General features: G+C 31.7%; 170 protein-coding genes and 4 pseudogenes (1 of these 174 only partly in view). 88 read left to right on the top strand and 86 right to left on the bottom strand.

Annotated features, from left to right (window positions below):
• The 4 genes from lpxA to VP395_RS10205 all read right to left on the bottom strand — a co-directional run.
• Window positions 1-23, bottom strand: the 5' end (the start) of a protein-coding gene (gene lpxA, locus VP395_RS10190) for an acyl-ACP--UDP-N-acetylglucosamine O-acyltransferase (RefSeq protein WP_346241904.1). It extends 763 nt beyond the left edge of the window; the window shows 23 of its 786 coding nt (coding positions 1-23); it begins with the start codon at window positions 21-23; its stop codon lies beyond the left edge, outside the window.
• A gap of 44 nt (window positions 24-67) precedes the next feature.
• A complete protein-coding gene (locus VP395_RS10195) occupies window positions 68-1,474 on the bottom strand; it encodes a bifunctional UDP-3-O-[3-hydroxymyristoyl] N-acetylglucosamine deacetylase/3-hydroxyacyl-ACP dehydratase (RefSeq protein WP_346241905.1) in 1,407 nt (468 codons plus the stop codon).
• Window positions 1,465-2,487, bottom strand: coding sequence for a UDP-3-O-(3-hydroxymyristoyl)glucosamine N-acyltransferase (gene lpxD / locus VP395_RS10200; RefSeq protein ID WP_346241906.1), 1,023 nt, complete (start codon window positions 2,485-2,487; stop codon window positions 1,465-1,467). The genes VP395_RS10195 and lpxD overlap by 10 nt, the downstream gene beginning before the upstream one ends.
• 136 nt (window positions 2,488-2,623) lie before the next feature.
• Window positions 2,624-3,850: an HD domain-containing protein gene (locus VP395_RS10205; protein ID WP_346241907.1), complete on the bottom strand. Its 1,227-nt coding sequence runs from the start codon at window positions 3,848-3,850 to the stop codon at window positions 2,624-2,626.
• 105 nt (window positions 3,851-3,955) lie between these two features.
• Between VP395_RS10205 and porX the strand changes: the two genes are divergently transcribed.
• The 3 genes from porX (at window position 3,956) to VP395_RS10220 (ending at window position 6,830) form a co-directional block, all read left to right on the top strand.
• Complete coding sequence (gene porX, locus VP395_RS10210) at window positions 3,956-5,509, top strand: T9SS response regulator signal transducer PorX (protein ID WP_346241908.1); 1,554 nt, start codon at window positions 3,956-3,958, stop codon at window positions 5,507-5,509.
• 84 nt (window positions 5,510-5,593) lie between these two features.
• Window positions 5,594-6,007: a tRNA (adenosine(37)-N6)-threonylcarbamoyltransferase complex ATPase subunit type 1 TsaE gene (gene tsaE, locus VP395_RS10215; RefSeq protein ID WP_346241909.1), complete on the top strand. Its 414-nt coding sequence runs from the start codon at window positions 5,594-5,596 to the stop codon at window positions 6,005-6,007.
• 280 nt (window positions 6,008-6,287) lie between these two features.
• Window positions 6,288-6,830 (top strand): hypothetical protein, encoded by a 543-nt coding sequence (locus VP395_RS10220; RefSeq protein ID WP_346241910.1) that lies wholly within the window; start codon window positions 6,288-6,290, stop codon window positions 6,828-6,830.
• Here VP395_RS10220 and VP395_RS10225 read toward each other — a convergent pair.
• The gene (locus VP395_RS10225) at window positions 6,827-9,259 is read right to left on the bottom strand and encodes an outer membrane beta-barrel protein (RefSeq protein ID WP_346241911.1); all 2,433 of its coding nucleotides are present in this window, start codon (window positions 9,257-9,259) and stop codon (window positions 6,827-6,829) included. The two genes, VP395_RS10220 and VP395_RS10225, sit on opposite strands and share 4 nt — an antisense overlap.
• Window positions 9,260-9,462: 203 nt before the next feature.
• Here VP395_RS10225 and VP395_RS10230 point away from each other — a divergent pair, with 203 nt between their 5' ends.
• The 4 genes from VP395_RS10230 (at window position 9,463) to VP395_RS10245 (ending at window position 12,920) form a co-directional block, all read left to right on the top strand.
• Entirely contained in the window at window positions 9,463-10,662 is a 1,200-nt protein-coding gene (locus tag VP395_RS10230) for an alanine dehydrogenase (RefSeq protein ID WP_346241912.1), read from the top strand.
• 125 nt (window positions 10,663-10,787) lie between these two features.
• A complete protein-coding gene (locus VP395_RS10235) occupies window positions 10,788-11,162 on the top strand; it encodes a hypothetical protein (protein ID WP_346241913.1) in 375 nt (124 codons plus the stop codon).
• The gene (locus tag VP395_RS10240) at window positions 11,162-11,758 is read left to right on the top strand and encodes a sugar transferase (protein ID WP_346241914.1); all 597 of its coding nucleotides are present in this window, start codon (window positions 11,162-11,164) and stop codon (window positions 11,756-11,758) included. The genes VP395_RS10235 and VP395_RS10240 overlap by 1 nt, the downstream gene beginning before the upstream one ends.
• A 94-nt stretch (window positions 11,759-11,852) precedes the next feature.
• Window positions 11,853-12,920 (top strand): SDR family NAD(P)-dependent oxidoreductase, encoded by a 1,068-nt coding sequence (locus VP395_RS10245; RefSeq protein WP_346241915.1) that lies wholly within the window; start codon window positions 11,853-11,855, stop codon window positions 12,918-12,920.
• A 171-nt stretch (window positions 12,921-13,091) separates the two neighbouring features.
• Here the strand turns inward: VP395_RS10245 and VP395_RS10250 are convergent, their stop codons facing one another.
• Window positions 13,092-14,270, bottom strand: coding sequence for a proline dehydrogenase family protein (locus VP395_RS10250; protein WP_346241916.1), 1,179 nt, complete (start codon window positions 14,268-14,270; stop codon window positions 13,092-13,094).
• A gap of 95 nt (window positions 14,271-14,365) precedes the next feature.
• Here VP395_RS10250 and aroB point away from each other — a divergent pair, with 95 nt between their 5' ends.
• Together aroB and VP395_RS10260 are read left to right on the top strand one after the other, a co-directional pair.
• Window positions 14,366-15,433 (top strand): 3-dehydroquinate synthase, encoded by a 1,068-nt coding sequence (gene aroB, locus VP395_RS10255; RefSeq protein ID WP_346241917.1) that lies wholly within the window; start codon window positions 14,366-14,368, stop codon window positions 15,431-15,433.
• Window positions 15,434-15,481: 48 nt separating this feature from the next.
• Window positions 15,482-16,228: a tyrosine-protein phosphatase gene (locus VP395_RS10260; RefSeq protein ID WP_346241918.1), complete on the top strand. Its 747-nt coding sequence runs from the start codon at window positions 15,482-15,484 to the stop codon at window positions 16,226-16,228.
• Here VP395_RS10260 and VP395_RS10265 read toward each other — a convergent pair.
• Genes VP395_RS10265 through VP395_RS10280 form a run of 4 tightly spaced genes read right to left on the bottom strand, consistent with a single transcriptional unit; the run spans window position 16,221 to window position 22,502 of the window.
• Complete coding sequence (locus VP395_RS10265; RefSeq protein ID WP_346241919.1) at window positions 16,221-18,614, bottom strand: GumC family protein; 2,394 nt, start codon at window positions 18,612-18,614, stop codon at window positions 16,221-16,223. The genes VP395_RS10260 and VP395_RS10265 overlap by 8 nt on opposite strands.
• Window positions 18,615-18,620: 6 nt before the next feature.
• On the bottom strand, window positions 18,621-19,394 hold the full coding sequence (locus VP395_RS10270) for a polysaccharide biosynthesis/export family protein (RefSeq protein WP_346241920.1): 774 nt from the start codon (window positions 19,392-19,394) through the stop codon (window positions 18,621-18,623).
• Window positions 19,395-19,434: 40 nt separating this feature from the next.
• Window positions 19,435-21,375, bottom strand: coding sequence for a polysaccharide biosynthesis protein (locus VP395_RS10275; protein ID WP_379884333.1), 1,941 nt, complete (start codon window positions 21,373-21,375; stop codon window positions 19,435-19,437).
• On the bottom strand, window positions 21,372-22,502 hold the full coding sequence (locus VP395_RS10280) for an aminotransferase class I/II-fold pyridoxal phosphate-dependent enzyme (RefSeq protein WP_346241922.1): 1,131 nt from the start codon (window positions 22,500-22,502) through the stop codon (window positions 21,372-21,374). The genes VP395_RS10275 and VP395_RS10280 overlap by 4 nt, the downstream gene beginning before the upstream one ends.
• 632 nt (window positions 22,503-23,134) lie before the next feature.
• Between VP395_RS10280 and VP395_RS10285 the strand changes: the two genes are divergently transcribed.
• From VP395_RS10285 to VP395_RS10355, 15 genes are read left to right on the top strand one after another with little or no spacing between them, the layout of a single operon-like run.
• Window positions 23,135-24,136 (top strand): SDR family oxidoreductase, encoded by a 1,002-nt coding sequence (locus tag VP395_RS10285; RefSeq protein WP_346241923.1) that lies wholly within the window; start codon window positions 23,135-23,137, stop codon window positions 24,134-24,136.
• Between the two features lie 7 nt (window positions 24,137-24,143).
• Window positions 24,144-25,424, top strand: coding sequence for a nucleotide sugar dehydrogenase (locus VP395_RS10290; protein WP_346241924.1), 1,281 nt, complete (start codon window positions 24,144-24,146; stop codon window positions 25,422-25,424).
• A 17-nt stretch (window positions 25,425-25,441) separates the two neighbouring features.
• Window positions 25,442-26,956, top strand: coding sequence for a lipopolysaccharide biosynthesis protein (locus tag VP395_RS10295; RefSeq protein WP_346241925.1), 1,515 nt, complete (start codon window positions 25,442-25,444; stop codon window positions 26,954-26,956).
• A 7-nt stretch (window positions 26,957-26,963) separates the two neighbouring features.
• Window positions 26,964-28,238 (top strand): hypothetical protein, encoded by a 1,275-nt coding sequence (locus tag VP395_RS10300; RefSeq protein ID WP_346241926.1) that lies wholly within the window; start codon window positions 26,964-26,966, stop codon window positions 28,236-28,238.
• 15 nt (window positions 28,239-28,253) lie between these two features.
• Window positions 28,254-29,216, top strand: coding sequence for a polysaccharide pyruvyl transferase family protein (locus VP395_RS10305; RefSeq protein ID WP_346241927.1), 963 nt, complete (start codon window positions 28,254-28,256; stop codon window positions 29,214-29,216).
• 8 nt (window positions 29,217-29,224) lie between these two features.
• A complete protein-coding gene (locus VP395_RS10310) occupies window positions 29,225-30,325 on the top strand; it encodes a glycosyltransferase family 4 protein (RefSeq protein WP_346241928.1) in 1,101 nt (366 codons plus the stop codon).
• Window positions 30,325-31,449 (top strand): glycosyltransferase family 4 protein, encoded by a 1,125-nt coding sequence (locus tag VP395_RS10315; RefSeq protein WP_346241929.1) that lies wholly within the window; start codon window positions 30,325-30,327, stop codon window positions 31,447-31,449. Before VP395_RS10310 ends, VP395_RS10315 begins: the two co-directional genes overlap by 1 nt.
• Entirely contained in the window at window positions 31,446-33,059 is a 1,614-nt protein-coding gene (locus VP395_RS10320) for a glucosamine inositolphosphorylceramide transferase family protein (RefSeq protein WP_346241930.1), read from the top strand. The genes VP395_RS10315 and VP395_RS10320 overlap by 4 nt, the downstream gene beginning before the upstream one ends.
• A 14-nt stretch (window positions 33,060-33,073) precedes the next feature.
• Entirely contained in the window at window positions 33,074-34,171 is a 1,098-nt protein-coding gene (locus VP395_RS10325; RefSeq protein ID WP_346241931.1) for an EpsG family protein, read from the top strand.
• Window positions 34,171-35,160 (top strand): glycosyltransferase family 2 protein, encoded by a 990-nt coding sequence (locus VP395_RS10330; protein ID WP_346241932.1) that lies wholly within the window; start codon window positions 34,171-34,173, stop codon window positions 35,158-35,160. Before VP395_RS10325 ends, VP395_RS10330 begins: the two co-directional genes overlap by 1 nt.
• A gap of 18 nt (window positions 35,161-35,178) precedes the next feature.
• Window positions 35,179-36,315 (top strand): glycosyltransferase family 4 protein, encoded by a 1,137-nt coding sequence (locus tag VP395_RS10335; RefSeq protein ID WP_346241933.1) that lies wholly within the window; start codon window positions 35,179-35,181, stop codon window positions 36,313-36,315.
• A complete protein-coding gene (locus VP395_RS10340; protein ID WP_346242070.1) occupies window positions 36,315-36,926 on the top strand; it encodes a sugar transferase in 612 nt (203 codons plus the stop codon). The genes VP395_RS10335 and VP395_RS10340 overlap by 1 nt, the downstream gene beginning before the upstream one ends.
• 5 nt (window positions 36,927-36,931) lie before the next feature.
• Window positions 36,932-37,987 carry a hypothetical protein gene (locus VP395_RS10345; protein WP_346241934.1) on the top strand — a complete coding sequence of 352 codons (1,056 nt, stop codon included), beginning with the start codon at window positions 36,932-36,934 and terminating at the stop codon, window positions 37,985-37,987.
• Window positions 37,988-38,021: 34 nt separating this feature from the next.
• Entirely contained in the window at window positions 38,022-39,272 is a 1,251-nt protein-coding gene (locus VP395_RS10350; protein WP_346241935.1) for a GNAT family N-acetyltransferase, read from the top strand.
• Window positions 39,273-39,310: 38 nt separating this feature from the next.
• Window positions 39,311-40,585 (top strand): GNAT family N-acetyltransferase, encoded by a 1,275-nt coding sequence (locus VP395_RS10355; RefSeq protein ID WP_346241936.1) that lies wholly within the window; start codon window positions 39,311-39,313, stop codon window positions 40,583-40,585.
• Window positions 40,586-40,679: 94 nt separating this feature from the next.
• Here VP395_RS10355 and VP395_RS10360 read toward each other — a convergent pair whose 3' ends face one another.
• Window positions 40,680-42,452, bottom strand: a complete 1,773-nt coding sequence (locus tag VP395_RS10360) for a right-handed parallel beta-helix repeat-containing protein (protein ID WP_346241937.1) — start codon at window positions 42,450-42,452, stop codon at window positions 40,680-40,682.
• Window positions 42,453-42,972: 520 nt separating this feature from the next.
• On the opposite strand from VP395_RS10360, the gene VP395_RS10365 reads away from it, so the two are divergent.
• Window positions 42,973-43,989, top strand: a complete 1,017-nt coding sequence (locus VP395_RS10365) for a glycosyltransferase (protein WP_346241938.1) — start codon at window positions 42,973-42,975, stop codon at window positions 43,987-43,989.
• Window positions 43,990-44,127: 138 nt separating this feature from the next.
• Complete coding sequence (locus tag VP395_RS10370) at window positions 44,128-46,209, top strand: HAD-IA family hydrolase (RefSeq protein WP_346241939.1); 2,082 nt, start codon at window positions 44,128-44,130, stop codon at window positions 46,207-46,209.
• A gap of 162 nt (window positions 46,210-46,371) precedes the next feature.
• On the opposite strand, the gene VP395_RS10375 is transcribed toward VP395_RS10370, so the two are convergent.
• The 7 genes from VP395_RS10375 to VP395_RS10405 all read right to left on the bottom strand — a co-directional run bounded on the left by VP395_RS10375 (window position 46,372) and on the right by VP395_RS10405 (window position 53,502).
• Window positions 46,372-47,472, bottom strand: a complete 1,101-nt coding sequence (locus VP395_RS10375; protein ID WP_346241940.1) for a GNAT family N-acetyltransferase — start codon at window positions 47,470-47,472, stop codon at window positions 46,372-46,374.
• 14 nt (window positions 47,473-47,486) lie between these two features.
• Window positions 47,487-48,164 carry an HAD family hydrolase gene (locus VP395_RS10380; RefSeq protein WP_346241941.1) on the bottom strand — a complete coding sequence of 226 codons (678 nt, stop codon included), beginning with the start codon at window positions 48,162-48,164 and terminating at the stop codon, window positions 47,487-47,489.
• The gene (locus VP395_RS10385; RefSeq protein WP_346241942.1) at window positions 48,148-49,113 is read right to left on the bottom strand and encodes an ATP-grasp domain-containing protein; all 966 of its coding nucleotides are present in this window, start codon (window positions 49,111-49,113) and stop codon (window positions 48,148-48,150) included. The genes VP395_RS10380 and VP395_RS10385 overlap by 17 nt, the downstream gene beginning before the upstream one ends.
• A gap of 72 nt (window positions 49,114-49,185) precedes the next feature.
• Window positions 49,186-50,160, bottom strand: a complete 975-nt coding sequence (locus VP395_RS10390) for a hypothetical protein (RefSeq protein WP_346241943.1) — start codon at window positions 50,158-50,160, stop codon at window positions 49,186-49,188.
• 5 nt (window positions 50,161-50,165) lie between these two features.
• Entirely contained in the window at window positions 50,166-51,617 is a 1,452-nt protein-coding gene (locus VP395_RS10395) for an MBOAT family O-acyltransferase (protein ID WP_346241944.1), read from the bottom strand.
• Between the two features lie 177 nt (window positions 51,618-51,794).
• Window positions 51,795-52,274: an Lrp/AsnC family transcriptional regulator gene (locus tag VP395_RS10400; protein ID WP_346241945.1), complete on the bottom strand. Its 480-nt coding sequence runs from the start codon at window positions 52,272-52,274 to the stop codon at window positions 51,795-51,797.
• 70 nt (window positions 52,275-52,344) lie between these two features.
• Window positions 52,345-53,502, bottom strand: a complete 1,158-nt coding sequence (locus VP395_RS10405) for a M14 family zinc carboxypeptidase (protein ID WP_346241946.1) — start codon at window positions 53,500-53,502, stop codon at window positions 52,345-52,347.
• Window positions 53,503-53,793: 291 nt separating this feature from the next.
• Here VP395_RS10405 and VP395_RS10410 point away from each other — a divergent pair, with 291 nt between their 5' ends.
• Both VP395_RS10410 and VP395_RS10415 read left to right on the top strand, forming a co-directional pair.
• A complete protein-coding gene (locus VP395_RS10410; RefSeq protein ID WP_346241947.1) occupies window positions 53,794-54,189 on the top strand; it encodes a helix-turn-helix domain-containing protein in 396 nt (131 codons plus the stop codon).
• Between the two features lie 39 nt (window positions 54,190-54,228).
• Window positions 54,229-54,600 (top strand): DNA topoisomerase IV, encoded by a 372-nt coding sequence (locus tag VP395_RS10415; RefSeq protein WP_346241948.1) that lies wholly within the window; start codon window positions 54,229-54,231, stop codon window positions 54,598-54,600.
• Here the strand turns inward: VP395_RS10415 and VP395_RS10420 are convergent.
• Together VP395_RS10420 and VP395_RS10425 are read right to left on the bottom strand one after the other, a co-directional pair.
• Complete coding sequence (locus VP395_RS10420) at window positions 54,597-55,097, bottom strand: hydrolase (protein WP_346241949.1); 501 nt, start codon at window positions 55,095-55,097, stop codon at window positions 54,597-54,599. The two genes, VP395_RS10415 and VP395_RS10420, sit on opposite strands and share 4 nt — an antisense overlap.
• An 11-nt stretch (window positions 55,098-55,108) precedes the next feature.
• Entirely contained in the window at window positions 55,109-55,870 is a 762-nt protein-coding gene (locus tag VP395_RS10425; protein WP_346241950.1) for an MBL fold metallo-hydrolase, read from the bottom strand.
• A gap of 244 nt (window positions 55,871-56,114) precedes the next feature.
• On the opposite strand from VP395_RS10425, the gene VP395_RS10430 reads away from it, so the two are divergent.
• Window positions 56,115-57,587: a TonB-dependent receptor gene (locus VP395_RS10430; RefSeq protein ID WP_346241951.1), complete on the top strand. Its 1,473-nt coding sequence runs from the start codon at window positions 56,115-56,117 to the stop codon at window positions 57,585-57,587.
• Window positions 57,588-57,617: 30 nt separating this feature from the next.
• Here the strand turns inward: VP395_RS10430 and bcp are convergent, their stop codons facing one another.
• Window positions 57,618-58,085 carry a thioredoxin-dependent thiol peroxidase gene (gene bcp / locus VP395_RS10435; RefSeq protein ID WP_346241952.1) on the bottom strand — a complete coding sequence of 156 codons (468 nt, stop codon included), beginning with the start codon at window positions 58,083-58,085 and terminating at the stop codon, window positions 57,618-57,620.
• 32 nt (window positions 58,086-58,117) lie between these two features.
• Here bcp and VP395_RS10440 point away from each other — a divergent pair, with 32 nt between their 5' ends.
• Window positions 58,118-58,783 carry an endonuclease III domain-containing protein gene (locus VP395_RS10440; protein WP_346241953.1) on the top strand — a complete coding sequence of 222 codons (666 nt, stop codon included), beginning with the start codon at window positions 58,118-58,120 and terminating at the stop codon, window positions 58,781-58,783.
• Window positions 58,784-58,807: 24 nt separating this feature from the next.
• On the opposite strand, the gene VP395_RS10445 is transcribed toward VP395_RS10440, so the two are convergent.
• A complete protein-coding gene (locus tag VP395_RS10445; protein WP_346241954.1) occupies window positions 58,808-58,954 on the bottom strand; it encodes a hypothetical protein in 147 nt (48 codons plus the stop codon).
• A 57-nt stretch (window positions 58,955-59,011) separates the two neighbouring features.
• Window positions 59,012-59,596: an RNA polymerase sigma factor gene (locus VP395_RS10450; protein ID WP_346241955.1), complete on the bottom strand. Its 585-nt coding sequence runs from the start codon at window positions 59,594-59,596 to the stop codon at window positions 59,012-59,014.
• A gap of 234 nt (window positions 59,597-59,830) precedes the next feature.
• Between VP395_RS10450 and uvrA the strand changes: the two genes are divergently transcribed.
• From uvrA to VP395_RS10475, 5 genes are all read left to right on the top strand, one after another.
• Window positions 59,831-62,617, top strand: a complete 2,787-nt coding sequence (gene uvrA, locus VP395_RS10455) for an excinuclease ABC subunit UvrA (RefSeq protein ID WP_346241956.1) — start codon at window positions 59,831-59,833, stop codon at window positions 62,615-62,617.
• A 223-nt stretch (window positions 62,618-62,840) separates the two neighbouring features.
• Window positions 62,841-65,300, top strand: a complete 2,460-nt coding sequence (locus VP395_RS10460) for a hypothetical protein (RefSeq protein ID WP_346241957.1) — start codon at window positions 62,841-62,843, stop codon at window positions 65,298-65,300.
• A 271-nt stretch (window positions 65,301-65,571) separates the two neighbouring features.
• Entirely contained in the window at window positions 65,572-68,211 is a 2,640-nt protein-coding gene (locus VP395_RS10465) for a hypothetical protein (protein WP_346241958.1), read from the top strand.
• 226 nt (window positions 68,212-68,437) lie between these two features.
• Entirely contained in the window at window positions 68,438-69,115 is a 678-nt protein-coding gene (locus VP395_RS10470; RefSeq protein ID WP_346241959.1) for a hypothetical protein, read from the top strand.
• 280 nt (window positions 69,116-69,395) lie between these two features.
• Window positions 69,396-70,547 carry a hypothetical protein gene (locus VP395_RS10475; RefSeq protein WP_346241960.1) on the top strand — a complete coding sequence of 384 codons (1,152 nt, stop codon included), beginning with the start codon at window positions 69,396-69,398 and terminating at the stop codon, window positions 70,545-70,547.
• 84 nt (window positions 70,548-70,631) lie between these two features.
• Here VP395_RS10475 and VP395_RS10480 read toward each other — a convergent pair whose 3' ends face one another.
• The 4 genes from VP395_RS10480 to VP395_RS10495 are packed head-to-tail and all read right to left on the bottom strand — an operon-like array spanning window position 70,632 to window position 76,123.
• A complete protein-coding gene (locus VP395_RS10480) occupies window positions 70,632-72,089 on the bottom strand; it encodes an oligosaccharide flippase family protein (protein ID WP_346241961.1) in 1,458 nt (485 codons plus the stop codon).
• Window positions 72,090-73,367 (bottom strand): glycosyltransferase family 4 protein, encoded by a 1,278-nt coding sequence (locus tag VP395_RS10485; RefSeq protein ID WP_346241962.1) that lies wholly within the window; start codon window positions 73,365-73,367, stop codon window positions 72,090-72,092.
• The gene (locus tag VP395_RS10490) at window positions 73,360-75,807 is read right to left on the bottom strand and encodes a YfhO family protein (RefSeq protein ID WP_346241963.1); all 2,448 of its coding nucleotides are present in this window, start codon (window positions 75,805-75,807) and stop codon (window positions 73,360-73,362) included. Before VP395_RS10490 ends, VP395_RS10485 begins: the two co-directional genes overlap by 8 nt.
• Window positions 75,808-75,838: 31 nt before the next feature.
• Window positions 75,839-76,123, bottom strand: a complete 285-nt coding sequence (locus tag VP395_RS10495; RefSeq protein ID WP_346241964.1) for a DUF4834 family protein — start codon at window positions 76,121-76,123, stop codon at window positions 75,839-75,841.
• Between the two features lie 155 nt (window positions 76,124-76,278).
• On the opposite strand from VP395_RS10495, the gene VP395_RS10500 reads away from it, so the two are divergent.
• Both VP395_RS10500 and VP395_RS10505 read left to right on the top strand, forming a co-directional pair.
• Window positions 76,279-77,277 (top strand): transporter, encoded by a 999-nt coding sequence (locus VP395_RS10500; RefSeq protein ID WP_346241965.1) that lies wholly within the window; start codon window positions 76,279-76,281, stop codon window positions 77,275-77,277.
• Between the two features lie 20 nt (window positions 77,278-77,297).
• On the top strand, window positions 77,298-78,416 hold the full coding sequence (locus VP395_RS10505; RefSeq protein WP_346241966.1) for a GTP cyclohydrolase: 1,119 nt from the start codon (window positions 77,298-77,300) through the stop codon (window positions 78,414-78,416).
• A 56-nt stretch (window positions 78,417-78,472) separates the two neighbouring features.
• Here the strand turns inward: VP395_RS10505 and capB are convergent, their stop codons facing one another.
• The 3 genes from capB to VP395_RS10520 form a co-directional block, all read right to left on the bottom strand.
• Window positions 78,473-79,732 carry a cysteate-C-fatty acyltransferase gene (gene capB, locus VP395_RS10510; protein WP_346241967.1) on the bottom strand — a complete coding sequence of 420 codons (1,260 nt, stop codon included), beginning with the start codon at window positions 79,730-79,732 and terminating at the stop codon, window positions 78,473-78,475.
• Window positions 79,733-79,987: 255 nt separating this feature from the next.
• On the bottom strand, window positions 79,988-81,028 hold the full coding sequence (capA, locus tag VP395_RS10515; protein ID WP_346241968.1) for a cysteate synthase: 1,041 nt from the start codon (window positions 81,026-81,028) through the stop codon (window positions 79,988-79,990).
• A gap of 81 nt (window positions 81,029-81,109) precedes the next feature.
• On the bottom strand, window positions 81,110-83,173 hold the full coding sequence (locus VP395_RS10520; RefSeq protein WP_346241969.1) for a S9 family peptidase: 2,064 nt from the start codon (window positions 83,171-83,173) through the stop codon (window positions 81,110-81,112).
• Between the two features lie 75 nt (window positions 83,174-83,248).
• On the opposite strand from VP395_RS10520, the gene VP395_RS10525 reads away from it, so the two are divergent.
• Window positions 83,249-83,572: a YbaB/EbfC family nucleoid-associated protein gene (locus VP395_RS10525; RefSeq protein WP_346241970.1), complete on the top strand. Its 324-nt coding sequence runs from the start codon at window positions 83,249-83,251 to the stop codon at window positions 83,570-83,572.
• A 22-nt stretch (window positions 83,573-83,594) separates the two neighbouring features.
• On the opposite strand, the gene VP395_RS10530 is transcribed toward VP395_RS10525, so the two are convergent.
• Complete coding sequence (locus VP395_RS10530; protein WP_346241971.1) at window positions 83,595-84,617, bottom strand: threonine aldolase family protein; 1,023 nt, start codon at window positions 84,615-84,617, stop codon at window positions 83,595-83,597.
• A gap of 76 nt (window positions 84,618-84,693) precedes the next feature.
• Between VP395_RS10530 and VP395_RS10535 the strand changes: the two genes are divergently transcribed.
• Window positions 84,694-85,344, top strand: coding sequence for a hypothetical protein (locus tag VP395_RS10535; protein ID WP_346241972.1), 651 nt, complete (start codon window positions 84,694-84,696; stop codon window positions 85,342-85,344).
• On the opposite strand, the gene VP395_RS10540 is transcribed toward VP395_RS10535, so the two are convergent.
• Entirely contained in the window at window positions 85,315-86,445 is a 1,131-nt protein-coding gene (locus VP395_RS10540) for an ATP-grasp domain-containing protein (RefSeq protein WP_346241973.1), read from the bottom strand. The two genes, VP395_RS10535 and VP395_RS10540, sit on opposite strands and share 30 nt — an antisense overlap.
• 176 nt (window positions 86,446-86,621) lie before the next feature.
• Here VP395_RS10540 and prfB point away from each other — a divergent pair.
• The 4 genes from prfB (at window position 86,622) to VP395_RS10560 (ending at window position 91,241) form a co-directional block, all read left to right on the top strand.
• A protein-coding gene (gene prfB / locus VP395_RS10545; RefSeq protein WP_346242071.1) for a peptide chain release factor 2 occupies window positions 86,622-87,732 on the top strand; the annotation gives its coding sequence in 2 pieces (ribosomal slippage) (window positions 86,622-86,684 and window positions 86,686-87,732; 1,110 coding nt in all).
• A complete protein-coding gene (locus VP395_RS10550; RefSeq protein ID WP_346241974.1) occupies window positions 87,729-88,346 on the top strand; it encodes an HAD family hydrolase in 618 nt (205 codons plus the stop codon). Before prfB ends, VP395_RS10550 begins: the two co-directional genes overlap by 4 nt.
• Window positions 88,346-88,687, top strand: a complete 342-nt coding sequence (gene arsC, locus VP395_RS10555) for an arsenate reductase (glutaredoxin) (protein ID WP_346241975.1) — start codon at window positions 88,346-88,348, stop codon at window positions 88,685-88,687. Before VP395_RS10550 ends, arsC begins: the two co-directional genes overlap by 1 nt.
• A 97-nt stretch (window positions 88,688-88,784) precedes the next feature.
• Window positions 88,785-91,241: a TonB-dependent receptor gene (locus tag VP395_RS10560; RefSeq protein ID WP_346241976.1), complete on the top strand. Its 2,457-nt coding sequence runs from the start codon at window positions 88,785-88,787 to the stop codon at window positions 91,239-91,241.
• Window positions 91,242-91,325: 84 nt separating this feature from the next.
• On the opposite strand, the gene VP395_RS10565 is transcribed toward VP395_RS10560, so the two are convergent.
• The 5 genes from VP395_RS10565 to VP395_RS10585 form a co-directional block, all read right to left on the bottom strand.
• Window positions 91,326-92,048 carry a pirin family protein gene (locus tag VP395_RS10565; protein ID WP_346241977.1) on the bottom strand — a complete coding sequence of 241 codons (723 nt, stop codon included), beginning with the start codon at window positions 92,046-92,048 and terminating at the stop codon, window positions 91,326-91,328.
• Between the two features lie 120 nt (window positions 92,049-92,168).
• Entirely contained in the window at window positions 92,169-92,606 is a 438-nt protein-coding gene (locus VP395_RS10570) for a MarR family winged helix-turn-helix transcriptional regulator (protein ID WP_346241978.1), read from the bottom strand.
• 11 nt (window positions 92,607-92,617) lie between these two features.
• On the bottom strand, window positions 92,618-92,902 hold the full coding sequence (locus VP395_RS10575) for a GNAT family N-acetyltransferase (protein WP_346241979.1): 285 nt from the start codon (window positions 92,900-92,902) through the stop codon (window positions 92,618-92,620).
• 1 nt (window position 92,903) lies between these two features.
• A complete protein-coding gene (locus VP395_RS10580) occupies window positions 92,904-93,434 on the bottom strand; it encodes an NADPH-dependent FMN reductase (protein WP_346241980.1) in 531 nt (176 codons plus the stop codon).
• Window positions 93,435-93,448: 14 nt separating this feature from the next.
• A complete protein-coding gene (locus VP395_RS10585; RefSeq protein WP_346241981.1) occupies window positions 93,449-94,039 on the bottom strand; it encodes an FMN-dependent NADH-azoreductase in 591 nt (196 codons plus the stop codon).
• A 148-nt stretch (window positions 94,040-94,187) separates the two neighbouring features.
• On the opposite strand from VP395_RS10585, the gene VP395_RS10590 reads away from it, so the two are divergent.
• Complete coding sequence (locus VP395_RS10590; RefSeq protein WP_346241982.1) at window positions 94,188-95,816, top strand: acyl-CoA carboxylase subunit beta; 1,629 nt, start codon at window positions 94,188-94,190, stop codon at window positions 95,814-95,816.
• A 57-nt stretch (window positions 95,817-95,873) separates the two neighbouring features.
• Entirely contained in the window at window positions 95,874-96,296 is a 423-nt protein-coding gene (locus VP395_RS10595; RefSeq protein WP_346241983.1) for a DoxX family protein, read from the top strand.
• A gap of 34 nt (window positions 96,297-96,330) precedes the next feature.
• Here the strand turns inward: VP395_RS10595 and VP395_RS10600 are convergent, their stop codons facing one another.
• From VP395_RS10600 to VP395_RS10635, 9 genes are all read right to left on the bottom strand, one after another.
• A complete protein-coding gene (locus VP395_RS10600; protein WP_346241984.1) occupies window positions 96,331-98,646 on the bottom strand; it encodes a YfbK domain-containing protein in 2,316 nt (771 codons plus the stop codon).
• 87 nt (window positions 98,647-98,733) lie between these two features.
• A complete protein-coding gene (locus VP395_RS10605) occupies window positions 98,734-99,813 on the bottom strand; it encodes an AMP-binding protein (protein ID WP_346241985.1) in 1,080 nt (359 codons plus the stop codon).
• On the bottom strand, window positions 99,797-100,771 hold the full coding sequence (locus VP395_RS10610; RefSeq protein ID WP_346241986.1) for a CPBP family intramembrane glutamic endopeptidase: 975 nt from the start codon (window positions 100,769-100,771) through the stop codon (window positions 99,797-99,799). Before VP395_RS10610 ends, VP395_RS10605 begins: the two co-directional genes overlap by 17 nt.
• 2 nt (window positions 100,772-100,773) lie before the next feature.
• On the bottom strand, window positions 100,774-101,808 hold the full coding sequence (locus VP395_RS10615) for an o-succinylbenzoate synthase (RefSeq protein ID WP_346241987.1): 1,035 nt from the start codon (window positions 101,806-101,808) through the stop codon (window positions 100,774-100,776).
• A 122-nt stretch (window positions 101,809-101,930) separates the two neighbouring features.
• Window positions 101,931-102,017 carry a four helix bundle protein gene (locus tag VP395_RS15830; protein ID WP_379884339.1) on the bottom strand — a complete coding sequence of 29 codons (87 nt, stop codon included), beginning with the start codon at window positions 102,015-102,017 and terminating at the stop codon, window positions 101,931-101,933.
• A gap of 231 nt (window positions 102,018-102,248) precedes the next feature.
• Window positions 102,249-102,926, bottom strand: a complete 678-nt coding sequence (locus VP395_RS10620) for a metal-dependent hydrolase (protein WP_346241988.1) — start codon at window positions 102,924-102,926, stop codon at window positions 102,249-102,251.
• A 43-nt stretch (window positions 102,927-102,969) separates the two neighbouring features.
• Window positions 102,970-103,872 (bottom strand): 1,4-dihydroxy-2-naphthoate octaprenyltransferase, encoded by a 903-nt coding sequence (menA, locus tag VP395_RS10625; protein WP_346241989.1) that lies wholly within the window; start codon window positions 103,870-103,872, stop codon window positions 102,970-102,972.
• 1 nt (window position 103,873) lies between these two features.
• Window positions 103,874-104,713, bottom strand: a complete 840-nt coding sequence (locus tag VP395_RS10630; protein ID WP_346241990.1) for a 1,4-dihydroxy-2-naphthoyl-CoA synthase — start codon at window positions 104,711-104,713, stop codon at window positions 103,874-103,876.
• Between the two features lie 426 nt (window positions 104,714-105,139).
• Window positions 105,140-105,805 carry a uracil-DNA glycosylase gene (locus VP395_RS10635; RefSeq protein WP_346241991.1) on the bottom strand — a complete coding sequence of 222 codons (666 nt, stop codon included), beginning with the start codon at window positions 105,803-105,805 and terminating at the stop codon, window positions 105,140-105,142.
• A 63-nt stretch (window positions 105,806-105,868) separates the two neighbouring features.
• On the opposite strand from VP395_RS10635, the gene VP395_RS10640 reads away from it, so the two are divergent.
• Window positions 105,869-107,362 carry a YfcC family protein gene (locus tag VP395_RS10640; RefSeq protein ID WP_346241992.1) on the top strand — a complete coding sequence of 498 codons (1,494 nt, stop codon included), beginning with the start codon at window positions 105,869-105,871 and terminating at the stop codon, window positions 107,360-107,362.
• Here VP395_RS10640 and VP395_RS10645 read toward each other — a convergent pair.
• Window positions 107,353-108,243, bottom strand: a complete 891-nt coding sequence (locus VP395_RS10645) for an SMP-30/gluconolactonase/LRE family protein (RefSeq protein ID WP_346241993.1) — start codon at window positions 108,241-108,243, stop codon at window positions 107,353-107,355. The genes VP395_RS10640 and VP395_RS10645 overlap by 10 nt on opposite strands.
• Window positions 108,244-108,279: 36 nt before the next feature.
• A complete protein-coding gene (holA, locus tag VP395_RS10650) occupies window positions 108,280-109,284 on the bottom strand; it encodes a DNA polymerase III subunit delta (RefSeq protein ID WP_346241994.1) in 1,005 nt (334 codons plus the stop codon).
• A 104-nt stretch (window positions 109,285-109,388) separates the two neighbouring features.
• Between holA and VP395_RS10655 the strand changes: the two genes are divergently transcribed.
• From VP395_RS10655 to VP395_RS10665, 3 genes are all read left to right on the top strand, one after another.
• Window positions 109,389-109,832, top strand: a complete 444-nt coding sequence (locus tag VP395_RS10655) for a type I restriction enzyme HsdR N-terminal domain-containing protein (protein ID WP_346242072.1) — start codon at window positions 109,389-109,391, stop codon at window positions 109,830-109,832.
• A gap of 23 nt (window positions 109,833-109,855) precedes the next feature.
• The gene (locus tag VP395_RS10660; RefSeq protein WP_346241995.1) at window positions 109,856-110,869 is read left to right on the top strand and encodes a glycosyltransferase family 2 protein; all 1,014 of its coding nucleotides are present in this window, start codon (window positions 109,856-109,858) and stop codon (window positions 110,867-110,869) included.
• 92 nt (window positions 110,870-110,961) lie between these two features.
• Window positions 110,962-111,798, top strand: coding sequence for an OmpA/MotB family protein (locus VP395_RS10665; protein ID WP_346241996.1), 837 nt, complete (start codon window positions 110,962-110,964; stop codon window positions 111,796-111,798).
• Between the two features lie 506 nt (window positions 111,799-112,304).
• On the opposite strand, the gene VP395_RS10670 is transcribed toward VP395_RS10665, so the two are convergent.
• On the bottom strand, window positions 112,305-112,925 hold the full coding sequence (locus tag VP395_RS10670) for an L-threonylcarbamoyladenylate synthase (protein ID WP_346241997.1): 621 nt from the start codon (window positions 112,923-112,925) through the stop codon (window positions 112,305-112,307).
• 173 nt (window positions 112,926-113,098) lie between these two features.
• On the opposite strand from VP395_RS10670, the gene VP395_RS10675 reads away from it, so the two are divergent.
• Together VP395_RS10675 and VP395_RS10680 are read left to right on the top strand one after the other, a co-directional pair.
• Window positions 113,099-114,064, top strand: a complete 966-nt coding sequence (locus tag VP395_RS10675) for an aspartyl protease family protein (RefSeq protein ID WP_346241998.1) — start codon at window positions 113,099-113,101, stop codon at window positions 114,062-114,064.
• Entirely contained in the window at window positions 114,061-115,026 is a 966-nt protein-coding gene (locus VP395_RS10680) for a glycogen-binding domain-containing protein (protein WP_346241999.1), read from the top strand. Before VP395_RS10675 ends, VP395_RS10680 begins: the two co-directional genes overlap by 4 nt.
• Before the next feature lie 5 nt (window positions 115,027-115,031).
• Here the strand turns inward: VP395_RS10680 and VP395_RS10685 are convergent, their stop codons facing one another.
• Window positions 115,032-117,365 carry an ATP-dependent helicase gene (locus VP395_RS10685; RefSeq protein ID WP_346242000.1) on the bottom strand — a complete coding sequence of 778 codons (2,334 nt, stop codon included), beginning with the start codon at window positions 117,363-117,365 and terminating at the stop codon, window positions 115,032-115,034.
• Window positions 117,366-117,513: 148 nt separating this feature from the next.
• Here VP395_RS10685 and VP395_RS10690 point away from each other — a divergent pair, with 148 nt between their 5' ends.
• Together VP395_RS10690 and VP395_RS10695 are read left to right on the top strand one after the other, a co-directional pair.
• Window positions 117,514-119,064: an FMN-binding glutamate synthase family protein gene (locus tag VP395_RS10690; protein ID WP_346242001.1), complete on the top strand. Its 1,551-nt coding sequence runs from the start codon at window positions 117,514-117,516 to the stop codon at window positions 119,062-119,064.
• Window positions 119,065-119,134: 70 nt separating this feature from the next.
• A complete protein-coding gene (locus VP395_RS10695) occupies window positions 119,135-119,656 on the top strand; it encodes a DUF7935 family protein (RefSeq protein ID WP_346242073.1) in 522 nt (173 codons plus the stop codon).
• A 1-nt stretch (window position 119,657) separates the two neighbouring features.
• Here VP395_RS10695 and VP395_RS10700 read toward each other — a convergent pair whose 3' ends face one another.
• From VP395_RS10700 to VP395_RS10710, 3 genes are read right to left on the bottom strand one after another with little or no spacing between them, the layout of a single operon-like run.
• Entirely contained in the window at window positions 119,658-120,569 is a 912-nt protein-coding gene (locus VP395_RS10700) for a patatin-like phospholipase family protein (RefSeq protein ID WP_346242002.1), read from the bottom strand.
• A 2-nt stretch (window positions 120,570-120,571) separates the two neighbouring features.
• The gene (locus tag VP395_RS10705; protein WP_346242003.1) at window positions 120,572-121,474 is read right to left on the bottom strand and encodes a patatin-like phospholipase family protein; all 903 of its coding nucleotides are present in this window, start codon (window positions 121,472-121,474) and stop codon (window positions 120,572-120,574) included.
• Window positions 121,475-123,520 (bottom strand): M1 family metallopeptidase, encoded by a 2,046-nt coding sequence (locus VP395_RS10710; protein WP_346242004.1) that lies wholly within the window; start codon window positions 123,518-123,520, stop codon window positions 121,475-121,477. It lies immediately after the preceding gene.
• Between the two features lie 83 nt (window positions 123,521-123,603).
• Here VP395_RS10710 and recG point away from each other — a divergent pair, with 83 nt between their 5' ends.
• On the top strand, window positions 123,604-125,706 hold the full coding sequence (gene recG, locus VP395_RS10715; protein ID WP_346242005.1) for an ATP-dependent DNA helicase RecG: 2,103 nt from the start codon (window positions 123,604-123,606) through the stop codon (window positions 125,704-125,706).
• Window positions 125,707-125,782: 76 nt separating this feature from the next.
• Window positions 125,783-126,363: pseudogene (locus VP395_RS10720) on the top strand (MiaE family protein).
• A 49-nt stretch (window positions 126,364-126,412) separates the two neighbouring features.
• Here the strand turns inward: VP395_RS10720 and VP395_RS10725 are convergent.
• Complete coding sequence (locus tag VP395_RS10725; RefSeq protein ID WP_346242006.1) at window positions 126,413-126,760, bottom strand: hypothetical protein; 348 nt, start codon at window positions 126,758-126,760, stop codon at window positions 126,413-126,415.
• 310 nt (window positions 126,761-127,070) lie between these two features.
• Between VP395_RS10725 and VP395_RS10730 the strand changes: the two genes are divergently transcribed.
• A complete protein-coding gene (locus VP395_RS10730) occupies window positions 127,071-129,236 on the top strand; it encodes an endonuclease MutS2 (protein ID WP_346242007.1) in 2,166 nt (721 codons plus the stop codon).
• Window positions 129,233-129,649, top strand: a complete 417-nt coding sequence (locus VP395_RS10735; protein WP_346242008.1) for a thiol-disulfide oxidoreductase DCC family protein — start codon at window positions 129,233-129,235, stop codon at window positions 129,647-129,649. The genes VP395_RS10730 and VP395_RS10735 overlap by 4 nt, the downstream gene beginning before the upstream one ends.
• A 118-nt stretch (window positions 129,650-129,767) precedes the next feature.
• On the opposite strand, the gene VP395_RS10740 is transcribed toward VP395_RS10735, so the two are convergent.
• The 3 genes from VP395_RS10740 to aroC form a co-directional block, all read right to left on the bottom strand.
• On the bottom strand, window positions 129,768-130,586 hold the full coding sequence (locus VP395_RS10740) for a sulfurtransferase (RefSeq protein WP_346242009.1): 819 nt from the start codon (window positions 130,584-130,586) through the stop codon (window positions 129,768-129,770).
• A 19-nt stretch (window positions 130,587-130,605) separates the two neighbouring features.
• Window positions 130,606-132,051 (bottom strand): dicarboxylate/amino acid:cation symporter, encoded by a 1,446-nt coding sequence (locus VP395_RS10745; RefSeq protein ID WP_346242010.1) that lies wholly within the window; start codon window positions 132,049-132,051, stop codon window positions 130,606-130,608.
• A 270-nt stretch (window positions 132,052-132,321) separates the two neighbouring features.
• Window positions 132,322-133,383 (bottom strand): chorismate synthase, encoded by a 1,062-nt coding sequence (aroC, locus tag VP395_RS10750; RefSeq protein ID WP_346242011.1) that lies wholly within the window; start codon window positions 133,381-133,383, stop codon window positions 132,322-132,324.
• Window positions 133,384-133,554: 171 nt separating this feature from the next.
• Here aroC and VP395_RS10755 point away from each other — a divergent pair, with 171 nt between their 5' ends.
• Entirely contained in the window at window positions 133,555-134,403 is an 849-nt protein-coding gene (locus VP395_RS10755) for a UDP-2,3-diacylglucosamine diphosphatase (RefSeq protein ID WP_346242012.1), read from the top strand.
• A 51-nt stretch (window positions 134,404-134,454) separates the two neighbouring features.
• Here VP395_RS10755 and VP395_RS10760 read toward each other — a convergent pair whose 3' ends face one another.
• Window positions 134,455-137,376 (bottom strand): FAD-binding and (Fe-S)-binding domain-containing protein, encoded by a 2,922-nt coding sequence (locus VP395_RS10760; protein WP_346242013.1) that lies wholly within the window; start codon window positions 137,374-137,376, stop codon window positions 134,455-134,457.
• Between the two features lie 149 nt (window positions 137,377-137,525).
• On the opposite strand from VP395_RS10760, the gene VP395_RS10765 reads away from it, so the two are divergent.
• Together VP395_RS10765 and VP395_RS10770 are read left to right on the top strand one after the other, a co-directional pair.
• On the top strand, window positions 137,526-138,017 hold the full coding sequence (locus tag VP395_RS10765) for a hypothetical protein (RefSeq protein ID WP_346242014.1): 492 nt from the start codon (window positions 137,526-137,528) through the stop codon (window positions 138,015-138,017).
• Window positions 138,018-138,150: 133 nt separating this feature from the next.
• A complete protein-coding gene (locus VP395_RS10770; protein ID WP_346242015.1) occupies window positions 138,151-140,046 on the top strand; it encodes a cytochrome-c peroxidase in 1,896 nt (631 codons plus the stop codon).
• 5 nt (window positions 140,047-140,051) lie between these two features.
• Here the strand turns inward: VP395_RS10770 and bshA are convergent, their stop codons facing one another.
• The 9 genes from bshA to VP395_RS10815 form a co-directional block, all read right to left on the bottom strand.
• The gene (gene bshA, locus VP395_RS10775) at window positions 140,052-141,188 is read right to left on the bottom strand and encodes an N-acetyl-alpha-D-glucosaminyl L-malate synthase BshA (RefSeq protein ID WP_346242016.1); all 1,137 of its coding nucleotides are present in this window, start codon (window positions 141,186-141,188) and stop codon (window positions 140,052-140,054) included.
• Window positions 141,189-141,267: 79 nt separating this feature from the next.
• On the bottom strand, window positions 141,268-144,186 hold the full coding sequence (locus VP395_RS10780; protein ID WP_346242017.1) for a serine hydrolase domain-containing protein: 2,919 nt from the start codon (window positions 144,184-144,186) through the stop codon (window positions 141,268-141,270).
• 149 nt (window positions 144,187-144,335) lie between these two features.
• Window positions 144,336-145,559, bottom strand: a complete 1,224-nt coding sequence (gene serB, locus VP395_RS10785) for a phosphoserine phosphatase SerB (protein ID WP_346242018.1) — start codon at window positions 145,557-145,559, stop codon at window positions 144,336-144,338.
• A gap of 83 nt (window positions 145,560-145,642) precedes the next feature.
• A complete protein-coding gene (locus VP395_RS10790; protein ID WP_346242019.1) occupies window positions 145,643-146,128 on the bottom strand; it encodes an ABC transporter ATPase in 486 nt (161 codons plus the stop codon).
• A gap of 55 nt (window positions 146,129-146,183) precedes the next feature.
• Complete coding sequence (locus tag VP395_RS10795; protein ID WP_346242020.1) at window positions 146,184-146,975, bottom strand: (Fe-S)-binding protein; 792 nt, start codon at window positions 146,973-146,975, stop codon at window positions 146,184-146,186.
• Window positions 146,976-146,982: 7 nt separating this feature from the next.
• A complete protein-coding gene (locus tag VP395_RS10800) occupies window positions 146,983-147,639 on the bottom strand; it encodes a hypothetical protein (protein ID WP_346242021.1) in 657 nt (218 codons plus the stop codon).
• A 10-nt stretch (window positions 147,640-147,649) separates the two neighbouring features.
• Entirely contained in the window at window positions 147,650-148,963 is a 1,314-nt protein-coding gene (locus VP395_RS10805; RefSeq protein WP_346242022.1) for a 4Fe-4S dicluster domain-containing protein, read from the bottom strand.
• A gap of 6 nt (window positions 148,964-148,969) precedes the next feature.
• Window positions 148,970-149,902, bottom strand: coding sequence for an MlaD family protein (locus VP395_RS10810; RefSeq protein WP_346242023.1), 933 nt, complete (start codon window positions 149,900-149,902; stop codon window positions 148,970-148,972).
• A 57-nt stretch (window positions 149,903-149,959) separates the two neighbouring features.
• Entirely contained in the window at window positions 149,960-151,159 is a 1,200-nt protein-coding gene (locus tag VP395_RS10815; protein WP_346242024.1) for an N-acetylmuramoyl-L-alanine amidase family protein, read from the bottom strand.
• Window positions 151,160-151,296: 137 nt separating this feature from the next.
• Here VP395_RS10815 and VP395_RS10820 point away from each other — a divergent pair, with 137 nt between their 5' ends.
• The gene (locus tag VP395_RS10820) at window positions 151,297-154,083 is read left to right on the top strand and encodes a putative LPS assembly protein LptD (protein WP_346242025.1); all 2,787 of its coding nucleotides are present in this window, start codon (window positions 151,297-151,299) and stop codon (window positions 154,081-154,083) included.
• A 35-nt stretch (window positions 154,084-154,118) separates the two neighbouring features.
• Window positions 154,119-154,499, top strand: a complete 381-nt coding sequence (locus VP395_RS10825; protein ID WP_346242026.1) for a RidA family protein — start codon at window positions 154,119-154,121, stop codon at window positions 154,497-154,499.
• 9 nt (window positions 154,500-154,508) lie between these two features.
• Here VP395_RS10825 and VP395_RS10830 read toward each other — a convergent pair whose 3' ends face one another.
• Window positions 154,509-155,924 (bottom strand): ATP-binding protein, encoded by a 1,416-nt coding sequence (locus VP395_RS10830; RefSeq protein ID WP_346242027.1) that lies wholly within the window; start codon window positions 155,922-155,924, stop codon window positions 154,509-154,511.
• Between the two features lie 152 nt (window positions 155,925-156,076).
• Between VP395_RS10830 and VP395_RS10835 the strand changes: the two genes are divergently transcribed.
• The 5 genes from VP395_RS10835 to VP395_RS10855 all read left to right on the top strand — a co-directional run bounded on the left by VP395_RS10835 (window position 156,077) and on the right by VP395_RS10855 (window position 165,261).
• Window positions 156,077-157,117 carry a GMP reductase gene (locus VP395_RS10835; RefSeq protein WP_346242028.1) on the top strand — a complete coding sequence of 347 codons (1,041 nt, stop codon included), beginning with the start codon at window positions 156,077-156,079 and terminating at the stop codon, window positions 157,115-157,117.
• Between the two features lie 102 nt (window positions 157,118-157,219).
• Window positions 157,220-158,224, top strand: a complete 1,005-nt coding sequence (locus VP395_RS10840) for a sugar kinase (protein ID WP_346242029.1) — start codon at window positions 157,220-157,222, stop codon at window positions 158,222-158,224.
• Between the two features lie 239 nt (window positions 158,225-158,463).
• Window positions 158,464-161,802 carry a transglutaminase family protein gene (locus tag VP395_RS10845; protein WP_346242030.1) on the top strand — a complete coding sequence of 1,113 codons (3,339 nt, stop codon included), beginning with the start codon at window positions 158,464-158,466 and terminating at the stop codon, window positions 161,800-161,802.
• 7 nt (window positions 161,803-161,809) lie between these two features.
• Window positions 161,810-164,368, top strand: a complete 2,559-nt coding sequence (locus tag VP395_RS10850) for a circularly permuted type 2 ATP-grasp protein (protein WP_346242031.1) — start codon at window positions 161,810-161,812, stop codon at window positions 164,366-164,368.
• A 2-nt stretch (window positions 164,369-164,370) separates the two neighbouring features.
• On the top strand, window positions 164,371-165,261 hold the full coding sequence (locus VP395_RS10855) for a transglutaminase family protein (protein ID WP_346242032.1): 891 nt from the start codon (window positions 164,371-164,373) through the stop codon (window positions 165,259-165,261).
• A 57-nt stretch (window positions 165,262-165,318) separates the two neighbouring features.
• On the opposite strand, the gene VP395_RS10860 is transcribed toward VP395_RS10855, so the two are convergent.
• The 5 genes and pseudogenes from VP395_RS10860 to VP395_RS10880 form a co-directional block, all read right to left on the bottom strand.
• Entirely contained in the window at window positions 165,319-165,705 is a 387-nt protein-coding gene (locus VP395_RS10860) for a biotin/lipoyl-containing protein (protein WP_346242033.1), read from the bottom strand.
• A gap of 58 nt (window positions 165,706-165,763) precedes the next feature.
• Window positions 165,764-166,279, bottom strand: a complete 516-nt coding sequence (locus VP395_RS10865) for a hypothetical protein (RefSeq protein WP_346242034.1) — start codon at window positions 166,277-166,279, stop codon at window positions 165,764-165,766.
• 148 nt (window positions 166,280-166,427) lie between these two features.
• Window positions 166,428-166,544 (bottom strand): annotated as a pseudogene (locus tag VP395_RS10870) (magnesium chelatase subunit ChlI family protein); the annotation flags it as partial.
• 75 nt (window positions 166,545-166,619) lie between these two features.
• A complete protein-coding gene (locus VP395_RS10875; RefSeq protein ID WP_346242035.1) occupies window positions 166,620-167,324 on the bottom strand; it encodes a hypothetical protein in 705 nt (234 codons plus the stop codon).
• Window positions 167,325-167,359: 35 nt separating this feature from the next.
• A pseudogene (locus VP395_RS10880) lies at window positions 167,360-168,316 on the bottom strand (YifB family Mg chelatase-like AAA ATPase); the annotation flags it as partial.
• Window positions 168,317-168,445: 129 nt separating this feature from the next.
• Between VP395_RS10880 and VP395_RS10885 the strand changes: the two are divergent.
• Entirely contained in the window at window positions 168,446-169,966 is a 1,521-nt protein-coding gene (locus tag VP395_RS10885) for a tyrosine-type recombinase/integrase (protein WP_346242036.1), read from the top strand.
• Here VP395_RS10885 and VP395_RS10890 read toward each other — a convergent pair.
• Window positions 169,963-170,109: a hypothetical protein gene (locus tag VP395_RS10890; RefSeq protein ID WP_346242037.1), complete on the bottom strand. Its 147-nt coding sequence runs from the start codon at window positions 170,107-170,109 to the stop codon at window positions 169,963-169,965. The two genes, VP395_RS10885 and VP395_RS10890, sit on opposite strands and share 4 nt — an antisense overlap.
• A gap of 511 nt (window positions 170,110-170,620) precedes the next feature.
• On the opposite strand from VP395_RS10890, the gene VP395_RS10895 reads away from it, so the two are divergent.
• Together VP395_RS10895 and VP395_RS10900 are read left to right on the top strand one after the other, a co-directional pair.
• Window positions 170,621-170,905 (top strand): hypothetical protein, encoded by a 285-nt coding sequence (locus VP395_RS10895; protein ID WP_346242038.1) that lies wholly within the window; start codon window positions 170,621-170,623, stop codon window positions 170,903-170,905.
• Window positions 170,906-171,127: 222 nt separating this feature from the next.
• On the top strand, window positions 171,128-173,782 hold the full coding sequence (locus VP395_RS10900) for a hypothetical protein (protein WP_346242039.1): 2,655 nt from the start codon (window positions 171,128-171,130) through the stop codon (window positions 173,780-173,782).
• Between the two features lie 161 nt (window positions 173,783-173,943).
• On the opposite strand, the gene VP395_RS10905 is transcribed toward VP395_RS10900, so the two are convergent.
• Window positions 173,944-174,099 (bottom strand): hypothetical protein, encoded by a 156-nt coding sequence (locus tag VP395_RS10905; protein ID WP_346242040.1) that lies wholly within the window; start codon window positions 174,097-174,099, stop codon window positions 173,944-173,946.
• Between the two features lie 321 nt (window positions 174,100-174,420).
• Between VP395_RS10905 and VP395_RS10910 the strand changes: the two genes are divergently transcribed.
• The 5 genes from VP395_RS10910 to VP395_RS10930 all read left to right on the top strand — a co-directional run bounded on the left by VP395_RS10910 (window position 174,421) and on the right by VP395_RS10930 (window position 177,807).
• Window positions 174,421-175,062, top strand: coding sequence for a recombinase family protein (locus tag VP395_RS10910; RefSeq protein WP_346242041.1), 642 nt, complete (start codon window positions 174,421-174,423; stop codon window positions 175,060-175,062).
• Window positions 175,063-175,359: 297 nt separating this feature from the next.
• Window positions 175,360-176,052: a hypothetical protein gene (locus VP395_RS10915; protein WP_346242042.1), complete on the top strand. Its 693-nt coding sequence runs from the start codon at window positions 175,360-175,362 to the stop codon at window positions 176,050-176,052.
• A gap of 44 nt (window positions 176,053-176,096) precedes the next feature.
• Window positions 176,097-176,708 carry a hypothetical protein gene (locus VP395_RS10920; RefSeq protein WP_346242043.1) on the top strand — a complete coding sequence of 204 codons (612 nt, stop codon included), beginning with the start codon at window positions 176,097-176,099 and terminating at the stop codon, window positions 176,706-176,708.
• Between the two features lie 150 nt (window positions 176,709-176,858).
• Window positions 176,859-177,263: a hypothetical protein gene (locus tag VP395_RS10925; protein WP_346242044.1), complete on the top strand. Its 405-nt coding sequence runs from the start codon at window positions 176,859-176,861 to the stop codon at window positions 177,261-177,263.
• A 43-nt stretch (window positions 177,264-177,306) separates the two neighbouring features.
• Window positions 177,307-177,807 (top strand): HNH endonuclease, encoded by a 501-nt coding sequence (locus tag VP395_RS10930; protein WP_346242045.1) that lies wholly within the window; start codon window positions 177,307-177,309, stop codon window positions 177,805-177,807.
• Between the two features lie 115 nt (window positions 177,808-177,922).
• On the opposite strand, the pseudogene VP395_RS10935 reads toward VP395_RS10930, so the two are convergent.
• From VP395_RS10935 to VP395_RS10980, 10 genes and pseudogenes are all read right to left on the bottom strand, one after another.
• Window positions 177,923-178,531: pseudogene (locus VP395_RS10935) on the bottom strand (magnesium chelatase domain-containing protein); the annotation flags it as partial.
• A gap of 122 nt (window positions 178,532-178,653) precedes the next feature.
• On the bottom strand, window positions 178,654-179,661 hold the full coding sequence (moaA, locus tag VP395_RS10940; RefSeq protein WP_346242046.1) for a GTP 3',8-cyclase MoaA: 1,008 nt from the start codon (window positions 179,659-179,661) through the stop codon (window positions 178,654-178,656).
• Between the two features lie 27 nt (window positions 179,662-179,688).
• Window positions 179,689-180,600 (bottom strand): bifunctional molybdenum cofactor biosynthesis protein MoaC/MoaB, encoded by a 912-nt coding sequence (gene moaCB, locus VP395_RS10945; protein WP_346242047.1) that lies wholly within the window; start codon window positions 180,598-180,600, stop codon window positions 179,689-179,691.
• Between the two features lie 3 nt (window positions 180,601-180,603).
• A complete protein-coding gene (locus VP395_RS10950; protein ID WP_346242048.1) occupies window positions 180,604-181,047 on the bottom strand; it encodes a molybdenum cofactor biosynthesis protein MoaE in 444 nt (147 codons plus the stop codon).
• Complete coding sequence (gene moeB, locus VP395_RS10955; protein ID WP_346242049.1) at window positions 181,037-182,152, bottom strand: molybdopterin-synthase adenylyltransferase MoeB; 1,116 nt, start codon at window positions 182,150-182,152, stop codon at window positions 181,037-181,039. The genes VP395_RS10950 and moeB overlap by 11 nt, the downstream gene beginning before the upstream one ends.
• A 96-nt stretch (window positions 182,153-182,248) precedes the next feature.
• Window positions 182,249-182,482: a MoaD/ThiS family protein gene (locus VP395_RS10960; protein WP_346242050.1), complete on the bottom strand. Its 234-nt coding sequence runs from the start codon at window positions 182,480-182,482 to the stop codon at window positions 182,249-182,251.
• Window positions 182,479-183,048, bottom strand: coding sequence for a molybdenum cofactor guanylyltransferase (mobA, locus tag VP395_RS10965; RefSeq protein WP_346242051.1), 570 nt, complete (start codon window positions 183,046-183,048; stop codon window positions 182,479-182,481). The genes VP395_RS10960 and mobA overlap by 4 nt, the downstream gene beginning before the upstream one ends.
• 4 nt (window positions 183,049-183,052) lie before the next feature.
• Window positions 183,053-183,760 (bottom strand): sulfite exporter TauE/SafE family protein, encoded by a 708-nt coding sequence (locus tag VP395_RS10970; RefSeq protein ID WP_346242052.1) that lies wholly within the window; start codon window positions 183,758-183,760, stop codon window positions 183,053-183,055.
• Between the two features lie 32 nt (window positions 183,761-183,792).
• Entirely contained in the window at window positions 183,793-184,131 is a 339-nt protein-coding gene (locus VP395_RS10975; protein WP_346242053.1) for a winged helix-turn-helix domain-containing protein, read from the bottom strand.
• A 10-nt stretch (window positions 184,132-184,141) separates the two neighbouring features.
• Window positions 184,142-185,320: a molybdopterin molybdotransferase MoeA gene (locus VP395_RS10980; protein WP_346242054.1), complete on the bottom strand. Its 1,179-nt coding sequence runs from the start codon at window positions 185,318-185,320 to the stop codon at window positions 184,142-184,144.
• A 238-nt stretch (window positions 185,321-185,558) separates the two neighbouring features.
• Between VP395_RS10980 and VP395_RS10985 the strand changes: the two genes are divergently transcribed.
• The 13 genes from VP395_RS10985 (at window position 185,559) to VP395_RS11045 (ending at window position 198,559) form a co-directional block, all read left to right on the top strand.
• Window positions 185,559-186,317, top strand: a complete 759-nt coding sequence (locus VP395_RS10985) for a Crp/Fnr family transcriptional regulator (protein ID WP_346242055.1) — start codon at window positions 185,559-185,561, stop codon at window positions 186,315-186,317.
• Between the two features lie 244 nt (window positions 186,318-186,561).
• Window positions 186,562-186,975 carry a globin family protein gene (locus VP395_RS10990; RefSeq protein WP_346242056.1) on the top strand — a complete coding sequence of 138 codons (414 nt, stop codon included), beginning with the start codon at window positions 186,562-186,564 and terminating at the stop codon, window positions 186,973-186,975.
• A 25-nt stretch (window positions 186,976-187,000) separates the two neighbouring features.
• The gene (locus VP395_RS10995) at window positions 187,001-187,828 is read left to right on the top strand and encodes a c-type heme family protein (RefSeq protein WP_346242057.1); all 828 of its coding nucleotides are present in this window, start codon (window positions 187,001-187,003) and stop codon (window positions 187,826-187,828) included.
• A 58-nt stretch (window positions 187,829-187,886) separates the two neighbouring features.
• On the top strand, window positions 187,887-188,363 hold the full coding sequence (locus VP395_RS11000) for a hypothetical protein (protein WP_346242058.1): 477 nt from the start codon (window positions 187,887-187,889) through the stop codon (window positions 188,361-188,363).
• 21 nt (window positions 188,364-188,384) lie between these two features.
• Complete coding sequence (locus VP395_RS11005; RefSeq protein ID WP_346242059.1) at window positions 188,385-189,413, top strand: 2Fe-2S iron-sulfur cluster-binding protein; 1,029 nt, start codon at window positions 188,385-188,387, stop codon at window positions 189,411-189,413.
• Window positions 189,414-189,424: 11 nt separating this feature from the next.
• A complete protein-coding gene (locus VP395_RS11010) occupies window positions 189,425-190,141 on the top strand; it encodes a cytochrome c3 family protein (protein ID WP_346242060.1) in 717 nt (238 codons plus the stop codon).
• A gap of 349 nt (window positions 190,142-190,490) precedes the next feature.
• The gene (locus VP395_RS11015; protein WP_346242061.1) at window positions 190,491-191,876 is read left to right on the top strand and encodes a CmpA/NrtA family ABC transporter substrate-binding protein; all 1,386 of its coding nucleotides are present in this window, start codon (window positions 190,491-190,493) and stop codon (window positions 191,874-191,876) included.
• Between the two features lie 22 nt (window positions 191,877-191,898).
• Window positions 191,899-193,005, top strand: a complete 1,107-nt coding sequence (locus VP395_RS11020) for an ABC transporter permease (protein ID WP_346242062.1) — start codon at window positions 191,899-191,901, stop codon at window positions 193,003-193,005.
• A 95-nt stretch (window positions 193,006-193,100) separates the two neighbouring features.
• Complete coding sequence (locus tag VP395_RS11025) at window positions 193,101-193,946, top strand: ABC transporter ATP-binding protein (protein ID WP_346242063.1); 846 nt, start codon at window positions 193,101-193,103, stop codon at window positions 193,944-193,946.
• Between the two features lie 12 nt (window positions 193,947-193,958).
• The gene (locus VP395_RS11030) at window positions 193,959-194,786 is read left to right on the top strand and encodes an ABC transporter ATP-binding protein (protein WP_346242064.1); all 828 of its coding nucleotides are present in this window, start codon (window positions 193,959-193,961) and stop codon (window positions 194,784-194,786) included.
• Window positions 194,787-194,830: 44 nt separating this feature from the next.
• Window positions 194,831-196,069: an alginate export family protein gene (locus tag VP395_RS11035; RefSeq protein ID WP_346242065.1), complete on the top strand. Its 1,239-nt coding sequence runs from the start codon at window positions 194,831-194,833 to the stop codon at window positions 196,067-196,069.
• 213 nt (window positions 196,070-196,282) lie between these two features.
• On the top strand, window positions 196,283-197,371 hold the full coding sequence (locus tag VP395_RS11040; RefSeq protein ID WP_346242066.1) for an AI-2E family transporter: 1,089 nt from the start codon (window positions 196,283-196,285) through the stop codon (window positions 197,369-197,371).
• A 6-nt stretch (window positions 197,372-197,377) separates the two neighbouring features.
• A complete protein-coding gene (locus tag VP395_RS11045) occupies window positions 197,378-198,559 on the top strand; it encodes a THUMP-like domain-containing protein (protein WP_346242067.1) in 1,182 nt (393 codons plus the stop codon).
• Window positions 198,560-198,566: 7 nt separating this feature from the next.
• Here VP395_RS11045 and VP395_RS11050 read toward each other — a convergent pair.
• Window positions 198,567-199,228: hypothetical protein (locus tag VP395_RS11050; RefSeq protein ID WP_346242068.1), on the bottom strand; the 662-nt coding region annotated here is incomplete at its 5' end.

Genomic DNA, 199,228 nt, shown 5'->3' on the forward strand with positions numbered 1-199,228 from the left:
ACGTAAGCTAGTGGTTGATTCATTTATTCGTTGTTATTGTTTTTTTAATAAACCGGTTAGATTTAAATTATTTAACTTTAGATATTTGAGCCATAAGTTCTGCTTCAGCACAAAGTTTTCCGTTAGCATACGCATACCCTTGCATATGGCAAATACCACGACGTATTGGAGTTATTAACGAGCATTTAAAAATTAAAGTATCGCCAGGTACCACTTTTTGCTTGAACTTAACATTATCCATTTTCATGAAAAATGTTAGATAATTTTCTGGATCTGGAACGGTATTTAAAACTAAAATACCACCGGTTTGTGCCATCGCTTCAACTATTAAAACTCCAGGCATTACAGGAGCTCCAGGAAAGTGGCCCGCAAAAAACGATTCGTTCATGGTTACGTTTTTCTGAGCTATTACGTGACTATCCGAAAGTTCAAATACTTTATCTATTAATAAAAACGGTTGCCTATGTGGTAACATGGCCATAATTTGAGTCACATCCATTAATGGTGTTTGGTTCAAATCTACATTTGGCACATTATTTCTGCGGTCGTTTTTTATAAGTTTGGATAGTTTTTTAGCAAATTGTGTGTTTACAAAATGTCCAGGTTTGTTAGCTATTACTTTGCCTCGTATTCTAGTCCCAACAAGCGCTAAATCCCCTAAAACATCTAAAAGCTTATGTCTTGCCGCTTCATTTGGATGGTGTAGGGTTAAATTGTCTAGTATTCCATTTGGTTTAACAGCAATTGAGTCTTTTTTAAATGCCACTTTTAGTTTTTCCATGGTTTCTGCAGACAATGGTTTATCTACATAAACAATAGCGTTATTTAAATCGCCCCCTTTAATTAACCCATTTTTAAGAAGCATTTCAATTTCATGCAAAAAACTAAAGGTACGTGCGTTAGAAATTTCATCCTTAAATTCTGAAATTTGATTTAGGGTTGCATTTTGAGTGCCTAAAACTTTGGTGCCAAAATCTACCATAGTTGTGATTTGGTATTCTTTTGATGGCATTACTAAAATTTCACTTCCAGATTCTTCATCCGTATAAGAAACTATATCTGTTATTACATATTCTTCTCTAAATGCATCTACTTCAACAACACCTGCGTTCTCAATCGCTTCAACAAAAAACTTAGACGATCCATCCATGATTGGTGGTTCGGATGCATTAAGTTCAACTATAACATTATCAACATCTAAACCTACTAAAGCTGCCAAAACATGTTCTGAAGTTTGTATGGTTACACCATTTTTCTCTAAGCAAGTACCACGCTGTGTATTTGTTACATAATTGGCATCTGCTTCAATAACAGGTAAGCCTTCTAAATCTACACGCTTAAAAACCAATCCTGTATTGGCCTCTGCAGGCTTGAAAGTTAATGTCACATTTTTCCCTGTGTGTAAACCAACACCTGTTAAAGAAACTTCTTTCTTTATGGTTTTTTGTTTGATTTCAGTGTTTACTATTCCCATTTATTTTTCTCTAAATCATTAATATTTCTAACAATCTTAGGTAAGTTCTTAAAATGAACATACGATTTATTATAGTCGGTTAAACTAAGTGCCGGCGAACCTTGAAGCACTTCATTATCTCTTACATTTCTAGCAATACCAGATTGCGCCTGAATTTTTACATTATTGCCGATAACAATATGTCCTGCAATACCTACTTGCCCACCAATTTGACAATTGCTACCAATTTTAGTAGAGCCAGCAACTCCTGATTGTGCTGCAATAACGGTGTTTTTACCAATTTCTACACCATGAGCAATTTGTATGTGGTTGTCTAATTTTGCACCTTCACGTATAATTGTAGAGCCAATGGTAGCTCTATCTATAGTAGTGGCGGCGCCAATATCTACATAATCTTCAATAATAACATTTCCAGTTTGAGGAATTTTATTGTAACCTCCCTTTTCATTTGGGGCAAAACCAAAACCATCGGCACCAATAATAACGCCCGAGTTTATAACACAGGCATTGCCTATAATGGTATCTGAATAAATTTTTGCTCCAGAAAAAATAATGGTATTATCTCCAATTACTACATTTTCTCCAATATAGGTATTTGGAAAAATTTTAACGTTACTTCCAATCTTTGCTTGGTCACTTATGTATGAAAATGCCCCAATATAAACATGGTCACCATAAGTGGCAGATTCTGAAATAAAAGAAGGTTGTTCAATGCCAACCTTGTATAGTTTTATAGAATTGTAATATTCAAGAATTTTAGAAAACGCCAAATAAGCATCATCAACTTTAATTAGAGTTGTTTTAACGTTGTTTTCTGGTACAAAAGTTTTATTTACAATGGTAATAGAAGCCTTTGTGCTGTATATATACGGTGTGTATTTCGGGTTTGCTAAAAACGTTAAAGAGCCTTCAAAACCTTCTTCAATTTTAGAAAGTTTCGACACTTCAGCATTTGGATTTCCAACCACATCACCTTCTAGAATCCCTGCTATTTGTTGAGCTGTAAATTTCACACTCTAAAATTTATTGTTTTTGTGTTATGTTTGGCAAAAATAGGAAAAATGTCCTAAAGTTTTTCAATTGAACTTCCTTATTGTTATATTATGATTCACAGCAATTTAAAGTTCCATTTAAATAATTGTTAATAAATTAATTGGCAATAGACTCTTTTGGGTAACATATATAGTACTTGGTAACTGGTTTTGATAATGCTTTTAAGTTAAGCTGGTCGGAAGCTTTCACTATATCTTCAACTTTGCCCGATTTGTGCAATATATTTATGCCTTTATGATTGTTTTGATATGCCTGATTTGAAATACTGCCCGTAAAAACAAAGTATTTAGCTTCGGCTTCTGCAATATTATATTTTGTAATTAGCTTGTCAATATGTTTTTTTAAATCTGCTTCTTTTACAGGTTTGTTTTTCAGCTTAATAGTCAACAAGTTTCTATTAATTATCATTTCACATAAATTACTCAATACAAAGTCTGCATTGAATTGCCAATGTTTCATTGCCGAAATAATATCAAAATCATCTAATTGAGAAAAAATATCAAGTGCGTTTTTATTAAAATCATCCATAGAAATTTTATTTTCTAAAAAATACAATAACGGCTTACTCGCTTCCAAGTTATGGTGATTATTATATAATTCTTTGGCACGTTGCAACACTCTAATTAATAATTGTTCGGCAGCCAACCCTGTTTTATGCAAATACACTTGCCAATACATAAAGCGTCTTGCTATAAGAAATTTTTCTACACTATATATACCTTTTTCTTCTACCACCAATGCATCGTTCACTACATTAAGCATGGTTATTAAGCGTTCGCTGTTTACATTACCTTCTGCAACCCCGGTGTAAAAACTATCGCGTTTTAAATAATCGGCTCTATCCATGTCGAACTGCCCCGAAATAAGTTGGCACATAAACTTTCTGGGGTATTCTCCCTTAAATATTTTAATTGCTAACGTTAAACTTCCGTTAAATTCTTCATTTAAACGCTCCATAAAAAGCAGGGAAATTTGCTCATGGCACACGGTTTCCACTATACTATGCTCCATAGCATGAGAGAATGGCCCATGACCAATATCGTGCAATAAAATGGCGGCATACAACCCAGTTTCTTCTTCATTAGAAATTGTAACCCCTTTAAAACGAAGTACGTTAACGGTTTTTTGCATTAAGTACACACAGCCAATGGCATGATGAAACCTGGTATGATGTGCTCCCGGATATACTAAATAAGACATGCCCATTTGTGTAATCCGTCTTAGGCGCTGAAAATACTTATGCTGTATTAAATCGAAAATAAGCGAATTTGGAATCGTAATAAATCCGTAAATTGGGTCGTTTAATATTTTAAGTTTGTTCAAGCTTTAAAAGTTAGGGTTTAATAGACACAAATATAATTATATACCTTGTATATAAAAGACTAAGCTAAGAACAAATTGATTTTAACACTTATTAAAAACATATAAATGAATACTATAAAAATACTTTGGGTAGATGATGAAATCGATTTATTAAAACCACACATATTATTCTTACAGCAACGTAACTATACTGTAACTACATGCAAAAGTGGAACTGAAGCTATAGAAACTCTTGAAAGTGAAAATTTCGACATTGTTTTTTTAGATGAAAATATGCCAGGACTTACCGGTCTTGAAACATTAAATGAAATAAAAGAAAAACAAGATAGTTTGCCTGTTGTAATGATTACAAAAAGTGAGGAAGAATATATTATGGAAGAAGCTATAGGAAATAAAATAGCCGATTACCTAATAAAACCTGTAAACCCAAACCAAATTCTTTTAAGTTTAAAGAAGAACTTAGACCATTCCCGATTGGTTTCAGAAAAAACGACTTCAAATTATCAGCAAGAATTTAGAAAAATAGCTATGGATTTAGCCATGGTTAATTCTTTCGAAGAATGGGTAAGCTTATATCAAAAATTAATTTATTGGGAAATTAATCTTGAGAATATTGAAGATGCAGGTATGTTTGAAATTCTGGAGTCTCAAAAAACAGAAGCTAATACACAGTTTGGAAAGTTTATTGAAAAAAACTACGCTAAATGGTTTCAGCCAAATACCGATGCCCCTATCATGTCGCACACGCTTTTTAAAGAAAAAGTGGTGCCCGAATTAAGCAAAGACCAACCCATCCTATTGGTTGTGGTTGATAATTTGCGTTATGATCAATGGAAAGTTTTCGAACCCATCATCAATAACCATTATAAAAAAGACAAAGAAGAAGCCTTTTTTAGCATTTTGCCCACTGCAACACAATACGCAAGAAATGCTATTTTTTCAGGTTTAATGCCTAGTGACATGGAAAAACTTTTTCCTCAATTTTGGAAAAATGATACCGATGAAGGCGGTAAGAATTTACATGAAGAAGATTTTTTAAAAACCCAAATGAAACGATTGGGTTTAAATCAATATACCAGCGAGTTTCATAAAATAACCAATTTAAAAGCAGGAAAAAAATTAGTTGAGAATTTCAAGACACTAAAAAACAATGATTTAACAGTTATTGTCTATAATTTTGTGGATATGCTTTCGCATTCAAAAACCGAAATGGAAGTTGTTAAAGAATTAGCGTCTAATGATAAAGCGTACCGCTCATTAACTCTAAGTTGGTTTAAAAACTCTCCACTTTTAGAAATGATACAAATGGCACAGCAGTTAGGTTTTAAGCTTATTTTAACTACCGATCATGGTACCATAAACGTAAAAAACCCTTCAAAAGTTATAGGAGATAGAGATACCAGTTTAAACTTGCGTTACAAAACCGGTAGAAGTTTAACCTATGAAGGCAAAGAAGTTTTAGTTTTTAAAGACCCGAAAGAAGTTCACTTACCTTCCATAAACATGAGCAGTTCTTATATTTTTGCCAAAAACGATTTGTTCTTTGCTTACCCTAATAACTATAATCACTATGTAAGCTATTTTAGGAATACCTATCAACATGGTGGTGTTTCATTAGAAGAAATGATTATTCCTTTTGTAGTGTTCAATCCTAAATAATCCATGTAATACCAAAAACACCGATAAAGTACACTTTTTATTAGTTTTTTTTAGTTTTAATTTGTAATATTGCTAACAAAATAGGTGAAGTTGGAAATAAATTATCAACTAATTGATTTAGAATCTGTTGCGAAACAGGTGTTAAAAAATTTAAAAACAAAAACCATATTGTTATATGGCAATATGGGTGTTGGTAAAACAACTTTAATTAAAACTCTAGTTCAGGAATTAGGCAGTCATGATGAAGTTAGCAGTCCAACCTTTTCTATTGTAAATGAATATGAATTAAAAAATGATAAAATATTTCATTTTGATTTGTACAGAATTAAAAATTTAGAAGAAGCATATAATTTTGGCATTGAAGATTATTTAGATTCTAATCATTGGGTTTTAATAGAATGGCCTGAGACAATAGAATCTATTTTAACCGCTAATTTTGATACAATAAGTTTAGAGTTAAAATCTGAAAATACCAGAAAGTTAACCATAAAAAATTAACCAAAATAACCAAGCAAAAAGCTATAAACAATGTAGTAAACAAATAAGAAATGTATTGAATTTTAAACTATTACGGGAAACCCACAGCAGTAAATTCAAAAAATCATGTTTTTAACATAATTTTAACATTTCGACACAACCTTCAAAATAGTCTTTAGTTAAATTTGGGTATTAATTAATTAAATCCCTTATAAAATGAAAACTAAAAAGTATTTAATCGCAATCGCGATATTCGGAGGAATGTTGTTTACAGCTTACGCAGCTAACGCATATAACGTAGATGGACAACAAACAGCAAAAGTTGACAGAAGTAAAATCAAAGTTCCATCAGAAGGATAATAAGAGCTTAATTGTTGGTAGCATAATTGCTACCATAATAGCAATTACACCTTATTTATTTTATCTTTATGAAAGTGTTCCAGATGTTAAAGTCTGGAACACTTTTTTATTTACTTATAATAGTGGATATTTTGAAAGTGCGAATGTAGCTATGTGGATTTTAACAAGCAAACTAATCCCACTGCTATTATTATTTATTTGGTTTTTTACTTGCCGCCATTGGTGGTATCATGTTCTTCTTGTACCTATTTCAATGTATTCTTACCAGATTTTCATCACTTTAAATGATGATTTAAAATATGTTGATTCAAATCAATTGATATATTTAATTCCAATAATGGCAATAATTATACCTTCAATTTACTTGATTAGAGCCCAAATTTTTAATAAAATTAATGAAGCGTCTAAATCCATGGAAGAATTAGAAGAAGAATTTAAAATATCTCCTAAAAATTATTGGCAAAAAATAAAACAATATTTTTAATTGTTTTTGGAATTTAACCTGTTGCGTTCTTCTAAATCAATTTGTTTTTGATTGTTTTTAAGACTGGAATTTCCAAATTTATAATTAAACCCTAATGTAAATAGTCTATTTTCCATTCTTGATTTTAAGAATAAATCTTGATTTAAATATTTTGTTGATGTATTAAAATTTTGATTGTTAAAAATATCGGTATAACCAATGCTTATAGAGGCTTTATCTTTCAGTAAAGTTTTTTTAAAATTTAAGTCAAGACCATGCCTACTACTAATATTTCTAGGGCCTTCTATTAAAGGTGATATAAATAAATATGCTACATCTAAGCTTAAGCTTTTGTCTTTCAAAAAAGCAAAATAATTAATCACATTGCCATATAAAGACCATTTTTGGGTTTGGGTAAGTTGATTATTGCTCTCAAGTGCAAATAAATGATTTTCATAATAAAAAACAGAAGTAAACGCATACACATTCCAACCATTAGCAAGTTTAGCATAAGTAGTAAAATCGATTCCGTATGAAATACTTTTATCAATATTGGTGTTAATGTGTTTTATGATATTCTCGTCATTATCTTGAAATGTTATTTGTAACGTTGGATCGTTTTCATAACGATAATATAATTCAAATGTAAAAGCTTTATTAAAGGTATAACCTAAAGTGAAAATGTCATCAATTTGCGGCTTCAAATTAGGGTCTCCAGTTATGTAGGTATTATCATTTAAATAGTACTTAAAAGGGTTTAATTCACTATATCTAGGGCGGTAAATGCGTTTGTTGTAATTAAAATAAATGTCGTTATTCTCATTTATTTTATTTAAAATATAGAATGAAGGAAAGAGTTTTACGTAATCTGTATTATTAATAGTGCTGGTAGACAATGAATTACCTGTAATATCTGTAAATTCATTTCTTAAACCTAGTTTTAAACTCCAAGCATCCCAATCTTTAGAATAACTTGCATACACAGCATAATTAAGTTCATCATAAATAAAAGTATCCGAATTTTGTATGTCATCTATTTTAATATTATTTTCAATAGTATATTGTTTTAGTTTACTATCCGAATTTATTTTAGAAACCTTGACGCCAGCTTCAAATTGTGACGCGTTTTTAATAGGTAATTCATAGTCTATCTGTCCTGTATATAATTGAATTATTTGATTTGAAAAGGTTTGAAAGTTATTGTTCCTAAAGGAGACACTTTCATTTGGTAAAAAATAGCCCGTTTTCACGTCCTGAAAACTCGAAAAATCAAAACTGGTATGATGTGCGCTAATGGATAGTTTTTCTCCTTCTTTCTTGAATTTATGAAGATAATCTAGCGTAAAAGCCAAATTAAAAGTTTCGTCTACTAATCTGTTTTTTGTATTAAAAGTGGAGTCTAAAACATGGTTTGAGTTATAAACTTCTGTTAAAGAATTAACAAATGTCTTCGTATTTTCTCTAGGAGACACCAATATGCTTGTTGAAAACCCTAAACTGTTGCTATCATTCAATTCATAATCAATATTGGTATTTATAGTATGATTAGAAGTCTCCCGAGTTCTTTTAAAATCGGTTTCCCAACTGGATGTATTTTGGTTGTTTTCAATAAAGTTAATAAACTCTGTATTATGTCTGTAATCTTTTCGTGGACTATTACTGTAATTTATATAAGTATTTAATTTTTCTGTTTTAAAAAAATGACTGGTACCAAAAGAATACTTAGGGTATTCACTGCCCCGTTTAAAATTACCAAAAACACTTCCATTATATCCAGACACAATATTTTTTATGGTAATGATATTAAGTACCGCACCGCCCTCAGCTTCATACCTTGCTGGAGGATTTGTAATAACTTCAATAGATTTTATATTACTTGCAGACGTACCTTCTAAAAGTTGTTGAATCTCGCTAGATGCTAAATGCACCTTCCTTTCATTTATATAAACAGTAGGGACAGATTGCTTTACGGTTATTTCACCATCATGCACCAAAACACCTGGTGTATGCTTTAAAACATCCAACACATTGTTATTGGATAGTGTTGAGTTTTCAACATTAAAAACCAAGCGATCTACCATACGCTTAACGGTTGGTCGTTTTACAACAACAGTAACACCATCTAAATTTTGGATTTTTTCTTTAAGAATAATAACTCCTAAATTCTTAGTTTCATCAAGATTAACAGTGCTTTTACCTTCTTCAAAACCCAAATAACTTATTATTATAGTGTAGTTATCTGGCTTTAAATTTTTAAACTGAAAAACACCTTCTTCATTGGTTGTTGTACCATCAATAAAAGTGAAATTATCTGTACTATACAAAACAACATTTGAAAACGCAATAGGAACATTGCTCTCATCTACAGCACTACCTGTTAAAACATAATCTTGTGCAAAACTTAATAAAGATGATAAGTATATGAAACAGGCTAATAATCTTTTAAACATAAATTTGTATCTGTTTACAAAAATATAAATTTATACTAATTTGTAATAAACCGCGTTAGTTTTTAAGCTTTTTCGTTCAAATTTAATAATTAAGATTAAATACTATAAATAATCATCTTATAAAGTCTAAAATAGTTATTTTTGAAATGTGTCGATACAATAAAAATTTTATTTGTAATTTGACTTTTGTAAACTAAATAACCATGTCTAAACAATTGTCTCCATTTACTAAACAACAACTCTTACCACAAGAAGAAACCCTTGAAATATTTAAACGCAAGGGAGAGTTATTTATTGGAATTCCAAAAGAAACGGCATTTCAAGAAAAACGTGTTTGTTTAACACCAGATGCTGTTTTTGCTATTGTTAGTAATGGGCATAGGGTATTATTGGAATCTGGTGCTGGTAATGGTGCTAATTTTAGTGATAAAGATTATAGTGAAGCTGGTGCTGAAATAACGAATGATACTTCTAAGGTTTTTTCTTGTCCTATGATTCTTAAAGTAGAACCACCAAGTTTAGAACAAATAAAACTTATTAATCCGCAAACCATTTTAATTTCTGCACTTCAGATTAAAACCCAATCGAAAAAATATTTTGAAGCCCTTGCTTCTAAGCGTATTACCGCTTTAGCGTTTGAGTTTATTAGAGATTCTGATGGTACCTATCCCGCTGTGAAATCGTTGAGTGAAATTGCAGGAACGGCTTCGGTACTTATTGCTGCCGAATTATTATCGGACACCAAAGGTGGCAATGGTTTAATGTTTGGAAACATTAGTGGTGTACCGCCATTAGAAGTTGTTATTTTAGGTGCAGGAACTGTGGGCGAATTTGCAGCAAGAAGTTCTCTTGGCTTGGGAGCTAACGTTAAAATATTTGATAATTCCATTACCAAATTAAGACTTATCCAAACCCATCTAGGAAGGCCTCTTTTCACTTCTACCATACAACCAAAAAACTTAAATAAGGCTTTAAAACGATGCGATGTGGTTATAGGGGCAGTAAGAGGTAATAATAGGTCTCCTATTGTTGTATCTGAAACTATGGTACAATCTATGAAAAAAGGTGCCATCATCATCGATGTTAGTATTGACATGGGCGGCTGTTTTGAAACTAGTGAAGTAACAACACACAAACAACCAACCTTTATTAAACATAATGTTGTTCATTATTGTGTACCTAACATTCCAGCTAGATATTCGCGTACTGCCTCAGTATCAATCAGTAATATTTTCACACCTTACTTATTGAAAATTGCTGAAGATGGCGGTTTAGAAAATTCACTTCGATTCGATAGAGGATTAAAAAATGGGTTGTATTTTTACCACGGAATTTTAACTAGTAAATCTGTTGGCGAATGGTTCGATTTAAATTATAGCGATATCAATTTAATTATTTTTTAAACAGCCTACCTCAATAAAACTTCTATTAAATTAAATGAAACATCCATGCTAAAAATCCTTTTAACACACAGGGTCATTACTATGAATGTAACATCTAACCAATAAAAAACAAGTAACATAAATAGATGAAATTAATTCAACGTATTGGTTATTATCTTGGAGGATTTTCTCTTGGACTAGTCATTTTAGCTTTCTTTTTAAACGGAAAAAAAACGTCGTGCAGTTATGGTCCCGATGCACGTGTATTAAAAAATATTCGATTAAAAAAAATTGAATATTCAAATGGTATTCAATCAAAATTACATGATAACAATTTAGATTCTGTAGCTGTAAATTATGTGCTTAAAAAGGGCAATATAAACTTTTCTGAAAGTAATGCGAGAGAGAAGCCTTGCGGTATGTATATGGTTGAAGGCGATTATAATGAAAAGGATATTATATTGACTATTCAAAACTGCGATAGCATTGCTACCATAACCAATTTTAGAATAGCCAATTAATGATTGCCAAACGTTGTTTCGATATTAGCTTTTCAATTATTGGTTTAATTCTACTTGCTCCTTTATTAATACTTATATCCATACTTATAAAAATAGATTCTAAAGGGCCTATTTTATTTATACAGGGTCGTGTTGGAAAAAACAATAAAGACTTCAATATTTATAAGTTTAGAACCATGCAAATCCAATCTGAAACCAAAGGATTGCTTACTTTAGGAAATAACGATTCTAGAATTACAAAAATAGGCTACTTTTTACGACGCTACAAAATTGATGAATTTCCGCAACTGCTAAACATTTTAAAAGGCGATATGAGTTTTGTTGGCCCTAGACCAGAACTTCGCTATTATGTAAATTTTTATAGTGAAGACGATATGAAAATTTTTGTGGTGCGTCCTGGTATTACTGGGCTTGCTTCGTTAAAATACAGAAACGAAGTAGAACTTTTAAAAGCTGCCGAAAACCCTGAAGAGTTCTTTATAAAAACCATTATTCCAGATAAATTAAAATACAATAAAGAATATATAAAAAGAAGAAGTTTCTTCTTCGATTTAAAACTCATCTTCATTACCATTGCCAAAGTTGTAGCAAAATAAGGCCACTCTACATTCTGTTTGGATTACTACTGTATTATTCCTACTTTAGAAGTGTTTTAACCCTTTTAATAACACTGAAACGAATTTGAAATAAATGACCCAAACAACCTACAACCACATAAAACAGTTAATCGAAGATTCTGGTGTCATTCATTTAAACGGAAGTCCTAAAAAAACATTTCAAAATTTTGATTTTTCAGAAGAAACTATCCTAATTACAGGAGCAGCTGGATCTATTGGTAGCGAACTTGCAAAGCATATTTTGGCTTGCGATTATAAGAAAATGATTCTTATTGATATGGCCGAATCACCACTTTATAATTTAATTAAGGAGTTTGAAAATGAAAATATAAACAAAATAGAATGCTTGCTTTTAAATATTAATGAGACTAATTCAATTGAATATCTTTTCAAAACCTATAAACCAACCCTGATTTTTCATGCAGCAGCTTATAAACATGTGCCCTTAATGGAAGCACATCCGTACGAAGCTGTTAAAACTAATATTTTGGCCACTAAATTATTGGCAGATTTAGCTATAAAACATAATGTTAAAAAGTTCATATTTATATCGACCGATAAAGCAGTAAACCCAATAAGCGTTATGGGTATTACTAAATTAATAGCTGAAAATTATATCATTCAACAAACTCAAAAAAGTACTGTACAATTTAAAATAACGCGTTTTGGAAATATTATAGGTTCTAACGGTTCAGTGCTTCCTCTTTTTAAAAACCAAATAGATTCTGGTTTGCCTTTAACAATAACCAGTAAAACCATAGCACGCTATTTTATTGATAAGCACAAAGCTTGCAATTTAATTTTAAAAATTGCAAGCTTTAATAAACCAGAAGGCCATGTGTTTACCTTTGATATGGGAATTCCAATCAGATTGATTGATTTAGCACATTGTTTTATAGATAATTATGCGAAAAATGATAAAGTAGAAATTAAAATCACGGAGTTGCGCCCCGGAGAAAAGCATGATGAAGATATTATTTCGAAAGGTGAAGTATTAGCAACAACTGCACATAAAGATATTTTATTGGTAAAACGGATGGGTGAAAAAGCACAAAAAAGCATAGACTTAACCAATCTGGAAAATATTACCCCTTATCAATCGCCCAAGGAAATAAAAAATATTCTTTTAAGCTATATTTAACCCATTAAGAATAATTAATCAAAAACCCATTGAAATTTATAATTTAATCCAAATTCAATTATAACCACAAATGTCAGTCTGAACTTGTCTAAGGCCGTATACATGTATTTCGACAAGCTTAATGTAACAATTAAGTACCAAATATTTTCAATCAAATGGTTTTATTAATATTTATAGTGTTTTACGCCTGTTTTTCTCTTTGGTTAAAAGGGCTAATTCCCTACCGGTCTGTCCAGCCACCGATGTGTTTTCTTCAGCACGGCGTATTAAATAGGGCATCACATCTTTAACAGGTCCAAACGGCACATACTTAGCCACATTATACCCTTTGCTTGCTAAATTAAAACTTATATGGTCGCTCATACCATATAATTGCCCAAACCAAACCCTAGAATCATTGTTTTTTAAACCTTTTTCCATCATTAAATCCATAAGTAAATACGAACTGGTTTCATTATGTGTTCCAGCAAAAACCGACATGCCCTCTAAATGATCTAATATATAGTTCAGCCCAGTATTAAAGTTTTCATCTGTAGCTGCTTTACTTTTGCAAATTGGAGACTCATACCCCATTTCTTCAGCTCTATCATTTTCTTTTTCCATATAGGCACCACGTACTAATTTATAACCCAAAAAGTAGCCACCTTCCTTTGCTTTTTTATGTTCATTTTTTAAAAAAGCAAGTCTATCATGTCTGTACATTTGCAGCGTATTAAAAACAATAGGTTTTTCGGTATTGTACTTTTTCATCATTTGGGTTATTAATGCATCGGCCGCATCTTGAATCCAACTCTCTTCAGCATCAATTAAAACGGCAATATTATTTTCTTTGGCTTTTTTACAAACCACATGAAATCGTTCAACAACTTTTTCCCATTCTATCTGTTCCTTCTCAGATAGAGTTTCACCTTTGCTTACTTTTTCATATAATTTAAAACGGCCAAAACCCGATGGTTTAAAAACGGCTATAGGAATGGCTTTTATTTCTTTACAGAATTCAATAATTTTAAGGGTAACATCTCGGGCATAATCAAACTCTTTTTCACTTTCTTTAGCTTCAACCGAAAAGTCCAATACAGAACTCACTCCTTTTTCATACATTTTATTAATAACTGGCAAACAATCTTCTTCATTAACACCTCCACAAAAATGGTCAAACACCGTAGAACGAATCAATCCCTCAATGGGTAAATGTGCTTTTAAAGCAAAATTTGTAGCGGCTGTACCTATTTTAACTAAAGGCTCAATTGAAATCATTTTGAATAAAAAATAAGCGCGTTCTAGCTCTGAATCACTTTTTAAAGCAAAAGCAATTTCGGTATTGTCAAAAATAGGAGTGTTTTTTTGCATTATATTCAATATTTCACACAAATATAATTAACCACAAGTTACCATTTTATATAAAATCTCCTTAATTTCGTGTTTTAAAAAAAATTAACTATTTCATGGATTCTATTACAACAAAAAATTGTACTATTCATTTTAATAACATTTGTTATTCATCTTTAAACGAACACATTAAGAAAAAAAATTTTTCTAAAATATTCATTTTAGTAGATGAAAACACACATCAATATTGTTTGCCATATTTTTTAGAAAAATTGGAAACTACTATTGCTATCGAAATTATTGAAATAGAATCTGGCGAAATAAACAAAACCATTGATACTTGCGTTGGTGTTTGGAACACACTTTCTGAATTGAATGCTGATAGAAAAAGCTTGCTTATAAATATTGGTGGTGGTGTTATTACCGATTTAGGGGGGTTTGTTGCTTGCACTTTTAAGCGTGGCATTGCATATGTTAATGTACCTACTACCCTATTGTCTATGGTTGATGCTTCGGTTGGAGGCAAAACAGGAGTTGATTTAGGGCATTTAAAAAATCAAATTGGAGTTATAAGCAACCCCGATTTAGTGCTTATAGATACCCGTTTTTTAAGCACCTTGCCTCAAAACCAAATGCGTTCTGGCTTAGCAGAAATGTTGAAGCACGGATTAATTAGTGATGAAAACTATTGGAATAAATTTCAAGATTTATCGAAGCTTTCTTTAGATGATTTGGATGAATTGATTTATGAATCTGTGATAATTAAAAAGAACGTTGTTGAAGAAGACCCTTTTGAAAACGGGTTGCGTAAAACTTTAAATTATGGTCACACACTGGGTCATGCCATAGAGTCGTATTTTTTGAGCAATCCCAACAAAACAACGTTGCTGCATGGTGAGGCTATTATTGTGGGCATGATTTTGGCTTCATATATTTCTACTGAGTTAGTAGGGTTTCCTAAGCAAATTGCACATCATATTAAAACGCTTTTTGTTGATTATTATGGTAAAGTAACCATTAATAAATCAGAATACGCACCCATTATTGAATTGCTTAAATACGACAAAAAGAACAACCACGGTAATATTAATTTTGTTTTGTTAGAGAACATTGGAAAACCCAGAATAGATTGTTTGGTTGATGATAATGTTATTATTGATGCCTTTGAATTTTATGCTTCATAAGCAAAAATTAAGTTGTATTAAATTTTTAATTAGTCCCTAATTTTTACAATGCTACAAATATTTTCTAAGAAACAATTTTTAAAAGACTTAATGGAAGATTTTGTAGACATACATAATCACATACTTCCTGGTATAGATGATGGTGCTAAAAATGTTAAGGAATCAATTGATTTAATTAACAAACTTAAAGACTTAGGTGTAAAGCAATTTATTACCACACCGCATATTATGCAGGATTTTTATCCTAATACAGATGAAACTATTGGAAACGCTTATGAATTATTGTTGGAAAACTTACCAAAAAAATTACAAAGCGGCATTACCCTAAACCCTGCGGCCGAATACATGTTGGATAGTAATTTTGAAAAATTATTGAATGAAGGAGATCTTTTTACTTTAAAAGGTAATTATGTACTTGTTGAAATGTCCTATTTTCAGCCCCCAATAAACTTAGAACTTCTTATTTTCAAAATAAAAACAAAAGGTTTCAAACCCGTTTTGGCACACCCAGAACGGTATTCATTTTATCACCAAAATCTTGATTACTACGATAAACTAAAACAATTAGGATGCTTTTTTCAACTTAATTTATTATCCCTAAGCGATCATTATGGCAAAAGTGTCGAAAAAACGGCAAATTACTTAATTGAAAAAGAGTTGATCGATTTTGTTGGAACAGATGCTCATAATACAACCCACATAGAAAAACTATCAAACTTAGTTTTCGATAAAAAAACTTCTGAAAAAATATCGTATTTGATTGAAAATACAAATACGATATTTTCAGTTATTTAAAAATTTTATTTAAAAAGCTTTTCTTTTCTGGGGTACCATAATAACCGTATTTGGCACCATAACCAAAATTTGCTTGACTAACATCATTAACAACCAACATCATGCCATTTAGTTTTTTACTTGCATACAATTCTTTTGCAAAGTTTAAAATTTGCTTCTCGGTATACCCTGCTCTTGTTAAATAAATGGTATGTCCGGCATATTCACTAATTAATAATGTATCAGTAACTAACATAGCAGGTGCCGTATCAACAATGACCATATCGTATTGGCTAGATGCATAATCAAATAACTCTTTTACCCTTCCCATCATTAATAGTTCTGCTGGGTTAGGTGGCACTTTTCCAGAAAGCAAAATATCTATTTTTATTTCATTAATAGAATAAGTATTGATAGTTTCTCCTGCTAAAATAGATTTATCAACTAAATACTCTGTTAATCCTATATCAGCAGTAGCATTAGACTTTATTTGATTCTTTAATATTGAATATATTTGTGGATTTCTAATATCTGCACCAATTAACAATATGCGTTTACCTGTATTAGCCATAGTTAATGCTGTATTTACACTGAAAAAAGATTTTCCTTCTCCATTAATGGTTGATGTAACAAACACAACATTATCATAGTTTTCTACATTTCTACCCCGTCTAACATAATCAAAATTTGTTCTTATAATTCTAAATGATTCAGATAAAATAGATCTATCATTCTTTTCTACTAATAGAATTCCATCTTTCAAAGAGTTCTTAACCTTTGGAACTTCTCCTAAAATAGTTATGCTTCTAATTTCCTTTTCTAAATCTTCTTTATTATGAATTTTAGTATCTAATAAATCAGTTACATAAATTACTAAAAAAGGAATTAAAAGCCCTAAAAACAAAGCTGCAATAAATGCTGTTTTTCTATTTGGTGATATAGGACTTCCAGAACTATATGCTTCGTCTATAACTTTAGCATTTGGAGAAGTAGCAGTTAGTGATATGGCAGCTTCTTCTCGTTTTTGCAATAAATAAAGATATAATGATTCTTTAATTCCTTGTTTACGCTCTATAGACCTTAGCTTACTTTCTTGTGCTGGTACTGAAAATATTTTTGAATTAAGTTTACTTGATTGATTTTCTAATCCACTTATTTGTATGTTTAACGATTTTTTTGAGTTCTGGATACTACTATTAAGATCATTTTTAATGTTTTTTAAAGTTTGGTCTAATGCTAAAACTATAGAGTTTTTCTCTCCTGCGCTTTTTAACAAACGTTCACGTTCAAATATCAACTCATTATACTTGGAGGAAAGTGCGCTAATTGATGGATCGCCTAAGCCTAAATTAGAAGGAATTGGACTAAAAGAGTCACTATCAACTAATGAAGAGCCCATATAGTTAAGCTGTCGCAAGTGCATTTTAGATTGCTCTAATTGCTGTTCATTTAACATGCTTGAAGATAAAAATTGGCCTGCTTCTGATGTAACGTCGGTAACTTTATTTCCTGTTTTAAAACGAACAATACTATCGTCTACATTAACTAAATCCGATGCAATTAATTCTACACGCTCATTTATAAAACTAGCAGTATTTATAGAGTTTGTGTTTTTTAACTCTTTTGCAGATTCATTATATTCTTTTATTAACTCATTTATAATGTCTTTTGCCTTTTCAACTATAGGGTCTTGTAGAGAAATATTTAAAACCTTAGAAGATTTTCCATCTTGAAAAACAAAAATTCTGTTTTTTAAATACTGTGTTACGTTACTTATTGGATTAATTACAATATAAATACTAGACCCTACAGATTTGTCAATATTTAAAGTGTTTGGTGTTATTATTAGCCCTCCAAAGTAAGTTGGTATTTTTTCTCCAAAGGATATTTTCTTAGGCTCATCATCTTCATTTACACGATATTCAAATTCTTTTTTTGAAATAATATCAATATAAAAATTAAATCTTGTTTGATTTATAATTGAATCTGTAGCAATAAAATTTATAGCTATTGGTGTGTTTTTATAAATTTCAGAATCATAAACTCTACCTTTAGCAAAAAATTGCAAGTTCAGATTTAGTTTTTTTACTATTTTTTTTAATATAGATCTTGATGTTAAAACTTGTATTTCATCATCAACTTTGGCATCTTCTTTTTCTGCAAATAAAGGCAAATCGTTAAAAGCCGATCCAGCTCCGGAAGCGTCTTTTTCATCTAAAATCATAATTTTAGCTGTGGCCAAATATTCAGGTGTTGTATAACGTAATTTAAAATATGCTATTCCTAAACAAATTATACAACTTAGAACAAACCAAAACCATTTCTTTAGGTATATCGAAATAGCCTTTTTTAAATTAAATGGACTTGAGATATTATCTGTAGGGGAAATATTATTAAGTTTTGACATAATAAACTAATTTCTGGTAACAAATATTAGAGCCGTTGTTAAAATAAAAGATGTTATACTAATAATGGTACCTATTCTAGAATCTCCAGAAGCATTACTTATTGCTGAATTATTAGGTTCAACATAAACATAATCATTTTGAGTTAAATAATAAACAGGAGAGTTAAAAACTTCTTTGTTTGTTAAATCAATACGTGTATATGTTTTTGTTCCATTAAAATCTCTGATAACTAATATATTATCTCTTCTACCTTTAATTGTTAAATCTCCAGCAATCCCTAAAGCTTCAAGTATTGAAACGCGCTCTCCTGAAACAGGAAAAACCCCGGGATTTCTAACTTCTCCAGCTACAGTAACTCTAAAGTTTTGAACTCTAATAATAATAACAGGATCTTTGAGTAATTGACCTTCATAGAATTTCTTTTTAAAAAGTTCTTTAGCTTCTTCAACCGTTAAACCAACTAACTTAACTTTTCCTAAAACAGGGTAGTCTATGTTTCCTTCTACGTCTATTAAATAATCAATCAATTGGGCACTGCTCCCTGCTTCTATCATTAAATTGTAGGGCTTGGTTACTTCTAGATCTAAGGTTGACACATAAATACTTACAATATCTCCTACTTTTAATTTTGCTTTGAAGGTGTCTGTGTCTACTATGGTTTCAAAATTCTTTGCATTTTGAAAATAAACAATATCATGTTTAGTTGTACATGATATAAAAACTAAACTAACAAAAAACAAGAAAAGAAATAGTTTTTTTCTTAAAACGAATATTATCATTTGTAAAATTATTTGGGGAAAATAGTAAAAAAGTTCTAACTTATATGTTACTTAGAGATTTATCCGTTTTATCATGCAAAATCTCTTTTACCTTTTTGTAAATCTGAACCTTTTTATCAAAGCGTTCGTAATCGGAATTATTGGATTTGTATTCAGGTATTAATCGTTTCATTTTCATAACAATATTATTGTTTTGGAAACGATTTGTCATGCATAATTCCTCAATATCAGATTTAACAGATGAATAATCAAGTTCTCTTGTTTTGCTTATCATTATTTTCTTATGGTAAGTGGATAAGGTGTTTTCTCCATTTGCTAATAATTCTTCATAAAGTTTTTCGCCTGGACGTAAACCAGTAATTTTAATATCAATATCTTCAGGGAAACGAAGACCGGAAAGTTTAATCATGTTTTTGGCTAAATCATATATTTTCACTGATTCACCCATATCAAAAATAAATATTTCACCTCCTCTCCCCATGGTACCTGCTTCCAAAACTAACTGTGCAGCTTCTGGAATGGTCATGAAAAATCTTGTAATGTCTTTATGTGTTAAAGTTAAAGGACCTCCATCCTCAATTTGCTTTTTGAATAAAGGAATTACAGAGCCATTAGAACCTAATACATTCCCAAAACGGGTTGTTATAAATTTAGTCTTGCTTTCTTTTTGTAAGCAGCTAATATACATTTCTGCCATACGCTTAGTGGCACCCATAACACTAGTTGGATTTACAGCTTTATCTGTAGATATAAAAACAAATTTTTTGACATTATATCGTGATGAAGTGTCTGCTAAAAGTTTTGTGCCACTAACATTAATTTTTATCGCTTCATACGGTGATTTCTCCATTAAAGGAACATGCTTGTATGCAGCGGCATGAAAAACCATAGTAGGTTTGTACTCTTGAAAAATACTATCAATTCTTAAACCATCTCTTATATCAGCTACTATAGCCGTAAAATTATGCTTTTCATCTCGTATTAAATCTTGTTGCACATCATAAAGACCAGACTCCGCTTGATCAACTAATATTAATTTTTTAATATCAAAATTAGATAATTGCTTAACCAATTCACTACCTATAGAACCAGCTGCACCTGTAACTAATACGGTTTCATCTTTAAATTCATTTGTAAGGTTTGGATTATCTATTTGTATAGGTGCACGACCTAAAAGATCCTCTATTTGCACCTGTTTGATTTGACGAATATTCAGTTCACCATTAATCCAATCTTCAATAGGTGGTATTTTTGTGATTTTAACATTCAAGCTAACTAGATCTATTAAGCTCTCTTTATTAATATTTTCTGAGGTTATAATAATTTCGTTAACTCTATTTACTGCAATATAATCTTGATTTATTATGGTTTTATTCAGAATAGAAATACCATTAATTGATTTTCCGTTTTTACTAGAATTATCATCAATAAACCCTACAACATCAAACTTTTCTCTAACGTTACTTATTAAGGCATTGTAAGTAACAATACCAGAATCTCCAGCACCATAAATAAGAACACGTTTAGATGCTACATACTTGCATTTTAAATAATTATATCCCATTTTAAAAACTAACCTGCTTGAACTTAATAATACAAAACTTAGCAACGCATGCATTATTAATATTGATAGTGGTATTGTAAAATCTTTAATTAAACCAACCTCTCTATTTATTAGTATAAACAAAACAGTTAGCATGGTCGTAAAAGATACTGTTTTAAATAAGTTAACCACATCGGTAAACCCAGTATGTCTTATAACACTTTTAAAAGATCTAAATACTAAAAAACTCATAGAAGCAACAATTAGTATAAAAGGCAATTGAAATAAAAATTGTTCTAAATCAAAATTTAAAGTAAAATTAAATCTTATAAAATAGGATAAGCAAAAAGTAGCCAAAACAATTATTAAATCAATACAAAAAACTAACCATTTCGAAGCGTATTTTTGTGAAAAATATGTGAAGTAATTGTTTATCATAAGTTTGGGGTTTTTGAAATTATATTAAGAATCCTATCTAAATCTTCTTGATTTAAATTAGATCCACTTGGTAATGAAAGTCCTCTCTCAAAAAGTTCTTCTGATGTACCATCCGCAAAGTGCAAACAATCTTTAAAAACAGGTTGCATATGCATTGGTTTCCATAAAGGTCTTGATTCAATATCTTCTTCTAAAAGAGCAAGTCTTAATTGTTCTCTTAATTCAAACGAACTTGTCTTAATACATGTAAGCCATCTATTAGAAAAGAAGCCATCTGGTTCTTCTAAAAAAGAAATAGATTTGTATTTTGATAAATTCTTCTTGTAAAAATTAAAGTTGTTTCTTCTTGCAGCCACACGTTCATCAAGAACCTCCATTTGTCCTCTACCTATACCAGCCAATACATTACTCATCCTGTAGTTAAAACCAATTGAAGAATGTTCGTAATGAGGTTTGTTATCTCTAGCTTGAGTAGACAAAAAGACTGCTTTGGTTTTTAAATCTAAATTACTTGTAATGAGAGCACCTCCACCTGAAGTAGTGATTATTTTATTTCCGTTAAATGATAATACACCAATATCAGAAAGTGTTCCGCAAGCAGTATTGTAATAATTACTACCAAAAGCTTCAGCACTATCTTCTATTACCGGAATCTCATATTTTCTTGATATAGCATTTATTTCATTAGCTTTATAGGGCATTCCATATAAATGAACCGCTATAATAGCTTTTGGTTTTTTATATTTTTCAATACGGTCTTTAATAGCTATTTCAAGCAATTCTGGAGAGATATTCCATGTATCAGATTCACTATCAATAAAAACAGGAGCTGCGCCTTGGTAAATAATAGGATTTGCTGAAGCTGAAAAAGTAAAACTTTGGCACAATACTTCGTCTCCTTTTGAAACACCTAATAACTGAAGTGCTATATGTATTGCAGCTGTTCCTGAACTAAGTACAGCAACTTGAGAATTGTTTCCTAAATAATGTTGTATTTCCTTTTCAAAACCATCTACATTAGGTCCTAATGGAGCAACCCAATTAGTATCAAATGCTTCTTTAACAAATTTTTGTTCCGAACCGCCCATATGAGGTGATGATAAGTATATTTTAGTTTTGGTCAACATTTTAATTTAATTCTGTTGAATATTAAAGTCTAATTAAATAATTTATAAAAAGGCCAAAAATTAGTGCATTAATTTCTACCCCAGTTCAAACTATGGTAGTTATAAATCTATCGTGTCTTTTTTGATTACTCCCCTTTTGTACATAAAACAAAATTTTTTAAATTATTAGCTTAATTATAACTGATACTAAATGTTTTTAATACTCTATATAATAAATAGATTAAAAATGAGAGTCAAATAAATATATTATTAACATTTATACAATTAAATCAATGATGCTATTAATCAATTCAATTTTGTATTTAATGATGTAAATTTAGTGATTGTTTTTAATCAAAAAACCAAGAATTAAGTTAATTCGCCAAAACAGTAATTAAAATCGGTTAACTACATTTTAATGTTTAGTTCATAGCAAAACTTTGTACATTATCGATTTACATATCTTTTATATATGAAAAATTACATTTTCACACTAAATTTATTTACGGTTTAAATCTATTATACTTAGTTCATCGGATAATTTAACACAAACTTGTTTTACATCGGAAAAAACAAAACCTTAATATATTTAGTTACCCTTTTACATTTATTTTTATAATATTTGCTTACAGTTAATAGAACTCAGAATTTAAATGACCTATCAGCAATTAAATTTATTAAAAAACAAACAAATCCTTGTGACCGGAGGTGCTGGTTTTATTGGTTCTAATTTATGTGAAATACTATTGGATAACAATATAAATATAGTTTGTTTAGATAATTTTTCTACTGGAAAAATGGAAAACATCAAACCTTTTCTTAACAAAAGTCATTTCAAATTAATTGAAGGAGACATTAGAAATCTTGATGACTGCAAACTAGCATGTAACAATATAGACTATGTTTTACATCAGGCAGCATTAGGTTCGGTACCTCGTTCAATTAAAGACCCCATCACAACAAACGATGTAAATGTTTCTGGGTTCTTAAATATGTTAGTTGCTGCTAGAGATGCTAATATTAAACGCTTCATATATGCTGCAAGTTCATCTACGTATGGAAATCATGAAGCTTTACCGAAAATTGAGGATACTATAGGTAAACCATTATCGCCATACGCTATAACAAAATATGTTAATGAATTATATGCCGATATTTTTAATAGTACCTATAATTTAGATACTATTGGTTTAAGATACTTTAATGTTTTTGGAAAACGCCAAGATCCAAATGGTGCTTACGCAGCAGTAATTCCAAAATTCATTCAGCAATTTATAAATCATGAGCCTCCTATTATTAATGGGAACGGAAGCTATTCAAGAGACTTTACGTACATTGATAATGTAGTGCAAATGAATATTAATGCATTAACTACTACAAATAAAAACGCTTTGAATACTGTTTATAATGTAGCATATGGAGAAGAAACCACACTTTTAGAATTAGCAACTTTACTAAAAACATATTTGTCCGAATTTGATGATAGCATAAATAATATTGAAATAAAACATACAAATAACAGAGCTGGAGACATCCCCCACTCTTTAGCCTCAATAACTAAAGCAAAAGAATTATTAAATTACCATCCAAAGTTTGACATTAAAAGTGGCTTAAAAATAGCCATAAGCTGGTATTGGGAAAGTTTAAAAAAATAACCAAATAATGAAAAGTATTAAAATTGCAGTAATAGGTCTTGGTTACGTAGGTTTACCCTTAGCAAGACTTTTCGCTTCAAAATATAGTGTAGTGGGCTTTGACATTAATCAAAAACGAATTAGTGAATTACAGCATGGAAGAGATACAACTTTTGAGGTTGAAGAAACGCTTCTTTTATCAGTTTTAAAAAGAAATTTAAATGATGAAAATGGCTTATATTGCTCTTCAATTATAAACGACATTAAAAAATGTAATCATTATATTGTCACTGTCCCTACCCCAATTGATAAAAATAACAGACCCAATTTAATACCATTGTATAGTTCGAGTGAAACTGTTGGAAAAGTTTTAATGAAAGGTGACATTGTAATATATGAATCAACAGTATACCCGGGTGTTACTGAAGATGAATGCGTACCTATTTTAGAAAATATAAGTGGTTTAAAATATAATCAGGATTTCTTCGTTGGCTATTCTCCAGAACGTATTAACCCTGGTGACAAATTATATACTATCGATAAAATATTGAAAGTAACCTCAGGTTCTACTCCTAAAATTGCAAAAAAAATTGACAACCTATACAGAAGCGTAATTAGTGCGGGGACTTACCTCGCTCCTAGTATTAAAGTAGCTGAAGCTGCTAAAGCGATTGAAAATACCCAACGTGATATAAATATAGCATTTGTAAATGAATTGGCGAAAATTTTCAATTTGATTAATATTGACACCTATGCTGTACTAGAAGCTGCGGCCACCAAATGGAATTTTATACCATTCAAACCAGGCCTAGTTGGAGGGCATTGTATTGGGGTTGACCCCTATTATTTAGCTCAAAAAGCTCAAGAAGTAGGTTATCATCCTGAAATTATTTTGGCAGGTCGGCGTGTGAATGATAGCATGGGAAAATATATAACTTCTGAAGTTATAAAACTAATGCTTCTAAAAGACATAAAAATTAAAGAATCTAAAATATTAATACTTGGTATAACATTTAAAGAAAACTGTCCAGATGTTCGTAATACGAAAGTTGTGGATGTGATTAATGAATTTAAAAGCTACGGCACACAAATAACTATTTATGACCCTTGGGCTAATCCTCAGGATGTTAAGCATGAATACAATTTAATTACCTCAAAAGTATTCCCGAAAGATGTTTTTGATGCTATAGTATTGGCTGTAGCACATAAAGAATTTTTAAACAAAAAATTAAGTACCTTATTAAAACCAAATAGTGTTTTATATGACGTAAAAGGGGTTTTAAAAGAAAATGTTGATGGAAGATTATAACAATAAAAACATGAATTTTGAGTCAGCTTAAAAAAGGAGCCATATTAAATTATATTACCATTTTAATAACTAATGTTGTTGGTCTTTTGCTAACACCGTTTATAATAAGACATTTGGGAGAATCGGAATTTGGGCTTTATACTCTTATTGGAGCTTTTGTAGGTTATATTTCAGTGCTTGATTTTGGACTAACAAATACCATTGTTCGATTTGTAGCAAAATATAGAGCTGAAAAAAACAGAGTTGGTGAAGAAAATTTTTTAGCAACCACAATGCTTATCTACTTTGTAATTTCTGTTTTAGTTATCATTATTGGTGCAATATGTTACTTTAATTTAGAAAATATTTTCAATAGATCCTTAACTTTAGAGGAGCTAAGAAAAGCTAAAATAATGTTCATAATAGCAATTTTTAATTTAGCTATTCAACTTCCAGGTGGTGTTTTTATGGGAATATGTTCTGGATATGAACAATTTGTGTTTCCTAAATCTGTAAATATTGTAAGATATGTAATGAGATCTTTTACGGTTGTAGCAGTTTTACTTTTAGGAGGTAAAGCAATCTCTATCGTTATTTTAGACACGGTAATGAATATTTTAGTTATTACTGCAAATGCATATTTTTCATTTAAAAATTTAAAAGTCAAATTTAAATTACACAAATTCAAAAAAGGATTAGTTACGGAAATATTCTCTTACTCAATATGGATTTTTGTATTTGTACTTGTTGGACAATTTCAGTGGCAAGCAGGACAAATGGTATTAGGAATTGTTACAAATACGACAGTTGTGGCAATATTTGGAGTAGGGATTATGCTTGGAACTTATTATGGTGCATTTTCAACTGCAATTTCTAGTGTTTTTTTACCTAAAGCCACCCAAATGGCTGTTGGAAATGCAAGTGGCGAAGAGCTTACTAATATGATGATAAAAATTGGAAGGTTATCACTTATAGTATTATTATATATATTAATTGCTTTTGCTTTATATGGTAAACAATTTGTGTTTTTATGGGTAGGAGAATCTTTCTATGAATCATGGATTATTGCACTTATAATAATGGTGGCATACACCCTTCCTTTAGTTCAAGGTTTTGGTAATTCAATTTTAGAAGCAAAAAGTAAATTATCATTTAAAGCTATTATATATTTGGTATTTATGATAATCGGAACATTTATAGGCGCTACATATGCAAATAAATATGGGGCTATTGGAATGATATCAGGATCTGTTTTGGGCTGGTTAATTGTTCAAAACATAATGAATATTTACTACCACAAAGTTATAAAAATAAATATCCCTCGTTTTTTTAAAGAACTACTCAATAAAACTTTTTTTACTGTAATTATAATATTTATTTTGGGATATTTAGTTAATTATATTCCGGGATATGGATGGATTAATTTTATAGTTAAAGCAATCATATACAGTACTGTTTATGCTATATTAATGTATTTGTTTGGTATTTTAGATTATGAAAAGGATCTATTCAAAAACACCACTCTATCGCTATTAAATAAAATAAAAAAATAATGTGTTTATGTTTAAGTTAGATACAATTATATTTGAAGATGAAGGTCATAAAATTGCATACAATTATACCGTAAATCAATCTATCAAAAAATATTTTAATATTAATAATAAGTTATATGTTATTTACGACAAAGATGTAAGCAATATTCCTATGAGTATTACTGTAATACCATTATTAGCTAATATTATGCCTATTTCTTGGTTTGCAGGTTTTGATGTTTTTGTTGAAGAAATTGATGAAACCTTTTACAATTCTTTAAAAGAATTAAAAATTCAATTTGAAAAGCACCATCCAAAAATTAAAAGCAAAGGAAAATTAAGGTTTAAAAAATTAGTTAATAACACATTTGGATCTAATAATTCTATGCTACTATTCAGTGGTGGATTAGACTCATTTGAATCTTTAACCAGAAATTACGACAAGCACCCTTACCTTGTATCAATTCATGGAGCAGATGTCAAAATAAATGATAACACCAGATGGAATCAATTCAAAAAATTTAATGAGGTCGAAAATATTATTGATAACAAAAAACTTAAATACTTAGAATCAAATCTAAGAGACTTCTACACATATAAAGTAGATTTGCTAATTAATAGTTTAGGTTGGTGGGGAGAAATACAACATGGCATGGCACTTTTAGGAGTCCTTGCTCCCTTAACAAATGTATTGGGTGTAAAACAGGTTTTTATAGCTTCTTCTAACACTAAAGAAGTCGATTTTAGTTGGGGTTCTAGACCCGAAATAGATGAGAACATGAAATGGGCAAATGTAAAGATAATTCATGATGGTTATCACTTACGTAGACCTGAAAAAATAGTTAATGTAGTAGGTTTTGTTAAAAAACATAATGAAAAAATAAATCTAAGAGTATGCTATTCAGATTTGAGAAATGGCGCAAACTGTAACATTTGCCCAAAATGCCAACGCACCATGCTTGGGCTTATTTTAGCAAATGAAAATCCCGCTAATTACGGGCTTCAAATTCCAGATAATTTTTATCAACTATTATTATCCAATTTTGAAAACAATACCGTTATGAGCAAAGGTTTAGAGTATGAATGGTGGTGTTTACAAGAAAAAGTGAAAGAAAATAAACCATTTTTTGTAATTAATAATGAAGAACAAGAAACTTTTTATTTAAAGGAATTTAAAGAATTAAATTTAAAAGAAATAATAAACAAAAATTCAGATAAAATTTCAAATACCGATCGAATTAAATTTGTTTTAAGAAATAAATTTTCAAAATTATACAATAGTTATTTAAAAACAAGATATTAATTAAATATAAATAGAATGAAATACGGAGTATTAACTTATCCTGGGTTTAAAACAAATTTTGTTGGAGACTATGTACAAAGTTTAGCTGCTAGACAATATTTGCCTAGTGCAGATGTTTTGATAGATAGAGAACAACTTGAAAGTTATCAAGGAGACGAAATTAAGCTAATTATGAATGGTTGGTTTACCCACAACTATCATCATTGGGTGCCAAGTGATAAAATTACACCATTTTATGTAGCTTTTCATATGAATTCATCGGCTGCTCCATACATGTTTACTGAAAAAGGAATAGCTCACCTTAAAAAGCATGAGCCAATTGGATGTAGAGATAAATACACCGTTCAAATCTTGAAAAAGAAGGGTATTGATGCTTATTTTACTGGATGTTTAACTCTAACACTAGATAATTATAAAGTTGATGATACTGAAAGAGGTGATGATATCTATATTGTAGATCCTTTTTTCAATTACCCTACCCTAGCAAAAGCCCGTACTTTAAGAAGTTTTGTAAAGGCTATTTTAACTGGTGAAATTTTTAAACTTGGAAAAGTAAAAAAACAATTAGAAAAAATTGTAGATGAAGATGTATTAAAAACTGCTAAATATATAAGTCAAGTACCTAGAGAAATAGGATTGTCGGAGCAAGAAAAGTTAGATTATGCTGAAAATTGTTTAAAAAAATATGCAAAAGCTAAATTAGTTATTACCTCTCGCATTCATTGTGCATTACCTTGTTTGGCTATGGGAACTCCTGTTATTTTTCTTAATTCATTTAATGATTTTGTAGACACATGTCGATTTGATGGAATATTAGAACTTTTTAACAGAATTGATGTAGCAGATGATGGTAGTTTCAAAGCAAATTTTAATCTCTCTGGAAAAATCAACAAAAACACTATGGTTACCAATTTAGGATTACATCATAAATTAGCTGAACCATTAAAAGTAAAGGTTAAAAACTTTATAAAAAACTAAAATCTATCATGAAGTTATTGTACATAACCAATCAGGTATGTGGATCTGCTGGTTTAGAACGTGTATTGTCTATAAAAGCAAGCTATCTTACAGACAAATTGGGTTATGAAGTACATATTCTTACCTTGAACCAAGGTAGTTCACCGTTATTCTATAGCTATAGTAGTAATATAAAATTTCATGATATTTCATTACACGGCAATGTCTTTAAATATCCATATCTATATTCTAATGGTATAATTAAAAAAATAAAACTGATTAAACCAGATATAATATCAGTTTGCGATGATGGTCTCAAAGCTTTCTTCTTGCCCTTTATTTTAGGCAAACCTTGCCCTATGATATACGAAAGGCATGTTTCAAAAAATGTTGAACTGAAAACAGATAATGTTAATTTTTTCAATAAAATCATTACTAAAATTAAATTTTCATTGATGCATTTGGGGGCTAAAAAGTATGATAAATTTATTGTCCTTACTAATGACAATTTAAAGGAATGGAAATTAGATAACCTTGAAGTTATTTCAAATCCTCTTTCGTTCAACCCTACAAATCTATCAAATCTTGAGAATAAAAAAGTATTGGTAGTTGGCAGGCATTCCTTTCAAAAAGGATATGATAGACTACTTCAAATCTGGAAAAATGTTTCTGAAAAACATCCTAATTGGCAATTAGATATCTACGGGAAATTTGATGAAAATGAGACTTTTTTAAAGCTTTCTGAAAAATTAGATTTAAGCAAAACCATCAATTTTTTTCCACCTGTTAAAAATATAGAAGCTAAATACAAAGAAGCTTCAATATACTTAATGACATCCCGATTTGAAGGTTTTGGCATGGTACTTATAGAAGCCATGGCATTTGGAGTACCTTGCATTTCTTTTGATTGTCCTTGTGGACCGAATGATATAATTTCTAATGGTGAAAATGGCTTTTTAATAGAAAACGATAATCTAGAAAGTTTTTCAAATCATTTAGAGCTTTTAATAAAAGATAGTGACCTTCGAAAAAAAATGGGAAGTAAAGCCAAATTGAAAACTGAAAAATATTTGCCTGAAACTATTGTTAACCAATGGGATTCTCTATTTAATACGCTTAAAAATCCGTGATGAAAATTGTTTACTATACAGATCAATTATATTTACATGGAGGAATTGAAAGGGTTTTAGCCAATAAAGTAAATTATTGGGTAAATGAAAAAAAAATTGAAACTCATATAATTACCTCAGAGCAAAAAGGAAACCCTCCGTGCTATAATATTGATGATAAAGTTATTTTTCATGACTTAGGTATAAACTATAATAGAAAATTAAGTTATTATCACCCGCAAAATTTTATTAAAGTGCCTAAACACTTTTTTACACTTAAAAAAAAGATAAAAGAAATAAACCCTGATATAATTGTGATATGTAATTTTGCTTTCGATTTTTATTTTATTCCATACATATTGCCTAGAATAACTAAAATTAAAGAGTTTCATTCTTCAAGGTATTTCGAAAATATTTCCAGAAATAACTGCAAATCACTTTTAAAGAAGCTTAATTTTAGATTAAACGATTACATAGAGTCCAAATATCACTATTTAGCGTTACTTACCGAAGATGAGAAACCATATTATTATTCAAATAATACTGTTGTAATTCCTAATCCGTTATCAACCTATCCAGAAAAAACAACAGAGTTAAACGCTCAAAAAGTAATTAGTGCAGGAAGAATTGCTCCCGTAAAAGGGTTTGAAAATCTTATCCTAGCTTGGGAAATTGTTGCTGAAAAATTCCCCGATTGGACATTAGAAATATATGGGAATGGAGAAAAAGAATATATAAATGAACTGCAAAACCAAATAAACTATAAACAATTACAAAACCAAATTATTTTATGTGGTTCAACAAATAATATTGAAGAGAAAATGATGAATGCTTCAATATATGCCATGTCTTCGCATACAGAGTGTTTCCCAATGGTTTTGTTAGAATCCTTAGCATGTGGTCTACCCGCTGTTTCTTTCGATTGTCCCAATGGACCAAGAAATATTATTACCGATAATATAGATGGTTTATTAGTGGAAAGAGGAAATATTAAAAAATTTGCTGAAGCTTTAATTAAATTGATTGAAGATGAAACGTTAAGAAAAAAAATGAGTAAAAAAGGTAGGGAAAATATTAAAAGATTAATGCCTGATAATGTTATGAATATTTGGCTTAACTTATTTAAATCTAATCTTTCTTCATGACAAAAAACAAAAAACTTAAAGTTGGAATATTAATAGATCAGAAAGAAATTTTCAACTGGCAACTATATACCATAGAGTACCTTAAAAAACAAAATTTTGTAGATATAAATTTAATCTATATACCTATTGAACATAACCAAGAAAAGAGAAAAGCTACTGTTTTATATAAATTAATATCGGCTTTGTATAAAACAATACAGGGTTTTGAAAGTAATCTGTTTTCTGAGATTGGTCCCAATGCATTTACAAAAAAAACAATTAATTTAGACTGTGATATTGCATTAGCGAACTCTAATGAGTTATTAGAATATTTAAACAACACTGAACATGATGTTTTATTAAACTTTAGTGATATTAGTTTCCCAGAAAAACTCTTAAATTGTACTAAATTTGGAATTTGGCAAATATTTTCAGGAAGCACCTTTTTTTGTAACGAGTTTATTGGATTAATAGAGGTTTTTAATAAAGAAAAAACGCATTCAATTTTTCTGGAAAAATTAGAAAGTGGTTCAAATGCAATATTATATAAATCCACTTCACAAGTAAATAAAATTAATTTACTTAGAAACAATAATCAAGCCTTTTGGAAAGCACCACATATAATAAGTCGAAAATTAAACCAAGTTCACTTAAATAACTTCTTAAGAACTGAAAAAAAAAATATTGCTAAAAATCATTCCACCAGCATCTGTAGTTCAATTTTAATAAAATACATATGTCTATTTCCAATAAGGTATATACAATGGCTATTCACAGAACTTAAAGCTAAGCTCTTCTTTAACCAGTGGATTATAATGTATCAGTTTAATGATAGTTCTAATTTAAAATTTTCATTTAAAGATTTCAAAAAAATAATACCACCAAAAGACAGAATATGGGCAGATCCATTTGTTTTTAAAAAAAATAATGAATTTTATATTTTTGTAGAAGAACTATTATTTAGTGAGAATAAAGGATTTATTTCATATTTTAAGATTGATAAGAATGGAAATTATACACAGCCAAAAAAAATTATTGAAAATGATTTTCATATGTCTTATCCTTTTTTAATAGAAGATAATGATGATTTATACATGATTCCTGAAACAAGTGAAAATAAGAGTATCATGCTCTATAAATGTATTGAATTTCCTAATAAATGGGAGTTTGTTCATAATTTAATAGAAAATATCGAAGCTGTAGACACAACTATCCTCTATAGTAATAATAAATACTGGATGTTCACAAACATTAGGGAAAATAAAGGAATTTGCTTTGAAGATGAGTTGTTCGTTTTTTATTCAGATAGTTTATTAAGTAAAAAATGGACTTTACATCCAAAAAGCCCTGTTTTATCTGATGTAACACTATCAAGGGCAGCAGGAAACTTGTTTGTTTACAATAATCAAATTATACGTCCTTCTCAAAATAGTTCAAACCATTATGGATATGGTTTGAATATGTCAAAAATTTCTAAACTTTCTTTATATGATTATGATGAAGAATTAGTTGAAAAATTCACTCCAAATTGGGATAGAAATATTGTATCTATTCATACTTTTAACAAAATTAATAATTTTGTTGTAATTGACGCCGAAATTAACAGAATGAAACCAATAAAACTTAAATAAAACAGCACAGTTTTATGATTGAATTTATTCCTTTAGAAAATTACTATATAGTATTCTTATACAGTGCTTTTGCTATAGCATTATTTACATTATTACATGCTTTTCTATTGGATATCAATGAAAAAAAAAACATTAGCTATATAAATTTTACAGGGTATTTAATTCTATTTTTCCTTACTATATATATGGGTTTACGGCCAATTAGCGAAAAGTATTTCGTAGACATGAAAACGTATTCGGAAATTTATAACCATTACGCACTTGGAGGTGAAATTACAATTAAAGCCGATATTTATTTTCATTTATTTATGAAAATATGCTCTTCATTTCTTTCTGTTCACGGTTTCTTTTTAATGTGTGAAATCATATATATAGTACCGTTGTATTTTGTATCCAAAAAATACTTTTCAAAATACTGGTTTTATGCCTTTTTTATGTTTATAGTATCATTTTCTTTTTGGACTTATGGTGTTAATGGAATAAGAAACGGAATGGCCACTTCCCTTGTATTATTGGCAATATCGCTAAAGGATAAAAAAGCACTTATGATTTTATTCTTTGTGCTATCATGTTTGTTTCATCAAACCATGCTTTTGCCAATTGGAGCCTTCGTATTAACACTTTTTGTTAATAATTCTAAGTGGTATATAAGAGGTTGGTTATTGGCCATTCCTTTATCAATAGCTTTAGGTAGCTTTTGGGAAAATCTATTTGCAAGTTTAGGTTTTGCGGATGATAGACTAAGTGGTTACTTAACAGGTGAAAAAGATGAAGCGTTTGCCAATGCTGGCTTTAGGTATGATTTTTTATTTTATAGTTCGTTTGCAGTCATTATTGGTGCCTATTTTATTTTTATAAAAAAATACAAAGACCCAATATTTATTCAGCTTTTTAATATTTATTTAATTACTAATGCTTTTTGGATATTAATTATTAGAGCTAATTTCTCTAATCGGTTTGCTTATTTATCATGGTTTTTAATGCCTTTAGTTATTGTTTATCCCTTTTTAAAAGAACGTTTTTTTAAAAAACAACATGTTGTTATAGGAAAAGTATTGTTCTTTTATTATTTATTTACATACTTTATGTTCCTTTACTATAATTATAGATAATGATAAAAATAAGCGTAATCATACCCATGTATAAAGTTGAACAGTATATCCAAAAATGTATTGATTCTGTATATAACCAAGGGTATAAAGAAAGTGCTTTTGAAATTATTGCCATTGATGATGAATCTCCAGATAATAGTTTATCACTGGTTAATGAAATTTCAAAAAATCATAATAATATTACCGTTGTATCTCAAAAAAATAAAGGATTAGGAGGCGCGAGAAATACAGGAATTGAATATGCGAAAGGTACTTATCTACTTTTTTTAGATGCAGACGATTACCTGTTACCTAACGCATTAAAAGAAATTATAGATATTGCAATAAAATATGACCTAGATATTTTAGAATTTGGCGCACAAGGTGTCTTACCTAATGGAGCTATTTCATATGAAGTATCAAAATGCACCAATGGAACTATTTATAATGGAGTAACTTATTATAATAATTTGAAATACATGAATTCAGCTTGTAATAAATTATATAACAGAGAATTATTAGTAACAAACAACATAAAATTTATTGAAAAAATTTATATAGAAGATTTTGAATTTAACACGCGCGTATTTTTTTATTCAAAAAAAGTTATGGCTATTAAAAACATTGTTGCTCATTATTTACAATCACCAAATTCAATTACTAGAAATACAAGTAAAGAAAAAAAAGCAAAAATGCTTAGCGATATATTACTGGTATTAAAGGTTACAAAAGAATTTAGTCAAAACGTAAATTTATCCAATCCGCAAGTAAAAAATTATTTTAACACACGGTTAAGCTTTTTAAACGTCACAATATTCTATCAACTATTTAAAAATAAAAATTCTTATAAAACCGTTTTGCGAGTTAAAAGCCAGCTAAAAGAGCAGCACCTCTTTTATATCAACAATTCCATTTCAGATACTCCAAAAGATATTTTTAGAATACTCATGTTAAACAATATTTGGTTATTTAAAATAACACAACCACTACAAAAATTATTATATAAATAAAATAGAATAACTTAAGTTATGAAGAAAAAAATTTGCTTTGTAGTATCTACAACCTTCACTATGCAGTTTTTACGAAAACAGTTAGAAGAATTTTCTAAAGATTATATTATACATGTGGTTGCTAATATTGACGACCAAAACGTATATATTTTAAATCAATTTCCAATAAATGAATCTAAAAACATAGCCATAGATAGAAATATTAATATTTTGAATGATTTTAAAGCCATTTATGAATTATATAAATACTTTAAATTAAACAAGTTTGACTCCATTCATTCAATAACGCCAAAAGCTGGTCTTATTTCTGCGATAGCTGGAAAATTGGCAAGGGTTAATAACAGAATTCACATATTTACAGGGCAAGTTTGGGCCACAAAACAAGGGCTCTTTAGAAGTTTTTTAAAATTTTTAGATAAAATAATTGTTGCTTTTTCAACTCATATTTTAGTTGATGGTAACTCACAAAGAAATTTTTTGGTTTCAGAGAAAGTACTTAAAAAAAATCAAGGCTTAGTGTTAGGAACTGGTTCTATTAGTGGGGTAGATTTAAATCGATTTTCAGCAAACTTAGATATGAGGTTAAAATTAAGAAGTGAATTAAATTTTACTGATAATATTGTAGTTTACCTGTTTCTTGGAAGATTAAATATAGATAAAGGTGTTATTGAATTAGCAAAAGCATTCAATAAACTTAGTAAAGAAAATAAAAATGTTTTCTTATTATTAGTCGGTGATGACGAAGCACACATGATGGATAAATTAAATACTATTATTGAAAATAAAAAAAGTTTTGTTTTTGTTGGTGAAACAGATAACCCAGAGTATTATTACCAAGCTAGTGATGTGTTTTGTTTACCAAGCTATAGAGAAGGTTTCGGAATGAGTGTTATAGAAGCTTCAGCTACAAAACTACCCGTTATTTGCAGTGATGCTTATGGTTTAATGGATACAATTCTAGACAATAAAACAGGCCTTAGGCATAAAGTGAAAGATGTAGAGGGTTTATATAATCAAATGAAAAAGCTTTCAGAAAACAAAGATTTAAGAGACCAATTGGGTGCCAACGGACTTAAATACATATCCGATAATTTTTCTTCGGATATCATTGTAAATGAATGGGTTAAATTTTATAAAGAATTATTAAAAAAATGATTTACAAAACAGTACTTAAACGCCTTTTCGATTTTTTCGCTTCTTTAATTGGTTTAATACTCTTATCACCAATTATTTTACTTACCACTATTTTTCTTTATATAACAAACAACGGAAAACCATTTTTTATTCATCAACGACCTGGTAAAAAAGAAAAAATATTTAATTTAATTAAATTTAAAACCATGAATGATAAAAAAGATAAAAACGGTGAGTTTTTACCTTTTGACCAAAGAGTTACTAAAGTAGGAGCCTTTGTTAGAAAATATTCGTTAGACGAAACACTTCAATTAATTAACGTACTTAAGGGAGATATGAGTTTAATTGGACCTCGCCCACTCCTAATTCAATATTTACCACTGTATAACAAAACACAAAAAAGAAGGCATGAAGTAAAACCAGGTATTACCGGATGGGCACAGGTAAACGGTAGAAACACCATTCTTTGGGTAAAAAAATTTGAATATGATGTTTGGTATGTCGATCACCTATCTTTTTTACTCGATATGAAAATTCTTTTTTTAACCATTAAAAAAGTGATTATAAAAGAAGGTGTCAATAATTCAGAAAGTTTAAATATGACCACATTTTCTGGTGGTGATAATGAATAGTTTATATGATAAGAAAAGAAGGTATAGGCTCCTATTTTCATCTTGAAAACATTCAAGAAACTTTAACTAATACGATTGATTTAAGTATTGACTATACCATTTTTTATACTGGAAGACATGCCCTTTTACATATTTTAAATGAAATTAGTCAAAAAAAAACAATCAATAAACTATGGTTTCCTAATTATTATTGTCAACATACTTTGGGCTGGATAAAAAAAACTTATCAAAATATAAGTATCTATGAAATAAATCCTTTTGTATTTTCTGATGAAACTATTAATATATACGATTTTGCAGGTGAGGATGATGTTGTATTAATAAATAACTATTGGGGCCTAAGTTCAATGCCCACTAATAATAATTTAAATTCAGCTATTATAATAGAAGATCATTCTCATGGTTGGTTAAGCAATGCGTGTTTAAATAGTAATGCAGATTATTGCTTTGTATCTTTAAGAAAATCGCTCCCAATTCCTTTAGGAGGTATTTTTTGGCAGCCAGAAACTAAAACTTCTAACAAAAATTTAAATTATAATATAGATACCTATTATTATGAGGTATGGGATATGATGTTAAAAGCCATGAAACTAAAAACAGATTATATACAAGGCGATAAAAACATAGATAGCTCAATTTATTTGCCTTATTTCTACAAAGTAGAAGACGCATTAAATAAAAATACAAATTTTGCCAAACTCCTTCCAAAACATAAAGAATTTATCAATTCATATATAAGTTTTAATGTAAAAAAAATAAAAGAAGAACACTTAAATTTTTTATACGAAAAAATTCAAGATACTAATTTTTTTAAAGTCATTAAAAAACCCGGTTATACTGCCTTTGGGCTGCATTTGCTGTTTAAAAACGAAAACGATATGAACTCATTAAAGAATTTTTTAATTACAAACAGTATATATCCTTCAACGCTTTGGCCCGATAATACTGTTAATTATAAATGGCACTATTTTTTAAATATACATATTGATTTTCGATATAATTTGAATGATATACATCATATTGCTTTAACAATTCAAAATTGGTTAAATGAAAAGTTATAATTCCATAAAGATTAATATTTTTAAAAAGTAACCTATGAAAAATAATCCTTTCACATCAAAAAAATTTGTTTCAATTTGGGCAAAACATTATAATAACGGTAAATCTTTAATAAATTTTAATTTCATTAAAAATGTCTCCTTTACTAAAAGTAAAAACTTTCCTTTATACACAAACGCAGCTAAAAATTTAACTCACGGAATTAATTATAAAATATCAGAATGTAAAGAAGATGATGATTATAAAAATAAAGTGTGTTTCGTATTTGATGTTCCAAGCTACTTTAACGTGAACACCAATGTATCATTACATCATCATTCATTAAAATTAAAGAAAATAAAGCAGTATAATGGTTATCTAGCAAATTTAAAAGAATATACTACTTTCGATGCTTATTTAACTGATCGTTTTAGTTCAAGAAGCAGGCGTGTTTTTAGAAAATATATAAATAGATTAGAGACAAGTTTTAATATAAAATATACTATCTATTACGGTATGAATATTACTAAGTTAGAATATGAAACCCTTTTTAGTCAATTTTATATGCTTTTAAAAAAACAAAGTTTAAAAAAAGGTGTTATCAACGAGGCACTTTCCAATAATAAATGGGTTCATTTAAAAGAATTGGTTTATCCTTTAATTTTAGAAAAAAAAGCATCCTTGTTTGTTATTTATCAGGAAGAACACCCAATATCTATCTGTTTAAATTATCTTTCAGAAAATATTGTTTTTGGGTCTTTATCAGCATTCGATTCTGATTTTTCAAAATTTAATATTGGTTGTATTGATAACTTAAAACAATTAGAATGGTGCTTTGATAATGATTTTTTAATGTATGATTTTTCTAAAGGTGATTTTGATTATAAAACCAGATGGTGTAATGAAATCTATAATTTTGAATACCATATTTTTTATGATTCTGAATCTGTTATTTCTAAACTTTTTGCTTTTAGCCTTGGCAATTATTATACTATAATTCAGTATTTTAGAAATTTAAAAATAAATGTGTTATTTAATAAAATAAAGTTCTTTTTTAAAAATAAAAAAAATACTACTAAAGAAAAAAAAATCGCTAAAATAATACCCTTAAATAACTTAAATGAAGTGGGCGATTTAGAATTAATTAATATTAACAATAAGAAATACCTTTTTTTGAAAAAATATGTTTATGCTTTTTTATATATGCATTCTGAATCATTAAACGAAACAGAAATATATTTTATTAAAAGTTCAATTAATGACTTTATAATTAAAGGAAAAACAAAAATTGAAAAACTTATTTTTTAGGTTTTACAAATATTAACATTATAGAAATACTGTAATTTATGTCCCCTATAAAAAACCCGTTTACTTCACAAACATTTGTCTCTATTTGGCTTAAACACTTTAACCATTCTAAGGAGGCATTAACATTTAATTTTATTGAAGGTGTATCATTTGTTAAAAATAAATATTTGCCTCTATATGTTAATACGGGTAAAAATTTAACCAATGGAATTTCGTACACACTTAATGAAAATAAAACTGATTATAGAAAGAAAGTTTTCTTTTTATATGACATTCCGGAATATTACCAAGTAAACAATATAGTTACAGAATCTTTAAAACTAAAAACAACACAACAATACAAAGGGTTTTTAGTTAATCTTAAAAAGTTTGAAAATTCTGACGACTATCTAAATAAACATTTTAGTTCAAATAGTAGATGGAAAATACGGAAGTCCAAAAAACGTCTGGAATCAAGTTTTAATATAAAATACGATGTGCTATATGGGGCAGAAACTACAAAAAACAACTTTGATTTTGCTTTTAATTATTTTAATATACTTTTAAAAAAAAGATTCACAGAAAAACAAATAAACAACCATTATCTAGCTCCTAGAAAATGGAAATATCTACAGGAGTTAATATTTGCTATGATTTTAGATAAACAGGCAGCCTTGTTTGTCATATCAAGTGATAACACACCAATATCTATTTATTTAAATTTTGTTTCCGATAAAATTTTATATTCGGCTCTGCCTGTATTTGATACTGATTATTCTAAATTTAATGTTGGATATTTAGATAACTTAAAACATATTGAATGGTGTTTTGAAAATAATATAGAAATCTTTGATTTTTCAAAAGGAGATTATGATTACAAAAAACGATTAGCCAACAAAGAATATCGTTTTAATTTTCATATTTTATATGATGCCAAATCTATAAGGGCTAAAGTTATTGCAAATGGCATTCTTTTATTTTTTAAGATTAAACAAAAGCTTAGAGATAAAAATATGCATATTATTTTTCATAAAATAGTATATTTTCTAAAAGGGAAAAAATATAATAAGTACACCCCATTAGATTTTGAAACAGAAAAACTGGATCCTAATTTTAATAAAGAAAAATTAATTCCAATAGATTTTAACGAACAAGAATATGCTGAATTAAAAAAAATAGTGATTGATTTTTTATATAAAAACTCTGAATCTGTTAATAACGTTGTTGTATTTAAATTAGAAGACTCAATAAATACATTTTATATAAAAGGAAATAAAACCACTGAAAAGATTGTTTTCAATAAATTATTAAATTCCATTTCCAATAATAATTAAAGTTATAATCTTGTTAAAAACTATAAAAAAAAGCAGTATCAAAATTTTGATACTGCTTTTTTTTATAGGGAATCTTAATATGATGTTATTATTTCTAATTATTATTTAATAAAGAAATACCTAAAGAATTTTCCACACTAACAGCTCTTGACGACATTATTGAGTTATTATTTACATTAACTTTATTATTATTTTCACCTGAGCCTAAATTAATATTTACAAAAGCAATAGCATTTGATTTTACATCAATCTTATTTCCGGTAATATTAATATTATCCAGAGCTGTTAATTGGGCATAAAATCCAAAACTGTTAGCTACGCTACTTTTAATGGTATTGTTATAAATATCTGTGTTTTTTACTTTATTGTTAGTTATAAATATGCCGTAGCGTAAGTTTTCTAAGGTATTGTCATATATTTTGGCATCTCTTGCATATAAGCTAACACCAATTTCATATCCTTTTACAATATTTCCTGAAACTTCATTATTATAGCAAGTATCAGAATTTGGATCCCCTGCACCAATAGCCGCAGTATTTAAATGTTTAGCTGAAGTTCCTGTAATTTTATTATTTCTAATCTTAACTCCTGTAGAAAGGCCATATCCAATAGAATTTTCCATATCATTATTCTCAATAATTGTGTCATCGCCTATTGCTACCAAGAATCCTCCACTCACACTACCTCTTTCAACATTATTCCTGATTATAACATTTTTAACTATTTCATACATAATAAAATTACCATTGGCGTCTCTATCTCTTAAAGCTTCAATATCAATACCCAACTTAGGTAGTGTTCCAACAGTTTTACTTGTTGCAACGCCTGCATTTAATATTTGGCAATTTTCAATAATAACATCATGAGCATTTACAATAGAAATATTATTTCTTCTACTCATATTTAGAACACAATTTTTAATCAAAATGTCTCTAGATGGATTATAATCAGGGTTAAACGAAAAGCCAACAGCCTTAATTAGTATGCCATCTGCTGTTGCGTATTGGAAATCTACCCCGTCAACTGTTACATTAGCTGCCGCCTCTAAATTAAGTAAAACACTAGCACCATGTCCTGTAACACCTCCTTCTCCTATGTAAGTATGCTCTTCTCTATCACCATGCAAATGACCACCGGTTATAGTAACGTTTGATTCTTCGTAAACGGCTAATAAATTATAATATGTAAACCCATTTGGTTGTACTCTTAAATGTGTATTATCAGTCATTACCAAATTAAAATTAGAAGGTAAAAATATATCACCCATTCTATATTTAGGTGGGAAATTATCAGTTTTGCTTACTAAAAAGTAAGCATCCATTTTATCTATTCTAAAAGTATTAACTCCAAGATTTTTAACTTGAGAGAACATAGAATTTAAAATATTTCTATTGCTTAAAGCTACTGCATCAGACACTTTTCCTTCAACGATACCCCAACGGCTAGGAATAAAATTAAATACAGGATCTTTTAATAAAGGTTTAGATCCTCCAATTGTTAAAGTGGAATTTAAAAGATCTCCAGAAATAACATTTCCTCCTGAAAAATTTAAAGTTCCATTTATAATTTCTCCTCCTTCGTATACAATAGTTACATTGTTAGGTAAATTTATAGTTTGTCCGCCCAAATCCAATGAACAATTTATAATTACTGTTGAGTTAGGCTGAACAGAGTTTAAATTAAACTCACATGGAGAACTTGCATCTACAGGCGGAGTATTGTCTTTTTCAGATGTTTCATCGTTAGGTTGGTTAGTTTCGTCATCTACAACAACATCTGCTGTTGGTTCTACAAACAATTCTTCGTTATTACATGATATTAAGGATATCGATAAAAATAAAACGAATAGCATAGGTTTAAAAGTCATTTTCATAAGTTCTTAAATTTGGAAATAATAAATAATTGATACAATGTTATAATTAAATTTTTAAAAAATCGTCTAAACACAAATATATTCGATAAAAAACCAATGTGATTTCAAAATATATTCGATTAAGTGTAGTTTTTTATCGATAATTTGTAATTTAATACTTCTATTTAACTAAATACGCTGTAATTCAATTTTTAGATCTTTCAAAAGAAATAATAATGAAAAACTGGTGGCAAAAATATATAGAAAATAATACATAGGAATAAATTGTTAACAACATTTAATAACTTATTACAATTAGAAAATATTACATAACAACCTAAAAATGATTACTTTAAAGATGAAATAATAAACTTTAAAATTTCACATAAATTGCTTTAAGTTTTCTAATATTTGAATTTTATTGTAAATACACAATAATTTTTTTTAAACATAAATTTTAATTAAAGAAACCGAAATTTCAATTCCCATTAAATTAATAACTTAAATTTGTAACTAGAATGAAAAAAAAAAAAAAATGTTATTAAGTATTATAGTACCTGTTTACAACGTTGAAAAGTATTTATCTAGATGCATAAAAAGCTTAGTCTCACAAAACCTGAATACTTCTGACTATGAGATTATATTAATTAATGACGGTTCAACAGATTCTAGTCTCAAAATAGCAAAAGATTATGCCAAAGAGCATTTACAAATAAAAGTTATAAATCAAGAAAATAAAGGGCAAAGTGCTGCTAGAAATGTTGGTATAAAAAACTGTAAAGGAATTTATATTTTATTTGTTGATTCAGATGATTATATAGAAAAAAATGTTTTAGGAAAAATTATTGAGGAAGCTAATGATCTAAAATTGGATGTCTTAGGTTTTAAAATGACTAGAACTTCCAAATCTGATTACAGTGTTGGTGAAAATAATCCTATGTCTCATTTTAAAAATAGTAAAATATACAATGGAGTTTCATTTATTTCAAAACACAACTATAATAATGGTCCTTGGTGGTATATTTTTAGACATGATTTGATAAAAAAAATGAACCTTTTGTTTGAAGAAGGAAGAATGGTAGAAGACGGAATATTCACAACCGAATTGTTACTAAATAGCAAACGAATATCTTTTTATGATATTGATGTTTATAGGTATTTTATAAATTTGAATTCTACAACTACAAAAAGGAACGAAAAGCACCTTAAAAAATTAAATGATGACTTTAAATTTGTAATAAAAAAATTTGATGGATTAATAAAAATAGCCAAAAGAAAAGGAGCAGATAGCCATGCCATTAAAAGATTAACTGCTAGACAGGAGTCATATGTTTTTTTTCTTTTTGTTCGATTGCTGAAAACAAAAATAACATTTAATGAGTTTCGCAAAGTAATTGTTGAAATGGAAAATTTAAATGTTTACCCTATTAAAAATTTTATTGGAGAAGATTATTTTTCAATGAAGCATAAAATACTAACTAAAATTTTTAATAATAAAGTATCACTATTTATGTTAGTAAGACTAAATAGACTTTTTAGTTTTATAAAGTAATTCTCCATTACTTCTAATTCATCCTAAATTTTATAACAAATCTAAAAAAGATATTAATAAAAATACCACTTAAAAAACTAACTTTATTACACAAATAAGTCTAACTAAGTACCCAGTTGTAACAAATAAGAAAAAAGAATGTTATTAAAAAAACTACAATCAGAGATTAACCAAAAAGGAATTAAAGTATTATTTGTAGACTACTACGATACTATTGTTCATAGAACAGTTCATCCAAATTACACTTTAAGAATTTGGGCTAAATTAATGATTAGAGAATTAGGACTAAATATTTCAATCGATGAACTGTATTTTATAAGACAACAATCTACTTCTTTTTTAGCCAAGAAACAAAAAAAGAGTAGTGTTGAGCTTTCATACAAAATCCTTAAAGAACATGTTTGCATGCGCTTGATGAATGAAAATCACCTTGACAAACATAAAATTAAAGATTTTATTAATTTTTTCGAAAATGCTGATTTAATCTCAGAGGTTAGTGTACAATATCTAAATAATAACATTTTAGACTTTTTAAAAGAATTCAAAAAGAACGGCGGTCAAATATATCTAGTTTCAGATTTCTATAGTTCTAAATCTTTATTTGAAGGATTACTGAAGAATCACGGTATAAATGATCTTTTTGATGATGTTTACAGCTCTGCTTCCTTAGGGAAAAGTAAAGAAACGGGGGACATATTTAATCACATAATTTCACTAATGTCAATCAAAAAAGAAACTGTCATGATGATTGGTGATAACAAGAATAGTGATTTTTTAAATGCAAATAAAGCTGGTTTAAATTCTTTTCTTTTACCCCATAAGAAATACCTAAAAAGAAATAGAAAGAAAAGTTTAGGTAACGATAAAAGAAATTTAAAACGAATAATAAACAACACACAAAAAGACTACAAATCCAGTAAAAACCTACCTTATGTAGACTACGCCATATTTTATCACTTTTTTACCGAACGTTTATATTACAAATGTAGAAAAGACGGAGTAAAAGATTTGTTTTTTTTAGCCAGAGAAGGTCAATTTTTAAAAAGAATGTTTGACTCTTACCAAAAGCTCAACAGGGCTAGTGGAATACATAAAGTTAATACTCATTACATAAAAATGTCAAGACAATCTTCTCTTCAGATTCATTTAAAGGATATTGAACATGAAGATTTTGATTATTTGAATGAGCGATACCCAAATCTAGATTTGGAAAGCTTCCTTAGTCATTTAAACTGTCCTAGTTCGATCAAAATTACAATTGCGGAAGAGTTAAAAACAAATCTTAGTTTAACTATTAAAAACTTTTTTAATTCAGAATTGTTCCTACAATTAAAAGATAATAAAGTTTTTATAAATTTTTATAACGACCATAGAAACACCAATTATGATGCCTTTCAAAATTATTTAAATTCTTTTGGTGTTGATTATGAAAAATCCGGAATTTATGTTGTAGATATTGGATGGGCAGGTACTATGCAAGAGTCAATACATACTTTTTTACATAAAAAAATTCCTGTAACTGGCTATTATTTTGGTGTTACCAATATATATAACATTGAAGAAAAAACTAAAAGGTATGGCTTGTTATTTTCCATATTACCTTATGCCAATTATTATGACCATCTTTTAAATGCTAATACTCAATTATATGAGCAGTTTGCATCTGCTGACCACGGAAGCGCAATAGCTTATAGTAATGAGGTTCCGGGTTTTGTAATAGAAAATCATAATGATAAAGAAAAATGGCTATACTATAACTATATACAAGAACTTCAGAATCAAATGTTCAAATACCACCTATCACTTAATGAAGGATTAAAAACTATTTGTTACAACCAAAATTTAGCACAAAAAGTAATTTCTCAAAAAGCATTAGAAATTGGTTTATTTCAAAAATTTAAACATTTAAAATTTATGGAAACCTTATCTTCTGGTTTCTATCAGAACCTTGGCAATAATGAAATCGGAATTAATTACAGCAATACAATTGGAAGAAACATATTCAAAAACATTATTTCATTCATTTTAACTCCAGAATTAGTCTTTCGATATATTATAAAACTTGAACCTATACTCTACCCTAAAAGTAAAATTTTAGCTTTTTTAGTACCAAAATTTATAATTCATAAATATTTTATTTTAAATAAAATTATAAGATTTAATTTTATTCATAAATATTTTTTACTCAAAGAACATTATTTTAACAATCATCAAAAATAACAAACGGAATGTCTTAAAAATGGTGTAAACTATTAATTTTACTAATGGAAGGACCAATAACACATATGTATATTATATCCGAAATTGTATAAAAGTTAAACATCAAATTCAAATTAATAGATTTAATGAATATGAATAATGTTTGAGATTTGATTATTATATTTAATACTGCTTCTTAAAAGCATTTTTTCTATAAGCAGGAAAATAATTTGATTTTCCCAAAGTGATAGCAGCATTATTTTCCTCAATTACTACATCTATATTTAAAATTTCGTCTAATTCATTATACACTTTCTTGTTTAAAATTTTTCTTCCTGTATAGTATATTATATCCATATCATTTGGGAAAAATGATTTTTTATATTGATATAACGTATCATTTTCTTTTCTGCCTCCACCAAGTAAATAATATTTATAGCCATTATTTCTTGCCCATTTCATTACTTCTATTTTTAGAAAATCATTTGGTCTTAAACTAAAAGCTTCTGATAAAGTTCCTCCTAAAAACGAATATAACGTTTCCCCGGCAATTAAAATCAATTCAACAGATATCACTACATTATCTTTATAAACAAAAGCTAAAGCAAAGTTGTTTTTACTTAATTTAATAATATTTCTAAAATATTCTATAGAATATAAATATTCGTCTTCAGCTCCTATTCTTTGCATTGTGTTAATGTACACATCATAATAGGTTACTATATCGCTATCTGTTATATCTTTAGATTTAATTTTAATATCCAATAAGTGGTTTAGACTTTTCCTGTAATTATTCCTTACTTTTTGCTTAAAAGCATTCCATTGTTTTTCCTCATCAACAATCTCTCCATTAACATTTGTTAGTGTAGGAATTAATATTCCAGAATAAAAGTGGTGATTATGATTTAAGCTAAATCTAATAAATTCAGAAACAACATTATTGTTTTTATACCAAGTATCTACTTCTTGCCAAAACATAATTAGATAACCTCTTGATAAGTCTTCATTAAAAAGAGGTCCACTATAACCATAGGGAGAAATCACATCATAATATATCTTTTCTTCATGTTTATATGGAATTCTTCTTAAGAAAAAAGGCATTAATATTAAAATTTTGCCTTCTGCATTTGTAAAAGTAAAATAGTATAATTGATCATCTATAATTTCACCAATACTAGACCCTAAAATTTTATAAAAAGGATTTATTATTTTAAAAGATTCAACAACTTTTAAATATTCTTCAAAATCAATTTCAGTTAATATTTCATTAACAATTAACTTCATTAACAAGCCTAATTTTATATGTTTAATACTTTATTTACTTCAATTAAATCTTTTATTAAATAGGTTGGTTTATATTCTTTATCCAAATCAAAAACCTGTTTGTGAATATTTTTCCCATTATCTAGAAGACAAATAGTTGTCCAACCCAAAATATTTGGTGAAATAAAATCCTTACTAATATTGTCGGCAATATAAACATAATCATAAGAATCACCATACTTTTCAATAAAATGTTGATAATTATTCATACATGGTTTTTCAGAACCAAACTCTTCAGAAATTATTAAATCATCAAAATATTCAGATAAGCCTAATGCACTTATTTTATTTCGCTGTTGTATACTTCTACCATCTGTTATTAAGCCCTGTTTATAAGTTTTACTTTTTATATTATCCAGTAATTTTCGCGAACTGTAAGTTAACACAATTTCAGGTTTATGATTTCTATATACATATATCAAATCATGAACCGTTAAATTTTCAAGACGATATGTTTTAATAATATTATCAAAAACATTTAAGCCATCATTATACCAATCCAACATTTGTGATAAAATCAATTTGGATGATATATTGATTCTATTGGAAAGAAAACTAGATATTTCTTTATAAGCTGATTTTAAAAAATCTATTTCATTATAAAGAGTGTCATCTAAATCGAACACTATAATAAATTTACTTTTTGTGATCATGTACTAGTATTTCATTATCGTATCGTAGCATCAATAGATTATCTTCCCAGTCATTATAATACTCAATTTCATTATTAAAGAAATATTCTTGAATTATCCACTTAGGGTAGTTGGCACCTGCAGCATATGTTAGTGGATACCCCCCTCCAAATCTTGCATTTATTTCAATACCAAATATTTCTTTTTTCTTTTTATGCTTGAAAAATTGAGAAGTTAAGCACCCCACAGCTCCTTCTATATGAGTCAAATGTTCTTTAATGTAATCAACCAAAATATTTTTTTTGGTAATTCCTTTATTTACCTCTCCATCTCTAACTTCTATACGCATTCTAGGTACTACAGACTTCAAATTGTTGTTTTTATCATAATATAAGTCACACGTGTATTCATCATAATTATTATGATTTAGATACTCTAAAAACATCAAATCAGGGTTTTTAAAATGATATTCAATTAGGTCTTCGTGTTTTTTTATTATATAAGTATCTACACTTCTGCTACCATTTACTGGCTTTATGAAAAGGGGCAACTCATATTCGTACTTAGAATATTCTTTGGCAACATTAATATCCTTACTAACAAAAAAAGAACTCATAGCTCTTTTATTTCGGCAAATATTAATAAACTCTGGAGAAGAAACTACTGGCGTTATTCCATATTTTAACAACTCTTTTTTACTCCTACTAAGTAACAACAATTCTGTATCTATTGTTGGAATTATAAGTTTTATATTATTATTAACACAGACATCAATAAGTTTATTTAAATAATACATATCATCAACTAAAGGCAATTGAAATGCTCTGTCTGACACATGGCAAGCAGAAGACATTTCTATATTAAAGTCAGTTGTCATAACCTTAGCATTGGGTATTAAAGTTTTTAATTCATTTTGAAAAGCTTTTACTAATGAAACCCTTCTTCCTGCTGATGTAATTAATATATTCATTAAATTTTAAATTTTTACAAATTATTTGGTAAAAATAGATAAAGCAAATGAGTATAAAAAAGTAAACAACCTCTAAAAAATTATTTGCTTTTTTTTTATATTTATTTTAATATAATCTGTGATTAATTTAGCTATGATAGATCTTCCATGATTATTCCAATGCATATCATAAATAAGCGTAGTAGGTGTTTTAGATTTTTTTAAAGCTTCAGAAAAATCTAAATACTTAAATTGATGTTTGTTTAAAAAATCTAAAAACGTTTGAGGGGTTTTTTCTGAATCTAAAAGAAATATAAATTTAGCTTTATCAAAACCATAAATATTTATTAAACTTTCAAAGTTTTCAATATATTTATGCACTAATTTTTTTTGATTCTTTTCCTCTTCTATTTTTGTTAATTTATGTGCATCATCAACTTCTCTTGAAAGTATTTTACCAATTAATTCTCTTGGATTATCAAAAGCACCAATATTTTGTAAATATACTAATAATTTAAATTGTCTCATGGCCTTATAGGCGGGTGATTCTAGCACCATACGCTCTTCAACCACATTATATTCACCTCTTGTGAAATCATTTTCAAACTTGATTCCCAAAACCACATAGTCAATTAAATTAAATTGTTCTTTGTACTGGTCTATTAAATGTAATTGATCTGCTAAATCATATCCTGCATAACCATATTCATACACCTCTACTCCATTTAGTTTGTTTTCGATTTTTTTTCCTATTGAATTATAGTAATTTTGATGAAATCCTTCAATAAATGAATCACCTACTAATGCTATTTCAACTTTATCTCTTGAAGGATTAAACTCTCTATAAGAGTTATAGCCAAACTTATTAATATGATACTCAGAAAAATTTTGTCTTCTATTTCCTGTAACTGAATAACCATTTTGATTAGGTTTCCATTTTTCAACTCCAAATTCATCAACATAACGAACAGGATAATCTTTAGTAAGGTGGAAAATTCTTACCAAAATTTCTAAACTGAATACTATTAAAATACTGTATAATATTAAATTTACAACTAATTTTTTCATCTTCTTTAAAATTGAAAATAAATAAACGATCTATCAATATTACTATCATAAAACAATAACATAGACAAGATAACTATTGTATATATCACAAATCTAACCCCTTTAGATTTAAATTTAAAGGGGGAACGCTCATCTTTTCTAATTATATATTCATAAATAACAAACAATATAATCAAAATATAATAATCAATCATCCTATAGCCCATAGGATGATTATAAGTTCCATATGAGAAATCAGTGAAAATTCTATTTATAAAACCAAAAGCGGATGTTATAGATTCTGACCTAAAGAAAATTCTCGAAAAAGTAACAATTCCAAAAGTTAAAAGTACTTGACCCAACTCTGTTAATGTTGGAAAAAAGGTATTCTCTCCTACTACAGAGTCTTTATAAATAGTATTTCTTCCCATTAAGAAAACAGGTATAAATGCTAAGGCATGAAAGCCTCCCCAAAATATAAACGTCCAATTGGCACCATGCCAAAACCCACTAACTAAAAATACAATGCAAATATTCCTTATAGATTTTAATTTACTCACTTTAGACCCTCCCAAAGGAATGTAAACATAATGTCTAAACCATGTAGACAAAGATATATGCCACCTTTGCCAATATTCCGCTACATTTCGAGAGAAATTCGGAAAATTAAAATTAGACATTAGCTCAACTCCAAAAAGTTTAGCGGTTCCTATTGCAATATCTGAATAGCCACTAAAATCTCCATAAACCTGAAAACTAAACATAGTTACTCCCAAAACGAGGGTAGAAGCTGGGTAGCTAGAGTAGTTGGTAAAAATATCATCAACCATTGGAGCCAGCGCATCAGCTATAACCACTTTTTTAAATAAACCCCATAAAATCAACTTTAAACCACTTACGGTTTGGTCATAGCTAAACCTACGTTTATTTAATATTTGTGATAATAAATTGGAAGCTCTTTCTATTGGACCTGCTACTAATTGTGGAAAGAAGCTAACAAAGGCTGCAAATGATAAAAAATCTGTTGTAGGCTTTAATTTTTTATAATACACATCGAACGAATACGACATGGTTTGAAAAGTGTAAAAAGAAATACCAACTGGTAAAATAACGCGTAACGTCCAAGTACTTTTCATTTCATACCCAAACAGCGATACCATATCCACCCATGAATCAACAAAAAAATTATAATATTTAAAAAAGCCTAAAAGCCCAACATTAAAAATAACACTAACCCAAAGCCAAGATTTACGTTTAGATTTCTCTTCTAAGGAATCTATTTTTATAGCAACATAATAATCGACTAGTGTACTTAATAAGATTAAAGACAGAAACCGCCAGTCCCAAAGTCCATAAAACACATAACTAGCAACTAAAATTAATATGTTTTGAGCTTTTAAATGCTTCTTAAATACAAACCAATAAAGAACAAAAACAGTAGGAAGAAATATAAAGAACTCTAAAGAATTAAATACCATATAGAATTATTATAAAAGTAGAGAAATTAGCAATTAATAATATGTACAAACATCCTGTTTTAATAAATAAACCACAAAAAAAATCTTTAAAAAGCGTAAATAAAACTTTAATCTACCCAATAGAACAAAAAAAGCCAGTTCAATATCGAACTGGCTTCTTTAAACCTTTTACACTAACTACATCTCATTAAAAATTGAGTGCATTAATCGTTTTTTATCGTTGATGCTTTCCTCTAAAGAAATCATGGTTTCTGTTCTGTAAACACCTTCAATATCATCTAACTTAAATATAATTTCTTTGGCATGTTCTGTACTTCTTGCCCTAATCTTACAAAAAATATTAAATTTCCCTGTGGTTATATGCGCTACAGTTATAAAAGCAATTTCATTGATGCGTTCAAGTACAAACTTTGTTTGAGATGTATTATTCAAATAAACACCTACATAGGCTATAAACGAATATCCAAGTTTTTTGTAATCCAACATCAAGGAAGACCCTCTTATAATTCCTTGCTCTTCCATTTTTTTAACGCGTACATGAACTGTGCCTGCTGATATTAATAATTTTTTTGCAATGTCTGTAAACGGAATTCTTGTGTTATCGATTAACATGTCAAGAATTTGATGATCGATTTCGTCTAATTTAATTTTCCCCATAATTAATTATTCTTAAATATTAAGCGAAATTAATACATTTTCACTAATAATTACGCATAATAAGTACACTTTATTTCGGTAATAATGATATTTTTTCATTATCTATCATCACGAAAACGTTTTCGTAATCAACTTTCAATAATTTTCCTTCTGAGTTAAATACTTCTAAATTATTAGCTTGAATCATTTTATGCCCGAAATATGCATCTAGATTTTCTATTTTTTCTACTTTCGGTATAAAATGAATCTTTCCATCAATTAATTTTTCTTGGTACTGGATACCTATATCGGTTAAAGCTTCACTTTTACCTTCCACTATTTTAGCGTTCTTTATAATGATATCAAAAAAACATTTTTCATTTTCTGGAATTTTAAAATACGACTCAAAATTGGCTCCCGAAACATCATTTTTTGAGATATAATCTAACGAAGACATATAAGACATAAAAATAAGTGCTCTTGTTTCCTCTCTTCCGTAATCATTATGATAATGTCCAGCTTCAAACAGTATAGTTGGTGTGTTTTCGCTTTGAAACGTATCTCCAACACAGTTTAAGTTAAAGGCATCATCATAAACCCCAACCTGATTAGGAATAACCGCTTGCAAAACCTCATTCATAACTGCTATAACCTCCATAGCTACTTTTCTATTAGATGTGATAGTACATGCTTCATCTTGAGCAGGCGCTAAAAAGGATACGGTAGCAGGTTTGTTTACTTTACCTGCACTAAAAATGGTACGCTGGCCATGTAAATTATAACAATAATGAGGTTTAAAGGCGTTAAAAGTATCTCGCAACACCTTGCTTTCTGGCTGGGTTAAATCTTGAGCATCTCTATTCAAGTCTACTTGATTTGCATTAATTCTAGTGTATGCATTGGCTCCATCCGGACTTAAAATTGGAATTACATATAATGTACAAGAATTTAAAATATGATTTACGGAAACTTCATCACTCAAAAGTGTGTTTAAAAGATCGAATAAAGCTTTTGTTGTGGTAGATTCGTTTCCATGCATTTGAGACCACATGAGAATACGCTTTTTGCCATTACCAATTTTAATTCCATAAATAGGGTTGTTTAAAACCGACCTTCCGATAGTTTCTACGTGCAATTTATTAGCCATGTTTTCCAACAAAGGCCCTATATGGTTATTGGTAATATAACGGTGGTTTAAACCTGATTCTTTATATTTTAAAAACAGTGATTTTAGAAGTTCTATTTCCATAATTAAATATTAGGATACAAATGTAAACAATTACAAATTTACATTTGTAAACACAAAAAATACAGTATTTGTTTACAATGTTATACAACTGTGAATTGTTTTTACTTAAGTTTTATAAATCATTAAACAAACATGATTATTTAAATGCGTAATCATTTATAAATCATATTTTAATATACATTTATATAAAGTATTAATTTCAATATAAAAAATATTTAACACTGTTTTGGGCTTCATTTTAACTATATAATATTACATTTGTAACACAAAAACACATTTGTAACAGTTACAATGATAAACATCGACGCTTTTACTAAAAGATTACAAAAAGTCATAGATTATTACGGAGAATCCGCTTCTTCTTTTGCCGAAAAAATAGGCGTGCAACGCTCTAGTATTTCTCATATTTTATCAGGTAGAAACAAACCGAGTTTGGAGTTTGTTTTAAAAATACTCTCTTCATTTCCAGAAGTTGAGCTGTATTGGCTACTAAATGGCAAAGGCGAATTTCCTTCAATAAAAAATACTATTGAACAAACCACTACAGCATCACAAACATCAACTCCTATAACATCACCTTCTCCAGTAAATGAGAATGACATAGAATCTGAAATTAAACACGACAAGGCAATAGAACGAATTGTTATTTTTTATTCTGATGGAAGTTTTAAAAATTTTCAGAATTAACTAGTTAAGTTTAGTAATTTTGTTCTGAAATTTTTAATTATGAAATTAGCATCCCTTTTAATTTTATTAAGCTTTTTTAGCTGCTATGAATCAACACGCCATTGTAGCGATTATAAAACTGGAGAATATTACAGTGAAATAACTATTGATGGTAAGTTGTTCAAATCGAAATTCAAGCGCACAGAAGCACTACAAATCGAAACCTATAATAATAAAACCGATTCCTCACAAATACGATGGATAAACGACTGCGAGGTTGTTTTTAAAACTATAAAGCCAAAGAATATGGCTGAACAAAAGGATATTCATTTAAAAATACTAACAACAACCGATTCCTCCTACACTTATGAATACTCCTATGTAGGTGAAACAAAAAAACAAAAAGGCGTTGCCTATAAAGTTAGGCGCTAATTAAAGGGGTACAGAAACGATTCAACCAAATTAAATTTAAGTTGTTTACCTTCTGTTAATTCATAAGTCAAAAACAACTCTCCCCAATAGTGGCCATCCGAGAAATCTGCAATAATCCATTTGTGATTCAATAACTTAACCGTATTAATCATCATTCTTTTTCCTTCTTCGGCAGCATAGGGAATTATAGGGTGCTCGCCTTTTTCTTCGTTTAATCTATAAAGTTCATCTTTTATTAAAGGAATCAACTCCGCAGCATTATAGCCTTTATTCTCAAAATAACTAATCGCATCTTCGTTTCTTTCTAAATTAAAATGCGATAACTCTAAATTTTCATCCTCCAAAACAGCCACAGAATCCTTACAGCGTACTAATTGATTTTTATATCCATCCAATTTCCTGTTCATGTCTTCAAAAACACGTTTAGAATTTACATACTGAAATAAAATCAATAAGATTGAAAAAACGAATAAGTACATAAAAATTTTCTGTTTCATTTTTATAAAATTTAAATTGTTATTTGTAAGCCGTCATAAGCCAAAAATACGTTTTTTGGCAATGTTTTTTCAACTTCATCATGAAACCCTAACATGTGGCTTATGTGCGTTAAATAGGCTTTTTCCGGATTTACTTTGTTAACAAATTGAAGCGCTTCTTCTAAATTAAAATGCGATTGGTGGGGCTCAACCCGCAAAGCATTAATTACCAAAACCTTTATGTTTTTTATTTTTTCGATTTCCTTCTCTTTAACAGTTTTCATATCCGTTAAATAGGCAAAATGTCCAAATTTAAAACCAAATACCTGCAACGCATCATGTTTCCCCTTTACAGGGATTACTTCTAAATTATTCAAAATAAAAGGTTCGTTTTTTATCCTATTTGTAATAACCGAAGGTGCTCCAGGATATTTGTTTTGATTTGCAAAGATATAATCAAATCGTGTTTTAAGCGACTTTAAAACCCGCTTGTGTGCGTAAATTGAAATATCGCCTTGCCTGAAATAAAAAGGCCTAATATCATCTAAACCCGAAGTATGGTCTGAATGTTCGTGTGTAAATAAAATACCATCTATCTTAGTACATTCTGCACGCAACATTTGATATCTAAAATCGGGTCCACAATCAACAACATAAGTAAACTCATCCCATTCTATCAAGACAGAAACACGCAAGCGTTTATCCTTTTTATTATCACTTAAACACACGGGGTGCTTACTCCCTATTACGGGAATGCCTTGTGAAGTTCCGGTGCCTAAAAATGTTATTTTCAAAAAATTATTTTAATTTATTTTCACCTAATCGTTTATTTCATGAAATAATTACCATTAAAAACAACTATATTTGAAATAATCAATAATTAACAAGCAACTATTTTATAGAAACAAGAAAATAATTGAGTCATTTTACATGTTCGTCAAAAGGATTCAAATCTACCAACAAAATTAGGGTTATTTTTTTATTTGCTTCTATTATTTGATACCTTTGTTAACATAATTAAGTAACCCAAACAGCAACATGGAAATTACCTTAAAGGGAGATAGGGAATTTGAAGAAATTCCGTCATTAAAAACCAAGGCGCTCCGCATCAACCTAAACGAAAACATTTACGGCACTTTTGCAGAAATTGGAGCAGGACAAGAAACAAGTCGACATTTTTTTAGAGCTGGTGGTGCCTCTGGAACTATTGCAAAAGCAATGTCTGCTTATGATAAGGCTTTTAGTGATGCTATTTATGGAGCCGAAGATGATGGTAGATATGTTACAGAGGGTCGCTTAAGAAAAATGCTAAACCACGAAATTGACCTAATTGAAAAACGCCTTTCAAGAAAAGATTACCCTAATAAAATGTTCTTTTCTTTTGCAAATACGGTTACTACCATAGACTTTGCAAAACAGTTTAAAGGTCATGGTTGGATTGGTATTAAATATCAAATAGAGCAAAACCAAGAGTATAACGACATTATTCTACACATTCGTTTTAAAGAAACCGATGCAAGGTTACAACAAGAAACCCTTGGTGTAATTGGCACCAACTTAATTTATGGTGCTTTTTATAAATACAACGAGCCAAAAAAATTACTACGCTACTTATACGACCATTTAGACAAAGACCAATTAGAGATTGATACTGTTAATTTTTCTGGACCGTTATTTAAAAATGTCGATAACAGATTAATGAGCTTGCAATTGGTGAAAAACAACATGACAGATGCCGTAATGTTTGGACCTGATGGAAAAAACGTACTTCCCGCTCGTGTATTTTACAAAAAAAATATTTTAGCTTTTAGAGGTAGTTTCAGACCGGTAACGCAAGTAAACATGGATATGTATGAAAACGCATATAAAATGTTTATTGAAGAGAAAAAAGTTGATAAAGATAATACTGAAGTTGTTTTTGAAATAACACTTTCTAATTTACGTGCAGAAGGTGAAATTGACGAACAAGACTTTATGGATAGAGCCGATTTATTATGTTCTCTAGGGCATTCGGTTATGATATCTAACTTTCAGGAATACTATAAAGTGGTAGAATATTTCTCAAATTATTCAAAAGCTAGAATGGGTCTTTCTATGGGAGTTAGCAATTTGGTTGATATTTTTGACGAAAAATACTATCGTCACTTAAGTGGAGGTATTTTAGAGGCCTTTGGTAAGTTATTCTTTAAAGATTTGAAAGTTTATCTATATCCGATGATAGATGTTGAAACAGGAGAATTGATAAACAGCGAGAATTTAAAGGTTTATCCACGTATGAAAGAATTGTATAAATTCTTTAAATACAACGGGAAAGTTATTGACATTAAAGATTTCGACACTAAATGTTTAACCATATTCTCAAGAGAAATTTTAAACCAAATTAGCAACGGTGAACGAGGATGGGAAAATATGTTGCCAGAAGGTGTTGCCGATTTAATTAAAGATTACCGTATGTTTGGGTATACTAGAAAACCCTTGGTTTTGCCTAAAAGAAAGAAATATACCAGATAAAAAAGCAAAAAATCCTTCTTTAAAAGATTATTAAGAAGGATTTTTTTTGTCCAATATTTGAGATGCGTGTATTTTTGCCTTTACATTATCTATAACACGCTCAACAACGCCGTTTTCATTTACCAAAAAAGTTACACGATGAATACCATCAAAGGTTCTTCCCATAAATTTTTTTGGCCCCCAAACCCCAAAAGCGTTAATCACAATTTTATCAACATCTGCTATTAACGGGTATTGAAAATCAAATTTCTTTTTGAAATTTGATTGCTTTTTTTGTGTATCTGCACTAACTCCTAAAATTTCGTAACCAGCATTTGCTAATTCTTTGTAGTGGTCTCTTAAATTGCAAGCTTCAACAGTGCACGTAGGTGTACTTGCGGCCGGATAAAAGAAGACTACCAACTTTTTTCCTTTGTAATCAGATAATTTAATAAGGTTTCCTTGCTCATCAAATACTTCAAAATTTGGTACTTGGTCTCCTTGCTTTAATGTGTTCATAATAGTAACTTTGGTTTTCACAAAAATACAACATGACCAAGGAAAAAAAGGTAGAATTCGTAATAAATACACTAAAGGAGCTGTATCCAACAATTCCCATTCCTTTAGACCATAAAGACCCATATACCTTATTGATAGCCGTTTTAATGTCGGCACAAAGCACCGATGTTCGCGTAAATCAAATAACGCCTTTGTTATTTGAAAAAGCTGACAACCCGTATGATATGGTCAAACTTTCAATTGAAGAAATTAGAGAAATCATAAAGCCAGTTGGATTATCACCTATGAAAAGCAAAGGTATCTATGGCCTTTCAAAAATATTAATTGAAAAGTACAACGGTGTGGTTCCACAAAGTTTTGAAGCTTTAGAAACCTTCCCCGCTGTGGGACATAAAACAGCAAGCGTAGTCATGTCTCAAGCCTTCGGTGTTCCTGCCTTCCCTGTGGACACACATATACATCGCCTAATGTACCGATGGAATTTAAGCAATGGGAAAAACGTGGTGCAAACAGAAAAAGATGCCAAAAGATTGTTTCCTAAAGAACTTTGGAACGATTTACATCTTCAAATTATTTGGTATGGTAGACAATATTCTCCCGCACGTGGTTGGGATTTAGAAAAGGACATCATTACAAAAACCATTGGAAGACAATCTGTAATTGATGACTATTATAAATTAAAAAGCCCTAATAGATAAATATTTATTAGGGCTTTTCACGACTCAGTTTAAAAGCGCTTCAAACTTCATTTTATTACAACTTATAACACTTAAAGCTTTTGAGTAATTTAAAATAAAATTAACCGTTTCATTTTTCGGTTCAAGTTCGTTCAATTTTTCAATAGAATTTTCAGAGTAAATTTTTGCCATTTTAATAATTTAAGGGTGAATTCAAGTTATTAACGCAACTAAATTTACTTTATTGTATTAATTTGTTAAAATTATATTATGCTTGTCAATAATTTTTCTAAGGTTAATTAAAGCATAACGCATACGCCCCAAGGCAGTATTAATACTAACACCTGTTTTATCTGAAATTTCCTTAAAACTTAAATCTTCATAAATACGCATTAACAGTACTTCTTTTTGGTCTTCTGGAAGTTCTTCAACCAAACGCCTCACATCAGTTTCAACCTGCTCTTTAATAATACTGTTTTCAGCATTTAAACTATTATCGCTTAACACAGAAAAAATATTAAACTCATCGGTATTGTCAAATTTTGGCATTCTGTTGTTCTTTCTAAAAAAGTCAATTACCAAATTATGGGAAATACGCATAACCCAAGGTAAAAACTTACCTTCCTCGTTATAAGCACCTCGTTTAAGGGTTCGAATTACTTTAATAAAAGTGTCCTGAAAAATATCTTCAGCAACATCTCTATCATAGACTTTCGAATAGATAAAACTGTAAATTTTTTGTTTATGCCTTATAATAAGTATTTCTAAGGCACTTTCATTTCCTTTAATGTAATTGCTAACTAAGGTAGAATCTGGTATAAGTTCGTATTGCATAATCATTACTTTTAGTGCATAGAAAAACTTCTCTGCTTGGGGTTATTAGTTAAAAGTAATGTTCTGCTATAGGCGAGAGTTGATTAAAGTATTGATTAATAGGTTCAAATATAACAACAATCATTCCAAAAAAGCAAGAATTTATCCGTTTTTTTAACTTTTATTTAAAGTATTATGCATTTTTTAGCTTGCCATACTTATAGTATCTTTGCAAAATTATTCCTGTAAAAGCTTATGAATATTAAAATTTCTGAAGTAAATCCTAAAGAAAACATCATTATAAAAGGTGCAAAACTTCACAATTTAAAAAATATTGATGTTGTAATACCTAGAAATAAATTAGTGGTTATTACAGGCTTATCCGGTTCGGGAAAATCTAGCTTAGCGTTCGATACACTTTACGCCGAAGGACAAAGACGGTATGTTGAAAGCTTATCAAGCTATGCACGACAGTTTTTAGGCCGATTAAACAAACCAAAAGTAGATTATATCAAAGGCATTGCACCTGCTATCGCTATTGAACAAAAAGTGAATTCTACCAATCCGCGCTCAACGGTTGGCACTACTACCGAAATTTATGATTATTTAAAATTATTGTTTGCCAGAATTGGAAAAACCTTTTCGCCGGTTTCTGGAATAGAAGTAAAAAAAGATACGGTTTCGGATGTTTTAAACTATTTAAAAACATTTTCCCAAGGTGAAAAACTACTACTCCTCGCTCCTATTCATTTAGAAGAAGGACGCACTATGGAAGATAAACTTAAAGCGTTACAACAACAAGGTTATGCTAGAATTAAAATAAATGATGCCGTTATTAGAATTGACGAAGCCAATTCTTTTAATAAAAAAGACAGTATTTTATTAGTTGTTGACAGAATCATTATAAAAGATGAAGAAGATTTTTTAAACAGACTAGCCGACGCTATTCAAACTGCATTTTTTGAAGGAAAAGGAGAATGCTTCATCGAAACCTTAAGCGATAACAAACAACGTCCTTTTAGTAATAAATTTGAAATGGACGGCATCACCTTTTTAGAACCAAATGTCCATTTGTTTAGTTTCAACAATCCATATGGTGCTTGCCCTAAATGCGAAGGCTATGGTGATATTATTGGAATTGATGACGATTTGGTGATTCCCAATACAGGACTTTCTGTTTTCGAAAATGCTATTTTTCCTTGGCGAGGTGAAAGCATGAGCTGGTACAAAGACCAATTGATTAACAACTCTCATAAGTTTGATTTCCCTATTCATAAACCCTATTTCCAATTAAGTGATGCACAAAAGCAACTTATTTGGGATGGCAATCAATATTTTGAAGGTTTGCATTCCTTTTTTGCAGAATTAGAAGCCAAAGCCTATAAAATCCAAAACCGTGTCATGCTTTCTCGTTACCGCGGAAAAACAAAATGCAAGATCTGTAACGGCAAACGTTTACGTATTGAAGCTAATTTTATTAAAATTGGAGGTGCTACTATTACTGATTTAGTTGAAATGCCTTTGAATAAATTGGCAAACTTCTTCAAACAATTAGAATTAAACGATTATGATACACAAATAGCAAATAGATTATTAAAAGAAATTAACAGCAGGTTATTGTTTCTAGCCAATGTAGGGTTGGATTATTTAACACTGAATAGAAAGTCTAATACACTCTCTGGAGGCGAAAGTCAGCGTATTAATTTAGCAACGTCTTTAGGTAGCAGCTTAGTAGGGTCTATGTATATTTTAGATGAACCTAGTATTGGTTTGCACCCCAAAGACACTGAACGCTTAATAGTGGTTCTAAAACAATTACGCGATTTAGGAAATACCGTTATAGTGGTTGAGCATGATGAAGATATTATGAAAGCTGCCGATACCATTATTGATATTGGTCCAGAAGCAGGAACCTTTGGTGGCGAATTGGTAGCTCAAGGTACCTATAAAGATATTCTTGCTTCAAATTCTTTAACAGCACAGTATTTAAATGAAACATTGAAAATTGAAGTTCCAAAAACTAGAAGAACTTCAAAATATTATATTGATATTATTGGTGCACGTGAAAACAACTTAAAAAACATTGATGTACGTTTCCCTTTGGGAATACTTACGGTTATTACGGGCGTTTCAGGAAGCGGAAAAAGCACCTTAGTTAAAAAAATATTATTTCCAGCGCTTCAAAAAAAACTAACTGACTTTAGTGATAAACCTGGTCAGTTTACAACTTTAGAGGGTAATTTTAGTAATGTAAAACACATTGAATTTGTAGATCAAAACCCTATTGGAAGGTCGTCTCGATCAAATCCTGTGACTTATATTAAAGCGTATGATGATATTCGAGCATTGTTTTCAAATCAGAAATTAAGCAACATACGGAACTACCAGGCAAGACATTTTTCATTTAATGTAGATGGCGGACGCTGTGAGACTTGCAAAGGCGAAGGTGAAGTAACCATTGAAATGCAATTTATGGCAGATGTGCATTTAGAATGTGAAACCTGTAAAGGAAAACGTTTTAAAAAAGAAGTACTGGAAGTTACTTTTGCCAATAAAAACATTGATGATATCTTAAACCTAACCATTGATGATGCCATTGGTTTTTTTGAGGTTAACAAACAAACTAAAATAAAAACCAAACTACAACCTTTACAAGATGTTGGGTTGGGTTATGTAACTTTAGGCCAAAGCTCTTCTACACTTTCTGGAGGTGAAGCGCAACGTATTAAATTAGCTTCCTTTTTAGGGAAAGGCAACAACAAAGATAAAGCGCTATTTATTTTTGATGAACCTACAACAGGTTTACATTTTCACGATATTCAAAAATTATTAAAGTCCTTTAACGCTTTAATTGAAAATGGCCACTCCATTATTGTTGTAGAACACAATTTAGAACTTATTAAATGTGCAGATTACATTATCGATTTAGGTCCTAATGGTGGTGAAACTGGAGGGAATTTAGTTGTTACCGGAACTCCCGAAGATATCGTGAAAGATAACACCTCCGAAACAGCCAAATTTTTAACAGGCAAACTCCTTTAATAACTCAGCTTTTTACGTATTTTTGTTTTAACCTCATTTTTTTTATTAATAATTCATTTTTTTAAAGCAAACATCGCGAGTAATTTAACGTGAATTGATTTATGAAATCGACCACCGTTCAAAAATAGCATTGAATTATTAATAACCGACCTATATTAGACTCCATATTACACAATTGTTGTGTGATAAATATTAATTAATTTAAATAACTAAACTATTTATTATGAAAAAACAAATTACGTTTTTATTATTTACGTTGCTTTTCGCATTGACATCCAGTCAGGTGATAGCACAACAAGATGTTCTGTATCTTATTCAAGATGGAACTAATGATTCAGATTATATTGCCAACGGGGGTTCTTTACCTGGTCAAGACCAAATTATAAAAATGTTGGAAGCTGATGCTAACTTTACGGTTTCTTGGGTTAAAATAGATCAGGCATTTGTGGTTACCTCAATGAGCACTCAAGCAGCAGGAGCAAATGTAGTGTCTTCTCCAGTTAATTTTACAGGTTTTGAATTAGTAATTACGTCTGAAAATATGGCGTCTTCAAATACTGTTTTTAAAGCTGGAAACCCACTTCATCCAGACCAATTAACTGTTCCTGTTATTTACGATAAAGCTTATGCCTTAAGAGGTAGTTCTGCAGCATTGGCTACATCTGCTACAAGTGTTGTTGTGCGAACACAAGAATTATCTATGACAGTAGTAGATGCAACCAGCCCACTGTTTAGCGGTCTTACCGTTTCGAATGGTAGCTCTATAGACTTATTTAGAACTACTGCAGATGATAAAGGTAATGAAGGCCCTTACGCGATAGACGTTGTAACTAATCTTGAAATATCAAGCACTACTACTTTATTGGCTTCTGTACCGCAAATTACAGATGCTACAACTTCAGTTGGAATTAATTATTTTCCAACTGGCACTCAAGTTGGTACAACAGCCGATGGTATTTTTGCTAAAGATGCTATTTCCATGCCTTTTAGTTGGGGCGCTATGGTAAAAAAAGATGGTGGAAACATCACTTCAGAGTTTTTAACCATTTGGAGAAATGCTGCTTATATGTTAACAGGCCAAACACCTCCAAGTACACTATATACAAATCCTGTTTATGATGATTATGAAATCATTACTCAAACAACTGTCTATGACTTTAGAGATGGTTCAATAATTCCAAATCATACAGACGGTTACGTAATTACAGGATCTCCTGAAGCGGCTGCTCAACCTCAAACGGATAGAATTAAAAGTGCTGACGGAAGATTAGATTATAGACATATTGCAGGTGATAACTACCATGGTAGCACTTATGGACTAGACATGAAAGCGGGTTCTAGAGTTTTTATAAAACCACTTGGAACTGCTGTTGTAAAAGTACCATTATCTGAATATTCAAGCTTAGGCCTTGAATTAAAAATGCCAAACAATAACAATAAATCTTGGATAAAAGTTAACGGTACACTTACTTCAGGTGCTTCTAGTTCTACCTATCAGCAAACTTTAAATGCTACAGCTACTTCTGGACAAGATTTAAATGAGTTCGTTACTGTTGATTTTTATTCTACTGTTGGTAACTCTCAAAATTTAGAGTTTATGGCAGTTGCTGGTGCAGGTTCTGATATTTACTTACCATATATTGAAGTAACCTATCAAATATTACAAGCAAAACCACAAGAGATACTTTATGTTCAAAAGACTGGATTTACTCCTGCAAGTGGTGCGTCTGCATCAACCAACGACCCAATATTTAGAATGTTTACCGCAGACCCTAATTTTAACATTACTGTTGTTGAAACAGATGCGAACGGTACTGGTATTAGCTTAGCTGGGTATGACTTAGTAATTGCCCAAGAAACTTTTGGTTCTAGCGATGGTATCTTTAAACCAACAGGGCCTCTTGCAATTAAAAATCTTTCAATTCCTGTAATTTACAACAAATCATGGGCATTAAGAAATGGAAGAGCTGTTACAGATGCTGATGCAGCAATGGCTATTTCGCCTGCAACTACGCTTACTGTAGACCTAGCGAATCAAACCAATCCATTGTTTAGTGGAATCACATTCACAGGAAATGACTTCATGCTATATAATGAAACTTCAGATAATTTTGGAGGTACAGGTACTAATTCCGTTGATGTTTTAAATAATTTAGATATTTCAGTAACTGGAACTTTATTAGGCACGAATGCTAATGTTACTGATGTTGATAAAGCAATTGTAGTAAATGATATTCCTGCTAACACACAGCTTGGTACTGTTGCAACTGACGTGCTTCCTTCTAGAATGATTGCTTTTGCTTTTAACTATGGAGCTATTATTAAAGGAGATGGTGCTAATATTACCTCTGAAGCTTTAACGCTATGGAGAAATGCTGCTTATGTATTAACAGGACTAACTGTTCCTTCTACATTATATGTTAATCCTGATTATGTTACTTTAAGCATAGACAAAGTAGGCGAGGTTTCTGCTGTTACTTCAAATGTTAGAGCTATTGGAAACAGAATTTATGTTTCTAATGTAAAATCTTCGACTGAAGTGAATATTTACAGCTTAACAGGTGCTTTAGTTAAAACAATCAAAACAAACGAGAATACTGATTTCAGTTTCAAATCAGGTCTTTGGATCGCAACTGTTAAAACCTTTGAAGGTGCTAAAGCAGTAAAATTATTAACAAAGTAAGTCGTTAATAAATTATTATTTTATAAAGGGATGTGTAGAACACATCCCTTTTTTTATTTGTACAAGATTGCATAAAGATAAATTATGAGTTTAAAAGATACTTATAAATAGTTTGCTAGTACTTAATACTATAAACTTCTTATCAATCCCAAAATCCATATATTTCACTTAGCAATAGACACAATTAATTCACTTATAAAATTGACCACCGATATATTTTTAAAGTGTAATTATTTATAAATGTTTATTTTTTTTTAAACTAAACAAAACCATGAAACAAAAAATTAAAAACCATTTATTTCTATTGCTTATTGTAATCTTGCCAATTCAATTAGAAGCACAAGCAAAAAAGGTGTTGTATGTTAATCAAACGGGTGTTGGTTCTTCTACCACTAGTACTTCCGACCCAGATGAAGACGCTGTTATAATCATGCTAGAAAGCGACCCTAACTTTGAACTTACCTATGTAGAAACTACCCAGGACGGGAACAACATACCGGCCCTAACAGGTTTTGATCTAGTAATTGTTCAAGAAAATATGAGTTCAGGCGCTGGTCTTCTTAAACCAGACGGCGTCTTAGGGGTTAAAAATGTGCCTATCCCTATCATTTACAACAAAACTTCTGCCTTTAGAGATGGTAGAGCCGTTACAGACGCTGACGCAGTCACCGTGAATACACAAAACCTATTCATTACAGTACCAGAATCTAACCAAAGTCACGATATTTTTAGTGGTATTGATTTCTCGGAAGGCGACCAAATAAGAATAACCTATGAATTGTCAAATAGTGATGGTTCAGAATTAGGAAATAAGGCCATTGAGATAGTAAACAATTTAGAAATCTCAACACCTGGTACCTTATTGGCCACAGTTCCTCAAGTTATTAATCAAGAAAAAGCCATAGTGATTAATTATTTACCTGCAGGAACTCAGCTAGGTGAGGCTGTTACAGATGTGCTTAATGTAGATGCTGTAGCATTATCTTTTAGCTATGGCCCTTTAGTTAGAAATAATGGCAAAAACATAACATCTGAAGCATTGACCATTTGGAGAAATGCCGCATACATTTTAACAGGACTATCAGTACCAGACGAGCTTTATTATAACCCCGAAACCGCAAAGAAAGTATTATATGTAAATCCAATTGGCGTTGACCCTGGAACTGGAGGAGGTTCTACCCCAGGATATGATCCTGTAATAAGAATGCTTGAATTCGATAAACATTTTACAGTTACTTATGTAGAAACTCCATCTGATGGCAGTGCGATACCTGATCTTTCCGGGTATGATTTAGTTATTGCACAAGAAGCCATCGATTCAGATGCTGGATTATTCCAACCTAACGGGCCACTGGGTATAAAAAATGTTTCTATTCCTATTATTTACAATAAAACTTGGGCTTTTAGAAATGGGAAGGCTATTACTGATGCTGATGCTACCGTAACGGGTACACAGAATTTCTTTATAACCGTTCCTCAAGCAAATCAAAGTCACGATATGTTTAGTGGTATCGATTTTTCTGGTAGTGACCAAGTTCGAATTACACATGAACTGGCTAACGATGACGGATCGCCTGGCGGCACCAAAGCTATTGATGTATTAAATAATTTGGAAATATCAACGTCGGGCACATTGTTGGCCACCGTTCCTGAAGTTACAAATACAGAAAAAGCATTTATAGTCAACTATCTTCCGGCAGGGACTCAACTAGGAGAAACAGCAACAGATGTACTTAGCGTAGATGCAGTTGCTTTATCATTTAGTTATGGTGCCTTAGTGAAAGGAAAAGGTACTAATATAACTGCCGAAGCGCTTACCATTTGGAGAAATGCTGCCTATTTGTTAACAGGCATCCCTGTTTCAACAACATTATATAATAATCCTGCCTTATTTAAACAGATTTTATATATAAATCAAGAAGGGGTAGACGCTCCTTCTCCAGAAGTATCAACTCCTGGACAAGATCCTATAATTAAAATGTTAGAAGCCGACGGTAATTTTAAGGTTACTTATTTAGAGACCTATAGTGATGGTAATAAAATTCTTGATCCACAATTTTTCGACCTTGTTATTGCACAAGAAACTTTAAGTTCTGGGGGTGCCTTCTTCATGCCAGGAGGAAAACTTGGAGTCAAAGATATTCGAACTCCAATAATATATAATAAATCAAGTGCCTTTAGAAATGGCAGAGCAGTCACCGATGCCGATGCAGTAGCTACAAATACACAAAATCTGTCTGTTACCGTATTACCAGAGAATCAAAATCACGATTTATATAGTGGTATCGATTTTTCAGGTGGTGACCAGATTAGGTTACTGGCTGAAACATCAGAAAGCAATGGTAATGATGGTGGCGATAAAGCTATTGAAATTATTAACGGACTTAACATTTCAACCAGTGGAACACTTTTGGCTACAGTTCCAGAAGTTTCAAATCCAGATCAAGCAGTGGTATTCAATTTTTGGCCAAAAGGAACACAACTTGGCGAGAGCGTTGCAGATGTTCTTAATGTTGATGCTTTTACCTTTTCATTAAGCTATGGTGCCAGTGTTAATGGTGATGGAGAAAATGTTTCTTCTGAAGCCTTAACAATTTGGAGAAATGCCGCTTATATATTAACAGGACTAGCAGTACCAACCACATTAGTTGCAAACCCTGATTTTGTTTTGAATATAGATAAAGTAGGTGAAGTTTCTGCTGTTACTTCAAATGTTAGAGCTATTGGAAACAGAATTTATATTTCTAATGTAAAATCTTCGACTGAAGTGAATATTTACAGCTTAACAGGTGCTTTAGTTAAAACAATCAAAACAAACGAGAATGCTGATTTCAGTTTCAAATCAGGTCTTTGGATCGCAACTGTTAAAACCTTTGAAGGTGCTAATGCAGTAAAATTATTAACAAAGTAAGACGTTTTTTAGACTAACAACTAACCACAACAGGGGTTCATATTAATATGAACCCCTGTTTTTATCCAAATAAAGCTCAAAAGAGGTTTTGATTTCTCATGTTCTACATTTTATTTGTTCTTATATAATTAACCCTTTACATTTTTGGCACGCAAATTGAAAACCACACTACAATAGCGAATGCCGAAAAGCTAAAGAGTAGGCAGAATATTAAATATTTTGAATTATGAAAAGAACAGTACTATTACTTGCAGGTTTGTTAATAGGATTAACAACTGTATCAGCAACAAATTTAAATAATAACAATAATGAGAACGGTATTGTAAAACGCTACCGTTACGCACAACCTATTGTATTTGTAGAACGAGGTGTAGAATTTTTAATATTCCCAGATGGTAGTTTCGATTTTAATACCAATATTAACGGCGTATATAATGGCTCAAACTCCAGAAGAAGTTCTATAAACGCTTCTTACAATGGGCCAAGAATAAGTGTTAACTACTCATCGTCTCAACCAAAAGGAACATATATTTCTCGTGACAGAAATGGCACCATTAGAAGTATTGGCGATGTATATTTAAATTATGATAGATATGGTAAAGTTACAAGAATTGGATCGGTGTTTGTAGATTACAGCCGAGGTAGAAATGCTACCCTAGCGCAAGTAGGTGGTTTACGTGTAAATTATAACCATTATGGAGAAATTGTTAATATATATGGGCAAATAAACCGTTATAACACCAATTGTAATGTTTGTGGCACCTTATCCTGTACTGTGAACCACAAACACAAAAAAGGCCATAATGATTGCGACAGAGACGATGACCGCTATGATAACGACGACAATTATTACTATTATAAGCAAAATGGCAAAGAGAAGAAATACAAAAAATACAAAAGATAATTTTTTGAGATTAGTTAATAAAAATCCCTAAACACTTGATTGAGTTTTGGGATTTTTTTTTGTTCGTTTAACAACTTGATATGGAATCGTTTTAATCTTTTAGATCTTATATTAATCGAAGTCAAAAAATTATATCACACATACCCCATAATAACTTTTAAACTTAGTAAAAGTTACCAACTAAAATATTTATCTCATTTTCAATACATTAAACCCTACCCCGTTTTTTTGGCACACTGTTTGTAATTACATAAACGTATCACAATTAATACTCGCAATTATGAAAAAGTTTATATTTTTATTAGCAGGCATCATCCTTACAGGGTTTACCGTTAATGCAGCCACAAACACTACTATTAACAACAGGGGGTACGGTAACTCTTTCATTTTTGTTGAAGATGGTATCGAATTTTCCGTGTTCCCCGATGGACAATTCGATTTTAATATTTTACGCGGTAATTCCAATTTAAATGTATCTATTGGGTCTCCAAACGTAAATATCAGTTTTAACTCTGGTTACGACTATAATGCCTATGTGCAATATGATGAATATGGTGCGATTATCCAAATAGAAAACACCCCTATTTACTACGATTATTACGGACGTGTTTCGCAAGTAGGCAACATAAATATAAACTATAATAACCGCGGGTATGTTACCCGTGTAGGTGGTTTATATGTACATTATAACAATTACAATGTGTTTTCACACTATACCGGTTATATAAACGTTTATAATAGACATTATGTGTACAGACCTTGGCACCGTTACTACAGCGTTCCTGCATACGATTATTGTGTAGTTTACAACAGACCTTATAGACAATATTACAACCCAGTTCGTTATACTTACTCAAGACCATTTTACAATAATTACAGACCAAGAACTGCTGTTTATAGCAGACGTGGTGAATCTATCTCTAGAAACAGAGATTATGCTACCGTAAACAGAAGCTCTAGAAATGTGACTCAAATTAATAGAAATGCAATTTCTAGAAGAGAGCTTTCAGACAACAATTATAGACGTTATGATAGCAATACCTATAGAAGTTCTCAAACAGTGAATAGAATTGATAATAGATCAAACAACTTAAATAACAACAGAGTTTCTAGAGATAATAATTATCAAAGCAACGATACTAAAAGAACAAGAGAAAACGTTAATAGAACTGTAATACAAAATAGTACAAGAACGAATGATGTAAAACGTACAAGAGAAAATACAGTTGTTCAAAAACCAAACAACAATAATGTTCGTACATATACTAAAAGCAATACAAATACCAGAAGTACACCGCAAGCAACGCAACGTACTACAACAGAAAGAACTGTTACTAGGTCTACACAAAGTAAACCAGTAGCTTCACAAACAAGAAGTAATTCTGGTAATAAAAATACAAGATCGGAAGCTCCAACAAGAAGACGATCGTAATAATTTTGGTTGGTTAGTTTGGAAATCCCTGCGATAAGTTTGCCTCAAAGCAACATCGTGGGGGTTTCTGTTTTAAAACCTTTTCTATTTAATTCTTAAATACTTTTTGATGACTCCTGAAATATCTTCGGAAACATTCAACTTTAAAATAGTTAAAACATAAACAACGGTTGCTAATAGTGTTTTAAAAGCAATGTTTATAATAGGGTGAAACGGAAATTCCCAAAAGTAAAAAAGCAATGCGCTCAAAACAATCAACACTAAAACCTTAGTGGTATCTCTATTAAAAGGCATCATATCAAACTTCCTTTTTACAAAATATATTTTAATACTATTATATATCAAAACAGCTAAAAAAGTAGCAAATGCCGAACCATTAATTCCATACATAGGTATAAACAGCATATTAAGAAACACCGTTAAAACCGTTAATATAACTCCAAACAACAAAACAACTCTATAATAATCGCTATTAAACAATACCACATTATTACACCCCATCAAACAATCGTAAAGTTTTGCTATGCCTACTAAAAAAACCACAACAAGACCGCCGCTAAATTCTTTTGGAATAAGAAGGTACAACGTATTTATGTTTATGATGATGACAAGGAATATAAAGCCCCCAATAATAAATAAAGTTTGTGAACTTCTTACATACAAATCTTTAAGGGCTACTTTGTTTTTATCGTTTAAATATTGCGCCGTTAATGGTTGAAGGATTTGCTGCATAGAACGAGATGGTACAACAATAACCGTAGCAATGTAAATTGCAACCCCATAATACGCCACTTCCTGAATAGGAATATACATGCCCAACATAAAAGAATCGATGTCTAAAATAATAGTTGAGATAGACCCTGCAATGATTATTAATGCCGAATATTTTAAAATCGCACTCAAGCCTTCTATTCTATTAAATTTTATAACAGGAAATCTTATGGTAAAGGCATATAATTTCATAATAAGCATACGTAAAATATATACAATTACAACACCTGCAATAAATTCCTCAACATCTAACCATTTAAAATAGACCGCAAACAAAAGTAGCATCACACCTACTCTATGAAATACTTCCTTCATAAAGTTTCCAAAAACGGTTTGCAATTGGGTTTTTGACCAAGCAAAAAACACTTCGAAATATGCCATAGCTATAGCCGATACAAAAATGTACCATACATAACCTTTAACAATCTCATTTTTTTGCGATAACAATTCGCCAATGGCTTCATAAGTAAAACAGCCTATCAACCCTATTGGAATACTAAGCGTTAAAGGCAAAAGCAGCATAAGTGTTAAAAAACTGTTTAACGAATTTTTAGTTTTAAAGGAAGAATAGAATTTTATAATCGTATTATGAGCGCCAAATGCCATTATAGGCATCACAATGTTAGCGGTACTCAATATGAATGCCACCAAGCCATAATAAACATCCGAAATAAAATAGGTGTATAAAAACAAGGTGTTAAGCGCACCAATACCAAAACCCAAATAAGTTGAAACGGTGTTTTTAAATGATTGTGATGTTACAATACCCATTTATAGTAATTTCGATAATGCTTCGGTTAGCGATTTTCTGCTGTATTTTTGCAAGCCTATGGGGTAAACTTGCAACGTATTATTTTTATATGCGTTATAATGCTCTAATATAGTAGTTTTTAATAAATCGTAATCTGAATAATTAAAGTAGCGACCCGCGTTTGTTTCTTTTATGATTTTTTCAATATCGGAATCTTTTGGGCCTAATGCTATAATAGGTCTGTTAGAAACCATATATTCAAACAATTTTCCAGGAATGATACACTTCGCATCATCAGAATCTATTTCTATTAATAACAATATTTGTGATTTTTTTTGAAATGCAATAGCTTCTTTGTGTGAAACATAACCAACATTATCTATATAATCACTTAACTCATTTTTCTTAATAGAATGAAGCACATCGTCACTCACAAAACCTATGAAATTCAATTGAAAATCTTTTGAAAATGAGCCATCCTCAGCAATTAAATCACTTAAAACCCTCCATAGGATTTCTGGATTTCGTTTTGACAATAACGAGCCAATATGTGCCAATGTAAACTTTGAATCCATTTCAAATTCTACAACCGATTCTTTATCGTAGCCATTAGTAATCACCTCAATAGGCTGGTTCGTAATTTCCTGAAACTCTTTTTTTGTTGTGAAGCTGGTAACAATTATTTGATTAGCAGTAGTTAAAACTTGCTTTTCTAATTTTTTATGCTTTGCTTTTGAAGATGCTGTTAGCTTTAATTGCTTGTGATACCCGATAGTTGTCCAAGGGTCTCTAAAATCTGCAATCCACTTCACTCCTAGTTGTTCTTTTAATTGCAAGCCTATTAAATGCAGACTATGCGGCGGCCCAGTAGTAATAATAGTTTCAATTTTTTCTTTAGAAATATATTCAGAAAGAAATGTAACCGAAGGTTTTACCCAGCCTTTACGGGCATCGGGTATAAAAAAATTCCCTCTCACATAAAGCAATAATTTTTCAATAAAGCTTTGGGTTTTCTTTTCAGAAATAACTCCTTTACTAATGGTTTTCGATGTTTTTTTTGAAAATAACCCAGCCAATTTATACGGCTCAACAATAGGTTGCTTTATAATAGTAAGGTTATTTGAAACTTCATAAGCTAAACTATCATCCAACAAAGGATAATTCGGGTTTTCTGGAATATAAACAATAGGTTCTATATTAAAATCTGGCAGGTACTTTACAAATTTCAACCAACGCTGTACACCTGGACCACCCGCAGGTGGCCAATAATAAGTTATTATGAGTGCCTTTTTACGCACTTTCTTTTGTTTTCTTTTTAAACTCGTAGAACAAACCACCAACCAACAACAGACCAAACAAAATAGAACTCGCTAACGCAATACTACTACCTGTTTTTACCACATCAGGATCGAACTTAAATTCAATGGTATGTTTTCCTGCTGGAATTTCCATACCTCTCAATGTATAATTTACGCGTATATGCGTCGTTTCCTTACCGTCAATAAACGTTTTCCATCCATTGCCATAATAAATTTCGGAAAAGACTGCAAATCCTTTATTTGAGTTATTTGATTGATATTTTAGATAGTTTGGTTTATAAGACACTAATTTTAATGTTGCCAACGAATCAACTCTATATTCAGAAAAGCCTCTACTTTCTTTTAATAAGTATTTGGTTTTTTTAATATAAGTATAAACTGCTTTGTTCTTATTATCTAAACTATCAAGTACTTTTATTTCTTCATTTGCTGAAGCAACACGCTTTAACTCCCTAACAAACCATGCATGCCCGTTGGCTTTATCGTTTTCATAAGGAAATAAATTCCCATCTTTATCTTGAGCAATGATATACTTGGTGTTAAGCATATTAAGCACATTAATATTGTTTTTTGCTACATAAAAATCAAACAACTCGCTGTAACGTTTTAATTCTGCCGCATTATAACCGTTAAGTGAATTATGAAAATACGATGGTTTTGCTGCACCACCAACCAAATCGAATACACGATAATACCCTTTGTCTTCTAAAATATAATTATCCACTTCAGTAGCTTTAAAAGGTTTATTTACTTCAACTGCCGAAATAAAATCATCATTATTAACATAACGTCTATCTACTCCAACTAAATCGAATAAAATAAGAATTCCAAAAGCAACAACAACCCATTTTTCTTTCAACTTATCAGTCAAATACATATAAATAGCACCCGCAGAAAGTAGTACTAAAATTAAAGTTCTTAAGGTATCGGTAGTGAAAATCGACATTCTATCTTCCTTTAAAGCATCTACAAATGCTTCTCCATAATTCTGACGATAAAAACCATCATTACCACCAACAAAATCAAATAAAGATGATTTAAACAACAAGAAAACAAGGGCTAATCCACCCGTAATAATGGCTGAATATTTTAGTGCTTTTAGCTTTTCTTCTTTCTTTTCAAAAGCATTAAACAGTCTTACTAACCCAAAAATTGCTAAAACAGGAATACACAATTCTAAAATAACTTGAATGGAAGTGACTGCCCTAAATTTATTGTACATGGGTACATAATCGATAAAAAAATCGGTTAAAAAACCTAAATTCTTCCCATAAGACAATAATAATGCCATAATAGAACCACCAACAAGCCACCATTTCAAACGTCCTTTCACTAAAAATAAAGCAAAAACAAATAAAAATAGCACCACTGCCCCAACATACGCAGGCGCTTCCACAATAGGCTGGTCGCCCCAATACATAGGCGCCCGTTTTGCTTCTTGCGCCGCTTGGGTTGTGGTAGCTCCTAATTTTCTAAAAGCTTCGTAAGTTGCAGAATCTTTGCCTACATTTTCACCATTACCACCTCCCATAAATCGAGGAATAAACAAATTAAACGTTTCGGCAAAACCATAACTAAACTGGGTAATATAATCTCTATCTAAACCAGAACTTGCTTCTTTTGGAGAACCATTAGGGTTGATTGTTAATTCACTTTTTCCCCGTGTACTTTCTTTAACATATTCTTGTGTCGCCAATACATTGGTCGCATTTAATGCAATTCCTAAAATAACCGCAAACATCAAAAGACCAACGGTTTTAAAATAATGAGGTAGTTCTTTCTTTTTATAGGCATCTATTAAATAGGCTATACCCAAAACCAGAACCAATAGCATTAAATAATATGTCATTTGAAAATGATTTGCCACCATTTCCAGTCCCATGGCCACTGTTGTAAGCAAAAATCCTGCTACATAGCGTTTTTGAAATGTTAGCAAAATACCACTTAAAACCAACGGCATATAGGCTATGGCATGCGCTTTACTATTATGCCCAACTCCTAAAATTATTATTAAATAGGTTGAAAAACCAAACGCAAGAGCTCCAATGGTTGCCAATTTAAAATCGACTTTCAATACCAATAAAAGCACGTAAAAACCTAGTAAATATAGAAACAGATAATCGGCTGGCCGAGGCAAAAACCGTAATACGGAATCTAATTTTTTAATATAATTGTGAGGATATTTAGCTCCTAATTGATAGGTTGGCATCCCTGCAAAAGCACTATTTGTCCAATAGGTTTCTTCTCCAGTAGCTTCACTAAAATCTTTTTGTTGCTTGCTCATGCCAATATATTGCATGATATCGCTTTGAAAAATTTGCTTTCCTTGTAAAACTGGATTAAAATAGGCTAATGAAATAATAACAAACCCTAGAATAACTAGAACATGTGGAAGAAGCTTTTTTATTGAAAACTGCATGGAAATATATTAAAAAAGAATGGATGTGAAATTAGTCAATTTCTTCGTAATCCACATATTCACCAACATCTTTATTTGAAGATTTTGCATTAGGCATTCTATCAATGGTTACCTCTCCTTCCTTTTTTTTCTGCTCCTGTTGAGGTCTTTGTTGAAATTGACCGAATTGATCACCAAATTTTTGTTCAGCTTTTTTAGCTATATATTTAAGTAATAAAGGTGCAAAAAGCCTTGAAAGAATCTTCAATCCATAATAAATAAGAAGTATAATTAATATGGTTCTCACAAAACCAGTTACAGATGCTTGTTGTAACATGAAAATAATTTTTAACAAAAATACAATTCTATCTTCTTAAAAAACATTCAAAAATGATAAAAAAAGTATAAAATATCTATATTTGAAAAGCCTTAAGTAAGTATTTTTTTAAACATCAGTAAATAAAACAATTTACGATAACTAAAAACACCATTATGAACCCTATCAAATCTACCCTGTTTTTTCTAATAAGTTTAATAAGCACACAAGCTTTTTCACAATACACCGATGTTATAAATTCCAACCGTCCAGGTGTATCTAGAAGCGCCTTTTCTGTTGGCACCAATGTTGCTCAATTTGAATTGGGACCCTATATGATCAAAGAAGAAAGAACTCCTGCTACCAGTTATGAAGTTGATGGCTTCGGGGTTGATTTCGCAGCACGTTATGGCTTAATATGGGAAGAATTAGAACTTAACATAGAAGGCTCTTTCCAAAGTGACACTAAAACCTATACTTCTAATATTTCTGCTGTAGATGATCGTGCCAATTTTAAATTTTTAACTGTTGGAGCAAAATATTTGGTGTACGACCCTTATAAAAACTCTGAAAACGAAAAACCAAATTTATACAGTTGGAAAGCAAATCATCGCTTTAAGTGGAAGTCCTTAGTTCCCGCTGTATCAATTTATGCTGGTGCTAATTATGATACCAAAAACAACCCATACACAGCTCAAGGTATCGAAGGATTTAGTCCTAAAGTTATGATTGCTACTCAACATAATTTATCTGGAGGTTGGGTATTTGTTATGAATTTTATTAAAGATAGAATTGGCACAGACCAATCTGATTTTCAATATATATTAACATTAACCCATTCATTTAGCCCTAAATGGGTTGTGTTTGGAGAAACCCAAGGTATACAGAGTGATTTTTATGCAGATAACTTATTTAGATTTGGTGGTGGCTATCTGTGGAGCAAAAATTTTCAATTGGATACTGCGGTAACTTTCAACACCAAAGATACGCCATCTGTTTTGGGTGTTAACTTGGGCATGTCTTACCGTTTGGATTTTCATAAAGACAAAGAAATAAATAACGGCACATCAGTTAAAGATGAAGGTGAAAGAAGAAATAACAAATCGAAGAAAACGACCGACGTTATAGAAGAATACAATAAAAAGCATAAAAGAAAAAATCAAAGTTTTAATTAATAGATTTACTATATTCATAAATGATTTCAATTAAAGAAGTTACAACAAAAAGCGACTTAAAAGCTTTTGTTAAATTCCCCTTCAAACTCTATAAAGACTCAAAATACTGGGTACCTCCTATTATTAGAGAAGAAATAAAAACCTTCAACAAAAAAGAAAACCCCGTATTTAACGATGCCGAAGCAAGGTTGTTTTTAGCTTATAAAAATGGTGACATTGTAGGTCGGGTCGCTGCTATTATAAATTTATTGGAAGTTGAAAAACAAGGTGTAAAAAAAATGCGGTTTGGCTGGTTTGATTTTATTGATGATTTAGAAGTTTCGCAAGCACTTTTTAATCAAGTTGAAGCCATTGGGAAATCTCATGGCTTAGAATTTACTGAAGGTCCTGTTGGATTTTCAAACTTGGATAAGGTTGGTGTTATGACTGAAGGATTTGATTCTATTGCACCTATGGTAACTTGGTACAACTACCCATATTATATAAGACATTATGAGTATGCGGGGTATATTATTGAAAAATCATATTCTGAAAGTATATTCCCTTTTAAGAACGTAAAACCTGAATTCTTTTTTAAAGCTCAAGAACTTATAAAAAAACGTTACCAACTTAAAGCTTTAAAGTTTACTAAAACAGAAGAGGTTATGCCTTATGCCGATAAAATGTTTGATTTGTTCAACGAAAGCTATGCTTCATTATCCTCTTTTGTAGCTATTACAGATATTCAAAAGGAATATTTTAAAAAGAAATTTATAAGCTTCGTAAATCCTGAGTATATTAAATTTATAGTTGATAAAGATGATGAGCTTGTTGGTTTTGCCATTGTTATGCCTTCATTTGCTAAAGCATTACAAAAAATTAAAGGAAAACTATTTCCATTTGGATTTAGGCATATTTTACACGCAAAAAAACACAGTAAAGACGTTATTTTCTATTTAATAGGCATTCACCCAGATTACCAAAACAAAGGGGTGCATGCGGTTATTTTTAATGAGTATTATAACACTTTTACTGAAAAAGGCATTCAAACCTGTATCAGAACGCCTGAATTAGAAGACAATTATGCCATACACCAAATATGGAAACATTTTGACCCTGTTGTTTATAAACGGCGAAAAACTTTCAGAAAAGATTTATAACAAAAAAGAGCTTCAAATATTTGAAGCTCTTTTTTCATAGTATATAATACACAAACTTACTCGCCCATAGCGGCCATAACAGCTGCAGATAAACGTTGGTAAGTTCCATTTTCTAAACGTGTTCTAATAGCGTCAAAAGCATCTAAAGTTATTTGAATATCTTCTAACGTATGTGTTGCAGTTGGTATTAATCTTAATAGAATTAATCCTTTAGGTATAACGGGGTAAACTACTATAGAACAGAATATTCCGAAGTTTTCACGCAAATCTTTGACTAAAGCCATTGCTTCTGGAATACTTCCTTTTAAATATACTGGCGTTACACAACTTTGCGTTGTTCCAATATCAAAACCTCTTTCTTTAAGTCCAGATTGTAAAGCATTCGTGTTTTCCCAAAGTTTATTTTTTAACTCAGGCATGGTTTTAAGCATTTCTAAACGCTTTCTTGCACCAACTACCAATTGCATTTGTAACGATTTGGCAAACATTTGAGAACGTAGATTATATTTTAAATAATCCATGATTTCTTTATCACCAGCAATAAAGGCTCCAGTTCCTGCCATAGATTTTGCAAACGTAGCAAAATACACATCGATATCATCTTGAACCCCTTGCTCTTCACCTGCACCTGCACCAGTAGCACCTAATGTACCAAAACCGTGTGCATCATCAACTAAAAACCTAAAAGTATATTTCTTTTTAAGAGCTGCAATTTCCTTAAGCTTTCCTTGTTCACCTCTCATCCCAAAAACACCTTCAGAGATAACTAAAATCCCTCCTCCGGTTTGTTCTGCCATTTTAGTGGCTCTGTCAAGATTCTTCTCTAAACTTACAATATCGTTATGTTTGTAAGTAAAACGTTTTCCCATATGTAAACGTACACCATCAATAATACAAGCGTGCGCATCTACATCATAAACAATGATATCGTCTTTAGACACTAATGCATCAATAGTAGACACCATTCCTTGGTATCCGAAATTTAATAAATAAGCTGCTTCTTTTCCAACAAACTCAGCTAACTCATTTTGAAGCGTTTCATGAAGATCTGTGTGACCAGACATCATACGAGCTCCCATAGGATACGCAGAACCATAAGCTAAACCAGCTTCTCCATCAACCTTACGCACTTCAGGATGATTTGCTAAACCTAAATAATCATTTATACTCCAAGTAATAACGTCTTTTCCTTGAAACTTCATTCTGTTTGATATCTGTCCTTCTAATTTTGGAAACACAAAATATCCTTCAGCTTGAGACGCCCATTTTCCTAACGGACCTTTGTCTTTATAAATCTTTTCGAATAAATCTTTCATTTATTATAAATCTTATTGCTATTAAAAATTAAGACTTAACCATCAACTTGAAGTGGCTATTAAAAATTAGAAACACTTAACAAAGTGTTTGAACAAATTAATTATAAGCCTTTTAGTTCTTAGTTAGTTCGTGCAAAATTAAATATTTATATTCTTTGTACATAATTTTTAGTGTTCAATTATTTGTAAAATAAAAAAAGAGATAACTTCTTGCTAAAAAAACAAATGCTACCTCCTAATTATGTGTTATTTATACTATTTTATGTATTCTATATTTTGTACTGCGACTTCATTTACACTGTCAAAGAAACCTTGTTCTTGCATCCATTTATCGCTATAAACTTTACTCATATAACGCGAGCCATGGTCTGGAAAAATCACTACAACATAATCATCTTTCTTAAACTCTCCTTGTTCTCCAAGTTGTTTAAGAGCCTGTGTTGCAGCCCCCGATGTATAACCTACAAAAAGCCCTTCAGTTCTTGCTAATTCCCTTGCTGTGTGAGCACTTTCTTCATCGGTAACTTTTACAAATTCATCAATGACATCAAAATCGGTAGCAGTAGGAATTAAGTTTTTTCCTAAACCTTCAATTCTATAAGGGTAAATTTCTTTATCGTCGAACTCTCTTGTTTCATGGTATTTTTTTATTACCGAACCAAAAGCATCAACACCAATAACTTTTATATTTGGATTTTGTTCCTTTAAATATTTTGCCGTTCCAGAAATAGTACCTCCTGTACCACTACAAGCTAAGAGGTGTGTAATTTTACCTTCGGTTTGTTTCCATATTTCTGGCCCGGTAGAAGCATAATGTGCATCAATATTTAATTGGTTGAAATACTGATTGATATACACAGAACCCTTTATTTCACTATGCAGTCTTTTTGCTACCTCATAATAAGACCTTGGGTCGTCTGCACTTACGTGTGCTGGACATACATATACTTTAGCGCCCATGGTTTTAAGCATATCTATTTTATCGGCAGAAGATTTTGAACTCACCGCCAAAACACAATCATATCCTTTAATGATGCTTACCATAGCAATACTAAACCCTGTGTTACCAGAAGTTGTTTCAATGATGGTTGAGCCTGGAGTTAAAATACCTTTTCGCTCTGCTTCTTCTATAATATATGTGGCTATTCTATCTTTTGAAGATTGTCCTGGATTGAAAGATTCTACTTTAGCGTAAAAGTTACCTTTGAATTTTGAAGCTACTTTATTAAGTTTAATAAGCGGTGTATTGCCTACTAAGTCTAATACATTATCAAAAACTTGATTTCTGTGTTTCATAAATGCCTTTTAGGAAGCTACAGTATCTTATAAAAAATATTTGCAACTTAAAACCTGACAAAAGTAAAACTTTTTTTTTTATTAACCATGAATTCCTTCTAAATCTAACAAAAAGGCATATTCCAAGGCTACTTCCTTTAAGCTTTCAAAACGCCCTGAAGCCCCACCATGACCAGCATCCATATCGGTTTGAAGCAGTAATTTGTTAGTATCAGTTTTTAATTCTCTTAGTTTGGCAACCCATTTGGCTGGTTCCCAATATTGCACTTGCGAATCATGTAATCCTGTTGTAACCAACATGTTAGGATAATTTTTAACTGTAACGTTATCGTAAGGCGAATACGATTTCATATAGTTGTAATACTCTAATTTGTTAGGATTTCCCCATTCATCATACTCCCCTGTTGTTAATGGAATAGAATCATCTAACATGGTAGTAACAACATCTACAAATGGAACCGCCGCTAATATACCGCGATATAATTCTGGGTTCATATTAATAACAGCCCCCATTAGCATACCTCCCGCTGAACCTCCGTATGCATATAAATGCTCTGATGATGTATATTTTTGTTCTATTAAATATTTTGAACAATCAATAAAATCATAAAACGTATTTAATTTATGAAGTAGTTTTCCGTTTTCATACCAATCCCTTCCCAAATATTCACCTCCACGAATATGTGCAATCGCATAAATAAAACCACGATCTAACAAACTTAACCTAACACTTGAAAAGGAAGGGTCTATGGTTGAACCATAAGAACCATATGCATATTGCAATAACGGACTTGATCCGTCTAACTTAACACCTTTTTTGTAAACAAGTGACATTGGAACCTTAACACCATCACGTGCCGTTGCCCAAATACGTTTAGATTCGTAATTTTCTTTATTAAAGGTACCACCTAATACTTCTTGTTCTTTTTTAATTTCGCTTTGCTTCGTTTTGAAATTATAATCAATAACCGAACTTGGTGAGATTAACGAATTATATGAATAACGCAGTACATCACTATCAAAATCGGGATTATTTCCTATATAAGTAGTATAAGTTTCGCTTTCAAAAGGCAAATAATAATCTTCTTTTCCATCCCAACTCATAATTCGTAAATTATTAAGTCCGTTTTCACGCTCGTTTACAACTAAATAATCTTTAAAAATTTCAATATCTTCTAATAAAACGTCTTTTCTGTGCGGGATAACATCTTTCCAAAATTTCTTTTCTGTTTTGGATTCGCTAGTTTTCTGCAACTTAAAATTAGTGGCACCATCTCCATTTGTAATAATATAAAACTGATCTTCGTAATGTGCTATACTGTATTCTAAATTGCGTTTACGCTTTTGAAACATTTTAAATTCACCACCAGGCGTATCAGCATTTACAAACTGATATTCAGAAGTTTGTGTGCTTGACGAACCAATAATGATATATTTTTTTGACTTAGATTTATATACAAAAGTGTTAAATGTATCATCTGTTTCATGATAAACTTCCAAATCTGGTTCCGCTGAATGTAATTTATGCTTGAAAATTTTATGCGAACGCAAAGTCACCTCATCCTTTATGCAATAAAACAAAGTTGTATTGTCATTAGCCCAAGTAGAACTGCTTGTGGTGTTCAAAATTTTATCTGAATAAATTTCGCCCGTAACTAAATTTTTAATTTGGATGGTATATTGTCTTCTCCCAACCGTGTCAGTTGAAAAACTTGCCATGTTGTTGTCTGGACTTATAGATATGCTTCCTAAATTGAAAAAAACAAAACCTTTAGCCATTTCGTTACAATCGAAAAGTATTTCTTCGGGTGCATCTAACGATTCTTTCTTGCGTGAATAAATGGGGTAATCTTGTCCTTTTTCGTAACGCGTTATGTACCAATACCCATTTAATTTATAAGGAACTGAGGTGTCGTCTTCCTTAATTCTGCCTTTCATTTCTTCAAATAAATCCTTCTGAAATGCTTCGGTATGCTCCATTACCTGCTTTGTGTATGCGTTTTCAGCTCTCAAGTAATCAATCACTTCTGGGTTTTCTCTATCATTTAACCAATAATAATTATCTACCCTTACATCTTTGTGTTTGATTAGTTTTTTTGGTTTTTTAATTGCTTGAGGTACTTGAAGTATAGTTTTTAACGACATTTTTATTCTTTAATTTAGGGTGGCAAAAATATAAAAATTAAATAGCTTTGTAGTTATTTTAAAAATTATAAAATTATGTTTGGAGATATGATGAACATGATGGGTAAACTTAAAGAAACCCAACGAAAAGTAGAAGAAACCAAAAAGCGTTTAGATACCGTTTTAATTGATGAAAAAAGCAGCGACAATAAACTGAAAATTACGCTTACCGCCAATAGAACCATTAAATCTATTGATATAGATGAAAGTTTGCTTGAAGATAAAGAACAACTTGAAGATTATTTGATTCTTACATTAAATAAAGCTATTGAAAAAGCAACGAGTGTAAATGAAGCTGAACTTGCTGCTGTTGCAAAGGAAGGTATGCCGAATATTCCGGGGATGGATTTGTTTAAATAGACTTCTTAGATTTGTAGAATTATTAGAACGTTAGATTTTTTAAAACTCCGATGAATTTTTCATGCATGGCATCAGTGTAATCTAAGTGTGTTACAATGCGTAATTTATTGGTGCCCATGCCAATGATATTTATGTTTCTGTCTTTTAGTTTTTGAATAAAACCGTTTTCATTTACATCTTTATTCAATTCAAAAATAACGATGTTGGTTTCAATGGGTTCAACGGTTTTAATGATGGATAATTTAGCTAACGCATCTCCTATTTCTTTAGTTTTTTTATGGTCGTCTGCTAGTCTATCCATATTATTATCTAGAGCATAAAGTCCTGCAGCAGCTAAAAAACCAGCTTGTCTCATATTACCGCCAAAAACTTTCCTAATTCTAAGGGCATCTTTCATAATAGCTTCATCACCTACCAAAACAGAACCAACCGGACAGCCTAAACCTTTACTAAAACACACAGAAATGGTATCGAAAACTTCGCCATATTGTTTTGGGGTTTCATTTTTAACAATTAATGCATTCCATATTCTTGCACCATCTAAATGAAATCCCAAGTCTTTCTCATCACAAACTTTTCTAATTTTTAAAATTTCAGTGAAATCCCAACAAGAACCTCCTCCTCTATTGGCTGTGTTTTCAATTTCAACCAAACGTGTAGGACTATAATAATAGGCGTCTGGGTTAATAGCTTCTAAGACTTGCTCTGCAGTAAACATCCCTCTATTACCATCTATTAATTTACATGAAACACCACTATTAAAAGAAGCCCCGCCAGATTCATAATTATAAATATGAGCATATTTATCGCAAATAACCTGATCACCAGGACTGGTATGGAGCTTGAGTGCGGTTTGGTTTGCCATGGTTCCGCTAGGGAAAAACAATGCGTTGGGCTTTCCGAACATTTTTGCAATTCGTGCTTCTAGTTGGTTAACGGTTTCATCTTCTCTAAAAACATCATCACCAACCTTGGCCTGCATCATGGCGTCCAACATGGCTTTTGATGGTTTTGTAACGGTGTCGCTTCTTAGGTCAATTTTCATTTCTAAATAGTTAATGTATTTAATTAATTATATTTATTTAAGTTTTTTTTGTAAATTATTTTTAAAAATAAATTTTATGAATTATAATACTCTAAAAATCAATAAATTAACTTTCTATTTTACTAGTGTATATATTATAGGAGCAATACTTTTAGTTATTATTTTTTATGTTGGAAAAAAATTTAATATTCCATTTGAAAATTTGACTGGAGATCCTGCTCTAACTTTCAAAGCACACCCTTTTACTGGGATTTTATCAAATGTAGGGATACTATTATGGTGTTTTACCGCATCAGTTTGTTTTTTTTCTGGGACAATTTTATTCAATATAAATGATAAAAATAATGGTATATTTTTAATATGCTCTGGAATATTTACTAGTGTACTATTAATAGATGATTTTTTTATGTTCCATGATTATATATTTTATTCTTTTAAAAACTTCACAATTACTCAACCTTTTACTTACGCAATTTATTTAATTCTCTCAACATGGTACATAATCAAATTTCACAGGATTATATTAAATAATACTTATCTATTTTTAGTAATGAGCTTAGGTTTTTTAGGGTTATCTGCTTCTATAGATTTAATTTTTGAAAGTAAAGGATTAGAATATTTTATTGAAGATGGTTTTAAATTTATCGGAATAATAAATTGGATGCTATTTTTTTCTATAACTGCATACCAAATAGTTTTAAAATCTAAAACTAAACATGTTCTTTAATTTGTAATAAAACATATAAGCAAAAGGTATAGGATCCTTTAAATAATATTTTATAGGAGTATTATTTAAAATAAAACGGGTATTAAATAAAAAAAATATGTTTTTTTTAATCATTTTTTTTAATCCCAATAAATCTAAATATTTAATTTCTTTATATTTCGGAATTTCAAATTCTTCATTTAAACTCTTAAGTATATACAAATACGGAAAATTTACTCCTGCAATTTCTGATGCTTCTACACTCCTCCAAAATCTAGGATTAATTTCAATAACTTTAAATTTTTTATCTTTATTATCAAACCGTAAATCTATATGTGCTACTCCAGACCAATTTAATGTTTTCATTAAATCTTTAACGACTTCCAATAAATCGGGCTCATATAAAAATTCTAATCCAGCTTTTGGTGCAAAAGCATGTTCTCCAAATAATATTCCTTTTTGAATAGTATAAGAAATAACTTCTCCGTTTTCACATAACACACTACAATCAATATCATATCCATCTATATAATTTTGAATGAGATAAGGATATTTATTTTTATTGCTGGAATAATAATTATTAAGTTCCTCCTTGTTTTTAAATATATGTATACCTTCTCCACCACCAAACCCTTCTAAAGGCTTTATTAGCAACGGATACTCCAATAAATTTTCACTATGAAACTCATTTTTATTATATAAAAATGTATCTGGACAAGGTATTTTATATGTGATCATATGCTTCCATAATAGACCTTTATTATTTGAAATAATAAAACTTTCTATTGAAGGTAATAAAACCAATTTACTCGCATAACTTATATTGTTTTTATGCTTTATTAAAGTTTGTATTCCATATTCATTTATTGGCATTACAATATCAATATTATGCTCATTGACTTCTTTTTCTATACTAGATAACCATTTAGTTTCATCGCTAAATTTAGGATAATAAGTATAGTGTGAAATATTTCTAGAATATTTTATTTCTTCAAAAGGTTTATTAACTATAACAAACAATTTAAATTCTTTAATTTGAGATAAACAATTAATCACAAATAATAATAGATTACTATCTACTTCTGGAATTAGTATAGAAAATTGTTTTTTATTTTTTTTCATTTTAGAACAGATATATAAGTATTGTTTAAAATCTATGTTTACGATATATTAATATTTTTTTAGTTACCTAAAATCATTCCTTATACTAATTTAAAAAATAAGTTCATTTATAAATAAACAATTTAAAAATTAAATATGCCTAAAAAACCCTATTTTTGCTCAAAATAAAACAAACCATGATTACTTCAGATCAAATCAAAAATCTTAACATCCGCCTAGACAAACTTAGGCACTATCTTTGACGTAGATAAAAAACTTATTGAAATACAAAACGAAGAAGAAAAAACCTTCGACCCCGATTTCTGGAACGATGCCAAAGCTGCAGAAGCTATTATGAAATCGCTTCGTGTTACCAAAAAATGGGTTGAAGACTATAACAAAGCCAAAACATTTACCGAAGATTTAGAAGTTCTTCATGAGTTTTATAAAGAAGGTGATGCTACTGCCGAAGATGTAGAACAACAATACGATAAAGCATTCACATTACTTGAAGATATTGAATTTAAAAACATGCTTTCTGATGAGGGAGACAGCTTAAGCGCTGTGCTTCAAATAACTGCAGGTGCCGGTGGTACCGAAAGCTGCGATTGGGCAAGTATGCTAATGCGCATGTACTTAATGTACGCCGAAAAAAGCGGATTTAAAGTTAAAGAACTTAATTTTCAAGAAGGTGATGTTGCCGGAATCAAAACAGTGACCTTGGAAATTGAAGGCGATTTTGCTTTTGGTTGGTTAAAAGGTGAAAATGGTGTACATCGTTTGGTACGTATTTCTCCCTTTGATAGCAATGCGAAACGCCATACCAGTTTTGCTTCGGTTTATGTATACCCATTGGTAGATGATACCATTGAAATTGAAATTAATCCTGCCGATATTGAAATTACCACCGCACGTTCTAGTGGCGCGGGTGGACAAAATGTGAATAAAGTTGAGACTAAAGTTCAATTAACCCACAAACCAACAGGGATTCAAATACAATGTTCAGAAACACGTTCACAACATGATAACCGCTCCAGAGCCTTACAAATGTTAAAATCGCAGTTATACGAAATTGAACTGCAAAAGCAAATGGCACAACGTGAAGATATTGAAGCTGGTAAAATGAAAATTGAATGGGGAAGCCAAATTCGTAACTACGTAATGCAACCTTATAAATTGGTAAAAGATGTTAGAACCGGACATGAAACCAGTAATGTTGATGGTGTAATGGACGGAAATATTAATTCATTTTTAAAGGCCTATTTAATGATGATGGGACAAAAAGTTGAAGACAACAATACTTTATGAACAAAATAGATACCGTAATTTTTGATCTTGGTGGTGTTTTAATAGATTGGAATCCTGAATACGTTTTTTTGGATGCCTTTAATGGCGATAGAGGAAAAATGGAATGGTTTTTTAAAAACATTTGCACAAGCGATTGGAACGAAAATCAAGATGCAGGGTACCCTTTAACTAAAGCTACTGAAGATTTAATCAAAAAATTTCCTGAACACGAAGAGTATATCAAACTATTTTATGGTGATTGGGAAAAAATGTTAGGAGGTGCCATTGAAGGTACTGTTAAAATTCTTGAAACACTTATTAAATCTAAAAATTACAAAGTCATAGCTTTAACCAATTGGAGCAACGAAACCTTTCCTATTGCACAAAAACGGTTTGAGTTTTTACAATGGTTTGAAGGTATTGTAGTTTCGGGTAATGAAAAAACCAGAAAACCTTTCAAGGAAATTTATGATATAACCTTAAACAGATTTAATATAACTCCTGAAAACTCTGTGTTTATTGATGATAATTTAAGAAATATTGAGGCTGCAAATGCTTTAGGAATAAATGGTATTCATTTTAAAACCTCAAAAGACCTTCTTCAACAATTAAAAAAATATAATATTCAATTATAATGATAAAAATACTTCACAATAATAGATGTAGTAAATCGCGTTGCGGATTAGAACTTCTTGAAAATTCTGGAAAACCATTCAAAATTATAAAATATCTTGAGGACACCTTAACTGCTAAAGAATTAAAAGATATAATTAAACTTTTAGACATCAAACCAATTGAGTTAATTAGAAAAAATGAAGCCATTTGGAAAACTGAGTTTAAAAACCACCCTTTAACCGATGACCAAATAATTGATGCTATGGTTAAAAACCCCAAACTAATTGAACGCCCAATAGTTATAAATGGATACAAAGCAGTTATTGGAAGACCTACTGAAAAAATCTCTGAAATCATCTAAAATACTGGTCTAACCCAAGCTTGGTTAATTAACTTTTATTTAACAAAACGTCGTTAAACCATGGTTATTTTTGCGAGTCTAACTGGAAAAATTAATCATGACCAAAATTTTCATTTCTCTTTTTACCTTATTTTCTTTTATACTATACGCACATACCTTACCAGAAAACATAAATACTGTTTCAGATAAAGACATAACCATAACAGGTAAAATTATAGATAAAGACACCAACAGCCCTTTAGAATATGCTACCGTAGCTTTTTTTAGCAAAAAAGAAAATAAAATAGTTGATGGATGCATCACAGATGCTAATGGTGAATTTAGCATTCAAGTTTCTAAAGACCTTTACAATATTACTATAGAATATATATCTTATAAGAAAATAACTATTTCTAACAAAAAAATAGAATCTGATGTAAATTTAGGCACCATCTCTTTAGAAATTGATTATGCATCGTTAGGAGAGGTCGAAATTATTGCAGAACGCACTACGGTTGAAATTAAACTCGATAAAAAAATATATAACGTAGGTAAAGATTTAACCGTAAGAGGTGGCACCGTAAGCGATGTATTGGATAACGTGCCTTCGGTTTCTGTTGATGTTGAGGGCAATGTAGCTTTAAGAGGTAATGATAATGTTAGAATTTTAATTAATGGTAAACCATCTGGTTTAGTTGGATTAAATTCTACCGATGCACTTCGTCAACTTCCTGCCGATGCCATAGAACGTGTAGAAGTAATAACATCTCCTTCAGCCAGATACGATGCTGAAGGTACCGGAGGTATTTTAAACATCATACTTAGAAGAAGTAAACTTCAAGGTTTTAATGGTGCTGTAACTGTAAATGGGGGGGCGCCTACAACCACAGGTGTTTCTGGAAACATTAATTACAGAACTGGTAACTTTAACTTTTTCAATACAACAGGTTATGATTATAGAGAATCTCCAGGAAAATCTAAAACCGAAAGCGAATATTTTAACGGTAGTGACCCTAGTACGTTTTTAAACGAATACAGAGATACCAACAGAACCCGTAAAGGCATATCAACAAATACGGGAGTTGAATGGTATATTAACGATACAGCATCCTTAACTACGTCTGTTGTATATCGTAATAGTGATAACAAAAGCGAAACAACAAACGCTATTAATGAGTTAGATATTAATGGTAATTTAGTAAACCAATCTTATCGTTTTGATCCAGAAACTGAAGACGATAAAACCATTCAATATTCCTTAAATTTCGATAAACAATTTGACGGTAATTCTGAACATAAACTAACTTTCGATTTTCAATTTGAAAACAGTAATGAAGATGAATTTTCAATAATTTCTCAAGATGGTGATGCTGCCGAAAGAGTACAAACATTGGAAGAGCAAAAAAACATACTGCTACAAACCGATTACGTGTTGCCTATTAACGAAGTAAGCCAATTCGAATTAGGATACCGTGGTAATTTTAATGAATTAGATACAGATTACAGTTTGGAATTTAATGATAATGGCACCTATGTTTTAGATACCAATGTAAGTAACAATTTAGTTTACAGAGAATACATAAACGCCATTTACACACAATTTGGAAGTAAAATAAAAAACAAATTCTCGTATTTACTAGGGCTTCGTATGGAAGATTCTAGAATTACCATAAACCAAATAACAAGTGGTGATTTTGAAAGAAAAAATTATTTAGGCTTCTTCCCTACAGTAAATTTAGGTTATGAAATAAGTGAAAAAGAAAGTTTAACATTTGGATACAACCGAAGAATAAGTAGACCGCGTTCACGTTTTATCAACCCTTTTCCATCACGTAGTAGTGCCACAAACTTATTTCAAGGAAACCCAGATATTAACCCAAGCTATTCAAACAAAGTAGATATTGGATATTTAAACAGATTTGGCAAAGTAACCTTAAACTCTTCTATTTATTTTGAACATGCTACCGATATATTTACTTTTATAACTGAAGATACTGGTACAACAGCTACTGTTGGGGGCACCGAAGTTCCTGTAATAAGAAGATCTCCTGTAAACTTAGCGACTAACGACCGTACTGGATTTGAATTTACATTAACTTACAGACCAACACAAAAATGGAATTTAAATGGAAATTTTAATCTATTTAATTCAGTAACAAAAGGTGATTATAATGGTACCGATTTTGGTGCTGAGAATTTAAGCTGGTTTGCTAGAATAAACAATAAATATACTTTACCAGGAAAGATTGATTGGCAAACTCGCTTATTTTATGGCGGACCAAATCAAGACGCTCAAAACAAAACAAAAGGAATGTTTTCAACCGACTTAGCTCTTAGCAAAGACTTTTTTGGAGACAATGCGTCATTAGCTTTTAATATTAGTGATGTATTTAATAGTAGAAAACGAATTACAGAATCTACAACCCAAACATTCTTAAGTAATAGTGAATTTCAATGGAGACAACGTAGTTTTAATCTTTCTTTTACATATAGATTTAATCAGCAAAAGAAACAAAACAGAGAACGTAGTAACCAAAATGGAGGTGGTATGGATAATATGGATTTTGAAGGATAATAAATTCAAATTAATTGAAAAGATGCAACTTATTAGGGTTGCGTCTTTTTTAACTTTCTCAATTTAACACACCTTTTCAAAAAATTAAAAATTCATTGGTACTTCAATAAACAACAAACTAGAATCTTCCACAGTTTTAATATCAAATGATTCAGTTTCTGAAACACCAACTGCATCACGTGTTTCTAAAACTGTGTTATTAATCAACACTTTACCACTAATTGTCATTACATAAACACCATGGTTTCCGCTTTTAAGTTTATATTCAAAATCAGTTTTATTATCTAAATCGATTCTAGAAATTATAGCATCTTGATGGATTTTTAAACTGCCTTCATGCTTTTCATCAATAGATGTTACTAAAGTTTGAAGCTTATTTTTTCGCTCTGTAGCAGCAAACTTTTTCTGGTCGTATCGTGGCTCAACATTTTGCTTATTTGGAAATATCCAAATTTGAAACAAACTTAAATGTTCGTCTACAGACCCATTAATTTCAGAATGTTGGACACCTTTTCCGGCACTCATAATTTGTACCTCATTTGGTAGTACTGGGATCCATTCATCACCCATATTATCTTTATGTTTTAAAACACCTTTTAACGGAATGGTGATGATTTCCATATTATCGTGCGGGTGTGTTCCAAATCCCATTTTTGGTGCTATAATATCATCATTAAAAACCCTTAAAGCACCAAAGTGTACTTTTTCGGGGTTGTGATAACTTGCAAAACTAAACGAATGATTTGCCTGTAACCAACCATGGTTTGCAAATCCTCTACTATCGGCTTTATGGACTATTGTTTTCATCTTATTATTATCATTTCTGTCTTTTATCGTCGCTCAAGATAGGCTACGTCAGAAATATTTTTACTAATTATTATTACTTTTTAGATTCCTTCCCGATAGCTATCGAGATTCGAAGGAATATTATCTCATTTTATCTAGCAGGTTACTTAATTGTTCTGCTTCTTTTTCGGTTAAATTCTTGATTAAATGACTATTGAAATTATCTGGAATGGCATCTAATAGTGCATTTCCGTTTTTTGTAATAGCTATTTTTACTACGCGTCTATCGTGGTCGCAAGCTAAACGCTCAATATAGTTTTTTGCACACAACTTATCCATCAGTCTGGTGGCATTGGGCGAACGCTCTATCATTCTATCTTTAATAATTTGAACATTTACGGGTTCTCCTGCACCTTTTAATATTCTTAAAATATTGTATTGCTGTGGCGAAATGCCATACTTCTTAAAAAAATCGTTCTGGAAACCAGAAATCCAATTTGCTGTATATAAAATATTCAACAGGGCTTTAATTCTGTTATTTACAAACTTTGAGTTAATTTCTTTACTAATGTCTCCCATAATCATTTAGTTTAAGCTAAAACATCGGCATATTGTTCGTGCTTTTTCTTAAAAACAGCACTTGCATACGGACATAGAGGAATTACTTTAAAGTTATTTGTTCGTAAATATTCAACTGCTGCATCTATTAACTTATAGCCTACACCTTGTCCTTTAAGTGTGTCACTCACTTCGGTATGGTCTATAATTATTTTGTTCGGTGCTGCATGTGAATAAGTCATTTCGGCTACTCTTGCACCGTTTATTTCAATATAAAAAGCACCTTTTTTCTCATTGTCTTTTTGCTTAATTTCCATATTACAAATTGTTTTGGAATATTTTTACTGCTTTTAATAATTCTGAATTCAGTTCATCGTTAACCAACTTTCCATCTTTAAAATTATCATTGAAATTTGGCAATGAAAACTCCGAAACTATATGACCTCCATTAAAAGGAAATCTATTTTTAGCAATACCCAATACACTGGAACCTCCTCTAGCTCCTGGCGAAGTTGCCATTAATAGCATGGGCTTATTACTCCAAAGCTTACCATCAATTCTGGACATCCAATCAAAAATATTTTTAAAGGCTGTTGAATATGCTCCATTATGTTCAGCTAATGATAATAAGATACCATCGGAAGCTTTTATTAAATTTAAAAAAATATGGGCATTTTCTGGAATACCTTGTTCTTTTTCTAAATCCACACCAAAAAGAGGTAATTCAAAATCATTTAAGTCTAAAATATTCTCTTCTGCATTACCAACTAGACTTGAAGCATAAGTTATTAGTTTTTTATTTATTGATTTTTTGCTATTACTACCTGCAAAGGCTATTATATTTTTCATAAGTAAATTTAAAACTAGTTATACTGAATTGTTTCAATTTGAGCATTAGCCTCTTTCAATTTTTCGTCATTCTTAAACATTAATTGGTCTAATTTAATAATATCTACATCGGTTATACCTATAAATTTTAAGAATTGCTTAATATATTTTCCAGCAAAATCAATATCACTATCTATCTCTGTACCTCCACTACTCACTACTACAAAGGCTTTCTTGTTTTTTAACAATCCTTCTGGCCCTTCTTCTGTATATTTAAAAGTTAAGCCTGCTCTGGCAATCAGATCAAAATAAGCTTTTAATGAAGCAGGAATTCCAAAATTGTATATTGGCACAGAAATAACTAAAATATCAGCTTCCTTAATTTCTTTAACTAAACCATTTGATAATGATAAATGATTTTCTTGTTCTATTGTTCTTTCTCCTTTTACTAATAATGAATTTAACATTTCCTGATTTATAAATGGTAAACCTGAATACGTAGTGTACCTTTTGGTAACAACCGCATTTGGATAAGAGTTTTTAAACTGTTCAATTACCTTATTAGAATAAGATTCAGAAATTGAACTTATTATATTGCTACTAGAATTAATATTTAAAATTTTCATTTTATTTCGTTTTTATTATTTTACAAATGTAAGGTAAAATACATTATATTCCAAGGAAACTATTTCCATGTAATTTTATTTAATAAAACATTAACAAAGACCACCTACAAATTGAAACTTTTGTATTTTAGCTTCAAATTAAATACCAATGGATTTAAACTTCAATAAAAACGAAGATTACAATAAACTATTAGTCTCAGAACTTAATAACCGTCTTGCCAAAGTGCATTTAGGAGGTGGAAAAAAGAGCATTGAAAAACACCAAGCTAAAGGAAAAATGACAGCACATGAACGTGTTAATTATTTACTGGATACCGGTACAAAATCCATAGAAATTGCCGCTTTTGCAGGTGAGGGTATGTACGAATTGCATGGCGGTTGCCCATCGGCAGGTGTTGTTGTAAAAATTGGTTATATAAAAGGAAAACAATGCATTGTAGTTGCCAATGATGCTACTGTTAAAGCTGGCGCATGGTTTCCAATTACCGCAAAAAAGAATTTAAGAGCACAAGAAATTGCTATCGAAAACAAGTTACCTATTGTTTATTTAGTAGATAGTGCTGGTGTATATTTACCATTGCAAGATGAAATTTTTCCCGACAAAGAACATTTTGGGCGTATTTTTAGAAATAACGCTATTATGAGCAGTATGGGCATTACCCAAATTGCGGCAGTTATGGGCAGTTGTGTTGCCGGAGGCGCTTACCTCCCGATTATGAGTGATGAAGCATTGATTGTAGATAAAACTGGAAGCATTTTTTTAGCAGGAAGCTATTTAGTGAAGGCTGCTATTGGAGAAACTATTGATAATGAAACACTTGGAGGTGCTACTACACATTGCGAAATTAGTGGCGTAACCGATTATAAAGCTAAAGATGATAAAGATGCTTTAGATACTATTAAAAATATTATTGGTAAAATTGGCGATTATGACAAAGCAGGCTATAACCGAATAGATGCTTCGAAACCAAAAGATAATCCTGAAGATATTTATGGTATTTTACCAAAATCGAGAGCTGACCAATATGATATGTATGAGATTATCAAACGATTGGTTGATAATTCAGAGTTTGATGAATATAAAGCAGGCTATGGAAAGACCATTATTACCTGTTATGCCAGAATTGATGGTTGGGCAGTTGGTATTGTTGCAAACCAACGTAAACTAGTTAAAACCAAACAAGGAGAAATGCAATTTGGTGGTGTTATTTACAATGATAGCGCCGATAAAGCCACCCGTTTTATAGCAAACTGCAACCAGAAAAAAATTCCTTTGGTATTTTTACAAGATGTGACCGGTTTTATGGTAGGTAGTAAAAGTGAACATGGTGGCATAATAAAAGATGGTGCGAAAATGGTGAATGCTGTTAGTAATTCGGTGGTGCCAAAATTCACAATCATTATGGGAAACAGTTATGGTGCTGGTAATTATGCCATGTGTGGTAAAGCATACGACCCGCGATTGATTGTTTCATGGCCAAGTGCTGAACTTGCCGTAATGAGTGGTAACTCTGCTGCTAAAGTATTGCTTCAAATTGAAAAAGCTTCTTTAGAAAAGAAAGGTGAAAAAATAACTAAAGAAAAAGAAGAAGAACTTTATAATAAAATTAAGGACCGATATGATAATCAAGTATCTCCATATTATGCCGCTTCGCGCATTTGGACAGATGCCATTATAGATCCGTTAGATACCCGACAATGGATTAGTATGGGAATTGAAGCCGCAAACCACGCTCCTATTGAAAAACCTTTCAATTTAGGTGTTTTGCAAGTTTAATTTTAAATTATCATTGGAATTTTGTATCTTTTGTATTGAAAATCAATAATTTCAATCATGGAAACAATTAAAACACTCAACAAGTGGGCAAATGGACATACCTATTTACCACTTGATTTGCTCCGTATTGCCTTAGGTGTATTTCTTTTTATTAAAGGTATTAGTTTTATGTCTGATAGTATGATGCTTATCCAACTATTTAAACCAATGGAAAATATGGTTGGTGGCATGATTGCTGTACATTATGTAGCTCCAGCTCATTTTATTGGTGGTATTTTAATTGCCTTTGGTTTACTAACACGATGGGCAATAATAGCGCAATTACCAATTTTAATTGGAGCAATTATAATAAACTTTGTTGGAGAAATGAATACCGGTAATTTAATATTAGCGATAGCAACATTATTAATATGTAGCTTTTTCCTGTTGTATGGCTCTGGTAAAAATTCATTAGATTATTATTTTAAAATGCAACAATAAAAAAAGGAGCGATTTAAAAGTCGCTCCTTTTCAGTTATAAGTTTTGATAAGATGACACTAATCGCATAAATTCTGCTTTGTACCCATCTTTATCATTACCTCTACCTGATTTAGCTAATGCAATAATATCTTCTGCTTTCGAGTTGTTATGATATTTTGAATGTCTCAATTGCATACCAAACAAAGCTACTGCCGATGCAAACTCCAAATCTTTTGAAGCTTCTGAAACTTCATCTTTTTGAATGTGTACCATTTCAATACTTTTATCGCCATCCGGTTTTTTGTATCTAAATTTCACGGTAAACAATTCATCCGAATAATCTTTAGCTACCTCTGTTTGTGTGTATTTTAAATCTGCCACATCTTTTAAATAATTACTTTCTATACCAAAAGGAATTACTTCATATAACGCAGTTACGGTATGACCGCTTCCCAATTCACCAGCATCTTTGGTGTCATCAATAAAATCTTCGTCTTCAAGCATTCTGTTTTCATAACCAATCAATCTATAAGCTTGTACTTTATTGGGATTGAATTCAATTTGAATTTTCACATCTTTTGCGATGGTAAATAGTGTGCCTCCAAATTCTTTACCAAAAACTTTTTGTGCTTCTTGCATATTATCAATATAGGCATGGTTTCCGTTCCCTTTATCGGCTAAAATTTCTAGTTTTGAATCTTTGTAATTTCCATAACCAAAGCCTAACACCGATAAAAACACACCAGATTTCCGTTTTTCTTCAATCAATGTTTCCATTGCTTTATCACTAAAAGCTCCGACATTAAAATCGCCATCGGTTGCCAAAATCACTCTGTTATTTCCATTCTTCTTAAAATTATTCTCAGCTAGTTTGTATGCTAATTTGATACCAGCTCCACCTGCAGTTGAACCTCCAGAATTCAAATTATCCAAAGCATTGATTATTTTTTCTTTATGCTTTCCAGAGGTTGGTTCTAAAACAACACCTGCGGCACCGGCATACACCACTATAGATACTTTATCTTGTTCTCTTAACTGATTTACCAACAGTTTAACCGCCGATTTTAACAGGGGTAATTTGTTTTGAGAATTCATGGATCCAGATACATCAATTAAAAATGTGAGGTTTGATGCTGGTAATTCTTCATTTGCATATGTTTTTCCTTGTAGACCAATTTTAACAATTTTAGTATTCCCATTCCAAGGAGTTTTAGCTACTTCGGTATTAATAGAAAAAGGATGTTCTCCTGTTGGTTGTGGGTAATTGTAATCGAAATAATTAATCATTTCTTCAATTTTAACCGCATCTGGTTCAATAGCCATTCCATTATTAATCATTCTTCGGATGTTACTATACGATGCTTTATCAACATCAATTGAAAATGTAGAAAGTGGTGAAAGTGACGTTCTTTCAAAATTATTCTCTTCAATAACCGCATAGCTTTCTTGATTATTGATTCTGAAATTTCCTTGATGCGTTGTAATGACTACACAACCATCGCTTGCTATTTTACCAAACTTATCTTTAGCTTCAGCCTTATTATAATTTGTTTTAGTTTCGATATCCGATTTTTGTAAACTTTCAATAATATTGTTATGTTCCTTTTTAATAGGAACACCATCAACAATATATAAAGGTTCTTTTAAAACTTCCGTATTATTTTTTGTTGAAATAATAATGACGCCATTGCTTCCTCTACTTCCATAAATCGCAGTAGCGTTACTATTTTTTAGAATTGTTATGTCGTTTAGTTGCTTTGGATTTACAGATTCTAACACATTGTATGGCATTATTTTACCATCAACAACAACTAAAGGCTGATTATTACTGGAAATATTTGACGTGCCTCGAATTACAATATGCGAATTTACGGAAGAATTATTCACTTGAATACCTGCCAATTTACCTTGCAAAGCAGGAGTGACAGTGTTATAATGAATTTGATTTGCTAATTTGTTATGATACGCTTTCTTTTTATTGCGATTTATTTGCGAAGCAGACACTTGCGTTGCAGCACCGGTTATATAAGTCCTTCTTTGAGTGCCATAGCCAACAACCACAACTTCTTCTAAACGTGAAACATCAACTTGTAATGCTACCGAAATAGTATTTAGTTTTCCAACCTGTTTTTCTTCGGTTTTATAACCAATAAACGAAAACACCAAAACATCTGTGTCTCTAGCTTTTATCTGGTATAACCCATCAAAATTTGTGGCTACTCCAGTAGAAGTCCCTTTTATTAAAATAGTTACTCCAGGAATGGGCGAATTATCATTGGCATCAGTTACTTTACCCGTAATTAGGCGTTCTTGTGCTTGTAATTGCATTGAAACTGTCAATACAAAAATAATCTTAAATAGTGCTTTCATTGTAGTCGATTTTAAAGTTTAGCATAAAACTAAACCCAATAACTACAAAATAAAACCACCAATTAGGGAAGTGTACTTTTGGGTGAGTTAACTATTCTTTATTAACTCTAATGTTTTTTTTCGTTGAATTTTCCCCGATTTTGTTTCAATGAATTTTGAAACAGCAAATATGGCTTTTGGCCTTTCGTATTTGTCTAAGCCATCAAAAACACTGTTTTCTAAATTGTTTTTATCATCTTCAATAACCAATACCACTTTTTCTCCTAATGTATCATCTGGAAGTGCGGTGACAAAAAATTGTTTACTTATCAAGCTTCTAAGCTTGTTCTCAATTTGTTCAGGATATAATTTGATGCCTCCAGAATTAATTACATTATCAAATCTACCCAGCCATTCAAAACTGGTTTCAGAATGTATTTTAACCAAGTCGTTAGTAACTATTTTTTCATCTGAAAGATGTGGCGCATCAATAATCAAACAATTCCTATCATCGGTAGTAACCTTAATATCTGGTAATGTTTTAAAATGAGACCTTGTATTTACATCTGAATCATCAAAATTATTAAGTTTTTTTACTGCAATATGAGACACGGTTTCTGTCATCCCATAAGTTTCATACACTTTAGGTATTTTGTCTTTAATCAATTCAATAATGGCATCCGAAACTTGTCCACCACCAACAATAGCTGTTTTAATATTCTTTAAATATTTAGCAAAATTTTTAAGTTGCATGGGCGTAAAAGCACAAAAGGCATAATCTTTTTCATAATCAATTAATGGTAATGCAGATGGTTCTACCATATCTAATTCCAGACCCAAAATAATGGCTCTAACAATCATCATTTTACCCGCAATAAAATTTGATGGTAAACAATGTAGCACCTTATCACCTGGACTAAGATTAAAAAAATCGCCTGTTGCAATGGCAGAATTTACCATAGCTTCTTTTTTGATTTTTAGATTTTTGGGTTTACCAGTTGACCCAGAAGTTTTGACAATTACATAGTCTTTCTCATCCAACCAATATAACAGAAAATTACCCAGTTCTTGTTGGTATGGCTCGCCTTCCTTTACATAACTATAAGCCACATCCATAAGATCTTCGTGCTTATAGCTAATATTATCTAGTTTAAACTTTAAGTGTACTTTGTTATAGGTTGGTATCATAATTCTTTAAAATATTATTATTTTCTTGGAGTGACTCTATTACTTTTCCGAATAATTTTTCTTTCCAATCTGTCCATTTGTATATTTTAGACAAAATGAAAAGTAGTATTGGAAATACAATAAATACTGGCATAAAAATTTCTGTAAAACCCATTTCGGTTGGATCAGACATGTCTTTTAAAATAGAATGTGTTTGAAATGCTGTCCAATCTGCAGTAACTAATAATGCTGTAAACAGATTGTTTGCTGCATGAAAACCAAGGGCTAATTCCATACCTTCATCCATTAAGGTTATAATACCCAAAAACAAACCTGTTCCTATATAATAAACCATAATAATATATCCCAATTTATCAACTTCTGGATTTGCTATGTGTAATAAACCAAAGACTAAAGAGGTTGTAATTAATGGTATCCATTTATTCCTTACTATTACTCCAATTCCTTGCATTAAATAGCCCCTAAATAAATACTCTTCAAAGCTTGTTTGGAGTGGTACAAAAATAATGGCTATTGCACATAAAATTAAAAATGGCACTAATTTGAAGTTTATCTCATAATCTCCTGGAGACATCAAATAATCTAGTATCACCAAGCCACTTGAAATAATGCCCCAAACAAAAAATATGAGCCAAAAGCGTTTCCAGTCTATCTTTTTTCTTGATGTGGTTAAACTGGTTAACGATTGATTATGCAAATATTTAACTACCAATAGCAACCCTAATAAACCGACAGCAAATGATAATAACATTAAAAACAGATTCAGATTTGGTTCCAAAAGCGTCATCATTTTGGTTTCATCCATACCAAATAAATTATCGCCATTTTTTACAGCTCTAAGCATTACTGCTGCCGTAAAAGGAATTTGTCCTATTATTACAGCAATAACAATAATTACAAGTCCTACTAAATACCGCCACCAATCGTGTAATATATTAAATGCTTGAGCTATATACATGTTTATAAATTAAATTTCCAAGTTGTTTTATTGTTGTACTGCAAAGTACCGTTTTTTACTTGTAACGGACAATCAAAATTGTTAGTAAATAAACCGCCCGTACCCAAACCTTGCGGTAATTTACTTTGTTTTGTATAAGTATATTGCGCAATGGCATTTAAGCCCACATTACTTTCCAAAGCGCTGGTTGCCCACCAACCTATTTGGTTTTTTTCTGCTATTTCAATCCATGTATCACTGCCTTTAAAGCCACCAACTAAACTTGGTTTTAAAATAATATATTGCGGTTTTATGGTTTGTAGCAACTTTTCCTTTTGAGTTACAGAAAACGCACCTATTAATTCTTCATCTAAAGCGATGGGAAGCGGCGCTTCTTCACAAAGTTTAGCCATAACTTCTACTTGCCCTTGCTTTATGGGTTGCTCTATGGAGTGAATCTCTAAATTTGATAATATTTTTAATTTTTCTAAAGCTTCGGAAGGAGAAAAAGCTCCATTAGCATCTACACGAAGCTCCATATCTTTTGAAGTGAATTCGTTTCTAATGGATTTTAAAAGATTGACTTCCGTTTGAAAATCTATCGCTCCAATTTTCATTTTAATACAATTAAAACCTGCTTCAATTTTATCTTGAATTTGTTGTTTCATAAACATTTCAGAACCCATCCAAATCAATCCATTTATAGCGATTGAATCTTCACTTTGTGTGAATTTTGAAGGGAACAATTCAAAAGGTGTTCTGCTTTCTAAAGATTTAAAAGCCATTTCCAAACCAAATTGTATGCTTGGGAATTCAATTAATTCAAGCAGTAAATCTTCTAAGCCCAAATATATGTTTTTACAAACCCACTGTAGCTTTTCTTCGTAATCTGGTCTGTCATCAACCGATAATCCTCTGAAAATACCACATTCTCCAACACCTTGTTTTTCTTTAAAATTTAAAATAAGAAAATAGGTTTCTTTTGTTTTTAGAACACCTCTAGAAGTACCACTGGCTTGTTTAAAATTTAAAAGGTGTTTTTTGTAAGAAGCTTTCATTAAAATTACGAATTATCAATTTGGAATTACGAATTAGAATTTTTGCTTTTCATCGTCTTTTGAATACTTCCTATTATTCTAGGTCATTCTTCAACATCTATAAATATTTTAATCGCTTTTTCTTAATCTAAATAATTCGAATCTCTTAATAAAAGAAGCCAATATTTAGTTTCTCTTGCTTCTTTATACGAAATTGTAAGTTTAAGCATAAAAATCTTTTTCCGATCAACCTGCTATAGCTTCTTCAATATTAGCTCCGATAGATGTACCACTTCTAAGCAATTCTTTTAGATAGAACAAACCCTTTTTTATCTTTACTTAAGCATTTGTGAATTTTAACAATCTGTAAAATAAAAGAATAGGTTTTAATTTGAATAATATTTTCTTTCATTTGCAATGTTAGTTCGTAATTCCAAATTGATTATTCCTAATCAAAAAAATTACAATTCTATGCTTTCACCAATTTCTAAAAGCATCAAATCTTTGCCTTTATCAAAAAATTTACGCTTTGCTTCTTCGTGGTCAATTTCAATATAGCCAAACGTATCAAAATGATAACCTAAAACTTTATCGCATTTTACAAAATCACTCGCAATAATGGCATCTTCAATTCCCATAGTAAAGTTATCGCCAATTGGTAAAATGGCTAAATCTAAATCCGTTCTCAAAGGAATAAGTTTCATATCGAAAGTTAACGCCGTATCTCCAGCTATATAAATATTTTTATGCTCGCCTTCAATTACAAAACCTCCGGGTTGTCCGCCATAATTGCCATCAGGAAACGATGACGTGTGAATCGCATTTACGTATTTTACGGTTCCAAATTCAAAATCCCAACTACCACCATGGTTCATGGGGTGGCCTTCAATACCCAAAGCTTCAAAATGGGATACTATTTCAAAATTAGAAACAACTATGGCATTGGTACGTTTTGCAATAGCTTCGACATCTAAAATGTGATCTTGATGTGCATGTGTTAACAAAATATAATCTGCTTTAAGCGAATCAATATTAACATGTGATGCTTTGGGGTTTGCCGAAATAAATGGGTCTACAAGAATATTTACGCCGTTAACTTCTATGCCTAAACTAGCGTGACCGTAAAATGTTATTTTCATTTGATTTACAATTAATTTTTAAGCAAAGTAAAATACAAAAAATTTATAACAAATGCCCTATCCCCATTAGTACGGCTAAAAGCACTGTTGATAATGCCACTTTTTTTAATTCTGGATCCAATAATTTAGCATCTGTGTTTTTCAATACTTTTTTAATATGAATGATTAAAGGAATATATACCACTATAAACATTAAATTATAGAATGAAGTGAAATATAATATGCCGAATAACCCCGATAGAACAATTGCTAAACTAATTATTGCTGCATGATATACTTTAGCATTATCAATGCCCATTTTAACTACTAACGTTATTTTATTTGATTTTTTATCTGATTCAATATCACGCATGTTATTAAGATTTAAAACCGCTGCACTTAACAAACCAATAGCAATTGCGGGCAAAAACACCACATGATCTATGGTTTTCGCATATAATATGTAACAACCTATAACACTTACTAAACCAAAAAACACAAAAACATAAACATCACCTAACCCTTTATAACCATAGGCACCATTACCAACCGTGTACCTTATGGCCGCAGCAACAGACGCTATGCCAAGTAAAAAGAAAACAACCGTTAAAAAAAAGTGCTTTACACCAAATGCACTGAAAATTAGAAAAAATGCGAGACCAATAGAAATTAGCACGTTTACTTTTATGGCATTAAACATATCTTCTGGAGAGATTTTACCTGTTTGAATAGCACGTTCAGGACCAATGCGGTCGTTATTATCGGTACCTTTAATACCGTCTCCATAATCGTTTGCTAGGTTCGATAAAATTTGAAAACTTAGGGTTGTTAAAATAGCCAATGTAAAAATTAACCAATCGAAACAGCCATTATATTCTGCAAAACAAGATGCTAAAATAATTCCTGAGATTGATAAGGGGAGCGTTCGTAAACGCATGGTTGAAATCCAAATAGAGATATTCTTCATACTATGGAATCCATTTTTTTACAAAATTTGGCTTACGCTTTTCAAGAAAAGCATTTCTACCTTCTATAGCTTCATCGGTCATATAGGCTAAACGAGTTGCTTCACCCGCAAACACTTGTTGACCCACCATGCCATCATCAGTTAAATTCATAGCGAATTTAAGCATTTTTATAGAGGTTGGCGATTTTGCCAATATTTCCTGCGCCCACTCATAAGCAATTGTTTCTAATTCGTTGTGTGGAACAACGGCATTAACCATACCCATTTCAAAAGCTTCTTGAGCGGAGTAATTTCTTCCTAAAAAAAATATTTCGCGTGCTTTTTTCTGCCCGACCATTTTAGCTAAATATGCTGAGCCATAACCCCCATCAAAGCTGGTAACATCGGCATCGGTTTGTTTAAAAATGGCGTGTTCTTTACTTGCCAAGGTTAAATCGCAAACCACGTGCAAACTATGCCCGCCACCTACTGCCCATCCTGGAACTACTGCAATGACCGCTTTTGGCATAAAACGTATTAAGCGTTGTACTTCTAAAATATTTAATCGATGATAACCATCTTCACCTACGTAACCTTGGTGCCCTCTAGCTTTTTGGTCGCCACCTGAACAGAAACTCCAAACCCCGTCCTTAGTTGATGGTCCTTCGGCCGATAACAATACCACACCTATATTTACATCTTCATTAGCATCGTAAAATGCATCATACAGCTCGCTTGTGGTTTTTGGTCTAAAGGCATTACGCACATTTGGTCTGTTAAACGCAATACGAGCCACACCATTACATTTTTTATAAGTAATATCTTCGTACTCTTTAACAGTCTTCCAATTAACTTGCTCCATTTATATTATTTTGTTCAAAAATAATTTTTATTTAATTAAAACGCTTGTTTCAAATTAAAAAATAATTTTCACGCATGCTTTTTATCATAACCATTTTATTTAAACCAAAAAAAGCTTGAAAAATAATTAAAAACATAAAACTTGCTTCCTTTTTTTGATATTTCTAAATAAGTAGAAGCACTTATTTATTTGTAGTCTTTTATTTAGTATTTTAGTAATCAAATTAATTTTTATCTTAGCAAAAATACATTTCAACTTGTTTTTATGTATATTGCCGAGTAATTAACCCCGAGCTTATGTTATTTAAAATTACTATTTTAATTTTTTCCTTAGTAGTTTTTAATTTTTTATTGTTAAAATTTAGTAGCAATAAAACGGTAAAACAACCAAAAGTAAAAAAAATGCCATTAGTACTTAAAACTGAAACTACCACTGAACAGGAACTTGAAAAACTTGCTCCAACAGGAAGTTAGTTTTACTAAAATGCTTGTTACCAAACCAATACCCTCTGTTAGCACTTAAAGGCGATGGATGGCCTGAAGTTAATACAGTGTGCTTCTTAGTGTTAATTAATTTTTGTTTTTGTTTAGCATAGCCTCCCCAAAGCAAAAACACGACGTTTTCCTTTTTATCGCTAATCGTTTTTATTACCGCATCGGTGAATAACTCCCAACCTTTTTTTTGATGACTTCCAGCTTGATGCGCCCTAACTGTTAAAGTTGCATTCAATAACAATACGCCTTGATCTGCCCATCTCATCAAATTTCCGCTTTTAGGGTATGGAATTTCCAAATCTGTTTCAATTTCTTTGAATATATTAATTAAAGAAGGAGGGTGTTTTATACCATCATTAACAGAAAAACATAAACCATTGGCTTGACCCATATCATGATATGGGTCTTGACCAATAATAACAACTTTTACATCATCAAAATGGCAATGATTAAAAGCGTTAAAAATTTGATTCCCAGGAGGAAAACAAGTATAACTTCTATATTCCGTTTTTACAAAATTCACCAAATCCTTAAAATAAAGCTTATCAAATTCTGTTTCTAAATAAGGTTTCCAACTTTCGTGTATATCAACAATCATTTTATAAATCTAAAAATCAAACTAAAATAATACTATCTTTAATCTAAATAAAATTATTTGAGATTGAAAAAAATAAAATTCCCTACCGCACAAACCATACTTTTTATTATTGCTGGTTTAGTTGCTGTTTTAACTTGGATAATTCCTTCGGGAAAATTTGATTCTTTGGCCTATAATAAAAATGAAAACATTTTTACTAAAACCAGTTTAGGAGCAAATACAACATTTGTTGCAACACAAAATACTTTAGATAGCTTAAATATTAAAATCCCTTTAGAGAAGTTTACTAGTGGAGATATTTGGAAACCTATTAGCATCCCAAATACATATCATAAAGTTGAAGCAAAACCTCAAGGTTTAGTAGCTTTTATTCAATCACCCATAAAAGGTATAATTGAAGCTGCCGACATCATTTTTTTAGTATTATTCATTGGTGGTTTAATAGGAATAATGAATTATACAGGAGCTTTTGATGCTGGTATTTCTTGGCTTGCCGAAACATTAAAAGGTAAAGAATTCATTTTAATCATATTAGTTACCGTATTAATTGCTATTGGAGGTACCACTTTTGGTCTAGCAGAAGAAACTATCGCCTTTTATCCCATTCTTATTCCCATATTTTTAGCTGCAAAATATGATGCCATGGTAGCCTTGGCTTGCATTTACTTAGGTTCATCCATTGGAACAATGTGTTCAACAACCAATCCGTTTAGTGCCATTATAGCTTCAGATGCTGCTGGTATTAATTGGACTACCGGATTAACTGGGCGTCTTATTATGCTGGTTTTAGGAACACTTATTTGTATTATCTACACAATCAGATATGCTCAACGCGTTAAAAATGATCCATCAAAATCTGTTATTTTCAATCAAAAAAAAGCTATTGAAGCTATGTTTGGGAATACGACTCATTCTACCGTTAAACTATCCTCCCGTTTACGACTTATTCTTTTTGTGTTCACCATGTGCTTTGTTGTTATGATTTACGGAGTGTCTCAATTAGAATGGTGGTTTTTAGAGATGACAGTTGTATTTTTAGTTGGTGCTGTAATTATTGGATTTTTAGCCAAAATTGACGAATACACCTTTATTGATCTTTTTGTTAAAGGTGCAAGCGATTTACTTGGTGTTGCCCTTATAATTGGTATAGCTCGAGGGATTACCGTTTTAATGGACGATGGTCAAATAAGTGATACGCTATTATATTATGCCAGTAATACCACAAACGGTATGAACAAAGGACTCTTTATTAATGCCATGCTTTATATTTATGGTGGGTTATCGTTTTTTATACCTTCATCTTCAGGAATGGCTGTATTAACAATGCCTATCATGTCTCCTTTGGCAGATGGTGTCGGAATAGGGAGAGAACTCATTGTAAATGCGTATCAATATGGCATGGGATTGTTTGCTTTTATAAATCCAACGGGACTCATTTTAGCATCACTTGCTATTGTAAAAGTAGGTTATGATAAATGGCTGAAGTTTGTAATGCCTTTGGTTATTATTTTATTAATTTTTACTATGACTATGTTGACTATTTCGGTTTATTTATAACCAATTTTATAAGCAACCACTTTATTACCGAAAAAAGTAGGTATTAAAAGGATGTTTTTTTCTGGAATAATACCTATATCCGCAGCATTAAGTTTTTCATCTTTAGTATCCAGTAGTTTAGTTGCTATAGCACCCGATACGCTTTTATCAACAAAAAAAAGTTCTCCTGGCCATGTAGAAGCTAGATAACCTTCTTTTATAGATACAATACCATCACCTCCAACAATACCAGTAGCTATAACACTGTGTTGCTTTGTTTCTTTATCTATGGTTATAAAATCGCCTTTACTAAATGAAACTACTAGAATTCGATCTTTTTCAACCAGTATGCCGTTAGGGTTTACTCCTTCTAAATCTAACCATAATGAAACTTCATCGTTTGCAAGCTTGTAAACTTTGCTATCTCTAGAATCAGTAAAATAAACATCTCCATTCGTATCTATATCCAAATCATTCAAAAAAACAGCGTTTTCAACACTAATTCGCTTTTCAATAGAACCAGATTTTATATCAATTTTAATAATGGCATCGATATCTGTAACATATAATTTATCATTATAAAAATGGGTGCCTTTTGGCGCACTCATACCTGTAACCCAGTTTTGATTAATAATTTCACCTTCAATATTGATTATGGACATGCTTCCGTCTCCATCTTTTTCACTTGGAGGCACACCACCTATGTTTGAAACATATATAACACCTTTTTCTTTATTGTACCTAACAGCTTCACAGGTTTTTAACAACGTGTCCGTTTCCCATAGTTTCGTTAAAATTACTTCTGTTTTAGTAGGTACTTGTGCTATGGCTTCTTTTTTGTTATGCTTACAAGAAATTAAAACTACCATGTAAATTGCTAGTAATAGAGAAGAATATTTCATTTTTAAATAATTAATTAATAGTGGGTTATATGACTACTAAGATAATATTTTTACCAATAATTCTTTTAATAAATCACCTTGCGGAACGGCATTAGAGCCAACGCCTTTGCTTTTTACATCAAACTCTCTAAGGGTTGACACCACTTCGCTTACTTTCCTCATGGGAAAATTTCTAGCAGCCATAACATAATCATTTACAAAATATGGGTTCACTTTTAATGCTGAAGCCACATTTCGTGGCGATTTATCATTCAAACCATGAAAGTGAAGTAGTTGTGAAAAGAAACTAAACAATAAAGACACGGTAACAACCATGGGATTATCCTTTGGGTTTTCAGCAAAATAATTAACAATCCTGTAAGCTTTAAGCGCATTCCGTTCTCCAATAGCATGGCGTAACTCAAAATTATTAAAGTCTTTACTAATACCTATATTTTCCTCGATATGTTCTGGTGAAATCTGGGTGCCTTTTGGTAGAATTATTTGAAGTTTATCTAATTCATTGCTTATTTTACTCAAATCAGTACCTAAAAACTCCACCAACATTTGAGCTGCTTTGGGTGCAATAGTGTAATTTTTTGTTGATAGCACGCGGCGAATCCAATCGGCTACCTGATTTTCATACAGTTTTTTACTTTCATAAACTACACCGCTTTTTTGAAGTGTTTTATAAAGCGATTTTCGTTTATCGATAGTCTTATACTTATAATTAAATACTAAAATAGTGCTTGGTTGTGGCTGTTTAGCATAATCTACCAACTTTTCTATGGAGCGTGATAAATCTTGAGCTTCTTTAACAATAATCACTTGGTGTTCTGCCATCATTGGGTAACGTTTGGCATTGCTAACAACATCTTCAATAGTAACATCACGACCGTAAAGCACCATTTGGTTAAAACCTCGTTCTTCTTCACTTAAAACAGTATCTTGAATAAAATCTGAAATTTTGTCAATATAATAAGGTTCTTCACCCATTAAAAAATAAATGGGTTTCAACTTGCCGTTTTTTATGTCGGTAACTAATTCTTTTACTTCGTCCAAAATTGAAAAATTCAAATTATAAATACCAAATCCAAACATTTATACTTTTCAAGATTTGGTATTTGATTATTGAAGCTTAACTTTGAAAACTAAATACATCTATGTTGCAAGATCTTAATTTTCCAAAATTTTCGTTTCGATTCAAAAATAGCGAAAATAAAATTTCTATTTTCGATTGTATACGCAAAAAGTTTGTGATTTTACAACCCGAAGAATGGGTGCGCCAACACTGTATTTTATATTTAATTGAAGAAAAAGGATACCCAAAATCTTTAATAAATATTGAAAAAGAACTGATTGTTAACGATTTAAAAAAACGTTACGATATTGTTATTTTTAACACCAATGGAAGCATCCATTTAATTGTAGAATGTAAATCGCCATCAATTACAATCAATCAACAAACATTCGACCAAATAGCACAGTATAATCGCGTACTTAATGCTACTTATTTAATGGTAACTAACGGATTAAATCATTATTATTGCCAAATGGATTTTAAAAATGAACGTTATGATTTTTTAAAAGACATCCCTCGTTACAATTAACAATGGATAATTAACAATTAATAATGGGAATTGATACCGAAGATAATTTAAAAATTGCTATTGTAATCCTTAATTGGAACGGTAAAAAATTATTAGGACAGTTTTTACCTTCTGTAATAGAGCATTCAAAAGAAGCGACGGTTTATGTTGTTGATAATGCTTCAACCGATGACTCTATAAATTTTGTTAAAACAGCCTTTCCATTAATCAAAATAATTCAAAATACAGAAAATGGTGGCTATGCAAAAGGTTACAACGATGCCTTAAAACATATTGAAGCCGATGTTTTTTGTTTACTTAATAGTGATGTAGAAGTTACTAAAAATTGGCTCTCGCCTATTATTAAAACATTCAAGAACGAATTTAATACCGCCATAGTTCAACCTAAATTATTGGATTTTAATAAAAGGGATTATTTTGAATACGCAGGAGCCGCAGGTGGTTTTATTGATAAATATGGTTACCCCTACTGCAGAGGACGCATTTTTAATACCATTGAGAAAGATAACGGACAGTACAACGATACTGCCGAAATTTTTTGGGCATCGGGAGCCTGTTTGTTTATTAGAAAGCATGTGTTTAATGAACTAAACGGGTTGGATGAAGCTTTTTTTGCCCACATGGAAGAAATTGATTTATGTTGGCGTGCCAAAAACTTAGGATATACTGTTAAATACATTGGGCAATCTACCATTTACCATGTTGGTGGTGCTACGCTTAGCAATACGAATCCTAAAAAAACCTTTCTTAATTTTAGAAACAGCTTATTTACAGTAACAAAAAACGCCAAAGGAAACATCTTTTTAATTATTCTAACGCGATTGGTTTTAGATGGTATTGCCGGAGTTAAATTTCTATTTGAAATGAAGCCAAAACACACTTTATCAATTTTAAAAGCACACTTTAGTTTTTACAGGCATTTTAAACAACTCTTAAACAAAAGAAAATCAACAAACAACAAAATAGCATATTACCAAAAAACATCTGTTGTTGCACATTATTTCCTACATAAAAAGAGGTTTTTTAAAAGTTTATAACTTTTTAGTAAAAGTTTTGTTAAAATTTAACAAGCATTATATTTTTATATACTTTTGCGATAATAAACAAGAAATCAATCCTTTTAAATATTATGAAAAAAATCTTATTACTTAGTCTATCTGCAATGCTTTTATTAAGTTCTTGCGTATCTAAAAAACAATTTACAGACCTTGAGTCTAAATACAAAGAATCTCAAGATTTACTAAATTCTGCAACTGTAAAATTAAACACATGCTTAGAAGATAGAGCTTCTGCAACTGCAAGAGCTAAAGCTTTAGAAGAACAAGTTTCTGATTTAAGAAAAAACAATGATAACTTACAAATTTTATCTGCAAAAGGAGCTAGCAACATAGAGAAAACTCTAGAAAGCATCAAAGAAAAAGACATGAAAATTACACGTCTTCAAGATGCCTTAACTAAAAAAGACAGTATTACACTTGCTGTAGTAACTAGCTTAAAACGTGAAGTAGGCATCAACGATCCAGATATCGAAATCAATGTTGAAAAAGGTGTGGTATTCATTTCTATTGCTGATAAATTATTATTCCAAAGTGGTAGCTACAATGTAACTTCAAGAGCTAAAGAAGTGCTTGCTAAAGTAGCTAAAGTAGTAAACAGCAAACCAGATTTCGAATGTATGGTTGAAGGCCATACAGATAACGTTCCTTACAATGGTGGTGTGTTAATAGACAACTGGGATTTAAGTGTTAAACGTTCTACTTCTATCATCAGAGTTTTACAAACACTTGGTGTAAACCCTGCACAGTTAATTGCTGCTGGACGTGCTGATTATGTACCGTTAGTAGAAAACAATTCTTCTGAAAACAGAGCAAAAAACAGACGTACTCGTATTGTAGTACTTCCTAAAATTGACCAATTCTATGATATGGTTGAAAAAGAAATGAAAAATCTTTCTGTTCAAAAATAAATAGATTTCAAAATAAATTAAGAAAGCTCTACTGCAAAGTTGGGCTTTTTTTATACTAACTTATTTCAGTGTTATGGTGGCGTTACCTAAAGGTCGGGCTATACGTTACAAGTCCTCGCTTCCCCCGAAGCGTCGGGGTCGCTGTGGGCTTTCCTCTTCTATCCCTAACGCACACATCCCGATAGGTAAGTACTATTAATAAAAATTAGAAAAATCGATGGAATCAATATCAAATCCCTTAGCGCTATAGTATTAATAGCTTTATTTAAATCTTTTAATTCGCCATTTAAATATAAATACATTCAAAACAAATAGTAATACAAAACCAAATCCAAAAAGCCAAAAGTCATTCCAACTTAAATTTTTAAATGTGGGTCTATTAATCTTATCTAACATTAACCCAAAATAAAAATACAGTATCATTAAATAAAATAATGTCCAAAAAACTAAAATAATGTCAAGCAATACGCTATAAACATTCTTCATTTTCAACTTTTTACTAATAATTAAAAAATCTCCAAACTCCCTTTACCTTCCCTCACCACAAGAGGCTCATCTTCCGATAAATCTATAACAGTAGAAGCATGGTTATCTCCATAACCACCATCAATAACCAAATCAACCAAATTATCCCATTTTTCTAAAATAAGTTCGGGGTCTGTAGTATATTCGATTATCTCATCTTCATCACGTATCGAAGTCGATATTATAGGGTTTCCCAATTTTTTTACAATTTCTAAAGCAATATTATTCGCAGGAATACGAATACCTACCGTTTTCTTCCTTTTAAATGGATTAGGCAAAGAATTAGACCCAGGAAGAATAAACGTATAAGGCCCAGGAAGTGCACGTTTTAAAATCTTAAATGTAGATGTGTCAATTTGTTTTACATAATCACTTAAATGGCTTAAATCGTGACAAATAAACGAAAAATTGGCTTTTTCTAACTTAACACCTTTTATTTGTGCCACCCGTTCCAAGGCTCTTAAATTATTAATATCGCATCCCAAACCATAAACCGTATCGGTTGGATATATAATTAAACCACCTCTTTTTAAAACAGCCACCACCCTATCGATTTCCTTCGGATTGGGATTTTCTTCATATATCCTAACAAACTCAGCCATAATATTTACCTTGTATTCTTATTTACAAAGTAAATATTATTTTCGTTATGAAACACCTTAATTTTATTTTCTTCTGTTTCGTTATCGTATCTTCTTTTTGTAATTGTGAAAATGGAATAACCAATTATAAATAAAAATCTGTAACATTTTGGTTTAAAATTAGTCTTAGTTGTATGCTAAGGTTTTTGTTTTTTATAATACTCTTCACTTTTAATACCCATTTTGTTCACGCAACTTATGGTATTAAAAACACTATAGTTTTTCCTAAAGCAGAAGTTATTAACGAATATACCACCCGAATTCCTTTCAAATTAGTAGACCACTTAATTGTAATTGAAGCTGAAATTTTAAACCAAAAAGGCAACTTTATTATTGATACAGGTTCTGAAACCTTAATTTTGAATAAGATTCATTTTCCGGAATTATATGACTATCAAAGAAAATCGCAAGAAGTTTTTGGGGTATTACAATCTATAGACAACCCCTACGAAAAACGAATTAAAGAATTTCAAATAGAAGGTTTCAAATTAGAAAACAAAAAATCAGACATTATCGATTTATCACATATCGAAACAATAAAAAAAGTAAAACTTCTTGGTATTATAGGTTACAGCATTTTAAAGGACTACGAAGTATTTATTGACCTTTTTTTAAACCAAATAACATTAACTAAGGTTGACGCCTTAGGTAACACATTAAATAAGAACGTATATTTAGAAAAAATTGTTGATAGTTTAGATTTTAAATTAAAAAAGCATACCATCATTATAAATGGAAGCATCAATAATCAAGAAGTGAAATTAGGGTTGGATACTGCTGCAGAGTTTAATCAAATAAATAAAAGCGTTAACAAAAAAGTGTTAAAATATTTCATTCCTAAAAAACGGCTGACCTTAACTGGTGCTAGCAACAAAAAAATAGAAGTATTGGCAGGGAAATTGCATCGTGTTAAATTGAGTAAAACTATTTATTTTGGCCCTATGTTTACAGTTCTAACTAATTTGAACAAAATGAATGAAACCTTTGGCACCAATTTAGATGGTATTTTAGGCTACGAGTTTTTTGCTCAAAAAAGAACCATAATTAATTATCGAAAAGAAAAATTATATTTTATTGATTATCCCATAAATCAAAAATGAACCAAATAAAATCACATATTAGCTATTGGTTTTTTGTACTAATAAGTTTCATTTCTTACGCACAAAAAGAATACTTCAAAGGTTACAAAATTGAAGGCGATACGGTTGTGTTTTCGTTTGATGCGCGAGACTATTCAAAATTCACTAAAGAATTCACTGGACAAGTTCTAGATTTTAATGATTTTAATATTGAAAATGTAGTAGTTTCCGGCGAATTTAACAATTGGTCTAGAAACAACTGGAAAATGAAAAAAATCAATGAATTCAAATACGAATTAAAAAAAAGCATTGATGATTTTAATGATGAGTTTTCTTGGGAATTTAAATACATAATCAACAATTCATATTGGGCAGAACCTTCTACAAAAGATGCCAATATAGCTAAAGCAAATAAAGATGGAAATAGACTTGGGGTATATAACTTAAAAATGTACACGGCATACCCAAGCGAAAATGGAAATGCCAACTTTAAATTGCGTGGTTTTAATAATGCAAAAAAGGTAATTGTTGCCGGTTCGTTTAATAAATGGGATGAAAACCTTTTTATAATGAAAAAAGTTTACGATGGTTGGGAGCTAAATTTACAAATAAAACCAGGTGAGTATGAGTATCGTTTTATTGTTGATGGCAATTGGATGGCAGACCCTAATAATATCCACAAAAAAAGAAATGAATTCAATGAATTTAATTCAATACTGGACATAAAAGAATACACCGCTTTTAAACTAAGAGGCTATACAAACGCTAAGAAAGTAGTTCTTGCAGGCTCGTTCAATAATTGGAATGAACAAGATTTCGTGATGCGAAAAACAAATTATGGCTGGAAATACGTTGTACCTTTATCTGGAGGCAAACACCATTACAAATTTATAGTAGATGGGGTATGGATAACAGACCCTAATAATACCGTAAAAGAATACGATGGCAATGGGCATATTAATTCGGTACATATGGTTAAATAAAATTCTTAGCCAATAACCTCCAATTTAGCAAAACGCAGCAGTAATTTTTTAATGCCCCCATGCTGAAATTTAATTTCTGCCTTCACATCGGCGCCTGCTCCTTCAATTTTTAAAACTTCACCAGTACCAAAACGCATGTGCTTAACAAGATTTCCTACTACTAATTTACTATCGAATAAATTGGTATTACTATTGGTAGCAGCTACTGGTTTTAAATTTTTAGGGGTTGCCACTTGGTTTCTAACAGGTTCTTCTTTAGTTGAACTGCCTTTTTTAAACACTGCTTGTTTCGCAGGTTTAAACCTAATTTTATTAGGTTCTACATCACCAAAAATATCGGCGTCTAGCATCGGGTTAAAACGTCGTTCTTCAATAGGGGTTGTTATTTCTAAATATTGCTCATCAATTTCTTCTATAAATCTGCTTGGTTCAGAATCTACTAATTTCCCCCAACGGTAACGCGACAATGCATAAGTTAAATAAGCTTGTTTTTCGGCGCGTGTTAAGGCTACATAAAACAAACGGCGTTCTTCTTCCAATTCACTGCGTGTACCCATACTCATGGCGCTAGGGAATAAATCTTCTTCTAAACCAACAATAAAAACATAAGGGAATTCCAAACCCTTAGCTAAATGTATGGTCATTAATGCTACGTGATCACTATCGCCTTTATCGGCATCTAAATCGGTTGCTAAGGCAACATCTTCTAAAAACTCCGCTAAGTTACCTGTGGTGTCTGCCAATTCTTTTTGACCTTCTACAAAATCTTTCATACCGTTTAAAAGCTCCTCAATGTTTTCCATTCTGGTAACACCTTCGGGGGTTCCATCTTTTTTAAACTCTCGTATTAAGCCACTGGTTCGGGTAACATGTTCTGCCAATTCAAAAACATCGGCAGTTTGATTGAGTACTTGGTAACTTTCTATCATCGTTACAAAATCCTGAAGCTTACCTCTAGTTCCCGAATTTACTTTTATATCCGTTTTATCGATGTTTTTCATTACCTCAAAAATTGAGCGTTTGTAGCCATTTGCCGCAACCACCAACCGATCTATGGTTGTACCTCCAATTCCTCTTGGTGGAAAATTAATGACACGTTTTAAAGCTTCTTCGTCGGCAGGATTTATAATCAATCGTAAATACGATAATACATCTTTGATTTCTTTTCGCTGATAGAACGATAAACCGCCATAAATTCTATACGGAATATCGCGTTTTCTCAAGGCATCTTCAATAGCACGCGATTGGGCATTGGTTCTGTATAAAACAGCAAAATCACTATTTGCTACATGATGCTGAATTTTATTTTCCCAAACAGTACTTGCTACAAAACGCCCTTCATCACCATCGGTTAACGAGCGATTTACTATTATTTTTTCACCTTCATCATTAGCTGTCCAAACAACTTTATCTAACTTCGTTTGGTTTTTGTCAATGATTGAATTTGCGGCATTTACAATGTTTTTTGTAGAACGGTAATTTTGCTCCAATCGAAACACCTTCACATCATCGTAATCTTTCTGAAAATTTAAAATGTTGTTGATGTTGGCACCTCTAAACGCATAAATACTTTGTGCATCATCACCTACCACACAAATATTCTGAAATTTATCGGACAATGCTCTCACAATTAAATACTGCGAATGGTTGGTATCTTGATACTCATCTACCAAAATGTATTTAAAACGGTTTTGGTATTTCATCAACACCTCTGGAAAACGTGTTAATAACTCATTGGTTTTCAACAACAAATCATCAAAATCCATAGCACCAGCTTTAAAACAACGCTCTACATATTCTTTGTAGATATCGCCTAAACGTGGACGTCTTGCCATGGTATCTGCTTCAATGAGTTCAGGATTTTGAAAATAGGCACGTACCGTAATTAAACTGTTTTTATATGAGGAAATTCTGGAACGAACTTGTTTATATTTATAGATATCTTTATCCAGATTCATTTCTTTAATGATAGACGAAATCAATCTATCAGAATCTTGTGTATCATAAATGGTGAAATTGCTTGGATATCCTAATTTATCAGCTTCAATGCGTAAAATTTTAGCAAAAACCGAGTGAAAGGTTCCCATCCATAAATTCTTAGCTTCACTAGTACCAACAATAGTGGCAATACGATCTTTCATTTCTCGTGCTGCTTTATTGGTAAACGTCAACGATAGTATATTAAACGGATCAACACCCTCGCTCATTAAATAAGCAATACGATAAGTAAGCACACGTGTTTTACCAGAACCTGCACCAGCAATAATAATCATTGGCCCATCTTTTTGTATGGTAGGCTCTAACTGTGCTTCGTTTAACTGACTTAAATATTTTTCCAAAACTGCATAAAATTTTACGACGTGAAATTAACCATTGTTAGGCTTTTAATTAAACCGATTTATTAATAATTATAAACAATTAGCACATACTTCTGCTTTATCTATTTTTTAAATATATTTATAGAAATAAAAAACCACTTATAAGACTATGATAACATTTTTATCGAATATCGCCTGGTGGGGCTGGATACTAATTGCCTTGACTTTAATAGCTATAAGAGACATTTTTATTCAAAAAGCACACACCATTAGCCACAACTTTCCTATTGTTGGACATTTACGATATATACTGGAAAAAATTGGTCCAGAATTAAGGCAATATTTGGTAGCTAACAACAGAGAAGAACTCCCCTTTAATAGAATAGAACGAGGCTGGATTTATGCTTCGGCTAAAAAAGAAAACAATTACGAAGGTTTTGGTACCGATAGAGATATTTATGCACACCACCATATCTTTATAAACAATGCGATGATACCTTACAAAGTTGATGAAAAACATCCAAATAGTATTGACAAAACATTTTTACCTTGCGCAAAAGTTATGGGTGCTTATCATAAACGCAAAAAACCATATAGACCTGCTTCTGTAATCAATGTATCAGCAATGAGCTTTGGTTCCCTTTCCGCTAAAGCGATAGAATCTTTAAACAAAGGTGTAAAAATTGCTGGTGCATATCATAATACAGGCGAAGGCGGTTTATCTCCATACCACTCACATGGCGGAGACGTTATTTTTCATTTTGGAACGGGCTACTTTGGCGTACGATCGGATGATGGAGGATTTTCTATGGAAAAAATAGTGAAATTAATTGAAGTGAATCCGTTCATAAAAGCTATTGAAATAAAACTATCTCAAGGTGCAAAACCAGGTAAAGGAGGCGTTTTACCAGGTGCAAAAATAACCAGAGAACTTGCTAACATTAGAGGTGTTGAAGTTGGTAAAGATGTTCTATCGCCTCCAAACCATAAAGCTTTTTCTAATGTGCCTGAAATGGTTGATTTTATTGAGAAAATAGCCGATGCCACAGGTTTACCTGTTGGAATAAAAGCCGCCATAGGGAAATTAGAACAATGGGAGGAGTTGGCAAATATTATGTTAAAAACTGGTAAAGGCCCCGATTTTATTACTGTTGACGGTGGCGAAGGCGGTACTGGTGCGGCGCCTCCTAGTTTTGCCGACCATGTATCGCTCCCCTGGGTTTATGGTTTTAGCGATTTATATAAACTATTCCAAGACAAAGGATTATCAGAACGTATTGTATTCATTGGCAGTGGTAAACTTGGTTTTCCTGCAAAAGCAGCCATGGCATTTGCGATGGGAGCAGATTGCATTAATGTGGCACGGGAAGCAATGATGAGTATTGGTTGTATACAAGCTCAAATATGCCATACAAACCGCTGCCCAAGCGGTGTAGCCACACAAAACAAATGGCTTCAAAAGGGCATTGACCCTACCTTAAAATCGGAACGACTGGCTCAGTATTTTAAAACCTTCAGAAAAGAATTGGTTGAAATTACACATGCAGCTGGCTATGAACACCCCTGCCAATTTAAAATGAGTGATGTTGAAATAAATGTTGACGACCATAATCTTTCCAAGGAACTAAGCAAAACCTATATGTACGATAAAACACCTGTGCCTTTTACCTCTGTGCAAGATTTAAAAGATTGCTTATATTTGGGTGGAAAAATTAGTTAAACAGTTTCAACACAAATACGAGTTTAACCACTAATTAAAAAAACATCTACTTAACCAAATGATACTTTTTATGGATGCTAACAGATTAATTGACCTTTTTTTATTTGCTATTCCTTCATTAATTACCGGACTTATTGCTTATTATTTTTTTAAAGAACATACCAAAAACGAAGATGGTAGAAGACGCTTTTTATTGAAGAAAGATTTACAAGTTAATGCCCTACCCATGCGATTACAAGCCTATGAGCGTATGGTGTTGTTTTTAGAACGAATGACACCTTCAAATTTACTAATTAGAGTATCTCCAATATCTTCAAGCAAAGAAGATTATGAAGCTTTAATTATACAAAACATTGAACAGGAGTTTGAACACAATTTAACACAACAAATTTATATTAGTGACAAGTGTTGGAGCATTATTAATGCAGCAAAAAATGCCACGATACAATTAATAAGAAAGGCCAGTTTACTTGAAAAAACAGACACAGCCAACAAACTTAGAGAGGTTGTTTTAACAGAAATGATGGAACGCCGTTCACCAAGCGATGCTGCTTTGTCATTTTTAAGAGAAGAAGTGTCTGAATTGTGGTAAATTAATTAATACGTAACTCATTCGACATAGCTTCTTTATCTTTGTTTTTAGCATAATCAAACCCTTGTTGCCACCAAGTAACCATCAATTTTTTATTGAATATCAACGAGTTTTCAGTAAGTCTTGAAGGCGTATAATACAAATTAAGCTTCACGCCCCTATTCTTAGCTGCAAGTTTTCCTATAAGAATATCACTTCGCTCTACTTGGTCTAACAAATGCCCAAACAAATTAAGCATTAATGAAAACGGGTTTTTACCCAACACTTTCATATACTCCAAATTTTCAGATTCTAAAACAACAGCGTCTATTTCTGTTGCACCTCGCTGAATAGCTTCTCGTATAGGTACCACACATCCAAAAGCGCCATCGGCATACTCAAAACCATTCACTTTTGCTAACGACATAAAAGGAATATAGTTACACGAAATCCAAATCCATTCACAAAATTCATCATAAGAAAAATCTTTTATAGACTTGTATTCTACTTTATTTAGGGATAAATTCGAAACTGTTACAACCACATCTTCCTTTGTTGTTTTTACAAAGTTATATTCTTCTTCTGTAAAGTGTTTTTTAAGATAACGCTTTAACGCTTTACTTTCACCAAAAGTGCGTTTCATTTTTATAAATTGCCATAATGAGTTCATGAAATTTATGGACACATACTCTCTATCTCCCTTTTTTCGTGTACGGAAAGGGTTAACACTAAAAATATTGCTTTGCTTAACATCTGTAAACACATCATAAATTTTGTCTATTTTGCCAGCCGCAATGTGTGGCACCAATAAACTACCTGTAGAAGTTCCTACATACAAATCGTATTCATGCCCTTTTTCTTTAATTAAATATTCGGCTACACCACCTGCATAAGCCCCCTTGCTACCACCACCCGAAATAACTAATGCCCTCATAATTAATTTTCTAATTGACTTGTTTCTTGGTTTTTAAATTTAGCAAAATCATAACCACTTTGCCACCAATTTGTCATTTTCTGTTTATTAAAAATAAGAGAATTAGTTGTCAAAACAGTAGGTGCGTAATAAAAGTTAATAATAGCATCATTATGACTTGCTGTAAATTTCCCAATACGAATGTTTTGAGACTCAATTCTATCCAACATAAAAGAAAACATATTTGTTAATAGAGAAAAGGGGTTTTTTGATGGCAATCTGTTAAATTGATTCACTTCGGTTTGTAGAATAATAGCATCAACTTCGGTGGCACCACGACTTATGGCCTCTTCAATTGGCACCATGTTACCCAATCCACCATCGGCATATTCGCAACCATTTTTTTTTACCAAGGTCATAAATGGTGTATAGTTACATGATACCCAAACCCAATCAATAAATTCCTCGTAATCAAACTCTTTCAAACATTTGTATTCTACTTGGTTTAGTGATAAATTAGATACTGTTACCACTACATCTTTAGTAGAATGCTTTAATACTAAAAATTCCTCCTCTGTTAAAGTGTTTTTAATTAAAACTCTTAAATTATGACTTTCACCAAAGGTTTTACTGCCTCTCAAAAAATTCATAATGACATTAAAATGGTTTATAGCTATGTTTTGAGCGCCATGTTTTTGTTTAACCACAAATGGACAAACATCAAAAATACTGTCGTTAGTTACGCTGGTATAAACATCTTTAATCTTTTCAATTTTTTGCAAAGCCAAATGAGATGTCAACAAACTACCTGTAGATGTACCAATGTATAATTGATAATCGCGCCTAAGCTCTTCAATAAGGTATTGCGCAACACCTCCCGCAAAAGCACCCTTACTGCCTCCGCCAGAAATTACTAGTGCTTTCATTTACTGCTGATTTTCCTCTAAATTAGTAATTAAAGTCTTATATTTTTCGTCTTGCTTTAAATATTCTAGTAAAGTTTTAGAATATTCTTTAAAACGCCAATTATGATGTTTTGTGGCATTGATTAAATTTGAAATTATAGTTTCATTGTAAACTTGTATCGCATTTAAATATGAAAAAGCGGTTTCTCGTGTTTCAAAATCGTATTTAGCACTTGTATAACCAACCAATTCGTTAAGAAACCCTTGTTTGTTTAAATCTTCAAAATCAGGCGTATTCAACACTAAAGCAATCCACAACATTCGGATGTTTTTATTATTAAATCCCTCAATATCTTTGGTTTTCTCTAAATATTTAAATTTATCTTCAGGGAAATTACTGCATAAATTATACAAAGCAGCTTCTATAGTTACATAGGATCTATCGTTTAAAAGCGATTCGTAATCTTTTTTTAATTCTGATGGGATTTCTCTAAGGTTTTGAGCGATTGCCTGACGAACTTTCACATCGTTCGTATTGAGTCCATTTCTAATTATACTATCATGAACGATTTTAATCAAATCTTTTGAAAACAAATGTTCTTTTAGTCTTGAACTCGTTGCTTTATCAAAATATCTATCGGCATTGTAATCTGGAGATTGAGATGAAAACATTAACTCTTTATCTAACTCAAGCATTTGTAATATGTCTTTTGAATTTATCTTCAATGAAGTTAAACACTCTTCATACAAAAAAGCATTACCTTCTAACCAATCGTTCACAAACACACTCAAATCCTGTCCACTAACCTTCTCAACTTCTCCAATAAAATCATCCGTTTCAACATTTTTAAATTGATGCTTTAGCAAATAATTTTTAATCGCTGTTTTAAAAGTCTTATCTCCTACTTTCTCCCTAAGCATATGCAATACCCAGGCACCTTTTTTATAAAACGTAGTGCTACTCGATTTTGGGTCTAATAGCGAGGTGCTTTGTCCTGCTTTGTCCTGTTCTAATAGCTCTTGGGCATATTCATAAAGCTGCCAATAGTAGTAGTCATCACCAAAAACTTCGCGTTCTGCCAACAATGCATAATAAGTTGCAAAGCCTTCTTGAAGCCAATGGTGATTGCCAGATGTTTCTGTAACCAAATCTCCAAACCATTGATGTGCTAATTCGTGGGCATTCACATTTACATAATTTTTATCTACATACGCCATGGAATCAATTACAAAACTATCAGTAAAAATAGTGAGACTTGTGTTTTCCATTCCAGCGTATAAAAAATCTTTTACAGGTACTTGTTTGTAATTTTGCCAAGGATATGAAACACCTATTTCTTCTTCTAAAAAATCGAACATCTGTTTTGTGTAACGATACGTAGGTTCATATTTTAATGAATCTTCAGGATAATAATACATTTCTAAAGAAATACCGCTTTTGGAATATTCGATCTTTTTGTCATATTTACCAATAGCTAAAGCCACTAAATAACTACTCATGGGCTGTTCCATGTCGTATTGCCAAGTTATGGTCGATTTGTTTACTTGTTTATTTGTTAATTTCCCATTGGCTATAACTTGATAGTTTTTATCGAATTCAATACTTAAATCAAACTCTATTTTATCATTCATATCGTCTATACTCGGCAACCAATTACTGGTGTATTTTCCTTGACCTTGTGTCCAGATTTGTTTGTCTCCATCTTCAAAACCCCAATCAATAAAATACATGGCTTTTTTAGGAAGTGCGATATAATTAAATTTTAACTGGTAAATGGAATCACTTTTAAAATGATGCTTTAACCACAATTTTTTACCGTCGTTTAAATAAGAAATTTTATTTTCATCTAAATTAACAGTCTGGAACTCCATATTTACAGCGTCAATATAAATAGAATCTACTGGCTTTAATATTTTAAACTTATAACTTACAAAACCCCCAACCGCTTGTTTTTCAGGAAATATAGAAAGTTTAACTTTGGCCGTTTTAAAATCAACATAGTCAGCTTGTTGCCCTTGAACAAAAGCAGTTATAAATAACAACAAACAAAACAGAAACCGAATCATGTACTAAAGATAACAACCATTAAGCCAAAATACGTAATTTTTCTATTTTTTGAATTGCTTAAAATGCCTTAAATTCGTCTTCTATGACTACCAATCTCCAAACTCCTATAGATTATTTAAAAGGCGTTGGCCCAAATAGAGCCGATTTACTTCGTAAGGAGTTAGGCATTTATACCTACCAAGATTTAATAAATTTATTTCCAAACAGATATATAGACCGGACACAGTATTATAAAATCAATCAGTTACAGCAAAACAATGCAGATGTGCAGGTAATTGGCAAAATAGTAGCATTTAAAGAAGTTGCTCAAAAACAAGGAAAACGCTTAGTTGCAACCTTTCAGGATGATACAGGTACTATGGAATTGGTTTGGTTTCGTGGACAAAAATGGATTCGAGATAATTTAAAACTTAATACCACTTATGTAATTTTTGGTAGAACAAATTTGTTTGGAGGAAAATTTAATATGCCCCACCCCGAATTAGAATTGATCGAAGAGCATGAAAAAAATCTACGTTCTGCCATGCAACCTGTATATCCTTCTACTGAAAAACTTTCAAACAAAGGCATTACAAACCGTGCTATTAGCAAAATTATTCAGGAGTTATTTATTGAAACTGGTGGGCGATTTACAGAAACTTTATCGGAAACATTATTATCTGAATTAAAATTAATTAAAAAAAGTGACGCCTTATTTAATGTGCATTTTCCTAAAAGCCAAGAGTTGTTGGCAAAGGCTCAATTTCGATTGAAATTCGAAGAACTTTTTTATATTCAGTTGCAACTTATCATCAAAAATTTAATTCATAAATCAAAAATAAAAGGCTTTCCATTCGAACATGTTGGAGATTATTTCAATACCTTTTTTAACAACCATTTACCATTCGAATTAACCAATGCACAGAAACGTGTTTTAAAGGAAATTCGTGCCGATTTAGGCAGTAATGCACAAATGAATCGCTTACTGCAAGGCGATGTGGGTTCTGGGAAAACAATAGTAGCGTTTATGTCAATGTTAATGGCACTTGACAACGGTTTTCAGGCGTGTTTAATGGCGCCGACTGAAATTTTGTCAGTACAGCACTATAATGGTTTATTTGAACTATGTAAAATACTGAATATCAATATTAAAATACTTACAGGTTCAAGTAAAACTTCAGAAAGAAAAAAAACTCATGAAGCTTTAGAAAATGGCGAATTACAAATACTAATTGGCACACACGCACTACTTGAAGATAAGGTGAAATTTAAGAATTTAGGGCTCGCTATTATAGACGAACAACACCGTTTTGGTGTGGCACAACGTAGTAAATTATGGCATAAAAATACATCACCTCCACATGTTTTAATTATGACCGCCACTCCTATTCCACGCACCTTGGCTATGTCGGTTTATGGTGATTTAGATATCTCGGTTATTGATGAATTACCTGCTGGAAGAAAGCCTATAAAAACCGTGCATAGATATGATAAAAACCGCTTAAATGTTTTTAAATTCATTAGAGAAGAAATAGTTAAAGGTCGACAAATTTATATCGTTTACCCACTCATCCGAGAAAGCGAAGCTTTAGATTATAAAGATTTGATGGATGGCTATGAAAGTATTTCACGAGACTTTCCTATGCCAAAATATCAAATCTCCATTGTTCATGGCAAAATGAAACCTGCCGATAAAGACTTTGAAATGCAACGCTTCATTAAAGGAGAAACGCAAATTATGGTAGCCACTACGGTTATTGAAGTGGGTGTGAATGTACCCAATGCTTCTGTAATGATTATCGAAAGTGCGGAACGTTTTGGTTTATCGCAATTGCACCAACTACGGGGTCGTGTAGGTCGTGGTGCCGAACAAAGTTATTGTATTTTAATGACTGGACACAAACTAAGTAACGATAGTAAAACCCGCTTACAAACGATGGTAAAAACCAGCGATGGTTTTGAAATTGCTGAAGTCGATTTAAAATTACGTGGGCCCGGAGACATTATGGGTACACAACAAAGCGGTGTTTTAAACCTTAAAATTGCCGATATTATAAAAGACAAAGATATTTTACTAAGCGCTAGATTTTATGCAAAAAAACTGCTTACAGAAGATACTTCTTTATCTAAAACAGAAAACGAAGTTATATTAAACACTTATAAAGCTCTGGGCAAATACAAGAATATCTGGAATTATATATCTTAAATCACTAAATAAAGAAGAAGTAAATTAATAGTTATCTTTGCTTCACTCATTACTCATTCATAATTACTAATAAAAAATGCTTCATTTAAAGTTAGAAACAGACCCACGTTGGGTAAATATTGTAGAATCGAATATTGAAGAAATATTAACCGATCATGCGTGGTGTGAACAAAAGGCAGCTACTAATGCCATTTCAATAATCACCCTTAATTCTGAGTACCCAGATTTGGTGACCGATTTACTAGAACTTGCCAAAGAAGAATTAGAACATTTTCAAATGGTGCATGAAATTATTAAAAAGCGTGGTTATAAACTGGGAAGAGAACGAAAAGACAGCTATGTAAACGAACTTTATAAATTTATGAATAAAGGAGGAAACCGTTTGCAATGTATGGTAGACAGACTCTTGTTTTCTGCCATGATTGAAGCTAGAAGTTGCGAACGTTTTAAACTTTTGTCAAAAGAAATAAAAGACCCAGAACTTTCAAAATTTTATTACGATTTAATGGTGAGTGAAGCAGGGCACTATACGCTTTTTATAAGCTACGCCAGAAAATATGGCAAAGGTGTAAATGTTGATAAACGATGGGAAGAACTGGTAGCGTTTGAAAGTGAAGTGATTAAAACTACGGTAAAAGCGAAACCATTCACGGTTAAAAAAAAGACCCAACCACACCGAAATATGATTGAGCAAAATTAATAAAGTTTATTTTTTATCAGGATCTCCCTGTTTATTGCTTTTTAAAACCTCTACACGTTTTCTAGTTGTAGATGAGGGTTTTGATTCACCTTTGATATCGCCGAGTTTTACATATATAGCTTTAGCTTCTTTTGAATCGTTACTCTTCACCTCTTTGCTTTTATTAGATTCTGCAGTAGATTCTCCCTTAATATCACCTAATTTCACATAATGAGCTTCTACCTTTTTTGATTCATCACCCTTTAAAACATCTGCTGTTTTTGGCGCTTGATTAATATTATTTTTGTTTGTTTCCTGAGCAAAAGTGATGGTCGTCATCATAAATAATGCAATACATAATATAGTTTTCATCATTGATAATTTTAAATTAATATTTTGTACTTCATAGGTATATCAATTCACAATTTAAATTGTTACCCTATTTCTAAAAATAATTCACAAAAAAAAAGCTTAACTAACTATAGCTAAGCTTTTAATTACTGTTTGTTGTTTGATTGATTTTCCCTAAAGTAGTCACAATTAGGACATACATCTGTTAGGATTCTGTTAAAGAAAAAGCCTAAACTGTTAATTAACTATTCGTTAAGAAGAAATTAACAGACGAAAGTATCTCAAACATAATGTTTAACTTTGCTTGATTTATTATTTAGACTATAATTTTAGAATGATTCACATTCACGAAAAGACATTACAAGATTTAGAATTTTCTACGGTTTTAAGACAAGTAAGCGAACACTGTATTACCGTATTAGGAAACGAAAAAGCGCTACAAATAACACCATTTAGCACAAAAGAATCACTTCTTAACAATCTGCAATTAACCAATGAATACCTGTCGTCTTTTTATAACGACAATCGTATTCCAAATCATAGTTTTGATGCCATAACCAAAGAAATAAAACTTTTACGCATTGAAAACACCTATTTAGAAGTACATAGCTTAAAGAAAATTGTTTCTATTTCACTATCAACCAATGAGATCGTTACGTTTTTAAAAAAGTTTGAAGAATATTACCCAAACCTAAACCAGTTTGCTTCACATATAGAAGTCACTAAAGCCATAATTGAAAAAGTAGATGCAATTGTAGACCGTTTTGGTGACATTAAAGATAATGCCTCTTCATTACTTTTCGATTTAAGGCAGAATATAAACAAAGTGAAGGGTCAAATAAACCAGAGTTTTACTACTGCCCTAAACATGTATCACGGTTTAGAGTATTTAGATGATATTCGGGAAAGCGTTGTAGATAACAGACGTGTTTTAGCTGTAAAAGCCATGTACCGCCGAAAAGTTAAAGGTTCTATTATGGGTAGCAGTAAAACGGGGAGCATTGTATATATGGAACCCGAAACCACTTTGAAATACTCACGAGAACTCAATAATTTAGAGTTTGAGGAAAACGAAGAGGTAATTCGCATTTTAAAAGCACTCACAAACTTTATTCGTCCGTTTTTACCAATTCTAGAAAACTATCAAGACTTTTTAGTAGCTATTGATGTGGTTTCAGCAAAAGCAAAATATGCACTTTCTATGAATGCCATTCTTCCTGAGATATCGGAAGATAAAAGCATGTGTTTACGAGATGCCTATCACCCGCTACTCTATTTAAATAATTTAGAAAAGAAAGCAAAAACATTCCCTCAAACTATTGAATTAAAGCAAGATAGTCGCATCATTGTTATTTCCGGACCTAATGCTGGCGGAAAAAGTATCACTTTAAAAACGGTTGGATTGTTACAAGTCATGTTACAAAGCGGCATGCTAATTCCAGTACACGAGCGTAGTAAAGCTAGTTTATTCGATAGAATTTTAAGCGATATTGGTGATAATCAATCTATTGAAAACCATTTGAGCACCTATAGCTATCGTTTAAAACAAATGAATTATTTTCTAAAGAAGTGCAATAAAAACACACTTTTTTTAATTGATGAATTTGGAACTGGAAGTGACCCGGAACTTGGTGGTGCTTTAGCCGAAACATTTTTAGAAGAATTTTACCATCGGGAAGCTTTTGGAATTATCACAACGCATTATGCCAACTTGAAAATATTGGCAAACGAGTTACCTTGTATGCTTAATGCGAATATGTTATTTGACGAAAAAACCTTAGAACCCTTGTATAAACTGGTTATTGGACAAGCTGGAAGTAGTTTTACTTTTGAAGTAGCACAGAAAAACGGTATTCCGTTTGGCTTGATAAATCGTGCTAAAAAGAAAATTGAACGCAGTAAAGTACGATTTGATGCCACCATTGCTAAACTTCAAAAAGAACGCTCGAAACTTGAGAAAACAGGCGAATCGTTAAAATTAAACGAAAAGAAAAAAATACAGGAAGCTGATAAACTTGAAGAAACCAACGCGAAAATTCAAAAAAAACTAGAAAGCTACCAAGAACTATATGACAGTAACCAACGTTTGGTTTATTTAGGACAGAAAGTAAATGATATTGCTGAAAAATATTTTGAAAATAAGCAGAAAAAAGAATTAATGGGCGAGCTTTATAAAATCGTTCAAATTGAAAACTCTAAACGTAAAAAGGTTACGGTTAAAGAGAAAAAAATTATAAAAGCCAAAGAAGAAAAGGTTAAAAATGAAGTTGAAAAAGTAGTAATTGTAATTCGTGAAAAGAAAAAAGAAGCTAAGAAAAAAGCCGTTCAAGCACCAAAACCGAAAGTTACACTAAAGATTGGCGACAGAGTACGCATGAACGATGGTCGTGCTATTGGTAGTATTGATAAGATTGAAAAGAATAAAGCTATTGTGAATTATGGGATATTTACAACTAATGTGAACATAGATGAATTAGAATTAGTCGAAGCTAAAAAATGATAGACTTACCAAACCATAAAAAACTTATATTATTTGATGGTGTTTGCAATCTTTGCAATACATCAGTTCAATATGTTATAAAACATGATAATAAAAATATTTTCATGTTTACACCTTTACAAAGTAAAGTTGGGCAACAAATTATTAAAAAATACCAAATAGACACCAATAAGGTAGATTCTATACTTTTATATACTCCTGAAAAAGGGATTGATTACAAATCTACTGCTGCTTTAAAAATTGCTAGCCATTTAGGGTTTCCACAGAGTTTAATAACTGTGTTTTTTATAATTCCGCCATTTATTCGCAATTGGGTTTATGATTATATTGCTAAAAATCGCTATAAATGGTATGGAAAAAAAGAATCTTGCTGGATACCTACACCCGAATTAAAGTCTAAGTTTTTGGAATGATTTTTTACGTCTTCACAAACGCAGTGAAGCAATCTGTTTATTGCTTCATTACAGTGTAATGACATTAAAGTTTTAATTCATCAGATTACTTCAGTCGTGCCTCCTTCGCAATGACGGGTTATTCAGGCACCAAACTTCCCCATTCCGTCCAAGAACCATCATAAACAGAAATATTTTCATACCCAGAAATAGTTGCCCCAAGTGCCAACACACATGCTGTTATTCCCGAACCACATGAGAAAATAATGGGTTCTTCTTTTTTTGCTAATTTTTGAAATTTAGATTCAATTATTTCATCAGGCAGCAATTGATTTTCCTTTAACAAATCTTCAAATGGCAAGTTTACCGAATTAGGAATTGTTCCCATACGCAATCCTTCACGGGGTTCTGCCTCTAAACTTTTGAAGCGTCCTTCGGAACGCGCATCTATAATGGTATGACTTTTAGTTTCGGAAGCATATTTTATATCATTAAAAAACTTCATTAATTCTGGTTTATAAACTGCTTCAAAATTTCCTAATTTACCTGTATAAGGTTTCATCGGTTCTGTTGAAAACCCAGCTTTTTTCCATTCCGGGAAACCGCCATCTAAAACAGCTACATTATTGTACCCAAAAGATTTAAACAACCACCAAACTCGTGCACTTGAATAAATACCTTTATCATCATACACTACAATAGCACTATCCTTATTAATACCTAATTCTCCTGCAGATTTTTGAAATTGTTCTTCTGAAGGAAAGGTTGAAGGAAACGGAGCAGAAACATCACTAAACTTATTTTTTATATCGAATAATCGGGTATTCGGAATTTGATATTGTGATGCATCAAACACCTTATTAATGGTACCATCTAACACCACTAAATTTTCAGCTTCTAAATTATCGTGAAGCCATGATACGGTAACTAAGGGATGCGATATACTAATTACAGCCATAATAAACAGGTATTATTATTTAAGAATCTAAATCGAAAGTCTCTGATGGGTTTTTAATATTGTGGTAATCTAACATGTTTTCACCATCGGCAATAATAGAACATACTGTAGCATCTCCTGTTACGTTTACCACGGTTCTAAACATATCTAAAATTCTATCAACAGGGAAAATAATGGCAATCCAAACAGGATTTAATCCCACCGAATTCAATACCACAATAAGCATTACCAAACCGGCACTTGGCACTGCCGCCGAACCAATGGACGCTAAGGTTGTGGTTATAACAACGGTTAATTGCTGACCTATAGTTAAATCGATCATGTGCATTTGTGCTAAGAAAATAACCGCTACCGCTTGGTATAAACTGGTACCATCCATATTAACTGTAGCACCAATAGGTAATACAAAACTGCTTACTTTTTTATCGACACCTAGGTTTTGCTCAACACATTCCATTGTAACAGGAAGTGTGGCAGCGCTACTAGAGGTTGAAAATGCCAAAGTTTGTGCTGGACCCATCGCTTTAAAAAAGCCTAAATACGGTATTTTTTTTACAAATAGTTTTAATATGGCTGGGTATGCAACAAAAATCATTAATAAAAGTCCGATTAAAACAGTTAGCGAGTACCAACTCAAGCCTTTAAATATTTCAATCACCTTCCCAATATCGTCACCTGCCATTTTACTAACCACACCTGCCAACAAAGCGAACACAAAAAATGGAGCTGCTTGCATTACCAAGTCTACCATTTTTAAAAACACCTCGTTAATACCATCCACCAAGGTTAAAACAGGTTGCGATTTTTCGTTAGGAATAAACAATAAACACACGCCAAAAAACAAGGCGAAAAAGATAATTTGAAGCATCAAGCCATTATTAGAAAGCGAAGCAAAAAAATTCTCGGGCACAATATCTATTAAAGGTTGCAGCGGCGACACTTGTTTTTGTTGGTTTGCTTTTTCAAGCTTATCAGAAACAAAAGCTTCTTTTAATTCTGATTTTGTTAATATTGAAATCTCTTGAGCACGCTCAAAAAACTGTGGGTCTTTTAAATAATTAACGCCATCTTTAACCTCATGACCTTGCGAAGCTGCCCAAATTTCGTAGCTAATTCTATTATCGATTCTACTTTGCTCATCTATTAACTTACCTGGTTTTATAACATTTACTAAAAGCAAGCCTAAAGAAATTGCCATAACTGTAGTTATTAGATAAATGAATAAGGTTTTTCCCCCCATTCTACCTAAACTCTTAGGGTCGCCAATATTGGCCACACCTCCTATTATGGAGAACAAAACTAACGGTACTGCGATAAGCTTTAACAGATTTATAAAAATAGTACCAAATGGGTCTATCCAATTAATAGTAAACGCACTCCAACCTAATGAACTTGAAAGTAATGCCCAAATGATACCGAGCGTCATGCCTATTAAGATTTTCCAGTGTAGTGCTAGTTTTTTCATAAATTGAATAGGTTTTTTTATTTAGGAAGCAATATAAGAATTTAAAAGCTTGATTACAGTAAATTTAAAATGAGTTTTATACCTAGCAAATATTCCTAATTTTAAGACATAACAAAAAATCCAACTGGTAAGTTAGCCCCGATTGAGGCGGCATCCTTTTTAAAATATGGGGCAACAGAAATTGTGCTAACTAAAAATTGGCAGATTGCTTCGTCATACCTCCTCGCAAGGACGTTTTAAAAAGATAAAGCTGAAAGCGGGAAATAGCTACTAACTATATACTTTGTTTTGCAGATAAAAATCGGCAATTACCAAAGCCGCCATCGCTTCTACAATAGGCACTGCTCTTGGCACAACACATGGATCGTGACGCCCTTTGCCCTGCATTTCTACACTATTACCTTCTTTATCAATGGTTGCGTATTTTTGAATTAAGGTAGCTACTGGTTTAAATGCAACATTAAAGTAAATATCCATACCGTTGCTTATACCACCCTGAATACCACCCGAATAGTTGGTTTTTGTAGTGCCATCGTTGTTAAACGCATCGTTATGTTCGCTACCCAACATGGTACAACCTTCAAAACCGCTACCATATTCAAAACCCTTTACAGCATTGATGGATAACATGGCTTTACCAAGTTCGGCGTGTAATTTATCGAAAACCGGTTCGCCTAAACCTACAGGTACATTTTTAATAACGCAACTTACAATGCCACCTACGGTATCGCCTTTTCCGCGCACTTCTTTAATATAGGTTTCCATATCTGCCGCCATTTTTGCATCTGGACAGCGTACTATGTTCGATTCTACTTGCGTTAAATCTAACTCGTTATACGGTTTATTAAGTTTCATGGTACCAACACCCGAAACGTAAGCCGTAATTTCGATACCTCTTAGCATTTGTTTTGCAATGGCACCGGCAACAACACGACATGCGGTTTCGCGGGCAGAACTGCGTCCACCTCCACGGTAATCGCGTACACCATACTTTTTATCGTAGGTATAGTCGGCATGACTTGGTCGATAACTATCTTTTATATGTGAATAATCATGAGATTTCTGATTGGTGTTTTCTATAACAAAACCAATGGAGGTTCCTGTTGTAACACCCTCGAATATTCCTGAGTGAAATTTTACGGTATCTGGCTCTTTACGTTGCGTAACAATGGCAGATTGCCCTGGCTTTCTACGGTCTAACTCTTGTTGGATGGCCTCTAAATCTAATTCAATTCCCGATGGGCAACCATCAATAACACCACCTAATGCAGGTCCGTGAGATTCGCCATAAGTTGTTAGAGTAAACAGTTTTCCAAAAGAATTTCCAGCCATATCGATAATTTTTTGCTAAAGTAAATCTATTCTTAGAGATATGGAAATGAAATGGCATAAAGAGAGCTAAAATATAGTTAAAAGACGCAACATTTGTTTAACAATAAACTCATGTTTAGTTAATTAATAAGTCATATAAAATCGAGTATTTTACGAAAAGTAATTTGTAGTTTGAAAATTAAACGAAAAATAGAAATAGCTGTGATATCAGATGTGCATTTAGGCACTTATGGCTGTCACGCCAAACACTTATTAAACTACTTAAACAGTATTGAACCTAAAAAACTTATTTTAAACGGAGATATTATAGATGTTTGGCAATTTAGCAAACGCTACTTCCCAAAATCGCATTTAAAAGTTATAAAAAAGATCATGAACATGTCTGCCGATGGTGTAGAGATTATTTATATTACTGGTAATCATGACGAAATGCTTCGGAAATTTAGTGGCACTTCCATTGGGAATATCTCTATTGTAGATAAGCTGGTTTTAGAATTACATGGTAAAAAAGCATGGTTTTTCCATGGTGATGTGTTTGATGTTTCCATTCAAAATGCCAAATGGCTCGCAAAACTTGGTGGTTATGGTTACAATATACTAACCTTGCTGAACCGTTTTGTTAACTGGTATTTAGAGCGAAATGGCAAAGAACGCTACTCCTTATCTAAAAAAGTTAAAAATGGCGTAAAAAGCGCTATTAAATATATTAATGATTTTGAAAAAGTAATTTCAAATTTAGCTATTGAAAACGGGTATGATTATGTTGTTTGCGGACATATACACCAACCAAAAATGGCTTATATTGAAACCAGACATGGAAAAACCACCTACTTAAATTCTGGTGATTGGGTTGAAAATTTTACCGCTTTAGAATACCAATTTAAACGTTGGAAAGTTTACCATTATAACAAAGACAAACTCTCCCCCTTTTATGTAGATGAAGAATTGGAAGATATGGACCTAAAAGATTTAATTGCGGCCATAACTATTGTAGAGCAACATGAGAAGAAAATCAAATAATGTCGATTTGTTTAGTTGTTAGAAACTGAGTACTGATACTGCGACTACAAACTAAACCAAAGCCTCTCGTAAAATTGTAATCGGGTGTTTTGCTTCACGCTGCGTACCATCTTTAATTTGATGTCTACAACTGGTGCCATTGGCTGAAATAATTAAGTCGTTTGATGCGTTTCTAACCGTAGGAAACAAGGTTTGTTCACCAACTTGCATACTAACCTCGTAATGCTCCTTTTCGTAGCCAAAACTTCCTGCCATACCACAGCAACCACTTGGTATAATGGTGACTTTATAGTTTTTTGGAAGATTCAATACATTAAAACTTGATAGTTGGTTGCCAAATGATTTTTGATGACAATGCCCATGAAACTTAATGGTTTTTGCTTCGGAAGTAAATTGTTCTGAAGTGATGTTGCCCAATTTTATTTCTTGCTGAATGAATTCTTCTATTAAAAAAGTATTTTTTGCAATGCTTTCAGCCGAAGCTCTATCATCTGCCAACCTTAAATATTCATCTTTGAAAGTTAAAATAGCCGATGGTTCTATCCCAATTAAAGGGGTTTCTTTGGTAATTAAATTCTTAAAAATCTTTACGTTTTTATTGGCTAAATCTTTTGCTTGTTCTAATAAACCTTTGGATATAAAGGTGCGTCCAGATTCGGCATTTTTAACCATTTTAACATTGTAATTCAAGGCTGTTAAAAGGTAAATAGCATCCATACCAATAGGCGTGTCTAAGTAGTTTAAAAACTCGTCATTAAACAAATAAACTGATTTTATATATTCTTTTTTAACTGATTGTTTTTTAAAATTCTGAAACTCTTTACTTAAACTTTTATTTGAAATTAATGGCAAGTGCCTTTCCTTTGCAATTCCAAATGATTTTTTCAAAATTGAAGATGTGAAACCATTAGAAAACATAAAATTAGTAAGCTTTGGAAATGCACTTCCATAACGATTCAAACTATTGTTATAAGCAAACAATTTAGTACGCAAGGACACGCCATTTTCCTTTTGATATTGGTACAAAAACTCCGCTTTTAAACTCGCAACATCTACGCTACTTGGACATTCGCTGGCACAGGCCTTACAGCTTAAACACAAATCGAAAACCACTTTTAATTCTTCGTGGTCGAACCTATTGGCTTTATCGGAATTCGTTAAAAACTCGCGCAGTGCATTTGCCCTGGCACGCGTGGTGTCTTTTTCGTTTCTGGTGGCACGGTAACTTGGACACATGGTACCGCCAAACTCCGGTAATTTTCTACAATCGCCAGAACCATTACATTTTTCGGCTTCACGCAAAATGCCTTGTGAACGCGAAAAATCGAGTAGGGTTTCAATTTCTGGCTCTACTCTGTCTGAAACATATCGCAGCGATTTATCCATTGGGAAGGCATCCACAATTTTGCCTGGATTAAAAATATTATCCGCATCAAACGCCAATTTAATACGCTTCAAAATCTGATAATTGGCTTCACCTATCATTAACGGAATAAATTCAGCTCGCACAATCCCATCACCATGTTCCCCACTCATAGAACCACCGTATTTTTTTACTAAATGCGCTACGTCGGTTGTTATTTTTCTGAATAAAACAACATCTTCAGACTTTTTAAGGTTTAAAATGGGGCGTAAATGCAACTCTCCAGCACCAGCATGTGCATAATAAATAGCTTCTTGGTTATAGCCTTTCATTAACGCCGAAAACTCAGAAATATAATTTGCTAAATCGGGCACGGTTACAGCGGTATCTTCAATACAGGGTGCCGATTTTTTATCGCCGATAATGTTTCCTAACAAACCCAATCCGGCACTGCGCAGGTTGTTTGCTTTGTTTATTTCATCACCCTCCAGTATAGGAAAGGCATAACTTAATCCTGAAGCTTCAATAGTTTTTATTAAATTTTCAGCTAAAACAGCTACTTCTTGCTTAGTAAATGCTCTTACCTCACACATCAGAATGGCTTTTGGGTCTCCTTCAATAAAACTTCTGTTTTCTTGCTGGGTTTTGTTATGCTTTGTACAGTCTAAAATGGTTTTATCCATCATTTCACAATTGTACAAATTGTGTTTCATAACCGGTTCTACAGCACTTAAACAAGTTTCTATACTCGTAAAATGTGCAGCAACCATAATAGCTTCTTGTGGTGGTAACTTATCTAATTTTAATGTGATTTGTGTAGTAAATGCCAATGTGCCCTCGCTTCCCGAAAGCAATTTACACATATTGAATTTTTCGGGTGCATTAGAAAACACATCCGATTTTATCAATTCATCTATTGCATAACCAGTATTTCTTCTGTGTATTTCTGGTTTTGGGAAATTTTCAATAATTTGATTTTGAACAGCTTCCGAAGCCAGCTCCGTGTAAATGTTTTTATAAATGCGTCCTTCTAATGTGTCTGCCATGGATTTATTTTGAAAAACTTCCGAAGAAATTTCATTAAAAACCACTTCGCTACCATCGCTTAAAATAGTATGCATTTCAATCACCTTATCGCGCGTTACACCAAATTGTATGGATGTGGTACCCGATGAATTGTTGCCAACCATACCCCCAATCATACAGCGATTGGATGTGGATGTATTGGGGCTAAACCACAACCCGAACGGTTTTAAATAATTATTCAAAGCATCGCGAACAACTCCTGGCTGTACCCTAACAGTTTTATTTTTTTCATTGACGTCTAAAATTTTTGTAAAATATTTAGAAACATCCACCACAATACCTTCACCAACACACTGACCTGCTAGGGAAGTACCTGCCGTTCTTGGGATTAAGGACGTTTTATATGTTTTTGCAAACTCAATAAGCTGCTTGATATCCTCTTTATTTTTAGGATATGCTACTGCTAACGGCAACATTCTAAATACGGAAGCATCTGTAGCGTAAATAGACTTTATTAGGTCATCATAAAATAATTCTCCTGAAAGTTTTTCGCTTAATGTCTGTAAATGTGATGTTAACGTCATAACTCAATAAAAATAATTATAAAACTATAGAGATGTTAAATATAAATACAATTTTGGCGTTATTTTTGTAAAATCAAACAGGATTATTAAAAATAATCTAAACGCATTAATTGACCGTATATTAATCACAAACAACAAAATTACAATTTATGAAGAAATTACTTTTATTTTCAGTGGCATTATTAGGTTTTACCTTTTTATCAAACGCTCAAGACATTTCGAACAACGCTTTGGGGTTACGTTTAGGAGACAGCAATGGTGTTGGTGCCGAAATATCTTATCAACACGCTTTAGGTAGCAACAACCGTTTAGAGGTTGATTTAGGCTGGAGAGACGGCAAAAATTATGATGGATTTAAACTTGCTGGTTTATACCAATGGGTTTGGAATATAGACGGTGGTTTTAACTGGTATGCTGGTGTTGGTGGTGGTTTAGGATCGTTTGGTTACAACGACAATAATGGTAATGATTATAACGACACATTCATTTTTGCTGCTGGTGATATTGGTATAGAATACAATTTCGATATTCCGCTATTAATTTCATTGGATTTTAGACCAGAAATTGGTTTTGGAAATGAAACGTATGACAACAATGATTTAGATTTTGATATTGCTTTAGGGATTAGATATCAATTCTAAATAAATAAAAGATAAAAATTTAGTGAAAAGCGCCTTATTTAGGGTGCTTTTTTTATTTTAAATTTCAAAAATGGCCAAATTTATTTTATTATAAAATTGTTAACTTCGGTACGTATAAAATCAATAATATAGAATGAAACCATATCATTTTTTATTGCTACTTTTTTGCTTATTTCTATTGTTTGGAAACACAAATAAACCAACATATATAAAGCAAAATACAGCTGTTAAAAAAATTATAACCTTATATGGAATCCAATTTCTGGAATTTCAGAATGAAGTTATTATTTTAGACTCTTTAGCAAACAAAGCAGAAAACATTGAAGATATTATTGTAATTAAAGAACAATTTATAAAAACGCGAATCGCTTATAAAAAAATAGAGTTTCTTTTTAATTTTTACCTTCCATCTTTTGATAACACATTTATAAATGGCGCTCCAATTCCAAAAATTAGCGATAAATATGAAGCTGGAAAAATCATAGAACCTAATGGACTTCAAGCGCTTGATGCACTTATTTTTGATCCTGATGCAATTCAAAACATAGAACACATCAAAAAACTATCTGTGCTTCTTAAAGAAAAAGTAGATTTAATTGCTAAAACACATTTACCATTAAGTTTAAAGTCTGGACAAATTATTGATGCCTTAAGATCTGGAGTTGTTAGAATTTTCACTTTAGGATTAACGGGGTTTGATACTCCAGCATCTGAAAACACTATTGCCGAAACATTGGGAAGTTTTAAAAGTTTAAAAGAAAGTTTTTCACTTTTTAATGAAAACCTGAATCCATTTGCAAAAAAAACATTTAACAAGGTTATAAAACTATTTGAAAAAGCAGAAAAGACCTTAAAAAAGAATGATGATTTCGATACTTTTGATAGAATAAGTTTTTTAAAAACCGTTATAAATCCATTGTATGCTACTCTTTTGGAGTTTCAAGAGTTAAACGAATTATATGCTGATCCGTTTATTATACATGCGCAAAATTATACTGCCAATAATCTGTTTGACAACAATTTTCTTAATACTGAATTATATTCTGAATTTGTTTATTTGCCGTTGAACAACCCATCGTCTATAAAACTTGGAAAAGTACTATATGAAGACCCTCAACTTTCTAAAAATTCTATCATGTCCTGTGCCACTTGTCATGATTCAAACAAAGGATTTGCGGATGGCTTACCAAAAAGCAAAACAAATAAATCGAATGTTTTTTCTTCTAGAAATTCGCCAACTATACTAAATGTTGGGTATGCAAATAGGTATTTTTGGGATATGAGAGCTTATGATTTAGAAAAGCAAGTTGCTCATGTAATTGATAATGACTTAGAATTTAACACCTCCTTTGACGAAATCATTAAAAAGCTAAATGCCAATCCTGAATATGTTAAACAGTTTAAAGATGTTTATGGAGGCATTAGCAAGCATGACATTAATAGCAGATCAATTAGCAACGCCATTGCAGCTTATGTAAACTCTTTAAAATCACTAAATAGTGAATTTGATAAGTATATTAGAAATGAAATAAAAACATACCCTGAAGCTGCAAAACGAGGATTTAATTTGTTTATGGGAAAAGCTGCCTGCGGCACCTGCCATTTTGCTCCTGTTTTTAATGGTACTATTCCTCCTTTTTATTTAGAAACAGAGTCTGAAGTTTTAGGCATTACACAAGGGTTTGATTCAATAAACCCAGTAAAAGATTTAGATCCTGGACGTATAGATAATGGTTTACTGGCAGAAAACCAGCAGTATTATCAAAATTCATTTAAAACAGTATCCATTAGGAATATAGCCCTCACGGCGCCATATATGCACAATGGCATGTTTAATACTTTAGAAGATGTATTGGATTTTTATAATCATGGTGGTGGTGCAGGATTGGGATTAGATATAGAAAACCAAACACTATCTGATACGCCTTTAAACTTAACTAAAAAAGAAAAAGCAGACATCATTATATTTATGAAAACACTTACCGATACTACGGGGCTAACAAAAAAGTTTTCTAAAACAGCATATTAACTTCATTACAAGACCAAACACCTCGACAAGGTGTCTTGATAAATAGATTCGTATTGTGGCACTATGGTATGTAAATCATACTTTTCTGCGGTTTTTCTAGCGTTAATTTTAAAAGTTGCCAATCGTTTTTTATCCCTTAAAATATATAGGGCATTTTTAGTCATGTCGTCAATATCACCCACATTACTTAAAAACCCTGAAACACCATGAATATTAACTTCAGGAATACCACCCGTATTACTAGAAATAACAGGCACACCCGACGCCATAGCTTCTAACGCTGCCAATCCAAAACTTTCTGTTTGTGAAGGCAATAAAAACAAATCGCTGAAGCATAGTATTTTATCAATTTCGTTACTTTTTCCAAAGAAAATAACTTTATCTAAAATGCCCAATTCCTGACAACGCAATTCTATATGTTCACGTTCTGGTCCTTCACCGATAAGCATCAGTTTCGCTGGCATTTCCTTTTGAATGTTATAGAATACACTAATAACATCTTGTGAACGCTTTACAGGCCTTAAATTGCTAATGTGTGTTATTATTTTTTCATTTTCATTTGCCATCATTTCACGTTGGCAATCGGTAAACTTATGATTATATTTATCTAAATCTATAAAATTAGATACGACATGAATATCATTTTTAATGTCAAATAAACGCAACGTATCATCTTTCAAACTCTGTGAAACTGCCGTTACAGCATCTGATTTATTAATACTGAAAGTCACTGCTGGTTTGTAAAACGGATGACTGCCCACAAGTGTGATATCAGTGCCATGTAAAGTGGTTACAATGGGCACAAATATACCGTCTTCTTGTAGCATCTCTTTAGCCATATACGCTGCATAAGCATGAGGAATGGCATAATGTACATGTAAAAGTTCAATTTTATGCAATTTTACCATATCAACTAATTTACTTGATAGAGCCAACTCATAAGGTTGATAATGAAATAACGGATACTCTGGAACATTAACTTCATGGTAATGCACGTTATTGCTTAACAACTCTAAGCGTACAGGTTGATTGTAAGTGATAAAATGAATTTCATGACCGCGTTTAGAAAGTTCTAAACCTAACTCGGTAGCAACCACACCACTACCTCCAAAAGTTGGATAACATACTATACCTATTTTCATTCAAATCTATTTATTCATTCCAACAAAGGTGGAATTTTTATTGTTGTTTTAATACTTACAAGGGTTTAAAAACCTTGCCTTATTGTTCAATTATCGCTTCATATATTAAGCGCTGTATCTCTGTTCTAATATTTTCCTTTAAAAGTAAATTTTGTGTTGCACTAGGATAGGTTCTATTTGCCAAAAATACATAAACGATTTCTTCTTCCGGATCTGCCCATGCATAGGTTCCAGTAAACCCAGAATGCCCAAAACTATTTAATGATATACATCCGCACGTTGGGCCATCCTCACCTAATTGGGGCTTATCGAAGCCTATACCCCTTCTATTTCCTTTATCACAAAAATAACACTGATTAAATTTATCAAGGGTTTCCGGTTTAAAATAACGCTTTCCGCCATAAAACCCTTTTTGCAAAAATAGTTGCATAATTTTAGCTACATCGTTGGCATTACTAAATACCCCTGCATGTCCTCCAACACCATTTTGCATTGCTGCTCCCATATCGTGTACATAACCATGCACTTCTTGGAACCTATAATAATCGTCAATTTCGGTTGGAACGATTTTTTTATTACTTATTTTATGATACGGATTATACATAGTATAGTTCGCTCCTAAAGATTTATAAAAATGTTCTTGTACAAGAAAATCTAAGGTTCTGTCGTAATAGTTCTCTATATATTTCTTTAAAATATAATAAGGAAAATCACTGTATCTATATTGCGTTCTACTTAACAATTCTGAATCTTTAATTATTTTCTGTATAGAATCTGGGTAATCAGAACGTAAATACAAATTATTAGCTACTTCAATATTAAATTTTTCACTAGGTTCTGTTCTATAATACTTAGCACTAGGGCGTTTTGTAACACTATCTAAAGTATGCGCATAAAACGGCTCCCACGGCCTTAGTCGGGCATAATGCGACAACATGGCTTTTAAGGTGATGTTTGCTTTGTTTGATTTTTTATAACTAGGCAGTATTTGTGAAAGTTTTGTATCTAAAGTTACCTCCCCTTTTTCTTCCAATTCCATAAGCAATGGTAGCGTTGCCAATATTTTTGTTAGAGATGCTACATCATAAATATTATCAAATTCAACAATCTCTTTTCCTGAATAGGTATGTTTTCCAAAGCTTTTGTTATAGATTACTTTCCCTTTTCTTGCTACCAACAATTGAATCCCAGGAGTCATCTTACCTTTTATAGCTTTCATAGCTAATGAATCAATTTTATTTAATTTTTTTGAATCCATACCAACACGTTCGGGAACGGTATAACTTAAACGATTTATGGCATTATTTTGAATACCATCGCCTACTTTAAAATAATTTCCAATAGAAACTGGCAAAGCTCCTTTAGATTCAATAGCACCAAAAATAAGTTGTGCCGATTTTTCTTGGGCTATTTTGCTGTTTTGATAACTCACTACAATGCTTTCTATGTTTTCAATATTAGCCAAATCTGAAAGTGCATAAGGTTTTACAAATACATCTAAAACCACCTTGTGCGTTCTCGCAATTTCATACAGCCATGTTAATTCTGTTTCTGTAAATTGATATGATTTCCAAGGGTTTTGGTTTGAGCGATGCAAACCAATCACAACCGTATTATAATCTTGAAGTTTCGCCATTAAATTTACTAACGAATCGGCTTCAACTTGATGTACTCTGGTATATTTTTTAAGTTCATCTAAAAAAACAGAACCTTGATCATCCCCCATTTTAACATAAGCAATTGTTTTATCTTCAAGTTGACGAAGCGGTAACAAATCCTTTTCATTTTTAACAATGGTAAGGGCGTTTTCTAAAAGTTCTTCATATAAAATATCATCCTTCAACCTTTTTAAATCGGTTGATAAATTATTCAAGCCAATGGGTTCGTATTTATTTAAGCCAACTTTATATTTGGCTTGCAGAATTTTTTTAACCGAAAGTTCTAAACGCGCTTCTGTTATTTCACCAGCATTATAAGCTTCTATAATTTTTGAAACACCTATAGCCACATCCTCAGACATGAGCATAACATCGTTTCCGGCTTTAAAAGCAGCTAAATCTATACTGCCAACTTCTTTAAAATCTGCAGCACCTTTCATATCTAAAGCATCAGTAAAAATAAGTCCTTGAAAACCTAGTTTTTCCTTTAAAATATCGGTTACAATATATTTAGATAGTGATGATGGATAGCCTGAAGGTTCTAAACTCGGTACTTTTAAATGAGCCACCATGACACTAGATAAACCTTCTGTTATTAATTTTCTATAAGGATATAATTCAATGGAATCAATTCGTTTTTCATTAAAGCTAATGGTTGGTAAGGTTTTATGCGAATCTTGATCGGTATCGCCATGACCTGGAAAATGTTTTGCACTTGCCAAAACGCCAACATTTTGCATACCCTTCATAAAAGCCAATGATTTTTCGGTTACATTATCTCTATCCTCACCAAAGGAGCGGTTGCCAATAATAGGGTTTAACGGATTGGTATTGATATCAACAACAGGTGCAAAATTAAAATGAACACCTAAACGTTTACAATGTTCACCAATTTGTTTTCCTGTCTGTTCAATCAGTGTATGGTCTTTAATAGCTCCAAGTGTCATATTCCAAGGAAAAGCATAAGTAGAATCTAAGCGCATACTTAGTCCCCATTCAGCATCCATTCCTATTAACAAAGGAGTTTTTGAAAGCGCTTGCAGTTCATTATTTAATTTAGCTTGCCTAACAGGACCACCAAGAGAATAAATAATTCCTCCTATATGATGCGTTCTAATTAAATCAACTATTTTGGCTTTTGCAGTTTGGTCATGATTAGACATCACCTGCACCATGTACAACTGTCCTACTTTTTCCTCTAAAGACAAGGATTTATAAACACTATCTACCCATTTTTTTTGAGCTTCAACATCTTTAGAAGCTAATGGGTTTTGTTGGATTTGTGCAAACGTTGAAACCGATATATATAGAAATACTATTGTAAATAAGATGTGACGCATATTTGAGGATTAATTAAGTAAGTATATAGCAAATACTACTACATAAATAATCATGCCAAAATACTACTTTTAAAAAGAAGTTGAAAAGACTTTAAGATAGATTTATAAAGAAAGTAATGAACTATTAAAAGTCAATACACTTATTCGAACTATTCTATTAAATCTATATGCCTATCGTGGTAACCCAATAAATACAATACACCGTCTAAACCAATACTTGAAATGGAACTTTGGGCATTATCCTTAACCTTAGGTTTTGCATGAAAAGCAATACCCAAACCTGCTAAGTTAAGCATTGGTAAATCGTTAGCACCATCGCCAACTGCTATGGTTTGACTAATATCAATGCCTTCTTTTATAGCAATCTCTTTAAGATATTCTGCTTTTTTATTACCATCTACAATCTCACCAAGGTAACCACCTGTTAAAACACCGTCTTTAATTTCCAATTGGTTTGCATACACGTAGTCCATACCCAATTCCTTTTGTAAATAGTGACCGAAATAGGTAAATCCACCAGATAGAATGGCCGTTTTAAACCCGTAGCTTTTCAAAGTGGTCATAAGTCTTCTAGCGCCTTTTGTAAGAGGCAAGTTTATAGCAACTTCATGTAATACTTCTTCAGACAGTCCTTTTAGAAGTTTCATACGTCTTATAAAACTTTCGCTAAAGTCTATTTCACCTTGCATGGCCGATTCTGTAATGGCTTTCACTTCATTGCCAACACCAGCTAATTCTGCTAATTTATCAATAACTTCAGCTTGAATAAGCGTAGAATCCATATCAAAACACACCAAACGACGGTTTCTTCTGTAAATATTGTCTTCTTGAAATGCAATATCAACATCTAAATCTCTGGAAATTTGCATGAATTTTAAGGTAAACTCGCGTTTATCATCTATATGGCCTCTAATAGATAATTGGATACAAGCTCTTGGATACTCATCTTTCTTTACAAGTGATGTTCTTCCTGTAAGTCGCTTTATAGAATCGATATTCAGGTTCTTTTCCGAAATAATTTCGGTTACTTGCGATATTTGTTGTGCCGTTAACTTTTCACCTAAAATAGTAACGATGTAGCGGTCCTTACCTTGAAGCGTGACCCATTTCTCATAATTTTCAAGTGTAATTGGAGTGAATTTTGCTTTTATACCAAGTTCATACGACTTAAAAAGTAAATCTTTTAATACGGCAGCCGATTTTGAACCTGCATGAATTTCAAATAAAATACCTAAGGATAAGGTGTCGTGAATGTTTGCTTGACCAATGTCTAATACTTTTGCTTTGTATTCTGCTAAAACACTTGTTAAACTAGCAGTTAAACCTGGTTTATCTTGTCCAGAAATATTTAATAGGAAAATCTCCTTAGCCATAATTTACTATTTAAGCTGTAAAATTGATTATTGTATTTGAAATATGAAAGTTTTTCTCGATTTAATACTCAAACTATAATAGTTTATTTTATAAATCGACTATGCCAACTTTCGCTCGCTGGAACTTCCCAGTTTTCGTTAAACTCAGCGATATTGGTTACTAAATTATTAAAAACAATGGTGTTTTTTGAAACGGCTTTATCTTTTGCCATTTGCTTAAAATCTAAAAGTGTTTTATAAGCTACAAAGTCTCCTTGTTTGTAAGACACATTCATTTTATCCATTAAATCAACATGGTATTCTTTTTCTAACTGTTGAATAAAATGCACCGAAGCATCTATGGAACAACCTGTAGCTGCATTCATTTTTTGATTTAATCCAATCACTATAAAACGGTTATATTTAATTAAATAGCCCGATTGCAAATCGCTGCCATGTGCTGTCCAGTTTTCTATAAATATATTAAGTTTAGCCTGAATTTCTTCAAGCTCTTGTTCTGAAAATGAGCGATTTGCTTGGTAAACCCAAACACGTGCTTCTTCTGGTAATGTATTAAAATCTACTAACATGATTTAATTTACGATTTTTGATTTACGATTAACGATTTAAGCTTATTACCTAAATTTACAAATCTTGTGCATTAGCAATTAACTCTGCTATGTCCATAACGGTAACATCTGCTTCTTTTTCTTTGGCTTTTACACCATCGGTCATCATGGTATTACAAAATGGACACCCTGCTGCAATAATTTCTGGTGTAGTTTCTAAAGCTTGTTCAGTGCGCTCAACATTAACATCTTTATTACCTTTTTCAGGTTCTTTAAACATTTGTGCGCCTCCTGCTCCACAACATAAACCAGTACGTTTACAGTTTTTCATTTCAACCAATTCCGCTTCTAATTTCAGAATTAAATCACGCGGTGCTTCGTACACATTGTTGGCACGACCTAAGTAACAAGGGTCGTGAAAGGTAATGCGCTTTCCTTTAAACTGCCCGCCTTCAATAGTTAAACGCCCATCATCTAACAGGGATTTTAAAAATTGTGTATGGTGCATCACTTCGTAATTCCCTCCTAGTTCTGGATATTCATTTTTTATTGTGTTGAAACAATGCGGACAAGCAGTTACTATTTTCTTAACTTCATAAGCATTTAATACTTCAATATTAGTTACAGCTTGCATTTGGAACAAAAACTCGTTTCCGGCACGTTTTGCGGGATCGCCTGTGCAACTTTCTTCAGTACCTAATACAGCAAATTCTACTTTGGCTTTGTTTAACAATTTAACAAAGGCTTTTGTTATTTTTTTTGCTCTATCATCAAAACTACCCGCACAACCAACCCAAAATAACACTTCGGGCTGCTTGCCTTCAGCCATAAATTCTGCCATTGTTGGTACTTTTAGTAATTCGCTCATTTCTTAATTAATTTTCATTGTTTTTTTTCCGTTCTAGCATTAAATTCTGCTTATAATCTTTAGCTTTTTCCAATAATTTAGAAGGTACTATCTGGTAAAATAAAGGAGAGTCAGGATTATAATTTACCATAACCCATTCGTTGTTAGTAGAATTATCCTTTAGAATAATTGTTAAACTATCCTTCATTAGAACATTCATAGCATTATTTGAGATAAACTCTACTTCCATACCTTGAGCTTTCATCATGGGTACCATCATTTCTTTTGCGTCATCGTCAAACTCTTGCTTATTAAATGTCATTTTAAAATCCATATCATAGGAAATAAACGCATATTTAAGAGTATTTTCTTCTTCGGAATAAAGTTCAGATAGCTTATAACTAGGACCCATTTTAGGAAGCTCTATTGAAAATTCTTCGGTGCCTTCAAACATAGATTTTAAAAAATTTTTCATGTCTTCTTTAGGAAGAATATCAAAAACTTTGGGATGTGTCATTTGGAGTAAAGCATCAAAATCTCGGTTGTTCATATCATCGAACATTTGTTTAGCGAGATTATCAACTTGTTTTAATTCTGAATTATTAAGTTCTTGCGCGGCATTTTTAGATATGAACCCAACTGTTAAAAAACAGAAAATAAAAATTTTAAATAGCTTTTTTTTCATTGAAGAAGGTTTATTCGTTCTTCCAGTTTAATCGGTCCATTTGGTTGTATGGCCAAGGTGCTCCGTTGTTTTCAATATTGCTCATCATATTATTTAACTCAACCGGGGCAGCAGATTGTTCCATAACCAAATAACGACGCATATCCATGATGATTGAAAGCGGGTCAATACTAACAGGACAGGCTTCAACACACGCATTGCACGATGTACATGCCCACAATTCTTCTCTAGTGATGTAATTATCAAGAAGTTGCTTACCATCTTCTTTAAATTCACCCTTATTTGCATCTATATTTTTACCAACTTCCTCTAAACGGTCGCGGGTATCCATCATAATTTTTCGAGGCGACAGCTTTTTACCTGTTTGGTTTGCAGGACATTCGCTTGTACAACGTCCGCATTCGGTACAGGTATATGCATTTAATAGCTGTACCCAATTTAAATCGTGCACATCGCTAGCTCCAAATTTTGCCGGCATAGCGCTTTCTGTTCCTTCTGCAGGTGCTGCAAATGGATCGACGTTGGGATCCATCATCAATTTTACTTCTTTGGTAACTGCTTCTAAATTATTAAACTGTCCTTTAGGAGTTAGTTTCCCATAAAATGTGTTTGGAAATGCTAATAAAATATGAAGGTGTTTAGAAAAATATAAATAATTTAAGAATACTAAAATACCAATAATATGAAACCACCAAGCTGTTCTTTCTATAAAATGAATTGTACTTTCGGACAAACCACTAAACCATGGTGCTATGTATTGACTGATAATGTTTCCTGTATTGATGCTTTGAAAATGTGCATCGGTAGCGTTCATTACCAAAAACAGCGCCATTAATACCATTTCAAAATACAGGATAAAGTTTCCATCGTTTTTAGGCCAACTGGTCATTTCACTTTTCCAGAACCGTGCCAATTTTATAATATTACGTCGTATCCAAAAAATGGTAACCGCTACAAATACTAAAATGGCTAAAACTTCAAAAGCACCTATTAAAAACCCGTAAATAGTTTCCGGAATCACTGATAAACCTATTCTGTGTTTCCCAAAAATACCATCAATAATGATTTCTAAAACTTCAATATTTATAATAATGAAACCTAAATAAACAACAATATGCAAAAAACCAGCAACTGGACGATGTACCATTTTACTTTGTCCCAAAGCTATCATTGCCATGTTTTTCCAACGTTGCGATTTGTTGTCGCTAACATCAATATCATGACCTAACTTAATATTACGGATGAGTTTTTTTACATTTTTAGCGAAGAACCCAATACCAATACCAAGTAAAATTATGAAAAGTATATTTGGTAAATATTCCATGAGTGTTTATTTTGTATCTTCTTTTTGATATGGAATTTCTTTTTTAGACAATACCCTAAAATAACGCTTTGGGTGCAGTTTTATATCACGAAGTAATTCTTCCATTTCTTTTGTAGCACCCTCAAGATTGTTATACAAACCTTCGTCTTTAAGTAGCTTTCCAATTGAACCTTCGCCTTTGTCAATAGATTCTAAAATGGTATTTAATTTGTTTAAAGTAGTATTTAAACTCTCTACTGTTGTTCCAACGTTGGCATTTTTTAAATCGGCTGTAAGCACCGCTAAATCATTGCTAATTGTTTTAAATTTTTCGAGTATAGCGGTAATGTTTTTATCATTATTGGAAATAACAGCATTAACAGAATTGGAAGTGTTTTTAAAGGATTTTAATGTTTGATTTAATTCTTCGATGGTACGTTTTAAACCAGCATCAGAATTATCGTTAACCAACCTGTTTATACTTAACATAAGAGTGTCGGTCGATTTTAATGTAGAATCTAAATTATCGCTTATGCCAGAAAAACTTTTAGAGAGCGTTGTTACCAACCCAAATTCTACTTCAGATGGCAAAACATCTCCTGGTTTTGCTTGTTCACCTTCGGTACTTATTAAAATAGCAAGTCCGTTTCCACCCATCAACCCTGTTTCGTACATCTTTATTACAGAATTTTTAGAAAATTTCAAGGCAGCATTAACTGAAAAAGACACTCTGGTTTTACCCGTTTCATAATCATAAACAATATCCTTAATTTTTCCAACATTATTACCATTTACTGTGATTGGGGATGATGCATCGAGTGCATTGTAATCAAACTCCGTATAATAAACATCGGTTGATTCGAATAGGTTTTTCCCTTTTAAATAATTAAATCCAAAAATAAAAAGGATAATTCCTGATAATACTAATATGCCTGTTTTAACTTCTTTTGATATTTTCAAAGTAAATAAAGTAAATGTTAGATGTACAAATTTAAAATAAATTTAAAAAGAACCTCTTTAATTAGTGGTTGTTTTTAGGGCTTCAGATAAGCTTATTTTTTTAGAATCTTTAAACGCAACTATAAAACAGGATTTATAGCCTTTATTAATGGCTTCTTCTTCAAGGGCTTTAACATTATTATAGTTTGATGTGTTGCCGTAAAAATACTTAAACAAACCACCTTCTTTTTCTCTAGTAACATTTTTTAAGCCTTTAAAATTATTTGGTTTAGGCTCAATAGATTTTGAAGTAGCCGCTATTTGTACTTTAAATGTTATGGAACTGTCTAAGTGCTTTATAACTTCTGAAATTTTTGGTGCTTCAATAGTTTCGGTTGGTTTTACTTCTGGTGTATTATCGTAAAAAACAAAATCATCTACATTACCATCTAAACTATGTTTATATTCTAAAATGGCACTTGTTATGGAATTGGACATGTCCATTTGCCCTTTAAAAGAATTCAAATAAGCACCTTCCTCTCTATTTGTTAAAAAACCAACTTCAACCAAAACACTAGGCATTACAGTTTGATGTAATACAATAAACCCTGCTTGTTTAACTCCCCTGTTCGTACGTTTTAGTTTATTTGTGAATCTATTTTGAATTAAACTCGCCAACATAATACTTTGGTCTAGATATTCTTCTTGACTTATCAAAATACTCATAACCGATTCTGGCGAATTGGGGTCGAAACCTTTATATTTACTTTGGTAATCATCTTCAAGAAAAATTACCGAGTTTTCCTTTTTAGCGACTTCAAAATTGGTTTGGTTCTTATGGGTTCCTAATACAAATGTTTCGGTACCATGTGCATCTGATTTGTGCGCATTGCAGTGTACCGATACAAATAAATCGGCTTTTGCCCTATTGGCTATTTGGCCTCTTTCAAATAAATCTACAAAAACATCGGTTTTTCGGGTGTAAACAACTTTAATATTAGGGTTTTTCTCCAATTGCTTACCAACATCTAAAACAATATTTAATGAAATTTCACTTTCTTTATAGCCATTTCCTTTATTACCGTGGTCGTGACCACCATGGCCAGCATCTAGCACCACTATAAATTTACTTTCTGGCTTTTCTTTATCTACTTTAGTAAATGAAGAAAATGTTAATGCTGTTATAAATAATACGAAAAGTAATACTCTGTTCGTTTTCATGGGGTAATCATATTTGGTTAAAATCATTAATTCATAAACATTAACTAAAATCATCATGTTTTATTTTGATAATTATAGTTCACAAACATTTTAACGATTAAAAAACTTGGTTTATTACTCAATAAATTTGAGTTCAAGTTTAATTTAAAATTTTAATTGAATAATAAATTAATCACAGAAAAATATATGTAATTTTGGCTTTTCAAAAATCGAGCCATACTTTTACAAAAATACATTTAAAAGCGTTGCACACAAACAACTTTAAAATACTTTTTGCATTAAGTTTTACAGTGTTTATTAACATGTTAAGCTTTGCACAAGACATCCCTAAAAGCGGTATTACTATTGACAGAAGTGTTAAAGACAGTATAGTTGTTAGCACCGATAGCTTACTATTGCCTAAGGTTTCTGAAAAAGCACAGGATTCTACTCTTAAAGATTCCATTAAGCCAAAACCAAAAAAAGAACTTTTAGAGCATACCGTAAAATACCATGCGGTTGATTATACCAAATTTAACCAGAAGGAACATAAATTATATCTTTATAATGAAGCCACTATTGATTATGGCGACATGAACATTGCAGCAGGTAATATTACTATAGATTACACAAAAAACACGGTTTACGCTAAAGGTATTACTGATACTATTGGTGGTTATACCCAAAAACCTGTTTTTACTCAAGGTTCTAATGTTGTAGAACCCGATTCCATTATTTTTAACACGAAAACTAAAAAAGCACTTATATTCAACTCTAAAACCGAGCAAGGTGATGGCACCATCATTGCTTCTCTTACTAAAAAAGAAAATGATTCGGTTTACTTTTTGAAAAATGCAAAATACACTACTGCCGAAGATTTGGAAGACCCCGAGTATTATATTCGACTATTAAAAGCCAAAATTGTACCTGGAAAAAAAATAGTAACTGGAGCAGCTGGTTTGTATATATATGATATTCCCACACCCGTTTGGTTGCCTTTTAGTTTCTTTCCACAGTCTGAAAAGCAAACTTCCGGTATCATAATCCCAAGTTTTGGTGAACAAAACAACCGTGGTTATTTTTTACAAAATGGTGGGTATTATTTGGCCATTAGTGATTATGTTGATTTAGCACTTTTGGGTGACTACTATACCAATGGAAGTTACGGATTTCGGACAGAAAGCACCTATGCAAAACGCTATAAATTTAGAGGCAATTTAGGTTTTAGATACGAAAACTTAATCAACAGCGAACGTGGTTTTCCCGATTATTCAAAATCTACCATTTATAATATTCGTTGGTCGCACAGTCAAGACGGAAAATCCAATCCCAATTCGCGATTTTCGGCATCGGTAAACTTAGGTAGTAGTTCATACTACCAAACCTCTGTTAACCAAATAAATACTGGCGCTTTTTTAAACAACACTTTATCATCTTCGGTTTCTTATTCCAAAACATTTCAAGGAGAACTACAACCAAATATTAGTTTAACGGCAACGCATTCTCAAAATACCAATACCCAGCAAATCAATATGACGCTTCCAACCTTTCAAGGAAGTTTAGGAAGAATTTATCCTTTTGCTTCTAAAGCTGGTACTAAAAAAGGGATTATTCAAAATGTTAACTTACAATACAGCGTTAGAGGTGAAAATAGAATAAATACTACCGATTCGCTTTTCTTTAAAAAAGAAATGTTTGACGATGCCAAAGCTGGTTTTCAGCACAATATTCCACTTACCACTAATTTTAAGTTATTCAAATACTTTAGTTTAAGTGCCAGTAGCAATTTTAATGAAGTTTGGACTTTTAAAACCATCGAAAAAAGTTATGATGCTGTAACAAAAAAAACTACAACAGAAGACATTAACGGCTTTGACGCCTTTAGAACTTATAATTTCAGTACCAGTTTAGGAACCACTATTTATGGTATGTTTAACTTTGAAAAAGAAGGAAAAGATACCGAATTAAAGGCAATTAGGCATATAGTGCGTCCATCTATAAGCTACAATATAAACCCTGCTTTTGATAAATATTATGATACTGCCGAAGTTGTAAATGCCGACGGTTTAACTGCTGCAGAAATAGATGCCATATATAATAATGTAAACTTAGAATACACCCGTTTTGAACAAGGAATTTTTGGTTCACCTGGTAATAATTTTTCAAGTTCTATGGGTATTTCAGTTTCAAACAATCTAGAAGCCAAAGTACGTGATAAAGATAGTACCGCTACCGAACCTAAAAAGATTACCTTATTAAACAATTTAAACTTTTCAACATCTTATAATTTTGCTGGGGATTCCCTGCAATGGAGCCCTGTTAGAATGAGTGGTGGTACACAACTTTTCAACAACCAAATGAGTGTGAATTTTGGCGCCACTTTAGACCCTTACGCATTAGATAACAATAATACCAGAATTAATAAGTTTAATATTGATAATGGCGGAAGCCTTTTTAGGTTAACCAGTGCTAACCTAACTACTAGTTGGTCTTTGTCCAGCAGAAAAGGTGGAGATAAGGACAAAAACAAAAAAGGTATTGAAGAAAACTTACGAAGCGGTGGACGTGATGATGATTTATTTGGTATTTCTGAAGATTTTGCAAATCAGCAAATAGATAATGAAGACGAAAAAGAGGAAGAGGAAAAACCAAGTGAATATTACAACTATAGCATTCCTTGGAATTTACGAATAGCCTATGCATTAAACTACTCTAATAATAGGCGGGAAAATGAAATATCGTCACATTCCCTTATGTTTTCGGGCGATATTAAACTATCGGATAAATGGTCTATCGGTGCATCGTCCGGTTACGATTTAAAAAATGCAGGATTCACCTACACACAATTACGTTTTGAGCGAGATTTAATGAGCTGGCGTATGAATTTTAGTTGGGTACCTTTTAGTACAAGAAGCTCTTGGAATTTCTTTATTGGAATTAAATCGAATATTTTAAAAGATTTAAAATACGAAAAACGAAATCAACCAGATTTACAACTTTAGGTTTTTGTTTATTGAAAATTAAATACAACTCCGTTATGAAAAAAATTATTACTACAACCAATGCACCCGCACCAATCGGCCCATATAATCAAGCTGTTTTAAGCGGAAACACCTTATATACTTCGGGTCAAATTGCCATAAATCCAGAAACCAACGAACTTGTTTTATATGATATTGAAACTGAAACAAAACAAGTTATGTACAACTTAAAAGCAGTTTTAGAAGCTGCTAATATGACTTTTGAAGATGTAGTAAAATCTTCAATATTTATTAGCAATATGGATGATTTTGCTCAAATAAATGCCGTATATGGTAGTTTTTTTAATGAAGCCAATGCACCAGCACGAGAAACCGTTCAAGTGGCGCGTTTACCAAAAAATGTTAATGTTGAAATAAGTGTGATTGCTGTAAAATAATTTAACAACTTATACTGAAGCATCCTTTTTCGAGTATTTTATCAATAACTCTTTTAGTTTTGAAACCTCTAATGGTTTTGCTAAAAAATCGTCTATTCCTGCAAGTTTTGCATTCGCTATATCTACTTCAAAAGCACTTGCTGAAACAGCTATAATAGGCGTGTTATGCTCTGAATACTTCTCAGTTTCTTTTATAGCTTTGGTTGCTTCATATCCATCCATGTCGGGCATATAAATATCCATAAAAATCATGTCGAAATCTAAAATCTTATATAATTCAACAGCCTCTAAACCGTTTTTTACAAATGTACAATCGGCACCTTGCTGTTCTAATAAAAATTTTATTACTTTTTGATTCATCCTATTATCCTCAGCAACTAAAACATTAAATTTTTCTAACAAAATGGGTTCTTGAATTTCTTCTTCTTTTTTTATTCCCAATGTTTTTTTAAGCTGTAAACTAAAATAAAAGGTAGTGCCTTCGTTTTCTTTACTTTCTAATTTCAACTCTCCACCCATTAATTTCACAAGTTGATGTGAAATAGCAAGACCTATTCCACCTCCTCTATAATCCCTTCCTTGCGAAATGCTAAATGTTTTTGAATCGGTAAAAATTTGTTTTACTTCTTCAGCGCGCAACCCAATGCCCGTATCTTTTACATAAAACGTTACAATTTGGCCATCCTCTATACTAACAGTTTGGTCTACAATTATTGAAATTTTTCCTGAGTTTGTAAACTTAATGGCATTATTAATCAAATTAATTAGCACTTGTTGTATGCGCAAAGAATCTCCCAAAAGAGAAAACTTACGTTTCTCGTCTATTAAAAATTTATAATCAAACTGTAAGCCTTTTTCCCAAGCTTGATATTCAAACACTTTAAAAAGATGTGATAAATCAGACTTTAAATCAAGTGCCAGTAAGTTGAGTTTCACATTGCCTTTATCAACATCTTCATTATCTGTAACCATGTTTACAAGCTGTAACAAATGCTTTGAAGAGTATTCAGCAATTTCAACTTGAGCCTTTTGATCTGCATCCAAATGTGTTTCTTTCAGCATATTAAGCATGCCCAACACCGTACTAAGGGGTGTTCGTATTTCATAACTCATATTTGCTATATAAACAGATTTAAAATCAGCAAGTTTATTGGCTTCGTCAAGGCTAAATTGCAATTCGCTAATCCTACTGCTTAAGTTGGTAATTCTAACATCATTTCTTAATTGATTCTTAAAAAAGTATTGCAATACAAAAATTTGAGCAATTGCAAATCCAAATAAAACTAAAACTAAAATATTATTACTTATTTTCTGTTCGAGAAAAAAGTATGCCAACAACAAAACAACAACTATAGAAACAAAAATAATTATAGATAATATTTTCTTTATTTTAATAGATTTTAGAAACTGTAGAGAAAACCTCATTTACTTAGCACACATTTTTAACAAACTTATTATTATTATATCAATTAACAAAAGTAATATAGGCATTTAACCCCAATATATTATTTTGTTTTTTTTAACTTTATAACTTAAAAAAACATGCTTTTTATAAACGACCCTAATCTCAATTATAAATGCGAATAGAATACGATATAAAATTAGGCTTTAAAGATGTTATGATTCGGCCAAAACGTTCTACACTTAAAAGTAGGGCTGAAGTTAGCTTAGAACGTGATTTTAAGTTTTTACACAGTCCTTTTTCTTGGACAGGAATTCCCATTATGGCAGCCAATATGGATACCGTTGGTACTTTTGAAATGGCAAAAGCTCTTTCAGAAAAAAAATTATTTACCGCCATACATAAACATTATTCTATTACCGATTGGAATGTGTTCTCATCAAATTTACCACAAGGCATAGAAAATTATATAGCTGTAAGTACTGGCATAAGCAAGCAAGATTCAGAAAAATTAGCTTCAATTTTTAAATTTAATCCGACTTTAAAATTTATTTGTATTGATGTTGCCAATGGATATTCAGAACATTTTGCCAACTTTGTAAAGCAAACCAGAAACAAATACCCAGATAAAGTTATTATTGCTGGCAATGTTGTTACGGGCGAAATGGTTGAAGAATTATTACTCTCTGGCGCCGATATTGTTAAAGTTGGTATTGGTCCAGGCTCGGTTTGTACCACACGTATTAAAACGGGCGTTGGCTACCCACAACTTTCGGCAATAATAGAATGTGCCGATGCAGCTCATGGTTTGGGCGGACAGATAATTAGCGATGGTGGTTGCTCCATACCAGGTGATATTGCCAAAGCTTTTGGTGCAGGTGCCGATTTTGTTATGTTAGGAGGCATGCTTTCTGGACATACCGAAAGTGGTGGTGAAATTATTGAAAAACAAGGCAAGCCTTATAGAAAATTTTATGGTATGAGTTCGTCAACAGCCATGGAAAAACATATAGGTGGTGTTGCAGAATATAGAGCCAGTGAAGGTAAAACGGTTGAAGTGCCTTTTAAAGGTGATGTTGAAAACACCTTGCAAGATATTTTAGGTGGACTAAGAAGCACATGCACTTATGTAGGTGCGAAACGCTTAAAAGAACTCACCAAACGTACCACATTTATTAGAGTTAACGAACAGGAAAATAGAGTTTATACAGACTAATTCAATATTTATAAGATTGCTTTATTTTCAATTAGATTAAAATAACTCCTTTAATAATAAAGTGGTAACTTATAAACCATAAAAAACAATAACCACCAATACATGAAACAAATTATAACATTCGGAGAAGTTTTGATGCGCTTATCCCCTGAAGGAAACAAGAAATTTATACAAGCTAATTTATTGGAATTTTATTTTGGTGGAACCGAAGTAAATGTTGGGATTTCCATTGCCAATTTTGGCGAAAAAGTAAAACATATTAGTTGTGTTTCTAATGATTTTGTTGGTGATACAGCCATTTCATACATACAAAAATTTGGAGTAAGTACATCGGCAATAGTACGTTCAAATAAACCTTTGGGCGTGTATTTTTTAGAAGTTGGAGCCGTAATGCGACCTAGTTCTATTTCATATAATCGCTCACACTCGTCTTTTTCTGATATTATACCTGAAATGGTAGATTGGGAAAATATTTTAAGAAAAGCTAAATGGATTCATTGGACTGGTATTACTCCTGCCTTAAGCAAAGGAGCTTATGATACACTTAAAACAGGACTTTTAATGGCTAAACAAAAAGGTATAGCCGTTAGTGCCGACCCAACCTATCGTAAAGGCATGTGGAAATATGGGGAAAATGCCAAAGATGTATTATCAGATTTACTTTCTTATTCTACTATTTTTATTGGTGGTATTAACGAAATAAATGAAGTTTTAGATACCAATTATGAGTTTTCTAACAACGATTTTATTGAGGCCAGTAAAGCTTTAATGAAAAAATTCCCATCTATTGAGAAGGTTTTTGATAAAATAAGAACCCCTATAAATGCATCTTGGCATAAAATTAGGGCCAGAATGTGGAATGGTAAAGAGTTTAGAGAAACAAGCGATTTTGACATCACACACATTATAGACCGTATAGGAACAGGTGATGCTTTTGCCGCTGGATTAATTTATGGGCTCCAAAAATTTGATGATTATAAATCTATGGAGTTTGCCAGTGCCGCTTGTGCCTTAAAACACACCTACGAAGGTGATGTTAATTATGCAAACGTAGCTGAAGTTATGGGCATTCTAGACGGTAATATATCTGGTAGATTTAACAGGTAGTACTAATTATTTTTAATCTTTTAATAAAATCGAAATATCTATTTAAGTTTTATTAAGCCAATTAATATTATCTACTTAAATTAATTGGATTTTATCTTAAAAAACACACAACAAAATTATTGAAACACCAATTTAAATTTAAAAAAATAAGCATTTTATATTCTTTTGCATTTTTTATCAGTTCGCTTATTTATCAAGTAAAAATCACTTAAATTGTATTTCATTTTACAAAAATAAATATGGCTTTAAAAATTGTTATTTCACACAAAACATTATATAAATATGATCGTTCGGTATCATTATCTCCCCATATTTTCAGGTTACGTCCTGCGCCACACAGTAGAACCCCAATAGAAGCATACTCGTTAAAAATAAAGCCAGAAAATCAGTTTTTTAACTGGCAACAGGATCCTTTTGGCAACTATTTGGCACGTGTTATTTTTCCTGAGAAAACAAAGGAACTGTCTATTGAAGTTGAAATTATTGCCGATTTAAAAACCATAAATCCATTTGATTTTTTTGTTGAAGAGTATGCGGAAGAAATTCCTTTTAAATATGATGCCATAACAAAAAAAGAGCTTCTTCCCTATTTGGAAATCACTGAAAGTGGAGAACTTTTAAAAAATTTCATAAAAACAATAGATATAACACCTAGAAAAACCATCTATTTTTTAATTGATATCAATAGGAAAATATATGAATATCTAAAATATAACATTCGTTTAGACCCAGGTGTACAAAAATGTGAAGAAACCTTAAAAATAAAAAGCGGTTCTTGTCGTGATTATGCTTGGTTATTTGTACAAGCTTTACGCCATTTAGGTTTTGGCGCTCGCTTTGTGTCGGGCTATTTAGTACAATTAAAATCGGATGAGAAATCACTGGACGGGCCATCAGGACCTGAAGAAGATTTTACAGATTTACACGCTTGGGCAGAAGTATATCTTCCCGGTGCTGGCTGGATAGGTTTTGATGCCACCTCTGGTTTATTGGCTGGTGAAGGACATATTCCATTAGCATGTACACCTTCTTTCGAAAGCGCTGCACCCGTATCTGGAATGAGCGATGTTTGTGAAACAGAATTCTTCTTTGAAAATTCAGTAAAACGTATTTTTGAATCGCCCCGAGTAACCAAACCATATACCGAAGAACAATGGGATGCTATAAATGCATTAGGTTTTGAGGTGGAGAAAGATTTAATAAAAGGAGATGTAAGACTCACAATGGGTGGTGAACCAACTTTTATTTCTATAGATGATATGGAAGGAGAAGAATGGAACACTGAAGCCGATGGAGACCACAAACGAGACCTTGCCAGAAACCTTTCAGCAAGATTATATGATGAGTTTAGCGAAAATGGTATTATTCACCAAGCACAAGGAAAATGGTATCCGGGTGAGCCTTTACCACGTTGGAATATTGAGTTATGCTGGCGAAAAGATGGTAAAGCCATGTGGAGAAACAAAAATAAGGACTTATTTTGTTTGTTTTCCAAAAACACAAAATTACCAGCAGATGCTGATAAATTGTTTTTAGAAACATTAACAACGTTTTTAGGCATCACAGATAAAACTATTAAACCTGTTTACGAAGACAGCTTCTACTTTCTTTGGGAAGAGGGCAAATTACCAATAGATATTGACCCGACTCAAGAAGACGGTAATATGCTGGTTAAAAACAAACTTAAAGAAATTTTAAAAAATGGTACTACAAAACCTGTTGGCTATGTGGTCCCTATCAACAATTATAAAAATAAATGGTTTACCTGTAATTGGACTTTTAGGCGTAAACACATATTTTTAATTCCTGGTAATTCACCAGTAGGGTTGAGATTGCCTCTTGATTCACTTCTAAGAGAACCAAAGCAACAAGATTTTCCAATTTATCAACCTGATCAATTTTCAAAACAAGAAGAATTACCACAATATTTCTATTCTGTTTTAGTAAGACGTGAAAAGTTTCTAAAAAACAAATCAGAGAAGTATAATGAAGATTTTTTCATAAGAACAGCATTATGTGCTGAAGTTAGAGATGAAAAACTTCATTTATTTTTACCTCCTACAGATTCAGCCGAAGTATTTTTAAACCTTATAGCTTCCATCGAAGCCACATCAAGTTTACTAAATATCCCAATAATTCTAGAAGGTTATAGCGCCCCAAAAGATAATCGTTTAGAATCTTTGAAAATAACGCCCGACCCAGGTGTTATTGAAATTAATGTGCATCCATCTAAAAACTGGTCAGAGCTTACAAACACCACATTCAAATTATATGATCATGCTAAACACGCACGTTTAGGCACCGAAAAATTCATGCTCGATGGCAAACACACAGGAACTGGCGGTGGTAACCACGTTACTTTAGGTGGTACAACTCCCGCCGATAGTCCGTTACTACGCAAACCAAGTTTATTGCGCAGCTTGTTGACTTTTTGGCAGCATCACCCAGGTCTTTCTTATTTATTTTCAGGCGCTTTTATTGGTGCTACCAGTCAAGCTCCAAGAATAGATGAAGCTAGAATGGAAAATTTATATGAACTGGAAATTGCTTTCAGCCAAATACCTAAAAATGGAGACGTGCCTTTTTGGTTAACAGACAGGTTATTTCGCCATTTATTAACCGACTTAACAGGAAATACACACCGAGCAGAATTCTGCATTGACAAATTATATTCACCCGATTCATCCTCTGGTCGATTAGGAATTTTAGAGTTACGTGCTTTTGATATGCCACCGCATCCACGAATGAGTTTAATGCAAAATTTATTGGTTAGAACCTTGGTGGCTTGGTTCTGGGAAACACCTTACGAGCACAATTTAGTACGTTGGGGCACCGAATTGCATGATAAATTCTTAACCGAACATTATGTAAGAGAAGATATTAAAGATATTGTTGACCAACTTAACAAAGCTGGATACCCCTTTAAGGAAGATTGGTTCAATCCGTTTTTCGAGTTTAGATTTCCACTTCATGGTATGGTAGAAATAAACAATATTCATTTAGAATTGCGTGCTGCCATTGAACCTTGGAACGTATTAGGAGAGGAAATGACTGGTGGCGGCACTGCCAGATATGTTGATTCTTCTGTAGAGCGTGTTCAAGTTAAAGTATCGCATTTTACTGAAGGACGCTACGTACTTACTTGCAATGGTATTAAAGTTCACTTAAATAGTACGGGGGTTAAAGGTGAATATGTAGCTAGTATTCGCTACAAAGCATGGAATCCACATTCGTCATTACACCCTACTATTGATGTTGATACGCCTTTGGTTTTCGATATTATTGATACTTGGAACAAACATTCTATTGGTGGTTGCACCTATTTTGTGAACCACCCAGGAGGACGTTCATATGAAACCTTTCCTGTGAATAGTTATGAAGCAGAATCCAGACGTATCAATCGTTTTTGGGAACAAGGCCATACGCAAGGTGATATTACTGAGGTTGAAACAATTGCCCAAAACGAGACCAATTCGGACAGAGCATTTAAAAAATCTGAAGCTTCCAAAAAATTTAATTATAAAGAATTACCCGTTAATTTCGAATTTCCTTATACCTTAGACCTCAGAAAAAAATAACCGATTGATGCCGATTGACAATAACACGCTTTTTAAAAATTATTTTTCCGATTTTAAGAATTATGACGAAGTTCTAAAATCTAACATGACCATAAATCCCAATTGGGAAAAATTACTAAGTAACCTTACCCGAATGGGCATCGACACCCTAATCTCAAAACAAAATGAGATGGATTGGTTAATGGATGAAAACGGTGTAACCTACAATGTTTATAACGACCCCAAAGGGATGCATCGTGCTTGGGAGTTAAACATAGTTCCCTTTCTTATTCATCAAAAAGAATGGGAAACTGTTGAAAAAGGCATTAAGCAACGTTCAGAATTATTAAACCTTATATTAAAAGATATTTACGGTAAGCGCGAACTCATAAAAAATGGCATCATCCCGCCTGAAGTTATTTATGCACATCGAGGTTTTTTAAGACAATGCGACCAAATTCAATATAAAACAGCAAAACATTTATTAATACATTCTGCCGATTTAGCTCGTGGACCTGATGGACGCATGTGGGTGGTGAATGATAGAACCCAAGCACCTTCGGGTATGGGGTATGCGTTAGAAAACAGGTATTCAACAAGTAGAATATTACCCGATATTTTTAAAGACATCCATGTGAAACAACCATCACATTTCTTTTTCGACTTTAATCAAATGCTTTTAGATGCTGCTCCTCAAAATAAAGACAACCCAAATATTGTTATTCTTACGCCCGGTCCTTTAAACGAAACATATTTTGAGCATGCTTATATGTCATCGTTCTTAGGCTATCCTTTGGTAACAGGAAACGATTTAGTGGTTAGAAGTGGAAAAGTTTGGATGAAATCTTTAAAAGAGCTTAAACAGGTCGATGTTATTTTAAGGCGTGTAGATGATGTGTTTATGGATCCTTTAGAGCTTCGTGAAGATTCTTATTTAGGTGTTGCCGGTTTACTAGACGTAGTAAGGCAGCAGCAAGTAACTATTGTAAATCCCATAGGTAGTGGCGTTTTAGAAAATTCTGGGTTAATTCCGTTTATGAACGCCATTTGTAAATACTTTTTTAAAGAAGAATTAATCTTACCACAAATAGCTTCGTGGTGGTGTGGACAAGAAAAAGAACGCACTTATGTTTTAAACAACCTAACCAATTTGGTTGTAAAACGTATTGATAGGTCTAACCGAGAAAGTATCTTTTTCTGTGAATTCTTAAAACCAAGTCAACTAGAAAACTTAAAAAAGGAAATTCTTTCAAATCCTTATAGTTTTGTTGCCCAAGAAAAAATATCGTTTTCAACAGCCCCCGATTTTGTAAAAGATAAGCTGGAACCTCGTAAAGTGATGTGTCGAACATTTTCTATTGCGAAAAAAGATGGCTATTCGGTAATGCCTGGTGGATTGGTACGTGTAGCTGCAGAACGCGAAAACTTATTTGTATCAAACCAACGTGGTGGTGTGAGCAAAGATTTTTGGATTGTTACCGACGAGCCACAAACCAATATTCAAAATTATTCATGGGATAGTACTTGTAGAATCTCTATTTCTGGCATCAACGATTTACCAAGTAATACCGCCGAAAACTTATATTGGTCTGGAAGGTATTTAGGCAGAGCCTTAGTTACTGCCCGTTTTTTACGTACTGTGCTCAACAAAATGAGTAACGAGCAGTATAATAAACATAAAACCCAGTCTGAAAGCTTGCTTTGTTTATTTCAATCGGTCACAAATATTACCTCTACATTCCCTGGTTTTATTGGTGAAGAAGGTGAAGAGGCTTTAAAAGACCCTTTAAAAGAAATTCTGTCTTTAATGACTGATAAAGATAGAATGGGAAGCTTTGCGCAAACCCTTTCCAGTTTTAATAATTCGTACTACTCGCTAAGAAATTTATGGTCTAAAGATATGTGGCGGGTTTTTGATGGCATTCAAAAAATTTGGACGAGGTTTGAAGATGAAGATGATAAAACTTCTACCGCTGTACTTATAAAAGTGCTCGATAGAATTATAACAAGGCTCATTGCATTTATGGGACTTATTGAAGAAAGCATTTTAGTTGACCAAGGATTACTTTTATATTTTATTGGATTGCAAACCGAACAAGCCACAATGAATATTGAAAAATGTCGCTCGCTTTTAGTTATAAATTATAAAGAACAGCCACAATACGAAATTTTAGAAGCTTTATTAACAAGTCACGAAAGTTTAAATATTTACCGATACAGTTACCGCTCTTATTTAAGTATTGAAAATGTTATAAATCTAATTTTATTAGATAAGGAGTACCCAAAATCATTAACCTATCAACTTAGAAGAATTCAGAAAGATATTGATAGATTACCTCATTCTGAAGTTACCGGAAAAGCAACCGACTGCCAAAAATTTATTTCAGAAGCCAATTTTAAAATTAGAAGCTTACAAATTGAATCATTATTAAAACAAGATTCTAATGGCATTTTAAGGCAAAATTTAGATGATACACTTTCAGAATTAAGCGATCTATTGCACGAAACTGCTTTAGCAATTTCTAACACTTATTTTAATCATGCTTACCAACAAAAACAATTGGTCAATCAAAATTTTCCTTTTTAACTATGAAATTCCAATTATCGCATACCACTAGTTATAATTACGAAAGTGGCGTTACCTTTTGCCATAATATTGCAACCATAAAGCCTAAAACCATGTTAGGGCAAACTCTAGAGGAATACACCCTTGAAATTAGCCCCACACCTTCTGAAATTTCAGAACGTATCGATTTTTTTGGTAACACCGTTACGCGTTTCTCCATTCAAAAACACCATACTGAATTAAAAGTCAATGCCATAAGTAAAGTAATCCGAGATTATACACTACAACCAAATATTGAAAATTCAATTTCTGGCAAAACAATAACTTTATCACAAGCAATACATACATTAAAAGCAAATAGTCCCGATAACATTGAGGCTAAGCAATATATATTAGAATCTATTTTTATCACCAGAATTTCAGCAGATATTAAAACCTATGCAGAACAGTCTTTCAAACCCAACCGACCTGTTTTTGAAGCTGCATATGAGTTGATGCAACGTATTTATACTGAATTTAAATTTGATGCTGGTTTTAGCACCATTGCAACACCAATACATGAGGTAATGAAAGAGAAAAAAGGGGTTTGTCAAGATTTTGCACAAATTGCTATTGCCTGTGTACGTTCTATGGGGTTGCCTGCAAGATACGTGAGCGGTTATATTGAAACTCTGCCTCCTCCTGGAAAAGAAAAATTGGTTGGTACCGATGCATCGCATGCGTGGTTTTCTGTTTACATCCCTACGTTTGGATGGGTAGATTTTGACCCGACAAACAATCAAATTCCAAAAAACCAACATATTACAGTGTCTTGGGGACGCGATTATTACGATGTACCACCACTAAAAGGTGTAATTTATAGCACAGGTAAAAATAAGATGAAAGTAGCTGTTGATATAAGGCCTGCAGTTTAGGAAAATTGTTTTTTATATATTAAATACTTATACTTATCGGTAGCGGGTTTTCAATTTTCAAACTCCACGTAATTTGAATAAAACGTCTCCTTCATATAAAACGATGTGTTTATCACATATATAAAGAATTTTTGCTTCAGTAAAGCTTTCAAATTCCATAGAAATATTTTCATTCTCTAAAACACAAATTATTTGACCTCGCTTTACAACATCTCCAACCTTACAAAGCCATTCTATAACTTCAAAATTATCTTGATTCCTAACGTTAGGCATGTTCACAGTTTGAATTTTCCCAGCTTCAAGTTTAAAGCTAATTTCTGTTTCTTTTGAATTATCATTTGTTAATTGTGAACGCAAATCGCTTTTTAAATTTACAACAGTTCTCTTTCCTACTAAATCTGGAGGAAACAAATTAGGAAACAGAAATTGGAGGATTTTTTTCATTTTGAATTTTAGTTGAAAAAGTATAATGAAATTTTTAGATTCAATTTCTTGCAATAAATTATAATGAAATTTTAATAGGGAAACTATAGTTTACTTTAACAAATTGATTATTTATCATTGCCGGCTTTATTTGAGGCATTTTATTTAAAACTTTAATGATGATATTTTTAACCTTGCCAGTATAATCATTACTTTCTAAAATAATGATATCCTGAATTTCACCTAGCTCGTTGATTGTAAATTTTGTTACCACTATAATAGGTCTATTCTCTTTAAGCCCATCAGGAATTTGCATTCTCTTTCTTAATATTTCAAAAAAATAATCACCAAAACATTTTTCTTTATCGCTATTATTATCTAATCCCGCACATTTCTTAGTAAAAGTTGGAACAATATCAACTTCAGAAAACGAATAATTATAAACTGTTTTCTTTGGCTTTATAAAATCTCCAAAGTTCCTGCCTTGAAGGGTGTCTCTTTCGTAATCTCCATAAAGTCCAAGTTTCTTTTGAGCAAAAGAAATAGCAAACAAATTTGAAATAAGTATAATTAGAATAAAACTTTTTAAATTCATAAAAAACAAACAACAAAGTGAAATTTAATCTTTAAAACTACCTCTGTCCACCGCGATCTTCTAGCTAGTGGGGTTAAAGATTAGTTTTTAATTTTCTCAGGAGAAATTCCAGCAGTAATTTATCTTGAGCTTGACGAAAGGCAGGAGTTTAACCCAACCACCCGTCTCTATCTAAGCTTCTGTATTGAATCGCTTCACCAATATGTGAACCATTAACAGTTTCAACACCTTCTAAATCTGCAATAGTTCTTGATACTTTAATTACCCATTCGGACATATAGTTCATTATTATTTTTCAACTTTACTGCAATCACCAAATTTAAAATGAAGGCATTAATTCTTATCTAGTTTTTTTTAAAATCTTATTTATTTCATCTATAACATTTTTCATTTGGTCATGAACTACACCCCAAGTCTCCTTTGTATCAGATTGATAGCGGTAAACTTCATTAATACTATAATTTTTTGACATGCTCAAATTAGAATATGTTCCAGTAATATAAAAATATAAAAATTTTACATCCTTGACTGTGCTAGTTATAGGCTTCATAGCTAAAGAAGTGCTAGAAAATTTATCGTCTTTATCAAATAATGATGGTTCTTCTAAAACGTATTTACCGGAATTAAATATAATCAATACAAATGTTTTAATATTGAAATTTGTAGAACCGGCATCGTCACTCCGAAAATGAAGCCTAAAGTGAGACGGTGGATTTCCCTCTAGATAAATTCCTTTACCTGCCATTTGTACTCGCAGTATAGGGTCTTTTTCAGAGGGAAGAATATTGGTTGTTGAATTAATAGTTTTTAAATTTTCTATACTTTTATTTAATGTATCTATGTTTCGACCTTGCCTATTAAATTCTTTAGAAACATCATCAAAATTTTTATCACTATCTTTTATCTCTTTAATATTGTTATTTAAACTTTCTTTAAATTTATCATCCTTTGAATCCTTATCACTTGACACTTTCATTTGGCGAAGTGTAAATAGCAAAGCAAATATGCCTCCAAGTATTGCATACAAAACTGATAATTTATCCATTTTTTTAAACATGTAATAAAATTAATATTTTTAATCTACCCCAACCACCCTTCTCTATCCAAACTTCTATATTGAATCGCTTCACTAATGTGTGAGCCATTTACTTCTTCAACACCTTCTAAATCGGCAATGGTTCTGGAAACTTTTAAAATTCTATCATAAGCTCGTGCCGATAAATTCAAACGTTCCATTGCGGTTTTTAATAATTGCTTTGAAGCGTCGTCTAAAACACAATATTTTCTAATTTGTTTTGTGTTCATTTGTGCGTTGTAATGTACCGCATCACTTTCTTTAAAGCGTTCGGTTTGTATTTCTCTGGCTCGTGTTACTCGTTTTCTTATGTCAACGGACGTCTCTCCTTTTCTATCTTCCGATAGTTTTTCAAAAGGTACGGGCGTCACTTCTATATGAATATCTATTCTATCTAACAAAGGCCCAGAAATTTTACTTAAATAACGCTGCATTTCCGCAGGACTTGAGGTTACAGGCGCATTAGGGTCGTTAAAATAACCACCCGGACTTGGGTTCATACTTGCCACCAACATAAACGAAGATGGATAGGTGACCGTAAACTTTGCACGCGAAATAGTCACTTCCCTATCTTCCAAAGGTTGTCGCAATACTTCTAAAACACCACGCTTAAATTCGGGCAACTCATCTAAAAACAATACGCCGTTATGTGATAAAGAAATTTCTCCAGGTTGCGGAAACGCACCTCCTCCGACTAATGCGACATCTGAAATAGTGTGATGCGGACTACGAAACGGACGTTGTGCCATCAAACCTGAATCTTTTACACGACCAACTACCGAATGGATTTTCGTGGTTTCCAGCGCTTCATGAAGTGTCATGGGTGGTAAAATACTTGGTAAACGTTTGGCTAACATGGTTTTTCCTGCACCCGGTGGTCCAATTAAAATAATATTGTGTCCGCCTGCTGCCGCAATTTCCATACAACGTTTAATACCTTCCTGCCCTTTTACAATGGAAAAACAAAGAAATATAATTATTAATACACTTATTTACAATGACTTATAATTTAAACAATGTATCACAATTAGTGTATTTCATTTATTTGTTGTACAATTGTTGTACGATTTAACAATTGGATTACTTTCAAAATGAGCATTAAAATAATATACCGACCAGTTAAAAAAAATGATAAACAAGGTTTTTTAAAGATACGAATTATTGAGAATCGTAAAACTAAAATAAAAAGTTTAGGTATTAAAATTAGTGGTCGTAATTGGTTAGAAGATAAACAACGGGTTTCTAAAAATGAAGATAACGCAGATGCAATTAACGAAAAGATTGAGCAAACCCTAAAGGAGTTAAGCAAGTACGACACACCACAGCAAGCCATACAAACCAACAATAAAACCATTATTAGTTTTTACAATTCTGTTATAGAGAACACCGTAAACTCTGGAACTAGAGCAAAATATAAAGATGTTAAAAATAGATTTAGTGGTTATTTAAACAATGTTGGCTTAGATGATTTAAAATTTCATCAATTGAATACTGACCACGTACAAGGTTTTTATAGTTATATGCGTAATACTGGGTGCGCTCAAAATACCGCAAACTATAATATGAAAAGTTTTAAAGCTATGATTAACAAAGGTATCAAAAGCGGTATTGTAAATTATTATCATAATCCTTTTGCATTACTTAAGCTAAAATTCACAGACACTAAGCATAAAACATTAACCAAAGATGAAGTTAGTAGATTGTTAAATACAGATTTTAAAGATAACAGAATACAACGGTATAATAGTTTAAATGTTGACCTCAACGAAATTGCAAGTATATTTTTATTTCAATTGTTCGGTCAAGGTATGCGTGTTAGCGATGTTCAACTTTTGAAATGGTCTAATTTTGAAGTTACTAACGGTGTTATACTAATTGATTACAGACAATATAAGAGTAAGAAAAAAGTTACTCTTAAACTAACTCAAATATCGTGTAAACTACTCTTAAAACGCTTAAAACAGTACGATAAAACTATTGTTGAACGTGTTACCGATTTGGAGTTTCACAACGAACGTTATAACGATGAAATTGCTAAAGCAAAAAAGTTACTAGCGGAAACCGATAGCAAAAAAGAGATTAATAAAATCACACAATTACTGGATAGTGATAACGGGAATAAAAAAGAAGCCACTCGTTTAGGTTGGGAATTAGGACAAAAGGAAATTATAAGAATGTTCGAGGGTAAACTAAATGAAGTTAAAACTAAAATACATAATGAATTTGCAACGCTCATAAATAGTTTATCCAAAGGCGACCACGCTAACGACTTCGTGTTTCATTTTTTCACAAATGATGAACTATTTAAAAATTATAAAGATGGCGAGGAACTGACCGACAAACAATATTCTCGTTTACAAGGTACACGCAGTTACTACAATGGATTATTAAAAGAAATTAAAAAGCAAGCCGAGATTAAAATAAATTTAAGTAGCCACGTTGCACGACATACCTATACGCAGTTAATTTTAAATAGTGATGCGGATGTAGTCGCAGTAAGTAAGGCGTTAGGACATTCTAATTTAGCCACAACTCAAACATACATATCACAGCTACCAAATGCAAGATTATTGAATATAAACGATGACCTTTCAAATAGTTTTACCAACTAATAAACCAAATTAAAATATTCGTTTAGCACCGCAAAAACCACAACCACCAATATTAGAACAAAAACAACACGCCTTGCCAATGGTGTGGAAATCCACCAATAACGAGCATCGTATTTATATTTATTTTCGTTGGGGTCTAGCATTTATTATGTGGGCTAATTTTGTGGCTAATTTACGACTTTTTACGTTAATCGGGTGCGTTATGCCATATATGTTATAAAGTTGCTTAAATTGGTTTACAGTTAGTTTTAGTATCATAGTTTTCTCTTTCAAATAAATATTAAAAAAAATTATAAAAATTTTCTGAACGGGTCTAACTTTTTCAATGGGTACTAACTTTTATATAGTAAACGTAAGAAAAGTTACCGATAACTTTTAAATCTGCGACCAATTGTAAAACCTACCACCCACGGAGGGGGTATATTATCGATTTAACCATAGGAAAAGGAAATACTAAACTAAACGAGTATGGTTATAACCGTACACATACCAATAAAATAGTGCATTTTATTCACAAATAATACGATAAAACAAATAATAATTTACAAATAAGTACTTTTTAATAAATTATTCGTAAAAATCATTTTACCTATTGACTTTTTTTGAGAATTGCACATATTTAATCATATAACATTTTATTAAAAACTCAAATTTATGATTTATTTACCTAGAGAAAACGCCACGTATGGCTTAAATACGGATTACCAAAAACTAACCTTACAGGAGCGAAAAGATGCTTTTTTGTTGTTATTGTTTTTGAACACCTATAATGACACGAAACAAGCATTTAGGACAATAAAAAACGTATGGCTAAATACTATACAACCGTTAGAGGGAAACGTTGGGAGTAAGGAATACAGCGTTATAACTTCGAGCCGTTCGCAAACGTTGAAACGACTTAAAACCATTTATAACGATTACGTTATTAAAGTGGAATAACAGATATTAAATGCCTTGAAATGGTGGCAAATAAAAAGGATAGCCAAAGCGCAAACTTCTAAAACTATCCTTTTACCATTTTATTATAACTGCACCTAGTTAGCCATTTGTTAGAGCAAATGAGCGTGCAGACCGAGAAAACCACTCTATATTAAATATATGAAAATTCTGTAAAAAGTCAATGTATTTAAAAATGGTTTTCCGAATACATTTAACCGATAAATGTATAATGATGATGTTGAAACAATTAAATTTCAAAACAAATATGTAAATGGTCGAGCATTAGACGTTATGACCGATTTCACACACAATAGTTACATAATAAAAGGTAGTACTGGAATTGGTGGCACAAGTGCCTTACTAGATTATAAAGGTGGCAACGTTTTAATAATTAGTCCGAATACTGGAATGATAACAGGCAAACGAAAAGGTTTATACAAAAGCCATAAACAAGTTTTTATATATGCGGATTCGCAAAAAGAAAACTCGTTAAATTCGTGGCGTAATGTTAGCAATTATTTGGGGTTAACACCAGTTAATTTGCAGAATTTAATAATTAACTGCACACCTAACCAAATAGTTAAACTACGTAACACCGATACGGAACTATATAACCAACTGGTTAAGATTCCTATTTTTATTGACGAATACCACGCATATACAACAACGTCCGATTTTCGCAATGAAATGGGGGAATTTCTGGAGCTGGTATATAACGAATGGCACGCACCGTTTAAATTATCAACAGCAACACCGAACTATGATAATTTAGATGTGTTTACCAACGATGCTAAATATTACAACTTAGTCCGAGCCGACCAACCAAAAAAGCAACTGCAAATTAGTTATAACGCTAAAGACGTACACGAATTTATCCAAACCGAAAACGCTAAAGGTCGCACGGTAGTTTTATTTACAAATGATAAAAATTACCACGTCAGCAATAAATTTAAAAACGTTAAAAACTTAGTTGGTAAAAATCTAGCGATAAAAATTGCACCGTATGACCGCACCAATAATATTAACGATGCCGAGTTAACGGATTGTGATTTACTTGTATGCTCTAGTGCATATTTTGCTGGATTCGACATTAAAAAAGATGTTAGTATTTGCATAGTATCTAACCAATGTACAGATGCGTATAAAATTGGTGTTAATGATATTATACAGGCATACGGGCGTTGCCGTAATACTGTGTTAAATGCGTTGTTTGTGAACGTTACAGCAAAGTATGATGTTACCACGAAAAAACAAACGTGTTACCCAACCTCAACGGCTGAAATAACTAACGCAATTACCAAATATAATAACGATTTAAGTTACTACAATACGGTGGCGCATGGCGCAACCTATTACACGCAAATTGCGGACTACGAACAAATAACACCACAGTTACACGTTAACAGGGCGTTGTTACTGCAACCAGTTTTTAACAAAGTGATAAATTACCAATTGTATAACAAAAATGTGCTATTGGAATGTTTAAACGATGCTGATTTTATCGTTACCGATTATGTTAGTAGTAACGTAGAACTGGAAAAATACAGCAATGCGACACCGTTTAAGGAACGTTTAACCAATTTGTTGAAACTAAATGTTAACGTATTGCTCAACAGCTATAAAACCGCTAAATACAATTTAAAAACCAAAGATAACGGTAGTTTTAGTACTGGTTTAGCGTTTGAGTACCTAACCGCATATCTGTTAAAATCTACGAATGCGGAACTAGTGGATAAACTAAATAATAAACGTGTTTACGCTAACGAGTTTTATAAAAGTATGGATTTGTTTATACGTGCAAATGTTGATACACGTTACTATTTTAATCAATTAACAGATGTGGTTAACGACCGAGCAAAGCGTTTATATTTTAACGATGTGGTTAGCAAATTGTTAAACGATACCTATTTAACAAATGACTGGCAATTTTTGTATATGTGCCACAGGATAAATGCAAGCATTTTACCCGAAAATAGCGAGCGTGAAATTAATTTATACGAATATTTCCACAACGTGAATTTTTACAAACCGCTAGTAAGTGATAAAAACCAACGCAATAGAACTGTTAAAAATTTAATTGTAAAGGAATTACGAACTGTTAATGTAATCCTGACCGACGACGAAACCGACTGGTTAAACGAGATTAGTAAAACGGTATTTAAGGAACTCGATGCCACAGGCGATTATATTAACCACAATACACGTAAAGCTATTAAACAAAAAATGATTAACGTTTTAGTTTTCCTATTAACTAACGGTAAAATTGGTAAAAGGACGGAAAATAAAAACCGTGAGTACAACCCGTTAACACAAACACCAAAGGCGTTACGTGAAATAATACCAATTAAAATGATAGGTATCGATTTAACTAGCGCAAATCCGCAAATTGTCGATAATATGTTAAATACTAAGGTAGGTTTACAAGTGTACCCGAATTTGATGCTTAACCGTGGGATTACTAGAAATAAAGCTAAAAAATTGTTTAATAGTCAGTTAAATAACCATTATGCAACGGTTTCAAATGCTAAAAAAGTTTATTTGGATGCTGGTTTCTGTAACGCTAACGCCACTAAATTAGCACGTATGACGGCAAGTGTAGAAAAAGGTAGTTTTTACGAGGTTATGACAGCTAACGAAAAAATACTAATGGAAAACTACCAAAACATATTACCGTTTAAAACGTTCCGTTTCCACGATGCTATAATTATGCCGTTAGAATTAGTTGATAAACACAATATAATATTACCAACGGTGGTAAAAGATTATGTGTACCACGTGGAATTATTTAACGATAGTACCGAGTACCAAGGTTTAACAACGGATGCACCGCATAACGGTATTGGATTTGTAACCAATTACATTGATTTGGCTAGTTAGTTCGTGGCGGACAATATGATACGTACCGCCATCAAATTTTAAGCTAAAACGCTTAAAACCCTTATAAATACTGGAAAAGTGTATAAATAAAGTGGGGCGTGCTAAGAAGTAGGTACTATAAGAACAACCGCTAAGCACGTGCCACTTTTTAATGGGTACAATTATTTGATTAATTTAGTTAGAGTTTCAATAAGTTGGATTAATCCCGATATGCTAGTACTAGGTTTAAGTGCTAAAATAAAAACAGCACCCACAAAACTAAATTGCCACCACGTCCATTTAGGTAACGGTATCTTAATATATTTTCTTTTTTTCATAATAAATTATCTTTAAAACACTCCTAAGAGTTTGAGTTCTGTTAAACCGCCTTATGTATATATCAGAATTTAACAGTTTGGCTCTCACACCTTACAAAATCAAGTGTTTTACAATGTACCTAAAAAGGGTGTTTACGAAAAGGACAATGAAAAACCTATAACAAACCTACAATACCATAAATAAAATCTATTACTTTTTTTGTTGCTTTATAATCATTTTAGAGTGGAAAAACATATTTTACCTAAATTTTACATTACTACAACGAACATTCTAGTAATGTAAAATATTTTATTATCTTTGTTTCAGCTAAAAATTAGATTATGAAATACGTTACTTATTGCAGAGTTTCCACGAAAAAACAAAGTTTGGGTTTAGATGCTCAACAAACCATTATTAACAGATACCTAAAATCTAGTGATGAGGTTGTAAGTGAGTTTGTGGAAAAAGAAACTGGTACTAATAAAAAGGTACGCATACAATTAACCAAAGCAATTGAAGTATGTAAACAAACGGGTGCAACGTTACTAATTGCAAAACTAGACCGTTTAACACGTAATCTAAATTTTATCACTAAATTAATGGATAGCGGTATTGAGTTTAAGGCATTAGATATGCCACACGCAAATAAGTTAACCATTCATATTTTTAGTGCGCTGGCTGAACACGAAGCCGATTTGATTAGTACACGTACCAAACAAGCGTTAGCCGAGTTAAAGAAAAAAGGTGTTAAGTTGGGTAAACCGCAAAATTTTAGTGATGCTGGACGTTTAAAAGGCGTTGCCACAAATAAAGCAAAAGCCAAAGCAAACCCGAATAACACCAAAGCCAAAGCATTTATAAATGTATTATTGAAGCAAGGCTATAAGTTTAGCCAAATTGCAAGCCAACTAAACGAACACGGATTTAAAACAAGCCGTGGTAAACAGTTCCAAGCCGTACAAGTCCAACGATTAGCAAGTTGAAACACTACCCTATATAGTAACCCTACATTAAATAACCGTATTTGGTGTATATGAGAGCATACAGGGGATGGGGGTCTAAAATGTGCGTTGTGGCTATGGTTTTGAAAGGATTTTTATAAAATCTAAAATTATTAAATAAGGTTTATTGTTTTTTTTTATTGAGTTTTGAAGTTGGTAATTATGTATATAGTATAGTATATTGTAAATGTTTATAAAAAAGATTTATACTTTTAGTGTTATAATGTGGATATTGAAAATTGTCTATATCCAATTGTTAGCAACAATTAAAACCAAACTATGAAGAACATTACTTTACTCTTGTTTTTTACTATAACATTAGCGTCTTGCCAAGAGAATAAAAAGAAAGCTGGCGTAACTGACGATTTTGAAAAATCATACAAAGAACAAAAAGACGCTGATTTATTACCTGAACATACCGAACATTTTGATTCGATAACAAATTTATACTCTAACTATAAATACAAAGTATCATTCGATGCACCAAATCATTGGTCTTCAGATGCAGGAGTATCTGAACATACAATTTTTCGGACTTTTCAACCAGATTCAGCTATTACTTTTGCAATTAATGTTATTGAATTAAAAGTGGCTGAAAATGAAAAAACACCTGATATTTGGGAAATGTATCAAATCCAAAAAGAAAAAATGGATTATACATATAAAGTTTTAATACCAAAACAATTTAATTCAAAAGCAGAGGATTTTAAAGCAAGTAAAACGTATTTAAAAAACAAAACTACGCTGAAAAGAGAGTTTAAATATTTAGTACGTGAATTAGATTTAGAATATTATAACACGTCAATAGTTTATCAAACTTTGATTGGTAATCTATCATATACATTTAGTCTCGATGTTCCAACTATGTTTTATGATGAAAATCCGAATTTTTATGACAATCTTATACGAAATGTTACATTTCTATATGGTAAAGACGATGTGAATAAATATTTGAACAAAAAAGGAAATTAAAATGGACAATTGTCTATTTTTCAATGTTAGCCACAAATTAAAAAATGGAGAAAATAGATTATTCTTTTGCTAGAACAGATAACCTTAGTGTTTCTTATTTAAAAATAAGTGTAGATAATTATATTGAATTTGTAACAAAAAAGGGAAAATTAAAAAAAGACGATGAGAGTTTAAATGAATTTGAAAGTGCTGAAATTTTTGAAAAAAATAGGATTATTATAAATGAAATGGGGGAAAATTTTGTGATAAGCGTAATTTTTTTATCAATGTTCTTAGAATCATATATTTACGATTTTAGCGCAAGAAATAAAGGTGACTCCTACACATCAAAATATTTAGATAAATTAGATACAGTATCAAAATGGATTATTATTCCCAAAATTATTTCTGGTGTAGAAATTGATAAGTCTAGAAAATCATTCGAAATGTTAAGAAACTTAATATCCACAAGAAATAAATTAATTCACTGGAAATCTAAAAAGTTTAACTCTTCTGAATTAATAAAAAACAGAGATAAAGAAATTTATGATTTAATTAATTTAAAAGAAATTTTTATTGCTATTAAAGACTTATTTAATCAACTTGACAATGGGCAAGAAAGGAAAATTCATAATTTTTTCCTCGAATATATTGATAGACAAAAAATCTGCGAATAAAACCAAATATAAAAAAAACTAGTTTATCCTAAAACAATGTGAGTCGCATTGTTTGTGTATAAGAATTTTTGAAAGGAAATCGGAAGGAAGAAATAAAGATTAATTTAAGAGATACATAAACATTTACCTATATACTAAAAAACAAAACTGATGAAAACCATTTTATTGATTTTAACATTTATATCTGGAATAACCTCCTATTCTCAAAACGAAATTAAAGACATCATTGATAAATTAAATCAGAATTTAACTACTTATGGAGCAGACCCTAGTCTGAAAGAAGTTTTTTTAAATAGACAAGAAAAAATATTAGATATACAAGGATTTCAAATACCTCTCGAAAAGACAAAAGAAGTTTACCAACCTGACGAGAAAATATATCAGGGTACAAAAATTATAGGAAAAGTATCATTCGAATGTGAATGGAATTGTATAAAAAACACAGAAGATAATGAACAGAATTCTGGAGTAGCTTTTAGTTTCAAAAGTAAAAAGGGTGCTTACCTATTCATCGATTTAATTTTTCAACTCAAAAAAGAATTGGCTTATGATTAAAAATTGAAAACAAGTGTGAGTAAAAGTGTTAAAAATAATTTGAATGAAAACAAAAAAAGCTTACGAATTAGAAGAAGGAGACGCAATCTTGTACAAAAAGAAATATTTTGTAATTGATATGATTTCAACTGAATTTATATCTGATGAAATATGTGAATTATACGATATTGAAAATGTAGATAAAGAAATAAAGGTTGAACATTTGGTTTATACTTTTGAGGATGGATTGACTATGAATTTTAAAAAAGGGTCAGAAAACAGAATGATATATTCTGTGAATTACGATGTTGAATTCGAATATCTTGGAAAAGTAGAATATGAGGATTACGAAAAAGGATTATACAATAGGGAAATTCGACCAAAATTAAGACACGAAATTTTGACTAGAGACAAAAGTACTTGTCAGAAATGTGGAAGAGGAATAAAAAACGGAGCTACATTACACATTGACCATATAATTCCTGTTGCAAAAGGCGGTAAAACTGAAAAGAAGAATTTACAAACATTGTGTGATAAATGCAACTATGGAAAAGGCGGAAATTAAAAAGTAATAAATGGTTGTGTACTTCTTTAGTATAAATAAGACAATAAAGTTATACGATTGTTGTACGATTTTATATTATAATATTATAAATAATTAAATTTCAATAAGATAAAACTATACTTTTTAGACCTTTTACATCTGAAAAATCATGTTCTGGAAAATCTAAATTTTTCTCAAACTCTTCTCGGGTATTTATAATGGTTTGCTCTAACGGTTCTCCTTTATCAAAAAAATCAATAACCTGCTTAATATTATCAATACCGTAAACTTCTAAATTATCTACAATGGCTGCTTCTTTGGCATTTTGATTCGGTAGAATAAACCCCTTAAAACCTTCTTGTCGTGCTTTTACCGCAATGGGCAAGGCGCCTTTTATGGGTTGCAACGTGCCATCAAGTGACAATTCGCCCATAATAATATAACGCTCTAACTCTTCAGCTTTTATTTGGTTGGAAGAAGCTAGAATACCTATTGCCAAAGTTAAATCGTATGCAGAACCTTCTTTTCGTAAATCGGCAGGCGACATGTTGATGATGATCTTTTTTCCTGGAATTCGATAACCGTTATTTTGAAGCGCTGCTGCGATACGAAAATTACTCTCTTTAATCGCATTATCGGGCAAACCAACTAAATGATATCCAATACCAGTATCGGTATTCACTTCAACTGTAATGGTTGTAGCTTCCACACCAAAAACAGCACTTCCAAAAACTTTTTTAAGCATATAAATTGTTTACTGCTTAAATGTAAGAAATGTATCTTTTAATCTGAATATTAGTTTCAAAAAATTAACAATAGTTTCAAACCACCCAAATCAACAAATCAACGCATGAACAAAAAAAAAAACTACCCTCCAATAGTAATCATACTTCGGTTGTTATTATGCAATTTAGGCTCTTGAAGTTTTTTGAGTGTATCCATACCACCCCTCACCTTAAACTTGGCCTGTACCGCTTTTTGAATAATAGGCTCAATAGCATTTCCCAAACGAAGCGTCGTTAATAAATCGGATTCTGCGGAAGAAAACAAACAGTTTTTCAGCTGTCCATTTGCAGTTAACCGCAATCTGTTACACGAATCGCAAAACGGATTGGTAACCGAACTAATCACAGCAAAACTACCTTTATAACCTGAAATTTTATAATTCTTAGAAGTATCGTTTGGAGCATCTTGTAAGCGTTGTATATTTTCTTCGGTGAAAGAAGCATTTACATAGGTCATCACTTCTGCATAGGAAACCATTTTACCCATATCCCATTTATTTCCATCAAACGGCATGAACTCTATAAAGCGGACTACAATAGGTAAGTTTTTGGTTAAGTTGATAAAATCGATAATTTCATTTTCATTAAATCCCTTCATCAACACCACATTCACTTTCACTTTAAAGCCTTCTTCTACTAATAGCAACATGTTTTTATAAACGATGTCAAACTGGTCGCGACGTGTGATATGTTTGAATTTTTCACGGTTTAATGAATCTAAACTAAGGTTGATTTTATTAACTCCATTCACTTTTAAAACATCGATAAACCTATCAATAATCACAGCATTTGAAGTAATTGATAATTCTACAGGAAGCGTCGCTAATTTTTCTAAAATAACAGGAATATCTTTACGTACCAATGGCTCGCCACCTGTTAATCTTATTTTTGTAACGCCATGTTTTACAAAGATTTTGGCTATTTGGTAAATTTCCTCATAAGTCATCAAATGGCTTTTAGGCGATAACTGAACACCTTCTTCAGGCATACAATACGAGCAGCGTAAATTACAGCGTTCTATTAACGAAATGCGTAAATACCCATGATGTCTACCATGTAAATCTTGTAATATGGGGGTTTCATTTTTCATTCTCAATTATTCATTCTTCATTATAAGCTAATCGTGTCTCGCTCCTCTCAGTATCCCAAAAATATGCAATACCGATGGAAATATAGCATCCATAGACTCACTGGCTCCGTTAGTTGATCCTGGAAGTGCCAACACCAAAGTATTTTTAATAGTACCGGCTACACTTCTTGATAGCATCGCATAAGGTGTTCTATCTTGTCCGTAGTTACGAATGGCTTCTTCAATTCCAGGAATGCGTCTATCTAAAAGAGGTGCCAACGCTTCTGGTGTCACATCACGTGCTGAAAGCCCTGTGCCCCCAGTATAAATAATTAAGTCAACACCATTTTCTTGGTACTGTTTGGCTTTAACCTGAATCATTTCCAACTCATCCGGAATAATTTCATAAGCTTCGGTTTGAATACCGCAAGCTTTTAGTTTTTCAATAATAGCTTTCCCAGCTTTATCTACTTTATTTCCTGCCGAAATGGTATCGGAACACACCATTACAGCTGCAGTAATATCTGTTCTAAATCGGTTTTTAAAATCAGATTTCCCTCCTTTTTTATGCAATAGTTTTATATGGTGAATCTCAATACCTTTATCAATAGGCTTTAACATATCGTACATATTTAACGCAACAACACTGGCGCCATGCATCGCTTCAACCTCTACCCCAGTTTTATAAATGGTTTTTACAGTAAACAAAACCGTGATTTCCAATTCGTTTATTTCGTATTCCACACCTGTAAATTCAATAGGTAACGGATGGCAGTCGGGTAAAATATCAGGCGTACGTTTTACACCCAATAAACCCGCAGCTTTACTCATGGCAAACACATTCCCTTTCGGAACCAGATCGTTTTGTATAGCTGCAATGGTTTCTGGTTTGCTTACTTTTACAATAGCTTGGGCTACTGCAGTACGTAGTGTGGTGTTTTTATGTGTGATATCTACCATAACTTAATTATTTACCTTCCATTGATGCGTATCATCCTCGAAAATTTCTTTTCCAAAAACGGGTACATGCGCTTTAATTTCTTCAACTATAAATTCTAATGCTTCAAAAACCACTTTTCTTCTTGGCGAAGACACGAATACGAATAAACAAATTTCTCCTGCTTTTACTATTCCTAAACTGTGATAAATATGCATACAGGTTAATTGAAATTTCTCGAAAGCTGCTTCTCTAATGTCGTGAAATTTTTGGTTAGCCATATCTTCATACGCTGTGTACTCAATAGACGAAACTATTTTGCCATCAATCATATCGCCACGTACTTGACCCAAAAAAATATTGTGAGCACCAATACTTGTTTTTGTTTGGTGCTTGGCGATAGATTCTCCAATAAATTCTGAAGAAATAGCACCTTGTTTAAACACACTTTTTGGTTTTTTATCTGTCATTTTTTCTATTTGTTTTCTCTGTAAGGTTTTGAGAACCTTGTAGGTGTTTTATACGTTTAATTATCTCCGAAGCGCCTTCCTTTAAACTAAAACAATCACTAATATTTAATTTATTTAGAATTGAAACCGCTTGTTTACTTCTTATTCCTGATTGGCAAAAAATAACTTTTTGCTTTTCAGAATCTATTTTATTTATTGAATTTTTAAGTTCGCTTAAAGGAATTGAAGTGGAAGTTTTAATTTTTGGTAGTTCATGTATTTCTCGAACATCTATAAACTGAATGTTTTCAAATGTTGAAATACCATTAATAGAAATTTCATGAGGTTCAAACTCACAATTTTCAATTAATTGTTTTTTATTAAAACCATCCTGTTCTTTTAAAACCTTAGCTACTTCTAAATCCGCTTTATTAATTTTCAAAATAGAAGTTTGGGAATTTAAAGCATTGTAACAAAGAAATTTTCCTGAAAGCACATCACCTATTTCTAAAATAATTTTCAGAACTTCGTTGGCTTGCATGCTACCGATAATTCCAGGCAACACACCCAACACACCTATTTCTGAACAATTAGGAACACTATTTTTTTGTGGTGAATTGGGAAACAAACACCTATAACTGGGACCATTCTTATAATTAAAAACAGAGACCTGACCTTCAAATTTGTAAATCGCGCCAAAAACAAGTGGTTTATTGGTGATGATGCAGGCATCGTTTATAAGGTAACGCACTTCGAAATTATCGGTACCATCAACAATAATATCATATTGGTTGAACAATTCTAATGCGTTTTGATAGGTTAGTTTTTTAGCATAAGCGGTAATTGAAATCTCACAATTTAAATCTTCTAATCTGTTTTTTGCTGCTTCTGCTTTATTTTTACCTAGGCTAGATGTTCCGAATAATATTTGACGCTGTAAGTTTGATTCTTCAACTATATCAAAATCAATAATCCCTAAAGTTCCAACACCTGCTGCTGTTAGATATTGCAACACGGGACACCCGAGTCCACCCGCACCAACCACCAATACTTTGGCGTTCGTGATTTTATCTTGACCGGTTTGCCCGATTTCTGAAAGAATGATATGTCTGCTGTATCTATTCATTTTTCATATTTACCCAACATGCAAGATTTAAAAACCTTGTAAGAGTAGGTACATTTTTTTTATACATACAAGGTTATCACAACCTTGCAGGATATTTTAACCACCAGCAAAAGGTGGTAATAATGCAATTTCACTTCCACTTACTTTAGTTTCCAATGAAACCAACTCTTGATTTTGAGCCACTTGAAAATCTTTATTTTTAAGTGCTGAATATTTAGAATGCAAAACATCTAAAAATTCAGATATGGTGCTTCCTGAAAAAGATATGATTTCTTTCTCACATTGAGTAACCTCAGCTATAAGCCCGAAATATTTTATACTAATATTCATTTTATAATCTCTTTTAATTCTTCTGGTGTGTTGATGTTTTGTGTGAATAGTACATCTTCACCGGTTAATACTACTTGCTTCACTTTGCATTGATTTACTGCAAATTGCAAACGCCGTTCGCCTTCGTTTAAAAGTTTTAAAAACACAGTTTCACAGGATTTATTATAAAGTGCAATAAGTGGCATCTCTTTTCCGTGACTTTTTATTTGAATGACTTCGGATTCAACATCAATTTCATGTATTAACTTCTTTAAAATTATAGTTGAAATTAACGGAATATCGCAACTCAAAACTAAATTATAAGCTGTTGAGGACTGTTTCAACCCCGAATAAATTCCTGCTAATGGTCCTGCATTCTCAATAACATCTTCAATTCTTTTTAATCCGAACACATCATACGCTTTATTATTAGAAACAATAAGGGTATTAGAAACTAAAGGTTTCAATGCGTCGATACTATGCTGTACAAAAGATTTGCCTTCATACATTAAAAAGCCCTTATCGGTGCCCATACGTGAACTTTTTCCGCCAGATAAAATAATGCCTGTTATATCATTTTTATCCATTATTTTATGTGATTATTAATTTAACACAAGCAATAGCAAGCACGAAAGCTAAAATATATCGTAATGATTGGTTATTTATTTTTTTACTTCCTAAATAACCACCAAGCACCCCGCCTACTAACGCAACCACCACTAAAACAAAGGTATCGCTTTCTATATGCACACCGCTACTTACTTGCCCTACAAGTCCAGAAGCAGAATTAACCCAAATAAACAACGCCGAAACTGCCGCCGCTTCTTTCATATTTCCCCAATGGAGCAATAATATAAGTGGCGTTAAAATGATGCCTCCACCTATTCCAATTAAACCAGAAAAAAAGCCAATAACACCACCCACTAAAAATCCTTGCCAAAGCTTAACTTGTTTAGTAGACTCGCTTTCCTTGCCAAAAACGTTTAGCATTTTTAAAATGGCAAACACCAATAAAATAGCTAATACTTTTTTATATATGGACGCATCAATTTCTATAGTACCACCCAAAAAAGCAAAAGGAATAGAGGTTACTGCAAACGAGAAAAATAGTTTTTTATTAAAATACCCTTCCTTGTAATAATAGTAAAACGAAATACCTGCCACAAAAAGATTCAATAAAAGCGCTGTTGGCTTCATTGTTTCAGGTGAAAACGAAAACAACGCCATTAAAGCCAAATACCCACTAGCACCACCATGCCCTACGCTCGCATATAAAAATGATACTATGGGGAGTAGCATTAGAAAGAAGGTTATGTTTTGGGTTCCTAACATTATAAATTTTCTATTTTAGCTAATTGTTTATCTAAAAATTTCCAGCAATTTTGATTGATTTCATCAAAAACCCGAATTAGCGATTTCCCGTATTCGGTTAATTCGGCGCCACCACCACCCTTTCCTCCGGTCGAATTTATAGTGACTGGTTTTTTCGCCGATTTGTTTACCGAGTCAAGAAGCCCCCACGCTTTTTTATAAGAAATATTTAAGGCTTTTGCTGCTTTTGATAACGAGCCTGCTTCGTCGATAGCCTTTAATAAATGAACACGCCCTTCACCGAGCAACACATGTTCGTTACATTCAATCCAAATTCTACTTTTTATTTTATAACTCATAAGTTTTCATTTAAACTGGGAGCAAAATAACTTCTACGGTATCTCCAATTTCAATATTAGTAACTTCTTCACGCATAAATACTAACGCATTTGATAAGGCAAAGGTTTGCTGCATGGCAGAACTTTGACCTTCTAAAATTTCAACAGAACCATTAATATGTATCGCTTTTAAAAATTGTGGTCGGTCACCAAACTTTTTAAAGGCAGAAATTGAGGTTGCGTTTACACGCGGTAATTCAATGTCTTGATGGTTCATCATTTTTTGTAATGTGATATACACATAAACATAAAAACACGTTAACGCAGCGGCTGGGTTTCCTGGGAGCGCAAAAACGGCTGTATTTTGTTTGGTTCCAAAAAACAAAGGCTTCCCTGGTTTTTGTTTTACTTTATAAAAATGCTCGGTAATCCTTAATGTATTTAAAGCTTTTCCAACAAAATCATAATCACCCACTGAAATACCACCGGTTATAATTACCAAGTCGTTTTCATTAATAACAGTATCTAATTTTGATTGTGTTTTTTCAAAATCATCTTCAACTTTATGTATAGTAACATCGTAGAATTTCAAACTGTAAAGTGCACTTAAAAGCATTTTAGAATTGCTCTCGTATATTTTTCCGTAAGTTAATTCGGAGCCAGCTTCCACCAACTCATTTCCTGTGGTAATTAAAGCAATAGATGGTTTCTTAAACACATTAACTTTTGAAATACCCAAAGAACTTAAATAACCAATGGCTGCAGGTGTCAATTTCGTATTTTTAGCAAGCGCTTGTTCTCCTTTTTTAACCTGCTCCCCTAATGGGCGAATATTCATATTAACTTCAACTTTGTTTTCAATGCTGATGTTATCCCCATTAGCAATCACCTTTTCTTGCATCACAACCGCATTAGAAGAATTTGGAACTGGCGCACCTGTAAAAATGCGTACAGCTTCTCCTGGTTTTAAAATAGTTTGACGCACATCTCCTGCCTTTACCTCTCCAATAAGTTGATATGTTAAGTTATCGTGCAAATTCAAAGCATAACCATCCATTGCCGATTGCCTAAACGGTGGCATATTTATAGGAGAATCAACATTTTCAAAAAGTTCATAACCTCCTGCTTTTTCAACAGTTTTGTATATGCTTTTTAAAAGCGGTTTACTATGCTCTTTAACAAACTGAATGGCTTCTTCAATGGACGTCATACTACTTTTCGTTATATCTTTACAAATATAACGAATAAATTTTTACAACACTGTTTTAAATAGTATAATTTAGCATAAATACGTAGTTCCCAAAATAGAGAGTTTATTTTGTATTCTCTACAATAAGATTATTAATATTTTATCAAACCCATAAAAATACGTATTAAAAACACAAAATTAAGTATTAATACGTATATTTGGAATCAATCAACCATTTTTTGGTTTATAAACACCTATATTGCAAACTAAAATCACACATACATCCAATACAATAATACGAAAACGTGTTATAGAAAACACATCTTGCTTGTCTTGTGAAAACAAGGACTGTCTCATTAAAAAAAACTTAACAACATTAGAAAATTCTCCCATTATTAATGAAAAAAATAATTTGAGATGTAAAAGAGGGCAACAATTTATCATGGAAGGCGCCCCAGTAAACGGCTTATTTTTTGTTTTAAGAGGCAAAGTCAAAGTTTTTAGAACCGGCATTAACGGCAGGGAACAAATTGTTCGTTTTGCTAAAGAAGGCGAAATTATTGGACATCGTGGTTTTGGCACTGAAGAATACTATTCAATTGGCGCTATCGCATTAGAAGACACCAGATTATGCTATTTTTCAAAACAAAATTTACAAGATGCTTTATTAAACAATCCAAAATTTGCCTACGATTTTATGCTTTTTTACGCCAACGAACTCAATAAAAGTGAATCGAAAGTTAAATCTATTTCTCAAATGACTGTAAGAGAACGCGTCATAGACTCCTTACTATATATTCATAGAAAATTTGGTGACGTGAGGGGATTTCTAAACTTACCTTTAAGCAGAAAAGAATATGCAGATTATGCAGGTACCACTGAAGAGCAAGTTATAAGGATATTTTCCGCTTTAAAAAAGGAAAAACTTATTGCGGCAAACGGAAAAAGGATTGGGCTTTTAAATGAAAAAGTACTTAAACAAGAAATTGAAGAGCATCATTATTACTTAGGAAGCTAGAGTAAGTATTAATTACGTAAATTACTATACTACATATAGATTAATAGCAAAAAACCACCTTATTGGTGGTTTTTTTATGGTATAAAATCATCTTTTTATAATAAAAATATCAGTTTAAAAGGTGTTAAAAAAAGCAAATAGCCTTGTTTTATAGCATATTAATTAATAATGAGTTCTATTATTTTTGATAAATACTTAGAGATATAAGTATTTACATAAAAAATATTAAAAACGATCTGATATTATGGAACAAAAAACAATTACACTGGTACAAGAATCTTTTGAAAAAGTAAAACCAATAGCACCAACTGCTGCAAAAATATTTTATACAAAATTATTTGAACTAGATCCAGCACTAAAACCTCTTTTTCCTTCAAGTGACGAGGCTATGGTAGAACAGGGCAATAAATTAATGATGATGTTATCGAGTGCTGTTGCAGGATTAAGCAATTTAGAAATGTTAGTTCCTGTTTTACAAAATCTAGGGAAACGTCATGTAGAGTATCATGTAAAACCATCGCATTACAATACTGTAGGCTCCGCATTATTAAGTACCCTTGCAATAGGGCTTGGAGACGATTTTACACCAGAAGTTAAAGATGCCTGGACCAACGTATATGGTACCATGTCTACAGTAATGATAGATGCTTCTTATTAATATTAATTAAAAAACTAAAACAATTATGAAAAATTTAATAAATAATTCGATTATAAAAACAATTTCATTAGTAGTTATCTCTTTAATATTAAATGCCTGCGGCGGTGTACCTGAGGAGAAAGAAGAACTTGCAGCTGCTGAAAAAGTTTTTTCTGTTGACGAGGTTTTGGAAATGGTATCAAAAGAAAATGATATTACCAGAACACTGTATACTAAAGCAATTGTTGGAGAAGGAAAAAAACAAGGAATGAAGTTTGATGAGGATTGGAGAAAAAATGATGTAGAGGCAGGCCCTCTACCAGCACTATTCTTAAGAGGCATAGCTACTAGTATTAGAAAAGGTGATGTCCCATTAGGTTTATATTTAGGATCAGACTTTCCAATTAACAATGCAAATAAACTTAAAGGCAAACAAGCCGTTTTATTTGAAAAGATCAAAAAAGATCAAAAACCACAATTTTTTTATGACGATGAACAAAAATTACACACCGCTATGTTTGCCGACTTAGCCAGTGCAGATGCTTGTGTTACCTGCCACAACGATCATAAACAAACATCTAAAACAGATTGGAAGTTAGGAGATGTTATGGGCTCTACAACATGGCAATACCCAGCTGATTCTTTAAGTTATGGAGATGCTATTAAGGTACTAAATGCCTACGCTAAAGGCACTGTAGACACCTATATTGAATACTTAAATGAAATTGAAAGCTTTAAAAATAGTACGAAGCCTGAAATTGGAGACAAGTGGCCTTCTAAAGGTAATTATTTACCAAAACCAGAAGTATTTTTAGATAGTGTTCGAAAACTGTCTTCTTTTGGAACCATGAAAAATTTGCTATCGTTCAAATAATTCAATATTAAAAAGAAAAAGTAAAATAGCTTCTTAATAAACCAAAAGATACTATTAAGTGAAAATTAATAAATTAACAAGTATTGGTCTTTTATTACTATTTCTATACCTGACGCAGTTTATTCTGGGTCTAAAATGGGAATGGTTATACAAAATGCAACAAGAAGAGATTTATAAAAGGTGGTCTGGTCTTGGTTTAGCACTATTTATTGTAATTCAATGGTTATTAACTTTTAGCAGAATTATAAATAAATTAAAAAAATATTCTTTTAAAGTTACTAATCTTCATAAATGGTTTGGTGCTTTAAGTCCGTTGCTGTTTTACATGCATAGTATGAGTTTTGGCTATGGGTACCTCATGCTTTTAACCTATATTTTTATCATAAACAACTTTATAGGTTATTTTAATTTAGATGTTATAAAATCCACTAACGAGGTTTTATTTAAAGGATGGATGATTACTCACGTAGCATTTTCTATGGTAATTACTTTGCTAATGGTTTTTCATATAAGCATGGTATTTTACTATAAATAAAGCTTAAAAACTAAAAAATAAATGAAGTTAGTTGTAAAAGATATAAAAAAAGAAACTAATGATGCCGTTAGTGTGTTTTTTAAAAACGGTAATTTTTTTAATAAAGTTAAATATAAACCAGGTCAGTTTTTAACCCTACATGTTCCCATAAATAACAAAGTAGAAAAACGATCCTATTCCTTTAGTAGCAACCCTTACACCGACAAAGATCTAAAAATAACCGTAAAGCAAGTTGACAAAGGATTAGTTTCAAATTTTATATGCCAAAATTTAAAAATTGGTGATGCGCTTGAAATTGATAAACCACAAGGAAGCTTTTATGTAGAGCCTAAAATAAATGAAGAAAAACAATATGTTCTTTTTGCTGGCGGAAGTGGTATAACACCTGTTTTTTCTATAGTTAAATCGATTCTTACAAAAGAACCTAAATCGAAAGTATTATTGATTTATGCTAATAGAGACAAAGAGTCCATTATTTTTCACCAGGAAATATTAGCTTTAAAAGAAACCTATTTTAATACATTTAATGTAGATCATATTTTAGCTAATAACAATGAACCTAATGAAAACTACCATGAAGGATTAGCTACCAGAGACTTATATGATAAAATTTTAAACAAATACCACATTAATTTTGAAAATAATGTCTATATGATTTGTGGCCCTTTCGGATTCATGGAGAAAACAAAGGAAATACTAACTAATAACAATGTAAAACCTAATGAAATCATTGTTGAAGTATTTAAAAAGCCTAAAGTTAAAGTTTCAGGAAATGATTTTATTAGTAATGTAGAAATAAATTTCAATGGCACAGCATATCAAATACAGGTCCCTGGAGACAAATCTATATTAAGAGTAGCTATGGCAAACAATATTGCCTTGCCATACTCTTGCAGATCTGGAGTTTGCTCAACTTGTAAAGCTGTTTGCGTTTCTGGTGAAATTGAAATGACCGCAGGACACTTTTTATCACAACCAGAAGTTGACAAAGGAAGCATCCTTACTTGTATAAGTTACCCTAAAAGTAAAAAAATCACCATCAATTTGTAATTCAAATTATTATGATTAAAGTAAGTCCATTAAGAAAGAGACAATTTATTGGTGGAATTATAGGTCTGACCATAGGAGGTCTTCTATTCTTTTTTCTTAGCTTAGAATCTTCTGAAAAATATATTTCATTGGGTCCAATGAATTCTGGTCATGCCGATGTTTCGTGTATAGCATGTCATGCAGATGCTAAAGGAAATCTACTACAACAAATACAATCCAATATAGAGCATTCCGTTGGGATGCGTAAAAACGGGGTTGATTTTGGAACTAGCGATGTAACAGTTAACAACTGTTTAAGTTGCCATGATAGACCTAATGACAGGCATCCTACACATCGATTTACAGAACCAAGATTTAGTGATGCTATCAAACAAATAAATGCAACAACTTGCATCACTTGCCATACTGAACATAAAGGTGAACGAGTAACGGTAGCTTCAGTCAGTATGAACTACTGCATGAACTGCCATAAAGATTTAGAAGTTGAAGACGACCCTGTAGACATTCCACATAAAACACTTATTGCTAATGAACAATGGCTTACCTGTATTGAATGTCATGATTTTCATGGTAATCACACATACGAAGTCCCTGTTAAATTAAAAGATACAATTCCTATGAAGCTTATTCAAGCTTATTTAAAAGGAGGAGCAGATCCTTATGGTAATAACAAAAAATATGTAGGGTTAACCCAATTGGATTGGATAAAAAAAATAAATAAAAAATAACCTTCACCATAATAAAGGTCCATTTTAATTCTTTAAAATCATCAAAAAAATACATATTTCTCAATACCTAAAGACCTAATTATCTAACCAACCAAGCGAAAACAATCAATTTTACGTATTAGTACGTAAACAAGTTTTAAATAACTAAGTAATAACAAATAATTGTTTATCAGGGTTTTACAATGAAAAACTGCATTATAGCAGTTTTTTTTATGCTATTTATATCTTAAATATATGCATAAAAGGTTATTGTTACATGTTCTATCTCATTGAATAAAAACAATACTACTTATATATTTGCCATGTAATTAAGTACTAATACTTATTAAAAATATTAAAACTAGATAATATGAAATCACTACTAACAAAATCAACATGGATCTTATCACTTGGATTGCTACTAGGCGCCTGCGGTGGAAAAGAAAAAAAAGCATCTACTGAAGAAATCGCTACCGAAACTTCAAAAACAAAAACATTAGACATTGAAAAACCACAATTAACTTTTGGTTTTATTAAATTAACCGATATGGCACCTTTAGCCATTGCAAAAGAAAAAGGATTTTTTGAAGATGAAGGATTGTTTGTTTCTGTTGAGGCACAATCAAACTGGAAAAATGTTTTAGATCGTGTTATCGATGGTCAGTTAGACGGATCTCATATGTTAGCAGGACAACCAATTGCTGCAGGTGCTGGTTTTGGTAGACAAGCGGAATTAGTTACTGCTTATTCTATGGATTTGAATGGAAATGCAATCACAGTATCAAACGATGTTTGGTCTAAAATGAAGCCAAATGTACCAAAAGGTGCAGATGGTAAACCAGTTCACCCAATAAAAGCAGATGCTTTAAAACCAGTGATCACTGAATATAAAAACAAAGGTAACGCCTTTAAAATGGGTATGGTTTTTCCGGTATCTACACACAATTACGAAATTAGATATTGGCTAGCCGCAGCAGGAATCAACCCTGGTATGTACACTGCCGATAATGTACAAGGACAAATTGGTGCCGATGTATTACTATCTGTTACACCACCACCACAAATGCCAGCAACCTTAGAAGCAGGTACTATTTACGGATATTGCGTAGGGGAGCCTTGGAACCAACAAGCTGTATTTAAAGGTATTGGTGTGCCTGTTGTAACCAACTACGACATCTGGAAAAACAACCCAGAGAAAGTATTTGTAATGACAAAAAAGTTTGTTGAAGAAAACCCAAATACAGCCATAGCAGTTACCAAAGCGTTAATTCGTGCAGGTAAATGGTTAGATGAACCAAGTAACAGAGCCGAAGCAGTTAAAATATTATCAATGCCTCAATATGTAGGTGCCGATGAAGTTGTTTTGGCAAACTCCATGACGGGTACTTTTGAATTTGAAAAAGGAGATAAACGTGCCATGCCAGACTTTAACGTATTCTACAAATACAACGCTACTTACCCTTTTTACTCTGATGGTATTTGGTTCTTAACACAAATGCGTAGATGGGGTCAAATTCCTAATGCGAAACCAGAAGGATGGTATGCTGAAACTATAAAAAAGATTTACAGACCAGATATCTGGAAAAAAGCAGCCGATTTATTGGTAGCTGAAGGACAAATTCCTGCAAGCGATGTACCTAGTACAGATGGATTCAAACCTGCAACAACCGATTTTATTGATGGTACCAAGTACGACGCAAAAGACCCAATAGGATATATCAATAGTTTCTCGATAGGAAATAAGGATAAAAAATAAAATTTACAAAAAGTTAGTAATCATGAAGCAAAGCATCACATTAGATAAAATAACCAAGTTTATGGGATTCGAGTTTTTAGGAACATTAAAATCGATATTCACTGGGAAGATTGAAAAAGAAGATTTTAAAAACTTCTTACGAAAAGTAGTCGTGCCTCTTGCTTCCATATTCTTATTTATAGGATTATGGCACATGGGAGCTAAAGCTCTATTTAATACAGAAGCTGAATACAAAATTGAAAAAGCTTTAACCGAACAAGGGCAGGAAGCTGCAGATGCCATGAGAGCTTGTATAGCATCGGGAGCTATAAAATGCCAACCAAACACATTGCCATCTCCTGCTCAAGTTTGGGCTTCTTTTCAAACTCTATTAGATGACCATTTCGTTATTAGAGCTGATAAAGAAACTTTTATTGAAAAAACGGCTGCTTTAAACGCCAAACGTTTGGCGGAAGGAAAAGATGCTATTACTTATACAGGAAGACCATCATTTGTAGACCAGATTTTCACTAGTATAAAAACCGTTTTTGCAGGTTTTCTGTTAGCTTTGATTATCGCAGTTCCAATAGGAATTGTGATTGGGCTTAGCAAAACCTTAAGAAGTTCGGTAAACTGGTTAATTCAAATATTAAAACCCGTATCTCCTGTAGTTTGGTTATTATTAGTTTTTATGATTGTAAAAACATTAACTAAAAACTCCGAATCTGATAGTGCTTTTATCATCTCATTTATTAGTGTTGGTTTATGTTCTATGTGGGCCACTTTAGTAAATACTGCTATGGGAGTTTCATCAGTAGATAAAGATTATATAAACGTAGCGAAAGTATTGAAATTAGGCACCTTTCAAAAAGTGTTTAAAGTGATATTACCATCGGCTTTACCTCTCATATTTACAGGATTAAGAATCACACTTTCAGTGTCTTGGATGGTACTTATTGCTATTGAATTATTGGCACAAAGTCCTGGTTTAGGATCATTTGTTTGGGAAGAATTTCAAAATGGAGCAATAGATTCCAACTCAAAAATTATTGTTGCCATGTTTGTTATTGGTGGTATTGGATTTTTGTTAGACCGAATTATGCTAACCGTTCAGAATATGATTTCGTTCAATAAAAATGATGGAATTTAATTTAATATGTGGAATCGTTGAAATGTTTAATTGTGTAATTGCAACAAGATAAACAATTCAGCTAATAAACGAATCAACAAATAAACATACAAAAAATGGCATATTTAGAATTAAATAATATATACAAAACCTACGGAAAGGATGATAATGCTACCGAAGTGCTTTCGAACATTAATTTGTCTATTGAAGAAGGTGAGTTTGTTGCTATTGTGGGGTTTACAGGTAGTGGAAAAACAACATTGGTAAACTTGATAAACGGATTACTACAACCCACAAATGGTGAAGTTTTGTTTAAAGGTGAGCCAGTAGTTGGAACAAGCCATGAGCGTGGGGTTATTTTTCAAAATTACTCGTTACTACCGTGGTTAACGGTTGGGCAGAATATTTATATGGCTGTAAAGGAGGCGTTTCCTAAAAAAAGCAAACAAGAACTAAACGGTATTGTGGCAGAGTATGTAGATATGGTAAGCTTATCGCATGCTATTAACAAACGCCCAAAAGAATTATCAGGTGGTATGCGCCAGCGTGTTGCGGTTGCTCGCGCTTTAGCAATGAAACCCGAAATGATAATTATGGACGAACCGCTAGGCGCTTTAGATGCCTTAACACGTGGAAATTTACAAGACGAAATTTTAAATATTTGGGGTAAAGAAAAACGTACTGCGTTGCTAATTACGAATGATGTAGATGAAGGTATTTATATGGCAGACCGCATTATTCCGCTACGTCCAGGACCGAACGCTACATTAGGTCCTGAGTTTAAAATTGATATTGATCGTCCAAGAGATAAAACGGAAATGAACGATAATCCTAATTTCAAAAAAACCAGAAATGCTATTATTGAGTATTTGATGGATATTGGGAATGAGCGTAAATCGGTATCTAAAACAGAATATGCATTACCGGAGTTAACCCCTAAAGATTTTGTAAACCGATTTTAATAAGAGAAAACGATGAGTATAATAACAGCAAATAAAGGTACAGCTATAAATGACAATGGACTTTTCCCTTCGAATGAGGTTATGTTGGATTTAAAAGGCCTTAAGAAAGTATATCCAACACCAAAAGGTGACTATGTCGTATTGGAAGATTTGAATCTTCAAATAAGAAAGGAAGAGTTCGTTACCATTATTGGACACTCTGGTTGTGGCAAAACTACCATGCTATCTATGATTGCGGGACTAAATGCAATTTCTGGAGGCAATATTTCAGTATTAGGAAAAAATATTAAAGGCCCAGGCCCTGATAGAGGTGTTATTTTTCAATCACCCAGTTTAATGCCTTGGATGACATCACTTCAAAATGTATTGCTAGGCGTTAACCAAGTTTTTCCTGATGCTACCAAAGCACAACGTAATGATATTGCCAAATACTATTTACAAAAAGTAGGATTAGACGCTGCTTTTAATAAACGCGCTTCGGAACTATCTCAAGGGATGCAACAACGGGTTGGAATTGCAAGAGCATTCGCCATAAAACCAAAAGTTCTATTACTTGATGAACCTTTCGGAATGTTGGATTCTTTAACCCGTGGCGAACTACAAGACATCCTTATTGAAATATGGAACAAAGAGAAAATTACAGCTGTTATGATTACCCACGATGTAGATGAAGCTATCTTTTTAGCAGACCGCGTTGTGATGATGACCAGCGGACCCAAAGCGAAAATAGGTGATGTTTTAAGCATAGATTTTGAACGACCAAGAACCCGGAAATCAGTATTAGAACATGACGACTATTATAAATACAGAAAACATCTTATAGATTTTTTAGAACATTAAATACCTTAAAAACCAAACAATTAAAAATTAAAATCAAAAAAAAAATGAAAAAACAATACGTAATTTTAGGACTATTATTGGGGTGCATACAATTTGCGCAAGCACAATTTACTTTAGATGGAGAATTTAGACCACGAACCGAATATCTTCATGGATTTGGAAATTTAATTCCAGAAGCAAGTGAACCAGACTTTTTTACGGTAACAAGAGCCCGATTAAATGCAGGATATTCAACTGAATCTTATAAATTTTATATGAGTATTCAGGATATTTTACTTTGGGGTGAAAATCCACAAATTATCCATAGCGATATAAGCAACAAATTCGATTTATTTGAAGCATGGGCAGAATTACAATTAGGTAAAGGATGGTCCACCAAACTAGGTCGACAAGTATTATCTTATGATGACCAACGTATTTTAGGGGGTCTAGATTGGGCACAACAAGGTCGTAACCACGATGCTGCATTAATTAAATATACCAAAGATGGGTTTGCTCTAGACTTTGCTTTAGCTTTCAATCAAGATAATTTAGCGGCAGCGGGAAATTTATATTCTACAACACCGCTTTTTTCGTATAAAACAATGCAAATGCTGCATTTAAACAAGAAATTTGGTGATTTTACAGGAAGCCTTTTAGCAATGAATACTGGTTATCAAAATGGAACACCTGGAGTTTCTAATCTTCAAACTTTTGGGACACACTTAAAATATAACAAAGGATCTTTTGGACTTGCTGCGAATGCATTTATTCAAACAGGAGAAAGACTAGGTGAAGTAGATGTAAAAGGTGCATATGATTTAAGTCTAGATTTATCTTATAAAGTATCTGAAAAAGTAAGCATTGGAGCAGGAGTTGAAGTTATTAGTGGAAATGATGCAGGTGCAGGAGAAACTGGAGCTTTCTTCCCACTTTACGGAACCAACCACAAATTCAATGGTTTAATGGATTATTTCTACGTAGGTAACCATGCCAATACTATTGGTTTAGTTGATGTGCATATTGGTGCAGATTTCAAATTAAGCGAAACATCCAATTTATCGGTAAATATATTAAACTTTAGTGGCGAGCAAGAATTAACCAGTGGTGAAAAATCGTTAGGAACAGAATTAGATTTGGTTTTTTCTAAGAAATTCAAAGGTTACAGTTTAGTACTTGGATATTCTCAAATGTTTGCTGCCGATGGCATGTACGAACTTAAAGGTATTACAGAGTCTAATGCTGCCGATGTACAAAACTGGGCGTGGGCTATGTTGGTTATAAAACCTAAATTTTTAAACTAATAAAGCAAAAACACATACTTTAATTATACGAGTTAGTTAAGTATTTTAAATCCCTGAAGAATCCTATAAATCTTATAGGATTCTTTGTTTTTTTTGATGCCTTTTTTAAATTAAAATGATTGCATTTAAACAAAAAAGTCAATTTTCCAGATTACGCCTCTACCCCTCATAATGACAATAAATAGTATTATATTTACTCATTAAATCTTTCAATTGAATTCAAAAATAATATCAAACGGTATTTTAAGAGCAGTAGCCATTATTTTAGGTGTTTCTCTGCTATTATTGTTTTTATATGAAATTCAATCAGTTATCGGTTATATTGCTATCGCATCGGTTATTTCATTGATTGGCAGACCCATTGTACTGCTTTTAGAGCGCCGGTTAAAACTCAGGAACACTTTAGCCGTAATTGTTTCCATGGTTATCCTGATAAGTTTGTTTATAGGCTTAGTTAGTTTGTTTATTCCTTTAGTAGTAAAACAAGGCCACAATTTATCTCTACTGAATATCAATCAACTTCAAAGCAATATTGAAGATTTATATATAGAAATTGTAAGCTATTTCAATTTAAACCAAGTTGATTTAGAGCAATCTATAAAAGAGTCAAACCTTTTATCTAAAATAGATTATTCGCTAATTCCCAATTTTTTAAATTCAATAATAAATGGACTTGGAAGTTTCAGCATTGGATTGTTCTCGGTGCTGTTCATATCCTTTTTCTTTTTAAAAGACAGCCTTTTATTTGAAAATAGTGTGCTTACATTAATTCCAGACAGTAAAGAAACCCGTTGGAAAAATTCTATAACAAAAATCAAAGATTTACTATCACGGTACTTTGTAGGTCTTATTTTTCAAATCCTTATTCTATTTGTTATTTACACCATTGGCTTACTTATTATAGATGTAGAAAATCCTATAGTTATTGCTTTTTTATGCGCTTTACTTAATCTTGTTCCTTACATTGGCCCCATGGTTGGTGCTTTTTTAATGTTATCCCTAACCATGACAAGTAACCTTGGCGAAAATTTTAGCGAGGTGATTTTACCGAAAGCATTTTGGGTGTTTATTATGTTTATAATTGGACAGTTAGTCGATAATTTTTTCAGTCAGCCTTTTATATTCTCCAAAAGCGTAAAATCACATCCCTTAGAAATATTTTTGGTTATTTTAATTGCAGGTATACTATTTGGCATTATTGGACTAATACTTGCTGTACCTGTTTACACTGCCATTAAGGTAATTTTAAAAGAGTTTTTATCTGATAACAAAATTGTAAAAAAACTTACTAAAGATTTATAATTACACTTGAACACGTCTCTTTTAAATACTGAAATTCAAGAATTTATAAATGAAAATTTAAATTCTAGTATTACCTCTTTATTGTTAAAAGGAACAAACTTCCCCAATATAGAAACCAAAGAAATAATTGAACAAATTGAAGCTAAAAAGCGTTGCGAAAAGAAACTACCCACTTGGTTTGATACCAAAAAAATTTATTACCCAAACAAACTTAATATTGAGCAAACATCATCTGAAATAACAGCTCAATATAAATCAAGCTTAATTAGCGGTGAATCAATCTTCGATTTAACAGGTGGTTTTGGAGTAGATTCTTATTATTTTTCGAAAGCTTTTAAAACGGTTGAACATTGCGAAATCAACAAAGACCTTTCTGAAATAGTAACTCACAATTACAAGCAATTAACTGTTCAAAATATTACTACACATACTGTTGACGGTATAGAGTATCTAAAAACCAGCAACAAAACATGTGATTGGATTTATATAGATCCTTCAAGAAGACACGATAACAAAGGAAAAGTTTTTTTCCTTAACGATTGCCTACCCAACGTCCCAGAACATATCGATTTATTGCTTCAACATTCAAAAAATATTTTAATAAAAACATCTCCATTACTCGATTTTTTAGTGGGGATTAACGAGCTAAAATATGTTAAAACCATTCATGTAGTAGCTGTAAATAATGAAGTAAAAGAATTACTTTGGACTTTAGAAAACGGTTTTACTGGAAATATTTCAATAAAAACCATCAATCTTAAAAAATATGATAATGAGTTTTTTAACTTTTCTTTAGAAAATGAAAAAACAGCAACCTCAACATACAGCAAACCACTTACATATTTATTCGAACCTAATAGTGCAGTTTTAAAAGCAGGTGGTTTTGATTCTATTTCCACCCAATTAAACGTTTTCAAACTTCACAAACATTCACATTTATACACAAGCGATACTTTGATAGATTTCCCTGGAAGGTGTTTTAAAATTGAAGATATTATTCCTTATAACAAAAAAGACTTTAAAAAACTTGCTATTGATAAAGCTAACATTTCGACTCGGAATTTCCCCGAAACGGTAGACCAATTACGTAAAAAGTTACGAATTAAAGATGGGGGAAACTGTTATTTATTTTTTTCTACAGATCAAGAAGGCAATAAAATTGTAATAAAAACTTTAAAAGTGACCTAAACCCATATTACTCGATACAACTTAACTTGTCAATAAAAAACTCTTTGTATTCTATATTTGTAACTTCACGTGAACCTTTTGTACCTCGAAGTAATATGGATTTAATTGGAGATTTTGCTAATAGTGCCATTTGCGACTTGGATATCTCACCTTTAAAACTATAATCTCCACAATTCATGTCCCAAGAATGGTATAATGAAATTGTCTGGTTATTTTCAAGTCTAACTTTTACGTAAGACCTGTTCGATGGCAAATAACTTGCACAACCCAAATCTTCCTTTAAATTAAAAAAAACATTTATACTTCTCCCTCTTTTAAATAACTCAATAGTTAATTTGTCATTAATTGTATACGGATCTGTTCTAACAATCTTTATTCTATCAATTTCATCGTACTCATTCATTGCATAATGGCATGTACTTCTTAACTTAATCCTTTCTAATTTTTCATTTTCCTTTTTTTTATCTATAATAGTTTCATTATTAGCTTCTTTAATCGCATTTTTTTCCTTTTCTTCCTTAGCTTGTGCAATAGCTTCCTGTTTTAATATTTCAATGCGTTCTGCTTTATAATCTCTTTCAGTAGCTTTTTGAGTTTTAATTTTTAGCTTCTCATCTTCTTTAGCTTTGGCTATTGAATCCTGTTTTATTCGTTCAATACGTGATTCCT

It is taken from the genome of Mariniflexile soesokkakense, assembly GCF_039650365.1.
Lineage (GTDB): Bacteria > Bacteroidota > Bacteroidia > Flavobacteriales > Flavobacteriaceae > Mariniflexile > Mariniflexile soesokkakense.

What these genes read in the sequence shown, in the direction of transcription:
- VP395_RS10195 (WP_346241905.1), bottom strand. Translation starts at nt 1,474, where the DNA reads ATGGGAATAGTAAACACTGAAATCAAACAAAAAACCATAAAGAAAGAA.
- porX (WP_346241908.1), top strand. Translation starts at nt 3,956, where the DNA reads ATGAATACTATAAAAATACTTTGGGTAGATGATGAAATCGATTTATTA.
- VP395_RS10220 (WP_346241910.1), top strand. Translation starts at nt 6,288, where the DNA reads ATGGACAACAAACAGCAAAAGTTGACAGAAGTAAAATCAAAGTTCCAT.
- VP395_RS10225 (WP_346241911.1), bottom strand. Translation starts at nt 9,259, where the DNA reads ATGTTTAAAAGATTATTAGCCTGTTTCATATACTTATCATCTTTATTA.
- VP395_RS10230 (WP_346241912.1), top strand. Translation starts at nt 9,463, where the DNA reads ATGTCTAAACAATTGTCTCCATTTACTAAACAACAACTCTTACCACAA.
- VP395_RS10235 (WP_346241913.1), top strand. Translation starts at nt 10,788, where the DNA reads ATGAAATTAATTCAACGTATTGGTTATTATCTTGGAGGATTTTCTCTT.
- VP395_RS10240 (WP_346241914.1), top strand. Translation starts at nt 11,162, where the DNA reads ATGATTGCCAAACGTTGTTTCGATATTAGCTTTTCAATTATTGGTTTA.
- VP395_RS10245 (WP_346241915.1), top strand. Translation starts at nt 11,853, where the DNA reads ATGACCCAAACAACCTACAACCACATAAAACAGTTAATCGAAGATTCT.
- VP395_RS10250 (WP_346241916.1), bottom strand. Translation starts at nt 14,270, where the DNA reads ATGCAAAAAAACACTCCTATTTTTGACAATACCGAAATTGCTTTTGCT.
- aroB (WP_346241917.1), top strand. Translation starts at nt 14,366, where the DNA reads ATGGATTCTATTACAACAAAAAATTGTACTATTCATTTTAATAACATT.
- VP395_RS10260 (WP_346241918.1), top strand. Translation starts at nt 15,482, where the DNA reads ATGCTACAAATATTTTCTAAGAAACAATTTTTAAAAGACTTAATGGAA.
- VP395_RS10265 (WP_346241919.1), bottom strand. Translation starts at nt 18,614, where the DNA reads ATGTCAAAACTTAATAATATTTCCCCTACAGATAATATCTCAAGTCCA.
- VP395_RS10270 (WP_346241920.1), bottom strand. Translation starts at nt 19,394, where the DNA reads ATGATAATATTCGTTTTAAGAAAAAAACTATTTCTTTTCTTGTTTTTT.
- VP395_RS10275 (WP_379884333.1), bottom strand. Translation starts at nt 21,375, where the DNA reads ATGATAAACAATTACTTCACATATTTTTCACAAAAATACGCTTCGAAA.
- VP395_RS10280 (WP_346241922.1), bottom strand. Translation starts at nt 22,502, where the DNA reads ATGTTGACCAAAACTAAAATATACTTATCATCACCTCATATGGGCGGT.
- VP395_RS10285 (WP_346241923.1), top strand. Translation starts at nt 23,135, where the DNA reads ATGACCTATCAGCAATTAAATTTATTAAAAAACAAACAAATCCTTGTG.
- VP395_RS10290 (WP_346241924.1), top strand. Translation starts at nt 24,144, where the DNA reads ATGAAAAGTATTAAAATTGCAGTAATAGGTCTTGGTTACGTAGGTTTA.
- VP395_RS10300 (WP_346241926.1), top strand. Translation starts at nt 26,964, where the DNA reads ATGTTTAAGTTAGATACAATTATATTTGAAGATGAAGGTCATAAAATT.
- VP395_RS10305 (WP_346241927.1), top strand. Translation starts at nt 28,254, where the DNA reads ATGAAATACGGAGTATTAACTTATCCTGGGTTTAAAACAAATTTTGTT.
- VP395_RS10310 (WP_346241928.1), top strand. Translation starts at nt 29,225, where the DNA reads ATGAAGTTATTGTACATAACCAATCAGGTATGTGGATCTGCTGGTTTA.
- VP395_RS10315 (WP_346241929.1), top strand. Translation starts at nt 30,325, where the DNA reads ATGAAAATTGTTTACTATACAGATCAATTATATTTACATGGAGGAATT.
- VP395_RS10320 (WP_346241930.1), top strand. Translation starts at nt 31,446, where the DNA reads ATGACAAAAAACAAAAAACTTAAAGTTGGAATATTAATAGATCAGAAA.
- VP395_RS10325 (WP_346241931.1), top strand. Translation starts at nt 33,074, where the DNA reads ATGATTGAATTTATTCCTTTAGAAAATTACTATATAGTATTCTTATAC.
- VP395_RS10330 (WP_346241932.1), top strand. Translation starts at nt 34,171, where the DNA reads ATGATAAAAATAAGCGTAATCATACCCATGTATAAAGTTGAACAGTAT.
- VP395_RS10335 (WP_346241933.1), top strand. Translation starts at nt 35,179, where the DNA reads ATGAAGAAAAAAATTTGCTTTGTAGTATCTACAACCTTCACTATGCAG.
- VP395_RS10345 (WP_346241934.1), top strand. Translation starts at nt 36,932, where the DNA reads ATGATAAGAAAAGAAGGTATAGGCTCCTATTTTCATCTTGAAAACATT.
- VP395_RS10350 (WP_346241935.1), top strand. Translation starts at nt 38,022, where the DNA reads ATGAAAAATAATCCTTTCACATCAAAAAAATTTGTTTCAATTTGGGCA.
- VP395_RS10355 (WP_346241936.1), top strand. Translation starts at nt 39,311, where the DNA reads ATGTCCCCTATAAAAAACCCGTTTACTTCACAAACATTTGTCTCTATT.
- VP395_RS10360 (WP_346241937.1), bottom strand. Translation starts at nt 42,452, where the DNA reads ATGACTTTTAAACCTATGCTATTCGTTTTATTTTTATCGATATCCTTA.
- VP395_RS10365 (WP_346241938.1), top strand. Translation starts at nt 42,973, where the DNA reads ATGTTATTAAGTATTATAGTACCTGTTTACAACGTTGAAAAGTATTTA.
- VP395_RS10370 (WP_346241939.1), top strand. Translation starts at nt 44,128, where the DNA reads ATGTTATTAAAAAAACTACAATCAGAGATTAACCAAAAAGGAATTAAA.
- VP395_RS10375 (WP_346241940.1), bottom strand. Translation starts at nt 47,472, where the DNA reads ATGAAGTTAATTGTTAATGAAATATTAACTGAAATTGATTTTGAAGAA.
- VP395_RS10380 (WP_346241941.1), bottom strand. Translation starts at nt 48,164, where the DNA reads ATGATCACAAAAAGTAAATTTATTATAGTGTTCGATTTAGATGACACT.
- VP395_RS10385 (WP_346241942.1), bottom strand. Translation starts at nt 49,113, where the DNA reads ATGAATATATTAATTACATCAGCAGGAAGAAGGGTTTCATTAGTAAAA.
- VP395_RS10390 (WP_346241943.1), bottom strand. Translation starts at nt 50,160, where the DNA reads ATGAAAAAATTAGTTGTAAATTTAATATTATACAGTATTTTAATAGTA.
- VP395_RS10395 (WP_346241944.1), bottom strand. Translation starts at nt 51,617, where the DNA reads ATGGTATTTAATTCTTTAGAGTTCTTTATATTTCTTCCTACTGTTTTT.
- VP395_RS10400 (WP_346241945.1), bottom strand. Translation starts at nt 52,274, where the DNA reads ATGGGGAAAATTAAATTAGACGAAATCGATCATCAAATTCTTGACATG.
- VP395_RS10405 (WP_346241946.1), bottom strand. Translation starts at nt 53,502, where the DNA reads ATGGAAATAGAACTTCTAAAATCACTGTTTTTAAAATATAAAGAATCA.
- VP395_RS10410 (WP_346241947.1), top strand. Translation starts at nt 53,794, where the DNA reads ATGATAAACATCGACGCTTTTACTAAAAGATTACAAAAAGTCATAGAT.
- VP395_RS10415 (WP_346241948.1), top strand. Translation starts at nt 54,229, where the DNA reads ATGAAATTAGCATCCCTTTTAATTTTATTAAGCTTTTTTAGCTGCTAT.
- VP395_RS10420 (WP_346241949.1), bottom strand. Translation starts at nt 55,097, where the DNA reads ATGAAACAGAAAATTTTTATGTACTTATTCGTTTTTTCAATCTTATTG.
- VP395_RS10430 (WP_346241951.1), top strand. Translation starts at nt 56,115, where the DNA reads ATGGAAATTACCTTAAAGGGAGATAGGGAATTTGAAGAAATTCCGTCA.
- bcp (WP_346241952.1), bottom strand. Translation starts at nt 58,085, where the DNA reads ATGAACACATTAAAGCAAGGAGACCAAGTACCAAATTTTGAAGTATTT.
- VP395_RS10440 (WP_346241953.1), top strand. Translation starts at nt 58,118, where the DNA reads ATGACCAAGGAAAAAAAGGTAGAATTCGTAATAAATACACTAAAGGAG.
- VP395_RS10445 (WP_346241954.1), bottom strand. Translation starts at nt 58,954, where the DNA reads ATGGCAAAAATTTACTCTGAAAATTCTATTGAAAAATTGAACGAACTT.
- VP395_RS10450 (WP_346241955.1), bottom strand. Translation starts at nt 59,596, where the DNA reads ATGCAATACGAACTTATACCAGATTCTACCTTAGTTAGCAATTACATT.
- uvrA (WP_346241956.1), top strand. Translation starts at nt 59,831, where the DNA reads ATGAATATTAAAATTTCTGAAGTAAATCCTAAAGAAAACATCATTATA.
- VP395_RS10460 (WP_346241957.1), top strand. Translation starts at nt 62,841, where the DNA reads ATGAAAAAACAAATTACGTTTTTATTATTTACGTTGCTTTTCGCATTG.
- VP395_RS10465 (WP_346241958.1), top strand. Translation starts at nt 65,572, where the DNA reads ATGAAACAAAAAATTAAAAACCATTTATTTCTATTGCTTATTGTAATC.
- VP395_RS10470 (WP_346241959.1), top strand. Translation starts at nt 68,438, where the DNA reads ATGAAAAGAACAGTACTATTACTTGCAGGTTTGTTAATAGGATTAACA.
- VP395_RS10475 (WP_346241960.1), top strand. Translation starts at nt 69,396, where the DNA reads ATGAAAAAGTTTATATTTTTATTAGCAGGCATCATCCTTACAGGGTTT.
- VP395_RS10480 (WP_346241961.1), bottom strand. Translation starts at nt 72,089, where the DNA reads ATGGGTATTGTAACATCACAATCATTTAAAAACACCGTTTCAACTTAT.
- VP395_RS10490 (WP_346241963.1), bottom strand. Translation starts at nt 75,807, where the DNA reads ATGCAGTTTTCAATAAAAAAGCTTCTTCCACATGTTCTAGTTATTCTA.
- VP395_RS10495 (WP_346241964.1), bottom strand. Translation starts at nt 76,123, where the DNA reads ATGTTACAACAAGCATCTGTAACTGGTTTTGTGAGAACCATATTAATT.
- VP395_RS10500 (WP_346241965.1), top strand. Translation starts at nt 76,279, where the DNA reads ATGAACCCTATCAAATCTACCCTGTTTTTTCTAATAAGTTTAATAAGC.
- VP395_RS10505 (WP_346241966.1), top strand. Translation starts at nt 77,298, where the DNA reads ATGATTTCAATTAAAGAAGTTACAACAAAAAGCGACTTAAAAGCTTTT.
- capB (WP_346241967.1), bottom strand. Translation starts at nt 79,732, where the DNA reads ATGAAAGATTTATTCGAAAAGATTTATAAAGACAAAGGTCCGTTAGGA.
- capA (WP_346241968.1), bottom strand. Translation starts at nt 81,028, where the DNA reads ATGAAACACAGAAATCAAGTTTTTGATAATGTATTAGACTTAGTAGGC.
- VP395_RS10520 (WP_346241969.1), bottom strand. Translation starts at nt 83,173, where the DNA reads ATGTCGTTAAAAACTATACTTCAAGTACCTCAAGCAATTAAAAAACCA.
- VP395_RS10525 (WP_346241970.1), top strand. Translation starts at nt 83,249, where the DNA reads ATGTTTGGAGATATGATGAACATGATGGGTAAACTTAAAGAAACCCAA.
- VP395_RS10530 (WP_346241971.1), bottom strand. Translation starts at nt 84,617, where the DNA reads ATGAAAATTGACCTAAGAAGCGACACCGTTACAAAACCATCAAAAGCC.
- VP395_RS10535 (WP_346241972.1), top strand. Translation starts at nt 84,694, where the DNA reads ATGAATTATAATACTCTAAAAATCAATAAATTAACTTTCTATTTTACT.
- VP395_RS10540 (WP_346241973.1), bottom strand. Translation starts at nt 86,445, where the DNA reads ATGAAAAAAAATAAAAAACAATTTTCTATACTAATTCCAGAAGTAGAT.
- VP395_RS10550 (WP_346241974.1), top strand. Translation starts at nt 87,729, where the DNA reads ATGAACAAAATAGATACCGTAATTTTTGATCTTGGTGGTGTTTTAATA.
- arsC (WP_346241975.1), top strand. Translation starts at nt 88,346, where the DNA reads ATGATAAAAATACTTCACAATAATAGATGTAGTAAATCGCGTTGCGGA.
- VP395_RS10560 (WP_346241976.1), top strand. Translation starts at nt 88,785, where the DNA reads ATGACCAAAATTTTCATTTCTCTTTTTACCTTATTTTCTTTTATACTA.
- VP395_RS10565 (WP_346241977.1), bottom strand. Translation starts at nt 92,048, where the DNA reads ATGAAAACAATAGTCCATAAAGCCGATAGTAGAGGATTTGCAAACCAT.
- VP395_RS10570 (WP_346241978.1), bottom strand. Translation starts at nt 92,606, where the DNA reads ATGGGAGACATTAGTAAAGAAATTAACTCAAAGTTTGTAAATAACAGA.
- VP395_RS10575 (WP_346241979.1), bottom strand. Translation starts at nt 92,902, where the DNA reads ATGGAAATTAAGCAAAAAGACAATGAGAAAAAAGGTGCTTTTTATATT.
- VP395_RS10580 (WP_346241980.1), bottom strand. Translation starts at nt 93,434, where the DNA reads ATGAAAAATATAATAGCCTTTGCAGGTAGTAATAGCAAAAAATCAATA.
- VP395_RS10585 (WP_346241981.1), bottom strand. Translation starts at nt 94,039, where the DNA reads ATGAAAATTTTAAATATTAATTCTAGTAGCAATATAATAAGTTCAATT.
- VP395_RS10590 (WP_346241982.1), top strand. Translation starts at nt 94,188, where the DNA reads ATGGATTTAAACTTCAATAAAAACGAAGATTACAATAAACTATTAGTC.
- VP395_RS10595 (WP_346241983.1), top strand. Translation starts at nt 95,874, where the DNA reads ATGGAAACAATTAAAACACTCAACAAGTGGGCAAATGGACATACCTAT.
- VP395_RS10600 (WP_346241984.1), bottom strand. Translation starts at nt 98,646, where the DNA reads ATGAAAGCACTATTTAAGATTATTTTTGTATTGACAGTTTCAATGCAA.
- VP395_RS10605 (WP_346241985.1), bottom strand. Translation starts at nt 99,813, where the DNA reads ATGATACCAACCTATAACAAAGTACACTTAAAGTTTAAACTAGATAAT.
- VP395_RS10610 (WP_346241986.1), bottom strand. Translation starts at nt 100,771, where the DNA reads ATGTATATAGCTCAAGCATTTAATATATTACACGATTGGTGGCGGTAT.
- VP395_RS10615 (WP_346241987.1), bottom strand. Translation starts at nt 101,808, where the DNA reads ATGAAAGCTTCTTACAAAAAACACCTTTTAAATTTTAAACAAGCCAGT.
- VP395_RS15830 (WP_379884339.1), bottom strand. Translation starts at nt 102,017, where the DNA reads ATGCTTAAACTTACAATTTCGTATAAAGAAGCAAGAGAAACTAAATAT.
- VP395_RS10620 (WP_346241988.1), bottom strand. Translation starts at nt 102,926, where the DNA reads ATGAAAATAACATTTTACGGTCACGCTAGTTTAGGCATAGAAGTTAAC.
- menA (WP_346241989.1), bottom strand. Translation starts at nt 103,872, where the DNA reads ATGAAGAATATCTCTATTTGGATTTCAACCATGCGTTTACGAACGCTC.
- VP395_RS10630 (WP_346241990.1), bottom strand. Translation starts at nt 104,713, where the DNA reads ATGGAGCAAGTTAATTGGAAGACTGTTAAAGAGTACGAAGATATTACT.
- VP395_RS10635 (WP_346241991.1), bottom strand. Translation starts at nt 105,805, where the DNA reads ATGATTGTTGATATACACGAAAGTTGGAAACCTTATTTAGAAACAGAA.
- VP395_RS10645 (WP_346241993.1), bottom strand. Translation starts at nt 108,243, where the DNA reads ATGAAATATTCTTCTCTATTACTAGCAATTTACATGGTAGTTTTAATT.
- VP395_RS10660 (WP_346241995.1), top strand. Translation starts at nt 109,856, where the DNA reads ATGGGAATTGATACCGAAGATAATTTAAAAATTGCTATTGTAATCCTT.
- VP395_RS10665 (WP_346241996.1), top strand. Translation starts at nt 110,962, where the DNA reads ATGAAAAAAATCTTATTACTTAGTCTATCTGCAATGCTTTTATTAAGT.
- VP395_RS10670 (WP_346241997.1), bottom strand. Translation starts at nt 112,925, where the DNA reads ATGGCTGAGTTTGTTAGGATATATGAAGAAAATCCCAATCCGAAGGAA.
- VP395_RS10675 (WP_346241998.1), top strand. Translation starts at nt 113,099, where the DNA reads ATGCTAAGGTTTTTGTTTTTTATAATACTCTTCACTTTTAATACCCAT.
- VP395_RS10680 (WP_346241999.1), top strand. Translation starts at nt 114,061, where the DNA reads ATGAACCAAATAAAATCACATATTAGCTATTGGTTTTTTGTACTAATA.
- VP395_RS10690 (WP_346242001.1), top strand. Translation starts at nt 117,514, where the DNA reads ATGATAACATTTTTATCGAATATCGCCTGGTGGGGCTGGATACTAATT.
- VP395_RS10695 (WP_346242073.1), top strand. Translation starts at nt 119,135, where the DNA reads ATGGATGCTAACAGATTAATTGACCTTTTTTTATTTGCTATTCCTTCA.
- VP395_RS10700 (WP_346242002.1), bottom strand. Translation starts at nt 120,569, where the DNA reads ATGAGGGCATTAGTTATTTCGGGTGGTGGTAGCAAGGGGGCTTATGCA.
- VP395_RS10705 (WP_346242003.1), bottom strand. Translation starts at nt 121,474, where the DNA reads ATGAAAGCACTAGTAATTTCTGGCGGAGGCAGTAAGGGTGCTTTTGCG.
- VP395_RS10710 (WP_346242004.1), bottom strand. Translation starts at nt 123,520, where the DNA reads ATGATTCGGTTTCTGTTTTGTTTGTTGTTATTTATAACTGCTTTTGTT.
- recG (WP_346242005.1), top strand. Translation starts at nt 123,604, where the DNA reads ATGACTACCAATCTCCAAACTCCTATAGATTATTTAAAAGGCGTTGGC.
- VP395_RS10725 (WP_346242006.1), bottom strand. Translation starts at nt 126,760, where the DNA reads ATGATGAAAACTATATTATGTATTGCATTATTTATGATGACGACCATC.
- VP395_RS10730 (WP_346242007.1), top strand. Translation starts at nt 127,071, where the DNA reads ATGATTCACATTCACGAAAAGACATTACAAGATTTAGAATTTTCTACG.
- VP395_RS10735 (WP_346242008.1), top strand. Translation starts at nt 129,233, where the DNA reads ATGATAGACTTACCAAACCATAAAAAACTTATATTATTTGATGGTGTT.
- VP395_RS10740 (WP_346242009.1), bottom strand. Translation starts at nt 130,586, where the DNA reads ATGGCTGTAATTAGTATATCGCATCCCTTAGTTACCGTATCATGGCTT.
- VP395_RS10745 (WP_346242010.1), bottom strand. Translation starts at nt 132,051, where the DNA reads ATGAAAAAACTAGCACTACACTGGAAAATCTTAATAGGCATGACGCTC.
- aroC (WP_346242011.1), bottom strand. Translation starts at nt 133,383, where the DNA reads ATGGCTGGAAATTCTTTTGGAAAACTGTTTACTCTAACAACTTATGGC.
- VP395_RS10760 (WP_346242013.1), bottom strand. Translation starts at nt 137,376, where the DNA reads ATGACGTTAACATCACATTTACAGACATTAAGCGAAAAACTTTCAGGA.
- VP395_RS10765 (WP_346242014.1), top strand. Translation starts at nt 137,526, where the DNA reads ATGAAGAAATTACTTTTATTTTCAGTGGCATTATTAGGTTTTACCTTT.
- VP395_RS10770 (WP_346242015.1), top strand. Translation starts at nt 138,151, where the DNA reads ATGAAACCATATCATTTTTTATTGCTACTTTTTTGCTTATTTCTATTG.
- bshA (WP_346242016.1), bottom strand. Translation starts at nt 141,188, where the DNA reads ATGAAAATAGGTATAGTATGTTATCCAACTTTTGGAGGTAGTGGTGTG.
- VP395_RS10780 (WP_346242017.1), bottom strand. Translation starts at nt 144,186, where the DNA reads ATGCGTCACATCTTATTTACAATAGTATTTCTATATATATCGGTTTCA.
- serB (WP_346242018.1), bottom strand. Translation starts at nt 145,559, where the DNA reads ATGGCTAAGGAGATTTTCCTATTAAATATTTCTGGACAAGATAAACCA.
- VP395_RS10790 (WP_346242019.1), bottom strand. Translation starts at nt 146,128, where the DNA reads ATGTTAGTAGATTTTAATACATTACCAGAAGAAGCACGTGTTTGGGTT.
- VP395_RS10795 (WP_346242020.1), bottom strand. Translation starts at nt 146,975, where the DNA reads ATGAGCGAATTACTAAAAGTACCAACAATGGCAGAATTTATGGCTGAA.
- VP395_RS10800 (WP_346242021.1), bottom strand. Translation starts at nt 147,639, where the DNA reads ATGAAAAAAAAGCTATTTAAAATTTTTATTTTCTGTTTTTTAACAGTT.
- VP395_RS10805 (WP_346242022.1), bottom strand. Translation starts at nt 148,963, where the DNA reads ATGGAATATTTACCAAATATACTTTTCATAATTTTACTTGGTATTGGT.
- VP395_RS10815 (WP_346242024.1), bottom strand. Translation starts at nt 151,159, where the DNA reads ATGATGATTTTAGTTAATGTTTATGAATTAATGATTTTAACCAAATAT.
- VP395_RS10825 (WP_346242026.1), top strand. Translation starts at nt 154,119, where the DNA reads ATGAAAAAAATTATTACTACAACCAATGCACCCGCACCAATCGGCCCA.
- VP395_RS10830 (WP_346242027.1), bottom strand. Translation starts at nt 155,924, where the DNA reads ATGAGGTTTTCTCTACAGTTTCTAAAATCTATTAAAATAAAGAAAATA.
- VP395_RS10835 (WP_346242028.1), top strand. Translation starts at nt 156,077, where the DNA reads ATGCGAATAGAATACGATATAAAATTAGGCTTTAAAGATGTTATGATT.
- VP395_RS10840 (WP_346242029.1), top strand. Translation starts at nt 157,220, where the DNA reads ATGAAACAAATTATAACATTCGGAGAAGTTTTGATGCGCTTATCCCCT.
- VP395_RS10845 (WP_346242030.1), top strand. Translation starts at nt 158,464, where the DNA reads ATGGCTTTAAAAATTGTTATTTCACACAAAACATTATATAAATATGAT.
- VP395_RS10850 (WP_346242031.1), top strand. Translation starts at nt 161,810, where the DNA reads ATGCCGATTGACAATAACACGCTTTTTAAAAATTATTTTTCCGATTTT.
- VP395_RS10855 (WP_346242032.1), top strand. Translation starts at nt 164,371, where the DNA reads ATGAAATTCCAATTATCGCATACCACTAGTTATAATTACGAAAGTGGC.
- VP395_RS10860 (WP_346242033.1), bottom strand. Translation starts at nt 165,705, where the DNA reads ATGAAAAAAATCCTCCAATTTCTGTTTCCTAATTTGTTTCCTCCAGAT.
- VP395_RS10865 (WP_346242034.1), bottom strand. Translation starts at nt 166,279, where the DNA reads ATGAATTTAAAAAGTTTTATTCTAATTATACTTATTTCAAATTTGTTT.
- VP395_RS10875 (WP_346242035.1), bottom strand. Translation starts at nt 167,324, where the DNA reads ATGGATAAATTATCAGTTTTGTATGCAATACTTGGAGGCATATTTGCT.
- VP395_RS10885 (WP_346242036.1), top strand. Translation starts at nt 168,446, where the DNA reads ATGAGCATTAAAATAATATACCGACCAGTTAAAAAAAATGATAAACAA.
- VP395_RS10890 (WP_346242037.1), bottom strand. Translation starts at nt 170,109, where the DNA reads ATGCTAGACCCCAACGAAAATAAATATAAATACGATGCTCGTTATTGG.
- VP395_RS10895 (WP_346242038.1), top strand. Translation starts at nt 170,621, where the DNA reads ATGATTTATTTACCTAGAGAAAACGCCACGTATGGCTTAAATACGGAT.
- VP395_RS10900 (WP_346242039.1), top strand. Translation starts at nt 171,128, where the DNA reads ATGTATAATGATGATGTTGAAACAATTAAATTTCAAAACAAATATGTA.
- VP395_RS10905 (WP_346242040.1), bottom strand. Translation starts at nt 174,099, where the DNA reads ATGAAAAAAAGAAAATATATTAAGATACCGTTACCTAAATGGACGTGG.
- VP395_RS10910 (WP_346242041.1), top strand. Translation starts at nt 174,421, where the DNA reads ATGAAATACGTTACTTATTGCAGAGTTTCCACGAAAAAACAAAGTTTG.
- VP395_RS10915 (WP_346242042.1), top strand. Translation starts at nt 175,360, where the DNA reads ATGAAGAACATTACTTTACTCTTGTTTTTTACTATAACATTAGCGTCT.
- VP395_RS10920 (WP_346242043.1), top strand. Translation starts at nt 176,097, where the DNA reads ATGGAGAAAATAGATTATTCTTTTGCTAGAACAGATAACCTTAGTGTT.
- VP395_RS10925 (WP_346242044.1), top strand. Translation starts at nt 176,859, where the DNA reads ATGAAAACCATTTTATTGATTTTAACATTTATATCTGGAATAACCTCC.
- VP395_RS10930 (WP_346242045.1), top strand. Translation starts at nt 177,307, where the DNA reads ATGAAAACAAAAAAAGCTTACGAATTAGAAGAAGGAGACGCAATCTTG.
- moaA (WP_346242046.1), bottom strand. Translation starts at nt 179,661, where the DNA reads ATGAAAAATGAAACCCCCATATTACAAGATTTACATGGTAGACATCAT.
- moaCB (WP_346242047.1), bottom strand. Translation starts at nt 180,600, where the DNA reads ATGGTAGATATCACACATAAAAACACCACACTACGTACTGCAGTAGCC.
- VP395_RS10950 (WP_346242048.1), bottom strand. Translation starts at nt 181,047, where the DNA reads ATGACAGATAAAAAACCAAAAAGTGTGTTTAAACAAGGTGCTATTTCT.
- moeB (WP_346242049.1), bottom strand. Translation starts at nt 182,152, where the DNA reads ATGAATAGATACAGCAGACATATCATTCTTTCAGAAATCGGGCAAACC.
- VP395_RS10960 (WP_346242050.1), bottom strand. Translation starts at nt 182,482, where the DNA reads ATGAATATTAGTATAAAATATTTCGGGCTTATAGCTGAGGTTACTCAA.
- mobA (WP_346242051.1), bottom strand. Translation starts at nt 183,048, where the DNA reads ATGGATAAAAATGATATAACAGGCATTATTTTATCTGGCGGAAAAAGT.
- VP395_RS10970 (WP_346242052.1), bottom strand. Translation starts at nt 183,760, where the DNA reads ATGCTACTCCCCATAGTATCATTTTTATATGCGAGCGTAGGGCATGGT.
- VP395_RS10975 (WP_346242053.1), bottom strand. Translation starts at nt 184,131, where the DNA reads ATGAGTTATAAAATAAAAAGTAGAATTTGGATTGAATGTAACGAACAT.
- VP395_RS10980 (WP_346242054.1), bottom strand. Translation starts at nt 185,320, where the DNA reads ATGACGTCCATTGAAGAAGCCATTCAGTTTGTTAAAGAGCATAGTAAA.
- VP395_RS10990 (WP_346242056.1), top strand. Translation starts at nt 186,562, where the DNA reads ATGGAACAAAAAACAATTACACTGGTACAAGAATCTTTTGAAAAAGTA.
- VP395_RS10995 (WP_346242057.1), top strand. Translation starts at nt 187,001, where the DNA reads ATGAAAAATTTAATAAATAATTCGATTATAAAAACAATTTCATTAGTA.
- VP395_RS11005 (WP_346242059.1), top strand. Translation starts at nt 188,385, where the DNA reads ATGAAGTTAGTTGTAAAAGATATAAAAAAAGAAACTAATGATGCCGTT.
- VP395_RS11010 (WP_346242060.1), top strand. Translation starts at nt 189,425, where the DNA reads ATGATTAAAGTAAGTCCATTAAGAAAGAGACAATTTATTGGTGGAATT.
- VP395_RS11015 (WP_346242061.1), top strand. Translation starts at nt 190,491, where the DNA reads ATGAAATCACTACTAACAAAATCAACATGGATCTTATCACTTGGATTG.
- VP395_RS11020 (WP_346242062.1), top strand. Translation starts at nt 191,899, where the DNA reads ATGAAGCAAAGCATCACATTAGATAAAATAACCAAGTTTATGGGATTC.
- VP395_RS11025 (WP_346242063.1), top strand. Translation starts at nt 193,101, where the DNA reads ATGGCATATTTAGAATTAAATAATATATACAAAACCTACGGAAAGGAT.
- VP395_RS11030 (WP_346242064.1), top strand. Translation starts at nt 193,959, where the DNA reads ATGAGTATAATAACAGCAAATAAAGGTACAGCTATAAATGACAATGGA.
- VP395_RS11035 (WP_346242065.1), top strand. Translation starts at nt 194,831, where the DNA reads ATGAAAAAACAATACGTAATTTTAGGACTATTATTGGGGTGCATACAA.